At 50.1% G+C, this 230,686-nt stretch carries 201 protein-coding genes and 1 tRNA gene; 106 read left to right on the forward strand and 96 right to left on the reverse strand.

The genetic code is table 11. The features are described 5' to 3' along the window. The coding region (locus ACYVAD_RS21685) for a hypothetical protein (RefSeq protein WP_461141635.1) at positions 1-1,017 on the reverse strand (1,017 nt) is incomplete at its 3' end. Here ACYVAD_RS21685 and ACYVAD_RS21690 point away from each other — a divergent pair. Beyond that, complete coding sequence (locus ACYVAD_RS21690) at positions 953-3,163, forward strand: putative Ig domain-containing protein (RefSeq protein ID WP_461141636.1); 2,211 nt, start codon at positions 953-955, stop codon at positions 3,161-3,163. The genes ACYVAD_RS21685 and ACYVAD_RS21690 overlap by 65 nt on opposite strands. A gap of 240 nt (positions 3,164-3,403) precedes the next feature. Here ACYVAD_RS21690 and ACYVAD_RS21695 read toward each other — a convergent pair whose 3' ends face one another. Together ACYVAD_RS21695 and ACYVAD_RS21700 are read right to left on the reverse strand one after the other, a co-directional pair. Then, complete coding sequence (locus tag ACYVAD_RS21695) at positions 3,404-4,030, reverse strand: hypothetical protein (RefSeq protein WP_461141637.1); 627 nt, start codon at positions 4,028-4,030, stop codon at positions 3,404-3,406. Positions 4,031-4,336: 306 nt separating this feature from the next. Further along, entirely contained in the window at positions 4,337-4,759 is a 423-nt protein-coding gene (locus tag ACYVAD_RS21700) for a DUF2141 domain-containing protein (protein WP_461141638.1), read from the reverse strand. Between the two features lie 42 nt (positions 4,760-4,801). On the opposite strand from ACYVAD_RS21700, the gene recJ reads away from it, so the two are divergent. Together recJ and lptB are read left to right on the forward strand one after the other, a co-directional pair. Continuing rightward, positions 4,802-6,544, forward strand: a complete 1,743-nt coding sequence (recJ, locus tag ACYVAD_RS21705) for a single-stranded-DNA-specific exonuclease RecJ (protein ID WP_461141639.1) — start codon at positions 4,802-4,804, stop codon at positions 6,542-6,544. Between the two features lie 58 nt (positions 6,545-6,602). Then, positions 6,603-7,334 carry an LPS export ABC transporter ATP-binding protein gene (gene lptB / locus ACYVAD_RS21710; protein WP_461141640.1) on the forward strand — a complete coding sequence of 244 codons (732 nt, stop codon included), beginning with the start codon at positions 6,603-6,605 and terminating at the stop codon, positions 7,332-7,334. On the opposite strand, the gene ACYVAD_RS21715 is transcribed toward lptB, so the two are convergent. Both ACYVAD_RS21715 and recO read right to left on the reverse strand, forming a co-directional pair. Continuing rightward, positions 7,331-7,684 (reverse strand): hypothetical protein, encoded by a 354-nt coding sequence (locus tag ACYVAD_RS21715; RefSeq protein ID WP_461141641.1) that lies wholly within the window; start codon positions 7,682-7,684, stop codon positions 7,331-7,333. The two genes, lptB and ACYVAD_RS21715, sit on opposite strands and share 4 nt — an antisense overlap. Before the next feature lie 15 nt (positions 7,685-7,699). Beyond that, positions 7,700-8,392, reverse strand: coding sequence for a DNA repair protein RecO (gene recO / locus ACYVAD_RS21720; protein ID WP_461141642.1), 693 nt, complete (start codon positions 8,390-8,392; stop codon positions 7,700-7,702). Between the two features lie 75 nt (positions 8,393-8,467). Between recO and ACYVAD_RS21725 the strand changes: the two genes are divergently transcribed. After that, entirely contained in the window at positions 8,468-9,295 is an 828-nt protein-coding gene (locus ACYVAD_RS21725) for a fumarylacetoacetate hydrolase family protein (RefSeq protein WP_461141643.1), read from the forward strand. Between the two features lie 16 nt (positions 9,296-9,311). On the opposite strand, the gene ACYVAD_RS21730 is transcribed toward ACYVAD_RS21725, so the two are convergent. Beyond that, entirely contained in the window at positions 9,312-10,454 is a 1,143-nt protein-coding gene (locus tag ACYVAD_RS21730; RefSeq protein ID WP_461141644.1) for a 5-(carboxyamino)imidazole ribonucleotide synthase, read from the reverse strand. Positions 10,455-10,530: 76 nt separating this feature from the next. Further along, positions 10,531-11,232 (reverse strand): head GIN domain-containing protein, encoded by a 702-nt coding sequence (locus tag ACYVAD_RS21735; RefSeq protein ID WP_461141645.1) that lies wholly within the window; start codon positions 11,230-11,232, stop codon positions 10,531-10,533. A 215-nt stretch (positions 11,233-11,447) separates the two neighbouring features. Here ACYVAD_RS21735 and ACYVAD_RS21740 point away from each other — a divergent pair, with 215 nt between their 5' ends. Beyond that, positions 11,448-12,128 carry an ABC transporter ATP-binding protein gene (locus tag ACYVAD_RS21740; RefSeq protein ID WP_461141646.1) on the forward strand — a complete coding sequence of 227 codons (681 nt, stop codon included), beginning with the start codon at positions 11,448-11,450 and terminating at the stop codon, positions 12,126-12,128. 1 nt (position 12,129) lies between these two features. Here ACYVAD_RS21740 and ACYVAD_RS21745 read toward each other — a convergent pair whose 3' ends face one another. Then, positions 12,130-12,945 carry an aminotransferase class IV gene (locus ACYVAD_RS21745; protein WP_461141647.1) on the reverse strand — a complete coding sequence of 272 codons (816 nt, stop codon included), beginning with the start codon at positions 12,943-12,945 and terminating at the stop codon, positions 12,130-12,132. A 77-nt stretch (positions 12,946-13,022) separates the two neighbouring features. Between ACYVAD_RS21745 and ACYVAD_RS21750 the strand changes: the two genes are divergently transcribed. The 4 genes from ACYVAD_RS21750 to ACYVAD_RS21765 all read left to right on the forward strand — a co-directional run bounded on the left by ACYVAD_RS21750 (position 13,023) and on the right by ACYVAD_RS21765 (position 18,519). Further along, a complete protein-coding gene (locus ACYVAD_RS21750) occupies positions 13,023-14,528 on the forward strand; it encodes a TolC family protein (protein ID WP_461141648.1) in 1,506 nt (501 codons plus the stop codon). A 70-nt stretch (positions 14,529-14,598) separates the two neighbouring features. Then, complete coding sequence (locus ACYVAD_RS21755; protein ID WP_461141649.1) at positions 14,599-16,002, forward strand: efflux RND transporter periplasmic adaptor subunit; 1,404 nt, start codon at positions 14,599-14,601, stop codon at positions 16,000-16,002. 84 nt (positions 16,003-16,086) lie between these two features. Continuing rightward, the gene (locus ACYVAD_RS21760; protein WP_461141650.1) at positions 16,087-17,505 is read left to right on the forward strand and encodes an alpha-L-fucosidase; all 1,419 of its coding nucleotides are present in this window, start codon (positions 16,087-16,089) and stop codon (positions 17,503-17,505) included. 9 nt (positions 17,506-17,514) lie between these two features. Next, positions 17,515-18,519: an NAD(P)H-dependent glycerol-3-phosphate dehydrogenase gene (locus tag ACYVAD_RS21765; protein WP_461141651.1), complete on the forward strand. Its 1,005-nt coding sequence runs from the start codon at positions 17,515-17,517 to the stop codon at positions 18,517-18,519. A 119-nt stretch (positions 18,520-18,638) separates the two neighbouring features. On the opposite strand, the gene ACYVAD_RS21770 is transcribed toward ACYVAD_RS21765, so the two are convergent. Further along, a complete protein-coding gene (locus tag ACYVAD_RS21770) occupies positions 18,639-18,839 on the reverse strand; it encodes a hypothetical protein (protein WP_461141652.1) in 201 nt (66 codons plus the stop codon). A 143-nt stretch (positions 18,840-18,982) separates the two neighbouring features. On the opposite strand from ACYVAD_RS21770, the gene ACYVAD_RS21775 reads away from it, so the two are divergent. The 5 genes from ACYVAD_RS21775 to ACYVAD_RS21795 all read left to right on the forward strand — a co-directional run bounded on the left by ACYVAD_RS21775 (position 18,983) and on the right by ACYVAD_RS21795 (position 21,837). Further along, the gene (locus tag ACYVAD_RS21775) at positions 18,983-19,573 is read left to right on the forward strand and encodes an RNA polymerase sigma factor (RefSeq protein ID WP_461141653.1); all 591 of its coding nucleotides are present in this window, start codon (positions 18,983-18,985) and stop codon (positions 19,571-19,573) included. 87 nt (positions 19,574-19,660) lie between these two features. After that, on the forward strand, positions 19,661-20,683 hold the full coding sequence (locus ACYVAD_RS21780) for a S1C family serine protease (protein WP_461141654.1): 1,023 nt from the start codon (positions 19,661-19,663) through the stop codon (positions 20,681-20,683). A 69-nt stretch (positions 20,684-20,752) separates the two neighbouring features. Then, positions 20,753-21,034: a hypothetical protein gene (locus tag ACYVAD_RS21785; protein WP_461141655.1), complete on the forward strand. Its 282-nt coding sequence runs from the start codon at positions 20,753-20,755 to the stop codon at positions 21,032-21,034. 102 nt (positions 21,035-21,136) lie between these two features. Next, positions 21,137-21,379, forward strand: coding sequence for a MoaD/ThiS family protein (locus ACYVAD_RS21790; RefSeq protein ID WP_461141656.1), 243 nt, complete (start codon positions 21,137-21,139; stop codon positions 21,377-21,379). A 47-nt stretch (positions 21,380-21,426) separates the two neighbouring features. Further along, on the forward strand, positions 21,427-21,837 hold the full coding sequence (locus ACYVAD_RS21795; protein WP_461141657.1) for a molybdenum cofactor biosynthesis protein MoaE: 411 nt from the start codon (positions 21,427-21,429) through the stop codon (positions 21,835-21,837). Here the strand turns inward: ACYVAD_RS21795 and ACYVAD_RS21800 are convergent, their stop codons facing one another. Beyond that, on the reverse strand, positions 21,838-22,995 hold the full coding sequence (locus ACYVAD_RS21800) for an endonuclease/exonuclease/phosphatase family protein (protein ID WP_461141658.1): 1,158 nt from the start codon (positions 22,993-22,995) through the stop codon (positions 21,838-21,840). It abuts the gene before it with no gap. A 182-nt stretch (positions 22,996-23,177) separates the two neighbouring features. Between ACYVAD_RS21800 and ACYVAD_RS21805 the strand changes: the two genes are divergently transcribed. The 4 genes from ACYVAD_RS21805 to ACYVAD_RS21820 all read left to right on the forward strand — a co-directional run bounded on the left by ACYVAD_RS21805 (position 23,178) and on the right by ACYVAD_RS21820 (position 30,700). Then, the gene (locus tag ACYVAD_RS21805; RefSeq protein ID WP_461141659.1) at positions 23,178-23,690 is read left to right on the forward strand and encodes a ribosome maturation factor RimP; all 513 of its coding nucleotides are present in this window, start codon (positions 23,178-23,180) and stop codon (positions 23,688-23,690) included. Between the two features lie 44 nt (positions 23,691-23,734). After that, on the forward strand, positions 23,735-24,979 hold the full coding sequence (gene nusA, locus ACYVAD_RS21810; RefSeq protein WP_461141660.1) for a transcription termination factor NusA: 1,245 nt from the start codon (positions 23,735-23,737) through the stop codon (positions 24,977-24,979). Positions 24,980-25,137: 158 nt separating this feature from the next. Then, a complete protein-coding gene (gene infB, locus ACYVAD_RS21815) occupies positions 25,138-28,422 on the forward strand; it encodes a translation initiation factor IF-2 (RefSeq protein ID WP_461141661.1) in 3,285 nt (1,094 codons plus the stop codon). A 178-nt stretch (positions 28,423-28,600) separates the two neighbouring features. Continuing rightward, entirely contained in the window at positions 28,601-30,700 is a 2,100-nt protein-coding gene (locus tag ACYVAD_RS21820) for a BatA domain-containing protein (protein ID WP_461141662.1), read from the forward strand. 62 nt (positions 30,701-30,762) lie between these two features. Here ACYVAD_RS21820 and ACYVAD_RS21825 read toward each other — a convergent pair whose 3' ends face one another. After that, a complete protein-coding gene (locus ACYVAD_RS21825; protein WP_461141663.1) occupies positions 30,763-31,263 on the reverse strand; it encodes a dihydrofolate reductase in 501 nt (166 codons plus the stop codon). Continuing rightward, on the reverse strand, positions 31,260-32,183 hold the full coding sequence (gene fmt / locus ACYVAD_RS21830) for a methionyl-tRNA formyltransferase (RefSeq protein WP_461141664.1): 924 nt from the start codon (positions 32,181-32,183) through the stop codon (positions 31,260-31,262). The genes ACYVAD_RS21825 and fmt overlap by 4 nt, the downstream gene beginning before the upstream one ends. Before the next feature lie 314 nt (positions 32,184-32,497). Here fmt and greA point away from each other — a divergent pair, with 314 nt between their 5' ends. The 4 genes from greA (at position 32,498) to ACYVAD_RS21850 (ending at position 35,173) form a co-directional block, all read left to right on the forward strand. Beyond that, positions 32,498-32,971: a transcription elongation factor GreA gene (gene greA, locus ACYVAD_RS21835; RefSeq protein ID WP_461141665.1), complete on the forward strand. Its 474-nt coding sequence runs from the start codon at positions 32,498-32,500 to the stop codon at positions 32,969-32,971. A 2-nt stretch (positions 32,972-32,973) separates the two neighbouring features. After that, positions 32,974-33,363: an HIT family protein gene (locus ACYVAD_RS21840; protein ID WP_461141666.1), complete on the forward strand. Its 390-nt coding sequence runs from the start codon at positions 32,974-32,976 to the stop codon at positions 33,361-33,363. Positions 33,364-33,545: 182 nt separating this feature from the next. After that, on the forward strand, positions 33,546-34,850 hold the full coding sequence (locus ACYVAD_RS21845; protein WP_461141667.1) for an aminotransferase class I/II-fold pyridoxal phosphate-dependent enzyme: 1,305 nt from the start codon (positions 33,546-33,548) through the stop codon (positions 34,848-34,850). A gap of 140 nt (positions 34,851-34,990) precedes the next feature. Further along, the gene (locus ACYVAD_RS21850; protein WP_461141668.1) at positions 34,991-35,173 is read left to right on the forward strand and encodes a histone H1; all 183 of its coding nucleotides are present in this window, start codon (positions 34,991-34,993) and stop codon (positions 35,171-35,173) included. An 85-nt stretch (positions 35,174-35,258) separates the two neighbouring features. On the opposite strand, the gene ACYVAD_RS21855 is transcribed toward ACYVAD_RS21850, so the two are convergent. Beyond that, positions 35,259-35,675 carry a MaoC family dehydratase gene (locus tag ACYVAD_RS21855; RefSeq protein ID WP_461141669.1) on the reverse strand — a complete coding sequence of 139 codons (417 nt, stop codon included), beginning with the start codon at positions 35,673-35,675 and terminating at the stop codon, positions 35,259-35,261. An 84-nt stretch (positions 35,676-35,759) separates the two neighbouring features. Here ACYVAD_RS21855 and ACYVAD_RS21860 point away from each other — a divergent pair, with 84 nt between their 5' ends. Continuing rightward, the gene (locus ACYVAD_RS21860) at positions 35,760-37,025 is read left to right on the forward strand and encodes an acyltransferase family protein (protein ID WP_461141670.1); all 1,266 of its coding nucleotides are present in this window, start codon (positions 35,760-35,762) and stop codon (positions 37,023-37,025) included. Positions 37,026-37,041: 16 nt separating this feature from the next. Here the strand turns inward: ACYVAD_RS21860 and ACYVAD_RS21865 are convergent, their stop codons facing one another. After that, the gene (locus tag ACYVAD_RS21865; protein WP_461141671.1) at positions 37,042-37,473 is read right to left on the reverse strand and encodes a YybH family protein; all 432 of its coding nucleotides are present in this window, start codon (positions 37,471-37,473) and stop codon (positions 37,042-37,044) included. A 220-nt stretch (positions 37,474-37,693) separates the two neighbouring features. Between ACYVAD_RS21865 and ACYVAD_RS21870 the strand changes: the two genes are divergently transcribed. The 5 genes from ACYVAD_RS21870 (at position 37,694) to ACYVAD_RS21890 (ending at position 42,652) form a co-directional block, all read left to right on the forward strand. Further along, complete coding sequence (locus tag ACYVAD_RS21870; protein WP_461141672.1) at positions 37,694-38,572, forward strand: diacylglycerol/lipid kinase family protein; 879 nt, start codon at positions 37,694-37,696, stop codon at positions 38,570-38,572. A gap of 103 nt (positions 38,573-38,675) precedes the next feature. Continuing rightward, the gene (locus tag ACYVAD_RS21875; RefSeq protein WP_461141673.1) at positions 38,676-39,875 is read left to right on the forward strand and encodes an argininosuccinate synthase; all 1,200 of its coding nucleotides are present in this window, start codon (positions 38,676-38,678) and stop codon (positions 39,873-39,875) included. Then, positions 39,847-41,121, forward strand: coding sequence for a glycosyltransferase family 4 protein (locus ACYVAD_RS21880; protein WP_461141674.1), 1,275 nt, complete (start codon positions 39,847-39,849; stop codon positions 41,119-41,121). Before ACYVAD_RS21875 ends, ACYVAD_RS21880 begins: the two co-directional genes overlap by 29 nt. 21 nt (positions 41,122-41,142) lie before the next feature. Further along, on the forward strand, positions 41,143-42,126 hold the full coding sequence (gene argC / locus ACYVAD_RS21885) for an N-acetyl-gamma-glutamyl-phosphate reductase (RefSeq protein ID WP_461141675.1): 984 nt from the start codon (positions 41,143-41,145) through the stop codon (positions 42,124-42,126). A 10-nt stretch (positions 42,127-42,136) separates the two neighbouring features. After that, the gene (locus ACYVAD_RS21890; protein WP_461141676.1) at positions 42,137-42,652 is read left to right on the forward strand and encodes a GNAT family N-acetyltransferase; all 516 of its coding nucleotides are present in this window, start codon (positions 42,137-42,139) and stop codon (positions 42,650-42,652) included. 9 nt (positions 42,653-42,661) lie between these two features. Here the strand turns inward: ACYVAD_RS21890 and ACYVAD_RS21895 are convergent, their stop codons facing one another. From ACYVAD_RS21895 to ACYVAD_RS21910, 4 genes are all read right to left on the reverse strand, one after another. After that, complete coding sequence (locus ACYVAD_RS21895; protein WP_461141677.1) at positions 42,662-43,933, reverse strand: replication-associated recombination protein A; 1,272 nt, start codon at positions 43,931-43,933, stop codon at positions 42,662-42,664. 105 nt (positions 43,934-44,038) lie between these two features. After that, positions 44,039-44,638, reverse strand: coding sequence for an RNA polymerase sigma factor (locus ACYVAD_RS21900; protein ID WP_461141678.1), 600 nt, complete (start codon positions 44,636-44,638; stop codon positions 44,039-44,041). A 99-nt stretch (positions 44,639-44,737) separates the two neighbouring features. Continuing rightward, positions 44,738-46,441, reverse strand: coding sequence for an adenine deaminase (ade, locus tag ACYVAD_RS21905; protein ID WP_461141679.1), 1,704 nt, complete (start codon positions 46,439-46,441; stop codon positions 44,738-44,740). 3 nt (positions 46,442-46,444) lie between these two features. After that, on the reverse strand, positions 46,445-47,650 hold the full coding sequence (locus ACYVAD_RS21910) for an acyltransferase family protein (protein WP_461141680.1): 1,206 nt from the start codon (positions 47,648-47,650) through the stop codon (positions 46,445-46,447). A 128-nt stretch (positions 47,651-47,778) separates the two neighbouring features. Between ACYVAD_RS21910 and ACYVAD_RS21915 the strand changes: the two genes are divergently transcribed. The 4 genes from ACYVAD_RS21915 (at position 47,779) to ACYVAD_RS21930 (ending at position 52,348) form a co-directional block, all read left to right on the forward strand. Then, entirely contained in the window at positions 47,779-49,449 is a 1,671-nt protein-coding gene (locus ACYVAD_RS21915) for a UxaA family hydrolase (protein WP_461141681.1), read from the forward strand. A gap of 87 nt (positions 49,450-49,536) precedes the next feature. Continuing rightward, positions 49,537-50,310 (forward strand): SDR family NAD(P)-dependent oxidoreductase, encoded by a 774-nt coding sequence (locus ACYVAD_RS21920; protein WP_461141682.1) that lies wholly within the window; start codon positions 49,537-49,539, stop codon positions 50,308-50,310. Positions 50,311-50,572: 262 nt separating this feature from the next. After that, entirely contained in the window at positions 50,573-51,436 is an 864-nt protein-coding gene (locus tag ACYVAD_RS21925) for a fumarylacetoacetate hydrolase family protein (protein WP_461141683.1), read from the forward strand. Between the two features lie 87 nt (positions 51,437-51,523). Then, complete coding sequence (locus tag ACYVAD_RS21930) at positions 51,524-52,348, forward strand: amidohydrolase family protein (protein WP_461141684.1); 825 nt, start codon at positions 51,524-51,526, stop codon at positions 52,346-52,348. Position 52,349: 1 nt separating this feature from the next. Here ACYVAD_RS21930 and ACYVAD_RS21935 read toward each other — a convergent pair whose 3' ends face one another. After that, on the reverse strand, positions 52,350-53,912 hold the full coding sequence (locus ACYVAD_RS21935; RefSeq protein ID WP_461141685.1) for an FG-GAP repeat domain-containing protein: 1,563 nt from the start codon (positions 53,910-53,912) through the stop codon (positions 52,350-52,352). Positions 53,913-54,094: 182 nt separating this feature from the next. Between ACYVAD_RS21935 and ACYVAD_RS21940 the strand changes: the two genes are divergently transcribed. Continuing rightward, positions 54,095-55,558, forward strand: a complete 1,464-nt coding sequence (locus tag ACYVAD_RS21940) for a gluconokinase (protein ID WP_461141686.1) — start codon at positions 54,095-54,097, stop codon at positions 55,556-55,558. A gap of 27 nt (positions 55,559-55,585) precedes the next feature. On the opposite strand, the gene ACYVAD_RS21945 is transcribed toward ACYVAD_RS21940, so the two are convergent. The 4 genes from ACYVAD_RS21945 to aat form a co-directional block, all read right to left on the reverse strand. Further along, positions 55,586-56,572, reverse strand: coding sequence for a phosphotransferase enzyme family protein (locus ACYVAD_RS21945; RefSeq protein WP_461141687.1), 987 nt, complete (start codon positions 56,570-56,572; stop codon positions 55,586-55,588). A 75-nt stretch (positions 56,573-56,647) separates the two neighbouring features. After that, complete coding sequence (locus ACYVAD_RS21950; RefSeq protein ID WP_461141688.1) at positions 56,648-57,898, reverse strand: glutamate-5-semialdehyde dehydrogenase; 1,251 nt, start codon at positions 57,896-57,898, stop codon at positions 56,648-56,650. Between the two features lie 71 nt (positions 57,899-57,969). Then, positions 57,970-59,004, reverse strand: coding sequence for a glutamate 5-kinase (gene proB / locus ACYVAD_RS21955; RefSeq protein ID WP_461141689.1), 1,035 nt, complete (start codon positions 59,002-59,004; stop codon positions 57,970-57,972). A gap of 36 nt (positions 59,005-59,040) precedes the next feature. Next, the gene (gene aat / locus ACYVAD_RS21960) at positions 59,041-59,640 is read right to left on the reverse strand and encodes a leucyl/phenylalanyl-tRNA--protein transferase (protein WP_461141690.1); all 600 of its coding nucleotides are present in this window, start codon (positions 59,638-59,640) and stop codon (positions 59,041-59,043) included. A gap of 239 nt (positions 59,641-59,879) precedes the next feature. Here aat and ACYVAD_RS21965 point away from each other — a divergent pair, with 239 nt between their 5' ends. Both ACYVAD_RS21965 and ACYVAD_RS21970 read left to right on the forward strand, forming a co-directional pair. After that, complete coding sequence (locus ACYVAD_RS21965; RefSeq protein WP_461141691.1) at positions 59,880-60,497, forward strand: hypothetical protein; 618 nt, start codon at positions 59,880-59,882, stop codon at positions 60,495-60,497. 121 nt (positions 60,498-60,618) lie between these two features. Continuing rightward, entirely contained in the window at positions 60,619-61,656 is a 1,038-nt protein-coding gene (locus ACYVAD_RS21970; RefSeq protein ID WP_461141692.1) for a DUF6807 domain-containing protein, read from the forward strand. A gap of 80 nt (positions 61,657-61,736) precedes the next feature. On the opposite strand, the gene ACYVAD_RS21975 is transcribed toward ACYVAD_RS21970, so the two are convergent. Beyond that, a complete protein-coding gene (locus tag ACYVAD_RS21975; RefSeq protein ID WP_461141693.1) occupies positions 61,737-62,132 on the reverse strand; it encodes a hypothetical protein in 396 nt (131 codons plus the stop codon). Positions 62,133-62,433: 301 nt separating this feature from the next. Between ACYVAD_RS21975 and ACYVAD_RS21980 the strand changes: the two genes are divergently transcribed. Beyond that, positions 62,434-63,126 carry a type 1 glutamine amidotransferase domain-containing protein gene (locus ACYVAD_RS21980; protein WP_461141694.1) on the forward strand — a complete coding sequence of 231 codons (693 nt, stop codon included), beginning with the start codon at positions 62,434-62,436 and terminating at the stop codon, positions 63,124-63,126. A 41-nt stretch (positions 63,127-63,167) separates the two neighbouring features. On the opposite strand, the gene rfbC is transcribed toward ACYVAD_RS21980, so the two are convergent. Next, a complete protein-coding gene (gene rfbC / locus ACYVAD_RS21985; RefSeq protein ID WP_461141695.1) occupies positions 63,168-63,713 on the reverse strand; it encodes a dTDP-4-dehydrorhamnose 3,5-epimerase in 546 nt (181 codons plus the stop codon). Between the two features lie 127 nt (positions 63,714-63,840). On the opposite strand from rfbC, the gene pyrF reads away from it, so the two are divergent. Both pyrF and ACYVAD_RS21995 read left to right on the forward strand, forming a co-directional pair. Next, positions 63,841-64,668, forward strand: coding sequence for an orotidine-5'-phosphate decarboxylase (gene pyrF, locus ACYVAD_RS21990; protein WP_461141696.1), 828 nt, complete (start codon positions 63,841-63,843; stop codon positions 64,666-64,668). 174 nt (positions 64,669-64,842) lie between these two features. Next, positions 64,843-66,132: a DUF2851 family protein gene (locus ACYVAD_RS21995; RefSeq protein ID WP_461141697.1), complete on the forward strand. Its 1,290-nt coding sequence runs from the start codon at positions 64,843-64,845 to the stop codon at positions 66,130-66,132. 66 nt (positions 66,133-66,198) lie between these two features. On the opposite strand, the gene ACYVAD_RS22000 is transcribed toward ACYVAD_RS21995, so the two are convergent. From ACYVAD_RS22000 to ACYVAD_RS22030, 7 genes are all read right to left on the reverse strand, one after another. After that, positions 66,199-67,539, reverse strand: a complete 1,341-nt coding sequence (locus tag ACYVAD_RS22000; RefSeq protein WP_461141698.1) for a Gfo/Idh/MocA family protein — start codon at positions 67,537-67,539, stop codon at positions 66,199-66,201. Between the two features lie 39 nt (positions 67,540-67,578). Continuing rightward, complete coding sequence (locus ACYVAD_RS22005; protein WP_461141699.1) at positions 67,579-68,322, reverse strand: 3-keto-disaccharide hydrolase; 744 nt, start codon at positions 68,320-68,322, stop codon at positions 67,579-67,581. 26 nt (positions 68,323-68,348) lie between these two features. After that, on the reverse strand, positions 68,349-69,284 hold the full coding sequence (locus ACYVAD_RS22010) for a sugar phosphate isomerase/epimerase family protein (RefSeq protein ID WP_461141700.1): 936 nt from the start codon (positions 69,282-69,284) through the stop codon (positions 68,349-68,351). Between the two features lie 198 nt (positions 69,285-69,482). Continuing rightward, positions 69,483-71,186 (reverse strand): RagB/SusD family nutrient uptake outer membrane protein, encoded by a 1,704-nt coding sequence (locus ACYVAD_RS22015; RefSeq protein WP_461141701.1) that lies wholly within the window; start codon positions 71,184-71,186, stop codon positions 69,483-69,485. A gap of 44 nt (positions 71,187-71,230) precedes the next feature. Then, positions 71,231-74,338, reverse strand: a complete 3,108-nt coding sequence (locus ACYVAD_RS22020; RefSeq protein WP_461141702.1) for a SusC/RagA family TonB-linked outer membrane protein — start codon at positions 74,336-74,338, stop codon at positions 71,231-71,233. A 35-nt stretch (positions 74,339-74,373) separates the two neighbouring features. Further along, positions 74,374-75,162 carry a FecR family protein gene (locus ACYVAD_RS22025; protein WP_461141703.1) on the reverse strand — a complete coding sequence of 263 codons (789 nt, stop codon included), beginning with the start codon at positions 75,160-75,162 and terminating at the stop codon, positions 74,374-74,376. A 199-nt stretch (positions 75,163-75,361) separates the two neighbouring features. Further along, on the reverse strand, positions 75,362-75,778 hold the full coding sequence (locus ACYVAD_RS22030) for a hypothetical protein (RefSeq protein ID WP_461141704.1): 417 nt from the start codon (positions 75,776-75,778) through the stop codon (positions 75,362-75,364). Between the two features lie 107 nt (positions 75,779-75,885). Here ACYVAD_RS22030 and ACYVAD_RS22035 point away from each other — a divergent pair, with 107 nt between their 5' ends. After that, positions 75,886-76,713, forward strand: coding sequence for a hypothetical protein (locus tag ACYVAD_RS22035; protein WP_461141705.1), 828 nt, complete (start codon positions 75,886-75,888; stop codon positions 76,711-76,713). Between the two features lie 63 nt (positions 76,714-76,776). Here ACYVAD_RS22035 and ACYVAD_RS22040 read toward each other — a convergent pair whose 3' ends face one another. After that, positions 76,777-77,208, reverse strand: a complete 432-nt coding sequence (locus tag ACYVAD_RS22040; protein WP_461141706.1) for an OsmC family protein — start codon at positions 77,206-77,208, stop codon at positions 76,777-76,779. A 195-nt stretch (positions 77,209-77,403) separates the two neighbouring features. Here ACYVAD_RS22040 and ACYVAD_RS22045 point away from each other — a divergent pair, with 195 nt between their 5' ends. The 4 genes from ACYVAD_RS22045 (at position 77,404) to metK (ending at position 81,883) form a co-directional block, all read left to right on the forward strand. Further along, the gene (locus ACYVAD_RS22045) at positions 77,404-78,195 is read left to right on the forward strand and encodes a hypothetical protein (RefSeq protein ID WP_461141707.1); all 792 of its coding nucleotides are present in this window, start codon (positions 77,404-77,406) and stop codon (positions 78,193-78,195) included. Between the two features lie 139 nt (positions 78,196-78,334). Continuing rightward, a complete protein-coding gene (lipA, locus tag ACYVAD_RS22050; RefSeq protein ID WP_461141708.1) occupies positions 78,335-79,213 on the forward strand; it encodes a lipoyl synthase in 879 nt (292 codons plus the stop codon). Between the two features lie 88 nt (positions 79,214-79,301). Next, positions 79,302-80,459: a lycopene cyclase family protein gene (locus ACYVAD_RS22055; RefSeq protein ID WP_461141709.1), complete on the forward strand. Its 1,158-nt coding sequence runs from the start codon at positions 79,302-79,304 to the stop codon at positions 80,457-80,459. A 146-nt stretch (positions 80,460-80,605) separates the two neighbouring features. Beyond that, complete coding sequence (metK, locus tag ACYVAD_RS22060; RefSeq protein WP_461141710.1) at positions 80,606-81,883, forward strand: methionine adenosyltransferase; 1,278 nt, start codon at positions 80,606-80,608, stop codon at positions 81,881-81,883. Between the two features lie 70 nt (positions 81,884-81,953). Here the strand turns inward: metK and ACYVAD_RS22065 are convergent, their stop codons facing one another. The 5 genes from ACYVAD_RS22065 to ACYVAD_RS22085 all read right to left on the reverse strand — a co-directional run bounded on the left by ACYVAD_RS22065 (position 81,954) and on the right by ACYVAD_RS22085 (position 87,364). Further along, positions 81,954-82,331: an HPF/RaiA family ribosome-associated protein gene (locus tag ACYVAD_RS22065; RefSeq protein WP_461141711.1), complete on the reverse strand. Its 378-nt coding sequence runs from the start codon at positions 82,329-82,331 to the stop codon at positions 81,954-81,956. Positions 82,332-82,543: 212 nt separating this feature from the next. After that, the gene (locus ACYVAD_RS22070; protein WP_461141712.1) at positions 82,544-83,908 is read right to left on the reverse strand and encodes a cytochrome P450; all 1,365 of its coding nucleotides are present in this window, start codon (positions 83,906-83,908) and stop codon (positions 82,544-82,546) included. A 67-nt stretch (positions 83,909-83,975) separates the two neighbouring features. Beyond that, on the reverse strand, positions 83,976-84,128 hold the full coding sequence (locus ACYVAD_RS22075; RefSeq protein WP_461141713.1) for an SDR family oxidoreductase: 153 nt from the start codon (positions 84,126-84,128) through the stop codon (positions 83,976-83,978). Then, a complete protein-coding gene (locus ACYVAD_RS22080; RefSeq protein ID WP_461141714.1) occupies positions 84,115-86,331 on the reverse strand; it encodes an ATP-binding protein in 2,217 nt (738 codons plus the stop codon). The genes ACYVAD_RS22075 and ACYVAD_RS22080 overlap by 14 nt, the downstream gene beginning before the upstream one ends. Then, the gene (locus ACYVAD_RS22085; protein ID WP_461141715.1) at positions 86,321-87,364 is read right to left on the reverse strand and encodes a hypothetical protein; all 1,044 of its coding nucleotides are present in this window, start codon (positions 87,362-87,364) and stop codon (positions 86,321-86,323) included. The genes ACYVAD_RS22080 and ACYVAD_RS22085 overlap by 11 nt, the downstream gene beginning before the upstream one ends. A 286-nt stretch (positions 87,365-87,650) precedes the next feature. Here ACYVAD_RS22085 and ACYVAD_RS22090 point away from each other — a divergent pair, with 286 nt between their 5' ends. Beyond that, on the forward strand, positions 87,651-89,378 hold the full coding sequence (locus ACYVAD_RS22090; protein ID WP_461141716.1) for a GMC oxidoreductase: 1,728 nt from the start codon (positions 87,651-87,653) through the stop codon (positions 89,376-89,378). A gap of 1 nt (position 89,379) precedes the next feature. Beyond that, on the forward strand, positions 89,380-89,838 hold the full coding sequence (locus ACYVAD_RS22095; protein ID WP_461141717.1) for a 3-oxoacyl-ACP synthase: 459 nt from the start codon (positions 89,380-89,382) through the stop codon (positions 89,836-89,838). On the opposite strand, the gene ACYVAD_RS22100 is transcribed toward ACYVAD_RS22095, so the two are convergent. Then, positions 89,839-91,470 (reverse strand): amidohydrolase, encoded by a 1,632-nt coding sequence (locus tag ACYVAD_RS22100; protein WP_461141718.1) that lies wholly within the window; start codon positions 91,468-91,470, stop codon positions 89,839-89,841. Positions 91,471-91,576: 106 nt separating this feature from the next. Here ACYVAD_RS22100 and ACYVAD_RS22105 point away from each other — a divergent pair, with 106 nt between their 5' ends. Both ACYVAD_RS22105 and ACYVAD_RS22110 read left to right on the forward strand, forming a co-directional pair. Next, positions 91,577-92,968 (forward strand): TolC family protein, encoded by a 1,392-nt coding sequence (locus tag ACYVAD_RS22105; protein WP_461141719.1) that lies wholly within the window; start codon positions 91,577-91,579, stop codon positions 92,966-92,968. Positions 92,969-92,996: 28 nt separating this feature from the next. Then, complete coding sequence (locus ACYVAD_RS22110) at positions 92,997-93,692, forward strand: DUF421 domain-containing protein (protein WP_461141720.1); 696 nt, start codon at positions 92,997-92,999, stop codon at positions 93,690-93,692. A 4-nt stretch (positions 93,693-93,696) separates the two neighbouring features. Here the strand turns inward: ACYVAD_RS22110 and ACYVAD_RS22115 are convergent, their stop codons facing one another. Together ACYVAD_RS22115 and ACYVAD_RS22120 are read right to left on the reverse strand one after the other, a co-directional pair. Continuing rightward, the gene (locus ACYVAD_RS22115; RefSeq protein WP_461141960.1) at positions 93,697-94,794 is read right to left on the reverse strand and encodes a DNA topoisomerase IB; all 1,098 of its coding nucleotides are present in this window, start codon (positions 94,792-94,794) and stop codon (positions 93,697-93,699) included. 73 nt (positions 94,795-94,867) lie between these two features. Continuing rightward, complete coding sequence (locus ACYVAD_RS22120) at positions 94,868-95,446, reverse strand: DUF6962 family protein (RefSeq protein ID WP_461141721.1); 579 nt, start codon at positions 95,444-95,446, stop codon at positions 94,868-94,870. 162 nt (positions 95,447-95,608) lie between these two features. Between ACYVAD_RS22120 and sucD the strand changes: the two genes are divergently transcribed. The 8 genes from sucD (at position 95,609) to porN (ending at position 105,037) form a co-directional block, all read left to right on the forward strand. Further along, positions 95,609-96,487, forward strand: a complete 879-nt coding sequence (gene sucD / locus ACYVAD_RS22125; RefSeq protein WP_461141722.1) for a succinate--CoA ligase subunit alpha — start codon at positions 95,609-95,611, stop codon at positions 96,485-96,487. A gap of 84 nt (positions 96,488-96,571) precedes the next feature. Then, positions 96,572-97,798: a DUF4271 domain-containing protein gene (locus ACYVAD_RS22130; RefSeq protein WP_461141723.1), complete on the forward strand. Its 1,227-nt coding sequence runs from the start codon at positions 96,572-96,574 to the stop codon at positions 97,796-97,798. A gap of 114 nt (positions 97,799-97,912) precedes the next feature. Then, complete coding sequence (locus tag ACYVAD_RS22135) at positions 97,913-98,698, forward strand: uroporphyrinogen-III synthase (protein WP_461141724.1); 786 nt, start codon at positions 97,913-97,915, stop codon at positions 98,696-98,698. Positions 98,699-98,894: 196 nt separating this feature from the next. Continuing rightward, the gene (locus tag ACYVAD_RS22140; protein ID WP_461141725.1) at positions 98,895-99,869 is read left to right on the forward strand and encodes a PorP/SprF family type IX secretion system membrane protein; all 975 of its coding nucleotides are present in this window, start codon (positions 98,895-98,897) and stop codon (positions 99,867-99,869) included. Positions 99,870-100,125: 256 nt separating this feature from the next. Further along, entirely contained in the window at positions 100,126-101,259 is a 1,134-nt protein-coding gene (gene porK, locus ACYVAD_RS22145) for a T9SS ring complex lipoprotein PorK/GldK (RefSeq protein ID WP_461141726.1), read from the forward strand. 109 nt (positions 101,260-101,368) lie between these two features. Next, positions 101,369-102,193 (forward strand): type IX secretion system motor protein PorL/GldL, encoded by an 825-nt coding sequence (gene porL / locus ACYVAD_RS22150; protein ID WP_461141727.1) that lies wholly within the window; start codon positions 101,369-101,371, stop codon positions 102,191-102,193. A 106-nt stretch (positions 102,194-102,299) separates the two neighbouring features. Further along, complete coding sequence (gene porM, locus ACYVAD_RS22155; RefSeq protein ID WP_461141728.1) at positions 102,300-103,895, forward strand: type IX secretion system motor protein PorM/GldM; 1,596 nt, start codon at positions 102,300-102,302, stop codon at positions 103,893-103,895. Between the two features lie 101 nt (positions 103,896-103,996). After that, on the forward strand, positions 103,997-105,037 hold the full coding sequence (porN, locus tag ACYVAD_RS22160) for a type IX secretion system ring subunit PorN/GldN (RefSeq protein WP_461141729.1): 1,041 nt from the start codon (positions 103,997-103,999) through the stop codon (positions 105,035-105,037). Positions 105,038-105,091: 54 nt separating this feature from the next. Here porN and uvrC read toward each other — a convergent pair whose 3' ends face one another. The 3 genes from uvrC to porW all read right to left on the reverse strand — a co-directional run bounded on the left by uvrC (position 105,092) and on the right by porW (position 111,758). Beyond that, complete coding sequence (gene uvrC, locus ACYVAD_RS22165) at positions 105,092-106,903, reverse strand: excinuclease ABC subunit UvrC (RefSeq protein WP_461141730.1); 1,812 nt, start codon at positions 106,901-106,903, stop codon at positions 105,092-105,094. 188 nt (positions 106,904-107,091) lie between these two features. Further along, entirely contained in the window at positions 107,092-109,449 is a 2,358-nt protein-coding gene (locus ACYVAD_RS22170) for a penicillin-binding protein 1A (protein ID WP_461141731.1), read from the reverse strand. Between the two features lie 62 nt (positions 109,450-109,511). Then, positions 109,512-111,758 (reverse strand): type IX secretion system periplasmic lipoprotein PorW/SprE, encoded by a 2,247-nt coding sequence (gene porW / locus ACYVAD_RS22175; RefSeq protein WP_461141732.1) that lies wholly within the window; start codon positions 111,756-111,758, stop codon positions 109,512-109,514. A 117-nt stretch (positions 111,759-111,875) separates the two neighbouring features. Between porW and ACYVAD_RS22180 the strand changes: the two genes are divergently transcribed. The 6 genes from ACYVAD_RS22180 to atpH all read left to right on the forward strand — a co-directional run bounded on the left by ACYVAD_RS22180 (position 111,876) and on the right by atpH (position 115,235). Continuing rightward, the gene (locus ACYVAD_RS22180) at positions 111,876-112,148 is read left to right on the forward strand and encodes an AtpZ/AtpI family protein (protein ID WP_461141733.1); all 273 of its coding nucleotides are present in this window, start codon (positions 111,876-111,878) and stop codon (positions 112,146-112,148) included. A gap of 65 nt (positions 112,149-112,213) precedes the next feature. Continuing rightward, positions 112,214-112,576 carry a hypothetical protein gene (locus ACYVAD_RS22185; protein WP_461141734.1) on the forward strand — a complete coding sequence of 121 codons (363 nt, stop codon included), beginning with the start codon at positions 112,214-112,216 and terminating at the stop codon, positions 112,574-112,576. A 19-nt stretch (positions 112,577-112,595) separates the two neighbouring features. Then, positions 112,596-113,684: a F0F1 ATP synthase subunit A gene (gene atpB, locus ACYVAD_RS22190; RefSeq protein WP_461141735.1), complete on the forward strand. Its 1,089-nt coding sequence runs from the start codon at positions 112,596-112,598 to the stop codon at positions 113,682-113,684. Positions 113,685-113,772: 88 nt separating this feature from the next. Continuing rightward, the gene (atpE, locus tag ACYVAD_RS22195; protein WP_410528597.1) at positions 113,773-114,024 is read left to right on the forward strand and encodes an ATP synthase F0 subunit C; all 252 of its coding nucleotides are present in this window, start codon (positions 113,773-113,775) and stop codon (positions 114,022-114,024) included. A gap of 170 nt (positions 114,025-114,194) precedes the next feature. Continuing rightward, entirely contained in the window at positions 114,195-114,689 is a 495-nt protein-coding gene (gene atpF / locus ACYVAD_RS22200) for a F0F1 ATP synthase subunit B (RefSeq protein ID WP_461141736.1), read from the forward strand. A 6-nt stretch (positions 114,690-114,695) separates the two neighbouring features. Continuing rightward, a complete protein-coding gene (gene atpH, locus ACYVAD_RS22205) occupies positions 114,696-115,235 on the forward strand; it encodes an ATP synthase F1 subunit delta (RefSeq protein ID WP_461141737.1) in 540 nt (179 codons plus the stop codon). A 53-nt stretch (positions 115,236-115,288) separates the two neighbouring features. Here the strand turns inward: atpH and ACYVAD_RS22210 are convergent, their stop codons facing one another. Both ACYVAD_RS22210 and ACYVAD_RS22215 read right to left on the reverse strand, forming a co-directional pair. Further along, the gene (locus ACYVAD_RS22210; RefSeq protein WP_461141738.1) at positions 115,289-115,750 is read right to left on the reverse strand and encodes a GNAT family N-acetyltransferase; all 462 of its coding nucleotides are present in this window, start codon (positions 115,748-115,750) and stop codon (positions 115,289-115,291) included. A gap of 2 nt (positions 115,751-115,752) precedes the next feature. Beyond that, entirely contained in the window at positions 115,753-116,406 is a 654-nt protein-coding gene (locus ACYVAD_RS22215) for an oxidoreductase (protein ID WP_461141739.1), read from the reverse strand. 182 nt (positions 116,407-116,588) lie between these two features. Here ACYVAD_RS22215 and ACYVAD_RS22220 point away from each other — a divergent pair, with 182 nt between their 5' ends. The 3 genes from ACYVAD_RS22220 (at position 116,589) to rodA (ending at position 121,027) form a co-directional block, all read left to right on the forward strand. Further along, entirely contained in the window at positions 116,589-117,611 is a 1,023-nt protein-coding gene (locus ACYVAD_RS22220; protein ID WP_461141961.1) for an SMP-30/gluconolactonase/LRE family protein, read from the forward strand. A gap of 124 nt (positions 117,612-117,735) precedes the next feature. Beyond that, positions 117,736-119,685: a penicillin-binding transpeptidase domain-containing protein gene (locus ACYVAD_RS22225; RefSeq protein ID WP_461141740.1), complete on the forward strand. Its 1,950-nt coding sequence runs from the start codon at positions 117,736-117,738 to the stop codon at positions 119,683-119,685. A gap of 61 nt (positions 119,686-119,746) precedes the next feature. Beyond that, positions 119,747-121,027, forward strand: coding sequence for a rod shape-determining protein RodA (gene rodA / locus ACYVAD_RS22230; RefSeq protein ID WP_461141741.1), 1,281 nt, complete (start codon positions 119,747-119,749; stop codon positions 121,025-121,027). Here the strand turns inward: rodA and ACYVAD_RS22235 are convergent, their stop codons facing one another. Beyond that, on the reverse strand, positions 121,028-121,774 hold the full coding sequence (locus ACYVAD_RS22235) for a LytR/AlgR family response regulator transcription factor (protein ID WP_461141742.1): 747 nt from the start codon (positions 121,772-121,774) through the stop codon (positions 121,028-121,030). It abuts the gene before it with no gap. Between the two features lie 18 nt (positions 121,775-121,792). After that, entirely contained in the window at positions 121,793-122,830 is a 1,038-nt protein-coding gene (locus tag ACYVAD_RS22240; RefSeq protein ID WP_461141743.1) for a sensor histidine kinase, read from the reverse strand. 231 nt (positions 122,831-123,061) lie between these two features. Here ACYVAD_RS22240 and ACYVAD_RS22245 point away from each other — a divergent pair, with 231 nt between their 5' ends. Together ACYVAD_RS22245 and ACYVAD_RS22250 are read left to right on the forward strand one after the other, a co-directional pair. Beyond that, the gene (locus ACYVAD_RS22245; RefSeq protein WP_461141744.1) at positions 123,062-124,129 is read left to right on the forward strand and encodes a DUF5694 domain-containing protein; all 1,068 of its coding nucleotides are present in this window, start codon (positions 123,062-123,064) and stop codon (positions 124,127-124,129) included. A gap of 182 nt (positions 124,130-124,311) precedes the next feature. Continuing rightward, positions 124,312-125,034, forward strand: coding sequence for an outer membrane beta-barrel protein (locus tag ACYVAD_RS22250; protein WP_461141745.1), 723 nt, complete (start codon positions 124,312-124,314; stop codon positions 125,032-125,034). On the opposite strand, the gene ACYVAD_RS22255 is transcribed toward ACYVAD_RS22250, so the two are convergent. Together ACYVAD_RS22255 and ACYVAD_RS22260 are read right to left on the reverse strand one after the other, a co-directional pair. Then, positions 125,029-125,340, reverse strand: a complete 312-nt coding sequence (locus ACYVAD_RS22255) for a hypothetical protein (RefSeq protein WP_461141746.1) — start codon at positions 125,338-125,340, stop codon at positions 125,029-125,031. The genes ACYVAD_RS22250 and ACYVAD_RS22255 overlap by 6 nt on opposite strands. 21 nt (positions 125,341-125,361) lie before the next feature. Beyond that, on the reverse strand, positions 125,362-125,541 hold the full coding sequence (locus tag ACYVAD_RS22260) for a hypothetical protein (RefSeq protein WP_461141747.1): 180 nt from the start codon (positions 125,539-125,541) through the stop codon (positions 125,362-125,364). Positions 125,542-125,779: 238 nt separating this feature from the next. Here ACYVAD_RS22260 and ACYVAD_RS22265 point away from each other — a divergent pair, with 238 nt between their 5' ends. Beyond that, positions 125,780-128,263, forward strand: coding sequence for an outer membrane beta-barrel protein (locus ACYVAD_RS22265; protein WP_461141748.1), 2,484 nt, complete (start codon positions 125,780-125,782; stop codon positions 128,261-128,263). Positions 128,264-128,521: 258 nt separating this feature from the next. Here ACYVAD_RS22265 and ACYVAD_RS22270 read toward each other — a convergent pair whose 3' ends face one another. Together ACYVAD_RS22270 and pth are read right to left on the reverse strand one after the other, a co-directional pair. Continuing rightward, on the reverse strand, positions 128,522-128,908 hold the full coding sequence (locus tag ACYVAD_RS22270; RefSeq protein WP_461141749.1) for a hypothetical protein: 387 nt from the start codon (positions 128,906-128,908) through the stop codon (positions 128,522-128,524). Positions 128,909-129,203: 295 nt separating this feature from the next. After that, the gene (gene pth / locus ACYVAD_RS22275; protein ID WP_461141750.1) at positions 129,204-129,767 is read right to left on the reverse strand and encodes an aminoacyl-tRNA hydrolase; all 564 of its coding nucleotides are present in this window, start codon (positions 129,765-129,767) and stop codon (positions 129,204-129,206) included. Positions 129,768-129,886: 119 nt separating this feature from the next. Here pth and pyrR point away from each other — a divergent pair, with 119 nt between their 5' ends. From pyrR to fdhD, 3 genes are all read left to right on the forward strand, one after another. Then, a complete protein-coding gene (pyrR, locus tag ACYVAD_RS22280) occupies positions 129,887-130,426 on the forward strand; it encodes a bifunctional pyr operon transcriptional regulator/uracil phosphoribosyltransferase PyrR (protein WP_461141751.1) in 540 nt (179 codons plus the stop codon). Between the two features lie 272 nt (positions 130,427-130,698). Further along, positions 130,699-133,263, forward strand: a complete 2,565-nt coding sequence (locus ACYVAD_RS22285) for a DUF5686 and carboxypeptidase-like regulatory domain-containing protein (protein ID WP_461141752.1) — start codon at positions 130,699-130,701, stop codon at positions 133,261-133,263. Positions 133,264-133,349: 86 nt separating this feature from the next. Beyond that, entirely contained in the window at positions 133,350-134,201 is an 852-nt protein-coding gene (fdhD, locus tag ACYVAD_RS22290) for a formate dehydrogenase accessory sulfurtransferase FdhD (protein WP_461141962.1), read from the forward strand. On the opposite strand, the gene ACYVAD_RS22295 is transcribed toward fdhD, so the two are convergent. Then, positions 134,198-135,076, reverse strand: a complete 879-nt coding sequence (locus tag ACYVAD_RS22295) for a diacylglycerol/lipid kinase family protein (RefSeq protein WP_461141753.1) — start codon at positions 135,074-135,076, stop codon at positions 134,198-134,200. The two genes, fdhD and ACYVAD_RS22295, sit on opposite strands and share 4 nt — an antisense overlap. A 48-nt stretch (positions 135,077-135,124) precedes the next feature. Here ACYVAD_RS22295 and ACYVAD_RS22300 point away from each other — a divergent pair, with 48 nt between their 5' ends. Both ACYVAD_RS22300 and ACYVAD_RS22305 read left to right on the forward strand, forming a co-directional pair. Continuing rightward, a complete protein-coding gene (locus ACYVAD_RS22300; protein WP_461141754.1) occupies positions 135,125-136,198 on the forward strand; it encodes an App1 family protein in 1,074 nt (357 codons plus the stop codon). Between the two features lie 25 nt (positions 136,199-136,223). Further along, positions 136,224-138,533 (forward strand): FdhF/YdeP family oxidoreductase, encoded by a 2,310-nt coding sequence (locus ACYVAD_RS22305; RefSeq protein ID WP_461141755.1) that lies wholly within the window; start codon positions 136,224-136,226, stop codon positions 138,531-138,533. A 106-nt stretch (positions 138,534-138,639) separates the two neighbouring features. Here ACYVAD_RS22305 and ACYVAD_RS22310 read toward each other — a convergent pair whose 3' ends face one another. Beyond that, on the reverse strand, positions 138,640-139,026 hold the full coding sequence (locus tag ACYVAD_RS22310; RefSeq protein ID WP_461141756.1) for a hypothetical protein: 387 nt from the start codon (positions 139,024-139,026) through the stop codon (positions 138,640-138,642). 57 nt (positions 139,027-139,083) lie between these two features. Then, positions 139,084-139,851 carry a class I SAM-dependent methyltransferase gene (locus tag ACYVAD_RS22315; RefSeq protein WP_461141757.1) on the reverse strand — a complete coding sequence of 256 codons (768 nt, stop codon included), beginning with the start codon at positions 139,849-139,851 and terminating at the stop codon, positions 139,084-139,086. Between the two features lie 186 nt (positions 139,852-140,037). On the opposite strand from ACYVAD_RS22315, the gene ACYVAD_RS22320 reads away from it, so the two are divergent. From ACYVAD_RS22320 to ACYVAD_RS22335, 4 genes are all read left to right on the forward strand, one after another. Continuing rightward, on the forward strand, positions 140,038-141,465 hold the full coding sequence (locus ACYVAD_RS22320; protein ID WP_461141758.1) for a GWxTD domain-containing protein: 1,428 nt from the start codon (positions 140,038-140,040) through the stop codon (positions 141,463-141,465). Then, positions 141,438-142,259: a 23S rRNA (guanosine(2251)-2'-O)-methyltransferase RlmB gene (gene rlmB / locus ACYVAD_RS22325; protein WP_461141759.1), complete on the forward strand. Its 822-nt coding sequence runs from the start codon at positions 141,438-141,440 to the stop codon at positions 142,257-142,259. The genes ACYVAD_RS22320 and rlmB overlap by 28 nt, the downstream gene beginning before the upstream one ends. A 259-nt stretch (positions 142,260-142,518) precedes the next feature. After that, on the forward strand, positions 142,519-142,890 hold the full coding sequence (locus tag ACYVAD_RS22330) for a BlaI/MecI/CopY family transcriptional regulator (protein ID WP_461141760.1): 372 nt from the start codon (positions 142,519-142,521) through the stop codon (positions 142,888-142,890). Beyond that, a complete protein-coding gene (locus ACYVAD_RS22335; protein WP_461141761.1) occupies positions 142,887-144,281 on the forward strand; it encodes a M56 family metallopeptidase in 1,395 nt (464 codons plus the stop codon). Before ACYVAD_RS22330 ends, ACYVAD_RS22335 begins: the two co-directional genes overlap by 4 nt. A 25-nt stretch (positions 144,282-144,306) precedes the next feature. Here the strand turns inward: ACYVAD_RS22335 and ACYVAD_RS22340 are convergent, their stop codons facing one another. From ACYVAD_RS22340 to ACYVAD_RS22360, 5 genes are all read right to left on the reverse strand, one after another. After that, positions 144,307-145,008 carry an ABC transporter ATP-binding protein gene (locus ACYVAD_RS22340; RefSeq protein ID WP_461141762.1) on the reverse strand — a complete coding sequence of 234 codons (702 nt, stop codon included), beginning with the start codon at positions 145,006-145,008 and terminating at the stop codon, positions 144,307-144,309. A 12-nt stretch (positions 145,009-145,020) separates the two neighbouring features. Next, complete coding sequence (locus ACYVAD_RS22345) at positions 145,021-146,373, reverse strand: DUF3526 domain-containing protein (protein ID WP_461141763.1); 1,353 nt, start codon at positions 146,371-146,373, stop codon at positions 145,021-145,023. Between the two features lies 1 nt (position 146,374). Further along, positions 146,375-147,826, reverse strand: coding sequence for an ABC transporter permease (locus tag ACYVAD_RS22350; RefSeq protein WP_461141764.1), 1,452 nt, complete (start codon positions 147,824-147,826; stop codon positions 146,375-146,377). A 242-nt stretch (positions 147,827-148,068) separates the two neighbouring features. Continuing rightward, on the reverse strand, positions 148,069-150,513 hold the full coding sequence (locus tag ACYVAD_RS22355; RefSeq protein WP_461141765.1) for a TonB-dependent siderophore receptor: 2,445 nt from the start codon (positions 150,511-150,513) through the stop codon (positions 148,069-148,071). Between the two features lie 330 nt (positions 150,514-150,843). Further along, a complete protein-coding gene (locus tag ACYVAD_RS22360) occupies positions 150,844-151,713 on the reverse strand; it encodes a glucose 1-dehydrogenase (protein ID WP_461141766.1) in 870 nt (289 codons plus the stop codon). 170 nt (positions 151,714-151,883) lie between these two features. On the opposite strand from ACYVAD_RS22360, the gene ACYVAD_RS22365 reads away from it, so the two are divergent. Then, positions 151,884-153,482 carry a serine hydrolase domain-containing protein gene (locus ACYVAD_RS22365; RefSeq protein WP_461141767.1) on the forward strand — a complete coding sequence of 533 codons (1,599 nt, stop codon included), beginning with the start codon at positions 151,884-151,886 and terminating at the stop codon, positions 153,480-153,482. Between the two features lie 54 nt (positions 153,483-153,536). On the opposite strand, the gene ACYVAD_RS22370 is transcribed toward ACYVAD_RS22365, so the two are convergent. Further along, positions 153,537-153,944: a c-type cytochrome gene (locus ACYVAD_RS22370; protein WP_461141768.1), complete on the reverse strand. Its 408-nt coding sequence runs from the start codon at positions 153,942-153,944 to the stop codon at positions 153,537-153,539. Positions 153,945-154,412: 468 nt separating this feature from the next. Here ACYVAD_RS22370 and ACYVAD_RS22375 point away from each other — a divergent pair, with 468 nt between their 5' ends. The 6 genes from ACYVAD_RS22375 to ACYVAD_RS22400 all read left to right on the forward strand — a co-directional run bounded on the left by ACYVAD_RS22375 (position 154,413) and on the right by ACYVAD_RS22400 (position 158,711). Beyond that, on the forward strand, positions 154,413-154,670 hold the full coding sequence (locus tag ACYVAD_RS22375) for a TonB-dependent receptor plug domain-containing protein (protein WP_461141769.1): 258 nt from the start codon (positions 154,413-154,415) through the stop codon (positions 154,668-154,670). A 14-nt stretch (positions 154,671-154,684) separates the two neighbouring features. Next, the gene (locus tag ACYVAD_RS22380) at positions 154,685-155,011 is read left to right on the forward strand and encodes a RagB/SusD family nutrient uptake outer membrane protein (protein WP_461141770.1); all 327 of its coding nucleotides are present in this window, start codon (positions 154,685-154,687) and stop codon (positions 155,009-155,011) included. Positions 155,012-155,174: 163 nt separating this feature from the next. Further along, complete coding sequence (locus tag ACYVAD_RS22385; RefSeq protein ID WP_461141963.1) at positions 155,175-155,315, forward strand: RagB/SusD family nutrient uptake outer membrane protein; 141 nt, start codon at positions 155,175-155,177, stop codon at positions 155,313-155,315. Between the two features lie 156 nt (positions 155,316-155,471). After that, the gene (locus ACYVAD_RS22390; protein WP_461141771.1) at positions 155,472-156,911 is read left to right on the forward strand and encodes a glucoamylase family protein; all 1,440 of its coding nucleotides are present in this window, start codon (positions 155,472-155,474) and stop codon (positions 156,909-156,911) included. 103 nt (positions 156,912-157,014) lie between these two features. Then, positions 157,015-158,172 (forward strand): DEAD/DEAH box helicase, encoded by a 1,158-nt coding sequence (locus ACYVAD_RS22395; protein ID WP_461141772.1) that lies wholly within the window; start codon positions 157,015-157,017, stop codon positions 158,170-158,172. Positions 158,173-158,198: 26 nt separating this feature from the next. Next, positions 158,199-158,711, forward strand: a complete 513-nt coding sequence (locus ACYVAD_RS22400) for a thioredoxin family protein (RefSeq protein WP_461141773.1) — start codon at positions 158,199-158,201, stop codon at positions 158,709-158,711. Positions 158,712-158,737: 26 nt separating this feature from the next. Here the strand turns inward: ACYVAD_RS22400 and ACYVAD_RS22405 are convergent, their stop codons facing one another. Continuing rightward, positions 158,738-160,426, reverse strand: a complete 1,689-nt coding sequence (locus ACYVAD_RS22405; RefSeq protein ID WP_461141774.1) for a VRR-NUC domain-containing protein — start codon at positions 160,424-160,426, stop codon at positions 158,738-158,740. 50 nt (positions 160,427-160,476) lie between these two features. Between ACYVAD_RS22405 and ACYVAD_RS22410 the strand changes: the two genes are divergently transcribed. The 3 genes from ACYVAD_RS22410 to ACYVAD_RS22420 all read left to right on the forward strand — a co-directional run bounded on the left by ACYVAD_RS22410 (position 160,477) and on the right by ACYVAD_RS22420 (position 164,093). Beyond that, positions 160,477-161,475 (forward strand): DUF2157 domain-containing protein, encoded by a 999-nt coding sequence (locus ACYVAD_RS22410; RefSeq protein ID WP_461141775.1) that lies wholly within the window; start codon positions 160,477-160,479, stop codon positions 161,473-161,475. Next, positions 161,462-162,637, forward strand: a complete 1,176-nt coding sequence (locus ACYVAD_RS22415; RefSeq protein WP_461141776.1) for a hypothetical protein — start codon at positions 161,462-161,464, stop codon at positions 162,635-162,637. Before ACYVAD_RS22410 ends, ACYVAD_RS22415 begins: the two co-directional genes overlap by 14 nt. Before the next feature lie 265 nt (positions 162,638-162,902). Further along, positions 162,903-164,093, forward strand: a complete 1,191-nt coding sequence (locus ACYVAD_RS22420) for a phosphoglycerate kinase (RefSeq protein WP_461141777.1) — start codon at positions 162,903-162,905, stop codon at positions 164,091-164,093. Positions 164,094-164,197: 104 nt separating this feature from the next. On the opposite strand, the gene ACYVAD_RS22425 is transcribed toward ACYVAD_RS22420, so the two are convergent. The 7 genes from ACYVAD_RS22425 to ACYVAD_RS22455 all read right to left on the reverse strand — a co-directional run bounded on the left by ACYVAD_RS22425 (position 164,198) and on the right by ACYVAD_RS22455 (position 174,565). Next, positions 164,198-166,762, reverse strand: a complete 2,565-nt coding sequence (locus tag ACYVAD_RS22425) for a DUF7133 domain-containing protein (protein WP_461141778.1) — start codon at positions 166,760-166,762, stop codon at positions 164,198-164,200. Between the two features lie 141 nt (positions 166,763-166,903). Beyond that, positions 166,904-169,372, reverse strand: coding sequence for a glycoside hydrolase family 95 protein (locus tag ACYVAD_RS22430; RefSeq protein ID WP_461141779.1), 2,469 nt, complete (start codon positions 169,370-169,372; stop codon positions 166,904-166,906). 142 nt (positions 169,373-169,514) lie between these two features. Continuing rightward, complete coding sequence (locus ACYVAD_RS22435) at positions 169,515-170,531, reverse strand: zinc-binding alcohol dehydrogenase family protein (RefSeq protein ID WP_461141964.1); 1,017 nt, start codon at positions 170,529-170,531, stop codon at positions 169,515-169,517. 436 nt (positions 170,532-170,967) lie between these two features. After that, positions 170,968-172,437: a tetratricopeptide repeat protein gene (locus ACYVAD_RS22440; protein ID WP_461141780.1), complete on the reverse strand. Its 1,470-nt coding sequence runs from the start codon at positions 172,435-172,437 to the stop codon at positions 170,968-170,970. Between the two features lie 87 nt (positions 172,438-172,524). Beyond that, a complete protein-coding gene (locus ACYVAD_RS22445) occupies positions 172,525-173,277 on the reverse strand; it encodes a zinc ribbon domain-containing protein (RefSeq protein WP_461141781.1) in 753 nt (250 codons plus the stop codon). A gap of 17 nt (positions 173,278-173,294) precedes the next feature. Then, positions 173,295-174,395, reverse strand: coding sequence for a Nif3-like dinuclear metal center hexameric protein (locus ACYVAD_RS22450; RefSeq protein ID WP_461141782.1), 1,101 nt, complete (start codon positions 174,393-174,395; stop codon positions 173,295-173,297). 93 nt (positions 174,396-174,488) lie between these two features. Beyond that, a tRNA-Asp gene (locus ACYVAD_RS22455) sits at positions 174,489-174,565 on the reverse strand. Between the two features lie 242 nt (positions 174,566-174,807). On the opposite strand from ACYVAD_RS22455, the gene ACYVAD_RS22460 reads away from it, so the two are divergent. Beyond that, positions 174,808-175,356 (forward strand): PAS domain-containing protein, encoded by a 549-nt coding sequence (locus ACYVAD_RS22460; RefSeq protein WP_461141783.1) that lies wholly within the window; start codon positions 174,808-174,810, stop codon positions 175,354-175,356. 48 nt (positions 175,357-175,404) lie between these two features. Here ACYVAD_RS22460 and ACYVAD_RS22465 read toward each other — a convergent pair whose 3' ends face one another. Beyond that, a complete protein-coding gene (locus ACYVAD_RS22465) occupies positions 175,405-175,596 on the reverse strand; it encodes a hypothetical protein (protein WP_461141784.1) in 192 nt (63 codons plus the stop codon). A gap of 110 nt (positions 175,597-175,706) precedes the next feature. Here ACYVAD_RS22465 and ACYVAD_RS22470 point away from each other — a divergent pair, with 110 nt between their 5' ends. Next, positions 175,707-176,642: an alpha/beta fold hydrolase gene (locus ACYVAD_RS22470; protein WP_461141785.1), complete on the forward strand. Its 936-nt coding sequence runs from the start codon at positions 175,707-175,709 to the stop codon at positions 176,640-176,642. Between the two features lie 4 nt (positions 176,643-176,646). Here ACYVAD_RS22470 and ACYVAD_RS22475 read toward each other — a convergent pair whose 3' ends face one another. The 4 genes from ACYVAD_RS22475 to tsaD all read right to left on the reverse strand — a co-directional run bounded on the left by ACYVAD_RS22475 (position 176,647) and on the right by tsaD (position 179,923). Then, positions 176,647-177,039: a VOC family protein gene (locus ACYVAD_RS22475; protein ID WP_461141786.1), complete on the reverse strand. Its 393-nt coding sequence runs from the start codon at positions 177,037-177,039 to the stop codon at positions 176,647-176,649. 83 nt (positions 177,040-177,122) lie between these two features. Next, positions 177,123-177,980: a hypothetical protein gene (locus ACYVAD_RS22480; RefSeq protein ID WP_461141787.1), complete on the reverse strand. Its 858-nt coding sequence runs from the start codon at positions 177,978-177,980 to the stop codon at positions 177,123-177,125. A gap of 30 nt (positions 177,981-178,010) precedes the next feature. Beyond that, on the reverse strand, positions 178,011-178,886 hold the full coding sequence (locus ACYVAD_RS22485) for an MOSC domain-containing protein (RefSeq protein WP_461141788.1): 876 nt from the start codon (positions 178,884-178,886) through the stop codon (positions 178,011-178,013). A 23-nt stretch (positions 178,887-178,909) separates the two neighbouring features. Beyond that, positions 178,910-179,923 carry a tRNA (adenosine(37)-N6)-threonylcarbamoyltransferase complex transferase subunit TsaD gene (gene tsaD, locus ACYVAD_RS22490; RefSeq protein WP_461141789.1) on the reverse strand — a complete coding sequence of 338 codons (1,014 nt, stop codon included), beginning with the start codon at positions 179,921-179,923 and terminating at the stop codon, positions 178,910-178,912. A 132-nt stretch (positions 179,924-180,055) separates the two neighbouring features. Between tsaD and ACYVAD_RS22495 the strand changes: the two genes are divergently transcribed. The 3 genes from ACYVAD_RS22495 (at position 180,056) to ACYVAD_RS22505 (ending at position 187,088) form a co-directional block, all read left to right on the forward strand. Then, complete coding sequence (locus tag ACYVAD_RS22495) at positions 180,056-184,726, forward strand: translocation/assembly module TamB domain-containing protein (protein WP_461141790.1); 4,671 nt, start codon at positions 180,056-180,058, stop codon at positions 184,724-184,726. A 39-nt stretch (positions 184,727-184,765) separates the two neighbouring features. Continuing rightward, positions 184,766-185,836: a glycoside hydrolase family 43 protein gene (locus ACYVAD_RS22500; protein ID WP_461141791.1), complete on the forward strand. Its 1,071-nt coding sequence runs from the start codon at positions 184,766-184,768 to the stop codon at positions 185,834-185,836. Positions 185,837-185,900: 64 nt separating this feature from the next. Next, on the forward strand, positions 185,901-187,088 hold the full coding sequence (locus ACYVAD_RS22505; protein ID WP_461141792.1) for an aldose epimerase family protein: 1,188 nt from the start codon (positions 185,901-185,903) through the stop codon (positions 187,086-187,088). A 151-nt stretch (positions 187,089-187,239) separates the two neighbouring features. Here the strand turns inward: ACYVAD_RS22505 and ACYVAD_RS22510 are convergent, their stop codons facing one another. The 5 genes from ACYVAD_RS22510 to ACYVAD_RS22530 all read right to left on the reverse strand — a co-directional run bounded on the left by ACYVAD_RS22510 (position 187,240) and on the right by ACYVAD_RS22530 (position 192,722). Beyond that, positions 187,240-189,813 carry a penicillin-binding protein 1A gene (locus ACYVAD_RS22510; RefSeq protein ID WP_461141793.1) on the reverse strand — a complete coding sequence of 858 codons (2,574 nt, stop codon included), beginning with the start codon at positions 189,811-189,813 and terminating at the stop codon, positions 187,240-187,242. 277 nt (positions 189,814-190,090) lie between these two features. Then, complete coding sequence (msrB, locus tag ACYVAD_RS22515) at positions 190,091-190,618, reverse strand: peptide-methionine (R)-S-oxide reductase MsrB (protein WP_461141794.1); 528 nt, start codon at positions 190,616-190,618, stop codon at positions 190,091-190,093. An 89-nt stretch (positions 190,619-190,707) separates the two neighbouring features. Then, positions 190,708-191,523, reverse strand: a complete 816-nt coding sequence (locus ACYVAD_RS22520) for an anti-sigma factor (protein WP_461141795.1) — start codon at positions 191,521-191,523, stop codon at positions 190,708-190,710. Then, a complete protein-coding gene (locus ACYVAD_RS22525) occupies positions 191,520-192,074 on the reverse strand; it encodes an RNA polymerase sigma factor (protein WP_461141796.1) in 555 nt (184 codons plus the stop codon). Before ACYVAD_RS22525 ends, ACYVAD_RS22520 begins: the two co-directional genes overlap by 4 nt. Positions 192,075-192,338: 264 nt before the next feature. Further along, positions 192,339-192,722, reverse strand: coding sequence for a hypothetical protein (locus ACYVAD_RS22530; protein WP_461141797.1), 384 nt, complete (start codon positions 192,720-192,722; stop codon positions 192,339-192,341). Between the two features lie 143 nt (positions 192,723-192,865). Here ACYVAD_RS22530 and amaB point away from each other — a divergent pair, with 143 nt between their 5' ends. After that, the gene (gene amaB / locus ACYVAD_RS22535) at positions 192,866-194,401 is read left to right on the forward strand and encodes an L-piperidine-6-carboxylate dehydrogenase (RefSeq protein ID WP_461141798.1); all 1,536 of its coding nucleotides are present in this window, start codon (positions 192,866-192,868) and stop codon (positions 194,399-194,401) included. A gap of 56 nt (positions 194,402-194,457) precedes the next feature. Here the strand turns inward: amaB and ACYVAD_RS22540 are convergent, their stop codons facing one another. The 4 genes from ACYVAD_RS22540 to ACYVAD_RS22555 all read right to left on the reverse strand — a co-directional run bounded on the left by ACYVAD_RS22540 (position 194,458) and on the right by ACYVAD_RS22555 (position 197,910). Further along, a complete protein-coding gene (locus ACYVAD_RS22540) occupies positions 194,458-195,492 on the reverse strand; it encodes an aldose epimerase family protein (RefSeq protein WP_461141799.1) in 1,035 nt (344 codons plus the stop codon). A gap of 120 nt (positions 195,493-195,612) precedes the next feature. Beyond that, the gene (locus tag ACYVAD_RS22545; RefSeq protein WP_461141800.1) at positions 195,613-196,389 is read right to left on the reverse strand and encodes a TIGR02757 family protein; all 777 of its coding nucleotides are present in this window, start codon (positions 196,387-196,389) and stop codon (positions 195,613-195,615) included. A gap of 58 nt (positions 196,390-196,447) precedes the next feature. Further along, entirely contained in the window at positions 196,448-196,660 is a 213-nt protein-coding gene (locus tag ACYVAD_RS22550) for a hypothetical protein (protein WP_461141801.1), read from the reverse strand. Positions 196,661-196,680: 20 nt separating this feature from the next. Next, positions 196,681-197,910: a septal ring lytic transglycosylase RlpA family protein gene (locus ACYVAD_RS22555; protein WP_461141802.1), complete on the reverse strand. Its 1,230-nt coding sequence runs from the start codon at positions 197,908-197,910 to the stop codon at positions 196,681-196,683. 157 nt (positions 197,911-198,067) lie between these two features. Here ACYVAD_RS22555 and kdsB point away from each other — a divergent pair, with 157 nt between their 5' ends. The 3 genes from kdsB (at position 198,068) to ACYVAD_RS22570 (ending at position 202,082) form a co-directional block, all read left to right on the forward strand. Beyond that, positions 198,068-198,832 (forward strand): 3-deoxy-manno-octulosonate cytidylyltransferase, encoded by a 765-nt coding sequence (gene kdsB / locus ACYVAD_RS22560; protein ID WP_461141803.1) that lies wholly within the window; start codon positions 198,068-198,070, stop codon positions 198,830-198,832. Between the two features lie 145 nt (positions 198,833-198,977). Then, on the forward strand, positions 198,978-200,552 hold the full coding sequence (gene porX / locus ACYVAD_RS22565) for a T9SS response regulator signal transducer PorX (RefSeq protein ID WP_461141804.1): 1,575 nt from the start codon (positions 198,978-198,980) through the stop codon (positions 200,550-200,552). A 282-nt stretch (positions 200,553-200,834) separates the two neighbouring features. Then, positions 200,835-202,082 carry a LuxR C-terminal-related transcriptional regulator gene (locus tag ACYVAD_RS22570; RefSeq protein WP_461141805.1) on the forward strand — a complete coding sequence of 416 codons (1,248 nt, stop codon included), beginning with the start codon at positions 200,835-200,837 and terminating at the stop codon, positions 202,080-202,082. Positions 202,083-202,146: 64 nt separating this feature from the next. Here ACYVAD_RS22570 and ACYVAD_RS22575 read toward each other — a convergent pair whose 3' ends face one another. From ACYVAD_RS22575 to galK, 4 genes are all read right to left on the reverse strand, one after another. Next, positions 202,147-205,536, reverse strand: a complete 3,390-nt coding sequence (locus ACYVAD_RS22575) for a reprolysin-like metallopeptidase (RefSeq protein WP_461141806.1) — start codon at positions 205,534-205,536, stop codon at positions 202,147-202,149. Positions 205,537-205,760: 224 nt separating this feature from the next. Then, the gene (locus tag ACYVAD_RS22580; protein ID WP_461141807.1) at positions 205,761-206,441 is read right to left on the reverse strand and encodes a cell division ATP-binding protein FtsE; all 681 of its coding nucleotides are present in this window, start codon (positions 206,439-206,441) and stop codon (positions 205,761-205,763) included. A 68-nt stretch (positions 206,442-206,509) separates the two neighbouring features. Then, positions 206,510-207,178, reverse strand: a complete 669-nt coding sequence (fsa, locus tag ACYVAD_RS22585) for a fructose-6-phosphate aldolase (protein ID WP_461141808.1) — start codon at positions 207,176-207,178, stop codon at positions 206,510-206,512. Positions 207,179-207,232: 54 nt separating this feature from the next. Then, positions 207,233-208,384 carry a galactokinase gene (gene galK, locus ACYVAD_RS22590; RefSeq protein ID WP_461141809.1) on the reverse strand — a complete coding sequence of 384 codons (1,152 nt, stop codon included), beginning with the start codon at positions 208,382-208,384 and terminating at the stop codon, positions 207,233-207,235. A gap of 257 nt (positions 208,385-208,641) precedes the next feature. Between galK and ACYVAD_RS22595 the strand changes: the two genes are divergently transcribed. After that, positions 208,642-209,361, forward strand: a complete 720-nt coding sequence (locus tag ACYVAD_RS22595; protein ID WP_461141810.1) for a tetratricopeptide repeat protein — start codon at positions 208,642-208,644, stop codon at positions 209,359-209,361. A gap of 29 nt (positions 209,362-209,390) precedes the next feature. Further along, positions 209,391-209,735, forward strand: a complete 345-nt coding sequence (locus ACYVAD_RS22600; protein ID WP_461141811.1) for a transmembrane 220 family protein — start codon at positions 209,391-209,393, stop codon at positions 209,733-209,735. A gap of 15 nt (positions 209,736-209,750) precedes the next feature. Here the strand turns inward: ACYVAD_RS22600 and ACYVAD_RS22605 are convergent, their stop codons facing one another. Next, positions 209,751-210,275 (reverse strand): DUF7935 family protein, encoded by a 525-nt coding sequence (locus tag ACYVAD_RS22605; protein ID WP_461141812.1) that lies wholly within the window; start codon positions 210,273-210,275, stop codon positions 209,751-209,753. 133 nt (positions 210,276-210,408) lie between these two features. Between ACYVAD_RS22605 and ACYVAD_RS22610 the strand changes: the two genes are divergently transcribed. Together ACYVAD_RS22610 and ACYVAD_RS22615 are read left to right on the forward strand one after the other, a co-directional pair. Further along, complete coding sequence (locus tag ACYVAD_RS22610; RefSeq protein ID WP_461141813.1) at positions 210,409-210,720, forward strand: HesB/IscA family protein; 312 nt, start codon at positions 210,409-210,411, stop codon at positions 210,718-210,720. 81 nt (positions 210,721-210,801) lie between these two features. Beyond that, a complete protein-coding gene (locus ACYVAD_RS22615) occupies positions 210,802-214,677 on the forward strand; it encodes a sensor histidine kinase (RefSeq protein WP_461141814.1) in 3,876 nt (1,291 codons plus the stop codon). Positions 214,678-214,690: 13 nt separating this feature from the next. Here ACYVAD_RS22615 and ACYVAD_RS22620 read toward each other — a convergent pair whose 3' ends face one another. Beyond that, positions 214,691-215,287, reverse strand: coding sequence for an NUMOD4 domain-containing protein (locus tag ACYVAD_RS22620; RefSeq protein ID WP_461141815.1), 597 nt, complete (start codon positions 215,285-215,287; stop codon positions 214,691-214,693). Positions 215,288-215,625: 338 nt separating this feature from the next. On the opposite strand from ACYVAD_RS22620, the gene ACYVAD_RS22625 reads away from it, so the two are divergent. Continuing rightward, on the forward strand, positions 215,626-215,997 hold the full coding sequence (locus ACYVAD_RS22625; RefSeq protein ID WP_461141816.1) for a CoA-binding protein: 372 nt from the start codon (positions 215,626-215,628) through the stop codon (positions 215,995-215,997). A 48-nt stretch (positions 215,998-216,045) separates the two neighbouring features. Here ACYVAD_RS22625 and ACYVAD_RS22630 read toward each other — a convergent pair whose 3' ends face one another. Genes ACYVAD_RS22630 through ACYVAD_RS22650 form a run of 5 tightly spaced genes read right to left on the reverse strand, consistent with a single transcriptional unit; the run spans position 216,046 to position 219,951 of the window. Then, the gene (locus ACYVAD_RS22630) at positions 216,046-217,041 is read right to left on the reverse strand and encodes a 3-oxoacyl-ACP synthase III family protein (protein ID WP_461141817.1); all 996 of its coding nucleotides are present in this window, start codon (positions 217,039-217,041) and stop codon (positions 216,046-216,048) included. A 60-nt stretch (positions 217,042-217,101) separates the two neighbouring features. Continuing rightward, on the reverse strand, positions 217,102-217,806 hold the full coding sequence (pssA, locus tag ACYVAD_RS22635; protein ID WP_461141818.1) for a CDP-diacylglycerol--serine O-phosphatidyltransferase: 705 nt from the start codon (positions 217,804-217,806) through the stop codon (positions 217,102-217,104). A gap of 6 nt (positions 217,807-217,812) precedes the next feature. Further along, positions 217,813-218,454: an MBL fold metallo-hydrolase gene (locus tag ACYVAD_RS22640; protein WP_461141819.1), complete on the reverse strand. Its 642-nt coding sequence runs from the start codon at positions 218,452-218,454 to the stop codon at positions 217,813-217,815. A gap of 28 nt (positions 218,455-218,482) precedes the next feature. Continuing rightward, positions 218,483-219,184 (reverse strand): SAM-dependent methyltransferase, encoded by a 702-nt coding sequence (locus tag ACYVAD_RS22645; RefSeq protein WP_461141820.1) that lies wholly within the window; start codon positions 219,182-219,184, stop codon positions 218,483-218,485. Beyond that, positions 219,184-219,951 (reverse strand): alpha/beta fold hydrolase, encoded by a 768-nt coding sequence (locus tag ACYVAD_RS22650; RefSeq protein WP_461141821.1) that lies wholly within the window; start codon positions 219,949-219,951, stop codon positions 219,184-219,186. The genes ACYVAD_RS22645 and ACYVAD_RS22650 overlap by 1 nt, the downstream gene beginning before the upstream one ends. Before the next feature lie 433 nt (positions 219,952-220,384). Here ACYVAD_RS22650 and ACYVAD_RS22655 point away from each other — a divergent pair, with 433 nt between their 5' ends. Together ACYVAD_RS22655 and ACYVAD_RS22660 are read left to right on the forward strand one after the other, a co-directional pair. After that, the gene (locus tag ACYVAD_RS22655; RefSeq protein WP_461141822.1) at positions 220,385-223,792 is read left to right on the forward strand and encodes a TonB-dependent receptor; all 3,408 of its coding nucleotides are present in this window, start codon (positions 220,385-220,387) and stop codon (positions 223,790-223,792) included. A gap of 66 nt (positions 223,793-223,858) precedes the next feature. Continuing rightward, entirely contained in the window at positions 223,859-224,719 is an 861-nt protein-coding gene (locus ACYVAD_RS22660; protein WP_461141823.1) for a glycerophosphodiester phosphodiesterase family protein, read from the forward strand. A gap of 8 nt (positions 224,720-224,727) precedes the next feature. Here the strand turns inward: ACYVAD_RS22660 and ACYVAD_RS22665 are convergent, their stop codons facing one another. After that, complete coding sequence (locus tag ACYVAD_RS22665) at positions 224,728-225,720, reverse strand: patatin-like phospholipase family protein (RefSeq protein WP_461141824.1); 993 nt, start codon at positions 225,718-225,720, stop codon at positions 224,728-224,730. Positions 225,721-225,940: 220 nt separating this feature from the next. Here ACYVAD_RS22665 and ACYVAD_RS22670 point away from each other — a divergent pair, with 220 nt between their 5' ends. The 3 genes from ACYVAD_RS22670 (at position 225,941) to pafA (ending at position 229,263) form a co-directional block, all read left to right on the forward strand. Then, positions 225,941-226,915 (forward strand): polyprenyl synthetase family protein, encoded by a 975-nt coding sequence (locus ACYVAD_RS22670; RefSeq protein WP_461141825.1) that lies wholly within the window; start codon positions 225,941-225,943, stop codon positions 226,913-226,915. Between the two features lie 182 nt (positions 226,916-227,097). Beyond that, positions 227,098-227,487: a DoxX family protein gene (locus ACYVAD_RS22675; protein WP_461141826.1), complete on the forward strand. Its 390-nt coding sequence runs from the start codon at positions 227,098-227,100 to the stop codon at positions 227,485-227,487. 105 nt (positions 227,488-227,592) lie between these two features. Beyond that, positions 227,593-229,263 carry an alkaline phosphatase PafA gene (gene pafA / locus ACYVAD_RS22680; RefSeq protein WP_461141827.1) on the forward strand — a complete coding sequence of 557 codons (1,671 nt, stop codon included), beginning with the start codon at positions 227,593-227,595 and terminating at the stop codon, positions 229,261-229,263. Between the two features lie 66 nt (positions 229,264-229,329). On the opposite strand, the gene ACYVAD_RS22685 is transcribed toward pafA, so the two are convergent. After that, positions 229,330-230,112, reverse strand: coding sequence for a biotin--[acetyl-CoA-carboxylase] ligase (locus ACYVAD_RS22685; protein ID WP_461141828.1), 783 nt, complete (start codon positions 230,110-230,112; stop codon positions 229,330-229,332). Positions 230,113-230,222: 110 nt separating this feature from the next. Here ACYVAD_RS22685 and rsfS point away from each other — a divergent pair, with 110 nt between their 5' ends. Then, positions 230,223-230,618, forward strand: coding sequence for a ribosome silencing factor (gene rsfS / locus ACYVAD_RS22690; protein ID WP_461141829.1), 396 nt, complete (start codon positions 230,223-230,225; stop codon positions 230,616-230,618). Positions 230,619-230,686 lie beyond the last annotated feature (68 nt).

Raw genomic sequence — 230,686 nt, forward strand, 5'->3', positions numbered from 1 at the left:
GCCCAGTGGTTGCACCACTTCCTCGAGCGTGAGCGTAACGGCTGACCAGAGTGCGCCATCCTTGACCATCAGTGCGAGCTCAACTGCCTTGACCTGCGCCAGTCCGACGGCGGTGCTGACGGCAGTGGGCAGCGGCAGTGTACGCTGGAGCACGGGGGCGACCACGGCTTCGATCACGGTAAGCAGTGCGGGGGTGTACAGCGTAACGCTGACGGCCCCCAGTGGTTGCACCACCTCCTCAAGCGTGAGCGTAACGGCCGACCAGAGTGCGCCGTCGCTGACCATCAGTGTGAGCTCAACGACTTTGAGCTGCGCTAGTCCGACGGCGGTGCTGACGGCGGTGGGTACGGGATCAGTGCGCTGGAGCACGGGGGCGACCACGGCCTCCATCACGGTAAGCAGTGCGAATGTGTATTCGGTGACCTTAACGGCGCCGAGTGGTTGCACGACCTCGTCAAGCGTAAACGTAACGGCTGACCAGAGTGCGCCGTCCTTGAGTATCACTACGTCCAGTACGACCTTGAGCTGCGCTAGTCCGACGGCGGTGCTGACGGCAGTGGGTACGGGATCAGTGCGTTGGAGCACGGGGGCGACCACGGCTTCGATCAGTGTGAGCAGTGCGGGGGTGTACAGCGTAACGCTGACGGCCCCCAGTGGTTGTACGACCTCGTCTAGTGTGAGTGTAACGGCCGACCAAAACGCGCCGTCGTTGAGTATCACTACGTCGAGTACGACTTTGAGCTGCGCTAGTCCGACGGCGGTGCTGACGGCGGTGGGTACGGGATCAGTGCGCTGGAGCACGGGGGCGACCACGGCTTCCATCACGGTGAGCAGTGCGGCAGTATACAGCGTAACCTTGACGGCACCGAGTGGTTGCACCACTTCAGCTAGTGTGAGCGTAACGGCTGACCAGAGTGCCCCGTCCTTGACCATCAGTGCGAGCTCAACGGCCTTGACCTGCGCCAGTCCGACGGCGGTGCTGACGGCGGTTGGCAGCGGCAGTGTTCGCTGGAGCACAGGGGCCACCACGGCCTCCATCACGGTGAGCAGTGCGGCTGTGTACTCGGTGACCTTGACTTCGCCCAGTGGTTGCACCACTTCCTCGAGCGTGAGCATAACGGCCGACCAAAGCGCGCCGTCGCTGACGATCACTACGTCCAGTACGACTTTGAGCTGCGCTAGTCCGACGGCGGTGCTGACGGCGGTGGGTACGGGATCAGTGCGCTGGAGCACGGGGGCGACCACGGCTTCGATCACGGTAAGCAGTGCGGGGGTGTACAGCGTGACCTTGACCTCGCCCAGTGGTTGCACTACTTCTTCAAGCGTGAGCATAACGGCCGACCAGAGTGCGCCGTCGCTGAGTATCACTACGTCCAGTACGACCTTGAGCTGCGCTAGTCCGACGGCGGTGCTGACGGCAGTGGGTACAGGATTAGTGCGCTGGAGCACGGGTTCGACTGATCCGAGCATCACGGTAAGCAGTGCGGCCGTGTACTCAGTGACCTTGACGGCCCCCAGTGGTTGCACCACCTCGTCCAGCGTGAGCGTGACGGCTGACCAGAGTGCGCCGTCGCTGAGTATCACTACGTCCAGTACGACCTTGACCTGCGCCAGTCCAACGGCGGTGCTGACGGCAGTGGGTACGGGATCAGTGCGCTGGAGTACGGGGGCGACGACGGCTTCGATCACGGTAAGCAGTGCGGCAGTATACAGTGTAACGCTGACCTCGCCTAGTGGCTGTACCACATCGGCTAGTATAACGGTCACCGCTGATCAGACGGTAGCTGGCCTGAGCCTAACCAATGATGGACCATTAGCCTGTACAGCCAATAGCTTCGTTACCCTCACCGCTTCGGGTGCTCCTGCTGGGTCTATCTTCCGCTTCAGTCCTGGGGCTAGTCAAGCAGGTAGCAGTAACACCGCCACGGTCACGCTGGCCGGCCTCTATTCGGTAACGGCCACAACTCCCAACGGCTGTTTGTCCACGGCTACTACTACCGTCATCGGTGCTAACTGCGGCTTTGCGCTGAGTGGGGTAACTACCATCCGATGTGAAACGATCGACGCAGTCCGGGGCGAACGACGGGTAACGTTCACGCCCCAGTACACGGGCTTGAGCGGTGAGCCAGTGAGCTTCTCGATTGTTAATGAGCTAGCCACCACGACGGCTCCTGGCCCATACACGATGCGCTTGTACAATGACAATCCAGTGATCACGCTGGTGGCTCAGCAGGGGGGCGTAACAACAACCTTCCGCTACAACTGGCTGGCTGGCTGTGATGGGAATACGCCACCGACTGAACCAGTCAATACCCCCCCCGTGGTAGCGAATCCTATCCCGGCCCAAACCGCCACAGTAGGTCAATTCTTTAGCTACCTCATTCCAGCGGGTACCTTCACTGATGCCCAGACGCCTGGTCAGTTGACGTTGCGGGTGACTGACTTACCGGCGGGCCTGGTCTTCTCGGCTCCAGCTACTATCAGCGGTACACCTTCAGTAAGCGGAATCAGTACGTTGACGGTGATAGCCACTGATCCGGGTGGTTTGTCGACTAGTGCTCAATTGACGCTGACAGTTCAGCCGAGCGGGATTGTTTCGCCACCGAGCGGCTTTGCGCTCAGCGGAGTGACGACCGTTCGCTGCGAGACAGTGGACGCAGCCCGAGGAGAACGGCGGGTGACGTTCACACCCCAGTATATGGGCCTGAGCGGTGAGCCGGTGAGCTTCTCGATTGTCAATGAGCTGGGGGCTACTACGGCTGCTGGTCCTTACACGTTACGCTTGTACAGTGACAACCCAGTGATCACGCTGGTAGCTCAGCAGGGCGGGGTGAACAGTACCTTCTCCTACAACTGGTTAGTGGGCTGTGGCTCGAGTCAAGGTCGGGTGGGCGTGTTGTCCGAATCAATCTTACAAGTGCGGGTGTTAGGAAATCCCTTTGTTGGAGACGACCTGGAACTGGAGGTGAAAGGAGCGGATGGACAACCACTGACGGTACGCGTGAGTGACGAACGAGGTTACCCAGCGGCTGAACTGGTGTATCGCGAGACTGCTCAATCCGTAGAGCGATTGCCGGTTCGGGTTGCTGGTGCAGGGGGTGTATATCTACTCCAGGTAAGCATTCCCGGTCAGCAACAAACCGTGAAGGTGATCAAGCGATAAGAAAGCTATAACGTATGAAACGACAATGGGGTCCCAACTGGGACCCCATTGTCGTTTTTGAGGATACTGTATCAGACGTTTTTAACCAATTAAAAAGTGCTCTGCTGGGTTACTTATTAGTTGATTGCCGGTCACGATTGTACGTAACCAGTTCCGCACCTGTCTGTAAGCCGAATGTATTTTATGAGTTCTTCAGTACATAGAGCGTACTGAAGAAGCCGAAGAATTGAGCCAAATCATTTATTCGCACAAGCTGCGATCAACCAGCGTCTTATTACCACTACTATTGATATAATAGCAAATTCCTTTGGGGCCTTTTATGTAAAATCGGGCGGTCTGGTTGGCGCGGATAGTAGGTTGGCCGGTGCGTGGCTGGGAGTTAGGGGCAGCATTAGCCGGCTGTATCGCAACGGCGGGAGTTGGTTGGGGAGTAGGAACTGATCGGGGAGAACTCAGCTGGCTGATCACCAAGTTCTGCGCCGTGAGTGCCTGCGTTAGGTGCTCGTTGCTAATCTTCAAGGCCTGATTCTCTTTTTCTAGATTAGTCGAATTGAGTGCGTACTGCGTCTGCTTTTTCAGTTCGTCTACGAGTACGTTTAATTGCCGGATCTGGGACTGGAGTTCCGTAACCGTAGCCGTCAGCTCTTCGTATCGATGGTCCGGTTGCGGAGCGGCAGAGGTAACCGATGCGGACGCCGACTGTTGGGGAGGACTTGTTTTGCGAGAGCGAGTGGGGGCCCTTTCTTTCTCTTTTTTCGCAACAGTAGCGGTCGGCTTACGGCTGAACGTAAATCGTTTGGTTGTACGGGCGCAGGATGAAGCGGCCAATGAACTGAGAAGAATTAGAAGTAGTAAATAATTTTTCATAAAGAGTAAAGAACGGGTATACGTATGTAGTGAATAGGGGTTCATTAAGACGTTAACTCTAGTAGTCTTATCTGGCATCTTGACTAGACTGTAAAGCATATATGTCTGAATGTTAGTGAATTATTGTGATAATTCACTAACTGCCGTAGCCCAAAAGTCCACGACAAGGACTAACCAATCGCTTTATTTTATGGTCTTGGTGTAGATAAAGGTGGCGCAGCTTGCCGTTTTCTACCACAACAAAAAACCGATCCCAGGATCGGTTTTTTGTGCTTATTATATAGGTCATCAAACGTAATGACGGCCTTATTTGATCTGAACACTGATCTTCTTATCAGCTTGCCCAACCGTAAACTGACAATCGCTGAATTTAGGGGCTGCTACGGTTGGTCTGAAATTCTGGCTGAAGCCATAGGGCTCTTTGGGGATACCAAACATGCGCTTGTCCATCTGTCCGTTGTTATTTTCGTCGTGGTAAACGGCAACGGCATAATCGCCGGGTTCTACTGAAAACGTGACCTGAACGTTCTTGCCATTAATAGCTGATTTCTTTCCTTCGAACGGCTTTCCTTGCGGAAAATCCTTGCCAGGCTTGAACAAAGCAACAAAAAGTGTTCCCTTCGTTGATTGAATCTCCTGTACGTCAACGGTTAGGCTAACCTTAGGAGCGGCTGACGTCGAGTGGAGCGGATCAATGAACAGGCTAAGAAGCGAAAGCAAAATGAACATACAGGGCGGTGTTTTTTCCTAAAACGGGATTATCTTGCAATTATGATAGCGCAGCCGACTTTACCGCCTAAACGATGGATCACCAAACCGTTTCCTGATTCAATGGAACAACGGCGGGCTATTTCGATGCTGACCGATTCGCTGAAAGTAAGTCCGTTCCTGGCTTCGCTGCTGGTTCAGCGTGGTATTTATACCTTTGAGGAAGCGCGATTGTTTTTTCGACCCGAACTCGACCACCTCCATAATCCATTCGCGATGAAGGATATGGACCGGGCCATTACCCGGCTACAGATGGCGATGTTGCCCGAGCGGCAAGAAAAAATTCTGATTTACGGCGATTACGACGTCGATGGAACAACATCGGTAGCGCTGGTGTATGGCTTTCTGCAAAACTATCACGATCAGATCGATCACTACATTCCAGATCGATACAAAGAAGGCTACGGTATTTCCCGGCAGGGAATCGAATGGGCTGCTGAGAACGGCTTCTCGCTGATTATTGCGCTCGACTGCGGGATCAAATCAGTTGATCGGATCGCCGAAGCCAAAGAACTCGGGATCGACTTCATCATTTGTGATCACCACCGTCCCGGCGACACGTTACCGGAGGCAGCCGCCGTGCTCGATCCGAAGCGTAACGATTGCCAGTACCCGTACAAAGAACTCAGCGGCTGTGGCGTAGGCTTCAAGCTCCTGCAGGCATTCTGTCTGCACAAAGGGATTCCGCTGGAGGACCTGTATCCGTATCTTGATTTGGTCGCCGTCAGCATTGCGTCGGATATCGTCCCGATTACGGGTGAGAACCGAGTGATGGCGCACTACGGCTTAAAATATCTTAACGCGCAACCTCGAACGGGGCTAAAAGCGTTAATCAAAGTGGCGGGCTTCAGAAACGAACTGGACATTACGAATGTCGTGTTCGGCTTAGGTCCCCGAATAAACGCGGCTGGGCGGATTCAGCATGCTAAAGCTGCGGTGCAACTGCTGCTGGCCGAGTCAGAAGAAGAAGCCGATGAGTTCGCAATGGCGGTTAATAAGCATAACAACAGCCGTCGTGAGTTTGACAGCAGCATGACGGAGCAGGCGCTGGACATGATCCGAAACAATGAAACATTGGTAAACGCTAAATCGACGGTACTCTTTGATGCCAGCTGGCACAAGGGCGTAATCGGCATTGTGGCGTCACGTTGCATCGAACATTTTCATCGCCCGACCATCATCCTGACGCAATCTCATGACAAAGCAGCTGGTTCGGCCCGATCGGTACCGGGTTTTGATGTGTACGAAGCCATCGAAGAATGTGCTGATCTGCTGGAACAGTTCGGCGGACATACGTTTGCGGCTGGTATGACCATGCCGATTGACAACATTGATGCGTTTCGGGAAAAGTTTGAAGCGGTCGTTTCCCGAAAAATTCTGGAGGAGCACCTGACGCCCCTCGTAGATATTGACATGCCGCTTGATTTCAGTGAGATCAACGACAAGCTCTTCCGGATTGTCAAACAGATGGGGCCGTTTGGTCCACATAACATGCAGCCTGTCTTTAAAACAGACGACGTGTATCTGGTTAGCGACCCCGTTATTATGAAAGAGAAGCACCTGAAGCTGACCGTCCGCCAGCGCCGAACGGAGCATACGCTGACGGCCATTGGCTTCGGAATGGCGTCGCTGGCTGATCAGTTACAGTCCGGCGAACCGTTCTCGATCTGTTATCAAGTAGAGCAGAATCACTTCAATGGAAACGTATCGCTGCAACTGATGTTAAAGGATATAAAATACCCCTAATTGATCCTGATTGAGTAAGAACGTACGTAACGAACGTACTCAGGTAAGGATAGCCTTTATGCTTTTAAGAACCGAGAACTTAGTTAAGAAATACGGCTCCCGGTACGTGAACAGCAACGTATCGTATCAGGTAGCACAGGGTGAAATTGTGGGTTTATTGGGACCAAACGGTGCTGGTAAAACGACTTCGTTCTACATGGCAGTGGGCCTTGTGAAACCCAATAGCGGCAAAGTTTTCATTGATGATACGGACGTAACAGACCTGCCTATGTACAAGCGGGCGCGGCTGGGACTAGGCTATCTAGCGCAGGAAGCGTCTGTCTTCCGGGATTTGACGGTTGAAGAAAACGTATTAGCCGTTCTAGAAATGACAGATCTTTCCAAGAAGCAGCAAAAGGAAAAAGTTGAAGAGCTACTGGAAGAGTTCAGTCTGACGCACGTACGAAAAAACAAAGGTAAAGTCCTATCAGGTGGTGAGCGCCGACGTACCGAAATTGCCCGGGCGCTGGCCGTCGATCCTAACTTTATTCTGCTTGATGAGCCTTTCGCTGGGGTCGACCCGATTGCTGTTGAAGATATTCAGGGGATTGTGGCCAAGCTCAAACACCGTAACATTGGAATTCTGATCACCGACCACAACGTAAACGAAACCCTGTCCATCACTGACCGGGCGTATCTGCTGTTCGAGGGGAAAATTCTGAAACAGGGAACCGCCGAAGAGTTAGCCAACGACGAACAGGTTCGGCGGGTCTACTTGGGACAGCATTTTGAACTGAAGCGGAAAATTTAAGCTGTCAACGTCTGGCAAACGACGTCATACAGGTCACCAACAGTAAACGGGCGAATCGAAGGCCTTGCGCCGGTTTCTACAAGCCAGAGAGGAAACAGACCGAAACCTTCGCTATGGAATAGATATTCGTTTGGTCCCAGCTTAAAGGCTTCGCGTATATCTGTCCAGTCAATGTTGAATTGCTTTTGGGTTGCTTCTAGAAGATCGGTGCCGTCGTCGCCCGTAACCCCCATATCTTTCTCCAGAAGGGTGGCGGGCGTAATTGCTTTACGCAATGGGTATCCCGTAAAGTCCCGCACGAACAAAGCAAATTCATCGAAAGTGGGCACGGGGGAAGGTTCTTCACGCATGGTCGTCAGTTCGATTTAACCCAATACCTCCCGCAACACCGGCAACGACTTGACCTCGCCGACGGAGTCGACATGAATCTGGTAATAGGCGACTAGTGCATCGAGGAGCTCGTTACGGGCCGACCGGGTGAGTAAAATAGGTGTGCCCAGCGGCTGGCGAACCATAATATTGAGGGCTGTCTCCATCTCGTCGTCCGGGAGGAACGCGTAGGAGTTTTCGCGGAGCTGGTCTTCAAATTCGCGGGCGCCCTCTGGGCCGAACCCCAGGAAGAAGGAAAGTTTGAGGAGGAAGGCGAGGTGAAAATTCTCAAAATTCGACTGAGCATACTCCAGAAATAGAATTGAGTCGACCAGAAAACGAAACAAAATCGGGCTGCCCGCTTCCTCTTTCAGAACTTTGTTCAGCATCTCCGTAATGAACATGCCGATGGTCGATTTAGCGACTTCGAAGGGGAGGCTCTGAAAGGGATAAAGTGTTTTTACCTCCGAAAGCCGGTGTAAATCACGATCGTTCTTGTAATAAACGACCATGTCGAGTAGGGTCAAAGGCTGGAAAAAGGCAATCCGGTTGTTCTTACTCTTGGCTGACCGTACGCCGTTGACAATGTAACTCTGGAGGCCAAATTCTTCGGTGTAAACGCGGGCAATGATGGACGTTTCGCGGTAGCGTATGTAACTAAGGGCAATCCCGCGTGTTTTTTGTAGCATAGCGGTGAGTAATAAACGAGCTAATTTAACTCTTTTAGCCGAGGAACCTCTTAGCAAGTACAACCGGATAGTCGCATGAAACTCTACAAAACCCAATCCAGCATCATTCTCGAAGAACAGCAGCGTTATTACCAGCTACCAGCTACGAACTGGGATGATTTAGTCAATCAGGATAATCTGTTCAGCGAGTTGCAGATGATGCTGACATCGCTGGAGCCGCTGGCCGACTGGGTACCCACCGACTTACTGGCGCCCATTGGCCAGCAGGAAGTATGGGCATCGGGCGTTACGTATCTGCGTAGCCGCGACGCCCGGATGGAAGAGTCAAAAAAGGCTGGGGGGGACAATTTTTACGACCGGGTTTATGACGCCGAGCGGCCGGAATTATTCTTTAAATCAACTTCAACGCGCGTTGTTGCACCGGGCGCCGACGTACGAATCCGGGCCGATTCAACCTGGAACGTGCCAGAGCCTGAACTCACGCTATATATTACGTCGTCAGGTAAGATTGTTGGCTATACCTGTGGCAACGACATGAGCTCGCGGAGTATCGAAGGGGAAAACCCGCTCTATCTGCCGCAGGCGAAAACGTACGATGGCAGCGCTGCGCTGGGTCCTTGCCTGTACGTACCCGAAACGCCAATCGAGCCAACGGCAGAAATCCGGCTGGAGATCATTCGTGATGATCAGGCCGCATTTACGGGTAGTATCGCCATCGACCAGATGAAGCGTCAGCACGATGAACTAGCCTCCTTCTTATTCCGGGAGTGTTCGTTTCCGGTCGGCTGTTATCTGATGACCGGTACGGGGCTGGTGCCGCCGGATGATTTTACGCTCCGCTCCGGTGATGAAATCAGCATCACCATCGACGGAATTGGAACGTTGACCAATACCGTAGCCTAGCCACACGTTGCGTCGGCTACTCCGTCGCAACGACCCGAATCCCGGCTTTTACGTCGGCTACTTTGGTTCTCAAGGCATCAAGTGACTCGTCCATGACGGTGACGTGACCCATTTTGCGGAAGGGTTTAGTGATGGCTTTGCCGTAGAAAAATGGGAAAACGCCCGGCATGGCGAGTAACGTTTCAAGTCCTTCGTATACGGCTGGACCGGTAAAGCCATCTTCACCTAGTAGATTGAGCATTGCCGCGGGCTGGTAAGCGGCCGTAGCGCCGAGCGGGTAGTTAAGAATGGCCCGCCAGTGCTGCTCGAACTGCGACGTTACGTTCGCCCGAATAGTCTGGTGACCGCTGTTATGAGGACGAGGAGCGACTTCGTTGATTAGCAAGTTGCCTTGCTTGTCGAGAAACAACTCGACAGCTAGTAACCCTACAATACCGAACGCATCAGCGGTTTGACGGGCAATCGTCTGTGCTTGTTGATCGATATCAGCGGTGATCTGGGCGGGGGCAAAGAGGTACTCAACCAGATTCAGCTCTGGGTGAAAAACCATTTCGACCGTGGGGAACGTCTGCGTTTCGCCCCGCTCGTTGCGGGCTACGATGACGGCAAGCTCTTTCTCGAAATCGACAGCTTTTTCCAGCAGTCCCGGTGCATCGAAGGCTTTTTCCTGATCGGCAACCGAGCTGATACGTTGGACCCCCCGGCCGTCGTACCCATCCCGACCAAGTTTGTGAAAAGCGGGGAAGAAATCGGGTTGTTCCGTCAGCAATTGTGCTACGTCGGCCCGGTTCTGGGTCAGGATGAAATCGGCCGTTGGTAGGTTGTTGTCGCGGTAAAACTGTTTCTGTAGCCGTTTGTCCTGAATTAAACGAATGACCGATGGTTGCGGAAAAACTTTCTTTCCGTCGCGTTCCAGGGCTTCCAACGCGTCGACATTAACTTTCTCAATCTCAATGGTTAGTACATCGACCGTCTGGCCAAACTGATAAACGGTGTCGTAATCGGTAAGAGAACCCTGCGTAAACTGGGTGCAAAGGTTTCGGCAGGGAGCTTCGGCGTCGGGGTCGAGAATATGAACCCGCAGGTTCCAGTCAATAGCCGCTTGTAGCAACATCAGGCCTAGTTGGCCACCGCCGAGAATACCGATAGTAGGAGTCACGAAAGAAGGAGTAAAAACGTAATGAACCAGGAATCTGCGCGCAAAATTACCGCAAAATCCCTGGTTCATCAATCGATTAATCTTTCTGCGTGATGTCCGATCCGCCCGACTTGCTCTTGGCCAGTACTTTGGCGGACCCGTAATAATAAATATCTGACCCGCCCGATGCCTTCATTGTCAACTCCTGGGTGGCTTTGACGTATACATCCGCTCCGCCCGATGCACTGGCTGAACACACCGATGCTGTTAGCTTGCGAGCGTCGAGGTCGGCACCACCAGATCCGCTGGCGTTTAGCGTTCTGGCTGACCCTTCTAAAACAGCATCCGCTCCGCCCGAAGCCGATACGTTCAGATCATCAGCTTTCAGCTTCATCGTCAGATCCGAACCACCCGCTACGGATATATTCAGGTCGTCGAACGACATCGAACCTTCCCCAAGAACGTCGGCTCCGCCGGAGGCCGACAGGCTGCTTAACTGCTTGAAGGTAAGGTAGGCTTTTACGTACTTGTTCTTGCCAAAGTTAAAGCCCCAGTTCATCCCATTCCGTTCGATATAGAGCTTGAGAACACCATTCTTAATTTCCGATTTTACGTCCTCCTCATCGACGCCTTTTACGTCGAACGTGAGTTTCTCAGCGTTGCCCTGAGTTAAATAAAGATCGATGCCGCTGCTGACACTCAACCCGGTAAAACCAGAAACAGGACGGGATTTCTTCCAGTCTTCAGTGGCGTGGAGACTGGTAACAAAAAAGGCGGTAGCTAGTAGGAGGATTTTCATGGTCGAAGTGGTTACTTTGAATCAAGATGGTAAAGAAACCGGTTTCGTTGCATCGACAGGCGCAAAATGTCCGCTTTTACTTGAAAGACTGTCCGTTCCCGGACGATATTGAGTTATTGAAAAAGAGTAGCGTGCTGATAGATAATGAGTTACTTATTGTGGCACGACGCTTGACCTAAACATAAAATAACCTGCGTGTTCAATTGCATACTCGTATGATTCAGCTTCAGAATGTATCAAAATTTTACCCAGCCGGTTTTGGACGGGCTTATGTCCTGCGAAATATTAATCTCGATATACAGTCGGGTGAGTTTGTATCTATCATGGGGCCGTCGGGTTCGGGGAAATCAACGCTTCTTCACATTCTAGGGCTGCTGGAAGAGCCTTCGGAGGGCGAATACCTATTTGATGGGCAACCGGTTCATAAGCTCTCCGAAAAGAAGCGGACTGAATTGCACCGGACCCGGATTGGTTTCGTGTTTCAGGCATACCATCTGATCGATGAACTAACGGTGTACGAAAACATCGAAACGCCCCTGTTGTACAAAGGGACCAGTGGTTCAGAACGGAAAAGCCGCGTAGCTGAACTGCTCGACCGGTTCAACATGGTGGCGAAGAAAGATTTGTTTCCGGCGCAGTTATCCGGTGGTCAGCAGCAACTGGTTGGTATTGCCCGGGCGCTGGCCGCTGAGCCGAGCGTCATATTTGCGGATGAACCAACGGGAAACCTCCACTCCGATCAGGCGCGGGAAATTATGGAACTCTTCCACGAACTGAACCAGAAAGATGGGGTCACCATCGTACAGGTAACTCATTCGGAAATTAACGCTGAATACGGTTCGCGCATCATCCGGCTGAAAGATGGCTGGCTAGAACCACAGGTAGTGGCGCATTAAGTCAGGATTCGGACTGGGCCAGGCGCTGTTCGAGTGTTGTCATCCAGTACTGAATTCGTTCGGGAGAGCCCCATTGGGTGAAGAACTGGACACCCGCTACGTTGGCCGCAAAAACAGCGTCAGCATTAGCTAGGACATACGGTGTAAACAAACCTTCCTGGACCTTTGGGAATGTACGTAACAATCTCCGCCGGGTGATGCCGTTGATGCAGCCTGTAGCCAGCGAGGGGGTAACGAGTTGATTCCCACAGAACCAGAATAGATTGGACGCAATACACTCCGCCAGATGGCCTGACTGGTCAAGCAGTAGCATGTCATCGGATTGATTGTCTAGTTTAGCCAGGCCCGCCAACACGTAGGGGAGGGCGTTCAAGGTTTTGATTCCCGAGACAGGAGAGCTCGATAGCCGTACTGCATCAAAAATATCGACTCTGGTTCGCTGCGATAACGTAAAAGGCTGACTTGGACGAGCCGAAATTAATACGTTTGCCTGGTGGGTGGTGGGCGTGTACAAACCGCCTGGTTGCCGCCAGATCTGCACCTTGATCCGGGCCGTTTGCAACTGGAGCTGATTAGCGGTTAGCAGTTGGTCAATTAGTTGCGGCAACGTATCGATAGAAACGCTGTCAGGAAACGTAAGATGAAGAGCGCTGAGGCCTTCCTGAATACGATCGGTGTGATCCGGCCAGTTCTGAAGCCGTTCCTGTTCATAACGGACGGTTTCGAAAAAGCCGTCGCCGTATTGAAAAGCCCGGTCGTCGGCTGGCAATGCAAACGACGTTTCGTCGACGATGGTCCCATTATAAACCAGAAACATACTCAGTTTACGCCGTTTATCCCAAAACGGTGTACGTGTGGGAGATAAATTCGTACTATTAACATCTCAAAGATAACATGATGACCGTGGTTTACCGGAATGCAGGGAGTTTGTTGCTGTGTCTGATTGGCGCCATTGCTGTTGCGCAACCAGGAACCAATAAACCTGCGGCAGCTGCCAGCAATCCATCATCCTATTCGAGCACAACGGCTACGCCACCCTTGCTTGGCCTTCAGCAGTGTATTGATGTTGCCTTACAGAACAACATTCAGATTCGTCAGGGGCGTTTGACTGTTGACAACAGCGAGCTGGCGTTGCGACAGGCCCGGCTGAATCTGCTACCGACGACGTTCTTTCAGGCTAGTCAGGCTCTGAATGGAGGACGTAGCATCAACCCACAGTCAAACGAATTCGTCCAGCGAAGTATTGGTTCGGGTAGTTACCAGTTGAATGCCTCAGCAACACTGTACAACGGGTTATCGCTACGTAATACCATCAAACAGAACAAACTGGCGCTGGAGGCCAGTCAGCAGGAACTGAACGCGACGCAAAATACGGTGTCGATTACAGTCGCGCAGAATTACCTGAACGTGCTAACTGGTAAAGAGCAACTGGCCATTGCCCGGCGCCAGGCCGAGGTATCACAGGCGCAACTTGACCGAACGCAACGACTGGTTAATGCGGGTTCCGCCCCTGAAGCGAACCTGTTTGAACTGCGTGCAACGTTGGCCAGTAACGAACTGGATATTGTTAACGCACAGAATACACTCGATCTGGCTAAACTAGCCTTACTGCAAGCCATGAATGTGCCGATCAATCAGGACTTTGATGTCGAACAGATTGCTATACCTGATCCAGGTCAGGCTCCCTACGGAGAAACGGTACAACAGATTTTCGACGTAGCCACTAACAACCTGCCCGAAATAAAGGGCGCTGATTTGCGCGTGAAGAGTGCCGCGTTGGGTGTACAGGTGGCCAAAGGGGGGCTTTATCCCACGCTAACCTTGAACGGTAACCTAAGTAGCTTATACTCAAGTGCCGCCAGCACACAATCGTTGAGCGGCTCGTCGAACCAGCAGCTGATCGGGTTTACTACGAACCCGGACGGAACCCAGCAGCCGATCTACGCGAATATTCCAGGGTACGATTACCGGGGGGTTGGTTATTTCAACCAATTAGAAAATAACTTTAATCGGTCGGTGTCGCTATTCTTACGCGTCCCTATCTTTCAGGGTAACTTATCCCGCAACCGGATCACAACAGCCAAAATTCAGCAGCAGAATGCGGAGTTAACCGCTTTGAACACACGGTTGCAGTTACGTCAGCAGGTTGAAACAGCTTACACAAATATGCGGGCAGGAGCCAACCGATTCCGGGCCACCCAGGCGCAGGTCGCTTCACTAGAACGAGCATTTCAGGCTGCTGAAAGCCGGTTAAACGCCGGGGCGATCAATGCAACCGATTATAGTATTGCCAAGACGAATCTGGACCGGGCGCGGGCTAGCTTGGTGCAGGCAAAATACGATTACGTATTTCGAACAAAAATTCTAGACTTTTATCAAAATAAACCCCTTGGTTTTTAGACGATAGCGTGAGGGGCGGAAAGCTCAAAGAAGCTTTTTAGTATCTACGCTTCGTCGTACATTGCGCTCTATGAAAAAGAAGTCAAACCGCGTCTGGTGGATACTAGGCGGCATTGTCGTTCTCCTGATTGTTGGTTTTGTGGCTGCTAAGCAAGCTGGCATCATCGGTAAACCTGAAGCTACCGAAGTCGATTTCGTGATCGTTAACCGAGCTAGTATTATCGAGCGCGTGAGCGCATCTGGCCGGGTACAGCCACAGGTTGAAGTCAAAATCAGTCCCGACGTATCAGGGGAGATCATAGGGTTATATGTCAATGAAGGGGATCCTGTTAAGGCGGGTCAACTGTTGTGCCGAATTCGCCCGGATAACTACGAGTCGCTGATGTCGCGGGCGCAGGCAACGGTCAATTCCAGTAAAGCTCAGTTTGAGCAGGCGAAAGCTAGTGTTGCGCAGTCAGAAGCGCGGCTTATCCGAGCCAGAGCTGATTTCGAGCGGAATCGGAAACTGCTGACCGATAAAGTGATCTCGACGGCTGACTTTGAAACGAGTGAAGCAAATTATAACGTAGCAAAACAGGAAGTAGAAGCGGCCAGAGCCAACGTCCGGGCCGCGCAGTTCAACATCCAAAGTTCACAGGCTAGTCTACGCGACGCGAGTGAAAACCTACGTAAAACAACGATCTACGCTCCCGTAAACGGTACTGTTTCCAAACTAAACGTCGAATTAGGCGAGCGGGTGGTAGGTACGTCGCAGATGGCGGGGACCGAAATTATGCGGATTGCGAACTTGCAGAACATGGAAGTGCGGGTCAATGTCAATGAAAATGATATCGTGCGCGTCAACCTGGGTGATACGGCTGATATTGAAGTTGATTCGTACGCGATGGCTGGCCGCAAATTCAAGGGAGTCGTGTATGAGATTGCCAATACGGCGAATGGGTTGACTAGTTCGTCCGGGGCCGCTGCGGCCGCGTCGCTGGCTGCCGATGCCGTAACGGAGTTCGAGGTAAAAGTGAAAATTCTCAACAGCTCCTACGAAGATTTATTGGCCCAGAAAGACAAGAAAGGATACCCCTTTAAGCCGGGAATGACTGCTTCGGTTGAGATCATTACCGACCGAAAATCAAATGTACTGGCGGTGCCAATTGCAGCCGTAACGACGCGAGGAGCTGATTCGACCGACGTAAAAGAAAGCGAAGACGAAGAAAACAAGTCAACGAATGCGCCAGCAGCGAAGAAAGAAGTTCCGAAAGAGATCGTCTTTGTGAGCCAGGGTGGAAAGGCGGTGCAGCGCGAAGTGAAAACCGGTATCAGTGACTTCGAAAATATTGAAATTACCGGTGGTCTGAAACAAGGTGAACAAGTCATTGCCGGACCGTTCATTGCGGTGTCGAAAAAACTAAAAAATGGGGATGTCGTGGTCAAGCGCGACCCGAATAAGACGAAGAAAAAAGAAGGTGATGAAAGCAAATAAGATCGTTTTCGCCTGATAGCTGATTCAGGAAGACGCCCGGTATATTACCGGGCGTTTTTACTTTTGAGGCAAACACGTATCCTGATGAATCGCTTTTTCCGCCTTGTTGGCCTGTGTTCGTTACTGATCGGTATGCAATACCCGCTAAAATCATTGGCTCAAGCGAGCACTCGCTACGAAGCGAACTGGGCGTCGATCGATAGTCGACCCATACCGACCTGGTTTGAGGATGCCAAGTTTGGCATTTTTATCCATTGGGGATTGTTCTCCGTGCCAGCCTACGCACCCACGGCCCGCGACGGGGTAGGCGTGTATGACCGGTACGCCGAATGGTACTGGCAAAAAGTGCGCGATCCGAAAAGCGCTACCTATCCGTTCTTTACCAAGTTTCAGGATCGGGTGTATGGCGAGGGATTCAAGTATCAGGATTTCGTCAAAGACTTTACCTGCGATTTTTTCCAGCCCGATGAATGGGCTGATGTCATTAAGCAGTCGGGCGCTCGTTACGTGGTGCTGACCAGCAAACACCACGAAGGCTTTACTCTCTGGCCGAGTGCACAAGCCTGGAACTGGAACACAGTAGACGTTGGTCCGCACCGCGATTTGGCGGGTGATCTTATCAAGTCCGTAAAGAATAAAGGGCTACGAATGGGTTACTATTATTCGCTCTACGAGTGGTTCAATCCGCTTTACAAGAGCGATGTGAACGCCTATGTCGATAACCACATGATTCCTCAGATGAAGGATCTGGTAACGCGTTACCAACCAGACATTGTCTGGACCGATGGCGAGTGGGATCATCCGTCTGACGTCTGGAAAAGTACCCAATTTCTGGCCTGGCTGTACAACGATTCACCCGTAAAGAATGACGTAGTTGTCAATGACCGATGGGGTAAGGAAACCCGCTCGAAACACGGCGGCATTTTTACGACGGAGTATGATTTAGTCCACGACGGCGATTCCGAAAACACCAAGTTTACCCGCCCCTGGGAAGAATGTCGGGGTATTGGTGGCTCGTTTGGTTACAACCGCGCCGAAAACCTGGAAGATTACTCAACCTCAAAGCAGTTGGTCGATATTCTGATCAATAAAGTGGCCCGCGGAGGCAACCTATTGCTGAACATTGGACCAACGGCCGATGGACGCATTCCGGTAATCATGCAGCAGCGTCTGCACGACATCGGCGACTGGTTGGCTGTCAACAGCGAAGCTATTTACGGTACGCGCTCCTGGGACAAAGCGCCCAAAGTAACGAATGATACCAAGCTCTTCTTTACGCAGAAAGGAAACGATCTCTACGTGATCACAACTGCCTGGCCCGACAGTCCGCTATTGGTAGCGGGCCTAACCAAAAAGCCTGCGAACGTGACACTGTTAGGGTACAAAGGCAACGTAACGACATCTGCCAATGGCAAATCGATGCGGCTAACGATGCCATCAGTAACGCCAGCTACGGTGCCCTGTCAGCATGCCTGGGTATTTAAATTGGAGGGCGCATTGTAGCTTTGCCTTATGAAAGTGCAACAACCGACCCGAATTACTATGGTTGGCGGGGGGAGCTGGGCGACAGCGCTCGTCAAAATCCTGTCCGAAAACAACGTAACTGTGAAGTGGTGGCTTCGTAAAAAAAGCGATGCCGATCACATCAAGAAGTTTGGGCATAACCCGAGCTATTTGAGTGATGTACAGATCAATACCCGCCGGGTGAAAGTGTGCACTAAAATCCGAGAAGCCTTCAAGGATAGTGACTACGTCGTACTGGCCATTCCGGCGGCATTCATTGCCGACGCGCTTACGGGAATTCAGCCCGAGCACTTTGCGGGCAAATGCGTTGTATCAGCGATTAAAGGAATTATTCCCGAGACGCACCAACTGGTTACGGATTGGATTGGCGAGCGGTACAACGTGCCGGCCGAACTCCTGTCGGTTATTGCCGGACCTTGCCACGCTGAGGAAGTAGCACTGGAAAAATACTCGTACCTGACCATCGCGTCGCAGGGGGCTGAATGCGCCGAAACAGTCGCCAGTTTGTTACGTTGCCGGTTCGTGCAAACTACTCCAGTCGACGATATCTACGGGATCGAGTATGCTGCCGTAATGAAAAACATTGTGGCGCTGGCCTGTGGAATTACACGCGGCCTAGGTTACGGTGATAATTTCCAGGCGGTGCTGGTGTCGAACGCCATGCAGGAAATTAAACGCTTTGTCGACGCTACGCACGTCAAGCACCGGGATTTGAGCGGTTCGGCCTATCTGGGCGACCTGCTCGTAACGGCCTATTCGCCCTTTAGCCGCAACCGAACCTTCGGTACGTTGATTGGACGTGGGTACACTATTCAGTCTGCACAGGCGGAGATGAACATGATCGCCGAAGGATACTACGCAGTGAAAAGTATATTTGAAATCAATCAGCAGTACAGGGTTGACATGCCCATCGTCAACGCCGTGTACAACATACTGTACGAACGGGCCGCGCCGACGAATGAAATGAATAGCCTGAAAAAATTGTTAAAGTAAACGGGGAGAGTAGTTCAGCTAATAAAGCCAGTAAAAGAAAAGGCCCCCTGTCGAAACAGAGGGCCCAATACGTTTATAGCGTTGTCGGTAATGTTACCGGCAGTTGTGCCTTAGCTAAATTACTTCGCGCTATCCGACATCATCGTCGAAGCCGAATCCGTAGCCATGGTCGAATCGCCCATCATGGTCGATGCAGAATCCGTAGACATGGTACCTTCGGTCGTCGTGGTCGTTTCAGTTTCGGTCTTTTTCGAGCTGCAAGAAGTTGCAAGGGCGATCATGGCCATGAAAAAGAAGGCAGATTTCGTAATTGCTTTCATAGTTTTGGAGCGTTTTTGTTTAAGTGATTATTGGAACAATGTCAACGTTAATACTCTATAGGGAAAAAGGTAACCCAACTTTTTTTAACTTTTTTTTTGGGTTACGTTTCGACCGTATTCGTATTAAGTAATGAATCAACAAAATGAAGGAAAGTAAACGGCTGGAGTTGACTGATACGGAGTTATTGGTGGGCCTGGCCGAGGGATCTAACGAGGTACTGCTGCAACTGTACCGACGCTACTTCCCAATGGTACTTCACTTTATAACGAGCAACAGCGGTAGTGAGGATGATGCCAAGGACATCTATCAGGAAGCGTTGGTACTGCTTTATGAAAAGGCAAAGAGCGGCTCGTTTGAGCTGCAGGCTCAGCTAAAAACGTATCTCTATTCGGTTGTTCGTCGTTTGTGGTTAAAGCATCTGGCGCAGCGTAGTCGATTTATGGTACGAGATGTTGAGCAACCTGTCAATGAAGAGGCCGCTCTTGAACAGTTGAGTGACGATTTGTTCGATCACGAAGAACGTGATCGTCAGTTCAACCTAATGGCCGAATCGCTGGGTAGGCTTGGAGAGCCCTGCAAGACACTGCTGGAAGACTTCTACATTCAGCATTTGAGTATGCAGGAGATAACGGAGAAGTTTGGTTACACCAACGCCGATAACGCCAAGACACAGAAGTATAAATGCCTGATGCGGCTGAAACGACTGTTTTTTGCGGAGTACAAAGAGAAATAACGACGAACTGCTAGGATCATACGCGATCCGGCTACCAAAAGAGCTGGACTCCGTCGGACTGATTACCTGAAACGAACCAAAGTGAACATGGAAACGAACGACGAAATCGACATTGAACGGGCACTGCGATCTTACGGAGATCGTATCCGTTTTCGGCAGCAACTGACGTCCATTCAGGAGCAACTGACTATGGAGTCCATGCGCGAATCCACCGATTCTTCTTCAACTGGAAAGATTGAGGAAGGACGAATTCGGTCGTTATGGCGTGCCTATCGGACTACGCTGGCGGTTGCCGCTTCTGCCGCTGTGATCACAACGTTTGGTTCTATTTTCCTGTACCGAGCCTACCAAGACGGTCATCAACAGCAGGTTCAGCAGTATCGTCAGCTCAGTAAAGAAATACAGGCGGTTAGAACGTCGCAGCGTCGACTGATTAATGACATTAACGGTCGCGGTCGCGGTCTGAACGTCAATCCCGCGCAGGTAGCAGGTAGCGGTTTTCTGCTAACATCTGATGGTTATTTTGTGACTAACAACCACATTATCCAAAACGCGGATTCCGTTTACGTACAAAGCTCAAAAGGGGAAGTATATAAAGCCAAAGTTGTTCATGCTGATGCAATGCATGATCTGGCTATTCTGCAGCTCAGTGACGATAGTTCATTTCAGACGCTTCCTTCGGTTCCGTATTGTTTCGAACTGAAGCCGTCGGATCTGGGTGAGCGTGTATACACCCTGGGGTATCCTCGCGAGGAAATTGTGTACGGAGAAGGCTATCTAAGTTCAGGCACTGGTTACCGGGGCGACTCAACGGCTTATCAGGTAGCCATCAGTGTTAATCCTGGTAATTCAGGAGGCCCATTGCTGAATGAAAAAGGAAATGTAATCGGCATTATCAGCGGTAAGCAGACAACAGCCGAGGATGTGAGCTTTGCTGTTAAGACCAACTACCTCTTTGAAGCGCTCAATGGCGTTTCTGCTGAGGAAATGAAAGGCCAGCCAATTCGGCTGAACCACAAAAACACGCTGGCTAAACTGTCGCGGAAGCAGCAGATCAAACGGGTACAAGACTACGTGTATCAGGTTAAGGTATTCAAGCATAAAGAGTAAAATAAAGTATGGATCGGTCCAACATTTCGTAGTCAACGGGTGTTATGTCTCAGGCTTAACACGACGATTATGAAAAAGATAATGACCCTTATGGCCGCTATGGCCCTTACGCTGGCAGTTGTTTCAGCGCAGGATACAAAACAAAACGCGAAAGAAACGGCTAAACAGGCAGGACGGACAGCTGATGCTGCCGCTGACAAAGCTGGACGCGAAACAAAAGAAGCGGGCCGCAAGGTATCCAGAGCCGCCAAAAATACCGGCGAGGATATCAAAGACGGTACGAACAAAGTGCTCAACAAGGCAGATCGTAAGATGAAGAAAGCCGAGCGAAAACTGGATAACTCGAACTAGTTGTCCTGATTTAATTTTTTGGTGCATGTCAGCTGTGCTACTGTCGATGATGGTAGCACAGTTTTTATTAGTAGGTAAAACAAAGACGCACGTCTTTACAAAATGGCTGTTTCAGTACTTTTATTCGGAATTGCTCGGGATCTGGTTGGGCAGAACTCAATTGTTATTGCTCCTCGGCCAAGTATGCATGTGGCTGACCTGCTGAGCGACGTACATCAGCAGTACCCAGCAATCCAAGGAATCAAGTCGCTGCTGGTTGCCGTTAATGGCGAGTACGCAGAACCGGATCAGTTGATTAACGAAACCGACGAGGTGGCCCTCATTCCACCCGTAAGTGGCGGCTAAGTTATTAGCCTGTAGACGGTTGTTTGAAATAATTAATTTGTTGGCTGATGATTGAATTAGTTACTGACCCGATTGATGTCCCAGCGGCACTTGCTTATTTGCATACCGGCGAAGCGGGCGCTGTAGATTTGTTTCTGGGCGTAGTGCGCAATAATACTCAGGAGCGTGCTGTAGACCGGCTGGAGTACGAGTCTTATGACCGAATGGCGGTCAGTGAGATGCAAAAAATTGCTGACCAAGCACAGGAAAAATGGCCTGTGCTTAAATACGCTATCATTCATCGGAAGGGAACTCTGCAAATCGGCGAAATGGCTGTATTGATTGGCGTAGCTACTGCACATAGGGCCGACGCGTTCGAAGCGTGCCGGTATATCATCGACACCATTAAACAAACGGTACCAATCTGGAAAAAAGAAGTGTTTACCGACGGTGAAGTCTGGGTCAACGCTCATCCCTGATTAGGGTGTCTGAGTCGTTTTTAGTCGACGCGTTGATTTGCTGATGTCGTACGTGCCAACGATGGGATAATGATCGGAATACTTGACGTAGTTAATCGTTTCAAAGTCCAGTACAGAAATAACTGGATCGTGAAACTGATGATCGATTCGAATAAAACCCGGTGCTCGGTTGTACGTAAAGCCAAAACCGCGGCCTTCTTCTTCAAAACTATTGGGGAGTACCCGGCGAAGTTCTTCGTAAACAACGCTATAAGGTGTATCGTTGTGGTCGCCTGTTACGATAACCGGGTAGTCGCTCTCCTGAATGTGCTGAATAACCCGTTGAACCTGTTCTTTACGTTCGATAAATCCATTGCGTAGGGCGCTCAGTACTCCTCTGGTTTCGTGTTTAACACCCTGTATTTCTTGCTGCTTTAGAACACGACCAACCCGAATACCCATGGACTGAAGGTGGACGTTGATGACCCGGACCGTATCGTTGCCCACTTTGATATCGGCCCAGAGCAAACCATTGTTCCCGTTGAAGGGCTCCCGACCAGAATTGATAATCGGGTAAACCGAAAAAATTGCTGTTCCGATTTGACCCATTTGCGAATTAACGTTTGCTGGATTTAACAGAACCGAATGCTTGTAGCCTGCCTGATGAAACCGACCGACAATGTTGTAGTCTGGAATGGGTGAGGAAACGTAAAATTCCTGGAAACATTTGACCGGCGCATCGTAACGTAACGCAAAGTTGATCAAGCGCCGGGCGCGCGGAGTACTGTGCTCCCGTTCCAGCCGATCGTCCAGGCCGAACGCCTGAACGTTGTAGCTAAATACTTTCAGAGGAACGCCACCTGCCGGAATAGCCTTCGGCGAATCCCAGGAAAAGGTACGCTGGCCAAATAAGATAATACCGACCAGCAGAACCAAACCTGATAACCAGCTTCGCCAGGGGCGACTTATCAGCCAGGCAATCACGCAAGCCAGATTAAGCAACCAGGCGATTGGGATGGAAATCATAACCATTCCCGCTGACCAATGCTGGGTTGGTAAATCATGAAGGAGCCAATAGCTAAAAAAGGTATAAAGTGCCAGCAGAATATTCAGCGACCAGAACACCGACCGAAAAAATTGAAAAATCAGGTTACCAATCCGAATAGCTGATACTGTCATGTGTGCTGGGAAATGAGCTCGTTGAGCCCTAAAATTAAGTGATTACGAGCATAAACCCGTATGGAGATGCAGGAAGCAGTCTTGCGCATAAGGAAAGAATGTACTATCTTTGCCCCAGAAATGGTAACTAGTATTGGTGAAAAAAAAGGGAGTCGGACTCCCTTTTTTGTTAGCCTTATTTTATGAACGATAAGGAACGCATAATAGAATTGTTACAGCCATACCTGGACAACGATCGCATTTATGTGGTTGACATTCAAGTAGCTGGACGTCAGGGCGGGCGTCTGAAAGTAACGATACTGCTGGATAGCGATGCTGGTATTACCATTGATGAGTGTGCCTCCATTAGTCGCCAGTTGGGTGGACAAATGGACGAAATGAATTTTTTTGGTGAAGCACCATTTACGCTGGAAGTTTCGTCGCCCGGCGTTGATTTTCCGCTCACGTTTCCCCGTCAGTATGTACGTAACATTGGCCGGCAGCTAGCTGTTACGTTGACGGATGGACGAGTCTGGAAAGGAACGCTGGATGCGGTTGAAGAGGACCAGATTATTCTGGACGTAGTGCCCGAAAAAAAATCGAAAAGTCAGCTAAAAAAAGAAGCGCTCTTACAGGCTGAAGCACCTGTAGCTGGTCCAACAGCCGTTTCATTCGGACAAATTCAGAAAGCAAACGTTGAAATTTCCTTTAAATAGTGGCGGACAGATTCAGTCCTAAACTTGAAAACCATACTTAGAAAATGACCAGCGGACTACTAATCGAATCATTTGCTGATTTTGCCCGGTCGAAGAACATTGACCGGCCCACCATGATCGCCATTCTGGAAGAGGTCTTCCGGACAATGATTCGCAAAAAATACGGCACTGACGAAAACTTTGATGTGATTATCAACGCAGAAAGCGGAGACCTCGAAATGTGGCGCACGCGCGAAATCGTTGATGATGAATCGGAGGATATCTGGGATTACGATAAAATCCCCCTCGCTGAAGCCCGTAAAATTCAGGATGACTTCGAAGTTGGCGAACAGGTCGCTGAAGAAGTCAAACTGGAAGACTTCGGCCGTCGGGTTGTACAAACCGCTCGGCAAACCCTGATTCAACGGATCAAGGACATGGAGAAAGAAGTTCTCTACCAGAAATATAAAGATCAGGTAGGGGATTTGGTCAGCGCTGAAGTGTATCAATTACTGAAACACGAAATCATTCTGACGGACGGCGAAGGCAACGAACTGAGCCTACCTCGTACGGAACAAATTTCGAAAGACCGTTACCGTAAGGGAGAAGCCGTTAAAGCGGTTATCAGCCGGGTTGATATGCTGAACGGAACACCGAAAATCGTTCTGTCCCGTACATCACCGGTGTTCTTGGAGCGTCTCTTTGAAATTGAGGTGCCTGAAATCTATGATGGACTGATTTCGATTCGTAAAATCGTCCGGGAGCCGGGCGAGCGGGCGAAAGTAGCCGTTGAATCATACGATGATCGCATCGATCCGGTAGGTGCCTGCGTAGGGATGAAAGGATCGCGTATTCATGGCATCGTTCGGGAGCTTGGTAACGAAAACATTGACGTTATTAACTACACCGAAAACCTGGAATTGCTCATTAGCCGGGCACTAAGCCCGGCTAAGGTTAGTTCAATGAACATTGACCGTGATACCAAACGGGTATCTGTTTTCCTGAAACCTGACCAGGTATCACTGGCTATCGGTAAGGGTGGACAGAATATCAAGCTGGCTGGCCGACTGGTGGACATGGAAATCGATGTATTCCGGGATAACGAAGGCCAGGAAGACGACGAAGACGTTGACCTGATGGAGTTCTCGGATGAGATTGATGAGTGGATGATTCAGGAGCTGCGTAAAGTGGGTCTTGATACCGCGAAGAGCGTGCTGGCTCTCAGCAAAGAAGAACTCGTTCGTCGGACAGATCTTGAAGAAGATACGGTCGAGGAAATCATGAGTATTCTGAAACAGGAGTTCGAGTAAGCGTAGTCATCACTCATAAAGGTCTTCGTTTAGCGGATAAAACGATAAACGAAGACCGCATTCTGGCTTAAATAAATAAGTACCGGGATTTTTATTGTACTAACTGTTGTTCATACCATATCAACAACCATTAAATTTGCCGAATATAGACCGAACGTATGGCAGAAGATAAGTCAATGCGCCTAAGCCAAGTGGCAAAAATTCTCAACACAGGCCTGTCCTCTGTTGCGAAGAGTCTGTCTGCCAAAGGGTTTAAGGTTGAAGTAAATCCCAACACTAAGATTGGCATGGACCAATTAGAGGTGTTGGCGAAGGAATATAAATCTACGGACCTCCTGAATGGAGCTCGCCGGTCCGAACCGTCGGTTGCGGTCGCTGAGCCACCGCGTCGTCAGGAGGAGGATGTTATTTTGTACCGTCGTGATGACGCAGGCCGTCCTATTACGGACGCTAAAGCAGATGCGCCCAAAGCAGATGCGCCCCGGTCAACAACCCCTCAGTCAACTAACACCGAAGCCAAACCAGTACCGCAAACCGCACAGACAGGTTTGCCAGGTCTGAAAGTGATCGGTAAAATAGATTTGAATCCGAAACCGGCTCCACAGCCTGCTCCCGTAGCGAAAGCTCCGGTTCAGCAGGAAACGAAGCCGGTTGAACAACCTAAGCCAACACCAGCTGCTGAGCCAGTGAAGGCCCCGGTTACGCCAACTCCCGCTCCTGAAGCAGCTAAACCGGTACAGCAACCTACGCCTGCACCTGTGGCTCCTGCGTCGGTTGAAGCGAAAGCGGATGTACAACCCGTCAAGCCAGTTGCTCCCGCTACGCCCGCGGCTCCTGTAGCCGAAACGAAGCCAGTAGCTGAACAACCTAAACCGGCTCCCGCTACGCCACAGCAGCAACAGCCTAAAGCGAACGTAACAAGTCCCGTTCCGGCTAAAGCAGAAGCGCCAGCAGCTGTAGCGCCGACTGCGCCAAGCGCCCCGGCTGCTGCACCAAGCGCGCCTGAAAATGAAGCGCCAGCGCCAACGGAGACGATCCGGGCCGCAGGTAGTCATCAGTTGGGTGGACTAAAGATCCTAGGTAAGATCGAATTGCCTGTCAACAATCCACGGCAGGGTAGCGGTGGCAGCAACGCCGACAAAAAGAAACGGAAGCGTATCCGTGGTCGGGAAGGCGCAGTTAATGTTAACACGCCAAATACACCAGGCGGTGGTCAGACCGGTCAGGGAGGGAACAACAATCCTCGAAATGATCGTGGACCTCGAGATGGTCAGAATGACCGTGGTCCCGTTAATCGTACCGACCGGCCTGCCGGTGATCAGGACAACCGTCAGCAACATGGACGGGGCGACCGGAACGCCAGCCCCGGAACTGCCAATACGAATACCAATAACAACGCGAGCAATAACAACGCGTCGGGTAACCGGACTGGTAATACCAATAATAACAATAACAACAACCGCGGGGGTGGTAACAACAACAACCGCGGAGGTGGTAATAATAATAACCGGGGCGGTGGAAACCGCCGTGAAGCGCCTACCCAGGCTGACGTTCGGAAGTCGATTCAGCAGACGAACGCTCGGATGCAGGGCAACCAGCCCAACCGGGGTGCTGACCGTCGACGTGATCGCCGGAACCAGCGCGAAGAAGATCGCCGTTTGTTAAGCGAACAGGAAGAGCTGGAAGCAAAAACGCTGAAAGTAACCGAGTTCGTGTCTGCCAACGACTTGGCCTCGTTGATGGACGTATCGATCAACGAAGTTATTTCGGTCTGTCTGAACCTCGGCATGTTCGTTTCGATCAACCAGCGTTTGGATGCCGAAGCGATCACGGTTATTGCTGATGAGTTTGGTTATGACGTTCAGTTTGTATCAGCCGAAGATGAAACGGAAGCTGGTGTGGACGTGGCCGCCGATGAACCAGACGATCTGCAGCCACGGGCTCCGATCGTCACGATCATGGGTCACGTTGACCACGGTAAAACGTCGTTACTTGACTATATCCGTCGGGCGAAAGTAGCCGCTGGCGAAGCCGGTGGTATCACGCAGCACATTGGTGCTTATAGCGTGAAAACAGCCGATGACCGTATGATTACGTTCCTTGATACACCGGGTCACGAAGCCTTTACGGCTATGCGGGCACGGGGTGCGAAAGTGACGGACGTCGTTATCATCGTAATTGCTGCGGATGACAGCATCATGCCACAAACTCGTGAGGCAATCAACCACGCACAGGTAGCTGGCGTACCGATTGTCTTCGCTTTCTCAAAAGTTGACAAGCCGGGTGCCGATGCGGAGAAAATCCGTACCGAGCTCGCTGCCATGAATATGCTCGTTGAGGAGTGGGGTGGTAAGTATCAGGCGCAGGAAATATCGTCGAAGTCCGGTATGGGCGTTGATGACCTGCTCGAGAAAGTTCTGCTCGAGGCCGAACTGCTCGAACTGAAAGCAAACCCAGATCGTCGTGCTTTGGGTACGGTGATTGAAGCATCACTGGACAAAGGTCGCGGTTATGTATCAACTGTACTGGTTGAAAACGGTACGCTGAAACAGGGCGATATCATGCTCGTTGGCGCTCACTACGGTCGCATCCGGGCGATGACGAACGACCGGGGCGAACGGATTAAAGAGGCTGGACCAGCTACGCCGGTTCAGATTCTGGGTCTGCCAGGTGCTCCACAGGCGGGTGACAAGTTCAACGTCATGGAGACCGAACGCGAAGCTCGTGAGATTGCGAATAAACGTGAGCAGCTACTGCGCGAACAATCACTACGTACTCGCAAACACATTACACTCGAGGAAATCGGTCGCCGGAAGGCAATTGGTACCTTTAAAGAGTTGAACGTGATTGTGAAAGGTGACGTAGATGGTTCGGTCGAAGCCCTCTCGGATTCGTTGCTGCAACTGTCGACGGAAGAAGTTCAGGTGAACATCATCCATAAAGCGGTTGGTCAGATCTCCGAATCGGATATTCTACTGGCATCTGCCTCGGACGCGGTCATCGTCGGCTTCCAAGTCCGGCCATCGGCAAGTGCTCGTAAGCTGGCTGAACAGGAACAGATTGAAATCCGTCTGTATTCGATCATCTACGACGCGATCAACGAAGTAAAAGACGCTATGGAAGGGCTGCTTGCTCCGACCGTGGAAGAAGTTATCGTTGGTAACATCGAGGTACGCGAAGTATTCAGAATTAGTAAGATTGGTACGGTTGCTGGCTGTTACGTAACGGAAGGCAACATTAAACGAAACAACAAAATCCGGATCATACGCGACTTCATCGTGGTCCACACGGGCGAAATCAGTGCGCTGAAACGCTTCAAAGACGACGTCAACGAAGTGAAATTTGGTTATGAATGCGGTCTGAGCATCAAAAACTTCAATGACATTGAAGTAGGTGACGTGATTGAAAGCTTCGAACTGAAAGAAGTGAAACGGACGCTGTAAGTCGTCAATATTAAGTTTCTGATATAGAAGAGCCCCCGTCAGCAATGATGGGGGTTTTTTCATGTGTAATTCGTACGTAAACCTGCCTGCTTATCACTAACTTGGGCGAGTGAGAAACGAAAGGTCTAGGGCCATTCGTTACTAGTGACAGGATCAACGTTTGCAGAAAGCAGTCTGAATGAATTTCCTATATCCCTCATTTCTGTTTGGGTTACTGGCCGTTTCAGTGCCGGTCGCCATTCACCTTTTCAACTTCCGGCGGACCCGACGAGTCTATTTCACGAATGTAGCCTTGCTGCGAACTGTCCAGACCGAGACTAAATCGTTTCGTCGGCTCAAACACTGGTTGATTCTGGCGGCACGTTGTCTATTCCTGATTTGTCTGGTCATAGCGTTTGCGCAGCCATTTATTCCTAACCCACGGATAGCCGGAAAGAATACGCCCGGTATAACGCAGAGGGGGGTAACAAGTCTGTATCTGGATAATTCATACAGCATGCAGAACGAGCGCAACGAAAAGCGCTATCTCGACATAGCCATCGGTAAGCTGGACGAACTATTAACGCTATTCCGGAACACCAGCTCTTTGCAACTAATAACAAACGATTTTTCGGGAAATGAGCAGCAGGCGGGCACGGCCGAGGCTATTCGGGATCGTGTTACGTCCGTTCGTTACGCCCATACTCCACGCGCCCTTGATGCTGTATATCGACGCCAGCGTAATTTGCTGGCCAGTATCAATCCAGCTGGGGGAAATCAATTATTCTGGTTTTCCGATTTTCAGAAAAGTACTGGTGGTGATCTGAACAAGCTGAAAATTGACTCTAGTGATCGGTTGTTTATTGTTCCGCTGGATGCACAGGCAACTAAAAATGTATTCGTTGATTCGGTCTGGCTCAGTACGCCGTTTATCCGCGAGATGCAGAACAACAGCCTGAACGTCAAACTGACGAACGGGGGGCAGGAGAACGTAAAAAACCTTCCCGTGCGGCTGTATCTGGATGATGCTCAAACCTCGACGGCCTCGGCTACACTGGCTCCCGGCGGGTCGGCTACGGTATCGCTGAACTTTAACGTTACGTCGAAAGGGTACCACCGGGGTCGGATCGTGTTTGAGGATTTTCCTATTACGTTCGACAATCAGTATTTCTTCGTGATCGAGGCATCGCCCGCCGTTCGGGTACTGCATCTGTATGAGCAGAAAGCGCCGGTTGATTACGTGCAGGCGGTGTATGCCAATGACAGTTTGTTCAGCCGTCGGAGCTTCAACGCCCAGAATTTCGATGTAGGCCAATTAAAAGCCACTGATCTTGTGGTGCTGGAGGGCGTAACGCAGGTAAGTGGAACGTTACGTACCGAACTGGAACAGTTTGTCCGACAGGGGGGAAGCCTGACAATTATTCCGCCTGAAAAGCCTGATGTGACTTCCTATGGGCCTTTCCTGGCGACGCTGGGCGTTGGTGGCGTTCGGGCAGTCGAAACGACCGCTACGCCTACACAACTCCCCGTAGCTGAACCCGACCGACGTAGTCCGTTCTTTCAGGATGTTTTTCAGCAGAGTTATCAGTCCGAGCCAGTCAATATGCCTAATGTAGCACCCGTCTGGCGGTGGAACGCGGGTGAGCGGCTGTTAAATCTTCGGGATGGCAATCCCCTGTTGACCCGGTCGAGAGCAGGAAGTGTTACGGCAAAAACAGGATCCGTCTACGTGTTGGCCAGTCCGCTGGCGAACCAATATGGCAACCTGGCTGAACATGCGCTTTTCGTGCCGATCATGTACAAAATGGCGGCTCTGAGCGTACGGGCCCAGCAAACGGCGTATTCATTCGACGATAATTCGCTGACTATCTCCGTTAATAATCCCTCCGATCGGGCGGTGTACAAACTGAAGCGGAATAAGCTGGAAATTATTCCGGTGCAGCGCGTGGTGGGGAATCAACTCTTTCTAGAAATGCCAAAAAGCAATGAACTGGCTGCCGGACAGGAAGTTGAAGCGGGATATTACGAATTGCAGAATAACCAGGGGCAAACGGAGCGTTTGCTGGCGCTGAACCACGGGAACGATGAATCGCGGATGGCCTTCTATTCCTCTGATGAATTACGTCGGATATTTGCCAGCCAACCCAACGTCGAGGTGTTTGACAGCATTCAGGATGGTGATTTTGCCCAGGTGTTGGAGCAGGAAACCATGGGTAAAAGCCTCTGGAAATATTTCCTGATCGCGTCGTTGGTGTTCCTTCTGGCTGAAATAGGAATGGTGCGATTGATGAAAGGGTAAATCGCTATTTGTTACTACTACGATTGATCAAACTGCCAATGTAAAAACGACCGGTAATGAGATTATTGGTCGTTTTTACGTTGGTACTCAACGAAGTTGAAACTAGCCTCGTGTCGTTCATCGGCGGGATGGAATCGCCGACTTACTTCCTGCCAGTCCGAGCGGTCAAAATTGGGGAAATGCGTATCCCCAGTATAGACTCTATCAATCTCAGTTAAATAAAGCGTAGTCGCCAGAGGAAGAGCCATAGCGTAAATTTCGGCGCCACCAATCACAAAAATTTCCTCCTGGTTAATCTGTTTAGCCTGATCAATGGCTGCTTCAATCGTATGCGCTACGGTTACGCCTTTAGCCTGAAACTCTGGATTGCGAGTAACAACGATGTTGGTCCGATTAGGTAAGGGCTTACCAAGCGCATCCAGCGATTTACGTCCCATAATAATGGGGTGATGGCTTGTTTTACGTTTAAAAAACGCAAAATCATCGGGTAAATGCCAAGGCAGGTCATTGTTACTGCCGATGGTACCGTTCTGAGCTACGGCTGCAATGAGACTGATTTTCATAGTTTATTTCCTCGCAAAAATTCCTCAGCGGTCATGCGTCGTTTTCCTTCAGCCTGAAGAGAGTCAATAGATAGCCAGCCGTCGTTAGCCTTAACCAGAATCACTTTCTTACTGTCAGTATAAGCTTCGCCCGGTTCGGCCGCAAATGGTGATTCATTAGCAATGGAAGCAGTATATATCTTAAAAAACTTTCCATTGATTATCGTCCAGGCGGCTGGATAAGGCGATAAACCACGGATGAAATTACGTACGGTTATGGCGGGCTGGCTCCAGTTGATCTCAGTCGTTTCGCGGCTAAGCTTGGGGGCCGGCTTCAGGTCGTCGGAGGCAGGTTGGGGGGTTCGTGGATAGGCCCCGGCTTCAATCGCCCTGACCGTTTTCAAAACGAGGTCAGCTCCCCGCTCCATCAGACGATCGTGAACTGTTCCGGCAGTATCATCTGGATAAATCGGCTCCTGGTCCTGAAAGATCATCTGACCTGTGTCAATTTCCTTCTCGATAAAGAAAGTCGTTACGCCGGTTTCCGTTTCACCATTGATGATTGCCCAATTAATTGGGGCTGCACCGCGGTATTGGGGTAATAACGATCCATGCAAATTAAATGTACCGATAATAGGCATTGCCCAGACTACTTCGGGTAACATCCGAAAGGCAACCACTACCTGTAAATCGGGCTTGTAACTAGCTAATGACTCCAGAAAAGCAGGATCTCGAAGTTTTTCCGGTTGGAGCACTGGTAAATTAGCGGCCAACGCTGCTTTCTTAACGGGTGAAGGCGTTAGTTGCAAACCACGGCCAGATGGACGATCAGGAGCGGTTACAACGGCTACTACCTGGCAGCCACCACCCAACAGGCGTTGTAAACTGGTGACGGCAAAGTCGGGCGTACCCATGAATACAATACGGAGAGGCTGGGGCATGGAGCTGTGAATCAGTTTTCGTAAGCAAAGGGGCTATCTGTTGATATAGCCCGGAAGTATTCGTAATTTTGTCATCACAACGCGTCCGCAAAGACGCGTTGCGTCATATTCAGTCGGTCAGGACGAAGAGAAAAGCAATGCGACGAGTTAATAAGTACATACGTAAACCATTTACCTCGGCTTGCCGACGGAGACACTGACGCGACTGCAAAGAAAACTAATTTGGTTGCAGAACGGTCGGCGGACCGTTTTTTTGTTTTAGCAAGCAACCCCAACCAATGTGAAAAACAGATAAAGAAGTTACGCATCGAATTATGGGAAAGATTTCATATTACACCGAAGAAGGACTAAACCGGCTTAAGGCTGAATTGAACGATCTGAAAACCAAAGGTCGTACGGAAATTGCCCGTCAGATTGCCGAAGCACGTGATAAAGGTGACCTCAGTGAGAATGCAGAATACGATGCGGCTAAAGATGCGCAGGGGCTGCATGAACTGAAAATCTCAAAGCTGGAAGAAGTCGTCGCGAACGCTCGGGTGCTGGACGAATCAACCATTGATACGTCGCAGGTATCTATTCTGTCAACGGTGAAAATCAAGAACAAGAAAAACGGAGCTGTCATGAACTACATGCTGGTTTCGGAAGAAGAAGCTGACCTGAAAGCAGGACGTATCTCCGTAGGATCTCCCATCGGAAAAGGTCTTTTGGGAAAACATGTTGGTGACCTTGCTGAGATCAAAGTGCCAGCGGGCGTGCTGGAGTTCGAAATCATTGATATTTCCCGGTAGCTATGGCCTCTATTTTCTCGCGTATCGTAGCTGGTGAGATTCCGGCGCACAAAATTGCCGAAACGGACGACTTTCTCGCCTTTCTGGATGTTACGCCGACAACGACGGGTCATACGTTGGTAATCCCCAAAAAAGAAGTTGACTACATCTTTGACCTGGACGACGAACTTTACGTGGGATTAATGAAGTTCGCCAAAACGGTTGCGGCTGCGGTTAAACAGGCGATTCCGTGCAAACGTATTGGCGTATCGGTTATCGGCCTGGAAGTGCCTCATGCGCATGTTCATCTCATTCCGTTGAATTCGATGGCGAACATGGATTTCACAAAAAAAATGAATCCAACGCAGGATGAACTGGCCGAAACGGCGCAAAAGATTCGACAATACATTTAACAACTGCGTGAAAAAAGGATATCGGAAGCAACCGGTGTCCTTTTTTTATGGTGTATTGGGAAGACGTACAATCTAATAAAAGTGAAATTTCGGGGTTCAACTTGAACTCCCAGAAGTTAAGTGTTATTTTTGCACTTACCGCGTAAAAAACAAGGGTTTAGCCCACTAAACGTCTATAAAAAGTGGATTTATTTGAGAAACTGCGCACCAATTTAGGTCCAATTGGCTCGTCGGCCCGGGAGTTTAATGGTCACCATTATTTTGCCTTCCCGAAGCTCGAAGGAGAGCTCGGCCCACATATGCGTTTCCAGGGGCAGGACATGCTGAACTGGAGCCTGAACAACTACCTTGGGTTAGCAAACCATCCTGAAGTACGGAAAGCCGATGCCGATGCTACCGCAAAATGGGGCCTGGCGTACCCAATGGGGGCTCGTATGATGTCGGGTAACAGCGACCTGCACGAGAAACTGGAAAAAGAACTCGCCGAGTTCGTTGGTAAAGAAGATGCTTTCCTGCTGAACTACGGCTATCAGGGGGTTATGTCGGCTATTGAAGCGGTTGTTGATCACCGCGACGTTATTGTATATGACGCCGAAAGCCACGCCTGTCTAATCGATGGAATCCGTCTCCATAAAGCGAAGATGGGTGAATACTACAAGTTCAACCATAACGATATGGCCAGCCTGGAGAAAAACCTCCAGCGGGCCACGAAGAAAGCCGAAGAAAAAGGGGGTAGTATCCTGGTCATAACCGAAGGGGTTTTCGGTATGTCGGGTAAAGTAGGTAGCCTGGATAAAATTGTTGCCCTGAAGGAAAAGTACAATTTCCGTCTGCTGGTCGACGACGCACACGGATTTGGTACCATGGGGGCAACGGGTGCTGGTGTTGGTGAGATGCTGGGTTGTCAGGACGGTATTGATTTGTACTTCTCAACTTTCGCTAAATCGATGGCGGCTATTGGTGCATTCATCGCTGCCGACCACGATGTGATCATGTACCTCAAGTACAACATGCGGTCGCAGACGTACGCCAAAGCGTTGCCAATGCCGTACGTTGAGGGGGCGCTGAAACGACTGGAGATGATTCGGAACTCTGATGAATTCCGCGAAAAGCTCTGGACGAACGTGCGTACGCTGCAGGACGGACTACGGGAGCGGGGCTTCAATATTGGGGATACACAGTCGCCCGTAACGCCGGTTCTGTTGCAGAATCTGCAGGGAGGCTATCCTGAAATTACAGCGCTCATTCGTGACCTGCGGGAAAATCACCGGATCTTCTGCTCAATCGTTGTTTACCCCGTGGTACCGAAAGATATTATCATGTTACGGATCATTCCGACGGCTGCACACACGCTTGAAGATGTTCAATACACCCTTGAGGCATTCTCTGCGGTAGCCGATAAACTGGAAAAAGGAGTTTATCGTCAAAATACGACGACAGTCGATCCTCAAACGATTGAAATATCGGCCGAATCAGCCAGTGAATAGAGTTTTTAGGTAAAAATTGCATTTTTGCTCTATTTTTTTGGCCTGGCTATTGCGCTGTATGGGAGAATGAGTAAATTTCAACCGAAAACCGCGTTTTAAGCGGAATTTGGGCATTTTTCCACTTAAACCCATACATTGCTATGGCACGTTTCGACGAAATAAAGAACCTCGTAATGTCTTTGGAAGGCGACTTCGAAAAGTTCTATGACAAGAACAACCAAGCCGCTGGTACGCGTGTCCGCAAAGGCATGCAGGAATTGAAGACGCTGGCACAAACTATCCGGTCTGAAGTTCAGGACACCAAAAACAAAGGTGAAGAATAGGTAGCTGAGGTTCTAATCGACTGAACACGATGAATCCCCCGCTGGCCACTGGTCGGCGGGGGATTCGTCTTTTGGCTATAAGCGGTTAGGCTATTTTCTCTCGGTGCATGAGTGTTGCCACACCCCGTACCGTTACCTTTTTCGTTTGTACATCGCGGATTTCACCGAGAATTTCAGCCGTGTGTTTCTCGGTGTTGAACTCCTTAACGGTGAACGTTGCTTCGTAATCCGTATCGACAAACATAGGGCGCAGGAACTCCAGCGTCTGCCCCAGATAAACCGAACCATAGCCCGGAAACTCGGTACCGAGAACTTTGGTGAATACAGTAGCGCTTAACATGCCGTGAATAATAGGGCGCTTGAAGGGCGTTTGAGCGGCAAAATCGGCGTCCAGATGTAGTGGGTTATTGTCGCCCGTGATACGAGCAAAGTCGTTTACGTCGGCCTGCGTAAACCGGAACGCGTACCGGTGAACAGCGTTTAGTGCAAAATCGGGAGTCATGCAACAAAGCTACAAATCCCATTAACTATTTTCAGGGCTGAATCTGATGGATTGCGTTTAGCTTTGTCGTCGATCTGGTAAATTATGCTCAAAAATTTGTTTTCGCTCGGCGCATCGTACGAAAAGCGTGTTTTCGGACTCGACTTGCTGCGGGCGCTGGCTATCCTGATTGTTGTTGATGCCCACGCAACGATTGCGCTTAAAGAATACTACAGCGGTGGATTCTGGCATCATCTGTTACCCGATGGTGTCGAGTTATTCTTTGTGTTGAGTGGATTCTTGATTGGTGGAATACTAATCCGGTCGTATGAGCAGAATAACGGCTTTGATCGAAAACTACTCTCGAATTTCTGGACCCGGCGTTGGTTTCGAACGCTTCCTAATTACTATCTGGTGCTAGGTGGTCTGATTGGATTCGCGTTGCTACGCGCCTGGCGCAGCGGACTGCATCATACATTACCCGGCAAGGGCACGCTGGTTAAGTATTTCTTTTTCCTTCAGAATTTTGCCCAGTACGTTCCTGATTTCTTCCCTGAAAGCTGGAGCCTGGCCATCGAAGAATGGTCATACATTACGTTGCCACTGGTACTGTGGGGGATGCATCTGCTATGTTCCGGCCGCTGGTCACGTCAGCGAATCGTGCTGGCGTCTATTCTACTAATCATAGCGATTTCTAACGCCTACCGGTTGGTTATGGCGATGCAAATCCCGATTTCAGAAGGCGAGCTTGGCTATCGGGGTATTGTTATCACCCGACTGGACGCCATCTCCTATGGCGTGTTAGCCGCATATATTAAACATTACTACCCTATTCAGTGGACCAACCCCGTGCTGCGGCAACGATTACTGACCATAGGTATTTTGTGCGTGGTGGCGGTTTCTTTTTCCGCTTCCATCGTTATTCTCAAATATTACGTTGCGGCAGGCGTGTACCCAGCTTACGTTTTTTACAAACGCACCGTTTACTTCACTTTGATTGGGGTAAGCATGATGCTGATCATGCCGTTCATGGACGGCTGGAAGACGGTCGGTTCTGCGGAAACAGCGGGTGGACGTACCAAAATGCGCATAGCCCGGTTCATTACTCACATCAGTCTAATTTCGTATTCGATGTACCTGCTTAACCTGACCCCGATTATGATGAACGTAATCGAACGGTTTCCGACAACCTCATTGATTGTTGGCTGGGCAAAGGTTGGCTTATTCTGGGGGCTGGTGCTGACCTTGTCAACGTTGCTGTTTAAGTACTTTGAGAAGCCTGTTACAGCGCTACGTGAGCGAATGTCCAGAAAAGAACCTACCGAACTACTAAAAGAGAAAGAGCGAACAAGTGTACGTGCCAGCCGATAAATACTAAACTGTTACGTTAGCTGGTATGATCGCTGATGATAACCCAGCGCTTTTTAGCCTTACGCCACAGTAACGTAAAATGCCCGCCTACGTCACCGATCTGTGGACGCGTCAAGTGCCAGCGCCCAATCATGTGTGCAACGTTTGGCGATAGGAAGTCTAATTGCAGGACATCAAATTTCAGAGTACCCATGCTTGCCCGGGTTGGATAACGCTTCCGATAATTGGCCAGCGTAGGCTGATAGCCATAAGTAAGTCCGGTTTTGCTGACGAATGTTAGCGAGTCGGATTGCCAGTAAGCGCGCATGAATTGCTCAACGCGACCAGCGTTCCAGTCAACAGTTTGCTGCTTCAGGATTTGTAACATCGCCCGACGATCAGCCGCTGTCTGCCCATGGCTGGGTAGCGTCAGCAGAACGCACAAACCAATCAGGTAAACAAGTCTCATGAGTTATAAAAATGGGTAAGATGCCTACCCGGTTAATTGAGTCCGGTCAAGTTACATCGAACGCCCCGGTTTGCGTACCTTTGTTCGACGATTTATTCCAGCACCCATGAATAAGGTTCAGAAATTTTACAAGGAGTATAAGCCGTATATTTTTTCGGACGGCTGGTACTACGTCTTTATCATTCTGTTTATTCTCGTTTTGTTTATTTTCTTTTCGTAAGTGGCCAATTTACCGGCCGTGCTGGCCATTATCAACCCCTTATCGGGTACGGCTTCGGCTGAACAAAAAGCTGTCTTGAAAAACGCTTTTCTACGCCGGGCCGAAGCAATGTACTACGAACCCGAAGCTGTTTTCACCGAATCAGCTGGTCACGCTACGGAGCTGGCGGCCGAGGCTGTCAAACGAGGTGTTAGTCGGATACTAGCAATCGGGGGCGATGGAACGATCAATGAAACAGCACAGGCACTTCGCCGATCGGCGACAGCGCTTGGTATTGTACCGGTTGGTTCAGGTAATGGGCTGGCGCGCCATTTGGGAGTCCCGCTCAATCCCATGAAGGCCATAGAACGGGCACTTGGCGGTCAACCGGTTGTCATCGACAGCGCCGAAATTAACGAGCATCCGTTCTTCTGTACGGCCGGAATGGGATTTGAAGCCTATGTAGCTCACGCTTTTGCCAAACAGCCGGTGCGCGGACTGGCAACCTACGTTCGGACGACGTTTCAGGCGTTCTGGGCGTACCAGCCTGGTCAATACGTCATCGACGGGCAGGAAAAGCAATTATTCTCGCTGACATTTGCCAACGCCGGTCAGTTTGGTAACAACGCCTGGATGGCTCCCAAAGCAAATATTTCTGATGGTCGCCTGGAGCAGTGCGAATTACGACCATTTCCGGCGCAGATGGCAGGTATGCTGGCCTGGCGATTATTTAACAAGAGCCTGGACCAGTCGACTTACTGGCAGGGAAAATCAGTAACAAAAGCGCTAGTTCAGGTAGATGGCCCAATGCTGATTCACGCCGATGGGGAACCGCTTATATTGGAAGAAGGCCGCGCCGAAATACGTATTCTACCGCAGAGCCTGCTGGTGTTACTCTAGTAAAATCATTTCGTTGGGTAATTTACCGCAGGATGCCCGATATTTGTCCCGCCAAAACCAACTTGACGTCAGGTGGTTTATTCGGCCGGCGTCGTTTGTCTAAATGTCTCAGCAAAAAGTAGTTCTTGCCTTTAGTGGGGGTCTCGATACCTCCTTCTGCGTAAAATATTTGTCCGAAGACCGGGACATGGAGGTTCACTCAGTGCTGGTCGATACGGGCGGTTTTTCTGATGCCGAACTCAAGGCCGTTGAGGAACGAGCCTACTCGCTGGGCGTGAAATCCCACGCAACCATCTCCAAGACGGACGATTACTACCAGCAATGCCTGAAATTTTTGATTTTCGGCAACGTGCTGAAAAATAATACGTATCCACTTTGCGTCAGCGCTGAGCGTATTTTTCAGGCTATTGCTGTTGCCGAGTACGCCCGTGAAATCGGTGCGTCGGCCATTGCCCATGGTTCGACGGGAGCTGGTAACGACCAGGTTCGTTTCGACATGGCCTTCCGGATCATTATCCCCGATGCCGAAATCATTACGCCAATTCGTGACCTGCGTCTGTCGCGCGAAGCCGAAATCGAATACCTGAAGTCGAAAGGAGTTGAGCAGGAGTGGCACAAAGCTGCTTACTCGATTAACAAAGGCTTATGGGGTACATCGGTTGGCGGTAAGGAAACGCTGACGTCCGATCAATTCCTACCCGAGTCGGCCTGGCCAACGCAGGTTACTAAATCAGAGCCGGAAACCATTACGTTAACGTTCGAGCACGGCGAAATCAAAGCCATTGGGGACGAGGTATTTGCCAATCCGGTAGACGCGATTCGTACGCTAACCGAGCTAGCGGGTCCGTATGGTATTGGTCGCGATATCCACGTGGGCGATACGATCATCGGTATCAAAGGCCGGGTTGGTTTCGAAGCGCCCGCTCCGCTGATCCTGCTGAAAGCACACCACGCGCTGGAAAAGCACGTGCTGGTAAAATGGCAGCTTTACTGGAAAGAGCAGCTGGCTAACTGGTACGGCACGATGCTGCACGAAGGCCAGTTTATGGACCCTGTCATGCGAAACATCGAAACATTCCTGGCCGATACGCAGGGCCATGTATCGGGTAAAGTGCACGTATTGCTGGCACCGCACCGTTTCCAGGTATTGGGTATTGAGTCTGATTATGATCTGATGTCGTCGGTGTTTGGTGCCTACGGCGAGATGAACAACGCCTGGACGGGCGATGACGTACGTGGCTTCTCGAAAGTGGCGTCGAATCAGGTTATGATTTATGAAAAAATCCGTGAACGTAATTCTTGATGCCAGTCCGCTGGGTATAGGGTTTTATCACCGACGCGCTCGAACCGGCATCAGCCGGGTTATCGAGCAGTTGGTGGCTGGGTTGCGTCGGTCGCCGGACTGCGAGTTGTCGCTGGCCGCACCGACGCACCTACCCGAAACCATGCGGTACGTAGCGGATAATTTCCCGACGGCAATTCCGTTCGTGCATACAACGGGTGAACGAAGCATTGCTCGCTTGGAGAATGTGCTTCTATCGCCGTTTGGGGCAGAGAGCGTACCCTCGAAAGTGATTCGGCGGATTAGTTACCAAACCCGGCGACTGTCTAACACGGAGTACGCCCGCTTTCAACCGGATCAGTTTCCCGCTCAGTCCGTTTACCACGCTACGTTCTTTCCGGTACCCGCTGTTGTTCAGCAACGCCAGGCATCCCGGACAGTACAGAGCGTTTACGACATGATTCCGATCATGCACCCCGAATGGTTTACGGATGGGGAGCAAACGGTAAATCAGGTACTGGCGGGTTTATCGCCAGAGTCCTGGGTGACGACGATCTCGCAGGCAACTAAAGACGATTTCTGTAACCATACAAATTTTAATCCGGATCGGGTGGTGCCGATTCTGCTGGCAGCCTCCCCGACGTTGTTTCATCCGGTTACTGACGAAGCTCGAAAGCAGGCTATTCGTCGGCGGTTAAAACTGGGCGATGGTCCCTATTTCCTGAGCTTGGCAACGCTGGAGCCCCGGAAAAATATCGACCACCTAATCCGCTGCTTTGGTCAGTTGGTAACCAGTAATGAGTTGCCCGCCGATGTTAAACTCGTGCTGGTAGGCACCAAAGGCTGGAAATTTGATGATATCATGGCCGAGGCTGGCCGTAATAGTGAACTTATGTCCCGGCTGGTTTTCACCGGCTTCGTGCCGGATGAGGATCTGGCTCCGCTCTATGCCGGGGCGTTGGCATTTGCTTATCCGTCGCTGTACGAAGGCTTTGGACTGCCTCCATTGGAAGCTATGCAGTGCGGTTTGCCGGTTATTACGTCCAACGTTTCTTCGTTGCCCGAGGTGGTGGGTGATGCGGCCATTCAGGTGGCTCCCAAGGATGTTGATGCGCTGTGTCAGGCAATGCTAACGATTGTTCGGTCGCCGTCGGTGCAGGCTGCCATGTCCGAAAAGTCATTAAAACGAGCCGCGCAATTTTCATGGGACAAATTCACGGCGGAACACGTTGCCTTGTATAAGCGAATCATTGAAACCCAATCGTAGGGCTTTGCTCGCATCTGAATTATGGAAAAAATAAACATTGGTATTGTTGGCGGAGCTGGATATACGGGTGGTGAATTACTACGCATTCTGCTCAACCATCCGTTTGTGAACGTAACATTTGTGCACAGCAACAGCCAGGCTGGCAAGCCAGTTTGGGCTACGCACACGGACTTGCTGGGCGATACAGACTTGCTGTTCACGGGTGACGCTATGGCTGACCTGTTAACGCCAGGTAACGTAGATGCTATTTTCCTTTGCTCGGGTCATGGTGCCTCGGTCACGTTCATGGCCGATAATGACGTATCAGACGATATTACGGTCATCGACCTGAGCGCTGACTTCCGGGATGAGCACGATGACTTTGTCTATGGTCTGCCTGAACTACAGCGTGAACGGATTCAGGAAGCGACACGGATCGCTAACCCAGGTTGTTTTGCTACCAGCATCGAACTAGCGCTGTTGCCGCTGGCGAAGGCGGGTTTGCTGACGGACGATATACAAGTGAGTGCCATAACGGGTAGTACCGGTGCCGGGCAGGCCCTGTCGCCAACTACGCATTTCTCGTGGCGGAATAACAACGTGTCCATCTATAAAGCCTTTACGCACCAGCACCTGGCTGAGATCCGACAGAGCCTGACAACGCTTGATCCCGACTTTACACACGCGATCAACTTTGTTCCTTACCGGGGGGATTACACACGGGGGATCATGGCCAATGTATATACGCCCTTCAGCGGAACCCGCGAGGAAGCCAAAGAGCTGTATCGGACGTACTACGCTGAGCATCCGTTCACCCACCTCAGCGATGCGCCAATCGACGTAAAGCAGGTCGTTAATACTAACAAGTGTTTTTTGCACCTGGAGTTGCACGATGGGCAACTGCTGATCACTAGTGTGATTGACAACCTCACGAAAGGGGCGTCGGGTCAGGCGGTGCAAAATCTGAACCTGGTGTTTGGCCTACCGGAAGATACGGGCCTGCGGTTAAAGTCAGTCGCGTTTTAACGACGGCGACATGATCATTCTGGAAACAGAGCGGCTGGTACTTCGACAGTTTACGCCTGACGACGCGCCGTTCATGCTTGCTCTACTTAATAGTCCGCCCTGGTTGCGCTTCATTGGCGACCGGGGCGTTCGCACATTGGAGGATGCTCGTCAGTACATCCAGAGTGAACCGCTGAAAAGCTATGCGGAATTTGGTTTTGGGGGTTATCTTGTCCTACTCAAGAAAGATGATCGACCCATTGGACTTTGTGGCTTGTTCAAGCGTGACACACTACCCGACGTTGATCTGGGCTTTGCCTTCCTGCCCGGTTACGAAGGCAGAGGATACGGGTACGAAGTTTCATCGGCCCTGCTGGATTATGCGCAGACCCAGTTAAAACTGGAGCGTATCACGGCATTTTGCGACCCCGAAAACCAGGCATCAATTCGTCTGATCGAGAAGCTGGGATTACGTTTTGAAAAACGTATTCAGTTTAACGGAGAGGCAAGTTTGTTATATAGCCGGAATCTGGCAATCAGAAGCTAATCTGGCTGATCAATAGCCATACCGGTCTCCCCACCACTTCTGCAAACTCCGCCGGATTTCGGCTTCGCGGGCGTTATGGCCCGGTTCATAGAGTTTGTGACCTTTCAGATCATCAGGTAGGAAGTTTTGCTGGGCGAAGTTGCCTTCGTGCTCATGAGCATATAGGTATTCCTTTCCGTACCCGATCTGCTTCATCAATTTTGTCGGCGCGTTGCGTAAGTGAAGCGGCACGGGTAAATGCGCCGTTTGCTCAGCGAGGGCAATAGCTTCATCAATGGCGATGTAGCTGGCGTTGCTTTTTGGCGATGTCGCCAGATAAACCGCTACCTGCGACAGAATAATTCGTCCTTCGGGCATACCAATGGCTCTAATGGCCTGTACTGCTTCGGAGGCCATGATCATCGCCGTTGGGTTGGCGTTACCGATATCTTCTGACGCCATGATCAGCATGCGTCGGGCAATGAAAACCGGATCTTCCCCCGCCACGATCATCCGTGCCATCCAGTACAAAGCCGCATTCGGATCGGAGCCGCGCAGAGATTTAATAAAGGCCGAGATGATGTCGTAATGCTGCTCGCCCGATTTGTCGTACCGGGCGATGTTCTGCTGAGCAACAGTGATAACACCCTCGTCCGTAAGAATCAACGGATCTGTTGAGACATGCGCCGAAGCAACTAGGTCAAGTAAGTTGAGTAGCTTCCGGCCATCCCCCCCCGACAGGCGGAGCAGCGCGTCGTACGACTCGACCGTGATGCTTTTAGATTGCAGAAATTTGTCTTGGGCAATAGCTCGGTCAACAACCTGAATTAACTCATCGCGGCTCAGTGCTTCCAGAATGTATACCTGGCATCGGGACAGTAGGGCCGCGTTAACCTCGAACGATGGATTTTCGGTAGTAGCACCAATCAATGTGATTTGTCCCTTCTCAACGGCTCCCAGCAGCGCGTCCTGCTGGCTCTTATTAAAGCGGTGAATCTCGTCGATGAAAACTACCGGTGGGAACATGCCTGATGGTCGGCTCAGTACATCCCGAATTTCTTTTACGCCCGAATTGATCGCGCTCAGGGCAATGAAAGGCCGCTTGACGGCTTCCGCTAGGAGCAGTGCCAGCGTTGTTTTACCTACCCCTGGAGGCCCCCACAGAATCATAGAAGGCAGTCGCCCGGCGTCGATTGCCCGACGCAAGGCGCCACCCGGCCCGATCAGTTTACGTTGACCGATAACATCATCAAGAGTGCGCGGGCGAACCCGCTCGGGTAAGGGCGTTGAGTCCGTATTCATCCGGCGAAGTTACCTCAATTCACGGCCTTAATCCATTTGACAACGCATAAAAAAGCCCGGTAACTGTTGGGTTACCGGGCGTAAGGTAGAGTTTAGGAATAGGCACTATAAGTAAATTTTTTCGAGCGTAATGTACCGTTTTAGGTTACTCATCGCGCCAAAAATCAGATTATAAACCGACTGAATATTGATGTCCATCAGTGCCGAAATTTCTTCGTTGCTCATGTTCTGGAAGAAACGCAGATGAACGGCTTCGCGCTGCCGACGGGGAAGTTTTTCCAGCGCCTGTTGCAGACAATCGTTTACGAACAAATCTTCTTCGAATGAGATGAGCCGGTTTTCGTGAGAGGGATCAGCATCAATCAGGGTATCTCCCAAACGACGTCCGTTCAGGGTGTCGTCCTGGCTAATGAGTTTCTGTTCGGCAGTGAGATGACGTACTAGCTTGCGCTTGATAGACGCCATCAGATAGAAACGAACTGATGTTGTTGGGCCGATGGTGGAACGGTGTTTCCAGAGTTCAACGAACAGGTCGTGAATGCAATCTTTAATCAGGGCACGGTCGGCAGCAAAATGAGCACAGTAATGGTAGAGGGTCTGAACATAATTCTGGTACAACTGGGCAAACGCGTTTTCATCACCTTCGCGAAACAGATTCCACAGAGTTTCGTCGTCGGGACCATTTTTTGCACGTGAACGAGCCATGATTAGTAGGAAAGGGTTTGGAATAGCCGTTAGGTTGTGTAAACATATTGATAATGAATTGAATTTAAAACAGTTTGCGAATAAAAATTTTTCTTGGTGTTATTTAACAATTTGAAGAGAGTCGAATGTGAAACGAGTACCGTCAAACAAGCCCTTGTCACTTAACTTCAATGCCGGGATAACCAATAACGCCATAAAGCTTAAAGTCATGAACGGAGCCGACAGTGTGCTACCCATGTCCTCTTTGACAAACTTGTCCAGCGCAAAATACTGATTGGCAACGTCGTAGCCGTCAACGTCCGTCATCAAGCCAGCAACGGGCAACGGTAAAAACTGGTTGTCAGATGTTGTAACGAGATGCAGAAAAGCCCGCCGGCTCATGATCTCCTTATCATGCTCATGAGGAGCTTCTCCTTTTACCGCGGCTAGCCCTCCTTTTGCTTTAATGACCTGGTTAATGGCCTGGCAGATGCTTTCATCGTCGCAGCCGACGGCCGTAATGTTGTGAGAATCATGGCCAACGGAGGACGCGATGGCGCCATGACGTAGGCCAAAGTTTTTGATAAAGGCGACGGCTGGTGGTGTATCCTGGTAACGATTCACAACAACGAGTTTCAGAATATCGCGTGTTACGTCCGGAATAATCAGGCCATCTTCAACAAGAGGCTCCAGATGTAATTCGTTCGTAATCAGCTGCCCGTCCAGCGCGCCAATCACACGAATCTGCGATAAGCCTGGTTCGGCTGGAACAGCGAAGTCTTCTGGCTTTTTCGGTGAGCAGTTGAATTGATTGACGTGGTCGCTGCGTAAGTCTGGTATGGCAGATTCACCCGCTTGAGCTACCGTTTCACCGTCGATAACCGTCTGTTGAATGGTAAAACGGTGTAAGTCCTCGACAATAATGTAATCAGCCGGATCGCCTTGACGTAATAATCCTACGGGCATGCGGTAATGAAGCACTGGATTTAGGCAGGCTGCTCGGAGTACGTGCCAAAGAGTATGCCCCTGCTCCAGTGCCCGAACGACCAGTTGATTGATGTGCCCCTCGGCCAGCGTGTCCGGATGTTTGTCGTCGGAGCAGAACATAATCTGCGCTGGAAACTCGGCCATCAGGGGGATTAGCGCGTCGAAATTCCGAGCGGCACTGCCTTCCCGGATCAGAATGTGCATACCCCGCTGGGCTTTGTCCAGACCTTCTTCGTACGTAAAGCACTCGTGATCGGTCGTAATACCAGCGTCGATGTACTGCTGAGCAGCGTCGCCCACCAGGGCAGGCGCGTGGCCATCAATGGGTTTGTCAAAGGCTTTGGCCAGCGCCAGCTTGGCCATTACGTCGGCATCCCGATTGAGCACACCGGGGTAGTTCATCATTTCAGCCAGATAGCCTATATCTGACATCTTAAGTAAATGTTCTACACCCTCAACATCAATCACTGCGCCTGCTGTTTCGAACGTTGTCGCCGGGACGCAGGAGGGGGCACCGAACATAAATTTGAACGGCACACGTTTTCCTTCCTGAATCATGTATTCGACACCCGCTACGCCTAGTACGTTACCAATTTCGTGAGGATCGGAAACAGTCGCGACGGTACCATGGACAACGGCCAGCCGAGCAAACTGGGGGGGAGTCAGCAGCGAGCTTTCAACATGAACATGGGCGTCGACAAAACCCGGTAATATATAAGGTTCGCCAGGGCGTTCCGGTCCCAAGTTGTCAATCTGGCTGATACGTCCGTCTTCAACCGTTATGGTGCCGTAAAAAATGGTTTCGTCGAAGATATTGACAATGTTAGCAGTCGGCATAAGTTAGATTCGGATAAACAATTTCCGGCGGTACATCCACCGGAGAATTAGATAGAAAATACTCATTGTAACGATGCCTACCAGTAATGGTTCGTAGGCGGCTCCCAGTATCCGAAAAAGGCCGTGGCCAAAATGGATATACAATGAATCGATGATAAACCGGTCGATGAGGTGAACCAGGCAATAGATAGCAATGGAATTCATCCCAACGATAACCAGCGGAAACGCCCAGCTTCGATGCCCCGCTACGTCGATGATTCCGTAGAAAAAGGCCAGTAACCAGAAACACCAGCCTCCGCTAAACAACACCCAGGCGGGTGTCCAGATACGTTTAACGACGGGGCAAATGCCCAATACGTGCAGCAAGATACCCGCGGCTAGCCCAATGGCTCCTACTAGCAGAAAGCGCTTGAGTAGATCTTTCGCCAAAATACCAGACCTAAGCCAGCGCCCTGCCTGAAGCCCCAGTATCATGGTGGCTAAGGTCGGGATGAAACTCAGTGTTGCATACCCACCCCCGTTGAATAAAAACGGCTTTTCGCGCGGGAACAGGTTGAGGAACCACGTATCGAATGCCCAGGCCAGGTTACTGTTTTTGTTGAAATGAGCCATCAGACCACTGTAGTGTTCCGGCCAGTTCGGAGGAACACCGACGGCTGCGTAGTCGAAATCAGGCCTAGGAGCTGGATACAGCACAAAGGCAAGCCAGTAACCAACCAGAATACCGGTGAATGCTAGCCAAACAGTACGCGGGCTGGCGTTACCCAATAGAAAAAGAAAAGGATACCCCAGCCCGATCTGAGTCAAGGTGTCCTCGAACGTAAAATTCGTCTGGTCTGAATGAATTGAGCGAAGAAAGATACCAAGCAGTACCAGGACCAGCGACCGACGTAACGCCCGCCCGAACTGAGCACCGAACGATTTGCCCAGTCCTTCCCGACTAGCCAGCGAGTAGGGAAGCGCTACGCCTACCAGAAATGAGAATGAGGGTTGTATCAAATCGTGCAGTGAGCAGCCGGCCCATTCGACGTGGCTCTGCTGATCAGCCAGAAAGGCCCAGAATGGATTATTCGGAAAGGCTTCGTGTAACCGATGAAACTGAAGGAGTTCGGCTACCATCAGGGTCATGACAAAGCCCCGGTAAACGTCCATCGACATCAGACGCCCGGCCGGGAAACTGCTTGATGAATTGGCTAACGAATCAGACATAACAGAGAGAAAGGAATCAGAAAAGGAGATAAGTTTAGGATGCTATTCGGCTTAAAATTGGACAAAGTTTTTGGCAAAGGGGTATATTTCGGACCGAAGTAAAAGAACCCCGTTAAAACAATCCAGTGATGCCAGCCCGCGTATTAAAAGTGCATCCTGCTGATAATGTCATCGTTGCATTACGTGATTTAGCTGCAGGAGAGCAAATTGAGTTTGAAAACGACACGTACGAACTACCATATGCGGTAGGTGCCAAGCACAAATTTGTGACCGAAGACCGACAGCCCGGTGAGCCTATTATTATGTACGGGGTACTAGTTGGTAAGGCCATGCGGCCAATCAAGCGGGGCGAGCCAATCACTACATTTAATCTCAAGCACGATTCGGATCGCTACGGTCTGGATAAGAAACAGCCTTACAGTTGGCAGCCTCCCGATGTATCGACCTGGCAGGGGCGGAGTTTCATGGGCTACCACCGGGCCGACGGTAGCGTTGGTACGCGAAACTACTGGCTGGTTGTACCGCTGGTCTTCTGCGAAAATCGCAATGTGCTGATTTTGAAGGATGCCTTCGAGCGGGAACTTGGCTATGCACAGCCGGAAACGTACCGTGAGCAGGTGCACGAACTGCTGAGTTTGTACAAGGCGGGGGAGATGGAAACGATCAAGAAGATTCAGCCCTTCGTCGATGAGGATCAGAATCAGACGCTGCACTACACCCCGGCGCAGAAACGCCCGTTCACCAATATCGACGGTATCAAATTCTTAACCCACGAGATGGGTTGCGGTGGTACCCGTCAGGATTCGAACTATCTAGCTTCGCTATTAGCCGGATTTGTTAACAACCCCAACGTGGGGGGCGCTACGATTCTGAGCCTAGGCTGTCAGCATTTGCAGACCGATATGATTACGGCCGAAATAAAACGCCAGAATCCGAAGTTTGATAAACCATTATTGATCTACGAACAACAGGCGGGCACGGAATACATGCTTATGTCGCAGGCTGTCAAAGAAACCTTCCTGGGCCTGGTTGAGATCAACAAACTGGAACGTAAACCAGCTCCCTTAAGCGCCCTGACCGTCGGGTTAAAGTGTGGCGGGTCGGATGGTTTCTCAGGTATCTCAGCCAATCCGGTGCTGGGGCACCTATCGGACGTAGTGGGTGCATTGGGTGGAAAGACTGTACTCGCTGAGTTTCCGGAATTGAATGGGGTCGAGCAGGAACTCATCAATCGCACCGCTGATGAAACGAAAGCGCAGAAGTTCATTGACCTGATGGGGGAATACTCGGCGCAGGCACAGGCGGCTGGCTCTGGCTTCGACATGAATCCCTCACCGGGCAATATCAAAGACGGTCTGATTACGGATGCCATTAAATCCGCCGGAGCTGCCAAAAAAGGAGGTTCTGCTCCCGTCGCCGACGTACTGGATTATGCTGAACCCGCTACGAAACCCGGATTGAGTCTACTCTGCACCCCCGGTAATGACGTAGAAGCAACGACAGGCATGGCCGGTTCGGGTACCAACGTAATCCTGTTCACGACGGGGTTAGGTACGCCCACCGGCAACCCCGTTTGTCCAGTCGTGAAAGTATCGACCAACACAAAGCTTAAAACTCGGATGCCCGACGTAATCGATTTCGACAGCGGTCCGATCATCGACGGGGAACAAAGCATTGAGCAGAATGCCGATGCCCTGCTGGAGTATATCATCCAACTGGCTTCTGGCAACGAAACAACAAAGGCCGAACGACTCGGTCAGGACGACTTCATCCCCTGGAAGCGGGGGGTATCACTCTAATGGCGAAAGAGTGAAAGTGCAAAAGAGTGAGGTGGCTGACGCCTGAGCTTTCGCACTTTCACTCTTTCGTACTTTCACTCTTTACTTATGTTTTCTCTTCAAAACAAAACGGCACTAATTACGGGTGGAGCTAGTGGTATTGGGCTGGCTATCACCCGGACCTTTGCGCAGGCGGGGGCAACTGTCCATATTCTGGAAATCAACAGCGATCAGGCGCAGCAGGTTGCCGATGAGATTACAGCTACCGGTGGTAGAGCCCAGGCGCACGCCGTCGACGTATCAAATCAGGCGCAGGTGGTCGATGTCATTGGGCAGATTGCTACGCAGGGGCCGATTCATATTCTGGTTAATAATGCTGGTGTAGCTCATGTCGGTAAAGCTGATACGACCAGCGAAGCTGACTTTGACCGTATCGTTCGGATCAACGTAAAAGGCGTTTACAACTGTCTATTCGCCACGATTCCACACTTCAAAAAGAACGGCGGGGGCGTTGTTCTGAACATGGCATCGGTCGCGTCGTCGGTTGGTATTCCGGACCGGTTTGCGTATTCGATGAGTAAGGGAGCCGTGCTGACCATGACTTTATCGGTGGCAAAGGATTACCTGGCCGATAATATTCGTTGCAATTGCATTTCGCCCGCGCGGGTTCATACACCCTTTGTGGATGGTTTCCTGGCTAAGAGCTACCCGGGCCAGGAGGCAGAGATGTTTGAAAAACTCTCGAAAACGCAACCTATTGGCCGCATGGCCGAACCGCAGGAAGTTGGTGCTTTGGCTCTCTACCTGTGCTCGGACGAAGCGGGCTTCGTGACGGGCTGCGATTACCCACTAGATGGCGGTTTTATTCGGTTGAATAACTAGATTGTTACCAAGACATTAAAAAGGTCAGCTTGAAGTCTCAGGCTGGCCTTTTTAATGTTATCTGTGATGGGCTTAGCAGGAAACGTTTTGTTAATCGGAGGGTGAAATAAGGTCGTCAACGGGGTATCGTTTTCGAGTGTAAGCCATCTTCCGGTTTGCGTTTTTGGGAAATAAAAGAGCGTAGCAGTTGGATTAAGATTAGTTAGTGAGTAGTGTAAAGCAGCAACAAGCCTTACTTTTGGGCAAAAGCTTATTCTGTCGCATGAAACTCTTCCGCTTCGGCCCGGCCGATCATGAACGCCCCGGTGTGGTATTGCCAACCGGTCAATCCATTGATGTTACCCACTTCGGTGAAGACTATGATGAGTCTTTTTTTGCTAGTGATGGCCCCGCCCGACTGGCACACTGGCTTGAATCGCACGCACCCGCCTGCCCTGAAGTGCCCGCTGATGCCCGCTTCGGCCCCTGTGTAAAGCGACCATCCAAGATTATGTGCGTTGGTTTGAACTACGCGAAACATGCCGCGGAGACTAACGCGGCTATCCCGGCTGAACCAATCCTGTTTTACAAGTCAACAACGGCAATCTGTGGACCCAACGATAACGTCATAATTCCGAAGCGGTCGGAGAAAACGGACTGGGAAGTTGAATTGGCTATCGTAATTGGCAAAAAGGCATCGTACGTTGAGCTGGACGAAGCTATGGACTACATCGCTGGTTATGCCCTGCACAACGACTACAGCGAACGGGCCTGGCAATTAGAACGGGGTGGTCAGTGGGTGAAAGGAAAAAGCGCCGATACATACGCGCCCCTGGGGCCGTACCTGGTTACGAAAGACGAAATTGCTGATCCGAACAAGTTACATCTTTGGTTGAAGCTGAATGGTGAAATGCTTCAGGATTCGAATACGGATGATATGATCTTCAACGTGCCTACCCTGGTGAGTTACATCAGTCAGTTCATGACGCTGTTGCCGGGTGACGTTATCTCAACCGGAACCCCGGCTGGTGTTGGACTCGGTCTGAACCCTCAGCGCTACCTGAAACCCGGTGACGTAGTCGAACTCGGTATCGAGGGCTTAGGCGAACAGCGTCAGGAAGCTGTTGCTTACGTCGATAAAAAGTAAATGTATGAGAGAGGTAGTACCCGCTGCCTCTCCTATTTTATACCACTGCGGTAGTCCCTTTCCTCCCTTCTCTTTCTCCTTCGAACTATGACCATCGATGCGCATCAACACTTCTGGTATTTTGACTCAGATCGTGATTCGTGGATAACTGACGACATGGCGGTTATCCGTCGGGACTTTTTACCCGCTGATCTTGAGCCTGTCCTGAAGCAGAATGGAATTGATGGCTGTGTGGCGGTACAAGCTTCTCAGTCGGAAGAGGAAACGATGTTCCTGGTAAACATGTCCCAGGCGTATGACATCGTCAAAGGGGTAGTTGGCTGGGTTGACTTACAGGCTGCTACGTTGAATGAGCGTCTGGAAGTACTGACGCAGCACAAATCGCTCAAAGGGTTCAGACACGTTGCGCAAGGAGAACCCGACGATTTTCTGGCCCGTCCATCGGTTGTTGAGGGTATTCGAAAACTGGCTGTATTTGGGATGACATACGATATTTTGATCTACCCCAGCCAGTTGAAAGCCGCGTTGCACCTGGTTCGGGCTGTACCAGAGGTGAACTTTGTTATCGATCACTTGGCCAAACCGTACATCAAAAAGCAGGAAATCAGCCGTTGGTCGAACTTCCTGACCGAGATTGCCAAACAACGTAACGTTTCCTGCAAACTATCGGGCATGGTCACCGAAGCCGATTGGCAGAACTGGAGCAAAAAGGACTTCTTCCCCTACTTGGACGTAGCGTTTGAGCATTTTGGTCCGGATCGCCTGTTGTTTGGTTCAGACTGGCCGGTTTGCCTGGTCGCGGCTAACTATACTCAGGTGAAAACGTTGGTTGAGGACTACGTTAGCCCCTGGGGCGATGAGGTACGCGAGAAAGTGTTTGGCGCTAATGCGGTTTCGTTCTACAACTTGTAGCTCACTGAATCGGCTTAGATTGCTTTAGTTGGTTCCGGAGCAACGTAACGCCCGTTCCCGGCTTACGCCATTCGTTCATCATGTTCGCGGACTGTGCTCCCGTCGCCCGGAAAAAGGAACCGAGTAAAATATCCTCGTCACTATCCTGATCGATATCCCCCACGGTCATCCGCAACCAACGGCCCCGCTCGGCGTTGGGGAATGTGCGGGGCGTAAAGCGCAGATTGCCGCGGTTCTCAAAATAAACGAAGCCTTTGTTAGGACGTTCTGAGAAGTCGGGGTAGAAGGCAATGGCAGCGATATCCATGTCGCCATCCTGATCAAAATCGCGAACAACTGTTTGGGTAGCGCCGTGCAACGGATAAAACAAGGTTTGCCGGAAATGGAACGTACCATCGTTCAGAAAAACCCGGATGCCATGGTAGCGTTTCAGAACGGTTGAATAGTCTGCGTTATCGCCATTGGAATAAATTAAATCCTGATCGCCGTCCTTGTCAATATCAGCCATTTCCAGGAAGCTGGACCCGTACACCGGCGGAAACTGCATCAAAATCTCTTTGTGGAAGGAGCCGTTCTGTTGGTTATAATAAATCGCAATCTGTTCGTTTCCCTGGGCTAACAGGGCGATGATATCCGGCCACTGATCATTGTTGACGTCGGCAATTAACGTTTGCCGGGCGCCAGGAATCGGGTCTAGTTCGTGTTCGGCAAAGCCCTGTTTGAGTCCCTGAAACCAGCTCAGTTTTCCCGTGTTGTTGCCAAACTGCGAAATAATAACGTCCTCGCGACCATCACGATTAATGTCGATTAAGGTCGACTGTACGGGGCGTTGTAAGTTGAGAATGAGTGGAATAGGTGCTGCCGTCCTGTTTGGGTAACGACTCCAGGCTCCTGCTGTCAGGTCGTTGGGGTTCAGCATACCCAGCGTCAGAATGTCCAGGCTGCCATCGCGATTAGCTCGCAGGTCGGAAGGAGCGCTTGGCAACCGCAGCGAATCTACGCGACGAAGATTTTGATCCAACGCGTACAACTGTCCCCGTTGATCTCCCGCCCAAATACGCTTTGTCAACGTATCATACTGAAGTAGCGTAACAGCTCCGTCGATAGCCCGTTCGGATTGCTGAACCTGAAATAAAGGCAGCCCAACTCGGACGGCGAGGTGCGGCAACTGCGGTAAAACCGAATCTGGCGCCTGAGTGGTGTAATAAGCGACAACCTTCTCCCAGTCGGTAGGATGCAGCGTTGGCGTTGACGGAAAAATATTGGCTTTGATGATGCGTGCCAGCTCATCCGGATTGCTGTACCGGGTAAGTTCGTTTAGCTGACCACCCGTCTGGCCCATATAGAGCGCCATTTGCGGGAGTACACTGCGCTTCCAAGTGTCTTTATCCAGCAACGACGGGCTAGGGGCCAGGTGGCAGCTCCCGCAGTACGTCCGACTAAGCTGTTCGCCAGTCAGTTGAGTTGGTTCGGGTAGGGCATCGGTGGTTGATGACTTATTTCTGCAGGCGAGTACAAACAGAACGCTACTGAAAATAATAACAGCCCAACGTAAAAAATACATACTTTGCTCTTTTGACAAAGATACCTAAATCGACGTTCATGACCAGTTGACCGAAGCAAGACAAACGAACTTGGTTCAAACAATTCGGTATCGAACAAACTTAGTTTTGTAATCCGAGCTCCCACACTCGGTCATCACCATTCACTAGATCGGGCGTGGGTAACCGGTTGCCTCTACTACTGATGAATTGCTTTGTTGGCCTCGATGTCGGTACAACTAACGTAAAAGCGCTGGCGATGCCCGCTGACCTGAGCGAAATTCTGGCTCATGCATCGGCTTCCGTAACGACGCTTAACCCGGAACCCGGCTATGCGGAACAGGACCCGCTGGAAGTCTGGAACGCGCTGGTGCAGGTGATGGCAGAAATACTGGATGAGTTAGGCAAAGCAGGACATACGATTACTCATATCGCATTCAGTACGGCTATGCATAGTCTACTGGCAATGGATGTTGACGGAAAGCCAATGAGTAATCTCATTCTCTGGTCGGATAACCGGGCTGAAGCGCAGGCGAATACGTTACGTTCGGAGAAGGCGGATCTGGGTAAAGCCATTTACGAGCTGACCGGAACGCCTATCCACCCAATGATTCCATTATGCAAACTGGCCTGGCTGCGAGAGCACGACTCCCGGTTGCTGAACCGGACGGCTCACTTTGGCTCGATCAAAGAATTTCTTTGGTTTCGCCTGACCAGTCAGTTCGAAGTCGATTATTCCATTGCGACGGCAACAGGGCTATTTGACGAAGCTAAACGGCAGTGGAGCGATCTGGCTATGGAGTACGCTGGCGTCCGACCCGATCAGTTGTCGAAACCGGTAGCCACGACGTTCATGCGCCCTTATTCTCCTCGTCCCGAGACAACCATTCCTGGCCTGACAAACGAGACGATGCTGGTGATCGGGGCGTCGGACGGCTGTCTGGCGAATCTGGGCGCAGGAGCCATTAAAGCTGGTACCGCTACGCTGACAATTGGGACCAGTGGAGCCATTCGTCAGACGGTACGTAAACCCCTACGCGACGCGAAAGGCCGCTTGTTCTGTTATATTCTTGACGACAATCACTACGTTGTTGGTGGCCCTACCAATAATGGAGGAAACGTGCTGGAATGGCTAAGTGAGAAGTTTTTGACAAAAGAAACGGAAGCCGTGCTCGCTGAAGCGCAGACGGTTCCCGCCGGTGCCGATGGCCTGCTGTTTTATCCATACTTACAAGGAGAACGAGCGCCACTCTGGGATGCTCACGTGCGGGGCGCTTACATGCACGTCGACTGGTTACACACGCAGGCACATTTTGTCCGGGCGTCGCTGGAAGGTGTCCTGTTCAATTTGCTCAGCATTAATAACCTGCTGACAACGCACACCGGCCCCGCTCGGGTTATTCACGCCAATGGCGGCTTTGCACAGTCTGATTTCTGGGTGCAGATGCTGGCTGATATGACCGGTCGTCCCGTTCGACTTAATGCCAGTAACGAAAGCGGTTCGATGGGCGGTATTCTGCTGACAATGAAAGCCGTCGGTATGGTTAAAACGCTGGATGAAGCCGCTGAGAAAGTAGCGTTCGGAAAGACCTTTGAACCCAATTCAGACCAGTACAAAACGTATCGCACCGCGTTTGCGAAATGGGAAACCGGACTAGCTAACTTCTGATAGTTTTGCCAAGAAATGCTTGCAGGCCTATCCCAACCCATTATCATCAAAATACTTCTTGACCAGTAAGTTGATAAAACGTTTTAAATGGGTTTCGTTCAGAAAGACGTTAGACCAGTTTTCGTAACGCTGACATTGTATACCCAAGTAAAAAAAATAAATCGTTACGCCCAGCATGGGTAAAAGTCGTTTCTCTTCGCTGCTGATTGGCGTCACTGACTCATAACCCGTTAAAAAGGCTTCGATCTTTTGGTTACGCTCTTGCTCCACTTTCTCGGTACTATGGATCTGGAGGATGTAATAAGCAACGTCGAGACAGAGCCAGCCGTTACCGCAAAAGTCGAAGTCGAACAACGTAACGCGGTGATTTTGGTCGATGTGCAGGTTATCAAACCAAATGTCCAGGTGAACGACGCCCTGCCGGAGTTGAGCAGTATCGGCGTACCTGAGTTCCTGTAGCAAATAAGCCTGTGCCTTTTGCATAAACCGCATTTCGTCGGAATCAGCCGGTAAACGTTGCTGTAAATAGACAAACGAATCGACCAACAGCCGGTCCGGTGTATACGTTTCCCTTGACAGTCGCAGGTTGTGGGTGAGCTGGTGCAGCCGGCCCATCACCTCGCCGATATGAGTGTGTATCTCGGGCGAGAAGTTGAGTAGTTTCTCGCCGTCTGCGTACGAAAACAGGACTCCATAGCGCAATCCTTCGGGAGCAGTTACTTCCTGAATGTAACTGCCCGTCTTGTCTGGAATAGCATACGAAACGGGAATATTATGTTTCTGGAGCAAATCCAGCAAGCGAATTTCTTCCAGAATTTCTGCCTGACTACGCCAATCCAGCGTGTATAGCCGAAAGACGTAGCGCGTTCCGTCATCGGTAAGTAAATACGTATGGCTAATCCCTGCTTTCAGTAACTGGCACGTTACTTCAGGAGCCAAGCCATATTGGCCGGCCAGAAACGGAGCGAGTGCAGCTGATGAGACAATCGAACTGCTTACGGAAAATGGAGCCATACATTACGTAGCTAAAAATAAAGGTGTAGTCATTGCCGACAAATGACTACACCTGAAAGAAATGACCAGAAAAACTTACCAACGTACCTGTCCGTCGCCGGTAACAACCCATTTTTCAGTTACCAGTTTTTCTAGCGCAAAGGGGCCACGCGCGTGGAGTTTCTGGGTCGAAATGCCAATCTCGGCGCCCAGGCCGAAGACACCCCCATCTGTAAAGCGAGTTGATGCGTTAGCGTATACCGCGGCTGCGTCAACCTCGTGTAGAAATCGATCAATGATTGGCTGGTTCTGCGAAATGATTGCCTCGGAATGTTTTGACGAGTACGTCTGAATGTGCGACAGAGCTTCGTTTAGGCCAGCCACCACTTTCACCGCGATTTTATAATCCAGAAACTCCCGGCCAAAGTCTTCCGGGCGGGCGTGTTGCAGCTGTTCGTAGCCGGCCTTCTCCAAGATGGCGTAAGCCGTTTCGTCCGCAAATACCTCGACGTTCCATTTCCTAAAATCATCGATCATCATCGGCAGAAACTGTTCCGCGATGGCTGCATCGACCAGCGCGCAGTCCAGCGAATTGCAAACGGATGGCCGGGATACTCGACCGTTGACTACGATATTGGTCGCTTTTTCCAGGTCGGCAGATGCTTCGACATAGGCATGGCAGACACCAGCACCCGTCTCAATCGTTGGGACAAGCGAATTCTTGCGTACAAACTGAATCAGCGATTCGGAGCCGCGCGGAATAATAATGTCGACGTAACGCGTAGCCGTCAAAAGTTCATTGACCACAGCCCGGTCGGGGGGAAGGAGTGAAACGGCAGCTTTGGGCACATCGAACTCGGTCAACACTGCCTGAATCAGACTAACTAAATACCGGTTCGAAAAGTCCGCTTCTTTACCGCCTTTGAGTACGCAAGCATTACCAGATCGCAGACAAAGCGACGCTACGTCGACCGTTACGTTCGGCCGCGATTCATAGATGACACCAACAACACCCAGAGGGACCGCAATTTTTTTGAGCTTCAATCCCTGTTCGATGGTCCGCTCAAAGATCACTTCTCCCGCCGGGTCAGGAAGGATCGCTACGTCCCGTAAACTGTGCGCCAGGCTGGCAATGCGAGCGTCTGTCAGCTTCAGCCGGTCGTACTTCGGATCATCGGCCGACATCCGATCTAGGTCTTTCTGATTCTCCGTAATGATGTCCTTGACGTGCTCCGTCAATACGTCAGCCATCCGGTTAAGCAGGTCGGTTTTCTGCGCCGAGCTTAGTTGACGGACGACGGCAGCCGCCTGTTGCGTAGCCTGAAGAAGAGGAGTGATTGGAGTCATTGTATCACCTGGACGATTACGTCCGGTTAATCATAGTAAATAACAAGCAGATAAATGCCCGACTGCTTTACCTACAAAAGTACGATATCGTTAGCATTCGCCACGTCAATGTTTTGCTGGTTAAGCTGTTGCGATAAGGTGTCGGAGGAGAGCCGGACGCGGGCGACGGCAACTGCGACCTGCTGCTCGTCCAGAATTTCGATCATTTCGCCAGCCGCAAAATCACCGATAACATTTTTGATGCCTACGGCCAGCAGACTTCGGCGCTGTTGCAGAGCACGTACTGCCCCCGCGTCAACCTGTACCTGTCCAACAGCCAGGCTGCCACTTACCAGCCAGCGATTGCGGGCGGATAATGAACTGGGCTGGGCCAAAAACTCAGTGCCGGTTTCGCCGTTCAGCGCCCGGCTGATGTTATCCGGCTCGTTCAACCCGAAAATAAGGACCCGAATGCCCATGCGGGTAGCGAGTTTGGCGAAGGTTAGTTTCGACGCCATCCCGCCCAACCCCAGCGATGACTTATCGGTCCGGACAACGCCAAAAATCTGTTCGTCGAACGTAGCAACCTGCCGGATAATCTGCCCATTGTTGTCCATTAACCCACCGACTGACGTGCAGAGCATTAGTGCCTTTGCCCCAAAACCCACAGCCATTAGTGTTGCCAATTCGTCATTATCTGAAAACTTCAGCTCGCGGCTACTGACGACGTCATTCTCGTTGGCAATTGGAATAACGCCGTTGTGCCACAGCTCCTCGTAGGTTTGTTTAAGCTGCAGAAACTGATCCCGGTTGGCAAAATGATGGCGTTCGCACAAACTCTGCGCAATAGAGATGCCGTAAATGGTAAAAAAACGAGAGTATTGATTGAGCAGAAATAGATTACCTACGGCCGCTGCTGCCTTGCGCTGCGTAATGTCACCCCGATAATCGCGAATCAGCGCTTTGCCGGCCCCAACCGCACCGGATGAAACTAATACAATATGATAATGCGGCTGCAGAGCCGCCACCTGACGGGCAATGTCGACCATAACCGGCTCATTGGGCTCGCCGGAGGGTTTAGTAATGGAAGCTGTACCGAATTTAAGGACAAGAACGGGTTTGGTCATGGGCGCAAAGATAGAGCAATCCCCGAAAAGCCGGTTTTAGTCGATGATCGTAGCGGGTACGAAACGAGCTTCGTTAACCAGCGCAGCCTTGAGCTGTTTTAAGTAATCGGCCTTTGGAATTTCGATCGCTCCGTACCGGCGGACGTTATCGTTGATGAATTGCGTATCGAGCAGGGTAAACCGTTGTTCCCGAAGCTGCATAATCAAGTAATGAAACGCTACTTTCGACGCGTTACTAACCCGGTGAAACATGGACTCGCCGAAGAAAGCTGAACCCAACGAAACGCCGTAAAGACCGCCAACCAACTCATCGTTTTGATACGCTTCGACACTGTGAGCCAGACCCATGTGGTGCAATTCGGTATACGCGTCGATGATTTCTTCTGAAATCCAGACACTGTCTTCGTCATTACGGGGCTCCGAGCAATAACGCATCACTTGACTAAAGGCCGTATTGAACCGAATGTCGAACTGCTGCTGATTCAACACGGGCCGCAGAGATCGGGCTGGCTTATAAGGGGCAATTGGTATAATGGCGCGGGGGTCAGGCGCATACCAATACAAAGTACCATCCGCATCGGCCATCGGGAAAATCCCGTTGATATACCCATAAATCAGGTCGTCGGCAGTAAGCATGAGCGATTGTGAGTAAAACCGAGGCTTGACAAAAGTAAATGTTTTAATGAACAACTAAGCGAATTGCGCTAAGAGGATCACGCTATCCTGAGCAGAAGGTATGCCAATACCTGTTAAACTAAACACTTTTTGCGTTGTCAAACGATTCGGTCAGTAAAACAGTTGTTCTGCCAGCAGAATACGTATCTCACCGAACGATAGCTGATAACGGAGACGTATCCTTAAAACCGACTTATTTTATGAAAAAGAGCTTATTCGTACTTGTTCTGGCGCTGCCTCTACTATTTAGTCAGTGCAGTATCAATAAACAGATCTCGCAAGCAAAAACATTGGGGGATTGCCGGTATTCCATCGCGTCGGCCGATAGCGTCTATCTGGCCGGAGTTGACATTCGGGAGTTTCGTAGGCTGGAAGACCTGAATCCGGCTCGCTATCCTCGTCTGGCTGCTGGGCTGCTGGTTCGCAACGTACCATTAGACGCCCGGATCAATCTGGACATCACGAATCCAACCAACAAATTAGCGGGTATCAATCAGCTTGAATATCGAATTCTGCTGGCGGGGCAGGAGTTGTTCAACGGCTTTCTTAACCAACGTATTGAAGTTCAGCCCGGCGGGGGGAAAACGCGGGTACCGGTTCGGCTGAATGCGAACGCCTATCAATTACTGACCGACGCCAAAACTCGGGATGCGTTCACGCAACTGGTCCAGAATTTATCAGGATCGGCTAACACAAAGCCGTCAAAACTGACCATCCGTATTAAGCCAACGCTGGATTTGGCTGGTGGTCAGGTAAACTATCCGGGTTATATCACCATCGATCAGGACGTAACAAACAAAATTTTGCTCGGGAATTAAGGCCTGATCATAAGCAACTTCCAGTAAGATACAGTAGCCTTAGCGACGCCCCGGCTTTTAGGACCGGGGCTTTTTTATGGCTCTTTTGTTCGAAACTTCCTGACCAACCTTGCACTGAATTATGCGTCAATTGTTCTTTTACCTGCTTTTTCTTCTGCCTACAACGCTGATCCGGGCGCAGCAAATTCAACTGACGCACGACGAAGCAGAAAAACGGATTGCTGTTACGGTTGACGGTAAGCCGTTTACCGCCTACATCTATCCGGGGCCAGCCGTATTGAAAAAGCCAGTGTTATATCCCATCGCATCGGCGGGGGGGAATGCTATAACCCGAGGTTGGCCTATGGACCCCCGCCCGGGCGAGCGTGTCGACCACCCACATCACGTTGGGATGTGGTTCAATTATGGGGATGTGAACGGACACGATTTCTGGAATAACTCCAACGAAGTCGGGCCCGAGCACAAAGGACCCTTCGGGACGATCGTTCACACTGGCATCAAATCCATGAAAAGCGGCAAAGGCAAAGCGGAGCTGATTGTAACGGCTGATTGGCTTGACAAGGATAATAAACCGATGTTACAAGAAACAACAACCTATACGTTTCGGGTAGAAGGGAATAAGCGGACTATCGAACGGGCTGCCGTTTTAAAAGCTTTGGCGAATGATGTTACGTTCAAGGATAATAAAGAAGGTATGATCGCACTGCGGTTGGCTCGCCAGCTGGAGCATCCATCGACCAAACCTGAGGTATTCACTGATGCGCAGGGCGTAGCCACAAAAGTACCAACCCTGGACAACACCGGAATTACGGGAATGTATCACAGTAGTGAAGGTATCGAGGGCGATGCTGTCTGGGGAACCCGCGCCCGGTGGGTAAACCTGACCGGTACAATCAACGGCGAGACGTTGGCGGTTACGTTGCTGGATCATCCGAAGAACATTGGCTATCCGACTTACTGGCACGCGCGCGGTTATGGGTTATTCGCAGCTAATCCACTGGCTCCGTCCGTGTTCAGTAATGGCAAAGAAGCGGCTATGAACTACAAACTCCCCGCCGGCCAGTCTGTTGCGTTCCGGTACCAGCTAGTGATTCAATCAGGCGAGTCGCCAAAACAGGCACTTAACGCACAGGCTGACCAGTTTTCGCAGCTACGGTAAAATTGTCTAAAAGAAAGAACGGTTGTTCAAGATACTGGTTGATCTATCCTGAACAACCGTTCCGATAAAGTAAGTCGTAATCAGTTTAAATGTACTAAGGCAGAACGGTACACGCGCCCATTGAGCGAGTCTACCCAGGACCGTAATGTATCGTTTTCGTACGTTGCTCGCGTCATCTCGGTATCAATCTGCCGTAGTAAAAAAAACAACTGATGAACGTACATCCATTGGCGGTGTAAGCGCGTGTTATCTTCAGCAGTGGGATTGCTCTGGCGAATCTCCGTAGTCAGTTGACGAAGGCTCACTTTAAGATGATAACGTAACATAATCAGGCGACTGGCCATGGCCAGATCATTCGGATTACGTTCCATGTGTGTGATCCCTTTTGCAAGAATGTTATTGCGCTGCTGGAGCTGATCTGACACAATATACCAGGCGTGCTCGGCCCGAAGCGATTCATACGTGGCAATTTTCATGGCGATTAGTACATTACGGTTTATAACAAATATACTCGTATTGCCAATTATTCAACAGGTAATATATAGAATTTTGTGAATTTTAATTTGAATATGGGTCGTGAAACAATACGAGTTATAACAACGTAACTGTTGTCAGCTAGATCATCGGCAAGTCAATAGCTATAAGTCACGCGTAAAACAAATAGTGTATCTTAGTTGAAAAAATAGGCTCTATCAATGATGCTTACCTGCTGAACGCTTCCCAGGTTATAGGATGGCCGTTTTTCAGGTAAGCTACTAGACGTTATCTAATTGCTGTATGGATCCCATTTATCGCTCGCTTATTGTCTGCACTAGCCATGCTGATTTTCCGGGTCGACCGCAAAAAACGGGCTTGTGGCTAAGTGAGGCAACGCATTTTTACGATGAGCTTGCTAGCCGAAATTTGCCCTATGACATTGCAAGTCCTAAAGGTGGGGCTGTTCCTATTGATGAACGGAGCATTGACCGACGCGACACGACGAACGAAAAATGGTATAACAATCCGGATTTTCGGCGGAAACTGCAAGAGTCCATCCCGTTAATCGACGTGGATCCAGCCGCCTACCAAATTGTCTTTTTCTCAGGTGGACACGGTGCTCTCTGGGATTTTCCGGATAACCCGGACGTACAGCGAATAACCCGTTATGTTTACGAAAATGGAGGAATGGTAGCGGCAGTTGGGCACGGAGTGAGTGGCCTGATGAACGTTACGTTATCGGACGGGAGATCACTGATCAACAACCGACAGTTAACCGGCTTCTCCAACATAGAAGAAAAGTTACTCCGACTAAGTGAAGAAGTCCCTTTTCTGTTAGAAGACGGTTTGAAACAGAAAAAGGCTCTATATAGTAAAGGACTCCTGCCGTTTATTACATACATCGAAATGGATGAACGATTGGTAACGGGTCAGAATCCGCTGTCGGCCCGCAAAGTAGGCCGTAAGGTGCTAGAAGAGATGTACGAAAAATAAATCGGCAGAACCTGGTTGGGTTCTGCCGATTTTTGAGGGAACTAGACTGCCACGTCCGGAAAAACTTCGCGCAGGAATTTTAGCTCCTGATCTTTGTCCGATACAATCGGATTGCTGATACCCCAGTCAATATTCAAATCAGGATCATCCCAGCGAATGCCTGATTCCGATGCTTTATTGTACACATTCGTACATTTATAGCTGAAAATGCTATCCTGCAGCGCCACGAAGCCATGAGCAAAACCTTCCGGAATGTACGCCATGTTGGCAATGGATGCATCCAGTAAAAACGTTTCATATTTCCCAAAGGTAGGCGAGTCAGGACGAACATCTACGGCAATATCAAGTACCTGACCGGTAATGACCCGCACCAGTTTACCCTGCGCGAAAGGTTCGTGCTGCATGTGCAGGCCACGCAAGACGCCTTTTACGGAAAACGACTGATTGTCCTGAACAAAATCCATCGGCAGGCCTAGCGACGTGAAGAGGGGTTTGTTGTACGACTCAAAAAAGTAGCCGCGCTCATCCTCAAACAGGCGTGGAATCAGTTCAACGAGGCCCTCAATGGAGGTTTTACGAACTTGCATAAACAGAAATAGATTTTACTACGTGTAGCCGGAGTTTACCGGCAAATCTACAAAAACGAGGTTGGAGTTTGTAACTTTGGGGCAAGCCTGTTTATCCATCATTACTGAGTGGGCTTGATTTTCTGGCATGACATACAACGAATTAGCTGATCAGATTTTTCGGAAGCAGTCTTACCTCTGCGTTGGTCTGGATACTGATCTACGCAAAATACCTTCGCATCTTCTTCACGAGAAAGACCCTGTTTTCGCCTTTAACAAAGCCATCATCGACGCTACGGCCGATCTGGCGGTAGCTTACAAACCTAATATTGCTTTTTACGAAGCGCAGGGACCACGCGGTTGGGAAAGTCTCCAGAAAACACTGGAATACATTCCTAAAGACTGTTTTACGATTGCTGATGCCAAACGGGGAGACATCGGCAACACATCAGGCTTATACGCCCGGACTTTCTTCGAACCTGATGCGGCTGGGCTAAACTTTGATTCTGTCACGGTAGCGCCTTACATGGGACGGGATTCCGTTATGCCGTTTCTGGAGTATTCCGGTAAATGGGTGATTTTGCTGGCATTAACATCAAACGCTGGCAGTGCTGATTTTCAACGTCAACCCGTTGAGGAACAGGAGTTATTCGAAGTGGTTATGCAGACAGCCCAGACCTGGGCCAGCCCAGAGCAGCTTATGTTTGTGATTGGAGCTACCCAGGCAGGTGAGATTGACCGGGTTCGTGAAATAGCTCCTCAAAACTTTCTGCTTGTACCAGGCGTAGGGGCGCAGGGTGGCAGCTTAGCCGACGTGTCGAAGTATGGCCTTACCTCCGATTGCGGTCTGTTAGTTAATGCTTCGCGTAGCATTCTGTATGCATCTTCTGACACTGATTTCGCTGAAAAGGCGCGTGCAGAAGCTCAGGCGCTTCAAACCGAAATGGCTGGCTATCTGGCTGCCTTGAAGCGTTAAATTTATTGACAGGATTACAGCTTTTAGCTGACTGTAATCCTGTCAAACTAATTCTTAGGACAATCGCTACCGCAAAGTTTAGATTAAATAGCCTGTAAACTATTTTCTGTATTTTGGCACTTGACTCACGGCTTGAAAACACTTCCTTGATAGACTTCTATCTTCCCTGCCACCGTGACCGAGGCTTTCCTTTATTTTCTCTGGCAATACCAGTATTTCGACAGATCGTATCTGACAACCTCTGATGGTGAATCGATACAAATTCTACATCCTGGCTTTCGGAATCATGAATCGGGACCGGATTTTTTCAACGCTCGCTTACTGATCAACAATGTGGATTGGGGAGGCACAGTCGAGATGCATCTGAAAACGTCTGACTGGTTGTCGCACCGCCACCAACAGGATCAGGCTTACGACAATGTCATCCTGCACGTTGTCTGGCAGGATGATCTGGCTGGTAGTACCAAGCGTATAAATCGTACAAACGGAACACTCATTCCTACAATGGAGCTATGTTCCCGTACGACTAGTGATTTGTTGAAGCGCTATGCAACGTTGAGCGAATCACGGGAGCCAATTCCATGTGCTGGACAATTCAGGAGCGTTCAGCCGCTTCGTATTACGTCGATGCTCGATAAAGCCATGTTGCAACGGCTGGAACGAAAAGCGGCTGGTGTACAGCTCATAGCTGAGCAAACCAACGGCGATTGGGAAGAAGTGGCGTATCAGCTACTGGCAACCAATATGGGGTTTAAGATCAATGCCGCTCCAATGGAACAACTGGCTCGAACGGTTCCGCTAAAAGCGATACGTAAACACCGGGACGTAGTGACGCAAACGGAAGCCCTGTTATTTGGGATGGCTGGCTTACTGGATGCGGAAGTGACAGACGAATATAGCCAACTTCTGCAACGGGAATATCGATTTCTAGCGACCAAATACCAACTGAATGATAAAGAAGTAGCTACTCATGCCTGGAAATGGGGACGGCTGCGCCCCGCAAACTTTCCTACGCTTCGATTAGCGCAGTTTACCCAGTTGATTACGCAGCACGCCAGCTTGTTCTCGCTTTTTGTCGGGGCGACGGATGTTGAATTATTGCTGAAAGCCTTACAAATTACTCCGTCCACTTACTGGCAAACGCATTATCGATTCGGGAAGGTAACAGAGAAAACAGTTTCGGCTCTAGGAGAAACCTCAGCGGTGAATATCGTAATCAATACGGCCATTCCCTTACTAGCAGCTTATGCTCATCATCGAGGGCAACCGGCTTACATTGATCGGTCAATTGCCTTGCTCGAGCAGCTTCCGTCCGAAAAGAACCATCTCATCGATAACTGGAACGCTTTGGGCTTAGACATTCGCACGGCTTTCGATTCACAGGCCGCTATCGAACTCCATAATGAGTTCTGCGTTCACAAGAAGTGCTTAAGCTGCCAAATTGGGGTGGGGTTGGTAAAATAAAAAGAGAAAGGAACGAGGAATAGTATCGTATAAACTCTTCCTCGTTCCTTTCTCTTTTGCTTATTTTCAACTTACTACCACATCCTGTTTAGTAGAATCCCAGGTAACACGTTTACCAGTATGGAGCGCCATTGTGGCCATAATATTGGCCACAGAATGGTTAAAGCCGACGCGAGCTGGGGCATTGGGCTCTTGACGGCTGCGTACACAACTCATCCAGTTCAGCATGTGTAGCGAAGTCATCGGATCCGCTCCTGTATTGGCGCTAGTCTCCTGTTTAGGGCCGCTGGCTAATGACATTTCGGGCAACATGTTTGCTTTCATGTTCATTTCCTGCGCCGATCTGGCCGTCAAACCACCTTCTGGTGTGATCTTGTTTGTGTCCAGATTGATCATGCCGCCGTTTGAGTAATAATACTCTTTGGTACCACCCGCTTCGTTGTGCATTCTGGAAGAATAAAGCACCTGAAAACCCTTACTTTTATCGTTGTCCGGACCGTAATCGAACACGGCCGTGAACGTATCAGGGTTAACGCGCCCGTCTTTCCAGACGTAAACACCTCCGTTGGCAACGACGCTGCGGGGATGATCCAATCCGCTAAACCAGTGAACTGTGTCAATCTGGTGCGACATCCACTGGCCAGGAATACCCGATGAGTAAGGATAAAAAAGCCGGTATTCTAAATACTTGCGTGGGTCCCAGTCTGTCTTTGGACGATTAAGCTGGTAGCGAGTCCAGTCGGTATCTTCCTGGCGTATTTCAGCGACGAGTTTAGGACGGCGCCAACGACCGGGCTGGTTGACGTTCCAGGTCATTTCGACCATGGATATATCACCGAATTTACCAGACCGGATAAAGTCGTTGGCTGCGTGATAGTTTGGCGCTGAGCGACGCTGTGAGCCAACCTGCACGATTTTCTTTGATTTCTCGACGGCCTTAACGGCTTTACGAGCATCATCTAACGACTCTGCAAATGGTTTTTCAACGTATACGTCACGGCCTGATTCCACCGCGTCGACGCAATGTAATGCGTGCTGAAAGTCGGCCGTACTAATGATGACAGCGTCAACGTCTTTGCGGTCGAGTAGCTCGTCGTTGTTACGTGCCTTGAAAAACGTACTGTCGTTCCAACCTTTGCCTTTCAGAAAAGACTCGGCTTCGTCGCGACGGCGGCTCCAAAGGTCAGATACGCCCACAAAAGCGAAGTTCTGATCTTTAGCATGATTCATAAAAGATGGGGCCAGCGACTGCCGAAACCGGTCAGAAAATCCAATGATACCTACCCGAACCCGTTCGTTGGAACCAAGAATCCGGGCGTAACTACTGGCCGAAAAGCCCATGCCCAGCCCCGCGAGGCTAAAGCTGGCCGCTGCCGTTTTTTTAATAAAATCGCGACGATTTTCCATGAGAAAGAAGATAGGAGAGTCAGGAGAAACAGATGAAGGCTATAATGCCTTGATTTTGATATTACGGTAATAAACCCGGTCGCCGTGGTCCTGTAGCAGAATATGCCCTTTTTCAGCCTCGCCAAACCGTCCGTTCGTATTGTAATCGGGCGCTTTGTACTTGCTCATGGCGACATCTTGACGGAACGCATCACTGCCTCGCTCGTACTCAACCACTTTTTTGCCATTGAGCCAATGTTCGACGTGTTTACCTTTCGACAATACCCGGCCCGTATTCCATTCGCCAATTGGGTTTGCTTTCTTGCCATTCGCCGGAATTAAATCGTAAAGCGAACCAACCGTACGGTTGCCGTTGCGACCTAGCTTGGCATCCGGGTGTTTGTCATCGTCCAGCACCTGAAATTCCAGGCCAAAAGCAGAACCTTTAGGTTTGGGATAATTCTCTACGACAAAATATTTTACACCACTGTTAGCTCCTTCGGTCAGTTTGAAATCGAACGTCAGGTCAAAATCGCTGTATTCGCCATCGGTAACAATGTCGCCAAAGCTTTGGGACTCGGAGCCATCTGACTTTTGAATAGTCAGCATGCCGTCTTCAACGGCCCAGCCTTTTTCCGGGAAAGTTTCTTTGTAAGCCCCCCGCCAGCCTTTGGTCGTTTTTCCATCAAACAGCAATTTCCAGCCTTCACTTTTTTCTTTGGTTGTCAGTGTGTTTGGCGTTTGTGGTTTTTCCGCAGCGAGTAAAATAGTTAGTAATAAGCCGCTAAAAAATAATGCTTTCATGGGTAGTTGAATAAAGAAAGCGACTGTTAGACAGCCACCTTGAGCGATTGAGTTAAATAGTCTTTGTTGATCTTAGCGCATTCAGCGGGGGTCTTACTGTCTTCCGGTACGCGATCCAGTTCGATGATTCCCCAGCCTTTGAAATTGATATCGTCCAGCGCTTTGACTACGGCGGCTACGTCGACATTACCCCGGCCCAATTCAACAAACTTGTACGCTTTCGGGTCGTTCGGTTTGTCAGGCAGGGGCGACATCGTGTCTTTGAGATGCAGAGCGTATAGCATGTCTCTATACTGCTTCACGGCTTTTGCCGGATCGCCCCCGCCCTGTTTGTAATGAGCAATGTCAAGCAAAAGCTTAACATATTTTGGGTTCATCGCCTGTACAATTACATCGACCTCTTCAGGGGTTTCGCCGAGCTGATGCATGTGGTTATGGTACGTAGCCTGAATACCCATGTCCGCTGTCTGCTTACCAATCTCGTTCATAACAGCCGACAATCGCTTCAACTCATCAGTCGTAGGCTGGCGGTCTTTAGGGCGAGCAGAGTTCGTCAGCTGAATGGCTGAGCCACCAAGTGCTTTCACAAAGCTGGCATGAGCGACGTGCATATCAATGGTACTCTGCTCCTTCGCGGGATCGATCTCGACGTTACCACTTGAGAACATCGCTAGTTTAAGGTTATGCTGATCGAGTAGCGCTTTCAGTTCAGAAGGCTTGGCTTTGTAGGGACCAAATGTATTAGCCCGTATTTGGATGCCTTTATAGCCTAACGAAGCCAAATCGGCAATGGCCTGCGCGTCATTGCCACCCCAGGTGATCGATGAATACGCAATCTTCAGCCCCGACGCTTTTTGCGAGTCGGTAGACTGAGCAAATAGTCGATCGGCTCCTGACGACAAGGCTAACGCTGACAGACCCGCTGCGGTAAGAAACTGCCGTCGGTTGATAGATTCTTGCATGATAAAACAAAGTAGATCAGTACGTATCGAAAACTAGTGTACTGTTGCCGCGAGAGATGATTCTCCCTCAAAAGTGAAAATGCGCCAGGTTTTACTTACGGCCGAACGTAAAATAGGGTGGGTCTGAGCATCCGGAAGGCTACGTTGGGGATTCTTCCGGCGCCCGTCCCTCCCTATTTATTTTACGTGTCTGCGTCGTTAATAACCCGAATTCTGGATAAATACGGATTTTCCTGTCTGATCTTTAATACTCCTGTCAATCTGTGTTTGTGGAATTGGCCGAAAAATGTGGAAATCCTTAATGTTCACGGCCGCCTGCGGGTTATACTTTTTTACCCGTTCGATTAGCAGATTCCAGCGTTTCAGGTCCAGCCAGCGGGTCTGTTCGCCGGCCAGTTCACGCGCCCGTTCTTCGATGATCGTTTCAAACGTCAGGTTCCCTGCAGTTAGTAACATGGCATCTTTCTTACCTGCCCAGCCTGCCCGGTAGCGAACGGCGTTGATCGCCGTCAGAGCATCCGCTGCATTACCTGCCTGCAATGAGGCTTCGGCCTGCATCAGGTATACATCGGCCAGCCGGAATACAAAATAATCGCGGCTACCGGCCTCGTAGGTCAGGTCGGGACGTTTGGTGTCGAAGAATTTCTGCAGCGTTGGGAATAGCGCTTCGTTGTAAGCACTGGGCACCAATACCTGGTATTTCTTAGCAGCACGCTGCGCTTTTGTCCATTCCACGCCCGGGATATAAATGGCGGTATCACCAGCGGCAAACGACACTTTCGTTTTCGAATCGTCGAACGAGGCCGAGTTCAGATTGGTGCCTGGGTTATTGCTGAGCCACGTATCCCGGAACGTTTTCTTGTAACGCGAATCGTTGGTGCGGTCGGCGAAGACCGTGTTGAGCAGGTACGGTGTCGGCCGCAGGCGTTTGAACGGCCTACCGTAGAAAACGTCGCGCTTCATGCCCGGCTGTACGTCGTACTGCATTCCGAAAAGCAGGTGCAGGTTATTGCCACCGTTGACGGCCCCCGTGTTGTTGGTCAGGTTCGTCAGCGGATCGGCGGTGTACTGCACGGCAAAGACGACCTCGCTGTTGACCTGGTTGTTTTCGTCGAACACGCTGGCGAAATCATCGAGCAGCTTATACCCATAAGCCGTCGTTACGTTTTTGCACAGGGCCGCTGCTTTGCTGAAATCATCAGCGGCTTTAGACGACGAATACGCCTTCACTAGATACACTTTAGCCAGCAGCGTTTCGGCAGCGGGTTTGGTAGCCCGGCCGTAGTCCGACGACTGACCCTTTGCTTCTAGATCCGCAATGGCATCGGTCAGATCTTTGATGATGGCTGAATACATTTCGGCGTCCGTAGCCCGCTTGGTTTCTTTAGTAGGCACTATCGTTTCGGTCAGCCGTAGGTCAACCCCACCCCACTGCATAAACAGCAGGTAGTAGTAGTGAGCCCGCAGGAATTTAGCCTCGGCTACCCGAATCTTCTTCGTTGCGTCGGTGATGCCCGTTACGTTCGGGGCCCGTTCGATGATGGCGTTGCAGGTATTGATGCCCCGATACAGTTCGTCCCAGGTGTTGCCCAGGTAATCGACCGTTGGGTTCAGCTGACCGTCGTAGTAGTGGAAGCCTTTGTAGCCTCCATCGGCACCGGTCGCGTAAATGTCCGTACCATATTCCGACATCGTCAGCCCCTGCTGGGTGGCGTAGTAGTACCGGAGGGTCGAGTAGGCAGCCTTGACCGCATCGTCAAAGCCCTTGGTGGAATTGATGTAGTTGTTACCGATACCTGACACCACTTCCTCCTTCAGCACATCCTGGCACGACTGGCTAAACAGGAGTATTGTCGCTACGCCAGCAATGCGGATTGAATTTTTTATCGTTTTGATTGTCATTGATTTAATGGCTTTAAACGTCTTTTCTCAATTTCTTCGGCTGCCTAGAACCGAACGTTTATCCCAAAAGTCGTAACCGACGTAGCCGGTACCACACCGGTTTCACTGAGCGCCAAACCGTTGGTCTCAGGATCGATACCGTTATATTTGCTCCGGTATTCCGACCAGATAAACGGCTGCTGAATGCTGGTATACACGCGCAACGACTCCATCTTCAGCTTTTTGGCGAACGCTGAACTGAACGTGTAGCCGAAGTTGATATTCCGCAGTTTCACGAACGTACCGTCGAAGTACGAGATAGTACTGTTGTAAACTGGGAATTCCTGGTTGCTTTTGGGGCGGGGGAATTCGTTTGTCGGATTATTTGGCGTCCAGTAATCTACTTTTATCTGCTGGTAACGACCGGCCAGAGCGTTGCGGTTGCGGTGGAAATCACTGCGGATAAGGTTCCCGAACCGACCGTAGAAGAAGAACGACAGATCGAAGCCTTTAAAATTGAAACGGTTGGTGATACCCCCGCTGAACTTCGGTACGTCGGAGCCGATAATAACCCGGTCGTCAGCCGTAATGCGTCCGTCGTTGTTGGTGTCCTGAATTTTGATCTGCCCCACTTCGCTGGCGTATGACTTGGCGGCATCAGCCTCGTTACTCTGCCAGATACCGATTTTCTTGTAGTCGAAGACCGTGCTCAGCGGCCGGCCGATGAACCAGCCGTTCCCGACGTCGTCGACAGCCCCGTTGTAAAGCGAGAGAATAGCTTCGGTATTCTTCATGAACGTAAAGTCGGTCTGCCATTTGAAGCCAGCGGTCGAGTTGATGTTGAATGTCGTGAAGCCGAGTTCAATACCCCGGTTGCGGGTTTCGCCCACGTTACGGGTCACTGAGCTAAAGCCAATAGAACCGGGCAACTGATCGGCCAAAAGCAGGGCCGTCGTGTTCGTCTGGTACAATTCCAGCGACCCTTGCAAACGACCGCGCCAGAGGCTGAAATCAACCCCAATGTTGGCCGTTGTTGACGTTTCCCAACGCAGGTCGGGGTTGCCGATCGTGTTGGGGCGGTATCCGAAGGCACCAACGGTACCCCAGGCGTAAGATGTCCGGGCCAGGAAGCCCTGCGTCTGATAGGGGTTCACAGCCTGGTTACCCACTGATCCATAGCCCGCCCGTAGTTTCAGCAGGTCAAGCCAGGAAACCCCCTTCATGAATGGCTCGTTGTTGATGTTCCAGCCCACTGCCACACCGGGAAAATTACCCCATTTGGTGTTTTCACCGAAGCGGCTAGCACCGTCCCGCCGAAGCGTAGCTGTGATCAGATATTTATCGTTGAAGTCGTAATTGACCCGACCCATCAGCGAGAAGATCGTCCAGGGAGTGAAGTTACTGGCGGGGGTCAACACTGTGCTGGCGGCACCCAAGTTATAGAACGACTGCGTTTCGGCGGGAATACCCTGTACGTCTGAGCGATACGTCTCATAGCGGTCCCGCTGAATCGACTGGAGTGCCGTTACGTTCAAATTGTGCTTACCTGCGAACGTTTTCGTGTAGTTAACGATGTTCTCGACGGTGTAGTTGAAGCCTATTCGGTTCTCTACGCTGGCCTGCGCATCGCCCCCCTTACGGGCGTTGGTCTGTGCACCGATGAAGCGGCCCCAGCGGTTGATTGTGAAGTCAGGGCCGAAATTGACCCGGTATTTCAGACCCTCCAGAATCTTGACTTCGGCGTAGACGCTGTTGAAAATTCGGTAGCGTCGGGTTTCGTCGATCTGGGCACCCGGCACGATTTCGGCCAGCGGGTTAGTCAGCAGGGCGTCGTTGGTAGGCGAGAAGATGATGTTGCCACTGGCATCGTACGGAACCGCCAGCGGATTTTGCTGGATGGTGAACTGATAGGGGTTCAGGTTTTCACCGTTCCGCAGGCTGTACATCATGTACGACGACAGACCGACTTTCAGGAGATTATTAACCTGATGGTCGATATTAGCCCGTAGTGAGTAACGGGTGTAATCCAGTCCCGCCGAAATTCCTTTGTCCTGAAAATAACCGGCCGATACGTAAAATTGAGTCCGATCATTGCCGCCCTGTATACCGATCGAGTGGTTCTGAATGCTGCCGTTACGCAGAATCAGACCCTGCCAGTCGGTGTCGGTGCCGTTGGCGATCCCCCGCGCTACGGCTGGGTCACCGCCTAGTACGGCTACTTTGGCATCGGCAACTGGGTCCGCCACACCGGTTGGGACAGCGTTGCCGTTAGCGTCCTTATAGCCGCCCGTCGCTCGGTATGATTCCCGTACGAATTCGGCGAATTCCGCGCCGTTGAACAGCCGCAGTTTATCCAGGGGCTGTGATACGCCGGCGTATCCGTCGTAAGAAACGGTTGTTTTTCCCTTAACACCGCCCCGTTTTGTGGTAATCAGGACAACGCCATTGGCGCCCCGTGCGCCGTAGATGGCGGTTGCGGTGGCATCCTTCAGTACTTCCATCGAGGCTACGTCGCTGGGATTGAGGTCTTCGTACCCAGCTGAGAGCGGAATCCCGTCGACAACGTAAAGTGGGTCGTTGCTAGCACTGAATGAACGCCTGCCCCGGATGCGGATGGTGGGTACCGACCCCGGTTTAGAACCCGTCTGCGTTACGTCGACCCCGGCGGCCCGGCCCTGTAGTGCCTGACCTAGGTTGGTAATCGGCATTTCCTGGATTTCTTTGGCCGTAACCTGCGTGATAGCGCCCGTTAGCTGACTTTTCTTCTGCGTACCGTAACCAACAACGACGACCTCGTTCAGCGAGCGGTTATCGGCCTGGATTGTCAGGTCGACGGTCGAGCGATTGCCGACGGTCACTTCCTGACTAACAAAACCGACCGATGAGAAAACTAGGACGGCCTGTGCGTTTGGAATCGCAATCCGATACGTGCCATTCGCATCGGTGGTTGTACCGCGTGTTGTGCCCTTGACAGCTACACTGACACCAGGAAGTCCATTGTTATCATCGGATGAAAGAACCCGCCCTGTTACGATGCGGTCCTGGACTTGGTTAATACTGTAAAGGGTTGGATACGAGTGGCTAAGGGTAGGTTGGCTCAGCAGGGTGAGCGCAGTTAACCCAAGCAAGGGCAGCCAGGGCCGCCCCGGGGGATGGGTAATCGTGGAAAACATTGTTTGTAAAAGTTAAGGTATAGGAATATGTAAAATCAGGGTAATGCTTGAATAGAGCCGTTGACCACGTCGACGGAGTCGCCGGGCATAAGCTGCTTTGTCTGCTGCTGGTCAAGCAACAGATTGACCCGGCCCGATCGGAGGCCGACTCGAACACCTTGTGGCCGTTGCCGTACCTGAAACGACGTACCCAGGGCTTCAATCGTGAGACCATTGGTATGGACCCGGAACAGGCGCGCCGAGGACGTATCGTTCCGATGAACCACCGAAAAATCGGCTGTTCCTTCCAGCCAAACTGCTCGTGGCGAGTCGCCGTACCAGTTCGGGGCGTACTTCAGCGAGCTGTTGGCATACAGTATTACCTTCGACTGATCAGGTAGTTCCAGTTGACGAGTCTGCGCTGGTCCGGTACTGACCATTCGAAGAGAGTCGCCATTCACGTACTGCATCCAAACTGCCCAGCTGATAAAACCAATGATACCAACTACGGCAGCTACTGTTCGGAAGAGGTACCACCAGCCTACTACCGTTCGTACGTCGGGTTGGAGCGGGCGAACATCTTCCATCGTTTCCAGTGAGACACGAATACGTCCCCACAGTGACGAAGTTTCATCGAATTCCAGATCACCTACTCGCGACTGGCTAGCTTCCAATACCAGCGTTTGCGCTGTTTCTACCGTATCGACACAGTCCAGATTGTTCGTTAACCAAACCTGCCAGAAAGCCGCTACCTCTTCGTCGTTGGGGTGTTGCACCCAGCGTACAAAGAGATCGTCGAGGGCAAACTCCTCCGCGGTATAGGCAGTATATGGCTTACGAAGCACGATTTAGTTTGTTAACTACAGGGGCAAAGAGAATGAAGTAAGGGTTTCTACTTATTCAGTAGAGAGATTAAAGGCCTCGTGTTTGCCATCTTATAAAGTGGCCAACGCGGTGTATAGTATAAAGAACGAGAAGATTAACTGTATCGACATGTAAATAAATAGACCAATAGAGAAAGTAACGCCAATGAGGGAGTAAACATTACGACTTGCTTGCTTTCTTCCGGGCTTCGCTGGCTTTTTTTGTATTGGCAACAAACTGATCCCCTCTTTTTGATCCAGTCTGTTTCTTTAAATTGGTTGCTTTTTTTTCCTCAGGAGATAGTTGCTTCCAGGCTTCCTCCGGTAAATAGCGGGTGGTGCCTCCAGCGCGTTCAGCGGGCTTTCCATCGGCCGTTCGCCAGTCTTCGTCGGTCCACTGTTCGAGGTGCTTTTGAGAATCAGTACGTTCGTTTGTTAAATAGCCACCGCCCGCCTTCTCGTACTCATGAGTTAGTAACTGCGCTTTACGGGCGCTCCACTGGCCTGGTTTGCCACCCTTATCGCCCGATTTGATCTCTTCTTTGATCTTTTCGCGTAGCTCAGGTTTATCGTAGTTGTTTTGTTGTTTCTTCGCCATGATATTATTGATGAGTGTCGGTCTGAATTTAACTCACTGACTAATCAAAAGTTATCGGACCTGCATCAGTCGGGGGATCTCCATAACCATTAGCACGGATTCACGTTATGTCATCACTGACAGAAATGATTATGGGGCAGCTTTGGCTACTTGCTTTACTATTCGTGTGCCTGGCGAACTCACTTGGATTGGCACAGACGCGAGCGTCGGTTGAAAAACCAACCAAGATCCCTCGTAAAGGATTGATTGATACAACGAAAGTAGGCAGCCCCAGTTCGCTGACATTTACAGCGTCGACTGACCAGCGTTTCTTTTTCTTCAACGATACTCGCAATGAGCGGGACCGACTAACGCCGATTAGCGTATATGGGGTACGGGCAGGATTTTTGTTTCCACCCAGACAAAAGCGGGAGAACCTGCAGGGGGGGCGAGGAGCTAGTTTTAAAGCAGGAGTAGGCTTCTACTTTCTTAATCAGGATATTGATCAGCCAGGGCTGTTACCTGATACGCGGGCGTCAATTACCCGGCGGTTGCGGTACGGTACGCTGTACTACGAGCGATACCTATTGCGTCGGAAATCTTTTGAAGTAAGCATGCCACTGGAAATTGGCTTTGGCACGTCGAAGTATGAACGTAACGACGTCGAATCCAATGAATACATCCTGGCTCGGGGAAATTTCATTCCGGTAGGGGTGGGCGTCTCGGCAGCTTATCAATTCCCCTCGGTACGTTGGTTCACGCCCATACACTGGTTCGGTCTGAATATGCTGATTGGATACCGTTATATTCTTAAAAAAGATATTCCGGAGAGCCAGATCAATTACAACGGGTTTTACATATCCGTTGGTCCCTCATTCTTTCTGGAAAACATGACGGATGACATTAAACGCTGGCGGAAACGGCATCGGCAACGAAAGGCAGTTAAAGCCAACTAAAAACAACGAAGCTCCCACAGATTCAATAGTCTAATAGCAGTGAACCCGTGGGAGCTTAGTTACTTATGCTTCAACGGCTGGAGCCTCCCATTTAATTTGCACTACTTGTTCAAGATCGGGATGCAGGCTAATGGCAACCGGACAGGTGTGCGCAATTTTTTCCAGGTTAGCGCGGGTTTCGTCGCTTGGCATTGGGTCGGCACGTAACGTTAGGTCAATGTCAATCCGGGCAATACGACGGGGGGGCTGACTGGACATAACTTTAGTTACTTCCATTTCGCTTCCCTTGAGCTCAATCCCATCGCGACGCGCGAAAATGGCCATTGTCGTAAGGATGCAGCTTCCCAGTGCGTTTGCTACCAGATCCGTTGGTGAGAAAGCTTCACCCCGGCCTTGGTTATCGGTCGGCGCATCCGTATTGATATGGGTGCCGGATTGGAGGTGGGTGCAGTCGGTGCGTAGATCGCCCAAATAATCAATGTGAATCGTTGCCATAGGGTGCAGCCTGTTTAGGGCAAGCTTATAAGTGAACGTGAAATTTATCGTTTAATAGAAGCAGAGCGAGACCCATTCAGCGAGAGTCCGGTCTTAACCCAAACATATGCATAATGGACCGGTTACGCTAATAGCCGGGACAACTTTGCACGAATCCAGTAAAACAAGTAATTTTAAGTCAGTAAATTAGACGAAATGCGAACGGTATACAGGTTCTTGACCATTGCCTTGTGCAGTGGGCTGCTGGCAGGGCAGCAGGTTTACGCTCAGCGGGCGACTGACGACGATGAAGACGACCGCTATCAGTCGATGACAACATATGGTATAACGACCAACACAAACTCCGGCATCATAGGCGGATTTGTGTTCCGGCAGGCTCGTCAACTGAGTGGTACGCTGTTTGGATTGCCTCAGTATCGGTATATCAGCGTTGAACTTGTTAACGTAAAACATCCTAAAGAACTTCAATCATCGGTGAGTTCGGTAGGCTCCCGGTTCATTTCTGGAAAGGAGAATTATTTGTTCGTGCTACGCCCGCAGTATGGTCGTGAAGTCAAACTGTTTCAGCGGGGTGCCGATGAAGGAGTTGCGGTGAATGGTATTCTGGCAGCTGGTCCATCACTGGGTATCATCAAGCCTTACTACCTCGAAGTGCAGTATGGTAACTCGTCCCGGACGGTACCCGCATCGCAGGTGAACGGCTTTGCGACGGCTAACGGCGAATCGGTCATCGGAGCAGGCGGTTTTTTTCAGGGGCTGGATCAGTCAAAGCTGACCGTGGGTCTGAACGTAAAAGCAGCCCTTAGTTTTGAGCTAAGTGCTTTCCGAAATAACACAACCGGTTTGGAGATTGGCTTTTTGACGGAAGTCTTTCCGCAACGGGTGATCATTATTCCCAATACGGTGGCAGGTGGAAGCCGTTCCGATGGTAACCGAAGCGTCTTTACGTCGGGGTATATAACGTTGTTTTTCGGTAGTAAAAAGTAGAAGGAGAAAAGGGGCGGGCGGAGAAAAGTAGGATGGGGAAAGCCATTTTTCTTTTCTCCACTCGCCCCTTTTCTCCTTCCTCCTTTCTGATGAACTTTACGCCCGAAAAACGAATTCTGTTGAAAAGGATTGAGGAGCCATGATTGAATTACCCGTAATACCCTCTGAACAACAGCGAAAAAAGCGGCCCGATTGGCTACGTGTGAAGTTGCCTATTGGCCCCGAATACGCTAAAGTCCGGAAGCTGGTCGACGAACATAAATTACATACCATCTGCGAAAGCGGAAACTGCCCGAACATGGGTGAGTGCTGGGGGGCCGGTACCGCCACGTTCATGATTCTGGGTAACGTCTGCACGCGGAGTTGTACCTTCTGCGCCGTAGCAACGGGTCGCCCGAACGAGTACGACACCGACGAACCCCGGCGCGTAGCTGAAGCCATTGTGTTGATGAAGGTGAAACATGCTGTAATCACGTCGGTGAACCGGGATGAGCTAAAGGACCGTGGGGCAGAAATCTGGTACCAGACGGTTCGCCTGATCAAAGAAGCATCGCCTACGACGACGATTGAAACGCTGATCCCCGATACAAAAGGCAACTGGCCATCCCTCGAACGAATGATCTCGGCGGGCCAGGAAGTTGTATCACACAACATGGAAACGGTGGAACGTTTATACCGTCGGGTTCGTCCCCAGGCTCGTTATGAACGGAGCCTGGAACAAATTCGCCGGACAAAAGAATACGGTCAGCGGACTAAATCCGGTATTATGCTAGGTCTAGGCGAAACGCACGATGAAGTGTTCAAAGCCATGGATGACCTGGCTCAGAACGGCCTCGATGTACTAACGTTGGGCCAATATCTGCAACCGACTAAGATGCACCACGAGGTGATCGAGTGGATTCATCCTGAGACGTTTGCTATGTACAAGGAAGAAGGTCTGCAACGAGGACTTAAGTACGTTGAGTCAGGACCGTTGGTCCGGTCGAGCTACCACGCCGAAAGACACGTAAACGTTTAAGTTCGATCAGGATTTGTAAACAAGTAAGCACTATTATTTCTTTACGCAAGAAAGTCCGGGCGGCTCGTCCGGACTTTCTTGTTGAACGATGAAACGATACGACTTCATTATTGCGGGTGGGGGCATGGCCGGCTTGAGTCTGGCTTATTACTTAACTCAGTCGCCACTGCGGCACAAATCTGTGCTGATTCTGGATCGGGAACTTAAAACCAGTAACGACCGAACCTGGTGTTTCTGGGAGCATCGTAATACCGCTGGGCCTTTCGAATCAATCGTTTACTGCCGCTGGGATACTGTTACGTTTCATGGTACTACGTACGCTGGTCCGTTGGGTATGGGTGCGTACCAATACAAGATGTTGCGGGGGATTGACTTCTACCGTTTTTTGCAGGAAGAGCTGGGAAAATGGCCAAACATCGAACGTAAACAGGTGACGATCGAGCAGATCACTGATACGCCAACGGGTGGACAAGTCAAAGCAGACGGGGTAGTTTACGAAGCGAATTATGTCTTCGACAGCACGTACCAACTAACCCTGAATGATCGAAAAAATCATAATTTACTTCAGCACTTCAAAGGATGGGTCCTTACCACTGAGAAGCCCTGCTTTGACCCGAAGAAGGCCGAAATCATGGACTTCCGAATAGAGCAGCATGGCGATTGTCGGTTTGTCTATGTGCTGCCCTTTGATGAAAAAACGGCGCTGGTTGAATTCACCCTCTTTAATGATAAACTGCTGACCGACTCCCAGTACGATAGCGCGCTCCGCCAATACGTTGAGCAATATCTGGATACAGGCGCATATACCATTAAGGAGACCGAGTTCGGAGTTATTCCTATGTCGGATGTAAGGACGGAGGAAAAGCCAGCCCAGCATATCGTCCGGATTGGAACATCGGGGGGAGCTACGAAAGCATCGACGGGATATACGTTCCAGCGTACGCAGCGTTACTTACGCGAAATTGTTCAGAATATGGCCGAAACGGGATTGCCTCACCGGCAGCCCGCCTGGTTCGACCGCCGGTTCAAATTGTACGACAGCATCTTCCTGAACGTACTGGAGCAGCATCGCCACCCCGCTGATGATGTGTTTACTCGTGTGTATGTGAACAACCCCGAACGAGTATTCCGGTTTCTGGATGAGGATACCCACTTAGGGGATGAACTAAAATTGTTCACGACGATGCCCTGGTGGCCATTTACCGCTGCTTTCTTTGCCGTCATGCATCGCAAATGGGTTAGGTAACGAAAATGGAAATAGGCGACAGGTGTTGACTTGGAAATCAAGGGCCTAGTTGCTGCCTAACTTACCGGTTTTATGCCTTGACCTCTGCCCGGAAAACTGTAGCTTTGCGATTCTTAAAGTATATAAAATAAGTATACGATCGCGTAATGCCATATCTTTTCACCTCTGAGTCCGTTTCTGAAGGACATCCTGATAAAGTCGCCGATCAAATCTCCGACGCTTTAATTGATAATTTCCTGGCTTTCGACCCATCTAGTAAGGTCGCATGCGAAACACTGGTGACGACCGGGCAGGTTGTATTGGCCGGGGAGATCAAAACTGATACGTACCTGGACGTGCAGAAGATCACGCGCGAGGTTATCCGGAAGATTGGCTACACGAAAAGTGAATACATGTTCGAAGCCAATTCCTGCGGTATCTTCTCGGCGCTGCACGATCAGTCGGCTGACATCAACCAGGGTGTTGACCGGAAGGTTGACAATGAAGACTTTGAAGCGAAAGCCGAAGCGCAGGGTGCTGGTGACCAGGGTATGATGTTCGGGTACGCTACCAACGAAACCGACAACTACATGCCGTTGCCGCTGGATCTGGCTCACGCTATCCTTCGTGAGCTGTCGCATATCCGCAATAACGAAAGTGACCTGATCCCGTATCTGCGGCCCGACGCTAAATCGCAGGTAACGATTGAGTATTCCGACGATCACCAGCCGATCCGTATTGATACCATCGTGGTGTCAACCCAACATGACGATTTCGCTGACGACGAAACGATGCTGGCGAAGATTAAAGAAGATATTATCAACATCGTGGTTCCACGGGTTAAGGCAGCTCAGAAAGCCGAACTGCATAGCCTGTTCACTGACGATATTACGTACTACATCAACCCAACGGGTAAGTTCGTTATTGGCGGACCACACGGCGATACGGGCCTAACGGGTCGAAAAATCATCGTTGATACGTACGGCGGTAAGGGTGCCCACGGCGGTGGTGCTTTCTCAGGTAAAGATCCCTCGAAAGTTGACCGGTCGGCAGCTTATGCCACGCGGCACATTGCTAAGAACCTGGTAGCTGCTGGTCTGTGTGATCAGGCGTTGGTTCAGATTTCGTACGCGATTGGTGTTGCCAAGCCTTGCGGTCTGTACGTCAATACGTATGGTACCTCGAAAGTGGATATGCACGACGGCGAGATCGCGGAGAAAGTGGCGGAGATTTTCGACATGCGTCCTTACGCCATCGAACAGCGCCTGAAATTACGTAATCCCATTTACTCAGAGACGGCTGCTTATGGACACATGGGCCGTAAGAATGAAGTTGTTAAGAAAACGTTCGGATCAAATGGCAACGTAAAAGAAGTTGAAGTTGAGCTGTTCACCTGGGAGAAACTGGACTTCGTTGATCAGATTAAGTCGACGTTCAATTTGTAGTTTCGACACATACCAAAAAGCGAAAGCCATTCCCCAGGGAATGGCTTTCGCTTTTTGATTGATTCAGGATTTATAACTCATCTTCCAGCACTTCATCCTCTTCATCCACGCGGGTTTTAGCCTGGGAGATAGTTGGACTGGATATATCATTACGTTTCTGTTTGATCCGGACAAGCTTGTCTTTCAATACGTCCATAACTTTGTCGATGGCGCATTCGAAGCTTTTATCGTCATGTTCTTTAACGAACAACTCCTTACCTGGAATCGTGACGCGAACTTCAACAATCTTCTCTTTAACCTTGTTGGAATCAGCCCCGTCAAGCCTGAGAAACACTTCTCCACCAATGATGCGGTCGTGAAAAGTGTCTAGCTTGTTCAGCTTCGCCTGGATAAAATCTAACAGGCTCTGGTCGGCCGTGAATCGCACGGCATGAATTTGTAATCTCATTGTGTCGCCTTTTAAGTGAAATGAAACAGAACATCAATGGATTGACTAAGTTTGGTAACAAAGGCCAAAAAGTCAATACAGGCTACGAAAGATACAACCTTGTTTCACGGCTCACTGTTTGCAAAAGGTGATGAGGACATAACGAGAGTGATTTACGAAGAAGCGTGGAACGCCTGTTTGGTAAACTTCTTCTTATAATCTAATTGTAATCATTAGTCATTAAGAAAGAGCTGAATTGGTCGTTTGGAGCGTAATGTAATAAGAGGGCGAGTACCAACAGATGCTGCCGATGATGGGCGAACACTGAAGCGCGATAACAAGGTGGCCAGAATTGCATGCATCTCCATCAACGCAAACTGATTACCGATACAAAGTCGAGGGCCTCCCCCAAACGGCAGAAAGGCGTACGGATGTTTATCTTTGCTCCAGTCGCCAGCAAATCGGTCTGGGTTGAACTGTTCGGGGTTCGGCCAGTTAGCCGGGTCATGGTGCAGAATGTAAGGGCACAGAAGAACGCCCTGATTGCTTTCCAGTCGGTGACTACCCAACTGGTCAGGGCCGAACGAGAACCGACTCATGATCCAGGCTGGTGGATAAAGCCGGAGTGATTCATTGATGATCTGCGATAGATAGGGTAGTGCCCGTAAATCCTCGGGGGAAGGGCGATCTCGCCCGGCCAGTACCTGCCTGAGTTCTACCTGCGCTTTGGTTAGTACGTCGGGGTGTTGGGACAGCAAATGCAGTGTCCAGGCCAGCGAGGTAGCCGTTGTTTCGTAACCAGCTACGAACAGCGTTACCATCTCATCACGCAACTGCTTGTTAGACATACCCTCGCCCGTTTCGTCATCCGTTGCCCGTAGATACATGTCCAGCAGATCGTCGTGATTGGCGTCTGTTCGACGTCGCTCATCAACAATACCGTAAATCAGCGCATCGACAGTCTGGTAGGCTTTATCAAAGGCTCGGTTATCTGACGAAGGAATCCATTTGGGCAGTTTAAAGGGATTTAGAACACGCCGGTTGGCAATAAAATTCAGGTTGTTGAGGGCCGTTGCGATCTGGTCCAGTTCAGGTCCCAGCCCAGCGCCAAACAGTGTTTTCGTAACGATACGTAATGTAGCGTCGGTTGTTGCTGTCGACATGTTGACAGGTTTGGTGCGATCCTGCTTCACCAACCGATCAACCCAGGTAACGGCTTCGTCGATCATGGTATCGGCTAGCATTGCCAGTTTTTGTCGGTGAAAAGCGGGCTGGGCCAGCCGACGTTGCCGACGCCAGAAATCACCCTCGCTCGTTAGTAATCCCTCTCCCAAAAAGGCACGAAGGATAGCAAAGGACTTTCCCCGGCCATAATTCCGGTTGTTTTCCTGCAACACCTGCTTCGTTTCTTCCGGTTTGAGCATGAGGTGCGTCACCCGGCCACCAACGCTGATCCGCACAATACGCTCATCACCATACTGCTTTAACAACCGACTCATAAACGCCAGTGGATTGCGGATGTACTCCAGCGAATTACCAACTATGGGTAACCCAGGGTGAACAGGAATCGGACTATGGTTGTGACTAATCGTTTCCATAAAAAAAGCCGCCCCAGCTTATCGGTCTGGAACGGCAATAAATATACTAACAAGTCTAGTAGTAAGTCTACGAATTAACTACTTCACCCCCGTTTACGTGAATAACCTGTCCCGTGAAGTATGAAGCATCTTCCGATGCTAGAAATACGTAGGCTGGGGCTAGTTCGGCGGGTTGTAATGATTGGTGGGCTTTTGAGGCAGGGATATTATGCGTAGTCAATAGCCATTTGCGCTACCTCGGCTAGGACATCATTGACTGTTTCCTTAAGCTCCGGTCCCATACGTAAATACTCCGTCGGGTATTCATCTTTCAGGAAGTATAATGTAGCGTAATAAAGCGGCTTAAATCGATCTTTCAACTGCCATTCCTCCTGCTGGAAGTAGTTGTAGGCGATGTGGTACTGTTTTTTGGCGAGAAGTAGTTTGAAAAATGTACTTCCTAGCGTTTCTACTCGCTTTTCTGCTTCATTACCTTGAGGCAGAACAAGGGGGCCAGGAATAAATAAATTGAAATCGTATTCTTCGATGCTCTCATATGTATTATTCCATAGTTCTATTATTTTTTTTATTAATATTAAATTAGGGGTCTTCTCGGAAAGTATTAAATCAATTTCAGAAGGTCTTTCTAAAAGTTTTAGAGATAATACTTTTCTGTCATTTTTCTTGTTAAGGAAGTAGTAAAACGATATTTCACTAGCTGTTATTTCATTTACTTTCGTAGCAATTTTGATTGTATGTGGCTGATCAGAACTAATATAATAAAGGTGAGCTGGTCCATAACTAACCAAAACTCTGTCCTCTGATTTGTCTACGAATAATAGTGGTATTTTGTTCAAAAGTTGACTCTGTGTTTCTTTGTTAAAATATAGATACTCAATCAAAGAAGCATCAGCATTATCATATAGATCAAGCATAAAGTAACAAGATGATATATCTAAATACATTAATTGATTGATCTTGTTGCAACTATTTATACTATCAATGGCTTCTTTATATTTTTCTGTTTGTATAAGCTTGTTAACTTCTTCATACCTTGAATAAGGTATATTTTGTGCTAATGATTTTTTTTCTAGCTTAATTAAATAGATTCTTGTATTTGTAATTAATAAATCTTCTAGCTCTTCATTTTTAATTAACTTACTAAACGCAGTCGTTAGATACAACGCTGCTTCTGGATCTAGTTTGCCTATCTCCATTGCTTTCAAGTGTCCATCAATCCGTTCTTGCATCCACTCAGGATCACCATCAAACATCGTTTCAAAGAAGCGGATCAACCAAAAAACTCGCTGGTCGGTACGGCGGCCGAAACGCATCAAATACCAGATGTTGAAAAAGCGTTCCTCAAGCCGGTAAAGGTGATTTTTAGTGTTTGTTTCTACTTTTTCAACGACACCGTTGTTAATCAGCTGTTTCAATTGGGCTGAGACTACTTTGCTTTCCAGACGTACCACCTGGGCAAGCTCTTTGGCGCTAGCAGCATCCCAGGCTTGGGCAAGTGCAGCTACAATTTTCTGCTGTTGAGCCGGTAGGTCATCAAGTCGGTGTTTATAGAGGGGGGTAACGCGGTCAAGCAGCACGTTGAGGTCACGAAAAACGGAGCCCGAATCATTCTCGACCAAAATCTCAAACAGGAGTACCATCGTGCGAATTACTCCGCCTGTTAGTCGACGGATAGCTTCGATTCGACCCGGTTGCCGCTCAATCAGTTCTTTGACGGCGTCGGTATGGTAGGTTTCTCCCAGGTTTAAAAAAAGTTCAGTAGCTTCTTCTCGTGAAAGGCCGTTTAGATGAATGACTTTAAAAAATTCGTAAAATGGTTTCGCATAATCATGCACTTGCTCAATGACAACCGATGTGGCACCAATGAGCCGTAATTCGGGCGTTGTGAGTAGAATTTCTCGTAAACGTTTACCCTCTTGGTTATCCAGCTTTTTCAGTACATCGCCGATATTGTCAATCAATAATAATAGTTTTTTGCCCTGTTGTTGGAGACTATTGATGAGCGTCTGGAAAGCTATCTGTTCGTAATCGTCTTCTCCGTATTGCTTCGTTATAGCTTCATATAGATCAGCGAATGTTGCGTCTGTTTCTCCAAGATATTGCGCTGTTCGTTCCCATATATCGGAAAGTGTGCCGATACCATATTCCTCCTCATTAAATAAGATGGGAACAAGTCGTTGACGCAATTCGGGTGTATTATCGATTTCGTAGGCTATACGTAGTAGCAACGTCGTTTTACCCATACCCCGAATACCCTGAATCAGATAATGTTGTTCAGGCTTGATCATAGGTGCGTCACGTATGTCGCGGAAAATCCGCTCAAACTTTTGCTTGCGTGCAATAAATCCGGCAATCAGTGCTTCCTTGCTCTGATTCTGTGGATTGTAAATAGTAGCTATGAGGGGTTGATTATTAGCAGACATATTTTTTCCACCAGGTTTTTAGTATGGATGAGTTGAAGCGGTAGGCTGTATTGTCGGCTGTTTGGTGTAAGTAACCATCGTATTCCAATGACTCGACGATGGCTTTGTACCTATCGGCGATATCGTGCTTGACAGCCAGATCATGCACGACAGCTTTCTCTAACGGTTCGTCAGCTGTAGCCCGATTCAATACGTCATGCACAAATTGATATTCTGTTCCGGGTTCAAGTCGCTTTTTCAGGCGTTCGTAGTATTGCTCAAAGTATATTTTATTACGCTGGTGAAAGACCTGTTCATAGGCTTTGTTGGCCTTATCTTGATTAATTGGATTGCCCGAACTTTCGAAAACATCAATGACTTCCTGCACGAGTAACTGAACGTGAAAGGGCATTAGCCAATCAATTTTCTGGATGATAAAAAGAATTGTTTCGTCATCAATGTCGATTCCTTCTTGTTCAATGAGTTGCCGGAAGAGTTGACACGCTTCATCAATAGTCAGGGCTGGAATGTCTATGTACTGTAATTGATTGACAAGATCGCTGGCGTCGAGCTTCTTTACCAGTGGTTGCAGGCCAATTGAACCGGTCAGCAAGAACTGCACTTTGCCAGTCAGCTTTCGATTGTGGGTTAATTCCCGAAACAATTGTAGAAAGCGTCTGGCTTCTTGGTTGCCGTGTTTATGTAGGATGTTATCGACCGTCTCTGTGAATTCATCGACCATGATGATCAGTCTGTCACCGTTGAGATCGATCTCTTCCAGCAGCTTTTCAAAATCAGTCTGAAAGTTGATGGGCTCGCCCTTGTCCAATGAAACTTCCAGGAAAGGGACAGAGACCTTCAAATTGATACGTTGGAGCAATCCACTGGCCACTTTTTTTAGCGTGTCCGATACTTTCGACATGGTACGGAAAGATGGACTGTCAATCACCTGCTTAGCTAGCTCCTTATAAAAGCCATCGACTGAGTCAATTGATTGAGTAATGGCGTAGACGAATTGCTGGTTATCCTCCGGATTCTCCTGGAGATGATTCATAATCGATGTCTTGCCGACCCGTCGAGGGGCAGACAGGTATATCCAGTTGCCAGCCCGTATCGAGCGACGTATTTTGCGTACTATTTGGGGACGTTCAAAAAAATCGCTTCCTGAGACGGCTTGTCCGATGATGTTTCTCATATGGCAATAGAATTTTTGTCAAAAATAATGACAATGTTTTTATTGTCATTATTTTTGACAAAAATTCTATTGCCAAATAGTGAGTGTATTACAAGTGAGAATGTAGTTAGATTCGCCTTTGTTACCTTGTACAAATAAATTGGGTATGAACATCAACGGCGACGCGATCAAACAGAACAACTACGATGCCATCGTGATCGGCTCGGGAATCAGCGGTGGGTGGGCGGCAAAGGAGCTTTGCGAAAAAGGCTTACGGACGCTGGTGCTGGAGCGGGGCCGGGATGTGAAACATGTCGTCGACTACCCAACCGCTACGCTAAACCCGTGGGAGTTTCAACACCGGAACAAATTGCCTGATACGTTTCGGAAGGAGAATCCCGTCGCGACAAAATGTTACGCCCTGGACGAAGCGACGCAGCAGTTTTTCGTGAAAGACGCCCAGCATCCGTACGTACAGGAAAAACCGTTCGACTGGATTCGCGGGTATCAGGTAGGGGGGAAGTCGCTGCTCTGGGCAAGACAAACCCAGCGCTGGAGCCGGTTTGATTTTGAGGCTAATGCCCGTGACGGCGCAGCCATCGACTGGCCAATTCGTTACGAGGATATTGCGCCCTGGTACAGTCACGTCGAGAAATTTGTTGGTATCAGCGGTAACAAAGACGGACTGGAAACACTACCCGATGGGGAGTTTCTAAAACCCTGGGAGCTAAACTGCGTCGAAAAGCACATTCAGAAACGCGTGGCAGAATCCTATAAGGATCGTCATGTCATTATTGGTCGTTGCGCGCATCTGACCGACCCCCAGCCGATTCATTACGAACAGGGCCGAGCGCAGTGTCAGGCGCGGCACCTGTGTTACCGAGGCTGTCCGTACGGCGGCTATTTTAGTAGTAATTCGTCCACCATTCCGTGGGCTGCCAAAACGGGTAAACTGACGTTACGTCCAGATTCAGTGGTTCACTCGATTATTTACGACGACCTAAAAGGCAAGGCAACGGGCGTTCGGGTTATCGACACGCATACAAAGCAAATGACCGACTACTTTGCCCGGATCATTTTCGTCAATGCGGCCTGCCTGAATACAAATCTGATTTTGCTGAACTCAACATCGCGTCGTTTTTCGAATGGATTAGGGAACGATAGCGGACTCCTCGGGCGTTACGTTGCGTTTCATAATTACCGGGGAAACATTACAGCGTCGTACGAAGGCTTTGCCGATGGCTACTATTACGGTCGTCGCCCGACGACGGCGTTCATGCCTAATTTTCGGAATGTAAATAAGCAGGAAACGAGCGGCCCGGCGGCCCGGTTTCAGCGCGGCTATATGGTAGCTTTCAGCGCGAGCCGGTCGGGGTGGCAACGGGGGGCAGGTCAGGAAGGTTTTGGCGCTGATTTCAAAGACAAGCTGAGTGATCCCGGTAACTGGAGCGTTTTTATGATGATGCAGGCAGAAACCGTTCCGCGTTACGAAAATCACGTCCGGCTCAGTACTGACCAGAAAGATCCCTGGGGAATCCCCCAACTCGTTACGTCTGTCGGGTACACCGACAACGATCTGAGAATAATGAACGACTTCCTGGAGCAAGGGGCTGATATGCTGGACAAAGCGGGTTGTAAAAACATCAATCCGTACGATGATCACCGGAATCCAGGGCTGGATATTCACGAAGTGGGGGGCGTTCGGATGGGACGTGATCCAAAAACGTCGTTGCTCAATGCCCATAATCAACTACACGCCGTTAAGAATGTATTTGTTACCGACGGAGCCGCTATGACATCGACTGGCACCCAAAACCCATCCATTACGTTTATGGCGCTAACGGCACGAGCTGCCAATTTTGCCGTCGCCGAATTGAAGAAAGGAAACTTGTAGCGTGACTAATTTACAAATTAAAGAAAGCTTATTTGAAAGCTGCCGGATTTACGTGCAGCAACGTATCGATACGGCTCGTCAGGCTATGCAAGCCGCGCAGGAGTCGGCTAACATGGAAGAAAAAAGCAGCGCGGGCGATAAGTACGAAACCGGTCGGGCAATGGCCCAGCTTGAGCGAGATCGTCACGCTCAACTGTTAGCCGAAGCGCGCAAACTAGCCCAGGATTTGGCTAAGATCAACGTAGATAAAGCGTACGAAACGGTGCAGCCTGGTAGTCTGGTCACAACCGATCGGGGGCTGTTTTTTATTAGCACCAGCGTCGGCAAACTAACACTCGACGGGCGAGAGTACTTTGCTATCTCGTCCGCGTCTCCTATCGGACAGGCACTAGCCGGAAAACGGGCTGGTGAATCAGCTACGTTTAACCGAGTGACTTACCAGGTGCAAAACGTTTCGTGATCAAAATACTCGCTCGCCACCAATCCAGGTCTGCTGAACTTTCGTGTCCCGGAGCTGTTCGTTGGGGACGGTCATAATGTCCCGGTCAAGTATGACGAAGTCGGCCTGTTTGCCCGGAGCGATGCACCCTCGCAGGTGATCCTCAAAATTGGCGTAAGCCGCCCAGCGCGTCATGGCCAGTAAGGCTGATTTTCGATCTACCGCGTTTTCGGGTTGGAAACCGCCTTTAGGAAAGTTCTTCGCATCCTGCCGGGCAACGGCCGCGTGAAAACCGAACAAAGGGTTGACGTATTCGACCGGAAAGTCGCTACCGAACGCAATTAGTCCGTTCTGTTTCATCAAGTCGTTGAATGCGTAGGCTCCTTTTACGCGAACAGGCCCGAGTCGATCAGCTGCCCAGTACATATCTGACGTCGCGTGCGTCGGTTGAACAGAAGGGATAATCGAAAAGCGGCCAAACTTCTGGAAATCCTCCGGTGAAACAACCTGTGCGTGTTCAATCCGCCAGCGCCGGTTATTCTTGGTTTTCAATAGTTTACCGTAAATGTCAAGCATCAGGTGATTCGCCGAGTCGCCAATGCAGTGGGTATTCGCCTGAAAACCGGAGTTGTACAGCAGTGTAGAAACGCGGTTTAGCTCGTCGGGGCTGAGCAAAAGAAAGCCTCCCGTCTCGGGACGATCGCTATAAGGCTTACGTAAGCAGGCTCCTCGTGATCCCAGCGCTCCATCGGCATACAGCTTGAAGGAACGTACCGTCAGACGTTCGGTCTGAAAAGGGCCTCGTTTCAGGAAGTAGTTCAGGTTAGGTTCGCCAAGGCTAACCATGGCGTAATCCCGAATTTTTAGTTGGCCGCTCCGGTGTAAACTGTCAATCAGATTAATCTCGTCAGGGCTGATACCCGCATCCGACACGCTGGTTAGTCCCAGTGCTACGCAGGCTTTTTCGGCAGCTAGTAGCATTCGGATTTTGTCGGCGTTATCGGGACGGGGGAGAACTCGTTTAACTAATTGCATTGCATTGTCGACCAGAACACCAGTCGGCTGGCCTCCAGAAAGAACTACCTCGCCACCTGCTAGTTTCGATCCGGCGGTTACCTGCGCTAACCGTAATGCTTTAGAGTTGACAATCAGCGCATGACCATCAATTCGAGTTAACGCAACGGGAATATTAGGAAAAGCGGCATCCAGTTTCTCCTTGGTCGGAAACTGCTTATCGGCCCAGTCGTTCTGGTCCCAGCCACGTCCGATGACCCAGAGTGCGTCGGGGTGTTTCTGGGCAAACTGCTTAAGCCGGTCAATGATCTCGTCATAGGATGTTGTACCGACAAGATCAGCCTGATCGAGCATTTGACCTAGGCCCAGAAAATGAGAATGAGGATCGAAAAAGCCGGGATAGACAGGTTGCCCGTTCAGATCGGCGGTTGAGTCGGCGTCGTACGTTTTTGCCAGCTCATCGGCTGAACCAACGGCCAGGAATTTGCCATCTTTAATGACGAACGCATTGGCCGTCGAGAAGCTTGAGTCGGCCGTGTAGACGCGCGCATTCTTGACGAGTAAGTCTACTTTTTCTTTTTGGTTGCAACCGCCCAGCAAGGCCAAACAGGCGGTCAGCAGATGAAAATACCGCTTCATAGGAGAATATTTGGCGATTATACGAATAAAGCCAAACTTAACCCGACAACTGGTAAACCATAGTTTCTCGTATTTTTGCTAACCCTTCGTGGTCAATCCTGAACTAATGAGACATTTTTGCTGGCTTATTCTAGCTTTCTCTTCCTTTTCGACTTTTGCTCAACAAGCTTCAAATGCCGTTCAGCGGGCTCAGCAACGAGCTTATACAATTGCAACGCTTCCCCAGCCGGGTGAGTTGCTGACTCTGCCCCTGGCCATCGGGCAGGCCGTGGAAAAAAATTACCAAATAAAAATTAATCAATCGCAGGAGCAGATCGCCCGTAATAATTACACGAAGGGAAACGCAGGTTATTTGCCTTCGATTACGGCAAACGGAACGTCGAACGGAACGCTGCAAAACTTCCGGCAAACGTATCTGGACGGTCTGCGGCCTCCGCAGGAAGCACGGGGGGTTTTTAACCGGACAACAAACCTGGGCGCAACCATCAACTACGTTGTTTACAACGGGTATGCCCGCTCGGCCCTGTACCAACAGCTGCAACAGTTGGTCAAGATCAGTTCGGTGAATACGCGCGCTAACATTGAGGCTACGGTGGCAAACGTAGCAACGAGCTATTACGATGTGATTCGGCAGTTACAGCGGCTAATTGCATTCAGTCAGGCGCTCGACGTATCGCGTGAGCGACTTGAACTGGCAAGAGCAAACTACGAAGTGGGAACCCGGTCGAAGGTGGATTTTCTGAGCGCCCAAGTTGATTACAATACCGATAGTGCCGCGTTACTCTCGCAGGAACAACTGCTTCGTAACGCCAAAATTCAGCTCAATACGTTCCTGATCCGAGATCCGTCCACTGAGTTTTCAGTCCGAGATACCATTCTGGTACGGGCTAATTTACAGATTGCTCCGTTACAGGAATCGCTGGTGACTAACAACCCACTGCTATCCGCGGCTGTATTGAATCGGTCGCTGGCTGATGCTAACGTGCGCGTGGCTACGGCTGCCCAGCTGCCTCTGGTTACGGCAAACGCGGGTTACAACTACCAGCTCATTGATAACCAGGGCGGCTTCGGTATTCGTACGGGCCGTCAGGGGGGACTGACCTATAGTGTAGCGGCCTCTATTCCTATCTTCAACGGCTATAATCTGCGTCGGCAGATTCAGAACGCACGGGTCAATACAATCATTGCCAAAGATCAGGAGAATGATCAGCGATTGCAGTTAGAACTGGCCCTGGCGCAAACCTACCAGAGTTACCAGAATAGTCTGAAGCTTCTCAACCTGGAAGTGCTGAACAATCAGCTGGCGGTGCAGAACGTTGATATTGCGTATGACCGTTACCGGATCGGTAACTCGACATTCGTGGAATTTCGCGATGTGCAACGTAACGCCATCAACGCGCAAACCCGCCTGATTGATGCGGAATTTAACGCTAAAGCGGCTGAAATTGAATTATTTCGGCTCAGCAGCACCATTACGCAGGAGTTGGGTAACGGATAAATCGTACCGATAAATCTTTCTTGCTGCTATGGCTGTCCCCCCCGTTAAGCCTTTTGATTGGGAACGTATTCTGATCGATCAGTTTCCCTGGTTGTATCTAGGGGAAGTGGCCCTTCGTACGCTCTTCATGTTCCTTATCCTGCTGACGGCGTTAACCGTTTCGGGGAAGCGGGAGGTGCGTCAGCTATCGATCTACGAACTGGTACTGGTCATCGGACTGGGTTCGGCCGCGGGCGATCCGATGTTTTACGATGACGTGCCACTTAGCTCGGCCGTAGTGGTGTTCATCGTCATGATGGTATGCTACAAATTAGCCACCCGTATTAGTGATCACAGCAAAGTCATTCGGAAAAAAGTCGAAGGGAAAGCGGTTTACGTAGTAGAGCAGGGGCGGATTCTGATTCGAAATTTCAGCAACGAGGATATCAGTCAGGGAGAACTGTTTTCTGACTTACGGGTGGCTGGCATCGAACAGCTTGGTCAGGTGCGAATCGCTATATTGGAAGCAAACGGGCAACTAAGCCTGTTCACATTCAAGGATGAGGACGTCAAACCGGGACTTCCCATTCTCCCAAGAGCATTGATGGATTCTTTCAACGATATTGACGAAGCGGGGGAATACGCCTGCTGCACCTGCGGAAACGTGCAGTCGTTTACGCATCCCGTTCCCGGGCCACTTTGCGACAACTGCCGGCAAAACGGATGGACCAAAGCTGTATCGTGACGTATCAGGACACGGCTTTTTTTGCCGCTGGGCTCTTGACAACTTGCTTAACCTGATCGTTTAGAAATTTCAGTAAGAGCTTCTCCACGCTGTCCAGTCCATGTGGGCTCGTCTGCCGAAAGCGACTTTGCTGATTGATATAGGCGTTCAGATCTTCGCATTCGTAGGATTCCAGCACTTGCGGATGAACGTAATGCTTGCGACAGACAGTCCTGGTATTCCCCAGTTGGTGAGATACTTCATCCAGCACCGTATTAACGTTCTTCTTGCGTTCCTTTTCCGACTCACAGGGGCCTAATTCGATCAGCAAACGTAACGCGTTGACCGTACCCGCCCAGGTTCGAAAATCCTTAGCCGAAAAGTCATCTCCCATCGTTTCCTGCAAATACTCGTTCACCATGCTTGAATCGATTGCATGTCGATCACCGTTATCGTCGTAGTATTGGAACAACTCTTTGCCAGGAATATCGCGGCACGCTTTGACCAGTCTGGAAAGTCGGCGATCCTGCAACGTAATGTCGTGGTAAATACCTTTTTTACCCTTGAAAATAAAGCGGACCGTACTTCCCTGCGTTTTGACGTGACGATTTTTGAGGGTCGTTAAGCCATAGGAACCGTACTCTTTCTCGTAAGCGGCATTACCCACGCGGATCAGCGTCTGTTCCATTACGCTGAGCGCCAAGGCGGTTACTTTCTGCTGAGTTAACTCACGGCCGTTGAGGTCTTTGTGTAGCCGGGCGCGTAGATTGGGTAACGCCTTCCCGAAAGCCGCCATTCGGAAGAATTTAGTCTCGCTGCGTAATTTGTTCCAATTGGCGTGGTATCGATACTGCTTTCGTTTTTTCGTGTCGATGCCCGTTGCCTGCAAATGGCCGTTAGTCTTGGCGCTGATCCAGACGTTTTCCCAGGCGGGTGGTAGCGCCATGCTGTGAATACGTTTCAGCGTGGCTTCGTCATCGACGCGACTGCCGGTTGCGTCTAAGTAGCTGAACGTGTCGCCCGTGCGTTTCCGGCGGATGCCGGGCATTGTGTCGTTCGTGTAAATAAGTCGGGCCGCCCGAGCAGCTTTGATCGGATCATGGGCCAGTTCCAGTAAGTTCACGTTCATTATGCGTTGAGTGAATGGGTAACCGGAATGACAGCTGATAGGTTATAATCAATCGGAGAAGAATGCATTACCGACGCTGGGCCGCTTTCCCGAAAAACCACAGTGAGAGTGCATTGGCGTAATGGTAAAAATCTGTTGGATGCATCAGCCCGTCAAAAGCTTGCGCCTTCGTTGCCAGCCCCATCATCATGGCAGCCAGCACGACCCAAAGACCCCGTTTATTCCGTTGTAACAGCGAAAAAACGGCCAGGAGCATCAGCACCAGAATACCCATTGACGGTACGACAGGCGTAAAGACTCTAACCTCGGGCAGCATCAGACTGATAAACAGAAACACACCAAAGATGATCGTCGAAATAAACGTAATGAGGGATAACGTACGCTGATTCAGTAACGCATGAACGGCCGTTACGACGCAGACAACACCAAGGCTGTCGGACAGCACGACCATAGACCGATGTAGAGGCTCCAGCGATTCATTACCTGTGTAGTGAATGACACCGATAAGAGCCGCCAGCGAGTTCGTCAGCAGAAAAAATCCCCAGAGAAGTTGATTGAACAAGGAAATCCGGCTGAAAAAATGCCAGAATACACCAATTCCGGCCCCGGCTAAAATTGAACCAGATAGAATGTGTGAAAAAATCATCACGTAATTTACGAAGATTCGGCTACTTTTGCCCAACTTATTAAGGGTATTAGTCAACAGAATGGTCGAAAATTGCCGTTTTTGTTTCGCCACAAAACAGCCTGAATCCATTCCGCTGACTGCTCGTATAATTATCAAATTGCCAACGATTTACAAACTGACATGTCTGTTTTAGTTAACAAAGACTCCAAAGTTATCGTCCAGGGCTTTACCGGCTCGGAGGGCAGTTTCCACGCCCAGCAAATGATCGAATACGGCACCAACGTTGTCGGCGGAGTAACGCCCGGCAAAGGTGGCCAGACGCACCTCGACCGGCCAGTGTTCAACACTGTTCAGGAAGCCGTTGACAAGGCGGGAGCTAACGTATCCATCATTTTCGTGCCACCGGCTTTTGCTGCCGACGCCATTATGGAATCTGCTGATGCAGGCATTGGGGTGATTATCTGTATCACCGAAGGTATTCCTACGGAGGATATGGTTGCCGTCAAAAATTACATTGCCGACAAAGAGGTTCGCCTGATTGGACCGAACTGCCCCGGTGTAATGACGGCTGAAGAATGTAAAGTAGGTATCATGCCTGGTTTCATCTTCAAAAAAGGCACCATCGGTATTGTTTCTAAATCCGGAACCTTGACTTATGAGGCTGTAGATCAGTTGACTAAGGCTGGTCTGGGTCAGAGTACCGCTATTGGTATTGGTGGGGATCCAATTATTGGTACCACGACCAAACAGGCAGTTGAGTTGCTGATGAACGACCCCGATACCGAAGCCATCGTGATGATTGGCGAAATTGGTGGCGGCATGGAAGCTGAAGCAGCTCGCTGGATCAAAGCTGATGGTAACCGTAAACCTGTTGTTGGCTTTATCGCTGGTCAGACCGCGCCAAAAGGCCGTCGGATGGGGCACGCGGGTGCTATCGTAGGCGGAGCTGATGATACCGCTGCGGCTAAAATGGAGATCATGCGGGAGTGCGGAATTCACGTTGTTGAATCGCCTGCGCTGATCGGTGATACCATGCTCAAAGCGCTGGGGAAAAATTAAAGAGTGAAAGAGCGAATGAGTGAAAGAGCGTTGCTGAGACGAAGAGCCGGAGTACGTATAGTAAATGACACAAAGTCAACGCTATTGCAACTGGTTGTTCGCTTATCAGTACCACTCTTTCGCTCTTTCATTCTTTCGCTCTTTCTTTTTGTTTTTTCCGCTTCCGCTCAGCAGGAGCGTAAGACAAACGGCGTTGGTCCCGAAGGACGCTATTACCCCGTTCATAATTTTCAGGAAGATTTCCTGGTGTATGACGAAGGAGCACAGACGTACGTGCCTTACATTACTGAGCAACACACCGATGAAACCGCTCTGAGTGCATACGTCGATCTGGAAAGTAACCGACACTATAGCCTGCTGATATCGACCAAGCAGGACGGGTACCTGTTCATCAATGCTGCGCTGAAGCGTAAACTGGTGGCTGGTCAGTGGCAGGTGCTGAGCATCGACAGTCTTTACCAGCTATACCGATCCGCCAACCGACGTAATGGACTGGGCGTGCGCCCCGAAATTTTTCTGACGCTCTACGGAGCTGCGGGTATAAAGGATAAACAACTCTTTATTGCCTATCCCAAATCAGCTACTCAGAAAACAGTCGTTCTGCGTGATGATAACCTGAGTGTCCGGCCTCGTCCGTCTACCACGTACGATAGCTTTTTGAGCGCGGGGTTATTATTTCTGTTAGCTACGCACGCTTTTCTGTATGCCTTTTATCGACGAGCTTTCCAGCGGTTCTACAGTATACGTGATTTACTATCATTACGGGCGCAGGAAGAATCGTTCCTGATTAACCGCCCTCTGAGTGGTACGAATATTCTGTTCACCCTGAACTTTGGGTTTGTTATCGCTTATCTGGCGTTGTTTGTGCAGCACCAGGGCGTTGATATTCTATCATCGCAACTCGTGCTGCCTGGCCAACCAAGGTTCTGGTGGTTAAGCAGCGAGTTTATAGGGCTGGGGCTGGGAGCCTTTCTGGTTATGATGGGGAAATACGTAGCGCTGGAAGTTGTTGGCGGGCTTTACAAACTCCACGAGACGGTTGCTACTCACTTCTTTAAAGTCCTACAGTCCTCACTGATTTTCTTTACGTTTCTGACCTTACTGCTGGCCGTCATTGCTTATAACACGCCGGCGACAACGTGGTCTCAAAACGTATTGCTGTTGCCTTTGATTGGCTTCTATCTGCTTCGATTAACCCTCCTGTATTTGGTTATCCGGGTAATGGAACCTATCAAGAATCTTTATTTATTTTCGTACCTTTGCATCGTAGAATTGATCCCGCTTATCATCGGCCTACGCTATGTGCTGTGATGAGTCGATTTGGTAAGCCCCTGAACCCTTGAGCAGTTTCCTGTCAGGAATTACTTTGCTGTTGGATTCTGTGACTACCGATCAAGATTAGTTCTTGAAATGAGTAGAGATTCAATGAACGAGACCCACATGCAATCGATCGAGGACCGGCAAACGAAAGTAAGCCGGCTATTAGTGACTCAATCCCGACCTGTCGACGAAAAATCCCCTTACTTCGATTTAGTTAGCAAGTACAATCTACACATTGACTTCCGACCGTTTATTGAGATACAGGGTGTTTCCTTCAAAGATTTCCGTAAGCAGAAAATCAATATTCTAGCCCACACGGCTATTATCTTCACCAGTCGGAACGCCATTGATCATTTCTTCCGGATTTGCCAGGAAGGCCGGATCGAAGTGCCGACGGATATGAAGTACTTCTGTATCTCCGAACAAACGGCCAATTATCTACAGAAATACATCGTTATCCGGAAACGTAAAATTTTCAACGGTAACAAGACGGCGACGGAGCTATTCGATCTGATTAAGAAGCACAAGACCGAGAAGTTTTTGTTTCCCTGTTCCAACATCCGGAGCAACGATATTCCGGAGTTTATGGATACGAGTAGCCTGCACCTGACGGAAGCAGTTATGTACGAAACCCTGCCCACTGATCTGTCGGATCTGGATATACAATCGTACGATATTATTGCATTCTTTAGTCCATCGGGCGTTACGTCGCTGTTTCACAATTTTCCGGAATACAAACAGAACGGTACACGTATGGCGGCTTTTGGCCCAACAACGGCTAAAGCCATCGTTGAAGCTGGTCTGATGCTGGACATTGAAGCGCCATTACCCAACGCTCCGTCTATGACCGGTGCGTTGGATTTATACATCAAAAAGGCTAACAATCAGTAGTTGATTGAGCACCCTGAAAGGCTGAATGCCAGGAAAGAGATTTACACTCAATTCTGGCATTCAGCCTTTGTTTTAGGCCAATATTTTTGCCGCTGTGCGCGTTTAGTTGTAAACTGCAACCATTACAGGAAAAGCTGATCCGTTTAGGAATACCTATTTTCTGTGGGCGATGCCTGTTATCATTGCTTAGTCTAATATGATTCGCACATTTTACGTATTTGCTTTAATGGTACTGGTAACTGGCGTTCGAACTGCCTTGGCGCAGGTAGAAGATCCTCAGTTGAGCATGTACATGTACAATCCAGTGTACTATAATCCAGCCGCTGCCGGGTCGGAGGGAGTATCGCGGTTGCAGCTTGTGCAGCGGACGCAGTATGCGGGTTACACACCGACAGTAACCAGCGATGGCGGAGCGCAGAGCACGCAACTGGTGTCCTTCAATATGCCTTTGGCTGGCATCAAAAGTGGAATTGGTTTGTACGCATTCAATGATCGGATTGGCCCTATCACAAACCAGACTGTTCAGGCTTCCTACGCGTATCGGATGGCGCTCAAGAGCGGTACGCTGGCGTTGGGTGTTCAGGCTGGTTTCTATAGTAAAGGATATGATTACGGCCAACTGAGACCTGGCGAGCCGTCTGATCCGCTTATTCCTACGGGACAAATCAGTCAGGCGCGTCCTGATTTTGGGGCGGGCGTTTACTACAATACAACTGATTACTGGATTGGCGTCAGTATGAAACACATTAATCAGGCAAGTTACGTACTAGGCACTGATCGGTCTGTCAACCCGCTTACCCGGAATGCGTTTCTGACGGCTGGCTACCGGCTGGGAGTCGGTTATGACATAGACGTACAGCCGTCCGTATTGATACAATATAGTACAATAGGGGGCGTAACCAATTCAAACGTATCGGTCAATCTGACCGGAACGTACCAAAACAGAATCTGGGCGGGCGTCGGATATCGCTGGCAGGATGCGCTGACGGCGACAGCAGGTATCAATTTATTACGTGACAATTCACTCCGTCTCGGCGGGGCGTTTGACTTTGTGGTGGGGGGGACAAAGATTAAGAGCGCAACGTCGTATGAGATACTACTGGCATACGCCTTCCCGGCCCTTGACTCTCGTAAAAAGCCAATTGTACGCACGCCACGTTTCCGGTATTAATCGCGTAGCAGCGCTGGATTTCGATCTAAATGTGGTTCAAGGCCCTGTTTTGGCAATATTCTTGTTAGGCAGTGTGCTGACAGAGCCTTATTTTTGGCCAGATAACGCAGAAAAAGGAGCAACTAGTGGCGCCAAAAACTAAGTAAAAGCCACAATACAATAGAAATTTTGTTTGTAGTAGCGGGAACATACAATAACCAAACAGATTTTCGTTTTTAGTCTGGTTTCGCACAAGAAGAAGGTAAAATAGCCTATAATGATGAAGTATAACTGGTTTACAATCAATGCAACCCGTGGAGTGATGGTCGCGGCAGTGGTTCTGCTTATGCAGGGGTGCGGATTTGTGAAGTCAAAATTTGGCGGTGGCGGTAAAGGCGGTGAAGTAGGCATGACAAATGGGGAAATTACGGCTACGGGTCGTAAAGGATGGAAACAGCCAACTCCCTATGGTATGGTTCTGGTCCCTTCGGGCTCGTTCATCATGGGCCAAGCTGACGAAGACATCGCTGCCACTCAGATCAACATGAACCGGCAGGTGACGATCAGTTCGTTCTACATGGACGATACGGAGATATCAAACCATGAATACCGGCAGTATGTCAATGCCCTGCTAGCGGATTCGGTTTCGACGCTTGGTGAAGAAGAAATTATGGCGAAGTATTATCCTGACACAACCGTCTGGAAAAATGACTTCACTTATCACAATGGCGATCCTATGCTGGAGCACTATTATGGACACCCAGCTTTTGATACGTATCCAGTAGTCGGCGTGAGCTGGATTGCTGCTAAGCATTTCTGTCAGTGGCGTACCAATTCGTTAAATGACTATCGGACGCAGGAGGGTGGTTACCGCTCCTTCGGTTTCCGACTACCGTCAGAAGCTGAATGGGAATGGGCTGCCCGTGGTGGTAAAAATGGCGCAAAATACCCTTGGGGTAACCCATACGTAGCCAACGGAAAAGGTTGCTACCTGGCTAACTTTAAACCACAGCGTGGTAACTTCGATGCCGATGGCTATCCGTACACAGCACCGGGTAACGCTTACAGCCCGAACGATTACGGTCTTTACAACATGGCTGGTAACGTAGCGGAATGGTGCCGTGATGCATATTCAGACAACGCCAATGCTATTGTCTGGGACATGAACCCTGACAACCAAAATGCTGATGAACCACGTAAAGTTGTTCGTGGAGGTTCCTGGAAAGATATTGCTTATTACCTCGAAACAGGTACGCGTTACTACGAAGACGAAAATCAAAAGCGTTCGTATATCGGATTCCGTTGTGTAATGGACAACCTAGAGGGTCGTGCCGCTTCGGGCCGCGGAGGTCGTTCGGCTAGCAGCAAAGCCAAAGGCAGCAAGAAAGCCGCTAAAGAGAAAAAAGTTTAATTTATTTACGTTGCTATACTGGACGTTGGTCAGCCTTCGCATATGTCTGGCGTCCAGTATTTTTTGTTAACCCTTTTCAGTTCCCTGTTCCATCCAACAATCGCTAATCATGGCAGCCGCAAAGTCCACGAATTTTTTTTGGGATCGTTTAGTACCAACCATTTATAGTGCCGGGGCCGCCGTCGTCGTATTGGGGGCAATGGCTAAAATTCAACATATCAATTCGTTAGGCTGGTTGCTTACTGCCGGTCTGATTACTGAAGCCGTTATTTTCGGACTTTACGCTATTCAAAGTTTTATTTTCCCAGCTTCGTCATCGTCGGAAGCATATGCCTGGGAGCGTGTTTATCCAGAATTAGCTGATGACTACAAAGGTGAAGCTCGTAAACCAGCGCCACAGACGAATGGCCTGACTGGTAACATGGATCAGATGCTGGCACAGGCAAAAGTTACGCCTGATGTTTTCGAAAGACTGGGTTCGGGTTTCCGCAACCTGAATGACACTGTATCGAAACTAACCGATCTAACAGACGCTACGGTAGCAACAAACGATTACGCCCGCAACGTAAAATCAGCATCATCGTCGATCAGCGAGATGAACAAGTCGTATGGCACCGCCATTACTGCGATGAACTCGATGGCCGATGCAACAACGGAAGCAAAAGATTATCGTGATCAATTCCAGAAAGTAACCAAGAACATGGGCGCTCTAAACGCCGTCTATGAACTGGAGCTACAGGATACGAACAAACACCTGAAAGCCATGAACGCTTTCTACGGTAACCTGACGTCGGCGATGGAGAACATGGCCGATGCTAGCCGCGATGCGCAGCAGTTTAAAAACGAAATGGCCAAGCTGACAGGTAACCTGGCGTCGTTGAACACCGTATACGGTAGCATGCTAACAGCCATGCGTGGCACCGTCACGAAATAAACAGGCAATAGACACTATTCAGTCGCAGTGAGAAGTGCTGCGACTGAACATCACTATCCTGTAAGAAGATCTAACCTCACATTTTTACATAGCACCACCATAGTTTATGGCAGGCACAAAAGAGTCACCCCGTCAGAAGATGATCGGGATGATGTATCTGGTATTGACCGCTCTGCTAGCGTTGCAGGTCACCTCCGCTATTCTGGAAAAATTCGTCCTATTAAATAACAGCCTGGAGCAGTCGACTGGGGCCGCTAACCGGGTAAACCAGGCAACGCTCGACAACATTCGGGCAACGGTTGAGAAATCGGGGAACCGGGCTAATGACTTAGCTATTGTTCAACAGGCAACGGAAGTACGTAATCAGACGTCGAAACTAATCGGGGATATTGACGCCCTTAAAGATCGGATCATTGCCGAAGCTGGTGGTGGCGTTGACGAAGCTGGCGTGATTCGCAACATGAGCGAGGAAGAAAAAGTCGCTCAGATCATGATCGGTGGTAACCGGAATGGCGAAGCTTACGCTTTGAAAACGAAACTGGATAATTATACCAACGGAGTGGCGAAATATACAAATGCTAAGTATGCGTCGCTGGCGCTTGATGGTAAAGACGATCCCGTTACGAACCGATCTCCAGACCAACGGTTAAAAGATTTCAGTGAATTAAACTTCGCGCAGACGCCAGTTCCGGCTGCATTAGCTGTACTAAGCCAGCGTCAAACAGACGTTCGCCGGATTGAAGGTGAAGTACTTGACGCCTTGGCCAGCAAAGTGGGGGCACAGGATGTTAAGTTTGACAAAATTCTAGCCATGCTCAGCATGGACTCGAAGGTGATTGTCGCGGGCACCAAGTTTAAAGGTGAAATGTTCCTGGCAGCTTCTTCGTCCGGAATTCAGCCCCGAATGAGCTTGAACGGTGGCCCAGTGCGTGTACAGGACGGACAGGGTCTTATCGAATTCACCGCACAGGGTGGTTCATACGACAAAAATGGTTTGTCGAAACGTACGCTGAATGGTTCGATCTCGTACATGCAGCCAAACGGCGAAAACAAAACCGTTACGTTCAACCGGGAGTATTTCGTTGCTAAACCATCATACGAAATCGAGTCGGGCTCATTCCCTCCATTATATCTGGGTTGCGCAAACAAGCTAAGCGTTCAAAGCCCACAGTTAGGCGCACTTTGGAATCCAAGCTTCTCAGCAGATGGAGCTTCGGTTATTCAGTCGGGAGAGAAAGGAAAGATTACTATCGTACCAAGTTCAAACCGCGTAACGCTTAATGTAAGCAATGCTGGTAGTCTGCTAGGAAAGAATGATTTCCGTGTGAACAAAGTACCTCGTCCAACACTAGAGGTGTATGCAGGTGGTTCCAAAGTGGATGAGCGTCGGGGAATGTCTGTATCAGCGGTGCGTAGCATACGTGTTAACGCACTACCAGATGAAAGTTTTCGTAACTATTCACCGGATGACGCCAACTTCCGTGTCTCAGGAATTACCGTGTCACTGGCCCGCGGAAGCCGCCGTGTAGGTAGTCCTGTGTCGTTAGGCTCAGGTGGCGGTTCGTTAGGTTCATTAGCTGCGGAAGCACAACCTGGCGATCGTTACGTAGTTGAAGTAGAAGGTGTTCAACGCCGTAACTTTCAGGGGAATATCAGCGATGTCCCTATGGGACGACCAACGTTTATTATCCCGCTTAACTAGTTGGCTTTTAGCATCGAAAACGAGATTTTCATTTTCGATGCTAAGACACTAAACCGTGCGATAAGTCGTTGTACAGACACAGTTAAACACAAAGAAATAACATGATACAGTTTAGAACGGCAGCTATCGCAACTGTGATGTTGGCAGTGGCCGGAGGAGCAATAGCTCAGGAAAAAGCGAGCACTGGCAAGAATTCGCTGTCTGTTCGTGCCGTCGATGAGAATGACATCATGATGAAGAAGACCCTTTGGCGTCGGATTGACCTGAAGGAGAAACAAAATCAGTCGATGTTTTCGAAAAATAATGAGATTACTAAGTATCTGATTGAAGCTGTAAAGTCAGGACTCATTGACGCTTATGCTAACGACTCAGTTACGACTAAGTTAGCTCCTGAGAAGTTTCATGAGCGACTGTTGGTTCCGAATGCGGGTGGAGGCTTATCAGCTGAAGAAATCGCAGCGGGTTTTGGTAACGAAGCCGCTGGTAGCACAACTGGCGATGGCTGGGGAGATGCCAAAAAACCTGCCGCTAAAAAAGCAGCTGATGATGGCTGGGGAGCGCCTGCAGCTAAGAAAGCACAGCCTGCTGATGACGGTTGGGGAGCGCCTGCTCCTAAAAAGAAAACTGTAGCGAAGAACGCCAAAGGTAAAAAAGGTGCTAAAACAGCTCCCGTTATCGAAGAAGCTCCAAAAGTAGATACGGTTGCTAAAGCTCCGGCGTTTCAGGGTGACGAATATTTCGCTAAGGAGTTTAACATCCTTGAAATAAAAGAAGACTGGATTTTTGACCGTAAACGCTCGCGCCTGTATTACGATATTCAGACGGTAACAATTTACTTGCCTTCTGACAAGAATACGGCCGGCGTCGAAACGCCCTTGGCGACGTTTAAATACAAAGATCTGGATCAACTATTCCGTAGCGATCCGAAGAAATTTATCTGGTATAACCCACAAAATCAGGCTCAGCACAAAAACCTGGCAGATGCTTTTGATCTCCGTTTGTTCTACGGCCGGATTACGAAAGTGGCTAACCCTGGTGATACGGACTTAGTTGGTATGTATGGTGATCGTGAAGGTCTGCTGAAATCATACCAAACGGAGTACGAACTGATGGAAACCGAGCATAGCCTCTGGGAATACTAAGACTAAGTGCTTAAAACAAAAGGGCAACTATCTACAGATAGTTGCCCTTTTGTTTTAAGCACTCTCCAGCGTTTCGAAATAGGTTTTCAGCTTGTTTGCCCGGTCTTTGCCAACTAATTCAGCGACCTCATCGAACGGCGCTTCACGAATCTTGTTGACCCCTTTGAAGTGTTTAAGCAGCTTTGCAGCCGTTTTTTTGCCAATACCTTCTACGTTTTCAAGCTCGCTGATCAGACTGTTGCGGCTACGTTTGTCACGGTGATACGTAATAGCAAAGCGGTGGGCTTCATCCCGTATACGCTGAATCAGCTTAAGTGATTCAGACTTTTTGTCAATGTATAAAGGTAAACTGTCCTCTGGAAAATAGATTTCCTCCAGTCGCTTGGCAATCCCTATTATAGGGACTTTACCATATAAATCAAGCGCTTTGAGAGCATCGCAGGCGGCACTGAGTTGACCTTTACCACCGTCAATAACAATCAAGTCAGGCAGGCCAGTTGCTTCTTCCAGTACGCGGGTATACCGACGTGTGACCACCTCGTACATACTGGCAAAATCGTTTGGACCAATGACAGTTTTGATCGAGAAGTGCCGGTATTCCTTGTTAGCAGGTTTGCCACCAATAAAGCAAACCATCGCTGAAACGGGGTTAGTACCCTGAATATTCGAGTTATCGAAACACTCAATGCGGTTTGGAATACTCTTCAACTGTAGATCTTGCTTTAATCGAATCAGCACTCTGTCTTTCTTACTGGCGTTAGCCGTCGCTTCAGCAGCAGCACGCTCCTGACGTTCCCGCCGGAAATACAGTACGTTCTTGAGCGACATGTCCAGCAGCTTTTTCTTATCGCCAATCTGTGGTATCGTAACCTCTGCCTGTAAATCAACGTCCAGAGGAATGTTGGAGATGATTTCCTTAGCCTTGCTGCCGTACTGGCTCCGGAACTCCACAATCATCATAGCCAGCAAATCTGGATCAGTTTCTTCCAGCTTCTTCTTGACCTCAACCGTCTGCGCCTGAACGATGGTACCATTGACCACCTTCATGAAGTTGACGTAAGCAGATGTTTCATCAGATGCAATGGAGAAAACGTCCGCATCGGCAATTTTGGGGTTAACAACCGTCGATTTACTCTGAAACCGCTGCAACACGTCGATCCGCTCCTTGTACTGCTGCGCCTGTTCGAACGCTAATTCGTTAGCCGCATCAACCATGCGACCTTTGAAGTACTCCTGCGCGGGCTTTAAATTTCCTTTCAGAATATGGTGAACCTGCTCAATGTCTTTGTTGTAGTCAGCCTCGGCTTGTTTGCCTTCGCAGGGACCTTTACAATTCCCAATGTGGTACTCTAAGCAAACTTTATATTTGCCCGCTTCGATGTTTTCAGGAGCAAGGTTGTAATTACAGGTACGGATTGTAAACAGCTGGCTGAACATATCCAGCACTGTGTACATTGGTTTCAGATTCGCAAATGGACCGTAAAACGTACCCAGCTTGCGATCAACACTACGAGTGGTGATAACCCGGGGGAAATGCTCGTTGGTTACGCAGACAAAGGGGTATGTCTTGTCGTCACGCAGCAAAATATTGTACTTAGGTTGATAACGCTTGATCAACTGATTCTCCAGCAGTAGGGCGTCGAATTCGGTATGGACGATAGTAAATTCCAGCTTCCGGATCTGACTGACCAGACGTAATGTCTTACGATCATGCTGCCGGGAATTAGTAAAATAGCTACTTACCCGGTTCTTTAAATCTTTGGCTTTGCCAACGTAGATAACCTCACCCGTCGCGTCAAAATACCGATAAACGCCAGGTTCATGAGGCACTTTTGCCAGCTCTTTCTTATAATCAAAATCGGCCACAGGAGCGAGGATATGAGTCGAGATGAAATAGGAGGCAAGCCATACGAATGTCAAAAAAAGACACCGGCTTGCCTGCTAAATTAACAAGATATGATGGCTAAAGGTTGCTGCCTTTACAACAGCAAAGAAGGCGGCAAAGTACTCCAGAGAGTTTTACCGCCTTCTTCTAACTTCTATCCTAGATGCCACTACTGAAGCATTTCGTCTTCAACTTCGGGTGCTACTTTAGGCGGAATGTACCGCTGCGCAGAATCGATATACACCCCACCACAGTCGATCTTGAAGTTGTTTGGTTTGCGGAATGGCTCGGGGCGGTAATTCGTCAGCGTCGGATCTTTGTAAACTTTCTGCATGTACATGGCCCAGGCTGGCATCGCCATACGGCCGCCCTGACCCAGTTCGATTGACCGGAAGTGAATCGACCGGTCATCGCCACCTACCCAAAGGCCAGATACCAGATTCTGCGTCATACCCATAAACCAGGCATCGGAGTAGTTCGAAGTCGTTCCTGTCTTTGCCGCAATCTCGTTACCGCCTTCCAGCAGTTTGTATTGCGTCCGTAACCGTTGAGCTGTACCGCTGGGTTCTTCCACTGCTCCCCGCATCAGATGCAACATTTCATAAGCCCGGTTAGCGCTGATAACTTGGTTGGCGTCTGGGGTGAACTTCTTCAGTACGTTGCCATTCTTATCCTCAATTCGCCAGATCACCATGGGACGAACGCGCGTTCCCCCATTGGCAAAAGCGCAGTAGGCGGCCACCATTTCGTAGACCGATACGTCGCTGGTACCGAGGCAAAGGGTAGGGTCTTCGCGTAAGTCATTGCTCTGAATACCCATCTCATGAGCGTATTTGATAACTGCTCCCGCCCGGGTCTTTTTGATCAGCTGAGCGCTAACCGTGTTGATCGACTGACCAAGGGCTTCACGTAATGACAAACTACGGAAGCTGTATCGCCCCGTCGAGTTTTTAGGCGTCCAAGCTGGACCGTTGTTATTGTCCTCGCCGTGGGCAAACGTTGTTGGCTGATCCGTGATGTGGCTACAGGGGGTGACGAAGCCCTGATCCATGGCTGTCAGATACACGAATGGCTTAAACGTCGAACCCGGCTGCCGACGGCTTTGTCGCACGTGATCGAACTTCATGTGTTTGAAGTTGATACCGCCTACCCAAGCTTTTACGTGACCCGATCGAGGGTCCATCGACATGAAACCGGTGTTTAATAGTCGTTTGTAATACTTGATCGAATCCAGCGGACTCATCGTGGTATCTTTCTCGTTCCGGCGGCCACCGTAAACAAACACCTTCATTTTGATTGGCCGACGCATTTCGCGCCAAATGGCGGCTTCGTCGTCGCCGTAACCTGCTTTTAATTGCTTGTAGCGGGTTGTTCGCTTGGCCCGCTCCTCAATAAAGCCTGGAATCTCGACGTATTTCTTGCTGCGGTCATCCTGTTTAACCCAGGGGTTACGGCCCCGCCAGTGCTCGTAGAACTTCTTTTGCTGATCGCGCATGTTAGCCATGACAGCCTCTTCGGCGTAGGCCTGCATGCGGGAATCAATGGTTGTGTATATTTTCAGACCACTGGTATAGAGGTCAAGCTCAGCGCCCGGGTTCTCTTCGTTGTACTGCCGAATCCACTGTTTAATGTCATCCCGAATTACAGACCGGAAGTAGGCCGCCATCCCTGTGTTCTGATTCTCGATGCTGAAATCGAGTTTGAGCGGCTTGCTCTTATACGTAACGAACTGTTCTTCGGTTAGAAAACCGTATTTTCTCATCTGGCCCAGAACAACGTTCCGGCGGTCCCTGGCCCGTTCTTCAAACAGCCGTGGATTGTAGAGTGTCGGATTTTTGAGCAGCCCTACCAGCAAAGCCGCTTCTTCAACCGATAATTGCCAGGGCTCTTTGCTGAAGTAGGTTTTAGCCGCAGTCTTGATGCCATACGTATTATTCCCGAAGGAAACAGTGTTGAGGTACATCATCATGACCTCCTGTTTGGTATAGTTTCGTTCCAGTCGTACCGCCAGAATCCACTCCTTGGTTTTTGCGATGACCAGACCCACTAGAGGGATGTCACCTAACGGGCCCCTTAATTCCTCCCGGCGGGTATCAAACAGGTTCTTGGCTGTCTGCTGCGTTAACGTACTGCCCCCACCTGAACTGGATGCATCCTTGAACGTAACAAAACCGCCAACAGCCCGGAACAGCGACCGGGGATCAATACCAGCGTGTTTAATGAAACGGGCATCTTCTGTTGCCAGCAAAGCCGACGTGACGTTGGGCGATACCTGTGAAATCTCAATAGGCGTTCGGTTTTCGACGTAATACTTACCCAGCAGCTGATTGTCGGCCGTGTACACCTCCGACGCTTCCTCGCTTTTTGGGTTTTCGAGTGCTTTCAGACTGGGCATTCCTCCGAATAGCCACAGGAAATTGTAGCTGACGGCAACGACGTAAAGAACCAGCAGAACAACACCGGTTAACGTAAGGCGCCAGAGTATTTTAATAAGAGGCCGGTAAGTACCGGGTGAAAATATGGACATAACTTAGGGCGGTTTCCCGCGAGTAATGCGACTGGTCTACGATTGATTGACCATTGTCAAGTTTATTTTTGAGCCGATTGGTTGGCTAGTGCCTGCATCTCTTTAGCGCGGGTTAGCAACTGACTACCAGGATAATCGCGAACAAATTCGTTCAGTGCCTGGCGGTAAGGATCGACGCCCTGCACTTTACCAATCAGAATGACCCGCAGCAAGGCCAGCTTGTCTTCTAACTGCGTACCCGCAAATGTGCTGAGCGCATTATCCGCACGAGCCAGCGCTTCGGTAGGGTTGTTCGCTTTGTAAAGGTCGTAAATCTGCGTGTATGCTGCTACTGCTTGCGCTTCAGAACCACTGGTCTTTCCGCTACTCCGGCCCACCAGCCGGGCGTACGACGTGTTCGGGAATTCAAGTAGAAGCTGATCTTTCCAGTCCGATGCTCTCGCCAGTTGTTCGTTAGACAGGTGAAGTAGGTAATAAATTTCCGGTTTTTGTAACGTATTGGGATAGCGTTTCAGCAGTTGCTCGAACGTTGAAATAGCTTCGGCAGGCTTATCTAAGTCAAACTTGTAAAGTTTCCCTAGTTGATAAAGCGCATTTTCGATACGTTGGCTGGCCTGAATTTGGGCGGCAGGCGAAAAGGGAATCTTGGCCATCATCGCCTTTTTCTTCGCTTGCCGGGCAGCGGATGAATTATCAGCGTTCGCTACCGCATTGGGCGCATCCGGCTGTTGTAACGGCGCATTTGGATTGATAGCATCTGCCGCAGGGTTGGTATTCAGCGGGCTGTTGACACCGGGTACTGATGCCGAAGCGTCCTTGTTGCTCCGACGCCAGTTATCTTCCAGCGGACGATTTCCCCAGCGGACTGAGAATTCTTGGCGTCCCTGACTCATGGCAATGGGATTATATAAAGCCCACCGTTCGGCGGGAGGAAGATTTGAGTTTGTGGCGCCTGGTACGTTGGAAATAGTACCGCTGGCTGCCTGATCCGCAATCTGTTGAGCGATAGCCTGCTGTGCTTTTTCTTCTTTCTCCTGCTTATCGAGGATGTTGTCCAGCATGCGGTTCAATTCTGAGGATTTCATCCCTGCCAGATTAATCAGGCTGTCGTCCGTCCGAACCGTCGTGCTGTAGAGCACAAATTCGTCCAGTACTTTCTTCCGGGCGGCTAGGGCAGCGTAGTTCGGTGATTGCTGGGGGAGGAGTGCCATCGCACTATCGTAATAAGCTTTCGCCCGAACGTAATCCGACTTCTTTTCGAAATACAAGCGACCGATTTCAGCGTACGTCTGCGGAATCTGGGCGTTAGTACCACCTGCTGACTGGATAGACAGTTTGTAAAAGTTAATGGCCTGGTCAATGCGTCCACTCCGGGCTTCGAGCAGGCCCATCGTGTAATATATCTTATCTTTTAGATCGACGTTTTTCCGATCATTCAGCATTTCGTTAAACAAAGCAGCCGATTCAGAAGCTCGTTTGGAATCGCCCAACAAACCATTACTCTGAATCGAATACAGATTGGCGTAAAACGACTGGTCGTAGCTTGGCCCAGACTTATTTACTTTAGTGTATTGCTCAAGGGCTTTCTTGGGCTGACCCAGCAAGTCGTAAAGTTGACCAGCAATCAAATGAAGCCGCGCCGTAGACTCACCTTTCTTCAGCATTGGAAACGTAGCTTCCAGTACGCCAGCAGCGATCAGGTATTCCCCCTCCCGTTCGTGCATATACGCCTTGGTCAGGTAAAAGTCGCGCGTGTTTGTTTTATTCAATGGTTGCGTACGCAGGTACTCACCTACATTCTGTGCGTTGGTATAATCACCCGCTTCGGTATACGCCCGCATCAGATAAACCAGTGCCGTGTGCTTGTCTTCTTCGCTGGTTCCTTTTGTATTGACGTATTTAAACACCTCAATCGCGTTAGGCAGGTCCTGTTTCAGTAGGCGTGCCCGGCCAATAAGAATATACGCATTATCGACCCATTTGCTGTTCTGGTGACGTTCGGGGATCAACGATGCTTTCTTAATTGCGTCATCAAGTTGCGGCTTGACAGGCTGAGCAAACAGTGAATCGACAGGCAGCAGGATTGGAAGGAGTTGATTGTAGTTCTCCTGTCGGGATTTAAATAAAACCTGTTCGGCTCCGTCGATCTGCTCACGGGCGATGATATACGCGTTAAAGTGCGCGTTTAAATTGTGGTAGCCTTTACTAAGGGGTTTTGAGCTATGTTGAGAGCAGGAAAGTAAACCGCCCAACAACAGCACGAAAACCGCGATTAATGACGGGAAACGATGATAAAGCAAGCGGGACATGCGAAAAGAATGCGTAGGCATTTGCATTAAAACGACCCAGGCTATGCTGGCATTATGGAACGTTAGGCCAAATTAACGAATTTTGCATTTTTCTAGCGTGTAGAACTACTCAAATCGATGGAAAACTCGTCCGATCAGTCCGACAAAAACCGTTCCAGTGAGCCCCACAAGAAGACGCCACTGCAAACCACCACCGAAAAAAGTCGGTCAATCGCTCAGTACAGTGGTATTGCTTTCCAGATGCTGGGCACCATTGGATTGGGTGTCTGGGGCGGGATGAAACTTGACGAGTGGCAACAAAACCAGCGCCCCATCTGGACAATTGTGCTGGCATTGACGGCGATTGGTGCGTCCCTTTATTTATTCATTCGTCAAATCACCCAAAAATAAGTGTGGGATTGACGGCGGCTATCAACCGGTAGTCATTGTTACGTCTGATCCGCATACTAATACTTATGTTGCGTACCATCCTGTTCACGCTTCTACTGGCGATTGTATTTTTCGTAGCCGAACAATATCTGGCGGCTACCTGGGTTCATCCTAGTTGGAAAGTGTTATTACTCTTCTTTATAAGTGTTTCATTTCTGCTACATCGATTAGTTGAGTCTGGTTTACAGGCTAATCCTGAACGGTTCATTACCTTATACTTAGCGGCTACGGTTATACGGCTGGTGTTGAGCTTTGTGTTCGTTGGTTTTTTCCTCTATCAGAACGTCGAGCAGCGTCGACTCTTCGTCATCACATTTCTTGTACTATATATATGTTACACGAGCTTTGAGATTTGGGGGCTTAGTCGTAACTTGCGACGCGATTCGTAACAAAGGTCATTCTCATCATATGATGCGTTCGGTTTTAGATAAATTTTTATTAGCTATTGCGCTCGTTTTTAGTTCGTTAGTGTTTGTTCAGGCGCAGGAGCACGGACACGAGGGCGAAGCGCCACAGAAGAAGGAAGGATTTAATGTAGGTGAAATGATTATGCACCACATTAAAGATGAACACGGTTGGGAATTAGCTCACGGGCTAACGATTCCGTTGCCGGTAATTTTGTATTCTGACGATCGGGGTTTAGAGGCTTTCTCTTCGTCCCGTCTGGCTCATGGCGAGGTCTACAATGGCTACAAACAGGAGCACGGAAAAATCCACCGCGTAAACGAAGCGGGCGAGGTAGAAGAAGGTGTCAAACTGTACGATTTCTCAATTACCAAGAATACAGCTTCGTTGCTGCTGAGTGCGGTCATTCTGCTCTGGTTATTTACGACCGTTAGCCGCGGCTACGCAAAAAACAAAGGGAAAGCTCCGAAAGGAGTGCAGTCTTTGTTGGAGCCAATCATTCTGTTCGTTCGGGATGACATTGCCAAGCCAAGCATTGGTCACCACTACGGCCGATACCTGCCTTACCTGCTGACGCTGTTTTTCTTTATCCTGGTTAACAACCTGTTGGGGCTGCTACCGGGGGCGGCTAACCTGACCGGAAACATTGCCGTTACGTTGTCTCTAGCAGTGCTGACCTTCCTGATCGTTACGTTCAGCGGTAACAAAAACTACTGGATGCACATCATCAGCCCTCCAGGTGTCCCCTGGTTCGTCCTACCGATCATGATTCCTGTCGAGATCGTAGGGGTGTTTATGAAGCCTATTTCGCTGATGGTCCGGTTATTTGCCAACATCACGGCTGGCCACATCATAATCCTGAGCTTACTGGGTCTGATCTTTATGGCCAATGCGCTGGCGGGAGCAACCACAAGTGTGGCAATCAGCCCGGTGGTTATGTTCTTTACGCTGTTCCTGAATTTTATCGAATTAATCGTAGCGTTCCTGCAGGCGTTCATTTTTACCCTGCTGACCGCTATGTACATCGGCAGCGCCGTGGAGGAACATCACCACCACGACGAAGCACACGGTACCGTTTCCGAACTGGGCTAATCGGAAAGCGTAGTTAGTCAGTCCAATTGTCGATTTGCAATCTTTTGTTTGTTTCACTTAATAAATCTGTTTGATTATCATGTTCGCAATGTTGTTTGCTCTTCTGTTGGAAGCTACGGGTAGCATTTCTGTATTCGGTGCCGCTCTGGGCGCTGGTCTGGCTGCTATTGGTGCTGGTATGGGTATTGGTCGTATCGGTGGTAGCGCTATGGAAGCTATTGCTCGTCAGCCAGAAGCGGCTGCTCGTATCCAAACCGCCATGCTGGTTATCGCGGCTCTGATTGAGGCTGTTGCGCTGTTCGCAGCTGTTATTTGTCTGCTGGTTGCAACGGCTGCCTAAGTCGCCCGCATCCCGCAGCAGTACGTTTTGAACAGGCTGATTACATTAGGTATCGGCGTCCCTGTTCGCTAATTTTCGAGAATCGCCTGCCCGGTCGGGGTTGCCGCCGGGTGGGCGCTTTTCAATCAACAAAAGATTGATTTCATCGATTTTCTGACAATTACACACATATGGACTTACTTACTCCCGACATTGGACTGCTCTTCTGGCAGGTAGTTGTATTCCTAGTTCTATTTCTGTTGCTCCGCGCCTTCGCCTGGAAACCCATTACCGAAAGTTTGCATGAGCGTGAAGACAACATTCAGAGCGCACTAGACCTTGCCGAAAAAACCCGCTCGGAAATGACGGCTTTGAAGGCGAACAACGAAAAAATGCAGGCTGAGGCTCGCGCCGAACGGGAAGCAATTCTGCGAGCTGCTAAAGAAACGGCTGACAAAATGCTGGCTGAAGCCCGCGATAAAGCTGAAAGCGAAGGTCGCCGGATCCTGGAACAAAACCGGGAAGCTATGCAGAACGAACGGCAGGCGCTGATCGTGCAAATGAAAAAAGAAGTCGTTACGCTGTCGCTGGACATCGCTGAAAAAGTGCTGCGTAAAGAACTGAATGATAAAGCTACTCAGGAAAAACTGGTTACGGATCTGGTCTCAAACTCACGCTTAAACTAAACGATAATGGCAGTTGCTACGGTTGCGGCCCGCTATGCCAAGTCGCTGCTGGATTTGGCGCAGGAGAGAGACCTGCTGGAAACGATTTATAAAGACATGCTGATGTTTCAGCAGACGCTGGCCCAAAGCCGGCCGCTGCGACTGATGCTAAAAAATCCCATTGTTCGGGCTGAAAAGAAAAGTGCTGTCATTCGACAGATTTTCAGCAGTCGGGTCAATACCTTAACGATGACGTTTCTGGACATCGTGGGCAAGAAAAACCGGGAAGGTATTCTGGATGCTATTGCTGACGAGTTTATCAATCAGTACGACCGGATAAAAGGTGTTAACCGCGCTACAGTAGTTACAACTGTTCCGCTGACAGATGCCCAACGGGAGAGGTTCAAACAGATTGTGCTTAGCTACACAAACGGCAAGCGGGTTGAACTAGACGAAAAAATCGATTCGAAGCTCATCGGAGGTTACGTTCTTCGAGTGGGCGATCAGCAAATCGATGGTTCGATTCGAAATCAGCTCAACGAAATTCGTCTTCAGTTCCTGAACTAGAGACAGACGTAAACTCGCAAAAGCCGCTTTCTACCAAGAGAGCGGCTTTTTTGTTACTTACCAATGACCCGGACGAGTTTCGAATGGGTCACCCTAAAGAGTTCACGTTCATAAAATCGAATAGCGGCCAGCCGCTTTTGGTTAGTCGTAACTTCCAGATTTACCAAGTTTTGCTGGCCAGCTAATTCAATGAGCGCACGTATTAATTGTTTACCAATCTGCTGGCTTCGGTGTGCTGGTTTAACGAATAACTCCTGAATCTCGCCTACCTTGCCCGTGTGATGCAATAGATACTGAATGTGGCAGCTGACAAAGCCAACTGGCTCATTGGTATCGGGTAGCTCGGCGACGAAATAGTGGACCATCGAATTCGCCAGATTTTGATCATAACAGGTATCGAACCGCTGTCGATCGAGTATCTCTGTTTCTAGTTCACAAAGAAACTCGTACACTACGTCCCGGTCATCAACCGTAGCAGATCGGATCAGGAGCGAGTCAGACGCGGTATGGAGCATGACTAAAACTTCTGTAATTCGTCGGATTCGAAGATGTGCTTGCCCACCAATCCCTGCTGGGTTGTGGTCAGCATAGCCTTAGCAACTTTACTGGCCTGTACACCTTTGAATCTACCAGGTATAACAGGATTCAAGAAGCTCATTACTTTCTCGGCTACACGTTCGCCTAACCGGCTGTCTTCCTGACGCCGGTTTCCCATCAATAGCGATGGTCGGAAGATCAATAAGGTTGGATAGTTCAACGCTGCCAAATCGCGTTCCACATCGCCCTTGACCCGATTATAGAAGAACATCGACTTTGAATCAGCGCCCATGGCTGTCACGATCGCAAACTGTCGGGCGCCATTTGCAAGCCCCAGACGAGCGATGTCGAGCGGATATTGGTAATCCACTTTCTTAAAGGCTTCTTGCGAACCTGCTTTCTTGATGGTTGTTCCAAGACAGCAGAAAATATCGTCAGCCTGCGTAACCAAACCGTTTGGGTGATCAAAGTCAAACTGAACTTCCTGTAGGCGCGGATGCTGCCAGGGTAAGGATTTACGGACTAATACTTTTACCTTATCGTAGATTGGCGAATCAACCAGCTGGTGCGTCAGAAGATTACCGACCAGACCAGTGGCTCCGATTACTAATGCTGTTTTATTGGTGGGTGTCATCTGGCAACTTATGGCTAGGGAGTTACGCAAGTTAGATGAAGTCTAGTTAAACAAAATCGGATACAGGCAAATTTTATCTTATGAAAGTGTGCTTCTATAAAACTAGTACCTATCTATCATTCTATATGAGATCATTTTTTTTCTGGATCAGTGTTCTTTATCAGCTTCTAAATAGTTCGTTTATGTATGCTCAAACAACAGTTTATCCAACGATCGGAACCATTGTTCGAGCCGACCCACGACTTGACAGGCTAATTCCCAGCGATGCTCGTGTTGAAGTATTAGCTAGTGGATTTACCTGGACCGAAGGGCCGCTCTGGATCAAACCGACAAAAAATGAGAAAGAAGGCTACCTACTATTTTCGGACGTACCACAGAATACTATTTTCAAATGGACCGCTAAAGAGGGAGTAACCCCTTTTTTGAAGCCGTCTGGGTATACGGGGCTGGGTCCTTACAGCGACGAGCCTGGCTCGAATGGGCTAACCCTGGATGTTGCTGGACGACTGATTGCCGCTGAACATGGGGATCGGCGTATTTCGGCCTTGCCCCTCGATGGTAGCAGCGGTAAAATAACCCTGGCCGACAATTACGAAGGCAAACGCTTCAATAGTCCGAATGACGTAGTCACTCACTCAAACGGGAGTTGTTACTTTACCGATCCACCGTACGGCATGCCTAAAAAAGAAAAAGACCCCTCGCAGGAAACGGGCGTGTTTGGCGTGTACCGCATAGCTCCGGCGGCCAAAGGGGATAAAAGTGGAAAAGGAACCGTTTCTTTGGTTGTCAGCGATTTGAGCCGGCCTAATGGCGTTGCGCTTTCGCCGGACGAAAAAACGCTTTACGTAGCACAGTCTGATCCTGATAAACCAGTTGTGATGGCGTATCCCCTACAAACTGATGGAACGGTTGGGAAGGGGCGGGTCGTGTTCGGGGCCGATGGAATGAAAAAGCAAGGTTTGTCAGGTGGTTTTGATGGGATGAAGGTGGACAAAGCGGGTAACCTTTGGGTGACCGGTGGGAACGGCGTACTGATTCTGTCACCCGCAGGGGAGTTCCTGGGCCATATCAATCTGGGTGGCGCTACCGCTAACTGTGCCTGGGGGGACGACGGGTCGACCTTATACATCACCGCCGATATGTATCTATGCAGACTGAAGACGAATGCTATGGGTATACTCCCTCCGAGTAAGCCTGACAAATGATCGGAAGACCAGCGAGATAAACCGAATAAAAAATTTGTATCCGATAGCCGGATGCGAACTTGGTTAAATACAAATCGTTAACTTTGTAGAGAAGGCTGGGTGGCTTGGTTATAGGAATATTCTCATGTTAGAGAATCGGAAGTACGCAATTATAGGTTTCTTTTGTTTAATCGGGCTGATCTATCTATCCCGGTTGTTTTATCTGCAAGTGTTGGATGACACCTACTCGCTTGGTGCTTCCAAAAACTCAATCAAACGTGTTGTTGAAATACCATACCGGGGGCAGATTTACGACCGGAACAACCAGCTCATGGTGTATAACACGCCCGTTTACGACCTGTACGTAACGCCCAAGAAAGCCGTTGTTACCGACACTATGGCCTTCTGCCGGATGCTGAACATCACGCAATCGGATTTTGACAGCATTATGGGCTTGGCAAAGAACTATTCGATGAATAAGCCGTCGCTCTTCATGCGGCAGCTATCAAAGGAAGATTTTGCCCGAATTCAGGACGCGTTAGTCGATTACCACGGCTTCGAACCAATCATCAGCTCTATGCGGACGTATCCGACGCATACGATGGCGAATGCGCTGGGCTACGTAAGTGAGATTACCAAAAAGCAGCTCGATAACCAGGAAATCTCCTACTACCGACAAGGCGACTATATTGGGCATAATGGCCTGGAAGAGCAATACGAAGACCAGTTACGTGGTCGGCGGGGTGTTAAATTCGTGATGCACGATGTACACGGTATCAACAAAGGCTCCTGGAAAAATGGGGAGTTTGATACGCTGGCAGTATCGGGGCAAAATCTAATCACGGGTATCGACGTAGAGGTACAGAAGTACGCTGATAGTCTAATGCAGAATAAAGTGGGGTCGGTTATCGCCGTCGAGCCATCCACGGGTGAAATTCTGGTGTCGGTATCGGCCCCTACCTACGACCCGAACCTACTGTCGAGCCGGAGCTTCTCGAAGAACTACCGGATGCTGCTGAAAAACCCCTATAAGCCTTTGATTAACCGGCCAATTATGGCAAGTTATCGACCAGGATCGACGTTCAAACTCATTCAGGCGTTAATTGCTCAGCAGCAGGGGACATTATTGCCGCATACGCACTATGGACACGCAGGGTCGCCCATGCGGTGCCACTGCCGGGGCGGCAACGATCTGCGGGGCGCTATCCAGAATTCCTGTAACCCGTATTTCTATCAGGTTTTCCGGAAATTTGTCTACCACAACGGCAATCCCAATACATTCAAAGCGTCTGCCATTGGTTTGCAGGAGTGGCACAAGATGGTGGAGAAGTTTGGTATCGGGTCCAAACTAGGTGTTGACCTACCCAGCGAATTAAAAGGTAATCTACCTGTAACAGAAGATTACGACAAGCGGTATAAGGGGCAATATTCGTGGAAATTTTCGAACGTGGCTTCTCTAAGTATTGGTGAAGGCGAATTATTGATTAGCCCCATCAAACTAGTTAATCTGGCCGCTACGATTGCCAACCGGGGTTGGTATATCGCTCCGCATTACATCAGAGGTTTTGGTAAGGCAGGCGTTGGCGTCCCCAATAAGTATCTGGAGCGGCACGAAACGGAAATTGATCGACAGTATTACCTGCCCGTAATTGATGGGATGCGCCGGGCCGTTATGGGTGGAACCGTAAAAGCCATGGCCAACATCAACGGTATCGACCTATGCGGGAAAACCGGTACGGCTCAGAACGCCAAGTTTGGTCACAAGTTTGACCATTCTATCTTCGTTGGTTTCGCGCCAATGAATGATCCTAAAATTGCCGTTGCGGTGTTTGTCGAAAACGCGGGTTGGGGTGGTGATGCGGCTGCGTCGGTAGCGGCACTGGTAGCCGAGCGTTATTTAAAACGTAAAACGGAAGCCAAAGCGCTGGACACCTACGTGAAGTCGAAAAACTACATGATGGCGGTTAAGCCCGTAGCCAAACCAAAACCAACTGCGCCAAGAAATGACTCGGCTCAGAAGCCAGTCGCTCCTAAGCCATATATGACAGTTGCTCCGGCCAAGGCGAACCCGGCTGTTGGAGCAGCTGGTAACTAAGCACAAATTACCTCAAACGCCATCAAGCCTGATTGCTACAGCAGTCAGGGCAACTATATTCATGTCGCGTAATAACGATCCCTTACAGCAACCGATAGACTGGATAACGCTGATCCTGTATTTCGGCTGTGTAACGTTGGGCTGGCTCAACGTCTATGCCGCTGTATACAGTCCGGAAGACCATACCAGCCTGTTCGATATGTCAACCAATGCCGGAAAGCAAATGATGTGGATCGGCACGGCCGCCGTCCTGATCATTTGTATTCTGGTGATCAACCACAAGTTTTTCGACTCGTTCGCGTATCTGATCTACGCGTTTATGATTTTCATGCTGCTGCTGGTGCTGGTAGCGGGATCGAACGTAAAAGGATCACGATCCTGGTTTAAGCTTGGATCGTTTTTGATACAACCGGCTGAGTTTTCCAAAGTTGCCACAGCATTGGCTCTCGCGAAATACATGGACGTGCCGGGGATCAACCTCTCCAAAGGCAAAGACCTGCTATACATCGGAGGCATTATCCTGCTACCCTGTATCCTGATTCTGGCATCGAACGAAACTGGCTCGACGCTGGTGTTCGCATCGTTTGTTATTATGCTTTATCGGGAGGGGTTGCCGGGCTGGATTCCATCGGTAGGAATTGGCGTAGTGATTCTGTTTGTGCTGGCGCTGATCTTCCCCAAACTATACATCTTCATCGGTATCGTTGTCCTGCTGGTATTAGTCGTTCTGCTGATGCCACGCTATAACCGGAACGTAGGTACGATTCTGTCGATGAGCCTCATTGGAGTGGCTATGATGTTGGTCGTAACGGGGGTCGATTTCTTCGTAAACGATGTCTTACAGAAACACCAGCGGAACCGGATCAAAGTGCTGGTCGATCCGGCAATCGACCCGCTGGGAGTAGGCTGGAACGTAACGCAGGCTAAAATTGCCATCGGTTCAGGACGGCTGGAAGGAAAAGGTTTTCTGGAGGGCACGCAGACGAAATTCGACTTTGTACCGGAACAGAGTACCGACTTTATTTTCTGCACCATTGGCGAAGAACATGGCTTCATCGGTAGCGCCATCGTAATCACCTTGTTTATTGGATTACTTTCCCGAATCGTTATTCTGGCCGAAAAGCAGCGAAGCAAATTTGCCCGGGTGTACGGTTACTGTGTCGCGGGGATTATCTTTTTCCACGTCATGGTCAACATTGGCATGACCATCGGGCTCATGCCTGTTATTGGCATCCCGCTGCCGTTTTTTAGTTACGGCGGGTCATCACTCTGGTCGTTTTCTATCCTGCTGTTTATCTTCCTGAAGCTGGACGCTCGACGCACGGCACTATCGCGCTGGTAATTAGCCGTCGATATGCTTGAAGAAAGCATCGCGGTACGTGTCGCCGATGGGGATAACAGCTTTGCCAATGTAGATACGATTGCGCTCGACGGATTCGATCTGGCTAACTGCGACGATATACGATTTGTGAACGCGTACGAACTGACTCGTCGGGAGTTTCTCGTCCATGTTTTTCATCGTCTGCAAGGCCAGAATTCGCTCGTTTGTTGTGTAGATCGATACGTAATCTTTCAGGCCCTCAACGTATAGGATCTCGCTTAGGCTAACTCGCTGCAGGCGATAGTCCGTCTTGACAAAAATAAAATCACGAACGGCGTCGGGCGAAGTAGTCGGAGGAACTTGGCCTGACCCATCAGCCAGCGCTGGGGCAGGAGCAGACGTTGCTACCGACGGTATTATTTTCTGTACCGCCCGGTAGAACCGTTCAAAGGAAATCGGTTTGAGGAGGTAATCCACTACGTCGTGTTCATAACCATCCAGGGCGTATTCGGAGTAAGCCGTCGTTAGAATTACCCGGCAATCGTGGCCCGCGACCCCGCGTCGAAGCAGATTCAGAAACTGCATGCCCGTCAGTTCGGGCATCTGAACATCCAGGAACAAAAGGTCGACTTCGCCCCGCTGTACCTGCGTCAGCGCTTCGATAGGACTGGTCGTCGCTCCAACGAGAGTGAGAAACGGTACCTTCTGAACGTAATCGCTTAGTATGGTATGGGCCAGAGGCTCGTCGTCGACAATCAGACAGCGCATAAAGTTAGTGTTAAGCCGCTATAATTCTATTTCCAGCGAGCAGGCATAGTTACTCGGTTCGTCAATGACGCGGAGCGTATGGCGATCGGGATAAAGTAATTGCAGCCGCCGACGCACATTTGCTAGCCCGATACCACCCACCGCGTCGGTCTGCCGGATCGCTTTTTTGTTCAGCGTATCGAAGCGCAATCTACCGTTCTGAACGCTTAAGTCAAGCACGAGGGGATGATTTGGGTCGGTCAGGTCGCCGTGCTTGAATGCATTTTCGACGAAAGAAACCAGCAGCAGGGGTTCGATACGAAACAGGGTAATATTCCCGTCAATCGTGAACTCAACGTGATCCTGCGTTAACCGAAGCTTTTCGAGCTCAATAAGATTTTTCAGATGAGACACTTCTTTATCGAGCGCTACTTTATCCGGACCGGTGGTACTGTCATACAGCATATACCGCATCAACTCCGATAGCTTCAGAATAGCGCCCGGTGCTGCATCCGATTTGGCGTAGGTTAGCGCGTAAATGTTGTTGAGCGTATTGAACAGAAAATGCGGGTTTACCTGCGATTTGAGAAAAGCGAGTTCAGCCTGGTTCCGCTCACTAACGAGGGCTTTACGTTCCTGCTGATGAGCCAGCCAGTCGTCAATCAGTTTGGCCGCTGCACTTACCCCCAGGGCTGAGGGCATGAAGTACGCGTTGTCTTTGATGTAGTACAGAATCGATACGTCTTGTGGATAATTGGTAAAGTCCAGGAGGTACCAATAGACTTTCTGTTCGATTAGGTAGCGTGTCGCGCAGAAAACCAATAGCGCCCCGACCGTGCCGGGTAGTACCAACGGCCACTGACGCCGGGTCATGAACGGATTCAGAACCTGCGTGTGCTCGAACCAGGTTGCCAGCCAGAACGCAGTACTGAACGAAACACCCAATGAGTTGAACTCGATGGCGTTTGTTTGTGAGCTGTAGGCATTACTCAACTGAGCACCGGCCCAAACCAGGATGTACAGCAAGTTGCGGACACGGGCGCGGGAGTCGAAAAACGAAAGTAGCTGGCTGGCCATAGAGCGAGAAAATATTGGGTACAAACTACCGCACCATTGGCTATAGCCGCAAGACGAATCGACCAACGACCGAATTTGGCCGACGAATCCGAATGACTACGCAAAAAAGCGTTTGTCGGAACGTAAAGGCGTTGGCCGAGGTAGGCCGAGCGTTGGTCGAATAGAGGCATTGACGAAAAGAATGGGGTGACAACTTTGATCCATCAATCACCATAAAACGCATTCTGACTCATGAAAACGCTCGCTACCTTACTACTCTGCCTGGTTACGGTTATTACTAGTTTTGCTCAATCGACCGCGACGCAACCCGTCGACGTCCTGATGATTGGCACCTCACACAGCTACGGGAAAAAGCCCGTCGAACACTTTGATGAAATCATTGATAAAGGATTAGCCTTTAAACCCGACGCGGTATTCGGTGAGTGGCTCTCTGGCGACGACTATGACGCGATTCCTGACTATTGGAATAAAGCCAATATTGAAAGACGGCTGGCATATCTGAAAGGGTTGAACTACCCAGCACCCAAAAACACGGACAAATTCATCAAGCAGACGTATAAACTATTGAGAGATTACCCTAACCTTCATCAAAATCGGATGAAACTGGCACGAGCGCTGTATCTGAAACACGACTTTGGTAATGCTGCTTATCAATTGTACCGGCTCGACCGGGCCCGGCCAGCATTCGGTAACGAGGAGAAAGCGGCTTATACCGCCATACTGGGCGTTCCAGACTCGCTATATCGCAATCGTACCAATGAATACCACAATATTCTCTTCCCGATGATTGATAAGCTGGGGCAGGATAGAATATTGCCTATGGATAGTCAACGGCATGATATAGCCTGGAGTGAAGCCTGGAGCAAAGCAGACTCGTTGTTCCGGATCTGGGAGAAAGAATTAGACTCTACTTCGGTTGACGGAAAACGATATGCGGCCCTGAATAAGCGGACAAACGAACTGACAGCGGCCGGGGATAAGGCGGAAAAAGCAGGCATGGCTACTGTCGCCTTCAATAGTCCCGAAGGCGATGAATTCCTGAACATCGTAAATTTCTATGGGGCTCGTCGGCTATTTGGCACGGCTGGTTTTCCCGAAGCTGCACTGAATGAAATGCTTCGTCAATGGCAATTCCGCAATGACGACATGGCGCACAACGTAGTCAACCGGGCACGGGCCGCCGGTGCCAAACGAGTCGTAGTGGGCGTAGGCGCTAATCACCGTAAAATCATGGTCGATATACTACGTACCATTCCCGGCGTAACGGTGTACGAGTTGAATAATTTTAGTGGTAAGTAATTAGGGGCTGATAATCAGTTGTTTGTTGTCGGGCGAGGTGTGATCGAAGAGAAAAAGAAAAATTTTTTATTCGTCATGCAACCTGTCTGGGCTAATCGCTCATCTTCTGGTCAAATAGCATAGGAAACGCCCCGTGCTATCAACAATTAGGTTTATTCCTGAACCCTTATCCTACTAATCAGATGAAAACGTTCAAACACCTCCTGACCACTGCGCTGTTAGCTACGGCAACCGTTACGTTTGCACAAACCACCACGACGATTACAGTATCGGCTGAAGGCGATACAACAACGACTACCATCACGAAGCCTAAGAAGACGATTGAACGCGTCGCCAGTAACTTTACCGTGTACGTAGGACTGAACAATTTCAGTGGTAACCTTTCGGACGGTTATGACCTGAAACCACTGGGCTCCCGCTTCATCGCGCTGGCTTGGCAGCAACGGATTCCGTTAATTGCCAGCGGTAAAACCAAGCTCCGTTTGATTACCGGTCCTGAAGTGGCCTGGAACAACTTTATGTTCGAAGGACGTAACGTACTGATCGAGCGCGATAACCAACTTATTATAGAACCCGCTGCTGTTGATCTGCGTCGCTCGAAACTGGTCACAACACAGCTTAATCTACCATTGCTGCTTAATCTATCGTTTCGGTCTGGATTCTCGTTCAGCGCTGGAACTTATGCCGGCATGCGACTGGATAGTTACACCAAAGTAAAACCCGAGGGTAGTCAAGCCGTACGTAATCACAGTGATTATAATCTGAAACCTTTTCGCTGGGGATTAACCGCTGAGCTGGGTTTTCGTGGGCACACCAAGCTCTTCGGACGCTACGAGCCGCAAAGTATCTTTCGTCCAAGACTGGGTCCGGATGCCGCCGTCTGGTCCTTTGGCATCAAATTATAGTTCACGTAAAGTCAGCTCTCCCCCAAAGTGCTTCATTTGATTATAAACAGGTACGCCGAGGAGATACCAGGTTAACGTCCCGGTCGACTGGTAGTAAGCCCGTCGACCGGGCAACAAATTGGCCGATGTTTGCATCGTTTCCCATCGAGTCCCCAACGTAAGACCACTGGCGGTTACCAAGCTTTGCACCCGCAGTGAATCAGTATTCTGTACAGGGTGGGTAATAACTGACTGGGTGATCCTGTACAGATCATCGCCATACACGGTAGCATTACTCTTATAGGGCCATCGATCAGTCGAATTCACGCTTTTGACAAAGGAAACAGGTTATTCGGGCGTTTTATTCCGAGCGCCGTTACAGGTGCTTGCTAACGCCAGAATGAGCAAACCACTTGGTAGACAGCCAAACTGCTCCGAGAAGATGCGGTAGCTACGGTACCCGATAACCAACGTACTTGTAAGAAGAGCCAGGTTTAGTAGCGCCCAGGCGGCATGAAAAAGCGTCATGGTGAGGAGAGGTAATTCATAAACAAAAGAAAAATTTCGTCTCCGTGCAACGTAACGCTTTCGGATTACATCCTTTGCTGGAATACTCGCCCAGTTAGTCACAATCCCCGTTCAGTTCCGCTTATCCTTCCGTAAAGACCGCTTGTGTAAGAAAAGGTACTTTGTTATGCATGCTACCTACCTTTGTTTAGTACTTGTTAATGCACATAGCGAACACATCATTTGACATATACCACTCATGAATACGACCTTTTCTTCTTTTATCCTGCTGCTGGCAACGCTGGTTACAGCGGTTGCCCAGCCCATCGATCGCGGTACGGTACGCGGTCAGGTTGGGGCCGAAACAGGCAAAGCCTTAGAGTTTACCACCATGATGCTGGTGAAAGCAACCGACTCAACGCTGGTAAAAGGCGCTATCAGCGATGATGGGGGTAAATATATCTTCGAAAACGTGGGGGCTGGTAACTATCGGGTCGTAGCCCAGCAAATGGGATTTCGTAAAACGTATAGTAATCCATTCGTTATCAGCGAAGCCCAGCCCGCCATCGAATTACCCAAGCTTGTTATGCTGGACGAATCGAAAAGTCTGGCTGAAGTAAACGTCGTCGCTAAAAAACCATTCATTGAGCAGCAGGTTGACCGTACGGTTGTCAACGTGGAGAACAGCATTGTATCGAGCGGAAATACGGCTTTGGAAGTATTGGAAAAAGCGCCCGGCATTACGATTGATCGCCAGAACGATCAGATTCAGCTAAAAGGAAAATCGGGCGTAATCGTGTACATCGACGGTAAACAGACCTACCTCTCGCAGCAGGAAATCGCTAATCTGCTCAAAAACACACCCAGCGATAACATTGCCTCGATTGAGATTATTTCAAACCCTGGCTCGAAATATGACGCTGCCGGTAATTCTGGAATCATCAACATCAAGATGAAGAAAAACAAGAATTTCGGCACGAACGGCTCGGTTATTCTGAATAGTGGCTACGGCTGGGTACGCGACCTGAACGGTAACTTGTTGAACCGCCCCAAATACGGAACAACGCTGAACGTAAACCATCGCGAAGGGAAACTCAACGTATTTGGTAACTACAGCTACACGGATCGCTACAGCAACAACAGCAACCAGATTAGTCGCTCGATTCCGTACAACGGCAAAACGACCTACTTTGATCAGACCTCATTCCGCCCCACTCATTTCGTCGGTCATTCCTATAAAGCGGGTCTCGATTATTTTATCAGTCCGAAAAGTACGGTTGGGGTGCTGGTGAACGGTTTCCGGAACGACTGGCAGTCGCAGGGCGTAAACGAGACAAATATTCGTAATGAAGCGTATCAGCTGACGAGCCGTCCCGTGACCAAAACCAATGTGCAGAACCTGCTATCGAACCTAACAACCAACGTGAATTACAAATACGAGTTCGACGAGAAAGGCCGCGAATGGACAGTTGATGCTGATTACGTTCAATACAATGGAACCAATAGCAATGGTCTCAATACGGTTTATTATACCCCGGAGAACAGCGTGATCCGTCCCAATCAGGATGTGCGGAACAGGATGCCATCGACGATTGGTATCCTGGCGTTCAAGACGGACTACGTGCATCCAACTAAAAAAGGTAAATGGGAAGCTGGTCTGAAAAGTAGCTTCGTCAATGCCGACAACAACACGATATACGATACGTTGCGGCAGGAGGGAAGCCAGTGGATGTTCGATGCCAGCCGGAGTAATCACTTCAAATACGACGAGAATATCAACGCTGGTTACGTAAACTACGCGGGTACGCTGGGCAAAAAGACGAAAGTGCAGGCTGGTCTGCGGGCAGAACATACCCACTCGATTGGTCACTCCATCACGCTGGACCAGCGCGTTGAACGCAACTACCTGAATCTGTTCCCAACGCTGTTCCTATCGCGGCAACTGGATACGAATAACGTCCTGAATCTGTCGTACAGCCGCCGGATCCAACGGCCCGACTACGAGAATCTGAACCCGTTCGTTTTCTACCTCGATCCGTACACCTATCAGCAGGGTAACCCATTTTTACGACCTCAGTACACAAACTCCGTTGAACTGACGCATACCTACAAGAACACAGTTATCACCACGCTGGGCGTAAGCCGGACAACGGATTTTATCAACGAAGAGACTCCTCGGCAGATCGCGTCGCAGAACATCACCTACGTAACCCCCGAAAACCAGGGAACGCAGGACAACATCAACCTGGGCGTGAGTTTTCCCCTACCGATAACAAAATGGTGGCAAACCCAGACCAACATCAGTACGTACTACACGCACTATAAAACGTTCTATTCGGGTGCTCAATACGAAATAAAATTAGTTGCGTACAACCTGTATACCTCGCACAATTTTACGCTGAGCAAAACGCTCTCGGCCGAACTCTCGGCCTGGTATAACTCCGCATCGCAGTACGGCTTTTACCGGGCTCAGCCAATGGGCGCTTTCAGCCTGGGCGTTCAGAAGAAAGTAATGGATGGTAAAGGAAATCTGAAACTAAATATTAACGACCCCTTCTGGATGAACAAATTCAGAGGACGGGCCATGGTCCAGGATATTGATTTCCGGGTGAATTCCCGCTGGGAGAGCCGCCGAATTATGCTGACGTTCACGTACCGCTTTGGCAACCAGAACGTAAAAGGCGCTCGCAATCGTAGCTCTGCAACATCAGCCGAACAAAGCCGGATGAAGGGAGGAAACTAAATGTAGTTTAGGTTAAGAAAAAAAGTGGGAAAGTCGTCTCCAGGTTGAGGGGCGACTTTTTTGTGCGCTATAATCAAGCCAATACGTGCCTACCAACGCTCAAATTCAACAGAATACCCCTAAAAAAGATAAGGTTCCCCGATCGAAGCGGAGAACCCTATACTGACTATTCCTAAACCCTTAACCTTTTCTACATGAAAAACTAACTTTAACCCTTTTCTGTTCCAAAAACCTTCGTAATTGACAGATTGTTTTAATCTACTGAATTACAAGAGGTTCGCTGGGGGCTTGGTCTGAGTTCCAGAGGAAATTAATCATCCGGGTGGTCAGATCGGCCTGTTTTGTCCAGCGGTTGGCATCGACATCGTTATGTTTAGCCAATAATGCATTGATCTGAGTGCTGGCTTCGTTGAACTTGATCCGATCAGCAGAACTGACAGCCAGAACCGCTACTGGACGCTGGTTGTACAGCGAGACAACACGCATATAAGTTTGCCAATTGGTGTTGCGCGAAAATTGGTTAGCGTTTCGTCCAATGTAAGCAGCGAACTGCTTTTCTGAACCGTTAACCAGCATAGCGCTTGCCGGCTTTTTGGCTGCCGGGCTATCATCAGTGTTGGTGGTGGTAGCCGCGGTTGCTTGCATTGTCGTCATTCCAAGTGCAAGAATCAACGACGCAAATATAACACGCGATTTCATTGTATTGTTCTATTTTTGTTTCAGTTAAAGAACATACAAATCTCCACAGAAGTTTTTAAAGTACAAGCCACTTATTGGGTCCTTTATGAAATAATATTCCGATTTTTATCCTATTGATTTTGAAAAAATGGATCTTAGTCGCTATTTATGCTTGATAATTGAAATAATATTTTGATATATTTTAAATAAAGTTCTGTTTTTTATTGCTTTGAAATATTCAAAATTTCTTTAAAAAGTTATATCATTGGTTGTAATTATTCATGGCGAATTGTATTCCCATAGTACAAAAAGCCAGCACGATTTCGCCAAGCCGGTCCAGATAATCCGGTAATTGAATCATTTCGTCCTCCGAAAATTGTCCAAGAACGAAGTCGACCTGTTTTCCTTTTGCAAAATTATTGCCAATGCCAACCCGTAGTCGGGTGTAAGTCTGCGTGTTAAGGAGCTCATCAATATTTCGTAAGCCATTGTGTCCGCCCGGCGATCCTTTCGGTTTCATTCGCGACTTGCCAAAAGGAAGATCTTTATCATCAGTAACAATCAAGATATTCTCCACTGGGATATTTTCCTGCTTCATGTAATATAGCACAGCTTTACCGCTCAGATTCATGTATGTAGTGGGCTTTACAAAAAAGAGCTGTTTGCCTTTGTATTGCCATTTGGCTGTGTAGGCCAGCCGGGTGAGCGAAAACGTAAAGCCATGCTGGGCCGCCAGTCGGTCAAGAACCATAAAGCCCGCGTTGTGACGTGTAAGCGCATACTCAGGCCCGATATTGCCCAGCCCGACGATCAAAAATTTGTTCATAGTGTTCAGTACTTGAATCAGCTCGCAAAACTCGGAATTATTTTGCCTCTGCCCACGCCCTGGTTGGGTATCTGCTAACTGAGTGAGTGGTTAATCGGTGTGTTTTGTAAGTTTACGGCATGAATCAACAACGCCTAATCCTGTCCAGTCCGCTGCTCGAAATTGTTATTAGCCGCCTGGCACAGCAACTGATTGAAAATTACCAGGATTTTGCTGACACGGTTATTTTAGGAATGCAGCCGCGTGGCGTATTCTTTGCTGCTCGCATTGCCAACGAACTAGATCGAATTCTGGGTTTTCAGGTGCCGTTTGGTCAACTGGATGCAACGTTCTACCGCGATGACTTCCGTCGCCGGGATACACCTCTCCGGCCCAATACAACCAATGTGCCGTTTATCATCGAAAATAAACGGGTTATCCTGGTGGATGATGTACTGGCTACGGGACGAATGGTGCGAGCCGCGCTGGATGCTATGACGGCGTTCGGTCGGCCCCGCAAAGTAGAGTTGTTGGTATTAATTGATCGTCGATACAACCGAGATCTCCCGATTAAGCCTGATTATACTGGTCGGCGCGTAAATACGCTGGAGTCGCAACGGGTATTGGTTGAATGGACAGAACAGGGGGCCGATGCGGATCGCATCTGGCTGGTCGGTTAAATTTTTAAGAATAGAGTAAAGATTCTGCGCCTGTTTCGCTTTACGAATAGGCGCATTTTTTGTTGCCAAAAAAAGGAGTAGAACTACGCTGATAAGCTTAAATTATCCGTGCCGTTGTTGCCTAGCCTAGTATTCTGTTAATCAATGATTAGACGCAAAAGGGGATGCGCAGGGCAGCGGTGCCAGCTGTTTATTAGAAGAAGATTAATTTTCGCATTGTTGCGGTAATTACTCAACGATTATATGCTAATTTAGAGGTCTGTAAATTGCCTATGAAGAAATATTTACTCTCGTTTGTCCTTTTTACGTTTGTTCTTCTCACTGGTGAATCAATAGCACAGGTCGGCTACACTCTATCCGGGCAAGTCACTGATGCGCAGACTGGTGAACCCGTTCCCTTTGCCAGTGTAGCGCTGGTTGGCCGTCGGGTGGGGACGTTAAGTGACGAAAAAGGACAGTTTTCGCTCGTCACGAAAACGCTTTCTGACTCACTGGCGGTAAGCTCGCTGGGTTATGCTACGCTACGTCATAAAATCGATCCTGATCGGCTGAACCAAACGTTCACGTTTCGGATGATACCAGCTGGGACGGCGCTGCAGGAAATTACCGTTCGGGCGGGGGAGAATCCCGCGTTTGGTATACTACGGCAACTTCGCAAAAATCGGTTGCTCAACGACCGCAGTCGTCTTGCCGGTTACGAATGTGACAGCTACGTAAAGACGGACATTGCGCTCAGTCGGATGTCGGATAAAGTGCGTGCAAATCCGCTGTTTCGGCGAATTAATGACGCCATGAAAGCGCAGGACTTACTGGTCGATGACGAAGGAAATAAGCTTGTTCCCATTCTGGCGTCGGAGTCCGTATCCCGCTATTACTACCGGGCCAATCCTAAACGGACGCGGGAAGAGGTGCGAAAGACTCGGATCAAAGGAATTGATGTCGTTGACTCTGAAATAAGCTCGCAGTTGTTGGGGGGCTCGACGCTTGTCAATCATAACTTTTTTGACAGCTATATTCCCATTCTGGGTAAAGATTTCGCATCGCCCATCGGTGAAAACTGGAAGAGCTGGTACGAATTCTTTTTGGCCGACACGACGCTGGTCGGGGGAAGAACCTGCTACGTAATCGAGTTTGAACCGAAGCGACCTGAAGACCTGGCTTTCACCGGAAAAGCCTGGATCGATACGACCACCTTTGCGCTCTGCGAAATTGAAGCTCGTATTGGCAAGGGAGCTAACCTGAACTACGTTCGTAACCTGAGCATTGCGCAGGAACTGGAACCTACTATTGATTCAGCCTCGGGATCAATGGCCACGACAGGCTGGCTGCCCGTCAGCGTTCGCCTGACCGCCGACCTGACGACTATGGGAAAACATGCCGTGGGCGTTCGGGCGCAGGTGACACTGCACAACAGTAACATCCTGGTGAACCGGCCTCTCCCGGTCGCTTTCTTCGATCAGCCGCTCGAGCCAAACGACTCAACGAATACCGATAACAAAGCGTATTGGCAGAACGTACAACAGACGCTGGCAGGCAGCGATTCGTTAAGTCAAGACGATTACAAAACCCGTCAATTGATTGATACCCTACGGAAGGCTCCCGCGATCAAAACCCTGGAAGCCATGGGTCAAATTGCGATTACGGGATTTTATAAAGTAGGGGGACTGGATATTGGCCCTTATCCTTATCTGTTTGCGTATAACACCGTCGAAGGCTTACGGACTCGAATTGGTTTCCGAACCAACGATGAGTTCAGCCGCAATTGGATATTACGCGGGTATCTGGCTTATGGTACTCTTGACCATCGTTACAAATACGGCGGTGAAATCGACTATATCCTATCGCGACGGTACTGGTCGCTGCTTGGCGTCCGGATGTCCTACGATCTGGAACGGCTGGGTCTGACGCCCGAATTGATTGGCGGAAATCGCCTGTTTTACGCGCTAAGCCGTTTCGGGAAATACCGCGGGGCGTATGCCAGCCACCAAAAGGAAATCTTCTTTCGGGTGGAACCCATAAAAGGGGTTGTGATCACAACAACACTGGGCAGCCGGACCTTCGACCCGATTTTTCCCTTCCATTTCCGCGCAAAGCCCGAGCTGGACGATCAGTCGCCGTTACGGTCTGACATTACCGATGCCTATTGGGCAATCGAAGCTCGGTTTGCTCGCAAAGAGAAATACATCATTGATGGCAATGAGCGGATCACACTGGGTACCAAACGAGCGCCTGTTCTGACAATTCGCTATACGCACGGCACACAAGCATTTGGCAGCGATTATACGTATGGGCGCATCACCATGCGGGCACAACAGACGCTACGATTGGGTGTGATGGGACGGATGTCGTATCTGCTATCGGCGGGCTATACGCCGTCCAAGCTACCAATGCCCCTGCTGTTTCCGCATATCGGTAACCCAACTCCGCTGCTGACGATCAATACATTTAACCGGATGCAGTTCTACGAATTCGTGAGTGATCGATTTGTCGCTATTCACGTGCAGCACAAGTTTGAGGGCTTACTCTTTAACCGGATTCCGCTGATTCGAAAACTAAACTGGCGACTGGTAGCTAACGCTGATGCACTCTGGGGCGGGCTGTCAAAAACAAACCAGGCGTTCGAAACGGGAAAACCATTGGCCAGTGGGTTTAAACCAACGCACTTCGGTGCACTCAACAGCGCCAAACCTTATCTGGAGCTGGGCTATGGAATTGACAACATCTTCAAACTGTTCCGGATACAGGCCATCCATCGATTGACATATCTGGAGCCGAACCGAAACGGTATTCCGGTTGATAAGTTCGTCATAAAAGGGTCGGCAAACTTCAGTTTCTAGCCGGTAAACTAATCTTTTTAAAGCGGGGCTGGTTTAGTGATAGACCGCCCCGCTTTCTTTTCCGGGGCGTCTGTTGAGGTATGGCCATGTCACTCGTTGCTCCCATTACGGTCCGAAAGTTTACCGGCGAAACGTCCGTCGAAGTTCCGGACCTGCTGGCTGTCGAAGAACCACTGGAAATCCGACTGGGCTTTGGGCCCGTGGACGACCGGCAACAGCGATCTGTATCCGTGACCATGCGTACGCCTGGCCATGATCAGGAACTAGCGATGGGCTTTTTGTTTACGGAAAGTATTATTCATCGCCCAGCTGATATTGTATCCTGCCGTCATTGCGTGCAGGATGTTGATAAAGAGGGAAATGTAATCCGGGTGGAATTACATCCTGATGTTGTGGTTGACTGGACGCGTCTGGAGCGAAATACCTTTACGTCGTCCAGTTGCGGCCTTTGTGGCAAGGCTACGATCGAAGCTGTTCAGGCCTTGACACCCGGCCCCATTACGTCTGATTTTGCGCTGGAGGCTTCCGTTTTGCACGGCTTGCCTGACCAGGTACGTGACACACAACGTGCCTTTGCTTACACGGGGGGCATTCATGCCGCAGCGCTATTCGACGCCACTGGAAAACTATTGCTGGTTCGCGAGGATATTGGTCGGCACAACGCGCTTGATAAAGTGATTGGAGCTGCCTTCTGGAATGGCTGGCTGCCACTGACACAGTACGGAATTTTCCTTAGTGGACGGATAGGTGTCGAGCTGGTACAGAAGAGTTGGATGGCCGGTATACCGCTGTTAGCAGCAGTCGGCGCTCCCTCAAGCCTGGCCGTGCAAATGGCCCAGGAAGCGGGCATGACGCTGGCTGGCTTTGTCCGGAACGACCGTTTCAATCTATATAATGCGTTTTCTCGCGTTTCGTCGTCACAACTCACCATCGTTTAAGGAGCTTCTGCGTTCGGTACTAGTATCGTCAGCGCCTGGGGACGAACTTGAGCTTTCAGTTCAGTAAGTCGACCTCGATATTCGCCATCAACCTGGAAATAAGCTTTACGGTGGGTAGCAATGCTGACCGATGTAGCGGGGAAAATCTCAATCTTCTTGGGGTCGAAGGGCTCGAAATGCCAGAACATCTTGATGATTTCCCAGATCGTCAGCCGTCGGAATATAACCACTTCAAACTGACCATCTGACAGATCACCATCGGGGTTGATCATCGCTCCGGTGCCGTACATGCGTGCATTGGCCAGTACGATCATGAAGGCTGCCCGTTGAACACATTCATCACCCACGTTGATCTCAACGCGTAACAAACGGTGTTTACGCAGCACTTTAACTACCCCACGTAAGTAGCCCGACATGCCCCGTAAGTTATTCTGCTGATAGTTTTTAATCAGCTGAGCATTCATGCCGATATCACTCAGGTGCAGGCAATAATCACCGTCATTAATCTCAATGAGATCGACAGGTTTTTGCCGGCCCTGCACCAGAACGTTCAGACTGGCCGTCATGTCGGTCGGAATCCCCAGTTCACGGGCCATACCGTTTGCCGAACCAGCGGGTAGTATTCCCAACGGAGTATTGGTGCCCAGCATAGCTTCGGCTACGGATTTAATGGTCCCGTCGCCCCCAACGGCTACTACCCGATCGGGTTTGACTTCCTTTATTTTCTGGGGTAACGTGTTGGCATCAGTCTTGCCATCCAGAAAAAACAGATCGATTTGATGAGGGAGGTTCGCAAAGTGATTCTTGATTCCAGTCACCCAGTCGTCTTTGGCCTTGCCCCCCGACGCGGGATTAATTGCGAATAAAAAGGTCAACTTCTTAGCTGATTATAAGTTCTATGTACCAAGTGTACTGCTCAATGTATGAATACTTCTTTCGCCAAACCTTCCAGGAAACAAACGCTGAGTCTGAAAGGAAAGCTGATGCATTACGTCATGACGTGGCTTCGCTTAACAAATCGTCCCACCGTTAAGCTGTACCGTGGCTTCGGTAACGCCGACAAGCTAATCATTTTTGGTCATGTCTTACGCCGGAGTGCTTTGCCACGTAAGCATTATCGGGACAATAGTCTGGTCAACTTGCTGGCCGTGTTGCGGTTGTTTCTGGTTAAACCGCAGCCGCACGCATCTGTCCGGATCCGTTGCGTTGGTCACGTAGTGGAAACACAAGCCGAAGCTGATGGTTTTTTTCGGGCTGAAATTCTGCTTGACGAACCGCTATCGCCGGGGGAATATCCTGTCAATGCGGAATTTATAAGCCAGACGTTAACGCCTGAGAGAATCCTGGGAACGGGAACTGGGCAAGTGTACGTACCATCATCAACAATTTACGGCTGTATTTCTGATATTGACGATACATTTTTGATTTCTCACTCGTCCACGATCACCAAGCGATTACTGGTACTACTCACCGAAAACGCCCATAGCCGGGAGCCGTTTGATGGAGTCGTTTCGCATTATCGGCTTCTGGCCGAAGCTGACAGTGGTCCCCAAAAGCAAAATCCATTTTTTTACGTATCGAGCAGCGAATGGAATCTGTATGATTACATCCTGGAGTTTTCGGAGAAGAATGGCTTGCCGGAGGGCGTGTACCTGCTGAACCAGATCAAACGGCTTTCTCAGGTGTTGCAGACGGGAAAAAGTAAGCACCTAACCAAATTTGACCGGATTGCTAGTATTCTCGAAACCTATCCGGACATGCAGTTTATTCTGCTGGGCGACGACTCTCAGCAGGACCCTACCATCTACGAAACCGTCGTGCGGCATTATCCGAAGCAGGTCCGCTGCGTCTATATCCGGCAAATTAATCAGGCTAATCATTCGGCTACCCAGGAACTTGTGGAAAAGATCCAACACGCGGGTGTAACTTGTTGTTATTTTAAGCACAGTACTACCGCTCGTGAACATTCGCTGCAGGTGGGGCTGGTTGCATCCTGATCATCAGCTTGGTAATCAACAAACAATGAATCCTAACACCCCACCCGAAGAGTTAACCGGCGAGCTGGAGCTCGGCAAGCCTGCTACCGAAGCCGCTGGTATGACGGCTATCGTCAAATCATTTGAGCACGTACTTCACGGTACCGGTATGGCACGTGGTTGGAAAGCTCTGGTCAATCTAAACCAGAAAGATGGTTTCGACTGCCCGTCCTGCGCCTGGCCTGATCCTGACGGACACCGGTCCAGTATTGCTGAGTACTGCGAGAGCGGGGCGAAAGCTGTCGCGGATGAAATCATGACGCATCATACGGGCTCACCGGTCCTGTTTCAGCGGTATGCCGTGGCTGAGTTACTACAAAAGCCTGATCTCTGGCTAAGTCAGCAGGGAAGACTGACGCAGCCCATGATTTTACGTCCTGGTGCTACGCACTATGAGCCTATTGCCTGGGAGGATGCCTTCCGGCTGATTGCGGGAGAGCTGAACGCGCTTGATTCGCCCGATGAAGCCATCTTCTACACGTCAGGGCGGACCAGCAACGAAGCCGCGTTCCTGTATCAGTTATTTGTTCGGCAGTATGGCACGAACAATATGCCCGACTGCTCGAATATGTGCCACGAATCGACCAGTGTGGCTTTAGCGGATACGCTTGGCCTGGGCAAGGCGTCGGTGAAATACGAAGACTACGAAAAGGCCGACGTGATTATGATCATGGGGCAGAATCCAGGAACGAACGCGCCCCGGATGCTGACGCCTTTGGAGGTATGCAAACGTAACGGCGGTAAGATCATTTCGGTCAATCCGCTTCACGAAGCAGGGTTGCTGGCATTCAAATACCCGCAGAGTCCGCGCGACATGCTGCTGGGTGGCGAAAAATTGACGGATGTTTTTTTGCAGGTACGTATCAATTCTGATATGGCGCTGCTAAAAGCTATGGCCAAACTGCTACTGATTGAAGAAGCCAACAGTGCCGCCGTCGGGCAGCCTGGTCGGGTAGTTGATCATGACTTCATTAAAAACTACACGAGTGGCTACGAGGCTTACGTAAAAAGCCTGGAGCAGTTTGAACTGAACGATCTGGCGGCTCAGTGTGGCCTGACGGTTAAGCAAATTCAGGAAGCGGTCGATTTATTTAAGTACACGCCTAAACTGGTTATCTGTTGGGCGATGGGCCTGACTCAGCACCGGAACTCGGTGGATACGATCAACGAAGTTATCAACCTGCTGCTCCTGAAAGGAAGCATCGGCATCGAAGGGGGAGGAGCCAGCCCAATTCGGGGGCACAGTAACGTACAGGGCGACCGGACAATGGGCGTTTGGGAAAAACCCAAACCGGAGTTCCTGGATGCTCTGAAGCGAGAGTTTGGCTTTGAACCACCCCGCGAACACGGCCTGGACACGGTTGGGTCAGTCAAGGCAATGCACGAAGGCAAGGCAAAAGTATTCTTTGGCCTGGGCGGTAACTTCGCCATGGCTGTGTCGGACACGGACTATACCGCTGAAGCGTTACGGAACTGCAAACTAACGGTCCACGTATCGACAAAACTCAACCGAAGCCACCTGATTCATGGCGAGACAGCATTGATTCTACCTTGCCTCGGCCGTACGGATCGGGATATGCAGGCTAGCGGAGAACAGTTTGTGAGTTGTGAGAGCACAACGGGAGTAGTGGCTCAATCGCATGGCGTTGTCGATGCTGTCTCGGCCTCGTTACGTAGCGAAGTTGCTATTCTATGCGGGTTAGCTAAAGCGACACTCGGTAAAAAATCGGCTGTTGACTGGGATCGGCTCGTGGCGAACTACGACGAGATTCGGGCGCTGATTGCCAGAACGGTGCCGGGGCATGAGAATTATAACGAGAAAGTACGGCAGCCGGGCGGGTTCTACATTCCGAATGGACCCCGCGAACGTAAATTCAAAACGTCCGACGGGAAAGCGCACTTCACGATCAGCGCGCCGACCAAACACGAACTCCAAACCGGCGAACTGCTGCTGATGACCGTCCGGAGCCATGACCAGTTTAACACGACAATTTACGCCAATGACGACCGGTACCGGGGTATCTATAATGAGCGTCGGGTCATCTTCATCAACGAAGAGGATATGAAGAACCTGGGGCTACAGGAAAAACAAGTTGTTGATTTACATAGTGCTTATGATGGTAAGCGACGCACCGCACATCGGTTTGTTGTCATTCCGTACAATATCCCCCGTGGTTGTGTAGCAGCCTACTACCCCGAAACAAACGTCCTGATTCCTATCGACTCCGTGGCTGAGAAGAGCCGGACACCTACGTCAAAGTCGATTGTGATCACGGTAACACTATCGGCGACGTAAGGACGAGAACGTAAAAAGGGTTATCCACTGACTCACTGGTGAGTGGATAACCCTTTTTACGTTCATCTCTCAGAAGGCGGGATGACAAAAAAAACAATGACTCTCGTCACATCAGTACGTTCTCATCAGGTTTAAGAGCCCGGTGTAGCTTCCATGTTTGACTTTTTGAGTCATCAGTGATCATGTTATAAAGCATACCCGAAAACTTAATCGTCCGTCGAGGCCCCTCATCCAGGGAAACATAAATGTCATGAACCGGCCCGCGCAGTTGACAGTAGTATTTCCCACTAGTTTTCACATTAATTCCATCTTGGCGAACTTCTGCGTACACCGTACCGTCTGGCTTAAACTTAATAAATTCATAGCCGCCGGTGAACAGTCGATGATTGTACTGTCGCTGGGACGTAAAGGCAAAACCGGTGTCTTTATGGCGGCAGCCATATGAGCCGAACAGCACTACCAATACTGGTAGGAGGGTTGTCCATTTTTTCATAGTAGAATCGACGTCGTGTGGTTAAACGTGTTACTATGGAAATATAAGTGTTTCGATTTACTTCGTCGCAATGTAAAAGAAATCCAGGCTACCGGCCGGATCGTTGCTGACCAGATAATCCGTGTAGTTGATCTCGGCGGCAATGCCATCGGCTTGCAGGAGCCGGTTCCGGTTCAGACGGTTCATCAGGTCGTAGGGGACCTGGAGTAACCGACGGGGCAAGCGGTATTGCAGGTTGAAAATGTCGAACCGAGTCAGCTTTTTCACCGATTCTTTATTCTGCTCGTAGTACGTCATCACTTTGTCATTACCGTGAATGCCGCGTGTGTTCACTGTTGGAAAATACTTGCCAATTAAACCTTTCAGGCCATCGGCATAATATTCGCGGACGTGCCAGGGATTACGAGTCAACGAAAACGTTTTGTTGACCGTCGTTAGCAGGAGTTTACCACCTGGTTTCAAGACACGATGAGCCTCTTTGATGAAAAGATCGTCGTTTTCAATGTGCTCGATCACCTGAAACGTAACGATATAATCGAATGTATTGTCAGCCAACTTGCTCAGTGGTGGAATGTTGGCGGCAATGAATGTCGACTGTGGATATTCAGCGCTGAGAGCGGCAATAAGCTCTTCGTTCTTGTCGACCCCGGTATAATGACTGGCCGCTCTGGTCAGCAGTTCGAGGCCCCGACCCCAGCCACAGCCAATTTCAAGCACGTTACCGCTAACGATCTGTGCGGCCTCGACGTAGGGAAACAATAACCGCTGGTGAACCGGATTATCGGATGCAATTTCAGCGGAGGTGATTTCGGTGGTTTTGTACATGCGTTTGCAATTCGGACAGTAAAATTAGTCTTTTGCAGAAGTAAAGAAAAATGAACAGCGTTGATAAGCAGAACGCTGTCCTTTTTTCGTTATGAGTAAGCAACCAAAACAGTGCCTGGTACGGTACCTGATTCCGACCGACGGTCAGGCAACTGCCAAGCAGAAAACGCAAGAAATCTGTTGTTTATGCGGATAGTATCTTCTCTACTACTCATTACGTTACTGGCGGCCTGTTCGACAGGCAAGCAGACACAACAAACCCGTCGGCGCGAAATGCAGGAGCGGATTAATGCCGCTTATGACGCCCGCACGGAAGCGCAACGGAGCAGCCCTCAGCGCGGCACCGTAACTCCGACGGGTAATACGCCAGCGCCAGCTGGTACACCTCCGCAGGTACGCACGGCTGCGCCGGTGCAGGCAGTTGATAACGCGACCGCACCCGTGAGTACTACGAGTGACTGGGCCGTTACGTCGATCAAAAGTAAATTTCTGGCGATCGACTCGACCAACGCCCGAGTGTACATGGACCTGACGTTCCGATCACCGGCGGGTGAGGGCGGAATCAATGCTGCCGATTTCGCCCAGCATTTCCAGGTCGCTTACATCATGTATCCCGACTATAATAACCGGGACCGGCTGGGCTACGGGAACGTAACATTGAACGAACAAGCCATACAGCGCCAGGACGATCATCTGCGACTGGTGTTTGACATAAAGCGGCCGAAAGAAGTAAATATTGCCGTTTTGCTCACGGAGGTAACCGAAATAAGTAGCGGTACTAAAGCCCGTAACGATCTGACGCTCCGGTTCGGCAATACGCAGTTAAGCGATCGGTATTCGCTTTTTGATCGGAATGGTCAGCAACCCAAACTTCGGCATTACGTCAGCGCGGGCGACACGGTAGTAATTGGAGACGCTAGCAACAGCCGCAAACAACTGTACGGCATTCGTTACAAACACGACTTTGAAGCGGCTTCGTCGCCGATGAATACCGGTGCCCGGCCTGTGTCGCGTTCGCTAGTCGTCGACTCAACGTTGACAATCACCACGAATCAGCCATTTGTATTGCCGCAGGAAGGTTTGTATTACTTCGTTGAAGATACAACAGCAGCCGCGGGGATCGGTCTTGTCGTGACCGATAAACGATTCCCAAAGCTGACGCGCCCGGAGAAATTGATTAAGCCCGTGCTCTATATGAGTACCAGTTCGGAAATTAATGAACTGAACCAGGCACAGGATACCAAAAAAGCGTTTGACCGCTACTGGCTGGGTCTGATGGCAGGCAACCAGGACGTAGCCAAAAATACGCTCCGGGCTTATTTCGACCGGGTTGAAGATGCAAATCGTCTGTTTACGACCTACAAAGAAGGCTGGAAAACCGACAAAGGTATGATTTATATCATTCTGGGAGCGCCAGACCGGGTGCAGCGGAACCGCGAACGCGAGGTTTGGGTTTATAACCGCCGGGCTAATGCCTCGGAAGTGAATTTTACGTTTACCAGAAAACAAAATCAATTTGTCGAGGATCATTACGAGTTGGTACGCTACATGGAGTACCAGCCGGTTTGGTACCCGATCGTCGAAGCATGGAGAACCGGCGCAATCCGCGAGTAAATCGCCCCAATCAGCATAAAAATTACAACCGGCCAGCACAGACCGGTCCCGGACCTGACGAAATGGTGTTCGGGATTCAGTCGGTTATTGAAACGTTACGTTCTGACCAGCAGATCGATAAGCTGTACATGGAGAAGGGGCTGAGTAATCCCGATATTCAGAATCTGGCTTTTCAAAAACGGGTAACTATCCAGCGGGTACCGCCCGAACGGCTCGATCGCCTGACGCGTAAAAACCACCAGGGCGTTGTTTGTTTGATTGCGCAGGTCCAGTACGTTAAGCTGTCAAACGTCATTGCTGACGTGTACGAACGGGGCGAAACGCCGTTTTTCCTGTTGCTGGATCGCATCACTGACGTTCGGAACTTCGGTGGTATTGCCCGGACGGCCGAGTGTACGGGCGTGCAGTGTATCGTCATTCCGGGTCGGGGAGCTGCCGCGATCAATTCCGACGCGATGAAGACGTCATCGGGAGCGCTAAACCACATTTCCGTCTGCCGGGAGCCAGACCTGACCGAAACCGTTAAATACTTACAGGAGTCGGGTATTATCGTCGTAGCCTGTACCGAGAAATCGAGCCGCGACCTGTACGAGCGTAGTACTGATCTGCGCGGACCCATCGCCATTATCATGGGTTCGGAGGAAGATGGTATCTCGCCCGAACTGCTTCGGATGGTGGATACGCACGTAAAAATTCCTCTGCTAGGTGAAGTTGGTTCGCTGAATGTATCGGTCGCAACAGGGGTCGTGCTTTACGAAGCCGTCCGGCAGCGGAGCCAACCGGCGAGCGAGTAAAAGATATACAGTCAAGCAAAAAAGCCGACGCTAAACGATCTGTTTAGCGTCGGCTTTTTTTGTTTATAGCCGAAGCTGCTGAGTTTCACCTGCGATATAAATGCCTATCTAATTGTGAGTTAACCGACTTACGCGCTTTAAGGTAGCTTCATCAAGCTGGTTCAAACTGGATTGAGCGTAGAAAAAAATAAAACGCAAAAAACTTTGACGTACTATTTTTGTTTCTACATTTGTAGAGCAAGTTCTATAAATGTAGAATATGAAGTTAACTACCGCCGAAGAAGTATTAATGCACCATTTATGGGAAACGGGTAAAGCCTTCATGAAAGACTTACTCGATGCCTATGACGAGCCAAAACCCGCAACAACCACGGTAGCTACGTTGCTGAAACGGTTGATTGATAAAGGGTTTGTCGGATATAAGGAATACGGGAACTCCCGCGAGTATCACCCGCTGGTTGCCCGGGAGACGTATTCCCGTACTCAAGTCAACGGGTTGATAAAGAACTTCTTCAATAACTCGTCGGCTCAGTTTGCTTCGTTTTTCGCGGCCGAAACGGATTTGTCGGCCGAAGAATTGGAAACGCTCAAGAAGATTGTCGAACAGGAAATTAAAAAGCGAAAGGCATGATTCTCTACGGAATAAAATCTATTCTCATCCTGTCGGTGCTGGCAACGTTCTACAAGTTGGCCCTAGAAAAGGAGACCATACACCGATTCAAGCGGGTGTACTTGCTGGCTAGCGTGCTGCTCTCGCTAACTGGACCGCTGTTGTCGTTCGAAATTCAATCCGAGATTGTCCCTGTCACGCCTTCGTCGTTTGTTATTCCTCAATTCGAGCGAGCTTTGGGTGATTCCTCAGTTGATGTAGTACAAGCGCAATCAACTGATACGTGGCCCGATCTACTGCCGCTGCTTTACGGGGTTATCACGGCTGCGCTACTTCTGCGATTGAGCCGAAATCTATTTAGCATTCGCCGACGAATCCGCCAAAACCCGTCATGTCGCCATGCTGAGGTCACGGTGATTTTGCTGCCGGATGCCACCCGTCCACACACATTTTTGCACTATCTATTCGCGAGTCGGGAGGATTATGAAAAGCAGTGCATTGAGTCCGAACTGTTTACCCATGAGCTCACACATATCCGACAAAAGCACTCGCTTGATATTCTGTTCGTCGAGCTGGTAAGCTGTTTCTGCTGGTTCAATCCTGCATTATTCATCGTCCGCCGGGCGATCCGACTCAATCATGAGTTTCTGGCTGACGAATCGGTCAATACTTTATATCAGGATGTTGTCAGTTATCAGCGACTGCTATTGAGCAAGCTGACTCCCACAATAACCGTCTCCTTAACCAGTGCTTTCACATTTCAAACCGCTAAACAACGCTTGATTATGATGACCAAATGCACGTCTCCCCTGCGCGCTGGCTTTACCGTCGGTGCAGCAGCCACCCTGTTTCTGCTACTCACACTGGCAGCTGGCTTACAATCGGTTGCTCAGATAACGAAGTCCGTTTCCGGGAAATCAACCAGTATAACCACGAAGGCACAAACCCCGTCCGATTCGATGACACTGGAACAACGCTACAGCGACAAACTGGTTATGACATGGGCTAAGGCCAATGGAAACTTCCCCCAGAAACAGGTCATGAAGCGGTTTTCGGATCTGTCGGAAGCTGAGAAGAAAAAGGTGTTTTTTGTTCCTCCTCTAGCCGCTAAGACGCCGACAGACGCACAGTTTGAGGACTGGAAAAACCCGAGACGGTTTGGTATCTGGCTAGATGGCAAACACATCAAAAACAGCGATCTCAATAGGTACAAACCCAGTGATATCGCTTCTTTTATGGGAAGTTACGTGCACAAAAATGCCCGGCAGCCGCAAGGCTATTTATACCAATTTAGCTTAATGACCCATAAAGAATATGAGCGTTATCTAAAGGCATCCACAGAATCGCCCTTTTTAGTTGTCTTAGAGAAAAAGCCTAAACCGAAGACAGTTTGGGTAGAGCCGAAGCAATAGACAACGCCTTTACGCTATAAACAAATCAGACCGTCTGCAAATAAATCGCTTCAAATTCGTTAGCCGTCAGATTAGTAGTGGGCAGGGTCTCAACAAGGTGTCCTGCCCGCATAATACCGATGCGTGTACCGACTTCTTTGGAACGGAAGATGTCATGCGTCGCCATTAGAATCGCCGTGCCGTCAGCGCTGAGTTGGGTGAGCAAGTCCGAAAATTCGTTGCTGGCTTTGGGGTCTAGTCCGCTGGTGGGTTCATCGAGAAGCAGCACCTTTGCCTGCTTGGCGAGTGCAATGGCGATACCCACTTTCTGCCGCATCCCTTTCGAGTAGCTACCCAAGGGGCGCGTATGGGCGTCGGCCTGCAATCCGGCTCGCAGTAACAAACCTCGCAACTCGTCGGTCGACAGTGTAAACCCTGCTAATGACGCGAAGAAATCCAGGTTTTCCAGACCGCTTAGATTAGGATACAGCAGCACCGTTTCGGGCAAATAAGCCAGGTGTTTTTTGGTTTGCTGCGGGTGCTCAGCCACGTTCAGCCCGTTGACGAGTGCCTGTCCCGACGTAGGTTGCAGGAAGCCCAGGAACAAGTTGATCGTCGTGGTCTTACCGGCGCCGTTCTGTCCCAGCAGGCAGAAAATTTCGCCGGGAGAGACGGTCAGATTTAGCCCGTTGAGGGCGGGTGGTGCTTCGGGCGCGTATTGCTTAGTCAGGTTTATCGCTTGTAACATACGTAATAGGCGTTAGGCCATCGTGGCCGTTTTGCGGAAATTGAGCCAGCCTAGTCCGGCAAACAACGTGATGAAGGCCAGTAACGGTAGCAGACCGGTCAGCGCGTTGGTAGGGGTGTTGTCGTGGAAGGTTTTTACGTCGAAGCGGTTCCAGTTTTCGGCCCTTACGGGCGTATCAGTGAACATCGCCCGGTAAAAATGCAGCCGAAGTCCTTCATGAAAACGGCCCGTTGCTTCCTGAAATCGCAACTGATTACCCAACCCCGAACCCGCCAGCTCGTTTAACTGCAATTGCGTGTGTAGCGGGGGGATAAACCGGGCAAGTTGCCGACTAACCAGCTCACGCCGGGCTACTTTTTGCCGCAGTGTGTTGGCTGATTTGGCGGCATCGTCATCGCCGAGTTGCTGCATGGCATAGTACCACGGCCAGTCGAAGGCCAACGTTGGCGGGGGAATCGAGCGGAACTGTGGATAATGCGCAAAAAATGCTTGCATCGTCTGTTGCTTGTCGGTGTCCCACTTTTCGTGATAGCCTTTGCGGGCCGTCAGCGTCGTTTCGAGGGCTTCCGGCGTCGGGTAGCGCGCAACGATGTACGTGTTCAATAATGTCGGTAGGAGTACAATCAGGCTCAGCCAGCCTGTCACCAGCAGCAGTGCGTTGACGCTCGACCGCTTCCGAAGCGACGTAACCCAGAAACAAACGGCCACCCAGAATAGCACGTACAGCACCGACATACCTACGAAAGCTGCCAACCTGCCGTCGACTGGCAGGTTCAATAGTGGCACGGCCAGCGCAAACAAGATGAGTAGCAAACCGACTATCACACCAACACGGATGGCGTAAAGCCGGTAGATAACCGACATGACGTTAGGCTGCTGCACAACAACCAGTTTCCAGGTACCGCTCTCCCGCTCGTCGGATACCAGATTGTAGCAACCGGCAATAATTAGCAGTGGAAACAGGTAGATTACGACGAAGCTGAAGTCCAGATTGCCTAGCAACAGGTTGGCCGGATTGGTTAAATCGGCGTCGTAACGCTGACTTTCCAACGCCCGGATTGTGACACTCTGGATCGACGGGTTTACGTCGCGCTGACCCAGCGACAATCCGCTCAGCGGCAGTGACTGATTGACCAGGGAAAACTTTAGGTAGTAGAGCAACAGGCCCAGTTCATCTTTATGAGTGGCGATATTGCGGGCAAAATCGGTCTGCTGATACGCCCGTACGTCGGCGATGGCCTGTGTTTGCCGGTTGAGGAATTGCCGTCCGATGAAAAGACTGACCACGCCTGCCGTCAGCAGTAACGCTAATCCGACGAGTACGCCCCCTGACCGAATGAAATTTTTAAAGGCTAATCGGATCATGTCAAGCAACGGTTAATGTTCTGGCAGCCCAGCGGAAGGTAAAAACAAGTCCGACTAGCCAGACGACCAGCGCTAGCAGTGACCGCCACGATTGCATCAGTGTGGCCCCAACCGACAACGGCTGATACGTAAAATCAGGCATGGCCTCCCAGTTAGCGCGACTGATGGTATACGGATTGTCGTTTGGACCTAATTTTTTGTTCGAGATGTATTTTATCTGTAGTTCGTTGAGGTGCTGCGCCAAGTCGTATCGGTAGCGTTCGGCCTGCTGCTGAAAGTCGGCGTAAGTCGCGTAGTCGGTGCCTGACAGCGCCATCGACAGTTGCTTGATGGCCAGAAAAGGGTCGATGAAAGCCACGAGTTCCGATAGCCGGTTCTGCTGGTGATACACCTGTTGCAACTGGCCGAAATGATCGGTATAGATGTGCGCGCTGATTTTCTCGCCCTCGGCCATAACCACACCACTATAATTGACCGGTAGTTGCTGCACCGAATCAACGCTGTAAGCCGTTAGCAGCGAATCCTTGAGTTTAGCGTAGTGGTCATCATTAGGATTGTGGCTGTCGCCTTCTTTCAGCACGTCGTCCTGGATTTTGGCGAAGAATTGTGCTTTTGACGGGATTTCGTACAGGTACGCCCCGACCGCCTGTGCCGCGCGGGGTAACACAATCGTCAGCATCAGCCAAATGCCCATGAGCGTCACCAGCGCTGTCCGGGCTGATCCACTCCGAGCCGACACCAGTACGGCTACCCCACAGCAGATAATCAGATAGCCTGCGTAGGCCAACACAAGCAACAGCAGCCGGATGGTTTCGTCGGCACTGACACGCCCATTTTGCAGGGCAAACCAGCCTATTGCCGTCAGCGTAACTACAGGTATGTATAGCCGCATCACTACGCCGATCAGCCCCAGCGTTTTACCAACCAGCAATTGCCGCGGACTAACACCCTGGCTGAGCAGAAGCCGAAGCGTGCCTGAATCGCGTTCGGCGGCAACGACTCCGTAACCCAGAAAAAAAATCAGTAGTGGCAGCAGCAGTTGTAGCACCATCGCCAGGCTGATTTCACCGAAGCGTAATAAACCCGTTGAAAAGCCCGCTTCCGAAAAATTGACCGGATTCTGCTTATGCGCTTCCAGAAAGATCAGATTACCCAGGTAGCTTTCCATGCCGAAATCGAACAGGCTCAGGGGGGGCTTCGGGCGAAACGCGAAGTTGCCGAAGTGCGCCATTCGGTGCGGATGCTTATCGGGGTTGTTCAGCCAATCGTGCCGGGCTTCTTCCTGATAATGGACGCGCAGTGCGGTCTGCTCCCGAAAACTCAGCCAGCCCAGCACGGCCGCGTACACCAGTAGCACAGCGATAACCGCCATCGGCAGCCAGACGACCCGGCTGGCAAACGCCGTTCGCCGGACGTGTCGGGCTAGTAGTTGCTCGGGGGATGATGAAGGCATGGGTAAAAACTTGAAAATTAGATTGTTAGCTTGATAGCTTGATGTTGTCCCTAAATTCCTTAAAAAAACAGGACCATTAAGTTCTAGTTGGATCTACCCCGCCCCCTAAAGAGGGAGACGTTTTTGGGCGAGTTTCTCCCCCTTTAGGGGACGGGGGTAGGTAAAGCGGAAGAAAATCTGGTAATCGTCAAGGCTGATTTTAAGAACTTAATAGCACTGCTCCGAAGGGTGTTTAGGTACAGTCAAAACCGGTACGTCAACGTCAAATTGGTATTGCGCGGGGCACCGGGGAACAGGCGCAGATAGTTTTGCGCGCCAATCCAGTAGGTGGTATTCAGGACGTTGTTCATGTTTAGGGCTAATTGCACGTTGCTACGTGACGGTGTATAGTACACCGCCAGATCGAACAGGGTGTAGGCCGGTACCTCAAACGCCCGTGTAAACCAAGGAATCTTACTGCCGCTGTACTGCGCACCAAGGCCGATACCCAGATCCGCCAGCGCGGTGCTGGACGCAAAATTGTAGCGCGTCCAGAGGTTACCGCTGTGAACAGGTGTGTTCTGCTTCCGCGCGCCAATCAGGCTGGCTTCGCGGTCGTTGACAATGGTAGCATCGATGTAGCTGTAAGACGCGTTGATCTGCCAGTTGGGCAACAGATAACCCGCCAGGTCCAGCTCGAAACCTCGGCTGCGTTCGGCCCCGCGCGTCACGAGCAGATCAGGGTTCGTCGGGTCATTGGCGTTCATCAACAGGTTACGCTGATTGATCTCGTATAGCGCCGACGTAATATGCAGGCGATTGCCCAGCAGGTCGGCTTTTATACCCACTTCCTTTAGATCGCTTTCCAGCGGGTCGAAGGTACTGCCCGCCGGAGCCGGTACGGGAATCAACGTAACGGTGTTCGACTGTGGCTGGTATCCGCGCAGGTACGTTCCGTAGATGTTGACGGCTGAATTGACAGCATAGGTCAGGCCGAGTCGGGGCAGTAGCGCCGTTTTCGTGACGGTAATCGGACCTGGGGCATTGTAGTTAGTAATGTCAGTAAACCATTCGTTGCGCAGCCCCAATAACAGCGTCAGGCGGCTGATTTTCAGTTGCTCCTGAATGTAAACGGCGTTGGTCGTGGTCAGGGCAGGTTGCAGTGCCGTGCGGATATTCGTTACGTAATCGTCGGCACTGCGGATGGTATAGGTCGGGTTGCTCAGGTCGAAGTGCGGAACGTTGGGCCGAGGAATAACCACGCCACCAATCGTCTGCGTCTGGTAGTTGGCCGCGTTGGCAACGACGAAACTGGTAGCCACCGAGCCGTCTTTCAACAGGTAGCCGCGAGCCGCATTCTGCCCGCCACCCTTCAGCTTTTGCCACCGGTGCAGGTCGTAACCCACCACCAGATTGTGCCCCAGCGGCCCCGTCTGACCAGTAATGTTCAGGTACGCCATCATATTGTCGATGTTCCAGAATTGTCGACGCTGCACGAATTGCATAGCCGCCAGTGACGTAACGGGTTGTCCCGCTATGTCGACGCCGAAGGCATTCGTCGTGCGGTGCTCCTGCAAATCTTCCTGCCAGGTCTGCTTCATGTACGAGCCGTTCAGGCTGATGTGGTCGCTGAAGCGGTGCGCTAGCGTTCCCGTCAGCAGCAGTTGGTTCGATCGGAAATAATCGCTGGCCGCACCCAGGTTTAGGCTGATTGGTGTGCTGTTAAGGTTTGTCTGCCCGGCGACAGCGCCGAAGATGGGTTGTCCCCGGTCCAGGTTTCCGTCCATCCGGCTCACGATCAGCTCGGCGTTGATGGCTGTTCGCTCGCTGGGAATGTAGGAGAACGAAGGCGAGAACAGCAGTTGGTTGTTGCGCACCAGATCGCGGTAACTACGGGCTTCCTGATACGCGCCGTTGACCCGGTACAACAGCGTTTTGCTGGCGTTGAGCGGTCCCGTGAAGTCCATCGTGCCACGCAACGTACTGAAACTGCCCACGCTCAGACCCACTTCGCGCCGGGTCGTTGCCAGTGGTTTTTTCGTGACAAGGTTGATACTGCCGCCCGGATCGACCGACGAAAACGCGGCCGTGGCGGGTCCTTTGATGACTTCGACCCGTTCGATATTCGTAGTCAGCGGCTGCATGAAATAATACTGCCGGGTCCGCATGCCGTTGATAATCTGCCCTTCCTCGTTCTGGCTAATGCCGCGAATGGCGTACTGATTATAATAACTCGATGGAATAACCCCGCTGATAACTTTTACCGCGTCGGCCAGTTGGAACGCCTGCCGGTCGGCCATCAGTTCTTTCGTCACCGTTCCGATCGACTGCGGAACGTCTTTGTTGAGCGCGGCAATCTTGGTGGCCGAGAAGGAATATTCACTATTGTATTCACGCGTTGCCCGGCCCACAACCTCCACCGTTTGCAGTTCGTTCGTTGTCGGGATCAGCTCAACGGTAAACGGCACCGCTCGGCCCACCATTGTCAACGTCCGGTATCCCACCGCCGACACCCGGATGGTCCCTTTACCGGGTAACGTAAACCGACCGGTTGAATCCGTCGACGTGCCCGTGTTATTACTTGTTAGCTGTACCGACGCGCCGGGGATGAAACTGCCCGTTACAGCGTCGATGACCGTGCCCGATATGGTTTGCGCGCGTAAGCTTATGGTCAAAAGGAGAAATATGAACGTAAATAAATGCTTCATCAAATTATGTTGGTCCGGTGGTTCGTCAGTGACTCCAGCAGGTAGAGGCCTAGCGCTAGAACATCAGCAGGAGAACTGGTAAGATTAAATATGCAACTGTGTTGCAAATATAGAAAGGGGATAATATACACTCCGCATTTTTTGCACTAACGTTGCAAAAAGAAAGGGTATTCAAGAAGAAAAGATTGTATTACGTTGTAATCCTTGAAAGGTAATGCCCGGTCTATCGCACCCAGGAGCATCTCGGTCTTAAACAGGAAAAGCCGCTTCCTCTAATTGGAAGCGGCTTTTTGGAAGGAGTATAAATTTCCAACAAATACGTTAGTTCGCTTAGGCGTTGCCACCGTTTACGTCAAGCAGGCTACCAGTAATATAGCTACCGTCTTCCGACGCCAATAATACATAGGCAGGGGCGAGCTCTTCGGGCTGACCAGGGCGTTGTAGAATTGTTTTCGAAGCGGCCTGTTTAACGCCGTCTGGGCCCATGCCAGCACCGGGTAGGAATGGCGTGTAGATAGGACCAGGCAGTACGGCATTAACCCGAATTTTCTGTTCGCCGAGTTGCGTTGCCAGCGATTTCGTAAACGCATGAATGGCACCTTTCGTCGATGCGTAGTCAACTAACTGGGGTTCGCCTTGCTTACCAACAATGCTACCCGTATTGATGATTGACGCGCCTTCGTTCAAGTGAGGCAGGGCGGCCTGCACCATAAAGAAGTAGCCTAAAATATTGGTATCGAACGTACGGCGGAGCTGCTCCTCGGAAATATCCTGAATCTTTTTCTCGATGTGCTGATAGGCCGCGTTATTGACCAGAATATCAAGCTGGCCGAACTGACTCACGGTTTTGTCAACAACATCCTGGCAGTTGGTTTTCACCCGTACGTCGGATGCGATGGTCAAACAGGTCGTGCCGAATTGTTCAGCCAGCCGTTTGGTTTCCTGAGCATCTTCTTCCTCTTCGGGCAGGTACATGATCGTTACGTTGGCTCCTTCTTTGGCGAAGGCAATCGCGACGGCGCGACCAATTCCCGAATCACCACCCGTAACGATAGCTACTTTACCGGCGAGTTTACCAGCTGCTTTGTAATTAGATAGATCACTGTCGGGTTCTGGGGTCATTTTGGCCTGAATAGCCGGAAATTCCTGTACTTCACTTTTCAGCTCTTCAGCTGTCGGACGAGATTCTGTTTGTGACATTTGATTAATGATTAACGTTGAATGAAGCGTCCTTATGGGCGCTATAAATTAATCTCTTTGTCTATAGATTTTGTTAACAAAAAAAGCAGTTTTGCCGACTAATAAGCCTGTCATCTATTGAGCGGACTTGAAAGAACGGTAGAATCAATCAGGGGATACCTTTGCTGGTCATGAGCATTACCCGTAGAGATTTTCTGTTTCAGCTCGGCCTTGGCGTCGCCGGCGTAGGCCTATCTTCTGGCTATACAACAGCCGATTCGGCCTTATTTGCGCGAACGGCTGGCCTGCCTCGTAGCCTGCCCGAAACGCAGGGTGTAGCGTCGCAGGGACTGCTTGACTTTGTCGATGCTGTAGAGAAAGCAAAGCTCAATCTCCATAGCCTGATGGTGTTACGTCATGGTAACGTTGTGGCCGAGGGCTGGTGGGCTCCTTACGCGGCTCAGTACAAACACACGCTCTATTCGCTCAGTAAAAGTTTTACGTCAACAGCGGTCGGAATGGCGATTGGTGAAGGCAAGTTCACACTGGAGGATAAGGTTGTTTCTTTCTTCCCAGAGGATGTGCCAGCGACGGTTAGTCCAAACCTGGCGGCTATGCGGGTACAGGACTTGCTGACGATGTCGACTGGGCACGACAAGGATACAACGTCGGGTATGCTGACCACAAAAGACGGTAACTGGGCAAAAGCGTTCCTGGCCCAACCCGTCGACCATGAGCCCGGTACGTTTTTTATGTACAACAGTGGGGCTACATACATGCTGTCGGCTATCGTGCAGAAAAAGACTGGCCAACCCGTGCTGGACTATCTGAAACCGCGTCTATTTGATCCACTCGACATCAAAGGAGCTGACTGGGAAGTTGATCCAAATGGGATCGATACGGGCGGCTGGGGACTACGGGTAAAAACCGAAGACATCGCTAAGTTCGGGCAGCTGTATTTACAGAAAGGTGTCTGGCAGAGCAAACGGCTACTGGCTGAATCCTGGATTGCCGATGCGACCAAATCCCACATTCAATCGAAAGGCGGCTCACGGAAGGCGGAAGAAAATGACTGGCTACAGGGCTATGGGTACCAGTTCTGGCGGTGCCGTAACAACGCCTACCGGGGAGACGGCGCGTTCGGTCAGTACTGCATTGTGATTCCCGATCAGGACGCCGTGATTGCGATTACGTCCGAAACAGCTGATATGCAGGGGATTCTGGATCAGGTCTGGAACCATATACTGCCTGCGCTAAAAGGGAAAGGAATGGCTACCGATAAAAAAGCCGTACAGACGAAGCTAAAGCAGGAACTAGCGACGCTTTCGTTCATCCCCCCGACTACGCTGGAGCCGAAAGCTGCTGTTGACAAGGTGAGTGGCAAAACGTACCGAGTTGCAGATAACAGCATGAACATCAAGAGCGTATTGCTGAAGTTCAAACCAAACGAAGTGCGGTTCACGATGGAGGATGAGCAGGGACCGCGCGACGTGCTGTGCGGGCTGGGCGACTGGCGGGAAAGTACGACGGGCTTGTCGCCATTGCCGCTCAAATTGGTGCCAACCAGCGTCCCGAACGAGAAAACAACTACCCTGTACGCTACGGGTGCCTGGCTTGATGACCAGACATTCAGCATGATCTGGCGATTCATTGAAACCGCCCACTATGAGCGCGTTACGTGTACCTTCCGGGGCGATACCATTCAAGTCGAGTTTAAGAAAAGTCTGGCTATCCTGAACCCGGATACAAAGGATAACCGGCCCGTATTACAAGGGCAGCTCAGCGCCTGATCCCAATAAAAAAGCCCTTCCGGTTGGAAGGGCTTTTTTATTGGGAGAACGATCTTACGACTTTGTCGTGGTCGATTTTTTCGTGGTCGTGGTGCTCGACTTCTTGGTCGACGTTTTCTTGGCACCGCCATCCAGCGAGTTGATCCACACCGCCAGTTTCATCGCATCTTCCTTAGGAACCTGCTTCATTGGCGCCATTGGTGGGTAACCAGGCCAGTGGCTTGGAACCGGATTGTAAATCAGGTTCACGATCTCTTCGTTCGAGTATTTTTTCTTGGCAACGTCCGCGTAAGCCGGACCAACCAACCGCTGGTTCGGGCGGTGGCAGGCAATACAGGTGTATTTGCTCATCAACGCATTCATTTCAGCTGGAATATCAGCAGTTGGGGCCTGTGCGTTCGAGTCAAAGGACGCCAAAGCCAGGGTAGCCGTAGCGAACAGGAATCCGAATGTTTTTTTCATGAGAAATCGGGTAAGCAATAATTTGTAAATGTTACACAAGGATGCGGGCGAAAAGCACAAAAATAGATTCTTCCCACGATAAGCCAATGATAACCCGGCTTTTTCCTAGTAAAACACTTGTTGGACAATAGTTTCTTAAAATCGTTTAATCGTCTGCCCAATAAATTCGGTAAACAAGTGTCCTTAACCTCACTAAAACTCTATCCCGAGTCAACACCTAGTTTGTCAATCCAGCTCATGGGCAGAAAAACGGCTACCAAAATAAAATTTTGCTACTTAACAAACTGATCCAACGTGGGTAAAATGTTAATAAAAAAAGCATAAATAGTATTTGTTAGTGAATGCTTAAGTTTATTGCCCAAATTAAATTCTGACTCGCGTATGAAGACAATTGGTTACCTAATAACAGTAGTATGGCTTGCCGTCTGCCTGAGTGCTCAGGCACATAATCAGTAGATAACGGGGAAGGTGCCAACGGTCCGGATTCGGGGAACGGATACATTATTGGGGGGAGCTGATCCGCTCTATGTAGTCGATGGAATCATTACCGAAGATATTCGGAACATCAACACATCCGATATTACGTCGGTGGATGTGTTGAAAGATGCGTCAGCAACGGCCATCCATGTCGTGCGTACTCGCTGCTACCGAACTACGGTGAACTGTGGCGCGAATCGTCGGAAAATGGCGTTGAGTCGATTTTCGAAATTCAAGGCCGGGGCGTAACGCCGAACAAAGGCGTGCAGGGCTACTTCGAATCGCAGGGGGCACGGGGCGAGAATGGCTGGGGCTGGGGATTTAATACGCCCTCACAGAACCTGTTCGACGCTTACGAAACCGGCGATACCCGGCGTAACGGTACGATTATTCAAAAAGGAATGACGCTCTGGGGTAGTCGGGTTGTCAGTGCTAATGCTGAAAATCCGTATTACAATTACAAAGCCTACGTGAGTCTGACGCGGGAAACCAACAATGGTAGTACCTGGGAGACAAATAAGAACGTTCGGATTCTACGGTACGGCGAGGTGCTGTTGATGAACGCCGAAGCGGCCAACGAACTGGGGTAATCGACCAAAGCCTTAACGTCGCTGAATCTGGTTCGGGCCCGGGCGCGTGGTGGCGCAACGGGTGCGCTACCGAACGTAACGACTACCGCGCAAGCTGATCTGCGGCAGGCAATCTGGAAAGCGCCGAGTTGAACTGGCTTTCGAGCACGACCGGTATTTCGATCTGGTTCGTCAGGGACGGACAGCTGCTGTGTTTCAGGCGCTGGGCAAAAACTTCGTAACGGGCAAACACGAACTGTTCCCAATTCCACAACCGCAAATCCAGTTGAGCGGTGGACAATTGACCCAGAATCCAGGGTATTAATTGCTGGAGTGAAGACGTAAGAGGAGAGACAAAAGACTCACTCAGAAATAAATTAAACACAGAGGCACGGAGGACACAGAGAACAAGACGCGAACTTGTCGACTGGTAGTATTCTATGTTCTTCGTGCCTCTGTGTTGGCACTTGATTTTTAGCGTATGAAATACTTACTGACCATAAGTTTGCTTTGCGCCAGTCTGAACATGGTTCGCTGTCAGCCGAAAAAGCAGACCGTAGCCCCCGTCTCAGCATCGTTTTCGCTGTCTTCATCCGATCAGACGTTTCTGGATAGTTTGCAACGTGATACGTTCCGGTACTTCTGGGAAAAGACCAATCCCGATAACGGCCTGGTTCCTGACCGCGCGCCGTCGAATTCATTCGCCAGTATTGCCGCCGTCGGTTTTGGTCTGACATCGTACTTAGTGAGCGTTGAACGGGATTACATCACTCGTTTACAAGCTGCCGACCGGACGCTTAAAACATTACGTTTCTTCGCTACCGCTCCGCAGTCCGACAAAGCAACGGGTGTAGCGGGGTACAAAGGGTTTTTCTACCATTTTCTGGATATGAAAACCGGCGAGCGTTTTAAAACGGTCGAACTGTCAACCATCGATACGGCCCTGCTGCTAGGCGGTATTTTGAGTGCACAGAGTTATTTCGATCAGAACAATGCTGCTGAAGTCGAAATTCGCCAACTGGCCGATCAGATTTATGAGCGCGTCGACTGGGCGGGGATGGTTAATCACAACGGTCCGGCGCCCCGGCCGTTTGTGTCAATGGGCTGGCATCCCGAGTCGGGGTTTATCAAAAGCGATTGGACCGGCTATAACGAAGCTATGCTGCTGTACGTGTTGGCGCTCGGTTCACCAACGCATCCGGTGGGTAAAGACGTTTGGAGTGCCTGGACAAAATCGTATCCCTGGGCTACGTTCTACAACCAGACACACGTAAATTTCGATCCGCTGTTTGGTCATCAGTACTCCCACGTCTGGATCGATTTTCGGGGAATCAAAGACGAGTACATGCGTGGGAAGGGGATCGATTACTTCGAAAACTCGCGCCGGGCTACCTACGCTAACCGCGCTTACTGCGTTGCTAACCCAGGGAAATGGCAGGACTACGGCCCGACTATCTGGGGATTGACGGCCTGCGACGGACCTGGTGATACGCTAGTCAACGGTAAGTCTGGCGAGGCCCGGCAATTCTTCTCGTACCGCGCTCGTGGTGCTGCCAGCACGCAGATTGTGGACGACGGCACGATTGCACCCACGGCCGCTGGTGGCTCAATGGCCTTCGCCCCGGAGATTTGCGTCCCTGCGTTATGGGCGATGAAAACGAAATACGGGGCTAAGCTTTACGGGGAGTATGGCTTCCGGGATGCGTTCAATCCAACGTATCGGTACCCGGCCCGCGTTTCGAATGGATCAACCTCATCCGGTTGGTTCGATGTCGATTATCTTGGTATTGATCAGGGACCAATTTTACTAATGGCGGAGAACCTGCGGTCTGGGTTTATCTGGAAATTGATGCAGAAAAACCCACACATTCGTCGTGGGTTGACCAAAGCTGGTTTTACCGGCGGTTGGCTGGCGCAGTAATCAGACTTCGTCCTAAAGAGTAGTAGTGCGTAATTGATTCGGCCAGTTACGCACGATTTTTATTTAAAACCGTTTAGGAAGATAGATTATTGACTCTATTTCATTGACTACAACCAGCAACCCTTTTGGCGAACTCGGGCTGTCCCGCGCCCTGACTGATGCCGTCGCCAGACAGCAATATCCACAGCCGTATCCCATTCAGCAGCAGGCTATACCGGCAATTCTGGCTGGGAAAGACGTATTAGGTATTGCGAAAACCGGCTCGGGGAAAACGGCGAGTTTTGTGTTGCCCATCTTGCAACAGTTCTTGAACCGAAAAGCCGCTTCCCGGCCGGAGGTCCGCGTATTGGTGCTGGTGCCCACCCGCGAACTAGCCGGGCAGGTAGCCGAGGTATTCCAGACGTTCACTGAACGCTTGCCCAAGCCGCCGAAAACAGTCGCGGTGTACGGTGGGGTATCGATTAACCCGCAGATGATTGCCCTGCGCGATGCGGAGATTGTGGTCGCCACACCGGGCCGACTGCTCGATCTGCTGGCGTCGAACGCTACCGATCTGCTGTCGGTGGAGACGCTTGTGCTGGACGAAGCCGATAAGATGCTGGAACTGGGTTTCGCCGAGGAAATGGATAACGTACTGGCGCAAGTATCCCGTCAGCGGCAGACAATACTGTTCTCGGCAACGCTGGGCGACGCCATTCAGACAATCCGTGAAAACCTGCTGAAAAATCCCGTCAAGATAGAGATTGCCGAGCCGGAGCAGAACCTGGAACTGATTACGCAACGCGCCTACCGGGTCGATGCCGAGCGCAAAGGGCCGTTGTTACGTTACCTGATCAAGTCGGGCGAGATGAAACAGGTACTGGTGTTCGTTTCGTCGACCCGCACCGCCGACAACCTGGTCGTTAAACTAAACAAGAACGGTATTCAGGCGGCAGCTATTCATAGCGGAAAAACGCAGGGCGCCCGTACCGACGCGCTTGCCCGTTTCAAAGCTGGTCGGCTGACAGTACTGGTAGCAACCGACCTGATTGCCAGAGGGATCGATATTCAACTATTGCCTTACGTTATCAATTTCGAACTACCCCGATCACCCAAAGATTACGTGCACCGTATTGGCCGCACAGGTCGGGCCGACGCCCCTGGCGATGCCATTTCGCTGATCACCCCGGACGACGAACACCATTTTAAAATCATTCAGAAAAAAATGGGCAAGCGCGTCGAAATCCTGGAATCGGAAGCGATTAACTTGCAGGGCTACTAATTCTTTACCGCTAATCTATCTGACAAATGAAATCAATAGTGCTAGCCGTTACGTTGCTAATAGCCTCATGCACTGTTAGTCAGGCACAGGAAGCCGCCAAAGCACCCGCGCCCCATATCTACAACCCGCAGGCCGATGCCCAGCAGGACATCAAAAACGCCGTTAGCAAAGCCAATAAGGAGGGTAAACACGTACTGCTTCAACTGGGCGGCAACTGGTGCGTCTGGTGCATTCGGTTCAATAACCTGACAACGACCGACACGACCCTGAATCGGTTGCTGAAGCAGAATTACGAAGTCGTGCACGTAAACTACAGCCCCGAGAACAAGAACGAAGCTACATTGGCGCAGTTGGGGTATCCACAACGTTTTGGCTTCCCGGTATTTGTCGTACTCGACGGAAAAGGAAACCGCATTCATACGCAGAACTCGGCATATCTGGAAGAAGGAAAAGGCCACAGTCCCAAGCTGGTTGCGGAATTTCTGAAGCAATGGTCCCCAACCGCAACGGACCCGAAGTCGTACGTGTCGAAGAAATAGTGGCTAGCTCGGTGTTACTGGGAGGCTTACACCTCCCAGATAACCCGCACGACTTTGCCGCGTACCCCGATGGTCTGAAAAAATTCCAGCCAGTGCAGTTGCTGCGGACCGAGGTGATCGGTTGGGGACTTTACTTCCACAAAATCATAGTCCCCCTGTTCGTTCCAAACGAGCAGATCAGGAAAACCGCGGGTGTGTTCGCGAACATTACGGGCCATTTCCAGTAAAATGAGCCCGAGCTGTTCGGTGTCAAGCAGGTCGATCATGCGTTGTACCAAGGTCAGTGATTCGTCTGACCAGTCAACCAGCACGTTAGCCATGCCAAATTTTGCGTTGAACATACGACCGGTATGGCGTCGCCAGTCATCTTTCGTTCGAAGTTCGGCCAGCCGCTTCTTGAGGAGCTCTTCGCGCTTGAGGTAAAAATCCGGCAGGTAAAAGTCCGACGGGGCTCGTTGCAGCGGATGGTGAATGGCCGATACGTTTGTGTCGTAAATAATATCCCAGAAAATAAGCCCAAACAGGCCCCGCCAGGGGTAATTCTCGGTGAAAGCCGCATCGTAGCCGCGTTCCAGATAATAATTCATAACGCCCGCTTCGACATGGTGCCGGTACGCCACTGGAATATTTACGCTGTCAGCATCCGACAGGAAACGTGTGGTGGCTTTGCGGGTTCGCTTTTTCTCGCTCAGACCTAAAATCTTATCGCGGAAATCCTTAGCGAAGTAGCGCTCTTCAGCGTTGAACGGACTCACGGCAATTTCATCGCACAAGGCCAGAGCCTCTTCCACGGACCCGTTTTTAAACAGTAAGCGCACCCGCCGTTCCCGCGCGGGTACCTGATCTGACAGTTCGTAGACCGTCAGCGCCTGCTCCGGTAGTTTCTGCCGCTCCAGATAAGCTCCTACCCGGCAAACCAATTTTTGGTAACCCGGCAGGGCGATGGGAGCCAGGTCGAGCCGGGTTTCGTTCCAGTTCAGAAACCAGTTATACACATCGTCCGCCGGAGCTTCACGTTCTTTGAGCTGATAGAAGGCTTCGTTCGTCAGCGAGATCAGCAGTTTGTCTTCCACTTCTTTACGCGTGCGGAAGCGAGCGGTCATCTTGCTCTCGTCGTGCCGTTCGAAGTTGATCATTCCCAGGTCGCGCACAACAAAATCGGTCATGCTGCCGCCCCGGTTGCCGAAGAAGAGGTATTTGACCATCATCCCTTCGGCTTCAAAATTCATCTTCACGACAGTTTCTCGGGTGGTCAGGCTCGTGATGATTTCTCCGAAGTCAAGTTCGCGAATGGCGTATTGAACAACACCTTCTTTTTTCTCTTTAGTCAGCGGTTTAAGCTCTTCCGGCGCTAATGGCAGCAGGCCGAGAAGTTCTGCTTTGGTGAAAATGCTGAGTGCTGCATCGCCCAGTATTTCGTGGCGACGGTCCAGGCGCTCAATAAAGCCAGCCTCAATAAGTTCGTTAATTGCGGCTGATAAGTCCGTTATTTCGTTATACTGTAGCTTACCGACTCGAAAAAAGAGTCCGGTGCGGTTGCTGAAGCGTACGTACAGACACTGCGCGTCTACGCTCAATCGCTCGAATCGGTTGATAAAATCCCACTCAGCCTCATTCAACAGCGTACCATACAGCCGTTTGACAAAGGCGAGCACGTACTGAAAGTTGTCGAGATAATACCGGGGTGTCAGGATGACTTTTTGTTGTCCGATCATAGATGGCAGCCCATGGGTGGGGTAGTAAGATAACAAAAAAACGGGTATTTATGTCCCCAACGGATACGCTGGAAGAGCTGAGAAAGAAGGGTATTTTGCCAGATAGTCAGGCTGATCAACTGGTTGACTATGAACAGAAAAAGCCTTTCTCGTTGCACTGGGAACTGCGGGCGTTGCTGCACGTTGGTATTCTGTTGCTGAGTGCTGGTCTTGGCTTTTTGATTTACGACAATATTGACCAGCTAGGACGGGGAGTTTTGCTGGCTGCTATGGCCGCGGGTTGCCTGGCCAGTTTCACCTTTGCCTGGCGATTCCGTCCGGACTGGACGCTAGAGCATGCCAAAAGTCGATCGTCCTTTGGTGACTATGCGCTGTTACTGGCCTGCCTGTTGTTTCTGACCCTAGAAGGGTACGCGCAGTACGCCTATACGTTGTTTGGTACTCGATACGGGCTGGTTACGTTGCTGCCCGCCCTGCTGTTTCTACCGTTGGCATACCGATTCGATCATCGGGGTGTGCTGGGGCTGGCGCTGACATCGCTGGTTGCCTGGGTAGGCGTAACGGTACGTCCGCTGGAGCTGTATTTCAAAACCAACTTCTTCGATCAGCGAACCGTTTTCTCCGCCATTCTGCTGGCGCTGTTGCTGATCGGTATTGCCCTGACCCTCGAACAGCGCCGAATCAAAGCCCATTTTACATATACCTACCTCACCATTGCCGGAAATCTGCTGATGGTAGCGTTGCTGGGTGGATTGTTCAACTTTGAAAGTCTGCGGTTAGCGTTTGTGCTGGGACTAGCCGCAGCTTGTTTTCTGCTGGACCGTTACGGTCGGCGACGGAGTAAGGACCACGGGGGCTCGTTCCTATTTCTACTGATGAGTGCTGTATACGGCTACATCGGTCTGACGTACCTGTTTTTTCACTACCTGCATCCTGTCAGGTGGGGAGACGGTCTGTATTACTGGTATTTTATCCTGACCGGAATTGCGCTTGTCGTGTACCTGATGAGCCAGTTCCCCAAAGCCAAGCCAACGCATGAAAGCGTATAACGTAACGTGGATTTTTAACCGTGAGATTGTCCGGCAGGCCGACAGCTGGTGCCGTCGAAATTTGCTGACGAACGAGCAGATGGAGACTATTCGACGTACTTATCCAGTCGGGTTTCAGCAAACGAACGGATACATCGAAATTGGCCTGTTTCTGTTCACGACGGTAACTATTTTAGGGGTCTATTTATTGGTTAGTACGTTCTTTCCAATCTTAGTCAATACGAAGGGATCGTCCAGTGCTTTCAACCTGATTTTTGGTGGACTAGTAGCTGGACTGGGCTGGATCCTGATTCAGCAACGACAGTTGTACCATAATGGAATCGACAATGCCTTCGTCGTGATGCAAACCGGCTTTCTCGTATTTGGGTTGAATCAATTATTGCCACCCGGCTTGTCGGTGGCCACTCACTGTCTCATTTCGCTACCCTTACTACTGCTTGTGCTTTGGTACTACGGCGATACGTTGATTACCTTTTTTACGGTGGCTACGACCTATGCGCTGGTGTTTGACTGGCTGCTTGACCTGGATGGGGGACGTGCCGTGCTCCCGTTCGTTATGATGGCGCTTTCAGCTGCGATCTATGCGCTAGCCCGGCTGGCAAACCGGCAATTAAATCAGACACCGTATTACGCCGACTGCATCAGCCTGGTACAATGGTGCGCGCTGATCGCGCTGGCGGCCAGCAGCAACTACTTCGTGGCCCGTGAAATGAACCGGCTCCTGCTTAAACCCATTCCGGCCGAAGCACCAGAACTATCCCTGGCGTTCCTGTTCTGGGTGTTTACCTTTTGTATTCCTGGGGCGTACCTCCAACTGGGCCTTACCCGCAAGAATCGGATGTTGATTATTCTGGGTGGACTTGGCCTTGTCGGTGCCGTAATAACGTTACATCATTACCTGCAATGGGTGTCGCTCAACGTAGCGCTCATCGCGGGCGGGTTGATATTAATTAGTTTTTCAATTGCCGTCATCCAGTACCTGCGCCAGCCCCAAAATGGCTTTACGGACGTACCAGATGACGATTCGCCCGATGAGTTTTTCCTAAGTCCAGAGACGCTGGCCGCTACCCAGGTGGTAACAGGCGCTCCGCATAATCATAATGATACTAGCAAGTTTGGCGGAGGTAATTTTGGGGGTAGTGGTGCTTCTGGAAACTACTGATGATCAGCTTTTCTTATTTGAAAGTGCCGAATGGGAAGGTGACCTGGAACAGATGCGTACGGATGATATACCAAACGAGTGGTTTGATAAGCGTTGATACTATCTCTTGGTCGGAGCCTAATCTTGTTGCGCAATGACGTTGATTTTGATCAGGTTGCTTGACATACAGCCCTGCGGGTTGTGGACTTGAAACTAAACTTCCTGCCTGCGTCTGCCGAAAAACCGCTAAGTTTGGCCCCGTAAACCTAACGACATACGCAGTCGCATGAAAACCGTAGATTCCTACAATTTCGCTGGCAAAAAAGCCCTCGTTCGGGTGGATTTTAACGTTCCTCTCGATAAACAGTTCAACATCACGGACGATACCCGCATAAAGGCGACTATCCCAACCGTCATGAAAATTGTGAACGATGGTGGTTCGGCCATTCTGATGTCGCACCTGGGCCGGCCAAAAGGCGGTCCCGAAGAAAAATACTCGCTGAAGCATATCCTGCCCGCTCTGAACGAAGCATTTGGACGCGAGGTGAAATTCGCCGACGATTGCATTGGTCAGTCGGCTACGGATCTGGCAGCAGCGCTCCAGCCCGGTGAAATCCTCCTGCTCGAAAATCTGCGTTTTTACAAGGAAGAAGAAAAAGGTGATGAAGAGTTTGCCAAAAAACTGGCAAGCCTTGGCGATGTTTGGGTAAATGACGCGTTCGGAACGGCACACCGCGCCCACGCCAGTACGGCCGTTATGGGCCAGTTCCTTACGGACCGCGTGGCGGGTTACGTCATGCAGGCCGAACTGGATAACGCTAAAAAGATCTTGGACGAGGCAGAACGCCCATTTACGGCGATTATGGGTGGTGCGAAGATCTCTGATAAAATCCTGATCATCGAAAAACTGCTGGATAAAGTCGATAACCTGATTATTGGTGGTGGTATGACCTATACCTTCACGAAGGCGCAGGGCGGCAGCATCGGTAAATCGCTTCTCGAAGCGGATAAGCAGGGCTTGGCGCTGGAGCTGCTGAAAAAAGCAGAAGAGAAAGGCGTAAAAATCTACATGCCTGTCGATAACGTCTGCGCCGATGATTTCTCGAACGATGCCAACCGGCAGATCGTTGCTACAGGCCAGATTCCGGATGGCTGGGAAGGGCTGGACATCGGTCCTGAAACGATCAAGTTGTTCACGGACGTTGTACTGAATTCGAAAACGATCCTGTGGAATGGCCCAATGGGCGTATTTGAGTTCGAAAACTTTGCTACGGGTACCAATGCCATTGCGGAAGCGGTTGTGAAAGCAACCGAAGAAAATGGTGCGTTCTCGCTGATCGGTGGTGGTGATTCGGCATCGGCTGTGAACCAGGCTGGTTACGGCGACCGCGTAAGCTATGTATCGACCGGTGGTGGCGCTTTGCTGGAATACATGGAGGGTAAAACGCTGCCGGGCGTTGCTGCGCTGGAAGCGTAAAACCACGTATTGAAAACATAAACGTTCGCCTTTCCTGGCATTCTCCGTTGAGGATGCCAGGAAAGGCGAACGTTGTTTTTGTGCACAATCGACCTGCGACCGCCTTACTTCTTCTGCTGGGACAGGAACGTAATCAGCGACGCAAACTCTTCGTAGGACAACGCGTTCGCTAATCCAGTTGGCATCATGGAGTTCTCCATTTCTTTACGAGAAACCACGTCAGATGCCTTGATCGTGTACACCTGCCCCGTAATGTCGCGCATGACAATCCGGGTGGCTGATTCTTCGGTGACAAAGCCCGTGTAACTCTTATTTCCTTTGGCTGTAATGAACACCGTGGCGAAACCTTGCGAGATGGACGCATCTGGCTTGAGAATCGACTCGGCAATCTGATCACGAGTCATGATCGAACCAATCTGTCCCATGAATGGGCCTTTCATGGGGTCGTTCTTGTTGAGGCTGTGGCAGGCAATACATCCCTGTTGTGTAAACAAGGTTTTTCCCAGGGCCGCTTCTCCTTTGATTTTGGCCATTGCCAGCATTACGTCCTCAATAGATGCTTCGCCAATCTGTCCCTTCTTATTTCTTATTTTCTCCAGGTCAACTTTGGGCTCCTCTTTAGCGATGACGGTTTCTTCAACGCCAAACTCCGGAATTTCCAGACGAAGGCGGCTATTCATATCGGTGAAAAACTTCTTCTGGTCGCTCTTTTTCCATTCGTCAACCAGCAGGTTTTTGATCTGGGGTGATGACTCCCACTCAACTGACCGGTAATAAGGACCGTGGGTGTCAGGGCGCGTACTCCACCACCAAGAGCCATCGTAATTCGCTTCTTTCTTATACAGCCGGGCCAGGGTCGTTAAGATCTTACTTTTCTGAGCTGCATCGGTTGTTTTTGCGTAAGCCGCCAGTAGTCCATTCACGGCTTTGGGATCATGCATGTACCGTAACGCCCAGAGAGCCAGTGTCGATTGATTCGTGTTAAGGGCATTGACACAGGCGTCGACCGCTTGCAGATTAACTAACGCCCGAACCGCCAGGTGAGCGGGAACGATTGACGAATTAGGCGTAGCGTGGGGTCCTTCGGTTCCTGACGCGGGAGGAACGAACGTATCGGGCACACGAACCTGTAATAATGCCTGAGCTGCTTCGGGCTTGCCTAAACGACCCATGCCGATGATGGATGCTGTCTGAACGCGGGGCGAGGAACTGCTCAAGCCTGCCAGGAATGGCTCCAGTGGTACGGTAGCAACAAATGCTTTGCGGTCGGCCAATGCGCGCAGGGCATATTCCTGCATCGTTTCGTCCGATGTTAGTTTGACCAGATTAGTTACTCCGGCACTGCCGGCCGCCTGAGCATACGTATACATGGCCGCAATGCGACTAGGTAATGCCAGACTTTTGTCGGTAGCAATCGACCAAACTGTTTTCTGGACTTTGGCATCGGTACGGCTTAATAACTCCTGCTGAGCCGCCAGCCGGGCCACAGCGCTGTTGGATCGCAGTAAGTCAGCCAGCTTTTTAACCGACATTTTCTTGACGTTGCTGAACGGTACGTATTTCCAGTCTTTTGGAACGGCCCGCGCTACGTAGCCTTTGCCGGGGTTGCCGGTATAGCCAGCACCGTCCCAGGCGGACAAATACATCCGTCCAGAGCCGTCGATATCAACATCGGTGATCTGGGGCAGTTTGATAAACTCTTCCTCTTTCTGCACAAAGCTGGGCCCGTCGCTCGTGACCCGATGCAGGTAAAGCTGGTTGCGACCCCAGTCGGCCATCATCGGTACGTGGTTGTACTTTTCGGGCCACGAGGGTTCATCCATGTAGAGTGATCCGGTTCCTGATCCGCCACCGACATCAACCAGCGCCGGAATGATCTCATCGGTGAAATGCTTGAACAGAACAGGGTAGCCGTACTCACCCGATTGGATGTGGTGCGAAAACCGAATGTTCCAGCCTCCTCCGTCATTCGTATTATCGCGGGTGAAGGTATTCATGTACGGATCAATGGCTACATCGTAGATGTTCCGGGTACCGTGTGTGTAGACCTCCATTTCGGTACCGTCGGGCCGAACCCGGACAATACCACCCCCTAGCATGGTCAGTTCTTTGCCCGACCGATCAACGGCTTTATGAAACCCAAAATCACCCACGGCAATGTACACCCAGCCGTCGATTCCCATCCGGATACCATTGGTCGCGTGGTCCGTACCACGGCTTTGGATAAAGTTTACGTTGCTGATATGCTCAATCAGCGGTTTCGATGGCCCGTCAGCAACGCCGTCCTGGTTTTTATCCTCAAAAACAACCAGGTCCATGCCGGTCGCCTTCTTCGTTTCGGGTGAGAAGGTCGTGTGCAGGACCAGCAGCCGGTCGCCCAGCGGCAGAATTCCCCGTGGATTATCGACCTGAGCGAACTCCGTATGGCTGTCCATCCGCCCGTCGTTGTTTGAATCGATGAGCCGAACAATGCTTCCTTTACCGGGCTCTTTTCCCAGCGATCCCATTTTATCAACCCCCACGTACACTTCGCCTGTGGGCGCCACGGCCATACAGGCCGGGCTAGGCGTTAGTGATGGACCAGCGAATGCAGTCAGCATCAACTCGTTGGGCCAGCTGGCTGCTTTTAACAACGTATCAGGGCCTTCCCGAAACTGAGATCCATTCATTCTGGGGGAAGACGACTCTTTAGTGATCATTCCAGCAACTACCCCAAGGGTTGCAGCACCTAGTAATATCGACCGTAACATAGTTAATCTTAATCCAATGAACCTGCTTGATTTCTTAAAAAATAACGGGGAGCGCAATACCTACTTAACAAGTACGGCGTAAACTTTTCCTTTTTCTGTTTTCATGCGCAAAACGTACCCCTCATCCGTCTTCGTTGCAGTTTGCTTCGTGCCCTGAATCTGAACGGGAACGCTCGTGAGCAACATTAATTCACCGCCAGTCAATGACTTTAGCTGAGCACCCGTCAGCGCCGATTTTTTCCAGCTGATATTGACTTCGAAGCCGCCCCGTGCTTTTAGTCCCGTTACGTTGCCTTCCGGCCACGAGGTAGGTAGGGCGGGCAACAAATGAACCTTGTCTAAATGGCTCTGCACCAGCATTTCGGCCATGCCAGCCGTACCCGCAAAGTTACCATCAATCTGAAAAGGAGGGTGGGCGTCGAAAAAGTTGGGATACGTTCCGCCATGTCGATGTTCTTTTGTACCGTTCGTGTATCGGAGTAACTGACGAATCAGGGCATAAGCATGATCGCCATCCTGTAGCCGGGCCCACCAGTTGATTTTCCAGCCTTTGCTCCAGCCTGTCCCCTCGTCGCCCCGCATTTCCAGCGTTTTGCGGGCTGCCGCGAAAAACTTGGGCGTTTGAGTGGTAATCTGTCGGCCGGGGTGCAGGCCAAACAAATGCGATATGTGCCGATGATGCGGCTCGGTTTCGGGAAAGTCCTGGATCCACTCCAATAATTGCCCCTGGCTACCCACCTGTAACGGGAACAACTGGCGTCGTTTTTCCGTCAGGAGTTGTCTGTAGTCGGCGTCGATGCCTAGCGTTGTCGAGGCATCAATCAGGTTGGAGAATAAGTCCCAGATGATGGACATATCCATCGTCGTGGCTACCGAAACACCCTGAGCCTTGCCGTTCGCGTCTTTAAATTTATTTTCGGGGGTTGTAGACGGGGCTGTTACCAAATTATCATGTTTATCCGCGACCAGCCAGTCCAGAGAAAAGGCTGCTGCTTCTTTCATGATTGGGTAGGCGTATTCCGCCAGAAACTTTCGATCGCCCGTAAAGCGGTAATGTTCCCAGAGATGCTGACACAGCCAGTTGCCGCCCATATACCAGTTAGCCCAGACGGGGTCGCCGTCTCCCTTATTGCCGACCGCATTGCTCAGCCCCCAAATGTCCGAATTGTGGTGAGCTACCCAGCCCCGGGCGTTGTAAAATTCCCGGGCTGTGACCGCACCTGTCTTTGAGAGATCACTTATCCAGTTCAGGAGCGGGCGGTGCATCTCGGAAAGGTTCGTCAGTTCCGCCGGCCAGTAGTTCATCTGGGTGTTGATGTTGATCGTATAATTCGAGCTCCAGGGCGCCCGTAACTCTTTGTTCCAGATTCCCTGTAAATTAGCCGGTGGGCCGCCGGGGTGGGAGGAAGAAATCAACAAATAGCGTCCGTACTGAAAATACAGCGTTTCCAAGGCAGGGTCATACGTACCTGACGCGTACGCTTCCAGCCGTTTGTCGCTAGGCAGTGAAACCCTTGGGTTAGTGGCCAGGGTATCCTTGATCGAAAGAGCCAGCCGATTAAAATAGTGGTGGTAATCCGCTTTGTGTTCAGTTAGTAATGCTGAAAACGTTTTCTGCGACGCCTGGTCAAGGTACGTCCGGGCCAATCCTTTCTCGTCCTTACCATCCTTGTCCGGGCACTTGTCAAATCCATTGAAGCTGGTTGCGGCCGAGAGATAAAGAGTTACTTCCGTCGCATCTTTGACATGAATACCCGCCGTATCAGTCTGTAGCTGGCCGCCATTGGCGACTGCTTTAATCCGGTACTGGAAGCGCATCCCGTTACACCCCGTACTATCTTCGTATTGAATGGGCTTCCGACCTTTGGGGTTGTAATAATTAGGGTCAACGCGAGCGGGTGCTTTCCCGTTGATCACCAGCGTATTTCCTGCTTCAACCGCCTGCCGAATTCGCAACTGTGATTTTGTGGAAATGTCCAGCGTGAGTTGATTAGCCTTGCTGGCAGAGAGCCGGATGACAAGCACGTTGGCGGGGGCCGAGCTAAACATCTCCCGAGAATAGTCAACGTTCCCCACCGTAAAGCGAGTGGTGCTTATGGCATCCGAAATGGATAGATCCCGATAGTACGCTGAAGTGTCTCCCGCGGGTAACTGTTGCCGAAGGACTAAGTCGCCAAGGGGCAGATACGATTCGCTGTACACGCCCTGCATGTTACGGGCCAGCAAATCAGCCTTGGTGTAATCCTGCCGGTCGAGGAGCGCTTCTCGTAACGGAGCTAAGTTACTGGCAGATGTGGGGTTAACTCCTTTTCTGACTGGTCCCCCCGACCAGAGCGACGACTCATTGAGCTGAATGAGCTCCTCCTGAACCCCACCAAAAACCATTGCTCCAACTCGACCATTACCCAGTGGGAGGGCTTCGACCCAACGGGTGGCGGGCTTATCGTACCACAGCTTCTGGGAAGGCTGAGCCTTCAGACATCCCAGCCCAAGCAGCGTAAAAGAATAAGCAATTAAAAAGGATTTCATCTAGTTGGAAAAGGCGATTCACCGACTGGTATAGTTTGGTGCTGGATTGTCTGGCTATGATCAATAGATGTATAACTGCTGCCAACTCCGTAACACGGGAGACTGGTAACGAGGAACGGATAGCCGATCTGGCGTTTACCAATTAATCAATACTGATCATGGCTTTGATAACGCCGTTGGCTGGGTTAAGCCAATGCTCGAACTCGTTACCTACCTGTCCGAAGTCAACCCGATGGGTGATAAAGGGGGCTGGGTTGAGCTGTTTACTCTTCAACGTTGCTACGACGTAGTCAAAATCGCTACGGGTTGCATTGCGGCTACTCATGAGCGTGGCTTCTCGCTTGTGAAAGTCAGGGTGGCTGAAGCTGATGTTGCCTTTTTGCAAGCCAACCAATACGTAACGCCCGCCATGAGCCAGGTAAGAGAATCCCTGCTCAATCGCTTTCAGACTCCCCGTAGCGTCAATTACAACTGTTGGCATATCGCCCTTGGTGATCATTCGAATCTGCTCCATTGCATCCGCGCTACGGGCATCAACCACGTGTGGTATCTGGAGTTGCTCCTGGCAGAAAGCCAATCGACCTGGGTTTACGTCTAGGGCCGTAACGATGCCTCCAGCCAAACCGGCAAAGGCCATAATGCCAATGCCAATGGGACCGGCCCCAACCACGAGTACGTGCTCTCCCGGCTGGACGCCCGCCCGTCGAACGCCGTGAGCGCCAATGGCCAATGGCTCAACCAGCGCCAACTCGTCGAGACTCAGCCCGTTGCCGGATAGCAATGCATACGTTGGTACGGTCAGGTATTCGCGCATACCGCCGTCAACGTGCACTCCGCATACACGCATCTGTTCGCAGCAGTTGGTTTTGCCCGCCCGGCAGGCAATACAATGCCCGCAGTGGAAATAAGGCAGGATCGTTACGGCTTCACCGGGGGTAAAAGGAGCGTCTCCATTGACGGCTACCAGTTCGCCCGCTAGTTCGTGGCCCAGTATCCGTGGGTAACTAAAATAAGGCTGCGTTCCTTCGTAAGCGTGCAGATCAGTACCGCAGACACCAACCCGTCGGATACGTAGCAGCGCTTCGTTGGACTGCACATCAGGCATTACGTCGGTACCGTAATCTAATTGGCCGGGAGCCGTACAGGTTAATACTTTCATATAGTTAGTTTGCATCGAATAAAGCTTAGTTCAGAGGAACAAAGCCTCATTGTCATAGATCGGTTGCTTACAGATTTGGGGGGCCAACGGAAATGGGCACACCCTACGTTCCGATAGTATCTCGCTAATCAGCTAAAGGCGGGTCTATGTTTGTAAATTATAAGGGTACCCGGCCACCTACCGAAATAAGGCTAAAACCCGAAACTAATGCATCGAGTCATTAGCCAGCAGTTTTGGGACAAAGAACCTGCATTTGTTTCAAATGAATTAATCATAATTTATCCATGATATGTGGTATCTTAACATTGATGCCCCGTTTCCCTTTGCAACCTGTCTTTTACTGGCAATAACCGGACAGTGAATGGGGTAGCAAGCTGATAAACTAAGAATGCGTACAGAAACTAACCCAAGCCATCTGTTCCTGAAGGCAGCAAGACTAAAGACCACTCAGGCCCGCTTTCGCTTTATTATCAATGCTGTTTTTGTACTCATGGTGCTTAAAACTGAGGGCTTTCTGAAAAAACTTTTTGGCACGAGCGCGGTCGTTCTTTTGTCGGTAGATATACCCCAACTGTAACGCCGAGGTAGCGCCAAAGGATAATTGTTCGTCCCGGGCGGCTTCGCACAGAGCCAGTGAACGTAACAGAACGGGAATCGCCTTATCTGGTTCGTCCCGACGCTGGTAGATTCGTCCCAGCCGATAATTATATTCTGCTTTTTCGGCCGTCGTCGTTAAGTCGGCTTCAGAATAAGGGCGGAGATAAGCCAAAGCACTGTCCGTGAAGCCGCCGTCGGAGGCCAGCCGGGCACGCATGAGCACTTTTTGCTGAGGAGAAGTGCCCCGCTTTAGATAGGACTCGGCAAATTTCTGAGCGGCTTTGTCCGATTCGACTGTCGTTCGCCCAACGGCGGTGACTTTCTGCAGCAGAGGCATTGTAGTAGCATCGGGCTCGTTGGCCAGCCAGTGGCAGAGAAACAATTTGTAGTACGAATCTTTCAGAAAGTTACGTCCCTGGTAGGTTCGAAGAAACTGGTCGTAGTGCTTCCTGGCCGTAACGTACTGCCCCTTTTGAATAAAGAGATCGCCCAGAACATTTTCGATAATGGGAATGGGTTGATAGGCTGGGCCTGTTGGGCGAGCGGTCAAGTAGCGTAACGCCTGTTCGCCATGCCCTGTCTTCTGTTCGATCGTCGCGCCGAAAAAGTGAAGGAGCAGATTGTCCGGGTGAGTACTGACGAGCTGATGCAGCGTTTGCTGATCGGTATCTGTAAATGTCAGGACGTAAGCCCGAACCATGAGGTCAATCAGGCGGGCTTCCAAACCGAAGGTTGGGTCCTGCTGAGCCCGTTTAAGTTCCTGCTGGCCTTGCTGGATGCTGCCTCGCAGACCGAGGAGATTGGCGACCCAGACGTAACTTTCTGGCACTGAGCCGATCATGATATGTAGCGTACCAAGCGATTTATACGTTGGTAAAAAATCCGGAAAGCGTTTCTGATTGTCGGCCAGGAGTTTATAGGCTCGTATGACGTCCCAGCTGGCACTCAGTTCTTTACCGAATTTGAGTTTGGCAAAAGCCCAGTGCAGACGAACTTCGGCTTGAAGAAGGCGCTGCCAGGGTGAGGCTTTATCCAAACCGTCGAGTGCGTCCAGTCGATCGTCTTCCCGACTGCTGTACTGAGCGAAAAGTCGCTCGTCGTCCGACGTAACGAGCGTCAGCATATCGGCATAGTCATCGAGAAAGATTCGTACGCCGTTGTCGGTACTTTCCTGATTGATGCGTTGCCTGGCGGTCTGCACCTTTAGTTCCTGCAAGTCAGTATAAGCCTGACGTAAACCCGGCGTCCAGACAACACTTTGGCCGTACACCGTCTGAACAAAGAGAAGACTGAGAAGCAGATAGCGCATGAACGGTAGAGGAGGGGGTAAAAGAGAAAAGGTCGCCTAAACGACGACCTTTTCTGTGCGCCAGCACGTACTGGCCAGAACTGTCTCTTAGCGACGACCTGTCGGGGCTGGCTCCGGGCTGCCTTCAACATCGGCGAAAATCCGGCCGCAGTGTTCGCAGACGATGATTTTCTTTTTGTCTTTGATGTCGGCCTGGCGTTGCGGGGGAACTACGTTGAAGCAGCCTCCGCAGGCACCACGTTTTACCATTACAACCGCCAGTCCGTTCAGTGCGTTTCCGCGAATTTTGTTGTACGAGTTCAGCAGACGCGATTCGATCGTCGTAGACTGCTCGTCGCGTTGTTTGATGATTTCTTTCTCCTCCTCCTGGCTCTCAGACGTAATCTGATCCAGTTCCTGTTTTTTCGCTTTCAGGTCTTCTTTGCGCTCGTTGAGAGCTGCCTGAGTCGTTTTGATTTCCTCTTCCTTGCCGCGAACGCGGAACTGCGATTCATTGGTCCGCTTTTCGGCCAGTTCAATTTCCAACGACTGAAGCTCGATCTCTTTCGAGATGGCGTCGAACTCACGGTTGTTGCGGACGTTCATCTGCTGATCTTTGTATTTGGTGATTAGCTTCTCAGCGTCTTTCTTGGCAACGCGGTTGCGCTCGACTTCTTCTTCCAGCGTCTTGATTTCGGACTGGAACTTACCGATACGGGTTTCGAAGCCGGCGATATCATCTTCAAGATCGCGTACCTCTTCCGGTAAGCTCCCGCGGATTTTGATGAGCTCGTCTAGTTGAGAATCAAGAGATTGCAGTTTAAGAAGGGCGTCTAATTTCTGCGCAATCGTAAGTTCCATTCGGAATGTATTTAGTTCTATACGAAGTATCGGACTGGGTTTGTGCCAGTCTCCGATAAAATTACCGCAAAAGTAGTGAATTTTTTGGCCAAATGCTGGCTAATCAACTCTTTTGTAAAGACTTCGCTCTCGTAATGGCCAATATCACAGATAACGATCCGACCATCAGCGTCGAAAAATTCGTGGTATTTATAGTCAGCCGTCACAAAAACATCCGCTCCTGCGCGTATGGCATCATTTAGTAAAAAGCTGCCAGCTCCACCACAGACGGCAATTCGTCGAACGGGTTTGTTCAATAGAGCCGTATGCCGAATCAAATAGAGGTTCATTTTTTCTCTCAAATAAGCCAGCCAAGCTTCACCATCCAGTGGCTCAGTCAGGTCACCTACCGCACCTGAACCAACTTCCTGATTCTGGTTGTCGAGTCCATATAGATCATAAGCAACTTCTTCGTAAGGATGTGCCTGTCGCAGAGCTGCCAGAATAGTTGCTTGCTGGTGGGATGAAAAAATAACTTCAATGCGATCCTCCGGTTCCAGATGATACTCGCCAACCTTGCCAAGGACAGGATTCGCTTGTTCGCTGGCCTGGTAAGCGCCTGTTCCGGCTGTCCGGAAACTACAGTTTTGATAATTTCCTATGTTTCCGGCACCAGCTTCGTGCAGGGCGTCAAGTACCCGCTGCGTATCGGCGGTGGGTACGAACGTAACCAGCTTACTTAGAACCTGTGCCTTGGGAGCCAGAATCTGCACATTGTTTAGGCCTAATTGATCGGCTATCTTATAATTGACCCCACCCTGTACATTGTCCAGATTGGTGTGCGTCGCGTAAATGGCCACGTCGTGCTTGATGGCCTTGATGACCGTTCGTTCAACGTAATTCTTCCCATTCAGTTTCTTCAGCCCCTTAAAGACAATCGGATGATGCGCTACGACCAGGTTGCAACCCTTGGCGATGGCCTCATCAATAATGGCTTCCGTTGTGTCGAGCGATACCAGTACGCCGGTGATTTCTGCGCTAGGGTCGCCCACAATCAGACCGGCATTGTCGTACGATTCCTGGTAGGCGAGAGGGGCCAGCCTTTCCAGATAGGCAGTCAACTGACGAATTTGAGTCATAGATAGATGAGTTTAGTGAAGTAGTACCCGCGAAGAATATGGGAAAACGAAAAAACCGCTTCAGCGTGGTGCTAAAGCGGTTTCTCAATTTGTTGGCGGTCCGGACGGGGCTCGAACCCGCGACCCCCTGCGTGACAGGCAGGTATTCTAACCAACTGAACTACCGAACCATTTTCGATATTGGCTGCTGTTGCTGACCTTTATCGTGGCACAAAAGTAGAGCGTTTTGTAATGCAGCGCAAGAGGGTGGCGAAAAAAAAGTAGTGTTTTTTGATCAGTGAAAGCTATGGTGTCTGTTAATCAGTTGGTTTTATTCGAAAAAAAATGATGACTAATAAACGGAACCAAAAAAAGTCCATTCGAAATTGTAAATAGAATACCGTACCATTCCGAAATACACGTTTTCACTCGTATGCTCACGTCAGCGTCTTACATTGAACTGATCAACCGCATTTATAGCCAGGCGCAGCAAGATGGATTTCGACCGTACCCAGTAGCCTGTTATGAAGTATTTATGTTGGCACAGGGGCGAGATAAAGCACTTGATCGTGAATTGCTGTTTTTTCAGCAGCTTAGCGACCTGTTTGAGTGGCGGTTGTCCCGGCGTCAACAACAGGAATACCTTAATAGTCTAAAAGCGGGATTAACGCTGGTGCTGACTGATTTGACCAAAACGATTTTGTGGACAAGTCAGAATTTTCTGAGCATGACAGGATACGAGCGCAAGGAAGCTGTGGGGAAAACCCCCCGGTTATTGCAAGGAATAGATACTGATCCCATTACGGTTCAGCGCATCAATGAAGCATTAAATCAGGCAGAACCTGTTTCAGCCGACCTGGTAAACTACCGTAAGAATGGTGATCCGTACATATGCCGGGTAAGCATTCGTCCGCTTTACAACACACAGCGAAGATTAACGCATTTCCTGGCGGTAGAGCGAGAGGTCGCTGAAAAAGTATAAAAAAGCGGCTGCTTCCAATCAGAAGCAGCCGCTTTTTTAAGTCTGTTATTACTCTTCTTCGTTGCTTAATTCATTGGCCTCATCGGGCGTCATCTTCTCCGCGTCGTTTGCCTGAAGGCTATCAAGCGTTTCCTGCCGGGTGGCGTAGGAATCAATATCTGTATCGCCAGGAACGTCCGGGTTTGGACGATCTAAATCAGTCTGACTGACTTCTGTCGGGGCATCGGCTCTTTCTTTCATAAAGATTGGAATTAGTCTCTACAGCAGAACAGCTCGACGATCAAAAGGTTTATTCCCTTTCGCCAAACCTTTGGCGTATGAATTGCATTGTAACTATACACTACGTCTTTATGAAACAGTTCTTTCGCGCATTGCGCTGGGCGTTGCTTGTTCTAGTAATACTGGCTGTTGGTACAGTTATCGTCGCCTGGTTTGTTGACTCTCGTCAAACCGATCAAGACCTGGCCGACGAGTTCAGTGGACAACGCATTCGGCCTACGGTACACCGCTATCAAGTTAAGGATGGGAATGATTTAAGAACCATTCGATTTATGGAGACACCTGCACTAGCGGGTGATTCAGCCTTGCCTGTTGTGCTATTCGTTCACGGTGCACCCAGCTCCTTGTCGTTTTTTAACGGTTTTTTTAAAGATACGGCTCTTCTGAAACGGGCGCAGCTGGTATCGGTTGATCGGCCAGGGTACGGCTATTCCGATTTTGGCTGGGTTGAAACGTCGATCGTTAAGCAGGCCAAGTTTTTGCAACCGCTCATCGACCGGTATAAGAAAGCGCCTTATTTGATGATTGTCGGTTCTTCATACGGTGGGTCAGTGTCGGCCCGATTAGCCATGAATAATCCTAACGCAGTTGACCACGTAGTCTTTGTCTCGTCGGCGCTGGGACCAGGACTGGAGCGGACGTACGGCATCAGCTACCTGGTTGATAGTCCACTCCTGCATTGGGGAATACCACCTTTATTGAGGCTGGCCAACGACGAAAAACTAGCACATCGCCAGGCGCTGGAAGCTATTCTGCCTGACTGGCCCAAAATTAAAGCGGGCATTACCATGCTGCATGGGCAGCGCGATGAACTGGTCTACCCAACAAACGTTACGTTCGCCCAAAACCATCTGATAAACGCCCAAATGCGGCAGTTTCTTTTGCCCGAGAATCGGCATGACATCGTGATGAACAAGCGCGAGTATATCTCAGAAATATTGCTGGATATCCTTACCCGAAGCGACGTAAAGAAAACAGTTGGTGAGCATGTAGTTGCCGCGAAATAGAACGTCAGGCCATGAGCTCAATCCGGTTCTGTTCAGGGTCAAGAATAACACTTTCGTAGTAACCATCACCGGTTCGGCGGGGCTCACCAACAATTGTATAGCCGTCTTGGCGAAGTTGCTCGGTCAGCGTGTCGACGGCGGATTCACTGCCGAGTGCGATAGCAAAATGAATGAGCCCGGTAAACTGGAGCAGGGCTTCGTTGTGGGTAAGTGGGATCGTAGGCATCTGCATGAGTTCCAGACGCGGTCCACCCGTTGGGAATGACAGGAAGTAGGACGAGAAGTTCTTAGTGGGATTAACGTATTTGTCGTTGGCTACGCAACCAAAGTATGTTTCGTAAAACGTTCTCATGGATTCTAGATCGAGAACCCAGATGGCAATGTGTTCGATGTTCATGGGGCAAAATTCGTCAGAGAATAGACCGACATACAACATCAGTATTGCTCAAAAATAGTGTTCTGTTACCCCACCGAACTTAGCTATAACACCAGCGCTGGTAGCCAGAATACACCATCGCCTAACCAGCGGTATCGTTCATTCCGGAGGAAATAAGCGGGATAACGCTGAATAACGTAAAGCATAAGACTCATGATGGCGAGCATCAGCGACGACCGTTGAGCAAACCGGTCTTCGGTCAGAAAACAGAGCGAAACCCCCGTAGCTACGATTAAGAAGGTAAGCCAACGCAATAGTAGCTCACACCGCTCGACTCCCCAGGCGCTAGCCAGCGAAAACAAGTCTTGATTAGGCAGCTCTCCTAACTCCATAACGGCAAATAGAAGCAGATTCTGAAACGCAATACCCGTAAACATAAAGCATTCGGTAATCTCTATGCCACTGATAGTTGGCCGCTGCACCCACACACTCCCCCATACGCCAGCCGAATAGAGTAGCGCTACCAGTGGTTCTTTAAGCAGCAAGGCCGGATGCCGGGCCGGAAGCCGAAAAACTGCAGCCAGATAAGCCGCACATAGGCCGCCAAGCACAATACCGAATTTGATGACGCTGGACGGTAAAAACCAAACCAGCACGAAGGTCAAAATAATTGCTGCCACGACAACGCGCCAAAGTAGAGGGGCGTAACGCCGATGAAAATGAAGCCGGGCTGTTAGCGGTTCGCCAACCTTCTGCCCATCCAATAGCCGGTCAACGGCGTAAATAACAAATACGACAAGCGCCAGTACAACTGGTGTCGCCCAATGGACGGATGACTCGTCGGGGAGACGATCTGCATCAAGCTGGGATATACCAAGCCGGGCTGCCATCCGGTTCGACAGCACCGCACCCAGCACAACAGGAAAACTCAGATAATAAGCGTTACGTAGCGGTGTAAGCAAAGTAAGGTGGTTGACAATGGTTGATGGCAGTTAAACCGGTGGCGCTAACCAGGGCTCTTGACGGTTAACAACGGTAACGGACTGGCCAACGTGTATTGCGCCCGTTGCTGCTGGATCCGTCAGAACGTTCTGACCAAGTAAAATCTTCTTTTCCCAACGCCGATACGTAGCCAGCGTTTGTAAGGGTTCTTTGCCTTTTTTGGCTGTCTCCGGATCAATGGTTGTGAGGACGCAACGGGCACAGGGCTTGACCCCATAAAAGTCAAGCTCGCCAATCTGAAACTGCTGCCAAGCGTCTTCTTCATTAGGTCGAGCGCCACTGACAACAAGGCTTGGGCGGAAGCGTCGCATGTCAACCGGCTCGGGTAATCGTTGATTCAGTTCGTCGAGCGATGCCTGGCTAATCAACAAATACGGGTAGCCATCGGCGAAGCTGACCGCATCACCGGGCTTCGCGTACTTCGGGTCGACTTCGCGGTTTGTTGTTTCCGGCATGTACACAAGCCGACAGGTCAGTCCCAACGTGTCTGAAAACCAGCGGTCGGCTTCATCACTAACGGTTACGGCCGGTACGTCGTGACTATCCCAGATCGACACCCGGACTGACTCCTTCGTTTGTTCCTGACTTGGCACTAGTGGTAGAACCAGTACGTTTTCGGGCCGATGTCGATGCCAGACGCGCAATTGAGCGTTATCTGAATCAGCATTGTCAATCGCTACGTCGATCAGGGCCATCTGTGGGTGGGTACGCTGGGTAATGAACGGCCACGGTTCGCTATCATCAGTTGGCTGAACGAGCATAAACCGCCGATCGTACCGAAATCCTTTGCCTTCGACAATCGCTTCAGATACCGAAATGCCGCCGAGCGACTTGATTGGATAAATATAAAGTTCAGAAACAGTCATGAGAGACAGTCGGAATTATGGGCTTAAAAACTCATGCGCGGCAGTGGACTAACGTCCTGCGCTGTAAAATCGCCTTGGTCGTACTTAAACTTGGCCGCCATGGCAATCATAGCCGCATTGTCCGTGCAGTATTCAAACCGGGGGATATAGACCTGCCAGCCCAGTTCGTCACCCAGTTTGGTGAGTGAGGCACGTAAGCCACTATTCGCCGAAACGCCCCCCGCAACGGCAATCTGCCGGATACCGGTTTCCTGGGCGGCCCGCTTTACTTTTTTCAGCAGCATCTGAATCAGCGTGTGTTGAATACTAGCGCAGATATCGGGGAGGTTTTGGGCAATGAAATCAGGATTCGCTTTAACATGATCCCGCAGAAAATACAGAATGGCCGTTTTAATCCCGCTGAATGAAAAATTCAGGTCTGGCATCTCACTCATAGGGAAGCGATATGCCAGCGGGTTTCCTTCCTGCGCGTATTTGTCGATCAACGGGCCACCGGGATAGGGCAGTCCGAGTAGTTTGGCTGACTTATCAAACGCTTCACCGACGGCGTCGTCCTGAGTCTGGCCAATAACAGTCATTTCCAGCGGGCTATCGATCCGTACGATTTGTGTATGCCCCCCGCTCACGGTCAGGCAAAGAAACGGGAAGGTAGGTTTGTTGCGGGACGTACCGGGCTCATCAATAAAATGCGCCAGCACGTGCGCCTGCATATGGTTAACTTCAATCAACGGAATCTGCAGGCCCAGCGCCATCGCTTTGGCAAAAGACGTACCGACCAGCAGCGATCCTAAAAGGCCTGGTCCACGGGTAAAAGCAATCGCCGACAAGTCACTTTTGGGTATATTTGCATCGGCTAAGGCTCGTTCAACAACCGGTAAAATATGCTGCTGGTGAGCGCGGGAGGCTAATTCGGGCACAACACCCCCGTATTGTTCGTGAATCAACTGCGTTGCAATAACATTGGACAACAATTGACCGTTTGCTAAAACGGCCGCTGATGTTTCGTCGCAGGAAGACTCAATGGCTAAAATATTCACCGTACAAAACTAATACATAATGATTTCTGTAAGGTGTATAATGAATGAAGCCGCTAAACCGTTCCCTCTGTTGATAGTCTATAGGGTACTGGTTTTTTGTTAATAGTTGTATATTAGGCATTTCCACTCTGGATGCGTCAGTTTTTTGCCATATTCCTGAAAACGCTGCTCTACCTGTTTCTGACAGTGGTAGGGCTGACGTTTGGCATTTTGCTGGGCCTCCAGATTCCATTCGTGCAGACGAAACTGGCGCAGGAGCTGGCCCGTCGCGTCTCGGACAAGCTGGAGTTCCCTGTCTCGATTAAATACGCATCGATCAAATGGTTTGATTCCCTGACGCTGGAGGATGTGCTGATTCAGGATCGGCAGGGGCGACCTATGATTCGGGTTGGCCGGCTTGACGCTAACTACAATCTCCGTAATCTGATTGATTCATCCGCGCACAACCTGCACCTGGACGAGGTTGTGTTATATCGTCCTGACGTACGGATGATCAAAAATCCGAAGAATGGGGATACGAATCTGGATGAGTTTATTGCCCGTATCGAAGAACTGACGTCTGATCCTTCCAAACCCAGCGTTCCAAACCAGAACGTGCCGTTTACAATTGCACACATTCATCTAGTCGACGGAAAGTACACACTGTTCGACCCGCGGACAGCGCTTCTGAACAACAAAAAACGCTTCGACTACGACCATTTCACGTTACAAAACCTGACCGCTGAAGTCAGTAATTTCCTGGTGCTGGGTGATACGATTGCATTTGATGCCAAAGGCTTGACGGGGATCGACCGGGATTCACGGCTGCGTATTCGTCAGCTGGATACCAAGTTTCTTTATTGCAATACGAAGATGGAGTTGGGCAAACTGTATGCTCACATTGGCAACTCCATCGTGCGTGACAATATTACGTTCCTGTACGACAAACCATCGGCATTCAGCCACTTCAATAGTCGGATACTGATGAAGGCTGATTTTCGGAACAGCCTGGTTCGTTCAGAAGATCTGGGCTATTTCTCCGATTACCTGCGCGAACTGAATGAAACCTGGTACCTCACAACTAACTTCAGTGGTACCGTTGAGGATTTCCGGCTTCGTCATACTGATCTGCGTTTTGGCCCCGGCGGACGGAGCCGACTAGCGGGGGACATTGCCTGGAAGGGACTGCCGGATATGAACAAAACGACGGTTGATTTTGCCTTTACGCCATCGGTTGTCAACATGGCTGATATTCGGCAGTACTACCCCGATACGTCGTTTAACCATACTATTCAGAAACTAGGCACGGTAGCCTTCGACGCTACGTTTGCGGGCGCTTTTGATAATTTCAAGACAAAAGGGAATTTCCAAACGGCCATCGGGAACGTAACAGGCGATCTGGCGCTGACGCTGGCTGAAAATAGCGATCAGACAACGTATACGGCTGATCTGAACGCCGAAAACTTTGATCTGGGTCAATTTATTGACCAAACCGACGAGTTCGGTAAGTTGGACGGAAACGCGCGACTGACGGGTCGGGGAACCAGCATCGAGCGAGCCAGTCTGGATGTAGATGGGCAGTTGAGTCGGTTCACGTGGCAGAAATATCCCTATCAGAACGTAACGGTACAGGGCAATCTGCAGAAAGCATTCTTTCAGGGACAGTTGAATCTGCGTGATCCAAATCTGTCATTTAATCTGAACGGTGAGTTTGATCTGGCAGGGCCGCGGGACCGCTATGATTTGCACGGTATTGTTCAGAATGCTGATTTGCGCGCACTGGGCTATCTCAGTGATTCGCTGAAAGTTAAAACCCGGCTTGATATTCAGTTGGAAGGCAATAAACTGGATGATATTGTTGGGAATGCTTCGTTCAGTAAATCGCTGCTGACGCTTAACAAACGGGAACTGGCGATTGATACGTTATCGGTCGTTTCGTCGCTTGAGCGGCCGGACAGCCTGGGGACTCAGCGCTATTTTTACCTTGATTCGGAGTTTTTAACGATGCGGCTGCAGGGGAATTTTCAACCTCAGCGCACGTTTTCGGATTTAACTCAACTAGCCAAGGAATACCAGCTACGTTTTGCTGGCGATGATGCGGGTATGCAAGCTTATTACGCCAGCAAGCTGCAAAGAGCGCAAAAAAAATCGACTGATGTTCCGAAATACAGTATCGATTATCAGCTTATTACCAAAGCGGCTGTGCCACTGTTGGCATTCCTGAGCCCTTCGGTATACGTAGCACCGAACGCCCGGCTGGAGGGGCGGTTTACGATGGGAAATACGTCCTTCCTGACAGCGACTGCCCGGATGGATTCGCTACGGTTAAACACGCTGGAATTTGGGCGTAGTGAACTGGACGTAACATCGTCCAAATTTACGTATAGTAAAGATATTCTGGCGTCGGTGGTGATTGCCTCACAGCAGCAGAAAATGATTCGGTTAGTGCCTACCAGTAACCTGCAGGCTGAGGCATCGTGGGCGGGTGATCATATCGATTTTACGAGTAGTCTGGAGCAGACTGGCAGCAGCAACCGCGCCGACCTGAAAGGCGAATTACGGTTCAAAGGTGATGCCATTGATCTGACGTTCCGGCAATCGGACGTGCGGCTATTGGATGCCGACTGGATCTTGAATCCGCAAAGCCTGATCCGTAAAGTAGGGGATGAATATACCATCCGGAACCTGTCGATGCTGAATCAGAATCAGGTTATTCAGGCATCGGGCAAGCTATCGGCTGATTCGGTGCAGCGCCTGAATCTGGAAGCACGAAATTTTCAGCTCGAATCACTCAATCCGTTACTCAAAACCAAGCTGGGGGGGACGCTGAACGGTACGGTATCGATACGTAACGTGTACGAAATGCCGATCCTGGAAAGCGAACTGACGCTGCGCGCACTGACCTACGACCGGACGCTGGTAGGCGATGTGCGCGGCCGGGGTGAATGGGAGCAGCAAGCGCAACGACTGAACGTCGACGTTCGGGTTAACCGGAACGGTATTGATGCGATGACCTTGCTGGGGACGTACACACCCAAGTTGAAAAAAGACCCATTAGCCCTGACCGCCAGTATTGACGATGGTGATTTACACGTTCTGGAGGCATTTACTACGGGGCTTTTCTCGAACCTGGGAGGCATGGTGAGCGGTCAGCTTGCCGTAGCGGGTACCCCATTGGCACCCCGCTTGAACGGTCAGCTTGCTATCAAGGGTGGCCGCGGTCGTTTTGATTATCTGAAGGCGGACTTTACGTACGACGACAATGTGTATTTCGGAGACAACGAAATCATTACCCGGAAGCTAACGCTACGTGATCCTCGTGGCAACACGGCGCTGATTCGAGGGGGAGTTTATCACGACAACTTCCGCTATTTCAGCCTGAGTTTTGACGCGGACTTCAAAAATTTCCAGATTCTGAATACCACCGCCAAGGATAACGAACTGTTCTACGGACAGGCGGTCGTAACGGGGAAAGCAGAGCTGAATGGACCGATTAGCGATCTGGCAATCCGGGCCAACGTGGCCAGTAATAAAGGGACTCGTATTTACATTCCCCTGGATGCCGCTACGGAAGTGGCTACCGACGAACAGATTCGATTCGTCAACTTCACAACGGGTAAGAAGGACGGAGCTAATAGTGACTCTACCAGTCTGGCCGCAGGTGCGTCTGTCATTGATCTGTCACGTATTCAAATGGATTTTAATTTCGACGTAACGCCTGATGCTTACTGCGAGATCCAGCTGAATCGGCAGACGGGTGACTTGATGGGGGCCTACGGACAAGGACGTCTGGCCATGAAAGTCGATACCAAAGGCGACTTCACCATGACAGGTAACTACGAAATTCAAAAGGGAGATTACACCTTCACATTCCAGAACGTCATTAATAAACGGTTCCAGATCCGACCCAATAGCCGCATCACCTGGACTGGTGACCCTTATGGTGCTCTGCTGGACGTAACGGCTGCCTACACGCAGTATACATCGCTGGCTCCCTTGATGTCGGCCTACAATAATACGTCGACGGGAAACAACAACAATCGAACGGATCAGTCGCGTCGGTATCCTGTCGATCTGCTCATCAAGTTGACCGGCGATCTGGCGTCACCGGCCATTAGTTATGATCTGGACGTAAAGGAATACCCCGCATCGTCCGATTTCCGGCAGGCAGTGATTGCCTTTGAATCGCGGTTGCAAAGCAACGAGCAGGAACTAACGCGCCAGGTAAGTAGCGTATTACTGTTCAATCAGTTGCTGCCCGAAGGTATTGGATTGTTCGATCAGAATCAGGTCAACGCCGGTGTCGCCAACAGCGTAGGCGAATTATTGTCAAATCAGATCAGCCGACTAGCGTCTAACCTGGACGAAAACCTGGACGTGGGCGTATCGTTTGGCGGTTTTCAGACGGGTGGCACCCAGAACGAAAATCTGCTGAATAACCTACAGCTACGTTTTTCCTATCGCTTCCTCAACGACCGACTGCGCATCAGTCGCGACGGGGGCTTTACGTACGGTCAGAGCCAGACGAACGCGGCCAGTTTGCTGGGTGAGTGGACCCTGGAGTACTTCATTACGCCCGACGGCCGTTTCCGGGCCAAGATGTACAACCGAAACCAGCAAAGTATTTTCGGTCAGTATAGTCTTAACACGACTATCACCCCAGGAGGAGGCTTAAGCTTTCTATACACGCGTTCGTTCAACCGGATCTTTGGGGGTAAGCGAATAACCCCTGGTTTGACGCCAATTCCACCCGCGCAGGAGGTCGAGGCCGCACCCGTCCCGACCCCCGTAACGATCTTCACCGCACCCGGCCGCGACGATTAGTAGACAGGTAGAAGTTGCTCGAATTCAACTTCTAGCAGCATGCTGGTAGTTTTTAACGCACGTTTCTCTATTCGTTGGGCTGTCGGGTACGCCCTGTTCTGGGTTCTTCTAACGGGCAGTCCGCTGGTAGCGCAGCAAACGTTTACCAACCCCATAAAAGACTCTGGACCCGACCCCTGGGTACTTCAGAAAGATGGCTGGTATTATTACATGAACACGACGGGGCGGAATTTGACGCTTTGGCGCACCCGAAACATGGCTGAACTGGCCAACGCTGAACGTAAAGTCGTGTATACTCCACCCGCTAACCAACCATACTCCCGAGACCTCTGGGCGCCTGAAATTCATTCGTTCGATGGAAAGTGGTACATCTATGTAGCGGCCGATGAACAGAACAACCTTTCCCACCGAATGTGGGTACTGGAGAACACATCACCCGATCCAATGACGGGGGAGTGGGTGATGAAAGGAAAGATCGGCGACAAAGACGACCATTGGGCTATCGACATGTCGGTAACCGAGTTCAATGGCCAACGGTACGCTATCTGGTCAGGATGGGAGGGAGCAACGAACGGGCAACAAAATATTTATCTGGCCCGTCTGGAAAACCCCTGGACGCTGGCAACAGAACGGGTACTCATTTCTCAACCTGAACTTGCTTGGGAACGGCACGGCGACGTACCCCAGGATTGGCAAAAGAACGGTGAAGTTCCCAAGATATACGTGAACGAAGGCCCCGAGTTTCTTCAGCACGATGGTAAATTGTTTATCGTGTACTCGGCTAATGCCTGCTGGTTGGATTACTGCATGGGCCTATTGACCTATAGGGGCAAAGGAGAGTTAACCGATGCCACCAGCTGGGTTAAAAACCCACAGCCTGTCTTTGTTCAGGCGCCAGAAAAGGGCGTGTGGGCACCGGGGCATGGGGGCTTCTTTCGCTCACCGGATGGGAAACAGGACTGGATGATCTACCACGCTAATCCATCCGCTACAGATGGCTGCGGGAACAAACGCGCCCCGCATATTCAGCCGTTTACCTGGAATGCGGATGGCTCGCCTAATTTTGGCAGTCCGATTGCTAAAACCCCACAGCCAGCCCCCGGCCAGTAAGCCTTTTCTCCGAGGGCTTTGGTTACGTAATAAATATCCAATCCAAACCGTTTGCCCGATTGTCATGCAACGACTTTTTTTACCGGCTCTGATTGCCGCTACGCTTTATCTACAAAGTTGCCAGACCAACACGTCTGAACAAGGTAAGATCGATTCGATCGCGGTGGCGACCGGCGATACAACTGCCGCACTACGGGCTAAATTGCCCGATCCCACTACGTTTGGTGGAGACGTAAACGGCGAGAAGGCGAGCCTTTATATTCTACGCAATAAAGATATTCAGGTAGCAATTACGAACTACGGTGCACGAATTGTCGGGCTCATTGTGCCCGACAAAATGGGTATGCCAACCGATGTTGCGGTTGGCTTTGGTAGTCTGGAAGGGTACAAAAAGACGGGTGAGCCCTTCTTCGGCCCTATCGTTGGGCGATTTGGGAATCGCATTGGCAATGGGAAGTTTACCCTTGATGGAAAAACGTACGCGACTGAGCTAAACAACAACGGGAATACCCTGCACAGTGGTCCAAGTGGGTTTCATAACCATGTATGGCAGGCCAAACAGCCGAATGATAAAACGTTGGAAATGAGCTACGTATCGAAAGATGGTGAAGGTGGCTTCCCCGGCACGGTAACAACAAAAGTAACCTACTCGCTGACGGACGATAACGGACTGAAAATCGATTACACTGCCACAACCGACAGGGCTACTCCGTACAATCCCACTAGCCATGTTTTTTTTAACTTGAACGGCGAAGCCAGTGGTACGATTAACGATCATGCACTGATGCTGATTGCCGACAAATACTCGCTGGTCGACAAAGGGTTGATTCCACAGGGTGAGCCAGCCACGGTAGCCGGCACACCTTTTGATTTTAGAAAACTGACAAAGGTTGGCTCCCGGCTCGAGGAGAAAAACGAGCAGTTAACGTTCGGTGGCGGTTACGACCATAACTGGGTACTTAACAAGAAAGCGGGTGAGTTCACAACGGCAGCCGAGATGATTGGTGATAAATCGGGTATCCGTATGGAAGTAATGACCACTGAACCGGCCATCCAGTTTTATGGCGGTAACTTCTTCAAAGGAGCTGATACGGGTAAATATGGCAAACCCATCAACTTCCGGGAAGCGTTTGCGCTGGAAACCCAGCATTACCCTGATTCGCCTAACCACCCAACCTACCCAAGCACCATTCTAAAACCTGGCCAGACGTACCGTCAGACAACAGAGTACCGATTCTCTACGGTAAAGTAAATGCTCTCACAACGAGGGGTTTTTATGCCAATAGGAGAAAGCTATCGGAACGGAAGATAGAAGTTGGGATTTGATGCGATAAACATCCTAACGTAAAAAAAGGGGGCGGCTTTACTAGCTGCCCCCTTTTTTACGTGCCCTTCAGATTGGGTTATTCTTGTCGGTTTGTGGTGTCTGGTGGCGTTGTAGGTTCTACACCGGAATTAATAGGAGCCAGCGTGGAATCACCGACAGCATCAACATCCGTGGAGTCAGATTCGCTTTCGACTTCGTCGTCCGAGTAGCCGCAATCCAGGTAGTTTTTCGTGATCGGAATAGTCGGCTTATGAAAAGGGCCCTGCAATGATTTGAACTTAGGGTCCTTGTACACCTTCTCGAGGAATGTACCCACCAGTGGTAGTGCCGTTTTAGCGCCTTCGCCCATGTCTGTAGAACGAAAGTGGATACTACGGTCATCCCCACCAACCCAGGCACCAACGACGAGATTTTCAGAAACTCCGACAAACCAACCATCTGAGTTGTTGGATGTTGTTCCGGTTTTGCCGCCCATCTCATTTTTGTTCTTAAACAAATCAAAAGACCACAATGCCTGTGACGTACCGCCTGATTCCTGCAAACCACCTTGTAGCATATAGCGCATCAGGAAGGCCGTTTCTTCGCTGATAGCGCGCTGACGGGTTGGGGTAAAGGTTTCAATTTCCTTCCCGTCCTGGGCTTCGATGCGCTGAACGACAATCGGCGAGATCGCTTCACCGTCATTGACGAAAGTACAGTAAGCGCCTACCAGCTCGTACAGGGAGACGTCCGACGATCCGAGGCCAATAGATGGAACTGGCTGGAGCTGGCTTTTAACACCCATCCGATGAGCGTACTGCGCAACTCGTTCTGGGCCTACTTCGTCGGTGAGTTGTGCCGTAATCGAATTGACTGAGCGAGCCATCGCCCGACGTAACGTCATGTTTGAGTAGGTATAATACCCTGTCGAGTTACGAGGTTCCCAAACTTTGTCTTCGCCGTTCTCGCGATATTCTTTTCGGAATGGTTTATCCTGAATCCGGTCGCAGGGACTGAGGTTCAGCAACGTGTCGTCAATCACGCTGGTGTATACGAACGGTTTGAACGTAGAACCCGGTTGCCGTTTCCCCTGCTTAACGTGGTCGTACTTGAAATAATCATAGTCGATACCTCCTACCCAGGCTCGAACGTGACCCGTGTGAGGATCCATAGCTACCATGCCCGATTGCAGAAAATGCTTGTAGTAGGCAATGGAGTCATACGGCGTCATTTCCGTTGAATCATAGCCCTTTTTGCTGTTCCAACTAAACACCCGCATTTTGTATTTGCGGACTTTCATGTAGTAATTAATCGAGTCCTGATCGTTAGGGAACCGGCGGGCTAGGCTCTTGTAGCGCTCGGTTCGACGGGCTACCGAGTCGATAAAACCAGGGATCTCATTACCATCTTCATCAGTCCAGGGATTTCGGCCCCGCCAGTGATTATCGAACGTACGCTGTAGCTGCTTCATGCGTTCATTCGTAGCCTGTTCGGCATAGGCCTGCATTCGGGAATCGATGGTCGTAATAATCCGTAGCCCATCGGTATAGAGATCATATCCGTTCTCCTCGCCCCACTTTCTTACCTGATCCTGAACCGCATTTTTCAGGTAACTCGCCGGACCAGAGTACGGATTCTCGGGCGTGAAGTCAGTCACCAGCGGTAAGTCGCTGATGGAATCGGCCTGCGCTTTCGTCAGGAAGTTGTATTTGGCCATTTGGCCGATAACGACATCCCGGCGCTGCTTGGACCGTTTCGGATTTTTTAGCGGATTATAAGCCGTTGTTGCTTTCTGAAGACCAACTAAAACAGCGCCTTCCTGCACATTCAGGCTATCCGGTGCCTTATTGAAAAAGGTACGGGCTGCGGTTTTTAAACCGAATGAGTTGCTGCCAAAGTCAACGGTGTTGAAGTAATAGGTCAGAATTTCTTCTTTCGTGAAGTTACGTTCCAGCTTGAGCGCCATCAACCACTCCTTTGACTTGTAGATAATAGTTCGAATAAGCGGAAGACGCGTGAGTAAACCTGTTGACGTCTTACGACGGGTTTTGAAGAGGTTTTTGGCAAGTTGCTGCGTAATGGTACTGCCGCCCCCTGTACTGCTACGTCCGGTCAGGACGCCGACAAAAGCGCGCCCTACTGATCGGCCATCTACCCCGCCATGTTTGTAAAACCGGACATCCTCGGTGGCTACCAGCGCGTTGATGATGTGCTTCGGAATATTTTCGTATTTGATAGGGGTACGGTTTTCAGCGTAAAACTTACCGATCATCACCCCATCCTGCGAATATATTTCTGACGACTGATTAAGCTTTGGCTTTTGCAACTCTTCGACGCTAGGCATGGCACCGGTCAGCCAGAGAAAATTGTAGTTTAGGGTGAAGACGTAAAGCCCCAGAAACAAAAACACCCCGAGTACAACTTTGAGACCCTTCTTCAGATACGAATAGTACCAACTGTCGGGATCAATGTACCGATGGACAAACGAGCGGAAATTATTGTAGTAGTTGTTGTAGGCAGCCGTCCAGGAATTCACCCGCTCATCGCCAGCAATACGACGGGTCTGACGATTAATCTGGCGGCTAATGCCTTTACCTAACTGTTGCTGGCGTTGCCGGAATGCTCCAAAGGCGTGTCTTACTCCTTGGAGTCGCTTCCTGTGTTCACTCATACATTCTTGGTCGATATGTTCTCAGTTGGCTGGCTGCCGTAACTTCGTTGTGGCGCCTACTGCAGTAGCAATTAATCCAGCCGATTTCGGTCCGAAGGCGTTCTGCTCACCAAGCGACACCAGGTCGGCTAATTGAACAGGTCGGGCGTCAAATATAACGTATTTTCGGGCGATCTAATACATGAAAACCGGGCTGTTCATACAGCCCGGCTTAGAATTAATGATCAATACTACGGAAGCCCGTTGATAGGAACGGGGTAAACGCTAAGGTCTCGTATTACTTTTTCTCAAAGGTCATGGCGACGCCATTCATACAATAACGAAGACCCGTAGGTTTGGGACCATCGTCAAAAACGTGACCAAGATGCCCATCGCATACGTTACAGACTACTTCAGTTCGCACCATGCCGAATGCCTTGTCAACTTTTTCGTCGACTGCATTTTTTGAAATCGGCTTATAAAAACTAGGCCAGCCCGTACCGGAATCGAACTTCGTGCTGGACGAAAAAAGCGGATTGTGGCAGGCCGCGCAGTAGAACGTACCCTCCTGATGAATGTCGTTCAGTGGACTAGTAAACGCCCGTTCTGTACCTTCTTTGCGTAGCACGGCGTATTGATCGGCCGTTAGAATCTTCTTCCATTCCGCGTCTGTTTTGACGACTTTCCGTCCTCCGGGTTGTGTTTGAGCGGGTGAGGGTATTACTGGCTTAGCTGAAGCCCCAAAGATAGTGGGTGAGCAGGTAGCAAAAATGGTGAAGGCGACTAATAACCAAGCTGATAGCCAGGCTAATAAGGGGGAGTTCATAGGTTGTTGTTTAAGATATAGTTGGTCGAGACAGGGTTACGATTCTAGCCTCTGTCTATAGGTAAAAACAGCAAAGATCTGTCAATCGTTCAGGAGCCCACGGGCTGCATAGCCAGTAGCGTCGATAGAGTAGGCGTTGGGCTGCCACCGCGTTTTTCGACTGTAATCGCAAAGGCATCAGCCTGAGCAATTGGTCGGTTTAGTTGCTGAACAACTCGACCGGACTGCGCTACGTCAAATACGCCAGCATCAACTGGTTTGCCACCTACCAACGACCAGAGTTGATACTGTTGATCGGGACCAAGTTGTGGTAGTGAGGAGGCATTGACGACAACCTGGCGGGAGTTGGCATTCCAAAATACAAGTACTTCGCCTTTGGGAGCCTTCTCATTGCCCTGTAAGACAAGCGTGCGGGTGCCTGGCTGGCGAAGCAGCGTCATAATCTGATCCTGTTGCTTCTGCCAATCGCCTAACTGGCGGCTTTCAGCTTGTAATGTCTCGTTCGTCGTTCGTAAGCTGGCTAATGTCTCCTGGTTGCTTCTTAAGCGGGAAAACAGGAAGAAGGAAAATACGAGCAGTAATAAACCGACAGATGCGGCCACAACCCAGGTTATTCGGTATGTAGGACCGGAGAGTGGCTCACTAGGGTACATGGGCCGGACGATACTTGGCTCTGAAGGCGGGAATTGAAGCTGTTGAAGAATTTTTTCTTTGACAAGCGCGGGTGGTTCTACGCTTTGAGCCAGAGCGTATTTCTCAAGTGCTTCTGACAGCTCATCGAGCTCGGTACGTATGTCGGGATAGATAGACGAAAGACATTCAACCTCGCGTCGTTCCTGGTCGTTGACTGTACCAAGCGCGTACGATTCAAGTATGCCTGATGTTATGTATTCCGCTACGTTCATGCTTTGAATAGTTGCTTTAGTTCGTGCAACGCAGCTCGGATTCTGGTTTTGACGGTTCCTAGCGGAAGATTAAGCTCTTCGGCTGCTTCTTCGTGCGTATAACCACCAAAGTAAACCAAGTCAATAAGTTCCTTCCGATCCGGGCGCAGTTGCTTGACAACATCCTGAATGCCAATGTAATCTGAGTTAGGCTGTTCAGTGTTATGTTGCCGATCAACTATATGTACGTTATCCTCGTCGGTTCGGATTTCGTTATTTGGTTGTGTTTTACGAGAACGCAGGGCATCAATGGCCGTATTACGTGATACATTGAGCATCCAGGTGAACAAACGCCCTTTTGTTGCATCATACGACTCCAGATTCTTCCAGATTTTTACGAAAATATCCTGCAAGAGATCTTGCGCTTGATCTTCATCGCGTACAATGCGGAGTACTACCCCGTACAAGGCCGGGGAGTACTGATCGTAGAGCCACTGAAAGGCCTGTTGATCGTGCTGGTTAAGCCTCTCGATCAGGACACTTTCCGAGATTAAAGAAGACTGACGTTTCACGCAGGAAAGTTAAGTAAAGTAAATGCAGGTCGAAAGCTAAATGGAGAGAAAGATCATCTCTACCGTAAGCTACACTGCCAGTCGTTTATACTTGATAAACTATTACCAGTGGTGACAGCCAGAAAGTAACAGATAAGTCGATCAGCGTTGCCGATTGATTACCCACTACTTTTTCTGCAAGGTTGAACACATCGGCGAAAACTACTACTAAAAAATCAAAATGAAAGAGCCTACGTAGAATTTATGTACTACTCAACCTCATTATTAAGGTTGAGTAGTACTTTTTGTACCCGTCGTTGCGGGAGTGGGCACACTACCAACGCCCGTAGGAGCCGTCGTTACGTTATTGCTGTTGTAGTTAGTTGTGTTACTGTTATTGATTGACGTACCGTCACTGCTTGAGCTTTCCCGGTACAGTCTCTTCTCCTCGTTGATCTGACCGGTAGTCATTTTGCCGTTCATCCGGTCTTTATTTTTTTTCTTCTTTTTGCCATCCTGGTTTTTGTCCGTGTATTGAGTGGACATCGAACCATCTTTAGTAGCGCCTACTGATGCGGCCGAAGACTCGGTTGGAGTTTGAGCCAGGCTGACGGTACCTGCCAGGAATAAACCCATTGCGGTGAGGCTGAGTGCGTGTGTAATTTTCATGACGTTGATAAGTAATGAATCGGAGTTGATTCGTTTTTATAAAGAAACTGTCATTTTTAAACCAGGTTTTCACCGAAAAGTTTGATCATGTACTGGCCTTCTTGCTGATGGCCAGCTGTTTCCCGGATTTAGATTTTAATCGTATGCAGACGATTCTTCCTTTACCCACGCAGCCGACAAAGCCAGGTACTAGTACCGGTCAGCAATTCTGGCCGGCGGACACGTCAGGCGGTGGAAAAACTATCGATTCCCACTCGCCAGTGGATGGCAAACTGATTGCCCGGGTGTACACATCCACTCGCGATGATTATGATGAGGTTATTACAACCGCTCAAACGGCCTTTCAAAGCTGGCGCTTAGTACCAGCCCCGCAACGAGGTGAAATTGTCAGGCAGATGGGCGAACAGTTCAGGCAGTACAAGCGCGAACTGGGAACGCTCGTTAGTTACGAGATGGGTAAGTCGCTTCAGGAAGGGCTGGGCGAAGTGCAGGAAATTATTGATATCTGCGATTTCGCTGTGGGGCAGTCCCGCCAGCTCTACGGACTGACCATGCAGTCGGAGCGGCCAGCTCACCGAATGATGGAGCAGTGGCACTCACTCGGCGTTGTTGGGATCATTTCGGCTTTCAACTTTCCGGTGGCGGTCTGGTCGTGGAATGCCATGCTGGCCTGGGTTTGTGGTGACGTATGCGTTTGGAAACCATCGGAAAAAACACCGCTGACGGCACTGGCCTGCCAACAGATTATTGGTGATGTGCTTCGGGCGAACGATATACCTGAGGGTGTATCCTGTCTGGTGACAGGTGGCCATCAGGTGGGCGAGTGGCTGGCGCATGACCCTCGGGTGGCACTGGTATCAGCCACGGGAAGCACCCGGATGGGGAAAGCCGTGGCACAGGCAGTGGCTGGTCGGCTGGGGCGTAGCCTGTTGGAACTGGGAGGTAATAACGCTATCATTCTTTCAGAACATGCCGATCTGGAATTAGCGATTCCTGCCATCGTGTTTGGGGCGGTGGGAACCGCCGGGCAACGATGCACAACGGCACGTCGGCTCATCGTGGCCGACAGTATTTACGACGACGTAAAACAGCGGTTGCAGAAAGCATATACTCAGCTGCGTATTGGAAATCCACTCGATGAGTCCTATCACGTTGGGCCCGTTATTGATCAGCAGGCTGTGCACCAGTACCAGCTAACAATCGATGAGATCCGGCAGGCAGGCGGGCGTTTTGTGGTGGAACCGGGTGTGTTGAGTGGGCTAGGGTTTGAATCCGGCTGTTACGTAAAACCCTGCATTGCCGAAGCCCAAAATCAGTGGCCGGTTGTTCAGCGGGAAACGTTCGTGCCGATTCTGTACCTATTGCGTGCTCATTCACTAGAAGATGCCATTGCCCAGCAAAATGCCGTTCCGCAAGGATTATCGTCGGCTATTTTTACGTTGAACATGCGCGAAGCCGAACAGTTTCTGTCTACTTCGGGATCAGATTGTGGTATCGCCAACGTTAATATTGGCACGTCGGGTGCTGAGATTGGTGGTGCCTTCGGTGGAGAAAAAGAAACGGGGGGCGGCCGGGAATCAGGGTCGGATGCCTGGAAAGCCTACATGCGCCGACAAACGAATACGATTAACTATGGTACAACGATGCCGCTGGCACAAGGCATTTCGTTTGATTTATAAAGCAAATCGGGGGACGACTGGTCAGTCGTCCCCCGATTTGCGATTCATTTAAGTTATTAATCAAGCCGGACCCAGATGTTTCCGGACAGATCTTCACCGGGGTGAAGTACTGTCAACCCTTCGCCGTTGTTGAACGCATTAACATTAGAAGTGAGCGGCTCGATTGCAATACAATCCCGTTTGAGGGGCGTAAAGCAGACCATGTAATTCAGCTTACCTTCGCCCGTTTCCTGACCCATGGTCAGGCGGATATTGTGCTCCGCGGAGACTAGTGATGTTTCGGCAAAAGTGCTGCCATCTGGGTTCTGTCCCGTTGGCTCAATCTGAAAGGGGGTGTCAAGCACTTTGTCGTAGAGATCTATACGCTCAGCAGGTGTTTTGTCGTAACGGCCGGTTGGTAGCATCGTTCTTGAATCCAGCGTAATTTCAGTCCGTCCGGGCAGTTCCAGGAGATGGTTATCAATTGGTGCTTCCGAAAACATGAAATACGGGTGCCAGCCGAAAGCGGACGGACTACGAGTTGGGCCGGTATTGCGAACCGAATAGCTGACTCGCAGCGCCGACATTTTATCATCCTCATGAGCGTTACCCAGTTTTAACAAATCAGCCTGTACTAATTCGTACGTAACGGTCAACAGAAAGGGAAACGGGTAACCGCTAAACTCGCCTTTGTAGTCATACTGCATGGTGATTCGAGCCGATGTGTCGGTCGTTTCTTGGGCAACCACCGTAAACTCTTTGTCGTATACGAAACCGTGAATAGCGTTATCCCGGCTGGCTTCGTTCAGTTTGAGGGTGTAAGACTCATCCTCGAACGTATAAATTCCGTGGCGAATACGGCTGACGAATGGATATAATAACGCACTGGAATGGGTCTCATCGGCGTACAGGGCTTGAGGAGATTCCGGCGTTTTAATCAGCGCGAAAAGCTTATTGCCTTTACGCAAAACCAGACGTCGAAGAGTAGCCCCGTAGCCAGGCAATACCGTAATGAATTCGCCTGATTCAGTGTGTTCTAGGATGTACTCGGTAATCGGTTCTGTTGCCGACGGTAATGGTCCAAATGGCTGAGTAGTAATCTGGAATGGCATAATTTTGTTAGACAGGTCGATATGCTAATAATCCGTTCAACGGGAATATTGTTTACCCACCACCGGTCAAAACTCATAAGCTAGGGATGAAACGAATGGCTAATTAGCAGCAAAGGCCACTCACATTTCGCCTTCAACACCGAGCCCAAATAGGGCAAAATCATAACGTACCGGGTCGGCGGGATCGAACTGACGTAACGTTTGCGTCAATTCCAAAGCGGCTTTCCAGTCGGTCTGGGGGCGGGTAAGTAATCCTAGCTTGCGGGCTACCCGATTGACATGAACATCGATTGGCATGACCAGCTGCTCCGGACGCAGGCGTGTCCATAGTCCGAAATCAACTCCTCTGTCGTCCTGCCTAACCATCCAGCGTAAAAACATCAGTAATCGTTTGCAGGATGAGTTGCGGGCGGGCGTAGCAATGTGCTTACGCGTACGATCGGGAAAAAACGGATCGCAGCAGAATCGATCATGAAACCTGATCAGAGCCGGCTCGACAGTGTCGGAGGAAGCTGGCGCGGGATCGCCCAGAAAAGCATCTTCCAGCGAATCGTGGGCCTGGTAATATTGGTGAAAGAAATGCAGAAAATACAGCGCGTCGGTTGCGTTGAACGTGCGGTGTTTGAAGGCAAGAAACCGTTTCAAATCGGTTTCCTCATGATTGCGGATAAAATCGTACGGAGCCCCGTCCATTAATGTAACCAGCTCCATTGATTTTTTCAGGATAACCGGCCGCTGCCCCCAGGCAAGCACCGCCGACCAGAAGCCCATAATTTCAATGTCCTGTTTCTGGCTGAATCGATGTGGGATACTGATGGGATCACGCTCAATGAATGACGGACGATTGTACTGATCTACTTTGGCGTTCAGTAGGTCGGAGAGAAGAGAGTAATCCATGAAAAATACGCTAGTTCGCTGGCTGGCGGCCCACTAAACGTGGGCATAAAGTAAGAGACTAGCGGGAACGCCCTCCGCTGACAACCCAGGCAGCTGCCCGCGAAATGCCAGAAAAAATAGCCAGCAGACTGGACATCACGAAGGTAAAAACAGCGATGAACGGATACGCCAGGATAAACATGATATTGAACGTTACGTAGCCCGGAGTGGCTTTCATCTGCGCATCACGTTCCTGATGCCGACGGGCAATACGTTCTTCTTTATTTTCCATAACTAGAATTTGTTGGTGCGTTAGCGCACGATGTAGCTTACCTCAGCCCGAAAACGTTGGTCGTTAGGCGAAAGTTTCGCGAAAGCCTGACTTGATAACTTAATCAAAATCTTGTCGTTTACGCCCGTATCGGGTAAGCGACCAACGACTTTGACCCAGACGCTCTGGTTGTTGAACGCGTTACGCACCTGAACCAGCGAGCCAATGGGAGCCGACCGGTGCAGCGCCAGATACTTGCCGGAATTGTCACTCCCTTCAATCTCTTCGGCAATACCACTGTTGGAGATCCGCCGGCCCCGCATTGGCATGGGCGCATCGTTGCCCGCACGTGGCGTTTCGAGGACGACGTCTTCGTTAGGTTTAGGCGTAACAGCAGGAGCCGATGGTTCGGGGCGGTTTGCTTCGGCTGCTGGTCGTTCCGCTTTAGTTTCTTTCGGTTCAGGTTTTGATTCTGATTTTGCTTCGGCTTTCGGCTCAGACTTTGACTCCGGCCGGGCTGGTGCAGTGGGCTCTGGCCGGGTAGGGGCAGGTGTCCGTTCCGGGTTGGTTCGGGTGGTGCCGGGTCGCGTTCCCCGGGTTGATGAATCCGGCGTTTTAGCGGCTGTTTTGTAAGGAGTCGATGGGGTCCGGGCCTGATACGCTTTTTCGGACGTGACCAGCGCCTGGCCAATCAATACGTTGTTCGAGGCAAGGTTATTCCACTTCCGCAGGTCGCTCTGGGAAACGTTGTAGCGCTGAGCAAGACTGTACAGGGTCTGACCTGCTTCAACAACGTGAATATCCGACTGGGTAGGGTCAGTCGATTTTTTAATTTCTTTGTTTGCTTTAGCTTCCGGCGTTTCACTCTTGGCGACGGGCCCCGTCTGGCCGTTTTCTTTCGCTTTGGCTTCACGCTTTTTCATCTTTTCATCTTCGCGTATCGCCTTCGTCATCGCTTTCTCCTGCTTGCGGCTAATTGATCCTTCCGGAATAGGTACCCGGATCACCTGATTATAACGAATGGCATCAGGAATGCCCGGATTCGCGGATTTGATATCGGCCACTGACCGACCATACCGGCGAGCGACTGCGTACATGGTTTGACCCTCCGTTACGCGATGCAGAATAAACAGTTTCCCATCTTTCTTCTCAATACTGATTGAATCAAAGGCGACCTTGGAAACAGGTAAACCTGGACGAGCCTGCAGGAGAGTCGAGAAAAGAGTACCGCTCAACAACAGAGAAGCGGCAAGCGTAACGATCTTTTTCATGGGTTCGCAACTGTAAACGGCAGGAAGAATTTCCGGCGGACAATGTTTGAGGATGCCGTTGGTAAAATTAATGAAAATGTGGCTAGTTGTTAATAAAACGGCCATCGACCCTGGATTCTGATTATTTTGTGACCTTAAATCAGATATCCTTATTCCATTGGCTATTCTCGGCATTATTCCCGCGCGCTACGCATCGACTCGTTTTCCCGCTAAGGCGTTGACTGACATAGGTGGTAAAAGCATGATTCAGCGGGTAGTGGAGCAGGCCCGGCTGGCTACATCCCTGAACCGGGTTGTCGTTGCTACCGACGATACGCGCATTTTTGATCACGTCATTGGTTTTGGCGGGGAAGTGGTAATGACCTCCGTGCATCACCAGAGCGGGACGGACCGTTGCCAGGAGGTAGTGCAGCAACTGGCCCAATCAGATGGCTACACGCCTGAGTACATTGTTAATATTCAAGGGGACGAACCGTTTATTCAGCCCGAACAGATCGACTTGCTGACGTCCGTGCTTGATGGGGCTACTGAGCTGGCCACACTGGTTAAAGTCATTGACGACGTAGCAACTTTACTCAATCAGAATTCTCCGAAAGTGGTGATCAATACGCGGCAGGAAGCCCTGTATTTTAGTCGCCATCCGATCCCATTTCGTCGGGGGCAGGAGTCCGAGAACTGGCTGCAACCAATCGGAGGAATTACGCCTGTTTACTATAGACACATTGGCCTGTATGCCTACCGAACCGACATTCTGGGCCAGATTACGCAATTGGCTCCGTCGATGCTGGAGCTGGCCGAAAGTCTGGAACAATTGCGTTGGCTCGAAAACGGATATCGAATCCGAACCGTAGTAACAACCATTGATAGTCACGGTATTGATACCCCGGATGATCTGATTCGGGTCAGTAAATTCATGGAGTAGCGACGTAAAAGCGTACGTAACAGAGGTGTTAAAAAAGCTTAAATCCGAACCCCTCGAACACAAGCGGGCGTTTAAGGTTAAACTAACGATGCTTTGTGGCTAATAGGCCAAGGGCAAAGCACAACCAAAACTGCACCCTGATCTTATGCAAAATTACTCGATACTCTGGGCAGATGACGAAATAGATCTCCTCAAACCACATATCCTGTTTCTGAAGAATAAAGGTTACGACGTAACACCGGTTAATAGTGGCGCTGATGCGCTGGACCAGGTCGAGCAGGCTAACTACGACGTTGTCTTCCTGGACGAAATGATGCCGGGGATGACGGGGCTGGAGACGCTGTCGCAGATAAAACAGATGCGCCCCAATCTGCCCGTGGTTATGATTACTAAGAGCGAGGAAGAGCATATTATGGAGGAAGCAATCGGCTCGAAAATCGCTGATTACCTGATTAAACCGCTCAACCCGAATCAAATTCTGTTATCGGTCAAAAAAATTCTGGATAACAAGCGGCTGGTTACCGAACGAACGAACATTGGATACCAGCAGGACTTTCGGAACATTTCGATGCAGTACAACGACCGTATGGACTTCGACGCCTGGGCGGATGTGTACAAAAAGCTGATCTACTGGGAATTAGAGTTGGATGAGTCGCAGGACAAGAGTATGCTGGAGGTCATGAATATGCAGAAAAGCGAAGCCAATGCTACGTTCTGCAAGTTCGTGATGGACGACTATGAGGAATGGCTGAACGACCCCAAAGCGGATAGTCCGGTTATGTCGCACCAGCTCATGCGGAAGAAAGTGTTTCCGCTGCTTGATCAGGGAACAGGGCCGAACACAAATCCCCTGTTTTTCGTACTGATTGATAACCTGCGGTACGACCAATGGAAAGCCATCGAGCCACTACTGAGCGATTACTTCACCGTTGAGGAAGAATCGTCGTACTATTCTATTTTACCGACAACGACGGGCTTCGCGCGGAACGCCATTTTCTCGGGGATGATGCCCAGTGAAATGGAGCGCAAGCATCCGGATTTGTGGGTGAATGACGATAGCGAGGATGAAGGGTTGAACAACCACGAAGATGAATTCCTGCGTCGGCAACTTGAGCAAAGCCGCCTGAATATCAAGATGTCGTACCACAAAATCCTGAACGTTAATCAGGGGAAATCGCTGGTCGATAACTTTAATAACCTGCTCCAGAATCAGTTGAACGTGGTCGTGTACAACTTTGTGGACATGCTGTCGCACGCCCGTACCGACATGGCAATGATCAAGGAACTGGCGCCGGACGAATCAGCCTACCGGTCGATTACGCGCTCGTGGTTCCTGCACTCACCACTGCTGGAGTTCGTGCAGAAGATTGCGGCCAAAGGCGGGCGTCTGGTTATCACCACCGACCACGGTATGATTCGGGTGCAGAAACCAGCCAAGATCGTGGGGTACCGCGAAACGAACACGAATCTGCGGTACAAGCAGGGTAAAAATCTGGGATTCGACGACAACCACCTCTTTGTCGGCCGCAAACCGGAGCGTTTGTTCTTACCCAAGCCACACGTATCGACGGCGTATGTCTTCACGCTGGAAGATTACTTCTTCGCTTATCCGAATAATTACAATTACTACGTAAATCACTACCGGAATACATTCCAGCACGGCGGGGTTTCACTGGAGGAAATGATTATTCCGTTCGCCTATCTGACGGCGAAACGATAGTATTGGGAGAACAATAAGCACATCGTTTACACAAAGGTCCACCAATCAGGTACGTCTGATTGGTGGACCTTTTTTTGTAGAAAGAACCGGAGGTGCCAGCTGGATTCGGCCCAAAAATTGATCAGTTCAATTAAATAACTGGTGACAAAGCAGTCTTTTTAGGCGGGAGTAGGTTGTGTCTGATTTGAGCAGACTAGATTCTCCTGGCAGGCCATTTTGTATATATGTTAATAATTATTTGTATTTTTTGGGTTGATTGAGCGCTATTCATGTCAGCTTTCTATGAATAAAATTTACGCACTACGTAGTAGTCTGATTGGCCTTTTCTTCTGCTTATGGCATGTTGCCTTGGGACAATCCGATTCATTTCGACAGTTGGCTGATAAGGTATATCAACTGAATAATTCGTTGAAGTACAATGAATCGCAGGCGCTGTTACTTCCCGTTCTTCAGGATGATTCATTCAGTGCTGATGATAAATACCAGGCCGCCGTTCAACTTTCGTACACGTACAAGCGCGTATTTGATTACCAGTCAGCGATAAAGTTTTTGGATGTCGCCAGTACGTTTGCCGACAAAACGACAAATAAAGTTCAGTACGCTGCTGGGATTGATGCCGAAAAAGCGTTCATCCTGTTCGATACACACGATTACAAAAGAGCGGATCGACTGATGCGCCGAATTGAGAAAACGGGCTATAACCACATCAACCAGGAAAACACGTCGAAGCTTATTATGCAGCGGGGCTATTTGCTGTTTCTTGGTAAACAGTATGATCGTGCGGAAGCGGTGTACAACAAAGCCCTTCGGTTGATGCGTTCAGCTTCCCCCTGTGATCTGCCAATGATCTTTGTGAAGAAAATGCAGTTGTACGAAGCCATGAGCCGGCTCGATCTTATGGATAATGCGTTACAGAAATCCATCGCCCAGGCTGATTCCTGTCATATCATCAAGTACAATTTGTATGCATACGACGAACTACTGGCTATCTATAAAAAGAGAAAAGATCTTGATGCTATCGTCAAAACGCAAAGCAAGGTGGACAGCTTGAATGAGCTCTATGCCAGTAATGAGAAAGTAGCTTCCCTGCACGATCAGAAAGAGGCTATTTTGTTAGAAGATAAAGACCAGGAGTTGCAGCAGATTGAAACCAACGAGTGGTATCTAACAATATCCATAGTTGTGCTGGTACTTCTGGCGCTTGCATTGTTGGTTTGGCTGGTGCAGTATCGTAACAAGCAGCAGCGGCTAGAAGCTGATTTCGCGAGCATGAAGCGTGAGCTGGAAACCTACCTGAAAGCGAACGAAAACCAGGTTTCCAGTAAAGTTACGACAGGGGATGAGCGGCTTACTAAACTTTCTGAACGACAACGGGAAGTGCTTTACCACATGGCCGCGGGTTTGTCGAACAAAGCCATTGCCGATGCGATGTTTATCTCCGAAAATACGGTCAAATACCATATCAAAAACATCTATTTGCTCATGGAGATCAAAGACCGGAAGGAGTTTCTGGTAAGTGTGAAGAAATAAACTAAAGGCACAGGCCGGTCAGATTTGACCGGCCTGTGCCTTTAAATGTATATTCAGAGGCTTTCTAATCAGCTTTTAGCAGCGAAATACTTTTCGACTCAGTAGGCGTAGTGGCTCGTAGAATCAACGTACCGATGGGATGACGACTAATGTCGAAGGTATGCTGCTCAACGATTCCCGACTGCTCTACCGAGTGAGACGTAACGATGCGTCCTCGCGTGTCGATTAACTGTAATCGTAAGGATTGACCAGCCGCGCCCCGAATCTCAACGCTCGCTTGTCCATTGGTTACGGGATTGCCCAAGACCCGGATGGATAGCGTCGTTTCGGCCATCGATGTCGCCGTGAGTCGGGTTGCTACGTTGTTGCTACAGTTAGCCAGCCAGTTGTACGTGAAACTAGCTTCCACGGGTGAGCCAGCCTGGACAGCTTTCAACGTAATAGTCGGGTTATCCGTATATAAACTCAGCGTGTAGGGCCCCGCAGCCATAGTCGGCAGCATTTCGTTGGCGACCGAGAAACTGATAGGTTGGCCCGTCTGGCCCGCGTACTGGGGGGTGAAACTTACCTGACGCAGTCCTCCAGCGATTGTCTGACAGTTTACCGGCGTTACGCCCGAGATGCTAAACGTAGCGGAGACCGGCGGCACAACAACTGGCGTCCCGCAACTGGCTAGCCATTTGTAGGCAAAACTGGCTTCCGTGGGTGACCCTGCCTGATTGGCTTTCAACGTAATGATTGGATTATCCGTGTATAAACTCAGCGTGTAGGGTCCCGCAGCCGTAGTCGGCAACATTTCGTTGGCGACCGAGAAACTAATGGGCTGGCCAGTTTGACCTGCGTATTGGGGCGTAAAGCTAATTCGGCGCAAACCAGCTGAAATCGTCTGGCAATCTACAGAGCTTACACTGGCAATTGAGAAAGTAGTAGCGGGCAAATCGTTATCCTTAATGGTCAGCGTGGTTGTCTTTTCGTTCGGGTCAAGATCGTAGTCATCCTCGTCAATCAGGGTAATAATGATTGTTTCGTCGCCCTCGATAATGTCATCTTCAATGGGGTCCATTTCCTCGGTGTACACCGACTGCCCATCGGCAAACGTAACAGAGGTGGGCAACGTAACAAAATCGATACCGTTTTTGGCGGTACCGCCAATCTCGTAGTTAACAACCAGCGCTCCCTGGGTATTGCTACGCTCGAACCGGATGAAACCAGGATCGCTGGCCGTACCGAGCCGCGCTTGTCTGGCTGCGAGCCGCGCTCCCGCGTTGGCACCACCTTCCGAACCTGTGGGGTCTGTGCTGTTTACCTTCACAATCGGCGTAGCTACTGGAAGTGGCTCGTTAATGGTAAAGTTGCTGTTCGAGATGTCGAAGAATACATTGTTACTGCTGGCGATTTTAATCCGCGCCTGACTGGTTCTGACATCGGGAAGGGTAATCGCTTCGCTACCGTCGTTAGGGGTATCAGCCAGTAGCGTAACCGGGAAGGTCAGGCCGCCATCGGTCGATAACAGAATCGTAACGTTGCTGCAATTGACCGGGGGAGCTGTTGTGTTTGCGACGCTCCAGGTAATTGTTTGCGACGATTTTGCGGGATAAGTTCCAGCCAAATTAGTCGTTTCCAAGAAAGGACCCGAGTTGCCATCAATGGTTACCGTCATGCTTTGGAACGTAACGCCCCCTACGTTATCGCGTACAGTTAGGGTATGGTTAGTGGTAATTCCAATGGAAGGCAATTTGTCACCTTTGGCGTAATTAGAGCCGTTTAGAATGGCGGCTAGCCGAGGGTACGTCCGTTTACCGATTGCAACTGGGGCATAACTCCGGAAGAACGGCGGTTTTGCCGTGTTAGCGAGGACGGTTGCGTCAGGTACTTCGCTACCGATGTCAATTCCTTCCCAGGAATAGGTCAGATTATCGGTCGTATTCGCGTCAGAAGCCGTCGCAGACAACTCGAACGGAGTTGATTTCGGAATCGTAACGTTTGTCGGGAAGCTGCCGATCACGGGAGCTGAATTATTGAGCGGGGTCGTCGTGAAGCAGGACAGCGTATTGATGTAATTAACCGCTTGTTGATAGCTAACCGTGTGAAAATGAAGAAACGGCTGATATTGCGGGGTTTCGTAGTCGTCGTTTTTTGTCGGATCGTTGCTGACATTACACGTATAGCCATAACTCATGATGGTCGTTCCAGAGCCGGGTTCAACAGAGTATTTGGCTTCGCGGGTCGTACAAACGGGTATGGAGCTATTGAATGTATGGTCCATACTAAATTGGTGGCCCACCTCATGAGACAGGGTCTGATCATCAAAGACCGGCGCAAAGAAGGCGAGGTCTCCCATTGCGGTAACGCCCTTTGCTTTGGATTCAGGCTGACAAGCCGAGGACCCCTGTGCGATACCACCACCTGATGAGCCTGTACCTGACGATCCCAGTACGTGCCCGACGTCATAGTTGGCGTTACCAATAATTCCGTCGAGGACGCTCTGGTTTTTGGCGAGCATGGAAGTGTGGTCGCTGTTGACGTAGCCAGGGTCGTTCGCACTATTGAAAATGGTATTGGTCCCTGAGACCAGGGTAAACGCAACGCTCAGCTCCTGCCGGTACACAGCATTCATCCGGTTGACGTAGCCAACCACAGCGTTGAATGACGCATTGATGTCATCGTTGCCTTTAAGTTTTGTAAACTCTTTATTAGCAGCTATGGCCAGTCGAAAGGTACGCAGGATCGTTCCCGTGCTGCTTGTAGCAGCACCAACGCGTGCTTTTGCCCCCGGCTTCTCGGGGAGAGCTTCTACAGCAGGTGACAGGGTACCGCATTTTCCGAAGTTGCCAAAGGCTTTGGCAGAATCATTTTTTTTTACGTCAAGCGCCGAATAGGTAGCATACCGCTGATCGCTTGTGTCACGCGACACCTTTGTAATGTATGCGGTACCTGTAGTAAGACCTAAAATGATCGCATCAAATCCCGTAGATGTGAAACTTAGCCGGATAGTGTACGCTGGATGAGTGATACCCTTTCCTGTATACGTCTTTATTTCGGGGTGCTGAGCGGCAACGGCTGGAGCCAATATAGGTGACTCTGCCATCAGGAACACTTCGGTGGTACCGTCGGGGAGCGGGATTGCCAGGCGTAAGCGGCTAACCAAAGGGCGGGTTTCTAGGGGAGCTACCGCCAGGTAATTTCGTAGTGCGGTAGTTTTGAGTTGATAGAGTTTGTATTTATCAACATTCGGTAGTTCAGACGATGCGACCCGCGCTTGTGCTGAGCTAAGCATGCTAAAGAAACCATCCTGGGCAAAGCTGGAATAGCTGCTCAAGAGAACACCGATGATCAGCAATAGGCGTACCGAGTAGCTGAGCCGGTTGGAGCACCTGTGAGTAGTATCACCCCAGGAAGACCCTGGAGATTCTGATGCTGCAAAGTGGTAGAAATAAAAGGTAGAATTGAGCATATCAATTAACTTAGAGTTTAGTGAATGGCTCAAATGTACTGTTCTGTCACGGCTTGTAGACTACCTTAATGGGTAGTTTTAGCACCGTAAGCAGCTATATCAGTGATTATTCTCAGGAAGTAAAAAGAAATTATTGCGTAAATATACTTAGCGTCTCTTTTCAGGTATTTTAGCAAACAAGGAGACAAAGAAGAGGAGGGCTACAGGTTGTTGCTTTCTAACTTTTATCCCTTCAGCTCTACTACCTGTCCATCCTGACAGCGTAGCACGCGAGCAGGGTATTTGTGCAGAAGCTCGTAATTATGGGTAGCCATCAGTACAGCCGTCCCTGCATTATTAATCGCCTGGAAGACTTTCATAATTTGATCTGAAACCGCTGGATCCAGATTTCCCGTTGGTTCATCGGCGATCAGAATCTGGGGTTCGTTCAGCATCGCACGGGCCACGACTACCCGCTGCTGTTCGCCACCAGATAGTTGATGGGGCATTTTTTTCTGTGCCGTCCCCAGACCCACCTGCATCAGTACTTCGGCGATGCGATTGTTTGCGGCTGTTTTGTCTTTCCAGCCCGTCGCTTTCAGAACAAACCGCAAATTATCTTCAACGGAGCGATCAAAAAACAACTGGAAATCCTGGAACACGATTCCAATGCGTCGCCGTAACTGCGGTACGTCGCGGGGTTTGAGCGACTGGAGTGGAAAACCAGCTACGCTTCCTTTTCCGTTCTTCATCCACAAGTCGGCGTACAAGGTTTTGAGCAGCGAGGATTTTCCGCTGCCTGTACGACCAATGAGGTACACGAAATCGCCCTTGTTGATCTGAAACGATACGTCGCCGAGAACCAGTTTCTGGTCCTGATAGATGTCAGCGTGATCGAGCGAAAGAACGGGTTCGTTAGAAAACATGGAATAGGTCGTTAACATCGCCAGTAGCCCGATCCAAATTTTATTAGTTCGGATCGGGCTGGCAAAATTTATTTTTTTACGGGGAGAGACGCTTGCTCGTGGTCGGCCAGGAATTTCGCCAGGCCGCTGTCGGTCAATGGGTGATTCAAGAGCGACTTAATCACGCTTAACGGAGCGGTCATGACATCGGCGCCTAACTCAGCGCACTGAATGATGTGCATTGGATGACGTACGGAAGCCGCGAGTACCTCTGTGTCAAAACCGTAATTATTGTAGATGGTAATGATCTGCTCGATCAGCGCCATACCATCGGTCGAAATGTCGTCCAGCCGACCCACAAAAGGCGATACATAGGATGCACCAGCCTTAGCGGCCAGCAGGGCCTGACCCGCTGAAAAAATCAACGTACAGTTTGTTCGGATTCCCTTCTCTGTGAAGTATTTAATGGCTTTAATGCCGTCGCCCGTCATAGGGACTTTCACGACGATATTCTCGTCCAGCTCAGCCAACTCTTCACCCTCCTGAATCATTTCCTCGTATTTCACGGAAATAACCTCAGCACTGACGTCACTCTCAACAATATCGCAGATCTGCTTGTAGTGGCGCATAATGTTGTTTTTGCCGGTGATACCTTCCTTCGCCATCAGTGATGGATTGGTGGTAACGCCGTCAAGAATTCCCATTTCCTGCGCTTCGCGGATGTCAGCCAGATTGGCTGTGTCGATAAAAAATTTCATGGTCTGTTCAATGAATGGTAAAAAGGGCTTGATTATTCAGGTTACGGTAAGGCTTTACTGAATAACATGGGTGCCGTCCTGAATATTACATATGTGAAGGTAGGTATCTTTCCCGGTTTTGGTTTTGTACTGCTGCGTAATCGTCCGGCTGAAGTCGTCTAGCACCTCTTCGCGAACCAGATTGATCGTGCAACCACCAAACCCACCCCCCATCATTCGGGCACCCAGAACGCCGGGCTGCTCGCGGGCAATATCAACCAGGGCATCCAGCTCCGGACAGCTCACCTCATACCATTTGCTCAGTCCCTCGTGTGAGCCGTACATGTACTGGCCAAAGGCTTCGATGTCGCCCGCTTCCAAAGCCGCTACGCCGTCAAGCAGCCGCTGATTTTCCTGTACGACGTAAGCACATCGCCGGTAAATAAGCGGTTGCGTATCGCGCAGGTGTTTATCCAGCATCTCCATCGTTACGTCACGCAGGCTGATTATATCCGGATACAGTGTTTTCAAAAAGCGGACTCCGGCTTCGCATTCGGCCCGGCGGGTGTTGTATTCTGACGTAACGAGTGAGTGTTTAACCCGTGAATCGCAGAGTACGATACGAATACCATCCATGCGCAGGGGGGCGTACGCATAATCCAGCGAACGACAATCGAGCTTGATCACATGGCCCGCTTTGCCCATCATGCTGGCAAACATGTCCATGATACCAACTTTGGCACCAACAAAATCGTTTTCAGCCCGCTGCGAGAGTCGTACCAGGTCCAGCCGTTCTAGTCCCAGCGAGAAGAGTTCATTCAGCCCAAAGCCAACCGCATTTTCGAGCGCAGCCGACGAAGACAGTCCTGCCCCCATGGGAATCGTGCCCCCAAAAACGCAGTTGAAACCACGTAACGGATGACCCGTCAGCCGAAGCTGCGCAACAACGCCAAGTAAATAATCAGCCCAGGAATGAGTAGGAGTGAGGTTATTCAAGGAGCCGCTGAAACGCTTCTTGATGTCATACGCCGTAAAATGCAGCTCATCGTCCTCGCGCGGCCCCAGAGCCATGTAAATAGCTTTGTCAATGGCAGCTGGCAGCACGAAGCCTTCGTTGTAGTCAGTATGTTCGCCAATGAGATTAACGCGGCCGGGGGAGCAGATCAGCAGTGGTTCGGCCTGAAACTCGTTTCGGTACGAAACGGCTAGTTGTTCAGCAAGACTCATAAATTGGTTCGGGGCAGTTAGCGGTCCATCACAGCTAAAAGAAATAAACCGCCGAACAATACCGATCGTAGGTGAACTGATCGGAAATAAAAAATGGCAAACCAATGTCTCACCGCTACGACCGCCTACCCTTGCTTCGGTCAAGACCTGGGGGATTCAGCAGGAGCTGGTAGCACCGATTTGCCGATGCAAAGTTATAGAATCATTACCCAATACACAAGTTTTCACCCGTACCTTTGTGCACAAATTGATTTGTTATGATGCGTTTGTGTGGTAGTATTTTTAGTATTTTATTCATAATCAGCGCCTGTACGTCGTCAGATACGTACCTGGAGCAAGGCAGAAATCAGCTAAAAGAAGGCAAATTTCGGGAAGCGATCGAGTCGTTGAACAAGGCGATTGAGTCAAACGACGAAAACGCTGAAGCCTTTAACAGCCGGGGCGTGGCTTATTTTGAACTGAAGGAATACAGTAACGCGAGTCTCGATTATGACAAAGCTGTCAAATTGGCTCCGGATTTTTACCGGCCTTACTACAACCGGGGTTTGTTGAAGATGGCGCAGAATGACCCAACGGGAGCCCTGAAAGATTATTCGGATGCTATTCGACTGGCTCCTGACACGAGTAAGCAGGTCAGCGCCGAGATTTATCTGAACCGAGGGCAGCTCTTTGCTTCGCAGGGACAGCTTCAACCCGCTATGAACGATTTTGAGCAGGCCATTACGCTTGATTCCCAAAATGCGCTGGCTTACTACAATCGGGGGTCGTTGCTCTTTGATCAGAAACGCCTGGTGGCGGCTACTGCTGATTTCACGAAAGCTGTGCAGTTTGATCCGAAATTCGGGAAAGCGTTTTATGCTTTGGGACTGGCTCAGCTTCTGCAGGGAGAGGCCGAGACGGGCTGCCTGAGCCTGAAGCAGTCACAAACACTTGGGTACAATGATGCAACAAACGCCGTTGCTCAGTATTGTAAATAGGGTTTATTGAACGACTTCGTTAATCAGCTATGCGTAAATCAGTTGCAATCGTTTTTGGTCTGCTGTTCGTTCTTTTTGCGGCCTTTCAATACAATGATCCAGACCCGGAAGTCTGGATTCCGATCTATGGTATTGGGGCAGTAGCCTGTTTTATGGCTTACGCCAATGTCGGGCGCTGGTGGTTTTTTGCCGCAATGAGTCTGATATATCTCATCGCGGCTTATTACCAGTGGCCTCCCGTCTTCGAGGGATTCCTGTTCGACGAACTGGGAATGCGTAGCGTCAACATTGAGTTGGCCCGCGAAGCTGGTGGACTAGCCATTTGCGCGGCAGTAATGCTGTGGCTTGCGTTTCTGACCCGTCAGAAAGTGTAGGTCAGTCAGCAAGGGCTACATAAACATTAATTGAATCTCTTCTTTGACAGCCTTCAACGCATCCGTTGTAGGCTGTTTTTCTTTCTGGATGATGCGCTCGAAAATACGCTTTGACAGATCGAGGGCAGGGGCGTCGGGACGAACGTCGCCAGAAGCCTGGTTGACGAGTGTCATAACGTCATTCATGGCCCCCTGGATTTGATCCCAGACTTCCTGGCTCATGTAAACCTGTTGCGAAAGGTTATGATTGTATTCCTCCCGAATTTCCTGCAACAGACGTTGCTGCAATTCAAGTACCGTGGTGGAACTGCTCCCCAAGCGAAGCAGCAGGTTGTTGGGACTGATACGTTCCAGAAAAAGCACCATTCGTTCGTAGGCTTGTAACCGAATAGGGACAACCGTTTCGGTGTATTTAGTTTTTACGTCGTTACGGTACCGGTCGGCTTCGCGCTCCAGCAGCAGCTTAACGGTCAGGTACATGCCATAAAGTACCAGTCCAGCCGGTACGATTAATTTCAAGAAATCACTGAGCAGCTCCATGCAGCAATAGAAAGAGATTGACTGAAAAAGGGTAACTTTGAAGAAAGTAGGTTTTGTAAATAGACGTTCGATCGAATGATCAAACAAAAAAAGATCATTGGGTCGACCTGCTAGGCATCAACGAGATCAGAAAATGCTGGTACTTGATAATCCCGTTCACGTTCGTCCCGAAGCCAGACTACAGATTCTGGACACGTTACAGGCCAATAAAATTCCCGATGACTATGGATTACGTGTTGGCATTCGCGGTGGTGGTTGTGGTTCATCGTGGTTACTGGGTTTTGATCTCCCCGGCACTTCCGACGAAGTGTATAACGTAGAAGGGGTGCGTGTCATTATCGACCGCAAACATTTACTCTATGTATTTGGCGCGGAGATCGGCTACGAAACGGGTGGCTTTACAATTGATAAGAAAGCGCCGGATCTGCCCGAAGTTTCTGGTTGATCGAAACCTTCACCAACAATACGCTCCCAAAAAGCTGGCACGATTTTAGGAAGTATACTCCCATAACCCCTCTCCCATATTGTGAAGCGTATTGAGAAGCATATTTTCCTGCTGTTATCCCTGTTGGCTATCGGCTTGTCGGTCGCCTGCTACCTGTTGTTGGAGCAGAGTGCACCAGCCGCTAATGACGAACAGTATTTGAGTGCCGTGCAGCAGCGGGTGAAAGAGGAAATGAGCATCAGTACCGATGAGCTCCATCAGGTATCGGATCTGGTTCGTCGACATCCGGACCCGTCATTTGTCAATCTGAACCTGTCCAAACCAACCCACTATCCTTATTACGTCTTCCGGAACCAGAAACTTTTATTCTGGTCAGATCACCGCTTTATACCAAGTTTTTCGCAGGTTAAAGACGTCAAGAATCCACGGCTCATAGACTTTGAGCAAGGGCGTTACGTGGTCAGTCACGAACGAATACGCGGTAAAAATGATACCATAGACGTTTTCTCGCTGGTTAACATTTACCGCTACTACCGCAGCTCCAACGCCTATTTACAATCGGGATATAACCCTGTTTTGTTCGCACTAGATCCCGAAGAGGTTACCAACCAGCGGATGAGTGCTTTTCAGGCGGTATACGATAACTCGTCGGCTTTTCTCTTTTCGGTTATTCCGCCTAAGGTAGTTGCGTATCGAAATCAATCAACGCCGGTTAATACCATTATCTTAGCGACGCTGGGTGTCGTTTTTCTGGGCCTTTATCTGCTTCAGGTACTAGGCTGGATGCGCGAAGGGCGACACTACGAATGGAGCTTTATCTGCCTGGCCACGTATCTGGTCGTGTTAAGGGGACTGATGTTATACTACGGTGTTCCATTCTTGTTCATCGAATCGGATCTGTTCAACCCTAAATACTACGCATCGTCTATCCTGGCCCCCTCGCTGGGCGACCTGCTGCTGAATGTAGTGGTAGTAGTAATCCTGGTATTTTACTGGGTCAAATATTACTACCGATCGACTACGTACAGTCTGCTGTTACAGCTACCATTCGCGCTTCAGATGGCGTTGTCGGTTGGTTGCGTCATCGCCAGTTATTTTGTCTTTGACTATTGCTACCAGGAACTGAATAACATCTACCAAAAGTCGCAGTTCACGCTGGATATTACGCTTAATATTCATTTCTCGCTGCTGAAAATCGTTTGTCTACTCGTATTCGTAGCTATCTCCTTTGGCTATTTTCTGGCCATTCAACTACTAAGCAGTCTCTTTCTGCGCTACAACCGGGCTAATCAGCGGTTGCGCGGAGTGCTTTTGTTCATGCTGGGAACAGGATTAACAGTTGGCCTGTACATACTGAACAATCAGGTGCTCAACCCAGTGCTGATTATCAACGGGATCTACTTTTTACTGATATACCTGGCTCATTTCCCGCGCACCCTTTATCGGTTCGAATACAAGACGTCCATCTACCTGTTTATGGGTGCTTTTTTCTGCGCTGTAACGACGGCGTACGTTGTATACAGCCAGGAGATCAGAAAACAATTGGCGCACGAACGCGAGTTTGGGGCTCAACTGCTGGCCGAAAATGATGAGTTTGGCGAGTTTCTGATGAACAAGGCGCAGGCGTCTATTGCCAACGATCCTCAAATTGTGCAGGCGCTTCAAATTGATACGTTACGGCTGGTGCGGGAGCGGATTCAGCAACGAATTAAAAGCCAGCATCTGGATAAGTATTTCGATAAGTACGACATCGAAATCTTCTCGTACCGGGCCGACATGCGGCCGCTTGATATCAGCATGAATGCGATTCCCTTAAAACGGTTGAAAGAAAGCTATCAGCAGAAACGCTATCAGACGCAGTACCCGGATGTGTATTTCGTCAATGAGGTTGGTAATCAGTTTATCAAGCAATACGTCTGTTTCGTTGCCATTCAGGCGCCCGGCTTTGTCGCACAGCCTGGTTTACCAGCGACCCCACTAGGGTACGTTGTACTGGATCTGCGCTTACGTAGCGAATGGCCCAAGAATGTCTATCCAGAGTTGTTGGTTGATGCGCAATTCCCGCAGAATCCTGACGCGCAGGGATACAGTTATGCCGTATATCAAAAAGCAGAGCAGTTAGGTCGTGGCAAATATCAGCTAAAGTACAGCGCCGGTGATTTTAACTACGAGAAGAAGCTGTCTAACGCTATACTGAATAGCCCTGCGCTGTTTAACAAGGGGCTAACGCTGGGCAAATACATGCACGTAGCGCAGCGAGGACAGGATGGGCGAGTCGTCGTCGTATCGGCCACAGAATATCCTTTCCGGAACATCTTTTCCAACTTCTCCTTTCTGTACCTGGTACTCCTGCTGAGCGTTCTTATCGTAATTATTGGCTACGCCATCAACTACGGTTTGTCGCGCTTCAGCATTAACTACTCGACCCGGATCCAGATTTTGCTGAACGGCGCCTTCTTTTTACCGTTGATGCTGGTTATCGTGATTGTGATGAGTGTGATTAGCTCAAACTACATCACCAACCAGGAGAACACGTACATCAACAATACGCGAAACATTGCTTCTAACTTCCTGACGTATCTGGATGAACACCTGATTGCGGGTAAACGGAGTAAGGCATCGATGGAAGAGGAACTGGCGAAAATTGCCCGGGATGCCAATATTGATATTAACCTTTTCGACGCGCAGGGAAAACTGTATACGTCAACCCAGCCGCTAATCTACGAGAGTGGCTACCTGTCTAAACGCATCAATCCTGAAGCCTATATTCACATCATTGAAGAAAAAGAGAATCAGCGGCTGGTGAATGAATCCCTAGGGACGAAGCAGTTTAAAACAGCCTATGCCGGGATTAAGTCATATGACGGCAAACTACTGGGTATTTTAAGCATCCCTTATTTATACGCCCGGCCCGAATATGACCGGCAAATCATTGAGGTGATTTCATCGGCGCTCAGCGTCTTCAGTGCGCTGTTTATCTTCTTCCTGATTCTGTCTTATTTTGCTTCGCACGCGCTGACTAAACCCTTGAAAATGCTCACGCAGAAGATCAAGAAAACAAATCTTGATCGGCAAAACGATCCATTACCCTGGTACTCCGATGACGAGATTGGGCTGCTGATCCGGGAGTACAACCGGATGCTGGTAAATCTTGAAGAAAGTAAACAAGCACTGGCGCAGAACGAAAAGCAGTCGGCCTGGCGGGAGATGGCGAAGCAGGTGGCACATGAGATCAAGAACCCGTTGACGCCAATGAAGTTGACGTTGCAGCATTTGCAACGTACGTTTCCGAAAGCCAGTGGAGCTACTGACACGGCAGCACACCGGGTCATTCAGCGAACGTTCGATTCACTCCTGGATCAGATTGATAACTTAAGTGACATTGCTACATCGTTCTCCGACTTTGCGAAAATGCCACTGCCCAAAAACGAGGTGTTTGAAGTAACATCGATGCTGAATCGATCGGCTGATCTGTATGACGACAAACACCGGGTTATTCTTCGGCGTGACATTGTTCCCGGCCCCATCATGGCCGTTGGTGACCGGCAGTTAATCGGACGAATCCTAACGAACCTGATGATTAATGGGATGCAGTCCGTCCCGACGGGACGTAAGGCTGAACTCGATTTACGACTTTATACGAAGGAAGACGAAGTACACATCGAAGTTCAGGACAACGGAGCTGGTATCCCGGAAGGCATTCAGAATAAGGTATTTCTGCCGAACTTCAGCACGAAACGAGATGGATCCGGCCTAGGCCTAGCAATCGCCAAGCGTGGTATTGAACATGCTGGCGGAAGTATCTGGTTCGAGACGACCGAAGACGTTGGGACTTGCTTCTTTATTTCGCTTCCACTAGTACACAGTACGAACGAGCCAGGAAATGGCCCGGACGAAGCAACACTCAAACCCACAACAACGAGCCGACCTCCCAGAGCCGTCAATCAAGGAATATAGTGCTATTAAGCTATTAATCACCGTTAATCGTCACATGGCGCCAATTCTCGCCAGAACGAATACGGTTTAACTGGGTATGAGTAATACCAAATTGCTTAGCAATCATCTTCAGCCGGTTTTTGTCATTCAGTAGCAACTTCTTGATGATTTTGACCTTGCTCTCGGTCAGCTTATAGTTACTGGTATGACGAATTACCGGTCGGTTCAACACATTGGGGTTCCGACGGTTATGATCAATCATTACGTCTTTGGTAACCCACTTAAGATTCTGGTGATGATTGTTGAGCTTATCGTGATCGAGGTGAATAACGAACGTTTGCTGATCGTTCTCACGGTCTAGAAAATTTTCGGCGACCAGCTTATGGACGTATCGGTTGATTGTTTTTCCCGACGTACGAATATTAAGCGACCGATAACCCTGAATGACCGAGCCTTTAATGATTCTGCCCAGTTCTCTCCCCGACGTTACAGATGTACCGTCAGTTGTGTGCTGAAAACTGCATAAGCGGCCATAGTTCGATATACTGTATCGAGGGGAGTTTTCAACGCCATCAAATACAATAGGTAACCACTTCTCATCCCAAAAGCTCTGGCTTTTTTTCTCCATCATCTGGTTGACGACTTCTCAGCACTAGTGCTGAATTTTCAACAAAGCTACATCGCATTGTTTAATGTACGTTAAACAGAGAGGTGATTAAAAAGTTGCGTCTGGCAAAAACTATCTCTGACAGAGCACGTATTGGCAATTATATACCTAATAATCTGTTTAGTTTTTTATTTAAATCATTAGACAGGATGTTACTAAATAATGATAAGTTTTAACCTTCGTCAGAGATGTATGAAAAATCAGGGGCAAACAGATATAAGAAGCGCTTAGTTTAGAAAAGTAGTTTTGTAAACAGACCGTAGAGACCGTACAGTAAATAAAAACAGTAAATAAAAGACGTTATGGAAAAGTCGTCAAAAAAGACATTGATAATTGGGGCTACTGAGAACCCAACGCGATACGCTAATCGAGCTGCACACAGTCTGTTACGCTATGGGCATGAGATAGAAATGGTGGGGCTTCGAACGGGACGAGTAGAAGGACATCCGATTCAGACAGGGCAGCCCGAATTAACGGATATTGATACCGTAACGATGTATGTTGGGGCTCAGAACCAGCCGCCCTTGTATGACTACATCAAGAGCCTAAAACCCCGTCGGGTAATCTTTAACCCCGGGGCCGAAAACCCGGAGTTTGAAGCTGATTTACAAAAAGCAGGTATCGAGCCAATCGATGCCTGCACACTGGTGATGCTGTCGGTGGGGAACTACTAAAGTAATTTTGACTGAGTGAATAGATTTCACTCAGTCAAAATTAAATACTTACCATTTAATAAGTGCTGAGGCCCAGGTAAAACCGCTGCCGAAGGCGGCCAAGCAAATCAGATCGCCAGGTTTGACACGACCCTCTTCGAAGGCTTCGGATAAGGCAATAGGGATAGAGGCTGCCGTTGTGTTGCCATACCGCTGAATATTGTTGTAAACGCGGCCTTCGGGCAGATTAAGTTGCTGACGAACGTAATCCGAGATACGGATATTGGCCTGGTGAGGAACCAGCAAACTAATATCGTCGGCCTGATAGCCATTGGCCGTCAGACTCTCATTAATCACCTCCATAAACCGAACGACAGCGTGTTTGAATACGGTATTGCCGTTCATGACGACGAAGCTCCCCTCTGGATCAACTGCATCTTTGTGCGTACGGACGCTGGTCGGTTCTTTCAGGTATAGCTCTTCGGCAAAACGCCCGTCGGCGTGCAGGTGCGTGGACAGAATCCGGTGCTCAGGATCCGTTGTGGCCTGTACGACAGCTGCACCCGCACCATCCCCGAAGATAACGGCTACGTTACGTCCACGAGTCGACTTATCCATCAGGCCCGACTGAATTTCAGATCCGATAACTAACGCCGTCTTTGCCATGCCCGTTTTAATAAACTGATCGGCAATAGACAGAGCATAGACAAACCCTGAACACTGCTCCCGAATATCAATGACCGGAACGCCTTCCAGACCTAGTTCCCGCTGTAGCAAGAAAGCTGAGCCAGGGAAATAATAATCGGGAGATAAAGTGGCATAGACAATCAGGTCGACAGTATTAGCCGTTACGCCCGCTCGATCCAGGGCCATACGTGATGCGGCCGTGGCCAGGCTGGCGTTGGTGTCTTTCCCATACGTAAAATAGCGACGCTGTTTAATGCCCGTCCGTTCCTGAATCCAGGTATCAGAAGTCTCCATGTATTGAGTCAGGTCGTCGTTCGTAACCACGTTCTCAGGTACGTGAAAGCCCAGACCTGTAATTTTTGAATAGACGGCAGTCATTATGTATTTGTTAAAGAGTAAAAGAATAAATGAGCGAAATCAAAACGCCGAAGCGCTCTTTTACCGCTCGGTGGCCCGGTCTTTAGCTCCTTCACCTTTTGGAAAGAGTGATACCAGAATATATAAGAAAATGATGAGCGGAATGGCCGCGAACTGCAAAAACAATAGAAGTATAACCGAGGCTATCAGAAAAAGGTATTTTGTTTGGTTGTCGGCCCAGCGGAAAGACTTGAATTTGAGCGCGAAGAGCGGTACTTCCGATACCAGCATGAAGGAAAAGGCGATCATCATTCCCATAGCAGTGTCGTTCTGCCAGAGACTGTCAAATTGCGGCTGATACCGACCCATCAGTGGAAAAGCACCGATCAACATAGCGTTGGCCGGAACAGGTACCCCAATGAACGAGTCCGACTGGCGCGTATCAATGTTGAAATTCGCCAGACGTAATGCCGATAGTACCGCAATCAGGAAAGCAACGTAAGAGAAATTTCCCAGGCCCTGAAACCAGCAAAGCTGAAAGACTATGGTAGCGGGTAGCACACCAAACGTAACGACGTCGGCCAGAGAGTCCAGCTCCTTGCCAAACGGTCCCGATACGTGAACTAGACGAGCCACAAACCCGTCGAAGAAATCGAAAACCGCGGCCAGACCGATTAGCCAGGCTGCTGTATCTAAGTGACCCCGAAAGGCCATGACCAGACCAATGCAGCCGCACAGCAGGTTGCCGCAGGTAATGGCGTTGGGTAAATGTTTTAGAAGTCTCATCTACTGTTAGAAGGCACGCACGAACGGATTTGTTTGCTTTTCGGTGCCGATTGTTGTTGGCGAGCCATGCCCCGGATAAACCACATAATCATCGGGAAGAGTATATAGCTGCGTCCGAATACTGTTGACTAACTCAGCGTGGTTACCGTAAGGCAAATCGGTGCGCCCAATGCTGCTTTGGAATAAAACATCCCCGCCGATTACGTAGCGGTTAGCATGATCAACGAAAGCGACGTGACCAGGCGCATGACCAGGAACGAATAGGACATCCAGCGTTATACTGCCGAAGGTAAACTTGTCTCCTTCGTTCAAGTAATGATCTACCGTAGAAGGCTCAAAGCCCCGTAGGCCATAAAGCATGCACCGATTCGCTACGTCATTGAAGATCGGCATGTCGAGTTCGTGCAGATACGTTTCTACACCAAACTTGCGCTTGACATAGGCACAGCCAAAAACGTGGTCGAGGTGCGCATGGGTAAGCAGCAGGTATTTTACGGTCAGTTGTTTTTCCGCGACAAACTTTCCGAGTGCTTCTTTCTCGGCTTGCTCGTAACAGCCGGGATCGATAATGACCGCTTCCCGGGTTGTATCGTCGGCAAGGACGTAGGTGTTTTCATTGAAAGCAGAAAACTCAAAAGCCTGAATCATAAAGGAGCCAGCGAGGACATTATCAAAATTACAAAAGTAAAAATACCGTCGGTTTTTTGCGCAGATCAGGAACCTGTGCTTTCCACTCCCGAACAGTCATGGTACGCACGAACGCATCGGGGGCGGTGAGGTTGCAGGCCACACACAATCGGGTATTGGGTTGACAGTTAGCCAATACTTCAGCAAACAGCGCATCATTGCGGTAAGGCGTTTCCATAAAAATTTGCGTCTGCTGACGTTGCTGAGATTCTTTTTCCACATGCCGGATGGCACGTGCCCGGTCCTGCCGTTCGATGGGCAGGTAGCCGTGAAAAACGAACGACTGCCCACTCATACCCGAAGCCATCAGCGCCAGCAGAATCGACGATGGACCAACCAGCGGTTCGACCCGCCAGCCCAGCGAGTGAGCCATGCCGACAACCACTGCGCCGGGATCGGCCACACCCGGACAACCCGCTTCCGACAGGACACCCGCGTTACGTTTCCGTTCGGTGAGTTCCTGAATCTGCCGCCGAGTATCGGCCGGCGGAGTATCCTTATCCAGATCAAAGAATGTAGTTTCGTCAATGATCCGCCCCGTTTTCAGACCACTGATGAACCGCCGGGCTGAACGTACATTTTCCACAAAGTACGCGTCGGTCTTGTTGATAACTTCCTGAATAGCGGGTGGTAACACCTGCTGGACAGTATCGTCGGCCAGCAGAGTTGGTATTAGATACAGAGTTGGCATCAGCTGATAAAGGAGAGCAATGTATCGACAAACTCATCGGGTTTTTCGGCCTGTACCCAGTGGCCAGCGCCCTCGATGGTTTTGAACGTAGCGTTGGTAAAAATGCGCTTGATGGCCGGAATGTCGTCGTTTAGAATATACGGCGACTCGCTGCCCCGAATAAATAACGTTGGATCAGTAACGATTCGTGGGTTTGTCAACTCATCACCGATCCCATGAAGCTCGCGCTCGATAACCGGCAGATTAATCCGCCAGTCGAACTGTCCCTGTTCGTTCCGATACAGGTTTTTGAGCAGAAACTGCCGTACTGCCAAGATCGGCTCGTAATTACTCAGAATTGTATCGGCTTCGTTCCGGCTGGCCAGCTTAAGCAGGTCAATAGCGTTCAGCCCACGAATAATGTCGGCGTGATGGATCGGGTAAAATTTAGGCGCAATATCAACCACTACTAATTTCCAGAACGTGCCCGGATACATCATAGCGTATTGCATTACCGTTTTGCCACCCATTGAATGACCAACCAGAATAGCGTCGGTCAGCTGCTGATCCTCGAGAAATTCGCGTAGATCACTAGCCATGCTTTGGTAATCCTGCTCATCAGCACGGGGCGACTGCCCATGGTTCCGTTGGTCTAGGGCAAACACGCGGTATCCCTTCGCGGCAATCGTCTTGCTAATCGTTAACCAGTTGTCAGAAGAACCAAATACCCCGTGCAGGATAACGATGGCAGGACCTGATTCACCAGCCTGTCGAAAAAAGAGTTTCATAACGCAAACCTACGAGGTTTAATCCGGAGCCAATCCGTTCTATCCGCTTTTTCGATTGTGCTAGTAGTATTCGGCTCACTACGGGACTAAACTAAATTGTCTTTTAAAAAGAAACCAAGGTAACCGATAAGGTCAAAAAGCTTTACAAATAGGCCCGTCTGCCGATGAAAATAGAGTGATGTAACTAAAAGTGATTTAAATTCTTAAAGCGAGCAATCAAGGAGTTAACAAATAGATAACACTGGAAAATAGTACGTATTGATCGGAGAATTGATTTATTCCTAGAATACGTGCGGACGATAACATATTTGTATCACTTTTTTAAGAAAGCCGCCTTTGTTGCACCCAAAAAAATATATCATATTTGTACTTGAATCGATAGGCTATTTAGCCCTAGTATCTTCTCACAACTATAACCAAATCAATCACTTTTATGTCTAAAAAACTACTGCATTTTCGGGCGGCTTTAATGTTGTTCGGCAGTATGCTGTTGCTAACGTTTGGTGCCAACCAAGCGATAGCGCAGGTGACTTCGTCAGCCATCAACGGCTTTGTGCAGGACGATAAGGGAGCTGCATTACCTGGGGCTACAGTCGTAGCGGTTCACCTTCCTTCGGGTAGCCGGTACGGCACGACAACTAACTCTGCTGGTCGGTACACAATGCCGAACGTGCGGGTTGGTGGTCCTTATAGAGTTACAGCAACGTTCGTTGGTTTTAAAGAAAAAACAACGAACGACGTTTTCGCCAGCCTGGGTACGAGTGCTGATGTGAACTTTAATCTGAACGAAGAAGGTACAAACCTGAACGAAGTTGTCGTTTCTGGAAGCCGCTCAGATATTTTTAGCTCAGAGCGTAATGGAGCTGCTACGTCGTACGGCCGTGAGACTATTAATACAACGCCAACAATTGGCCGGACTATTAATGATATCACGAAGTATAACCCTTATGGTAATGGTCAGTCGTTTGCCGGTCAGGATTCTCGTTTTAATAACGTTACCATTGACGGCTCAGTATTTAACAACGGTTTCGGTTTGGGTAGCTCAGCACAGGCTGGTGGCCGTACGGGTACAACCGCTGTTTCGCTGGACGCGTTGGACCAGATTCAGGTTAACGTAGCGCCGTTTGATGTTCGTCAGTCGGGCTTTACGGGGGCGGGTATCAACGCTGTGACTCGGTCGGGTACAAATGATTTTTCGGGTTCTGTTTATGGGTTGACTCGTGGCAATAGCCTGGTTGGAAAAAAAGCGGCAGGCGTTACGATTTCGCCAGCCCCAAACATCAGCGAAAGCACTTATGGCTTCCGGCTGGGTGGTCCAATCATTAAAAATAAGTTGTTCTTCTTTGCAAACGCTGAACATTTTACCAGTAGCACACCCGCTCTAACATGGTCACTCAATCGTCAGGACGGAGCTCAAGGAAACATTTCACGGGTGTTGTATTCTGATATTGCTGACCTCGACCGTTTCATGCAGACGAACTTCGGACGTAGCCTGGGACAGTATGATAACTTCAACAATGCTGTAACGAGTACGAAAGCGCTGTTGCGGCTTGACTACAACATCAGCGATCGCCACAAACTGTCTGTTCGTTATTCGCACCACAACTCGGAATCGGGCCAGCGAATTAGCGACAGTAACAGTAGTAATACGGCTGGTAACGGGAACCGGACCAACCGGTTCGAAGCTATTTCCCCCGAAAATACAGGCTATCTAATCGCGGATAATACTCGCTCGGTAGCGGCTGAATTGACGTCGAACTTTGGCAGCAAATTCTCAAATGATCTGATTGTTACGTACAACAAACAGATCGAAGATCGGACGTATAAGACTGCTCTTTTTCCGACTATCGATATCCTGAATGCACAAGGTGGTAGTACGTACACCTCGATCGGTTTCGATCCGTTTACCCCGAACAACAAACTGAACTATTCGACATTCAACATTACGAATAACTTCAGCTACTTTGCTGGGAAGCATACACTGACAGCTGGGCTAGTATATGAACACTTTACATCGAACAACGTGTTCTTTCCTGGATCGAATGGTATATATGTCTATAATTCGATTGCTGATTTCAAACAGGCAGCGTTGGCGTCAATCTCTAATCCGACCAGCCTAACGTCGCCAGTACCAGACCGATACCAATTGCGTTACTCGCTGATTCCAGGTGGTGGTGAACCGTTGCAACGGTTAGATCGCGACCTGTACAGTGCTTATATTCAGGATGAGTTTCAGGCAACGCCAAACTTCAAACTGACATTGGGACTGCGTGGCGACGTTTTTGCCTACGATAATTCGAATGCCTCTTCGTACAACAATACTGTTGTAAAGGACCTAACCTTTAAAGACGAAAACGGCGCAGATTATAAAGTTAGCACAGGCGCTTTCCCTAAAGCTCGTTTGATGATATCCCCACGCGTTGGTTTCAACTGGGATGTTAAAGGAGATAAAACTACCCAGATTCGTGGCGGATCAGGTCTCTTTGTATCGCGTATTCCTGAAGTATTGGTATCGAACCAATTAGGTAATAACGGTGTAAACACTGCTCTATACACGCTGAACAACATACCGTTCGCAACTAGTCCGAGTTTACTTCCAACAGGTGTTCTGCCAGATCCTTCTAAACCAGAAAGTTTGACAGGTTATGCTGTCAACGCATCAGATGTGAATCTGAAATACCCACAAATCTGGAAATCAAACATTGCTGTCGATCAGAGATTACCATTTGGGCTAGTTGGTACGGTTGAATTCATCTATAATAAGACGCTTAATGGCCTCCGTTATATCGATGCCAACTTGAAAGCTCCAGATCGGGCGTTTACTGGTGCTGACAACCGCCAGCGCTTCCCAGCTTCTGGTGTAACTAACTCAGGTGTAGGGCCAAACGGAACTGTTGTAAGGGCACGTTATTACAATCCGCAAATCGGTAACGTGTTTGTTTTGAAAAACACGAACCTGGGAGATTCTTACATTGCAACGGTTAAACTGGAAAAACCAGCGTCGCGTGGATTTGGTGGCTTTGTGTCGTACACGTACGGCCAGGCTCGTGATATTGCCTTCGTAGGAAGTACTGTGCAAGCTAACGTACCAACGACGATGGGACAAAACTATCTGCCATTGACATACTCAGATAATGATTTACGTCATCGTATTGTTGGTCTAGCGAATTATCGTCTGAATTATGGTGGTAAATTCGGTGGTTCATCAACGTTCTCGCTTGGATTAGTGTCTAACAGTGGAGCTAAAATCTCGTATACATTCAACCAGGACCTGAATGGTGATGGGCAGAATAACAATGACCTGATCTACGTACCAAACAAAGCATCAGACTTGGTATTCCAATCACAAGTTGTTACAACAGCGGCTACTACTACTACGCCGGCATCTTCAGTGACATACTCGCCAGAGCAACAACAAGCTGCTTTTGACGCTTATATTGATGGTAATAACTATTTGAAGAATCGCCGTGGTCAATATGCAGAACGTAACGGTGGTTACTATCCATGGTTAACGCGCCTTGACTTTACGTTCATCCAAGAGTTCTACGTATCTGTTGGGGCGAAAGGTAAGCGGAATACGATCCAGCTACGTGCTGATATTTTGAACGTAGGGAACTTGATAAACAATGCGTGGGGAGTTGGTTACATAGCAACCACTTTCAATCCGCTTAACTTCGTCAGTGTTAACTCAGCAGGCGTTCCATCTTACCGGTTAGCTACGCAGCAGATTACGGAAAACGGTCAAAACAGAACGATTTTGTTACGTGATTCTTTCACGCCTAACATTAACGTGAACGCTGTTTGGCAGGGTCAACTTGGTCTCCGGTATATCTTCAACTAAGTCAATCTGACTTTATATGTAGTGGAAGCCCCAACCAATCTGGTTGGGGCTTTTGCATTACAATCTATGAAACAACTAATCCTGTTCATGTCCCTACTCTGCTGGGGTTTGTCAGTATCTGCTCAACAAAAGACACCTTATTGTACCGCATCTGCGCTTGAACAGGCACTAAGCTACCAGCCTTCTCGGACCAAGCCTTTGTTGTTAGCGCACCGGGGTGGCCCCGCCAGTAACGAAACGGAAAACAGTCTAGAAACTTTTCAGCGTATGTATCAGCAGATGCCGGAAGCCATTATAGAAATGGATGTCAGAATGACAATGGATAGCGTCCTGGTGCTTCTGCACGATGATGATATTTCCCGCACAACGACGGGTCTGGGATCGCTTAAAAGTATGACATGGGCCGAATTGAAACAACTGCGGCTGCGGGACTTGCAGGGTAAGCCGACCACTCACCGGATGCCACTGTTTGATGATGTACTGACGTGGGGCGCTGCTAAAGTCATCATGGCCATCGACGCTAAGCCTGGTACAGACCTGAAAAAAGTGATGCGATCCGTTGAGCGGGCGGGAGCATTAAATAGCGTTTTTGTCATTTGCTATTCGGTTGACGATGCAAAACGGCTTCGGAAAGCGTATCCTGACTTATGGGTTGCGCTTGGCTTTGAGCGACCTGAGCAGATTGACATAGTGAGTCAGTCAATCAAACTACATCATTTAATTGCGCTGTCATCACGGCAGCAGGCAGCTTTTTATCAGCAGTTTCATGAAAAGGGAATCGTTTGTACGGTTGGTACGTATGGTGCGAACAATCTAGATGAGCAGTCCCTAGATAATGTTTCTGATGAATACCAACGTTACTTCAAAAACGGTGCTGACATTTTAACGACGGATCGTCCTGCACTGGTCAACACGCTCTTTAATTGAACTGATAATTAGTGTAGGTCTTTATCCTTCACGCTGAAAGTGGATTTCAGCAATTCCACCCCCGACTGATACCCAGCTACGATCAGGCGGCCGATGTCGTCAGAAGTGAACTTCATCAGGTTCAGCGAAAGTGGTTCGGTCGGGCGAATAATACGCAGGGTTAGCTGGCGACCGTGAAGCTGTTCCCGCTCGGCAAAGCGCTCGGCCCAGGCGATGTCGTTATTGACCAACTGGTTTACCGTAATATCCTTCACCCGATCCATCAGGTTCAGCAGATTGCGATAGTTGAATGACTCATTGTAGATCTTTTTGGCATGGCAGGCGACGCAGGCAATGTCCGTAGCGCCGTCTTCGATAGCAACGCGTAAAGGAGCTACTTCGCGCAGGCCTCCGTCCAGAAAAGCCTTTCGATAATCTCCTCCAATCTGAACGGCGGGCATCAAAAAGGGTAATGAACTGCTGGCGTATACGTATTCCATGAAGTCAGGATCGAACGCATCAGCGTAACGCATGTCGCCCCCGATAATGTCTACCGCGCCGACTTTGATGGCGAGTGGTCCTGCTTTGAGTAAATTCAGATCTACGTGATTCTGGATTAGTTTGCGGAGGGGTGTGTTATCGAGTAGTCCGTCGAACCGGCTGAGAAGTGTATTGTAACCCAGTCGGAAGCGAGACCGAATGATGGCAACGTCGCTCGGCTGCGTAATATTTCGAATCCAGAACTCGATCAAACTCTTGCCTACTTTCTCCCAGTCTACGCTTCCTTTATCGACATGCTGACGAGCGGCTTCGTTGGCAATGAACGTAGCGTTCAGGCTGCCTACTGAAATTCCGTACAGCTGCTCAGGAACAAATCCAGATTCAAACAATGCCATAACGGCTCCTGCCTGAAAGGCCCCCTTCAAAGAGCCCCCACCCAACACCAGCGCTTTGATGGGCGGCTTGACAGGAGGGGGCACTGCCGAAGCATCAGGAAGTGAGGGCGTTGGATTGTTAATCATAAGGGCGAATGGAGTAGGAACTGCGCGTAAGATGATGATTTTTAGCAGATAAACAAAGTGGGTCACTTCTGTGACTTCTGGCTTTTGCTTGCTGCTTTTTCGGCGTCTGCGCTTTCCTTACTATACTTGCTGAAAAATTAGCCGTATCAGTCAGGACGTAGCCTAGAGCAGGCAACTTGTAAGCTCCTGACTTCGCAACTTCGGCTGTCGCTTCCCCAAAATGGCCCTTACCATCGCCGACATACAAGCACCGATTGCTGCTGAGATGAATCAGTTTGAGCAGAAGTTTCGGGGGATGATGAAAAGCGATGTCATGCTTCTCGACCAGATCATGAATTATATCGTGAAACGGAAAGGGAAACAGCTACGGCCCATGTTCGTCTTTTTGATGGCGGGTGTCTGTGGTCCCATCGAAGAATCTACCTACCGGGGAGCGTCGTTAATCGAGCTGCTGCACACGGCTACGCTGGTCCACGATGACGTAGTAGATGATTCCAATTACCGGCGGGGTTTTTTCTCGATCAATGCGCTCTGGAAAAACAAAGTAGCCGTACTGGTGGGCGATTATTTGTTATCGCGGGGATTGTTGCTGTCAGTCGACAACGGTGATTTCGAACTGTTGCAGATTGTGTCGACAGCTGTTCGGGAAATTAGCGAGGGCGAACTGCTGCAAATTGAGAAAGCCCGTCGGCTGGATATTACCGAGGAGGTATACTACGAAATCATCCGTCAGAAAACGGCTTCGCTGATTGCCGCCTGCTGCGCCGTAGGAGCACGCTCTGTCGGTCGGGATGCGGAAACCGTTAAAAAAGCCCGCCTGTTTGGCGAGAAAGTAGGTATTGCTTTTCAGATTAAGGACGATCTGTTCGATTATGGCACGGCTGAAGTCGGTAAACCGTTAGGGATCGACATCAAAGAAAAGAAGATGACCCTGCCCTTGATCTACGCCCTTAATCAGACCGGTTTCTTCGAAAAGCGCCGAATTATTAATCTGATCAAGAACGAAAGTGACAATCCGCGTAAAGTGGATGAAGTCATTACGTTCGTCAAGAATTCGGGCGGAATCCAGTACGCAGCCGAAGCCATGAACCGTTACGTTGCCGAAGCGCAAACGCTACTCAATTCATTCCCTGATTCGCGTTATCGGCAATCGCTGCATCAACTAGTTCAATACACCATCGAACGTAGTAAGTAGTCGGCTTACGAACTGATCGGCTTTTTATTTCTTATTCTACTGTTCAGAATGCGAACGCCGTCGAGCGTAGCACGCAGGCTGCGAGTCAAGCTTCTCTACACAACCGACTTGTGCGCACAGAAAACCTATCTGTGGTTAGCTGGTTATGAAATCTAAAACAGATTACAAAGAGCCAAACTACTATGGACGAGAAGAAAGTAAAGAAGATAGCCCGGCTGCTGTTGGGAGCTAATTTAATTTTTGCCGGCGTGAGCCATTTAACTTTCGCCCGGCGTGGCTTTCAGGCGCAAGTGCCGAAATGGGTACCGCTGAACGTAGATGATACGGTCCTTTATTCGGGTGTTGCGGAAATAGCGCTAGGTAGTAGCCTTGTCCTGACGGATAAGAAGCACCAGGCAACCGTCGGTAAAGTGGCAGCCGCCTTTTTTGCCGCTGTTTTTCCCGGTAACATCGCTCAGTACGTTCATAACCGCAGCGCATTAGGGCTGGACACCGATCAGAAGCGATTCGTACGGTTGTTTTTCCAGCCAGTACTCATTTACTGGGCTCTGAAAAGTACCGAAACGAAATAAAAATCACTACAACCAGAGAACGGGCTAACCCTCAGGAATGATAGACTTCAGACAAGGAGTCGCTACCTTTGCGTAGTGAATGTCAAAAAGCTCCTAATTCCTTACATGCGTCTGCCCATTCTTTGTTTGGTGCTACTGGCGACAACCGCCCTGGCTCAGTCGCCCAAATCAACCCAATCTCCTCCTAAACAGCTTGCTACAGCGACGAAGGGAGCTAAACACCCAAAACTGGTCGTGGGTATTGTCGTGGATCAGATGCGATATGATTATCTGCATCGCTACTACGATAAATTTGGTCCGAGCGGTTTCCGCCGAATGCTGGATCAGGGATTTAACGCCCGTAACAATCATTATCATTACGCAGCCACCTACACGGGTCCTGGTCATGCGGCCGTTTATACCGGCTCCGCTCCAGCCCTGAATGGCATTGTAGGTAACGACTTCTACGATCGTAAACTGGGCCGTTTAATGTACTGCGCCGAGGACACAAGCGTGCAAACGGTTGGCAACACGGGTACGGCCGGGCTGATGTCGCCCCGGAACCTGCTGGTTACCACCATTGGTGATCAACTGAAACTTGCCACCGATGGTCGGTCGAAAGTAGTCGGCATTGCACTGAAAGACCGGGGGGCAATTATGCCGGCGGGGCATGCGGCCGATGGCGCTTACTGGTTCGACTCAAAGGACGGAAATTTCATTACCAGTACGTATTACCGGAAAGATCTGCCACAGTGGGTACAGGAATTTAACGGCCGTAAGCTGCCGGAGCAGTTTATCACGAAAAAGTGGGAAATGAGTTTGCCCGCCAGTCAATACGTAGAAAGTACGATTGACGACGAGCCCTACGAATCGACGCTACCCGGCGAAGCTAAGCCAGTCTTCCCGCACGAGTTCATCGTCCAGACGGGAACGCCTAAGTATGAACTACTGCGTACCAGTCCCTTCGGCGATCAGATCACGAAAGACTTTGCTGTAGCCGCGCTAAAAGGGGAGAAACTGGGCCAACACGACGTAACGGATATGCTTTGCGTCAGCTTCTCGTCGCCCGACTACATCGGACATGCGTTTGGTACGCACTCCATCGAAACTGAAGACAACTACCTGCGTCTGGACAAGCAACTGGCTGAGTTGTTCGCTGAACTGGACGCCAGCGTCGGTAAAGGGCAATGGCTGGCGTTCCTTTCTGCCGACCACGGTGCTGCTGACGTGCCGGGTTTCCTGAAAGAATACCGGATTCCGTCGGGCGTAAAAGGGTACGGCGAAATTGGCGACTCGGTCAAAACGTCCCTCGAAAAAGCGTATGGTCCCGGCAAATGGATGCTGTCGTATTTTAATCAGCAGGTGTATCTGAACCACGCGCTGCTGGCACAGAAGAAAATTCCTATTCAGCAGGTGTACGAGTTGTTGCAGAGCGTACTGATGAAACAGCGAGGTATCGTTAACGTCGTGAATCTACACGATCTGGGTTCGGAAGCTATGCCCGAAATTCAGGCGAACATGTTCCGCAACGTCTATCACCCAAACCGAAGCGGTGATTTTTACGTCATGCTGGAAGCCGGCTGGTTCGAAGGGCGCACGCGCGGAACAACGCACGGCACAACGTATTCGTACGACACACACGTTCCCTTTCTGATGTATGGCTGGGGCATTCAACCCGGTCAGCTTCTGCGCCGGACGCATATTCACGACATTGCCCCAACGGTCACGGCCCTATTAGGTATCCTGGAGCCGAACGGCTGCGTTGGCAACCCTGTCCCGGAAGCCATCGCTAAATAAGCCGCTTCCCGGCAGGTAAAACTTGATTGTCAACAGCAGACGCCAGCTCAGGTGTCTGCTGTTTTTTTATTGGATCAAGAATTGAACTTCCTTGAAGGCGTAATACCTTGTCGTATCCTCTTCCGCAATGGCTAGCCGGCCGACTTCGTCAATACCCACGATCGTACCACGGAACCGTTCTCCATCGCGGCTGAACTCGTGCGTTTCCTGGTAGCGGTACATAATTTCTAAGTAATCGGCCTTGAGCGTTTCACGCTGCCCATCTTTTAGTTGCAGATACCGACGCTCCAGCGATTCACACAACGTGCTCAATAACCCTGGCAAGCTGTAACCGTCAGGGAAGGGGACTTCCTGCTGCAAGGACGTCGCGGTAGGAATAGGAAACTCAATTTGATTGACATTGATGCCGATGCCAGCAACTGACCAGGCGATCCGATATCCCTGAATACTATTTTCGATAAGAATTCCGCCTAATTTTTTGTTGTTAGCGTACAGGTCGTTTGGCCATTTGATACGTAATGAATCGCCCAGCAGAGGGACCAGCGCATCGTAAATGCCCAGCGAAACGGCCATGTTCAACCAAAACTGCTCGGATGCTGTTAAGAAGAAGGGACGTAGGATCAGGGCAATCATTAGATTTTGGCCTGGCTGTGCTTCCCATACATTACCCCGCTGGCCCCGGCCAGCCGTTTGGAAGTCGGTTACCACAATAATACCTTCTTCGGGCACCGTATTATTCGGTCCGCCCTGGGCAATCATAGCTGACGCTTCGTCGATAGTTGACTGACAGCTTGGCAGATATTGTACTTTTTGACCGACGAAAAGCGTTTTGGGATAGATTTTGTACAAAAGATTGTATAGTTTAGTAGTAAGTTGTTAACGTATGGTGCAGTTGTCGAGTATGACAACCCGGCAGCGTACCCGCTCGTTAACAAATCGTGCAATGTTAACCGGAAAGCATGAGAATCAACAAAAACAGTGAATTTACCGCCGAGCAAATCCGTGACTTTATCGTTCGGGGAATGCAGGAAAAAAAAGGTCAGGATATCGTCGTAATGGATTTACGAAACGTTAGAAACGCCATCTGTGATTACTTTGTGATATGTTCGGGTAACTCCGATACGCAGATTGATGCTATTGCGACGTCTATCGAAGAAGAAGTTTATAAAGCGAGTAAGCAGGACCCCTGGCATAAAGAAGGAAAAATGAACCGGGAGTGGATCCTACTAGATTACGTGGATGTCGTTGCGCACGTATTTAAAAAGGACCGCCGGTCGTTCTATGATCTGGAACAGTTGTGGGGTGATGCCGAAATTCAGCAGATTGAAGAAAATTCAATGTCAGCGGTTTCCTGATCCGGACAAATATTCCGCCGTTCGTGGGACGTTTTAACCACTTATCCTAACGGTTTTACTGTAGAAAC

It is taken from the genome of Spirosoma pomorum (genome assembly GCF_054776615.1).

What these genes read in the sequence shown, in the direction of transcription:
- ACYVAD_RS21695 (WP_461141637.1), bottom strand. Translation starts at nt 4,030, where the DNA reads ATGAAAAATTATTTACTACTTCTAATTCTTCTCAGTTCATTGGCCGCT.
- ACYVAD_RS21700 (WP_461141638.1), bottom strand. Translation starts at nt 4,759, where the DNA reads ATGTTCATTTTGCTTTCGCTTCTTAGCCTGTTCATTGATCCGCTCCAC.
- recJ (WP_461141639.1), top strand. Translation starts at nt 4,802, where the DNA reads ATGATAGCGCAGCCGACTTTACCGCCTAAACGATGGATCACCAAACCG.
- lptB (WP_461141640.1), top strand. Translation starts at nt 6,603, where the DNA reads ATGCTTTTAAGAACCGAGAACTTAGTTAAGAAATACGGCTCCCGGTAC.
- ACYVAD_RS21715 (WP_461141641.1), bottom strand. Translation starts at nt 7,684, where the DNA reads ATGCGTGAAGAACCTTCCCCCGTGCCCACTTTCGATGAATTTGCTTTG.
- recO (WP_461141642.1), bottom strand. Translation starts at nt 8,392, where the DNA reads ATGCTACAAAAAACACGCGGGATTGCCCTTAGTTACATACGCTACCGC.
- ACYVAD_RS21725 (WP_461141643.1), top strand. Translation starts at nt 8,468, where the DNA reads ATGAAACTCTACAAAACCCAATCCAGCATCATTCTCGAAGAACAGCAG.
- ACYVAD_RS21735 (WP_461141645.1), bottom strand. Translation starts at nt 11,232, where the DNA reads ATGAAAATCCTCCTACTAGCTACCGCCTTTTTTGTTACCAGTCTCCAC.
- ACYVAD_RS21740 (WP_461141646.1), top strand. Translation starts at nt 11,448, where the DNA reads ATGATTCAGCTTCAGAATGTATCAAAATTTTACCCAGCCGGTTTTGGA.
- ACYVAD_RS21745 (WP_461141647.1), bottom strand. Translation starts at nt 12,945, where the DNA reads ATGTTTCTGGTTTATAATGGGACCATCGTCGACGAAACGTCGTTTGCA.
- ACYVAD_RS21750 (WP_461141648.1), top strand. Translation starts at nt 13,023, where the DNA reads ATGATGACCGTGGTTTACCGGAATGCAGGGAGTTTGTTGCTGTGTCTG.
- ACYVAD_RS21755 (WP_461141649.1), top strand. Translation starts at nt 14,599, where the DNA reads ATGAAAAAGAAGTCAAACCGCGTCTGGTGGATACTAGGCGGCATTGTC.
- ACYVAD_RS21760 (WP_461141650.1), top strand. Translation starts at nt 16,087, where the DNA reads ATGAATCGCTTTTTCCGCCTTGTTGGCCTGTGTTCGTTACTGATCGGT.
- ACYVAD_RS21765 (WP_461141651.1), top strand. Translation starts at nt 17,515, where the DNA reads ATGAAAGTGCAACAACCGACCCGAATTACTATGGTTGGCGGGGGGAGC.
- ACYVAD_RS21770 (WP_461141652.1), bottom strand. Translation starts at nt 18,839, where the DNA reads ATGAAAGCAATTACGAAATCTGCCTTCTTTTTCATGGCCATGATCGCC.
- ACYVAD_RS21775 (WP_461141653.1), top strand. Translation starts at nt 18,983, where the DNA reads ATGAAGGAAAGTAAACGGCTGGAGTTGACTGATACGGAGTTATTGGTG.
- ACYVAD_RS21780 (WP_461141654.1), top strand. Translation starts at nt 19,661, where the DNA reads ATGGAAACGAACGACGAAATCGACATTGAACGGGCACTGCGATCTTAC.
- ACYVAD_RS21785 (WP_461141655.1), top strand. Translation starts at nt 20,753, where the DNA reads ATGAAAAAGATAATGACCCTTATGGCCGCTATGGCCCTTACGCTGGCA.
- ACYVAD_RS21790 (WP_461141656.1), top strand. Translation starts at nt 21,137, where the DNA reads ATGGCTGTTTCAGTACTTTTATTCGGAATTGCTCGGGATCTGGTTGGG.
- ACYVAD_RS21795 (WP_461141657.1), top strand. Translation starts at nt 21,427, where the DNA reads ATGATTGAATTAGTTACTGACCCGATTGATGTCCCAGCGGCACTTGCT.
- ACYVAD_RS21800 (WP_461141658.1), bottom strand. Translation starts at nt 22,995, where the DNA reads ATGACAGTATCAGCTATTCGGATTGGTAACCTGATTTTTCAATTTTTT.
- ACYVAD_RS21805 (WP_461141659.1), top strand. Translation starts at nt 23,178, where the DNA reads ATGAACGATAAGGAACGCATAATAGAATTGTTACAGCCATACCTGGAC.
- nusA (WP_461141660.1), top strand. Translation starts at nt 23,735, where the DNA reads ATGACCAGCGGACTACTAATCGAATCATTTGCTGATTTTGCCCGGTCG.
- infB (WP_461141661.1), top strand. Translation starts at nt 25,138, where the DNA reads ATGGCAGAAGATAAGTCAATGCGCCTAAGCCAAGTGGCAAAAATTCTC.
- ACYVAD_RS21820 (WP_461141662.1), top strand. Translation starts at nt 28,601, where the DNA reads ATGAATTTCCTATATCCCTCATTTCTGTTTGGGTTACTGGCCGTTTCA.
- ACYVAD_RS21825 (WP_461141663.1), bottom strand. Translation starts at nt 31,263, where the DNA reads ATGAAAATCAGTCTCATTGCAGCCGTAGCTCAGAACGGTACCATCGGC.
- fmt (WP_461141664.1), bottom strand. Translation starts at nt 32,183, where the DNA reads ATGCCCCAGCCTCTCCGTATTGTATTCATGGGTACGCCCGACTTTGCC.
- greA (WP_461141665.1), top strand. Translation starts at nt 32,498, where the DNA reads ATGGGAAAGATTTCATATTACACCGAAGAAGGACTAAACCGGCTTAAG.
- ACYVAD_RS21840 (WP_461141666.1), top strand. Translation starts at nt 32,974, where the DNA reads ATGGCCTCTATTTTCTCGCGTATCGTAGCTGGTGAGATTCCGGCGCAC.
- ACYVAD_RS21850 (WP_461141668.1), top strand. Translation starts at nt 34,991, where the DNA reads ATGGCACGTTTCGACGAAATAAAGAACCTCGTAATGTCTTTGGAAGGC.
- ACYVAD_RS21855 (WP_461141669.1), bottom strand. Translation starts at nt 35,675, where the DNA reads ATGACTCCCGATTTTGCACTAAACGCTGTTCACCGGTACGCGTTCCGG.
- ACYVAD_RS21860 (WP_461141670.1), top strand. Translation starts at nt 35,760, where the DNA reads ATGCTCAAAAATTTGTTTTCGCTCGGCGCATCGTACGAAAAGCGTGTT.
- ACYVAD_RS21865 (WP_461141671.1), bottom strand. Translation starts at nt 37,473, where the DNA reads ATGAGACTTGTTTACCTGATTGGTTTGTGCGTTCTGCTGACGCTACCC.
- ACYVAD_RS21875 (WP_461141673.1), top strand. Translation starts at nt 38,676, where the DNA reads ATGTCTCAGCAAAAAGTAGTTCTTGCCTTTAGTGGGGGTCTCGATACC.
- ACYVAD_RS21880 (WP_461141674.1), top strand. Translation starts at nt 39,847, where the DNA reads ATGAAAAAATCCGTGAACGTAATTCTTGATGCCAGTCCGCTGGGTATA.
- argC (WP_461141675.1), top strand. Translation starts at nt 41,143, where the DNA reads ATGGAAAAAATAAACATTGGTATTGTTGGCGGAGCTGGATATACGGGT.
- ACYVAD_RS21890 (WP_461141676.1), top strand. Translation starts at nt 42,137, where the DNA reads ATGATCATTCTGGAAACAGAGCGGCTGGTACTTCGACAGTTTACGCCT.
- ACYVAD_RS21895 (WP_461141677.1), bottom strand. Translation starts at nt 43,933, where the DNA reads ATGAATACGGACTCAACGCCCTTACCCGAGCGGGTTCGCCCGCGCACT.
- ACYVAD_RS21900 (WP_461141678.1), bottom strand. Translation starts at nt 44,638, where the DNA reads ATGGCTCGTTCACGTGCAAAAAATGGTCCCGACGACGAAACTCTGTGG.
- ade (WP_461141679.1), bottom strand. Translation starts at nt 46,441, where the DNA reads ATGCCGACTGCTAACATTGTCAATATCTTCGACGAAACCATTTTTTAC.
- ACYVAD_RS21910 (WP_461141680.1), bottom strand. Translation starts at nt 47,650, where the DNA reads ATGTCTGATTCGTTAGCCAATTCATCAAGCAGTTTCCCGGCCGGGCGT.
- ACYVAD_RS21915 (WP_461141681.1), top strand. Translation starts at nt 47,779, where the DNA reads ATGCCAGCCCGCGTATTAAAAGTGCATCCTGCTGATAATGTCATCGTT.
- ACYVAD_RS21920 (WP_461141682.1), top strand. Translation starts at nt 49,537, where the DNA reads ATGTTTTCTCTTCAAAACAAAACGGCACTAATTACGGGTGGAGCTAGT.
- ACYVAD_RS21925 (WP_461141683.1), top strand. Translation starts at nt 50,573, where the DNA reads ATGAAACTCTTCCGCTTCGGCCCGGCCGATCATGAACGCCCCGGTGTG.
- ACYVAD_RS21930 (WP_461141684.1), top strand. Translation starts at nt 51,524, where the DNA reads ATGACCATCGATGCGCATCAACACTTCTGGTATTTTGACTCAGATCGT.
- ACYVAD_RS21935 (WP_461141685.1), bottom strand. Translation starts at nt 53,912, where the DNA reads ATGTATTTTTTACGTTGGGCTGTTATTATTTTCAGTAGCGTTCTGTTT.
- ACYVAD_RS21940 (WP_461141686.1), top strand. Translation starts at nt 54,095, where the DNA reads ATGAATTGCTTTGTTGGCCTCGATGTCGGTACAACTAACGTAAAAGCG.
- ACYVAD_RS21945 (WP_461141687.1), bottom strand. Translation starts at nt 56,572, where the DNA reads ATGGCTCCATTTTCCGTAAGCAGTTCGATTGTCTCATCAGCTGCACTC.
- ACYVAD_RS21950 (WP_461141688.1), bottom strand. Translation starts at nt 57,898, where the DNA reads ATGACTCCAATCACTCCTCTTCTTCAGGCTACGCAACAGGCGGCTGCC.
- proB (WP_461141689.1), bottom strand. Translation starts at nt 59,004, where the DNA reads ATGACCAAACCCGTTCTTGTCCTTAAATTCGGTACAGCTTCCATTACT.
- aat (WP_461141690.1), bottom strand. Translation starts at nt 59,640, where the DNA reads ATGCTTACTGCCGACGACCTGATTTATGGGTATATCAACGGGATTTTC.
- ACYVAD_RS21965 (WP_461141691.1), top strand. Translation starts at nt 59,880, where the DNA reads ATGAAAAAGAGCTTATTCGTACTTGTTCTGGCGCTGCCTCTACTATTT.
- ACYVAD_RS21970 (WP_461141692.1), top strand. Translation starts at nt 60,619, where the DNA reads ATGCGTCAATTGTTCTTTTACCTGCTTTTTCTTCTGCCTACAACGCTG.
- ACYVAD_RS21975 (WP_461141693.1), bottom strand. Translation starts at nt 62,132, where the DNA reads ATGAAAATTGCCACGTATGAATCGCTTCGGGCCGAGCACGCCTGGTAT.
- ACYVAD_RS21980 (WP_461141694.1), top strand. Translation starts at nt 62,434, where the DNA reads ATGGATCCCATTTATCGCTCGCTTATTGTCTGCACTAGCCATGCTGAT.
- rfbC (WP_461141695.1), bottom strand. Translation starts at nt 63,713, where the DNA reads ATGCAAGTTCGTAAAACCTCCATTGAGGGCCTCGTTGAACTGATTCCA.
- pyrF (WP_461141696.1), top strand. Translation starts at nt 63,841, where the DNA reads ATGACATACAACGAATTAGCTGATCAGATTTTTCGGAAGCAGTCTTAC.
- ACYVAD_RS22000 (WP_461141698.1), bottom strand. Translation starts at nt 67,539, where the DNA reads ATGGAAAATCGTCGCGATTTTATTAAAAAAACGGCAGCGGCCAGCTTT.
- ACYVAD_RS22005 (WP_461141699.1), bottom strand. Translation starts at nt 68,322, where the DNA reads ATGAAAGCATTATTTTTTAGCGGCTTATTACTAACTATTTTACTCGCT.
- ACYVAD_RS22010 (WP_461141700.1), bottom strand. Translation starts at nt 69,284, where the DNA reads ATGCAAGAATCTATCAACCGACGGCAGTTTCTTACCGCAGCGGGTCTG.
- ACYVAD_RS22015 (WP_461141701.1), bottom strand. Translation starts at nt 71,186, where the DNA reads ATGACAATCAAAACGATAAAAAATTCAATCCGCATTGCTGGCGTAGCG.
- ACYVAD_RS22020 (WP_461141702.1), bottom strand. Translation starts at nt 74,338, where the DNA reads ATGTTTTCCACGATTACCCATCCCCCGGGGCGGCCCTGGCTGCCCTTG.
- ACYVAD_RS22030 (WP_461141704.1), bottom strand. Translation starts at nt 75,778, where the DNA reads ATGGCGAAGAAACAACAAAACAACTACGATAAACCTGAGCTACGCGAA.
- ACYVAD_RS22035 (WP_461141705.1), top strand. Translation starts at nt 75,886, where the DNA reads ATGTCATCACTGACAGAAATGATTATGGGGCAGCTTTGGCTACTTGCT.
- ACYVAD_RS22040 (WP_461141706.1), bottom strand. Translation starts at nt 77,208, where the DNA reads ATGGCAACGATTCACATTGATTATTTGGGCGATCTACGCACCGACTGC.
- ACYVAD_RS22045 (WP_461141707.1), top strand. Translation starts at nt 77,404, where the DNA reads ATGCGAACGGTATACAGGTTCTTGACCATTGCCTTGTGCAGTGGGCTG.
- lipA (WP_461141708.1), top strand. Translation starts at nt 78,335, where the DNA reads ATGATTGAATTACCCGTAATACCCTCTGAACAACAGCGAAAAAAGCGG.
- ACYVAD_RS22055 (WP_461141709.1), top strand. Translation starts at nt 79,302, where the DNA reads ATGAAACGATACGACTTCATTATTGCGGGTGGGGGCATGGCCGGCTTG.
- metK (WP_461141710.1), top strand. Translation starts at nt 80,606, where the DNA reads ATGCCATATCTTTTCACCTCTGAGTCCGTTTCTGAAGGACATCCTGAT.
- ACYVAD_RS22065 (WP_461141711.1), bottom strand. Translation starts at nt 82,331, where the DNA reads ATGAGATTACAAATTCATGCCGTGCGATTCACGGCCGACCAGAGCCTG.
- ACYVAD_RS22070 (WP_461141712.1), bottom strand. Translation starts at nt 83,908, where the DNA reads ATGGAAACGATTAGTCACAACCATAGTCCGATTCCTGTTCACCCTGGG.
- ACYVAD_RS22080 (WP_461141714.1), bottom strand. Translation starts at nt 86,331, where the DNA reads ATGTCTGCTAATAATCAACCCCTCATAGCTACTATTTACAATCCACAG.
- ACYVAD_RS22085 (WP_461141715.1), bottom strand. Translation starts at nt 87,364, where the DNA reads ATGAATCATCTCCAGGAGAATCCGGAGGATAACCAGCAATTCGTCTAC.
- ACYVAD_RS22090 (WP_461141716.1), top strand. Translation starts at nt 87,651, where the DNA reads ATGAACATCAACGGCGACGCGATCAAACAGAACAACTACGATGCCATC.
- ACYVAD_RS22100 (WP_461141718.1), bottom strand. Translation starts at nt 91,470, where the DNA reads ATGAAGCGGTATTTTCATCTGCTGACCGCCTGTTTGGCCTTGCTGGGC.
- ACYVAD_RS22105 (WP_461141719.1), top strand. Translation starts at nt 91,577, where the DNA reads ATGAGACATTTTTGCTGGCTTATTCTAGCTTTCTCTTCCTTTTCGACT.
- ACYVAD_RS22110 (WP_461141720.1), top strand. Translation starts at nt 92,997, where the DNA reads ATGGCTGTCCCCCCCGTTAAGCCTTTTGATTGGGAACGTATTCTGATC.
- ACYVAD_RS22120 (WP_461141721.1), bottom strand. Translation starts at nt 95,446, where the DNA reads ATGATTTTTTCACACATTCTATCTGGTTCAATTTTAGCCGGGGCCGGA.
- sucD (WP_461141722.1), top strand. Translation starts at nt 95,609, where the DNA reads ATGTCTGTTTTAGTTAACAAAGACTCCAAAGTTATCGTCCAGGGCTTT.
- ACYVAD_RS22135 (WP_461141724.1), top strand. Translation starts at nt 97,913, where the DNA reads ATGAACGAGACCCACATGCAATCGATCGAGGACCGGCAAACGAAAGTA.
- ACYVAD_RS22140 (WP_461141725.1), top strand. Translation starts at nt 98,895, where the DNA reads ATGATTCGCACATTTTACGTATTTGCTTTAATGGTACTGGTAACTGGC.
- porK (WP_461141726.1), top strand. Translation starts at nt 100,126, where the DNA reads ATGATGAAGTATAACTGGTTTACAATCAATGCAACCCGTGGAGTGATG.
- porL (WP_461141727.1), top strand. Translation starts at nt 101,369, where the DNA reads ATGGCAGCCGCAAAGTCCACGAATTTTTTTTGGGATCGTTTAGTACCA.
- porM (WP_461141728.1), top strand. Translation starts at nt 102,300, where the DNA reads ATGGCAGGCACAAAAGAGTCACCCCGTCAGAAGATGATCGGGATGATG.
- porN (WP_461141729.1), top strand. Translation starts at nt 103,997, where the DNA reads ATGATACAGTTTAGAACGGCAGCTATCGCAACTGTGATGTTGGCAGTG.
- ACYVAD_RS22170 (WP_461141731.1), bottom strand. Translation starts at nt 109,449, where the DNA reads ATGTCCATATTTTCACCCGGTACTTACCGGCCTCTTATTAAAATACTC.
- porW (WP_461141732.1), bottom strand. Translation starts at nt 111,758, where the DNA reads ATGTCCCGCTTGCTTTATCATCGTTTCCCGTCATTAATCGCGGTTTTC.
- ACYVAD_RS22180 (WP_461141733.1), top strand. Translation starts at nt 111,876, where the DNA reads ATGGAAAACTCGTCCGATCAGTCCGACAAAAACCGTTCCAGTGAGCCC.
- ACYVAD_RS22185 (WP_461141734.1), top strand. Translation starts at nt 112,214, where the DNA reads ATGTTGCGTACCATCCTGTTCACGCTTCTACTGGCGATTGTATTTTTC.
- atpB (WP_461141735.1), top strand. Translation starts at nt 112,596, where the DNA reads ATGATGCGTTCGGTTTTAGATAAATTTTTATTAGCTATTGCGCTCGTT.
- atpE (WP_410528597.1), top strand. Translation starts at nt 113,773, where the DNA reads ATGTTGTTTGCTCTTCTGTTGGAAGCTACGGGTAGCATTTCTGTATTC.
- atpF (WP_461141736.1), top strand. Translation starts at nt 114,195, where the DNA reads ATGGACTTACTTACTCCCGACATTGGACTGCTCTTCTGGCAGGTAGTT.
- atpH (WP_461141737.1), top strand. Translation starts at nt 114,696, where the DNA reads ATGGCAGTTGCTACGGTTGCGGCCCGCTATGCCAAGTCGCTGCTGGAT.
- ACYVAD_RS22210 (WP_461141738.1), bottom strand. Translation starts at nt 115,750, where the DNA reads ATGCTCCATACCGCGTCTGACTCGCTCCTGATCCGATCTGCTACGGTT.
- ACYVAD_RS22215 (WP_461141739.1), bottom strand. Translation starts at nt 116,406, where the DNA reads ATGACACCCACCAATAAAACAGCATTAGTAATCGGAGCCACTGGTCTG.
- ACYVAD_RS22220 (WP_461141961.1), top strand. Translation starts at nt 116,589, where the DNA reads ATGTATGCTCAAACAACAGTTTATCCAACGATCGGAACCATTGTTCGA.
- ACYVAD_RS22225 (WP_461141740.1), top strand. Translation starts at nt 117,736, where the DNA reads ATGTTAGAGAATCGGAAGTACGCAATTATAGGTTTCTTTTGTTTAATC.
- rodA (WP_461141741.1), top strand. Translation starts at nt 119,747, where the DNA reads ATGTCGCGTAATAACGATCCCTTACAGCAACCGATAGACTGGATAACG.
- ACYVAD_RS22235 (WP_461141742.1), bottom strand. Translation starts at nt 121,774, where the DNA reads ATGCGCTGTCTGATTGTCGACGACGAGCCTCTGGCCCATACCATACTA.
- ACYVAD_RS22240 (WP_461141743.1), bottom strand. Translation starts at nt 122,830, where the DNA reads ATGGCCAGCCAGCTACTTTCGTTTTTCGACTCCCGCGCCCGTGTCCGC.
- ACYVAD_RS22245 (WP_461141744.1), top strand. Translation starts at nt 123,062, where the DNA reads ATGAAAACGCTCGCTACCTTACTACTCTGCCTGGTTACGGTTATTACT.
- ACYVAD_RS22250 (WP_461141745.1), top strand. Translation starts at nt 124,312, where the DNA reads ATGAAAACGTTCAAACACCTCCTGACCACTGCGCTGTTAGCTACGGCA.
- ACYVAD_RS22260 (WP_461141747.1), bottom strand. Translation starts at nt 125,541, where the DNA reads ATGACGCTTTTTCATGCCGCCTGGGCGCTACTAAACCTGGCTCTTCTT.
- ACYVAD_RS22265 (WP_461141748.1), top strand. Translation starts at nt 125,780, where the DNA reads ATGAATACGACCTTTTCTTCTTTTATCCTGCTGCTGGCAACGCTGGTT.
- ACYVAD_RS22270 (WP_461141749.1), bottom strand. Translation starts at nt 128,908, where the DNA reads ATGCAAGCAACCGCGGCTACCACCACCAACACTGATGATAGCCCGGCA.
- pth (WP_461141750.1), bottom strand. Translation starts at nt 129,767, where the DNA reads ATGAACAAATTTTTGATCGTCGGGCTGGGCAATATCGGGCCTGAGTAT.
- pyrR (WP_461141751.1), top strand. Translation starts at nt 129,887, where the DNA reads ATGAATCAACAACGCCTAATCCTGTCCAGTCCGCTGCTCGAAATTGTT.
- ACYVAD_RS22285 (WP_461141752.1), top strand. Translation starts at nt 130,699, where the DNA reads ATGAAGAAATATTTACTCTCGTTTGTCCTTTTTACGTTTGTTCTTCTC.
- fdhD (WP_461141962.1), top strand. Translation starts at nt 133,350, where the DNA reads ATGTCACTCGTTGCTCCCATTACGGTCCGAAAGTTTACCGGCGAAACG.
- ACYVAD_RS22300 (WP_461141754.1), top strand. Translation starts at nt 135,125, where the DNA reads ATGAATACTTCTTTCGCCAAACCTTCCAGGAAACAAACGCTGAGTCTG.
- ACYVAD_RS22305 (WP_461141755.1), top strand. Translation starts at nt 136,224, where the DNA reads ATGAATCCTAACACCCCACCCGAAGAGTTAACCGGCGAGCTGGAGCTC.
- ACYVAD_RS22310 (WP_461141756.1), bottom strand. Translation starts at nt 139,026, where the DNA reads ATGAAAAAATGGACAACCCTCCTACCAGTATTGGTAGTGCTGTTCGGC.
- ACYVAD_RS22315 (WP_461141757.1), bottom strand. Translation starts at nt 139,851, where the DNA reads ATGTACAAAACCACCGAAATCACCTCCGCTGAAATTGCATCCGATAAT.
- ACYVAD_RS22320 (WP_461141758.1), top strand. Translation starts at nt 140,038, where the DNA reads ATGCGGATAGTATCTTCTCTACTACTCATTACGTTACTGGCGGCCTGT.
- rlmB (WP_461141759.1), top strand. Translation starts at nt 141,438, where the DNA reads ATGGAGAACCGGCGCAATCCGCGAGTAAATCGCCCCAATCAGCATAAA.
- ACYVAD_RS22330 (WP_461141760.1), top strand. Translation starts at nt 142,519, where the DNA reads ATGAAGTTAACTACCGCCGAAGAAGTATTAATGCACCATTTATGGGAA.
- ACYVAD_RS22335 (WP_461141761.1), top strand. Translation starts at nt 142,887, where the DNA reads ATGATTCTCTACGGAATAAAATCTATTCTCATCCTGTCGGTGCTGGCA.
- ACYVAD_RS22340 (WP_461141762.1), bottom strand. Translation starts at nt 145,008, where the DNA reads ATGTTACAAGCGATAAACCTGACTAAGCAATACGCGCCCGAAGCACCA.
- ACYVAD_RS22345 (WP_461141763.1), bottom strand. Translation starts at nt 146,373, where the DNA reads ATGATCCGATTAGCCTTTAAAAATTTCATTCGGTCAGGGGGCGTACTC.
- ACYVAD_RS22350 (WP_461141764.1), bottom strand. Translation starts at nt 147,826, where the DNA reads ATGCCTTCATCATCCCCCGAGCAACTACTAGCCCGACACGTCCGGCGA.
- ACYVAD_RS22355 (WP_461141765.1), bottom strand. Translation starts at nt 150,513, where the DNA reads ATGAAGCATTTATTTACGTTCATATTTCTCCTTTTGACCATAAGCTTA.
- ACYVAD_RS22360 (WP_461141766.1), bottom strand. Translation starts at nt 151,713, where the DNA reads ATGTCACAAACAGAATCTCGTCCGACAGCTGAAGAGCTGAAAAGTGAA.
- ACYVAD_RS22365 (WP_461141767.1), top strand. Translation starts at nt 151,884, where the DNA reads ATGAGCATTACCCGTAGAGATTTTCTGTTTCAGCTCGGCCTTGGCGTC.
- ACYVAD_RS22370 (WP_461141768.1), bottom strand. Translation starts at nt 153,944, where the DNA reads ATGAAAAAAACATTCGGATTCCTGTTCGCTACGGCTACCCTGGCTTTG.
- ACYVAD_RS22390 (WP_461141771.1), top strand. Translation starts at nt 155,472, where the DNA reads ATGAAATACTTACTGACCATAAGTTTGCTTTGCGCCAGTCTGAACATG.
- ACYVAD_RS22400 (WP_461141773.1), top strand. Translation starts at nt 158,199, where the DNA reads ATGAAATCAATAGTGCTAGCCGTTACGTTGCTAATAGCCTCATGCACT.
- ACYVAD_RS22405 (WP_461141774.1), bottom strand. Translation starts at nt 160,426, where the DNA reads ATGATCGGACAACAAAAAGTCATCCTGACACCCCGGTATTATCTCGAC.
- ACYVAD_RS22410 (WP_461141775.1), top strand. Translation starts at nt 160,477, where the DNA reads ATGTCCCCAACGGATACGCTGGAAGAGCTGAGAAAGAAGGGTATTTTG.
- ACYVAD_RS22415 (WP_461141776.1), top strand. Translation starts at nt 161,462, where the DNA reads ATGAAAGCGTATAACGTAACGTGGATTTTTAACCGTGAGATTGTCCGG.
- ACYVAD_RS22420 (WP_461141777.1), top strand. Translation starts at nt 162,903, where the DNA reads ATGAAAACCGTAGATTCCTACAATTTCGCTGGCAAAAAAGCCCTCGTT.
- ACYVAD_RS22425 (WP_461141778.1), bottom strand. Translation starts at nt 166,762, where the DNA reads ATGAATGGATCTCAGTTTCGGGAAGGCCCTGATACGTTGTTAAAAGCA.
- ACYVAD_RS22430 (WP_461141779.1), bottom strand. Translation starts at nt 169,372, where the DNA reads ATGAAATCCTTTTTAATTGCTTATTCTTTTACGCTGCTTGGGCTGGGA.
- ACYVAD_RS22435 (WP_461141964.1), bottom strand. Translation starts at nt 170,531, where the DNA reads ATGAAAGTATTAACCTGTACGGCTCCCGGCCAATTAGATTACGGTACC.
- ACYVAD_RS22440 (WP_461141780.1), bottom strand. Translation starts at nt 172,437, where the DNA reads ATGCGCTATCTGCTTCTCAGTCTTCTCTTTGTTCAGACGGTGTACGGC.
- ACYVAD_RS22445 (WP_461141781.1), bottom strand. Translation starts at nt 173,277, where the DNA reads ATGGAACTTACGATTGCGCAGAAATTAGACGCCCTTCTTAAACTGCAA.
- ACYVAD_RS22450 (WP_461141782.1), bottom strand. Translation starts at nt 174,395, where the DNA reads ATGACTCAAATTCGTCAGTTGACTGCCTATCTGGAAAGGCTGGCCCCT.
- ACYVAD_RS22460 (WP_461141783.1), top strand. Translation starts at nt 174,808, where the DNA reads ATGCTCACGTCAGCGTCTTACATTGAACTGATCAACCGCATTTATAGC.
- ACYVAD_RS22465 (WP_461141784.1), bottom strand. Translation starts at nt 175,596, where the DNA reads ATGAAAGAAAGAGCCGATGCCCCGACAGAAGTCAGTCAGACTGATTTA.
- ACYVAD_RS22470 (WP_461141785.1), top strand. Translation starts at nt 175,707, where the DNA reads ATGAAACAGTTCTTTCGCGCATTGCGCTGGGCGTTGCTTGTTCTAGTA.
- ACYVAD_RS22475 (WP_461141786.1), bottom strand. Translation starts at nt 177,039, where the DNA reads ATGAACATCGAACACATTGCCATCTGGGTTCTCGATCTAGAATCCATG.
- ACYVAD_RS22485 (WP_461141788.1), bottom strand. Translation starts at nt 178,886, where the DNA reads ATGACTGTTTCTGAACTTTATATTTATCCAATCAAGTCGCTCGGCGGC.
- ACYVAD_RS22495 (WP_461141790.1), top strand. Translation starts at nt 180,056, where the DNA reads ATGCGTCAGTTTTTTGCCATATTCCTGAAAACGCTGCTCTACCTGTTT.
- ACYVAD_RS22500 (WP_461141791.1), top strand. Translation starts at nt 184,766, where the DNA reads ATGCTGGTAGTTTTTAACGCACGTTTCTCTATTCGTTGGGCTGTCGGG.
- ACYVAD_RS22505 (WP_461141792.1), top strand. Translation starts at nt 185,901, where the DNA reads ATGCAACGACTTTTTTTACCGGCTCTGATTGCCGCTACGCTTTATCTA.
- ACYVAD_RS22510 (WP_461141793.1), bottom strand. Translation starts at nt 189,813, where the DNA reads ATGAGTGAACACAGGAAGCGACTCCAAGGAGTAAGACACGCCTTTGGA.
- msrB (WP_461141794.1), bottom strand. Translation starts at nt 190,618, where the DNA reads ATGAACTCCCCCTTATTAGCCTGGCTATCAGCTTGGTTATTAGTCGCC.
- ACYVAD_RS22520 (WP_461141795.1), bottom strand. Translation starts at nt 191,523, where the DNA reads ATGAACGTAGCGGAATACATAACATCAGGCATACTTGAATCGTACGCG.
- ACYVAD_RS22530 (WP_461141797.1), bottom strand. Translation starts at nt 192,722, where the DNA reads ATGAAAATTACACACGCACTCAGCCTCACCGCAATGGGTTTATTCCTG.
- amaB (WP_461141798.1), top strand. Translation starts at nt 192,866, where the DNA reads ATGCAGACGATTCTTCCTTTACCCACGCAGCCGACAAAGCCAGGTACT.
- ACYVAD_RS22540 (WP_461141799.1), bottom strand. Translation starts at nt 195,492, where the DNA reads ATGCCATTCCAGATTACTACTCAGCCATTTGGACCATTACCGTCGGCA.
- ACYVAD_RS22545 (WP_461141800.1), bottom strand. Translation starts at nt 196,389, where the DNA reads ATGGATTACTCTCTTCTCTCCGACCTACTGAACGCCAAAGTAGATCAG.
- ACYVAD_RS22550 (WP_461141801.1), bottom strand. Translation starts at nt 196,660, where the DNA reads ATGGAAAATAAAGAAGAACGTATTGCCCGTCGGCATCAGGAACGTGAT.
- ACYVAD_RS22555 (WP_461141802.1), bottom strand. Translation starts at nt 197,910, where the DNA reads ATGAAAAAGATCGTTACGCTTGCCGCTTCTCTGTTGTTGAGCGGTACT.
- porX (WP_461141804.1), top strand. Translation starts at nt 198,978, where the DNA reads ATGCAAAATTACTCGATACTCTGGGCAGATGACGAAATAGATCTCCTC.
- ACYVAD_RS22570 (WP_461141805.1), top strand. Translation starts at nt 200,835, where the DNA reads ATGAATAAAATTTACGCACTACGTAGTAGTCTGATTGGCCTTTTCTTC.
- ACYVAD_RS22575 (WP_461141806.1), bottom strand. Translation starts at nt 205,536, where the DNA reads ATGCTCAATTCTACCTTTTATTTCTACCACTTTGCAGCATCAGAATCT.
- ACYVAD_RS22580 (WP_461141807.1), bottom strand. Translation starts at nt 206,441, where the DNA reads ATGTTTTCTAACGAACCCGTTCTTTCGCTCGATCACGCTGACATCTAT.
- fsa (WP_461141808.1), bottom strand. Translation starts at nt 207,178, where the DNA reads ATGAAATTTTTTATCGACACAGCCAATCTGGCTGACATCCGCGAAGCG.
- galK (WP_461141809.1), bottom strand. Translation starts at nt 208,384, where the DNA reads ATGAGTCTTGCTGAACAACTAGCCGTTTCGTACCGAAACGAGTTTCAG.
- ACYVAD_RS22595 (WP_461141810.1), top strand. Translation starts at nt 208,642, where the DNA reads ATGATGCGTTTGTGTGGTAGTATTTTTAGTATTTTATTCATAATCAGC.
- ACYVAD_RS22600 (WP_461141811.1), top strand. Translation starts at nt 209,391, where the DNA reads ATGCGTAAATCAGTTGCAATCGTTTTTGGTCTGCTGTTCGTTCTTTTT.
- ACYVAD_RS22605 (WP_461141812.1), bottom strand. Translation starts at nt 210,275, where the DNA reads ATGGAGCTGCTCAGTGATTTCTTGAAATTAATCGTACCGGCTGGACTG.
- ACYVAD_RS22610 (WP_461141813.1), top strand. Translation starts at nt 210,409, where the DNA reads ATGCTGGTACTTGATAATCCCGTTCACGTTCGTCCCGAAGCCAGACTA.
- ACYVAD_RS22620 (WP_461141815.1), bottom strand. Translation starts at nt 215,287, where the DNA reads ATGATGGAGAAAAAAAGCCAGAGCTTTTGGGATGAGAAGTGGTTACCT.
- ACYVAD_RS22625 (WP_461141816.1), top strand. Translation starts at nt 215,626, where the DNA reads ATGGAAAAGTCGTCAAAAAAGACATTGATAATTGGGGCTACTGAGAAC.
- ACYVAD_RS22630 (WP_461141817.1), bottom strand. Translation starts at nt 217,041, where the DNA reads ATGACTGCCGTCTATTCAAAAATTACAGGTCTGGGCTTTCACGTACCT.
- pssA (WP_461141818.1), bottom strand. Translation starts at nt 217,806, where the DNA reads ATGAGACTTCTAAAACATTTACCCAACGCCATTACCTGCGGCAACCTG.
- ACYVAD_RS22640 (WP_461141819.1), bottom strand. Translation starts at nt 218,454, where the DNA reads ATGATTCAGGCTTTTGAGTTTTCTGCTTTCAATGAAAACACCTACGTC.
- ACYVAD_RS22645 (WP_461141820.1), bottom strand. Translation starts at nt 219,184, where the DNA reads ATGCCAACTCTGTATCTAATACCAACTCTGCTGGCCGACGATACTGTC.
- ACYVAD_RS22650 (WP_461141821.1), bottom strand. Translation starts at nt 219,951, where the DNA reads ATGAAACTCTTTTTTCGACAGGCTGGTGAATCAGGTCCTGCCATCGTT.
- ACYVAD_RS22655 (WP_461141822.1), top strand. Translation starts at nt 220,385, where the DNA reads ATGTCTAAAAAACTACTGCATTTTCGGGCGGCTTTAATGTTGTTCGGC.
- ACYVAD_RS22660 (WP_461141823.1), top strand. Translation starts at nt 223,859, where the DNA reads ATGAAACAACTAATCCTGTTCATGTCCCTACTCTGCTGGGGTTTGTCA.
- ACYVAD_RS22665 (WP_461141824.1), bottom strand. Translation starts at nt 225,720, where the DNA reads ATGATTAACAATCCAACGCCCTCACTTCCTGATGCTTCGGCAGTGCCC.
- ACYVAD_RS22670 (WP_461141825.1), top strand. Translation starts at nt 225,941, where the DNA reads ATGGCCCTTACCATCGCCGACATACAAGCACCGATTGCTGCTGAGATG.
- ACYVAD_RS22675 (WP_461141826.1), top strand. Translation starts at nt 227,098, where the DNA reads ATGGACGAGAAGAAAGTAAAGAAGATAGCCCGGCTGCTGTTGGGAGCT.
- pafA (WP_461141827.1), top strand. Translation starts at nt 227,593, where the DNA reads ATGCGTCTGCCCATTCTTTGTTTGGTGCTACTGGCGACAACCGCCCTG.
- rsfS (WP_461141829.1), top strand. Translation starts at nt 230,223, where the DNA reads ATGAGAATCAACAAAAACAGTGAATTTACCGCCGAGCAAATCCGTGAC.